The sequence below is a fragment of the Pseudomonas sp. HP_14 genome (genome assembly GCF_055283875.1).
The window spans coordinates 1-230,686 of record NZ_JBTOQI010000011.1; the positions used below are offsets into that span (position 1 = coordinate 1).

Below are 230,686 nucleotides of genomic sequence, written 5' to 3' on the forward strand. Positions count from 1 at the left end.
CCCCCCCCCCCCCCCCCCCCCACACCCCCCCCCCCCCCCCCCCCCCCCCCCCCCCCCCCCCCCCCCCCCCCCCCCCCCCCCCCCCGCCCCCCCCCCCCCCCGCCCCCCCCCCCCCCCCCCCCCCCCCCCGGCTCCCACATGAGATTGCATCCATCCAGTCAGCTAGACGCTCTTCGGCAACACCACCGTAAATGTCGTCCCGTCACCTACGTTGGACGTCACGGTGATACTGCCGCCGTGGGCGTTGACCACTTCCTTGACGATGAACAGGCCCAGGCCCAGGCTGGTGGATCGGCCGCTGGGCGTGGAGCCTTCGCTGATAGCACGTACCAATGGGTCGAAGATGCTGCCGATGGCGTCTTCGGAAATGGGGTCACCGAGGTTGTGCACGATCAACTGCACATGATCCTGCTCACCGCTGACTTTGACGTTGACCTCTTCCTCTCCCTTGCCATGCTGCAGGGCATTGCCGATCAGGTTCTGCAATAACTGGTCGATACGTCCGCGGTCCCAATGACCAACAGCGTCGCCTTCTACGACCAGATGAGGGTGCGAGTCCGGGCGACCGGCACAGGCCTCATCAATGGCCTCGCGGCAGGCGTTGCCCAAGTCCATGGCGCTTCGTTCAACCGGCAGGCTGGCGCCGAGGCGACTGCGCACGAATTCCAGCAAATCGCTGACCATCGCGCCCATATGCCGGGTGCTGCTCTTGATCCGCGAAACGTAGCTCCGGGATTTGGCATCCAGTTCTTTTCTATGCTCAAGCAGGTCGGCAGACATGACTACCGCTTGCAGAGGCGCCCGCAGGTCATGACCCAGTATGGCCAGGAAGATATCTCGCGAACGTGCCACCTGCTCGGCATACGCTGCGGTGGACTCGGCCAATGCTTCATCGATGGCTTCGTTGAAGCGGATCATGTCAGTGAAGTAGGCCAGGTCCGGGGTTTTCAGGCTTTCGACCCACAAGCGGATGACGCTGGCACGCAGATGTCGGAACTCGGAAGTCATCTGTACCAGATCAAAGCCGACCATATGCCGCAGCTCCCCGTGGCTGGCGGCGGCCTGATCCAGGCTCGGGGTCTTCTGCAGGTCTGCGCCTCTGGACTTCGCTGTTTGCTCGCTTTTGGTCTGCGAGGTATTCATGTCCCGTGCTGCGGCCAGCAGAATTGCCTGGGCGTGATCACGCAACTCGACACTGTTCATGGTATCGGCGGCAGGCTTGATGGTTTTGGCGAAGCTTTCCCACTCGTCGACGATGCGGTCCACATGAGCAACGATGAATTCGGAGAGGCGCATGTGTAGTTACCCGGGTGCGAAGGCTAAAGTGAGAGGGCGCATATTACCGCCTTTGTATGACCGGTATCGAGTTTTGGCCTGAGGCGGTTGTCATTTCTGACGGTGCGTTCGGACACGGGCTAGGCTTAGCTTGATCACAGGGACTATTTGGCAGGAGCGCCATCATGTTAACAACCCGTTTCACGGCCTTTGTCGAACAACAGATCAATCTGGCTGAATTAAAACTACACACCGGCAAGAGCGCGAGGCTGGATGATGTGGCTTTTGGAAAACTGGGTTTTTATCTCGCGTTGCGGCGAGTTCTGAACGGGACCAGTACATCCGAGGATCTGGGGTTGGTGGAAGCCGTCAACGACACCTTGCAAGCGTTGAATCTGCTCGACGGCGACGAGACTTTTCTATCAGGCATCAGGCATCAGGCATGACGTTGCCGGAAAAGGACAAAGGCAGCCTTAGCTGCCTTTGTTTGCACGCGTACAGGATCAGAACAGAAAGTACCGCTGCGCCATTGGCAACACATCTGCCGGTTCACACCACAGCAGCACACCGTCGGCCTTGACCTGATAGGTCTGCGGATCGACATCGATGTTGGGTAGGTAGTCGTTGTGGATCAGGTCTTTCTTCTGCACGCTGCGGCAGCCCTTGACCACACCGATGGCCTTCTTCAACCCTAAGGACTCCGGAACGCCCGCATCGAAGGCCGCCTGGCTGATGAATGTCAGGCTAGTGGCGTGTAACGAGCTGCCATAGCTGGCGAACATCGGGCGATAGTGCACGGGCTGCGGCGTCGGGATCGACGCGTTGGCGTCGCCCATCAAGCTCGCGGCAATCGCACCGCCTTTGAGGATCAGGGTCGGTTTGACGCCGAAGAAAGCCGGGCGCCACAGTACCAGGTCAGCCCATTTGCCCACTTCCACGGAGCCGACTTCATGGCTGATGCCGTGGGTTATCGCCGGGTTGATGGTGTATTTGGCGATGTAGCGTTTGGCGCGAAAATTATCGTTACCCTCGCCGTCGCCAGGCAGCGGACCGCGTTGGCGCTTCATCTTGTCGGCGGTTTGCCAGGTACGCATGATCACCTCGCCAACCCGGCCCATGGCCTGACTGTCGGAGCTGAGCATCGAGAACGCGCCGAGATCATGCAGGATGTCTTCGGCGGCAATGGTTTCCCGGCGAATACGGCTTTCGGCGAAGGCCACGTCTTCGGCGATGCTTGGGTCCAGGTGATGGCAGACCATCAGCATGTCCAGGTGTTCGTCGATGGTGTTGCGAGTGAACGGCCGGGTAGGGTTGGTCGAGCTGGGCAAGACGTTGGGGAAGCCACAGGCCTTGATGATGTCCGGTGCGTGACCGCCACCTGCACCTTCCGTGTGATAGGTGTGAATCGTACGGTTCTTGAACGCAGCGAGTGTCGTTTCGACGAAGCCGGATTCATTCAGAGTGTCGGTGTGGATCGCGACCTGCACGTCGTACTCGTCGGCGACGCTCAGGCAGTTATCGATTGCTGCGGGCGTGGTGCCCCAGTCTTCGTGCAGCTTCAGGCCAATTGCACCGGCTTTGACTTGTTCCACCAGCGGGCCGGGCAGGCTGACGTTGCCTTTGCCGGTAAAGCCGATGTTCATCGGGAACGAGTCGGCCGCCTGAAGCATGCGCGCCATGTGCCAAGGGCCGGGCGTCACGGTGGTTGCGTTGGTGCCGGTTGCAGGCCCCGTACCGCCGCCGATCATGGTGGTCACGCCGCTCATCAAGGCTTCTTCGATCTGCTGTGGGCAGATGAAGTGAATGTGCGTATCGACGCCGCCAGCGGTTAGGATCATGCCTTCACCGGCAATGATTTCAGTGGAAGCGCCGATGGCGATGGTCACGTCTGGCTGGATGTCCGGGTTGCCCGCTTTGCCGATGGCCGCGATGCGCCCGTCCTTGAGGCCGACGTCGGCTTTGACGATGCCCCAGTGGTCGACGATCAACGCATTGGTGATCAGCGTGTCGACCACCTCGGCGGCGAGTAACTGGCCTTGCCCCATGCCGTCACGAATAACCTTGCCGCCGCCGAATTTCACTTCTTCGCCATAAGTAGTGAAGTCTTTTTCGACCTCAATCCACAGCTCGGTGTCGGCCAACCGTACCCGGTCGCCCACGGTGGGGCCGAACATGTCGGCATAGGCTTGTCTGGAAATCTTCATGGCGATTCCTTGAATTCAAAAATATGTCTGAGCGCACCCTGACCTGACCTGACCTGACCTGACCTGACCTGACCTGACCTGACCTGTAGGAGTGAGCTTGCTCGCGATAAAGTCGGAACGACTTTCCAGCGGTGGTTTGTTCACCACTTTTGCGACTGCTGCGCAGCCGATCGCGAGCAAGCTCACTCCTGCAGGGTTCCGGTTCGGGGGCTATAGATCGCCCATCACTCGGCCGGCGAAGCCGAACACCCGCCGCAGTCCTGCCAGATCCACCAACTCCACATCCCGGGATTGTCCCGGTTCGAAGCGCACGGCGGTGCCGGCCGGTATGTTCAGGCGCATGCCGCGGCTGGCGGCACGGTCGAACGTCAGGGCGTCGTTGGTTTCAAAAAAATGGAAATGCGAGCCGACCTGAATCGGCCGGTCACCGCTGTTGGCGACGTTCAGGCTGATAGTCCGGCGACCGGCATTGAGCTCGATTTCACCGGGTTGAATCTGGTATTGGCCAGGAATCATGCGGGTTGTCCCAAGGTCTTAAAGTAGATAGCGGTCGGCGTATAACGGCCGTCCGGGCTTTGGCAGTAGTTGGGCAGTTCGCCGACGCGGGTGTAGTCCAGCGAAAGATAGAATGCTTCGGCGGGCGAACCGGCTTCGGTGTCCAGAAACAGCAAACCGCGCTTGAGCTGACGTGCGGCCTGTTCAAGCGCTTGCATCAATTGCAGGCCGAACCCGCGACGTCTAGCGTCCTTGAGTACCATTAATTTCTGTACTTCGGCCCGATTCAGGCCATTGGCTTTCTGACACAGCGCGAGCTGGGCGCTGGCCAGCACCTGCTCATCCTGAACCACGACCCATAACAACAAGCTGCCGTTAGCGACGTCCTCTCTGAGCCCGTCGCACCAAGCGTAAGCCTGCCCGGCGTCCAGGTCAGCCATGAAACCCACCGACGCTCCGTTATGCACGGCGTCCATCAGCAGGGCCGCCAGACCGTTACGGTAGTGGGCGAAGCTTTCGTCGGTAACGCGGCGCAGTTGGGCAGGATTCATGATCACCTCTCAGTGGGATGCAGGAGCTTGCGAGGGTGGAGCGGATGCGCCGGGAGACAAATCCAGTTGCATGAATGTCAGGTCCAGCCAGCGTCCAAATTTGGTCCCCACCTGCGGCATCTGCCCGGTGATGATGAAGCCTAGTCGTTCATGCAGAGCGATGGAGGCCGCATTACCACTTTCAATCGCCGCGACCATGATGTGTTTGTCGCACAGGCGAGCGCGGTCGATCAGAGCTTTCATCAGCTTGGGGCCCAAGCCTTGACCGCGCTGATCGGCGCGCACATAAACCGAATGCTCCACGGTGTGGCGAAAGCCTTCAAAAGGGCGCCAGTCGCCAAACGACGAATAGCCCGTGACCTGGCCGTCATCATCAATGGCGACCAGAATCGGATAACCCTGAGTCTGGCGCGCATCGAACCAGGCCTGACGATTGGCCAGGTCGACCGGTTGCTCGTTCCAGATCGCGGTGGTGTTGAGCACTGCGTCGGTGTAAATCGCCAGGATGCCCGGCAGATCGGCTGGCAGTGCGTCGCGAATCGAATTGCTCATGATCAGTTCCAGGGTCTCGTTCGGGGTCAGGCGATTGGCTGATGCACAGTGACCAGCTTGGTGCCGTCGGGGAATGTTGCCTCGACCTGGATTTCAGGAATCATTTCCGGGATGCCTTCCATGACCTGTTCGCGAGTCAGCAGGGTGGTGCCGTAATGCATCAGGTCCGCCACGGTTTGCCCGTCGCGAGCACCTTCAAGCAGCGCTGCCGAGATGTAAGCCATGGCTTCGGGGTAGTTGAGCTTCACGCCACGGGCCAGACGCCTTTCGGCAACCAGGCCAGCGGTGAAAATCAGCATCTTGTCTTTTTCGCGTGGGGTCAGGTCCATTGTTCAGTCCATAAAAAACGATGAGTTAGCTGTAGGAGTGACCGGGGTGGCGCACCACCTTGCTCGCGATCGGCTGCGAAGCAGTCGCAAAATAGTGAGCACACGATTGCAGGAAAGTCGTTCCGACTTTATCGCGAGCAAGCTCACTCCTACAGAGAAACGGGTGTGTCAGGTACTCCAGATTCGTGGCGCCACCGCTTCGCGGCCCAACAGTGCCGGGCGCAGCAGTTTCCATAACTCGATCATCCAGGCCCGGGCATGCAGCGCCTCTTCAGCCAGACAGCGGGCAACCAGCAAGCCAGGCAGTTGGGTCAGATCACCGCGTACCAGATTAGGCACCGCGCGGCAGACCTCCAGCAATTGGCTGTCAATGTCGCCAGTTACCAGCAACGTGCCAAATACAGTTTTGCCATCCAGACCAATCGGCGAGTCGAGTAAACCATCGCCGCCGATAATTCTTTGCCGTTCGTGCCACAGCAACTTACCGTCCCTGCGCACATCAAGGTGCGCCTGAAAATGACCGCTCTCAAAGCGTTCGCCGCTCGCCGGTCTGCCCAGCGCCACGACGTCCCAGTAAAGCAGCCGGGCATTGCCTTGCAGTTCGATACGGGTGGTCAGTTCGGCCTGCGCGTTGCTGAAGACGATGGTTTCCTGCGGCAGCCATTCCAGCGTCGCGCCAGAGGCAACGCTCAGATCAAGTTGCTGATAAGCCGGACCTGCCGCCCGATACCACTTGGCGGCGCCGGGGCTGGTCAGTTGCGCCCAGGCATCGGGGCCGACGCTGGCGCTGATGTCCAGCCGGTCGCCACCGGCGATGCCGCCGGGTGGATGAACAATAATGTGCTGGCAAACTTCCGGGCCTTCGGCGTACAGGTGTTTTTGCACCCGCAGCGGGCCTTTGTGTCGGCGCTGGGTGGGTCGCGTACTGTCGCCAAAACGCCCATAGCCCAGCTCCAGCTCGGCATGCCAGCTGGGTGTGAACAACGCGGTGTGGGCGGGAAGATTCATGAGATCGCTTTCATGCTTCTGGAAAACAGCAGTTCAGGAAGACTGCACCTTAACGGAATACCACTCAGATGGTCACCAGACCACGCACGCCTTCGGCTTCCATATTCTCGCCACGGCCTTGCTGAACGATTTCCCCGCGGGACATCACCAGATACTGATCGGCCAGTTCGGCAGCGAAGTCGTAAAACTGTTCAACCAGCAGAATAGCCATGTCACCTCGTTCCGCGAGCTTCTTGATCACTGCGCCGATTTCCTTGATCACCGACGGTTGAATGCCTTCGGTGGGTTCATCGAGAATCAGCAGGCGAGGACGGCTTGCCAGCGCCCGACCAATCGCCAGTTGCTGCTGTTGACCACCCGACAGGTCGCCGCCGCGTCGATGTTTCATCTGCAGCAAAACCGGGAACAGTTCGTAGATGAACGCCGGGACTTCTTTCGCCTCAGAGCCTGGAAAGCGAGAAAGCCCCATCAACAGATTTTCTTCAACGGTCAGCCGCCCGAAAATCTCGCGGCCCTGTGGCACATAAGCGATCCCAGCGTGCACCCGTTGATGGGGTTTGAAACCGGTGATGGCCTTGCCTTCCCACTGCACTGCGCCTTCTTTGGCAGGCAGCAGGCCCATGAGCACCTTGAGCAACGTAGTCTTGCCCACGCCGTTACGACCCAGCAGGCACGTCACTTCGCCGACCTTCACATCAAAGGAAAGCCCGCGCAGGATGTGGCTACCGCCGTAGTACTGATGAAGCTTTTCGACCTGGAGCATGTTCGTTTCCCAAGCAAATGGATAACGGTAGGAGCGAACTTGTTCGCGAGGCGTCAGATCAGGCGACGACTGTGGATCTGAAATCGCCTCGCGAACAAGTTCGCTCCTACCGGGGAGCTTTAGCGGCCCAAATACACTTCGATAACTCGTTCATCCGCCTGCACATCTGCCAGCGAGCCCTCGGCCAATACGCTGCCTTGGTGCAGAACGGTGACGTGGTCGGCAATCGAACCTACAAAGCCCATGTCGTGTTCCACCACCATTAGCGAATGCTTCACTGCCAGGCTCTTGAACAGCTCGGCGGTGAATTCGGTTTCGGCGTCGGTCATGCCTGCGACAGGTTCATCGAGCAGCAGCAATTGCGGGTCCTGGACCAGCAACATGCCGATCTCCAGAAACTGCTTCTGCCCGTGAGATAACAAGCCCGCCGGGCGTTGCATTGAGCCGGTCAGGCGAATGGTTTCCAGTACTTCGTCAATGCGATCGCGCTGTTCACCGCTGAGTTTCGCCCGCAGGCTGGCCCATACCGACTTGTCGGTTTTCTGCGCCAGCTCAAGGTTTTCAAACACGCTCAAAGCTTCGAATACGGTGGGCTTCTGAAACTTTCGACCAATGCCCGCTTGAGCAATTTCGACTTCGCTCATTTGCGTCAGGTCCAGGGTTTCACCAAACCAGGCCTTGCCATGACTCGGACGGGTCTTGCCGGTGATCACGTCCATCAGCGTGGTTTTACCCGCGCCGTTGGGACCGATGATGCAGCGCAGTTCGCCGACGCTGATGTACAGATTCAGGTCGTTGAGCGCCTTGAAACCATCGAAACTGACGCTGATGTCTTCCAGTGTCAGGATGGTGCCGTGGCGCGTGTTCAGGCCTTTGCCGACGCTTTGCCCCAGGCCGATTGCATCGCGACTGGTGCCGATATCGGAGTTGGGATCAATAATCGGCTCAAGCATGAACGCTGGTGTCGGAGTGGTTTTCATTGTTCGCCCCTCTTCTTGAGCAAACCGATCACGCCTTTAGGTAGATACAGCGTGACGATGATGAACAGTGCGCCGAGGAAGAACAGCCAGTATTCCGGAAAGGCCACGGTGAACCAGCTCTTCATGCCATTGACCAGACCGGCACCCAGCAGTGGGCCGATCAGCGTGCCGCGTCCGCCCAGAGCAACCCAGACCGCCGCTTCAATGGAATTGGTCGGTGACATTTCGCTCGGGTTGATGATGCCGACCTGCGGCACATACAGCGCACCGGCCAGACCACAGAGCACCGCGCTCAGCACCCAGACGAACAGCTTGAAGCCACGCGGATCGTAACCGCAGAACATCAGCCGGTTTTCCGCGTCACGTAGTGCGGTCAATACCCGGCCAAACTTGCTCTGCGCCAGACGCCAGCCCACATACAGACTCGCCACCAGCAGGATCACCGTCGCCAGAAACAACGTGGCGCGAGTGCCCTGCGAACTGATGCTGAAGCCTAGAATGCTGCGGAAGTTGGTGAAACCGTTGTTGCCACCAAAGCCGGTTTCGTTGCGGAAGAACAGCAACATGCCAGCGAAGGTCAATGCCTGGGTCATGATCGAGAAATACACGCCCTTGATCCGCGAGCGGAAGGCGAAGAAGCCGAACACCAGCGCCAGCAAGCCCGGCGCCAACACGACCAGGCACATGGCCCACAGGAAGTTGTCGGTGCCTGCCCAATACCATGGCAGTTCGGTCCACGACAGGAATGTCATGAACGCGGGCAGACCGTCCCCGGCCGCTTCGCGCATCAGATACATGCCCATGGCGTAACCGCCCAGAGCGAAGAACAGTCCGTGCCCCAACGACAGTAAGCCGGCGTAGCCCCAGACCAGATCCAGTGCCAGGGCGACGATGGCGTAACAGAGGATCTTGCCCACCAGCGTCAGGGTGTAGGCCGAGACCTGAAAGCTATTGTCGGCAGGCAGCAAGGACAATAGTGGCATCGCCAGCAGGATGGCGAGCACAACCACGCCTACAGCCAATGTACCTTTGGGGCCGACCTTTTGAGCAGCAGTGACCATCAATGGTTGGTTCATCAGTCGATCACCCGTCCTTTCAATGCGAAGAGGCCTTGCGGACGTTTCTGGATAAACAGAATGATCAGCGCCAGGATCAGAATCTTGCCCAATACAGCGCCGATTTGCGGTTCGAGAATCTTGTTGGCGATACCCAGACCGAAGGCCGCCATGACGCTACCGGCCAGTTGCCCGACACCGCCGAGCACCACCACCAGGAAAGAGTCGATGATGTAGCTCTGGCCCAGATCGGGGCCTACGTTACCGATTTGACTGAGGGCGACGCCGCCCAGCCCGGCAATGCCTGAGCCCAGCCCGAAGGCCATCATGTCGATGCGCCCGGTTGGCACGCCGCAACAGGCGGCCATGTTGCGGTTCTGGGTCACGGCACGTACGTTCAGGCCCAGCCGCGTCTTGTTCAGCAGCAGCCAGGTCAACACCACAACGAACAGTGCAAAGCCGATGATCACAATGCGGTTATACGGCAGCACCAGATTGGGCAGCACCTGGTAACCGCCGGACAGCCACTCAGGGTTGGCCACTTCAACGTTCTGCGCACCGAATGCCAGACGCACGGCCTGGATCAGCATCAGGCTGATGCCCCATGTGGCGAGCAGCGTTTCCAGTGGTCGGCCATACAAGTGGCGAATCACTGTGCGCTCCAGCGCCATGCCGATGGCTGCCGTGACGAAAAACGCCACCGGCAGCGCAATCAGCGGGTAATACTCGATGGCGCCCGGCGCATAGCGCTGGAACATCAGTTGCACGACATACGTGGAGTAAGCTCCGAGCATCAACATTTCGCCGTGGGCCATGTTGATCACGCCCAGCAAGCCGAATGTGATCGCCAGGCCGAGCGCCGCCAGCAGCAGAATCGAGCCCAGCGACATGCCGCTGAATGCCTGACCGAGTAACTCGCCCACCATCAGTTTGCGTTTGACTTGCGCCAGGCTGGTTTCGGCCGCGATACGCACGCTGGCGTCAGTTTCGACGCCCGGTGCCAATAAGGTTTCCAGACGAGTGCGGGCCAGCGGGTCACCGGTTTCGCCGAGCAGGCGAACGGCCGCCAGACGTACGGTCGGGCTGGAGTCAACCAATTGCAGATTGGCCAGTGCCAATGTCAACGCGTCATGGACATCATCGTCTTTCTCATCGGCCAGACGTACGCTCAAAAAAGGCAACTGCGCAGGGCGCGCCGATTTTTGCAGTTGCAGCGCAGCGGCCAGACGCAATTTTGCGTCCTCAGCCAGCAATTGATGGCTGGCCAGCGCGGTATCCACCAAACCCCGCAAGCGGTTATTCAGGCGCAGTTTGCGCGGTTCATCAGTCGGCGGAGTGTCCCCGTCGACAGCGACGTACTGGTCGCCGGTTTCGATAAAGGCGCGTTTGCTGCTGTCGACAGCGACGCGGCCTTCCTGCAAGGCATTGATCAGTTCAATGCGTCCCGGAACGGGTTGGGCGGCCCAGCTCTCAAGGAGTTCGGCCTGTTGTGCGGAACTGGCCGCCACGAAATCACCGGCATCGCTGGCCTGTGCCGCCACAGGCAGCAGCAAGGCGAGGGTGAAGATGAAGCGGTACAGAATGTTGGGCATGGCATTAGCCTGGATGTCGGCGACGGTGTTCCAGCAGGAAACCGTGTTGAGGCATTTCGCGAATGAATTCGCTCCCACAGGTGGAACGCATTTCAATGTGGGAGCGAATCCATTCGCGAAGGCGTCGTTTCAAACAACAGTTTTTGATGGCCCCGGTACAGGACGCAGGGGCCATCGCTTTACTTAGTTACTCTTCACTGCATGATCCGGCTTCTTGTCGTTACCCGGGATGTACGGGCTCCATGGCTGGGCGCGGATTGGCTCTTTGGTCTGCCACACAACGTTGAACTGACCGTTGTCCTCGACTTCACCGATCATCACTGGCTTGTGCAGGTGATGGTTGGTTTTGTCCATGGTCAGGGTGAAGCCCGATGGTGCGGCGAAGGTCTGGCCGGCCATGGCTTCGCGGACTTTATCCACATCGGTGGACTTGGCTTTCTCTACCGCTTGCGCCCACATGTGGATGCCCACGTAAGTGGCTTCCATCGGGTCGTTGGTCACGGCCTTGTCTGCGCCCGGCAGGTTTTTCTTCTTGGCGTAGGCTTTCCAGTCAGCGACGAACTTGGTGTTGACCGGGTTCTCTACAGACTGGAAGTAGTTCCAGGCGGCCAGGTGGCCCACCAGCGGTTTGGTGTCGATGCCGCGCAGTTCTTCCTCACCCACCGAGAACGCTACAACCGGTACGTCGGTGGCTTTCAGGCCTTGGTTGGCCAGCTCTTTATAGAACGGCACGTTGGAGTCGCCGTTCACCGTTGAGATCACAGCCGTCTTGCCGCCCGCAGAGAACTTCTTGATGTTGGCAACGATGGTTTGGTAGTCCGCGTGGCCGAACGGGGTGTAGACCTCTTCGATGTCCTTGTCCGCTACACCTTTGGAGTGCAGGAACGAGCGCAGAATCTTGTTGGTTGTACGCGGGTAGACGTAGTCGGTGCCCAGCAGGAAGTAACGCTTGGCTGCGCCACCGTCTTCGCTCATCAGGTACTCGACCGCAGGAATCGCCTGCTGGTTAGGCGCTGCGCCGGTGTAGAACACGTTCGGCGACATTTCTTCGCCTTCATACTGAACCGGGTAGAACAGCAAGCCGTTGAGCTCTTCGAATACCGGCAGCACGGATTTGCGCGACACCGAGGTCCAGCAGCCGAACACGACGGCAACCTTGTCCTGAGTCAGCAACTGACGACCTTTTTCAGCAAACAACGGCCAGTTGGACGCCGGGTCAACGACTACGGCTTCCAGCATCTTGCCGTTGACGCCGCCCTTGGCGTTGATTTCATCAATGGTCATCAACGCCATGTCTTTGAGTGACGTTTCGGAGATCGCCATGGTGCCCGAAAGCGAATGCAGAATGCCGACCTTGATGGTCTCGGCGGCTTGAACGGTCCATGTAAGCCCCATCGCAGCGATGGATGCGGACAAGGTGAAAGCTTTGATCAGACTGCGACGCTTCATTGGCTAGCTCCGTTATTGGTATTCGATGGGGCACACGAGATAACGCATATCTGATTGCTGTTTAGCAAAGGCTGGGCCAAGGCGCGAAATAGCGCACCTGAGCGGGAAGTTGTCCTGTTGGACAGAAAAGTTGCGCACCAGCATGGAACTTATTTGGCGGGCTGGTGCGCAGTGCTGCGCTTAATTGGTGCTCGTGCCTCAGAGCATCAACTCAGTGTTGCCGGAGTAAAGATCGAACATTTTTTCCGGGATGCTGGCCGGGCTTTTGAAGTAAATGTAGAAACGCTTGCCCACCAGACGGCTTGCCACCAGTTGTAACGGCGTGGAGGGGGCAATCGCTACGTGGTCTCCCAGGAAGCTGGTGAACAGGTTTTTCTTTGGCACAGACTCATTGAAGATGACAAATACGGTGCTGTCCTCACTGCTGGCTGCCTCGCGAATGAATCCGTCGCGGCTCCACTGTTCGCTGCTCCAGCGGCTGACAGAGGCAGACTGAATACCGTTATCGACGAACACCTGTCCGATTTCAGTGGTCAGTTTTCGCAGCCCTGCGGCGCTGACCAATGCAGCTCGATAAGCCCGCCCCTGATATTCGTTGAGGCGATAGAACTCGCTCAGAAAACGAAGGGTCCACGGTGTGCGCATTCTGGCGCGCAGCAGGCTGTTGATGGCTTGCGAGCCGCCTTCACAGTAATCGAGGATTTCGGGCATATCACTGGCATTGGAGGTTTGTGCCAAGCGTAAATAGTTACTGTTGAATGCCTGTTTGGACACGGTGCTGACCTCTTCTACCGAGTTCGGCCAATCTTTGGTCACATCGCCCAGTTCCCGATCTGACTGTCTCAATAGCAGGCTGCTTATTCGGGTGCGTAGTGTTTCTATTCTGCTCCAGACGCCCGGGCTGGATTCCACCGCGTAGGCGCGTTCTCCAATCAGCAAGTCGGGATTGGCGGCGTCTGCCCGATAGAGCTGACAGTGACCGAACAGCCAGGGCTGGCGTTTGATGAAATATTGTTGATCACCTATCCGGACGGCGTGGAACTGACTGGCGTCGTAGGGTACGGCGGCGTCCAGTTCGGTGCGTTGCGATGTCGGGCTGGACGACTCCAGATAGCTGATCTGCTCCTCGCCTTCAGTGGTGGTGCGCTGAACCAGTGGCGTGGCTGATCGCAGATTTTCCAGCGGGGTGAAAGGCTCGCGATTTATGACCCAGCGACCCAGTGCAGCCGCGCCGAGGTAGCCAACAGCACACAACAATTCGAAGGCGGCTCCATGGTAGTCACCCTCCCTTAGACGTTGAAAAGCCTCCCAGAGCTTGAACAGACCTATGCCCGCTGCCAAGGCGATGAGTACGGGTGATGGAATGAATAGCATGGCAATGTTCAGCGCGATGCTGCCAAACAATGAACCGTGTTTTTTGACCACTTCGGGCCGGAAGTGAAGTTCAGTCCTGCGCGTATGTTTCAGATCGTGATGGGTCATGAGGTAGTCCTCGCCCTCATCAACGTAATCAGGTTCGCCGAAAATAAGGCTGGGCAGCCTTGCTGGCGCTTTCAGGTGTTTGTAAGTTTTCCTTGCGCGAAAGTGCTTGAGCCATTGCTCGTAATCTTCGGCGCTGCATTCAACCGGGCGACTTTCTTCGGGCAGTTGGCGTAGCAGGTAGCGGGTGAAGTCGGGATGATCCAGAAACTGCTCACGCATGGCCTTTTCGTTGGGGTACCAGCGAAATACCCGACTGTCCGGGGCATTGAGGGTACAGAGCAACATCGGCTGATCGGCGGTTGAACCTTGCGGCGCGATGCGCATGACATCAGGGAGCGGGTGTTGCTCAAGGATCATGAAGTCGAGGTTAATCGTTTTGTTGTCGACCTTCTGCCGCGTCTCGACGCAGGGGTTATCAATAATGGCCTTCATCCATGCCCTGGCCGCGTCGGGGAGCGGGTCAGCCTGAGCCTGTACCTGATCCATGCGCAGTTGGGCGATGGCAAGGCTTCTCACGTTCTCGAGCCAGGCTGCCTGATGAGTTCCCTGAGGTTGCGGGCCGTCGGGTATGTCCCTGCACAGATGATGCAACTGGATGATTGATTTACTGTAATCCTGCGCGGCAGCCACCCAGGCCTGCTGGTGTTCATGACTGGTTGTAGACCACCAGTGCGGCATGCTGCCCGCGATCAGGCGATGGTCGTTACGATCAAGCATCAGCGCATTGTCCAGATGCGCAGCCTGGGCAAGTCTCAGCGGTAAGGCGCGCGCAAACTCATTTGTGTCGATCCTCAGGGCTTTTGCCTGATTCAATAAATAGCTGAAGTCGGCTTGTTGCCTGGCTATTTGTTGGTCAAACAGCACCTGCAATACATCGCCTTTTAGCACCGACAACTGCCATGTTGGTGACGGGGTCGGGAACGTAATGACTTTAACCCTTGAAGCGGCGCTGAGGTTTTGCAGCAAAACCTGCTTTTGTATGGCGTCGCCAAAGCGCGCGTTCAGCGAGTTGATCATCGCTGCAATATTTGCAAAGCCTTCCAGGCCTTGATGCTCAGTACGCAACAAGACCTCACCCAGAGTGCTGTCATCTAATGCGGGGGAAGTCAGGCTATGGGTGTGCGTGAGGATAAACGCCCCGGGTAAAATCTGCGCTTCGCCCTGGCCATCCATCAGCGCCAGTTGAAAGGCCCCGTATTTCTGCACGGTATCGTTATTGGCAGTGCGTGGCCTGTTGAGTTGATCTTCAAGCATGGCGTGCTGGCTAATAGTCAGCAGGTTTTGCTCGACTGCCGCTTCGGACTCCAGCAGCAATGCTTTTTTGCGCTCGGTGATGAATCGTTCACGGCGGCTGACGCCATTGTCCAGACAGGTCCAATAGTCAGCCAGCTGTTGGCGATAGGCAGGCTCAAGTGCGTTGTTGAAATCCTTGTACAGATCCAGGATGTGCTGGCATTCCAGATGCGCGATTTCGTCGCTTTCAGCCACTGTGTTCGCGGCTTTGTAGAAGCCTGCGTGGACCGACAAATCGAAACTCTTGCGCCCCAGAGCATGATCGAGGAGCGTGCCTCGAACGGGCTCCGAGTGCCGGAACTGGCGCAGTGAGCGTTCGATGGTGGGGTGGCCTTGCACAGGCAGTTGGGTGAAAGGCGGGATTGTCAGGCTTTTCAGCGTGTAGGACGTCAGCCAGGTTTGGTTAATGTCGATGCTGACGCCAGGGTGATCGCGTTTGAGCAGGCGCAGAAATTCCTGTTCGGCGACGGTACGCAAGTCGGGCGGATACGCCGCGTTACTGGCAGCGGGTGAAGCAGATTGAGTCGTCATGATTCCGTTTCGTTTTGTGAAAGATGCAGCTCACGAAATCGGATTTGGGGGAGGGTGTCTGTCGGCTGGAGGGCGTTTTTTTGTTAGGGATATTCTGCAAGGGTTGTAGGGTTTAGCGGTTTAAACGCAGGAAATTCAGGCTGTCCATGGCACCGCGTTGTCGCGTAGCAAACACAGGACCTGTAGGAGCTGCCGAAGGCTGCGATGGCGGTATATCCGAAGGAATGCTTCGCAGCCTTCGGCAGCTCCTACAAGGGGCGTGCGCATTCAGTAATATCGAATCTGCCAAGGGTGCGCCTGTCAGTGACTGTGCGCGGATGCCCCAGGTGGCTGTTTCAGCACTTCAACGGTTACCGTCACATCGCCGGACTTTTCGAAGTGCAGGGTCAACGGGAAGCTTTTACCGTCGGTTAGCGCAGCCTTGTTCTTCAGGTCCAGCAGCATCACGTGATAACCCATGGGCGCGAATATCGCATCGCCGCCAGCCGGAACTTCTACGTTGGGCACCTGCTGCATTTTCATCAGGCCATTGGCGTGCACGTGCTCGTGAAGTTGAGCTGCGCCTGCGATGGGCGTGTCTGCGCTGAGCAGTCGGTCTGCGTTCTGGCCATTGTTGTGAATGACAAAATAGGCCGCGACGGTTGGCGCATTGGGCGGCAGCTCCATGGACCAGGGGCTGGCGATATTCAGCTCGGCTGCGCGGTAGTCAGCGGCACTGGCGTAACTCACTGGCAGCATCAACGCCGTCAGCATGAGCAGGTGCTTCAACATTAAACAGACTCCTGTCGATTGAGCTTTCATTTAGCCTGAACAACCTGGCGATGTAAAAAGCCCGGCATGTGGCGCGATGCCGCGCTTTCGCGAAGCAAAACATGGGATCTGTAGGAGTGAGCTTGATTGCGATTTCGGTATGTCAGTCAATAAATACATCGGCTGTGCTGACGTAATCGCGAGCAAGCTCACTCCTACAGAAAAAGCATTTCAAATCAGATGATTGATTTTTTTTGATAGATGCATTCTATGCTGACCTACGAACGCAACTCCCATGGGCCGGTACATCCGCAGCCTGTGTATCGTCTGGATTGCCACCTTCCCGAATAAATTCGGTCCTACAGCATTGGCGTCAGAGCTGAGATTGATGCAGCGCCTCAAGCATCGCAGCCGCAGAACCAAACTCCCGATCCACCTCCGGCAATTCCGGGCGCTTGAGTATCAACACCGGCACTTTTAGCTCACGGGCTACTTCCAGCTTGGCCTCGGTCGCATCGCCACCGCTGTTTTTGCTGATCAGCACATCAATGCTGCGCCGCTGAAAGAGTGCGCGCTCGTCCTCCAACAGAAACGGACCGCGCGCACCGATGACTTCGCAGTGCTTGTGTCGGGGCAAGTCTCGCAGAGTGTTTTCCAGGGCGCGTAACGTCCAGAACTGATGAGCAGGGATTTCGCTCAGATGCTGCAACGGCTCGCGGCCCAAGGTGAACAAGGGGCGTTGGAAGGGCTGTAGAGCCAGGATCAGTTCGGCCCAGTCCGCCACTTCGCGCCAATCGTCGCCCGGACCAGGCTGCCAGGCAGGTCGGCGCAAAGCCCAGCAGGGCACACTCGCCAGTTCGGCGGCGCGGGCAGCGTGATGGCTGATTTGCGCAGCGTACGGGTGCGTCGCGTCGATCAGTAAATCGATGCCTTGCCCGGCAATGAATTGCGCCAACCCTTCAGCGCCGCCATAACCGCCGACGCGAACTTCACACGTCAAGTCCGTGGGCACTCGACCGACTCCAGCCAGGCTGTAGATATGCTGCGGCCCGAGTGTGCGGGCGATGGCCAGCGCGTCGGTAACGCCGCCGAGCAGCAACAGGCGCTTCATGAGCTGACCCCGGCAGTGCCGACGATGCCGCCCTGGCGATCAATGGCGAATACTTCAACTTCGACCTGCGCGGGCACCACGCTGCGGGCGAAGTCCAGAGCGTGCTGGCAAACGATGTCGCCCAAGGGCACGTTCACTGCCGAACACATCGCCAACGCCTGCTGGCTGGTATTGGCCTCGCGAATGGCCTGTTGCAGAGCCTCGTCGGCACCGCCATCGGCCGCCCAGCGTGCCAGTTGTGGCAGATCAATGCTCGAATGGCGGCTGTGCAGGTCCATGTGCTTTGCAGCCAGTTTGCTGATCTTGCCAAAGCCGCCGCAGATGCTCAGTTTGGCCACCGGTACTCTGCGCAGGTGCTTGAGAACAGCGCCGACGAAGTCGCCCATTTCTATCAGTGCAATGTCTGGCATCTGGTAGACGCGGCGCATGGTGTCTTCGCTGGCGTTGCCGGTGCAGGCGGCGATGTGCAGATAACCGTTGGTTTTGGCGACGTCGATCCCTTGATGGATCGACGCGATATACGCCGCGCAGGAAAACGGCCGGACAATACCGCTGGTGCCTAGAATCGACAGTCCGCCAAGAATGCCCAGGCGTGGATTCATGGTTTTAAGCGCCAACGCCTCGCCCCCTTCGACGCTCACCGTAATCTCGAATCCACCGGTGTAACCTTGCTCGTTCGCGAGCGCTTGCAAATGCTCGATGATCATCATGCGTGGTACGGGATTGATCGCGGGCTCGCCGACTTTCAGCACCAGACCGGGCCGCGTGACGGTGCCTACGCCATGACCTGCCACGAACGTGACGGTCGGTTCTTCCAGCAGGCGCACGTGGGAAAATACCAGTGCGCCGTGGGTGACATCAGGGTCATCGCCGGCATCCTTGATCGTGCCCGCCTCTGCGCCTTGTGCAACCAGGCGGCAGAACTCCAGACGCATCTGAACCCGTTTGCCTTTGGGCAGGACGATCTCCACCGCATCGTTGACTTCCCCACCCAGTAACAGCCGCGCTGCCGCGAGGCTGGTCGCAGTTGCACAACTCCCCGTGGTCAGTCCGCTGCGCAGCGGTGCAGGTTGTTCGGCGGTTTCATCGCGCATCAGGGTTTGACCACGTCCAGTAAAGTAATAGGCAACGCCTGACGCCATGTGTCGAAATCGCCCAGCGGCTTGGCATGGGCAATATGGATGCGGGTCAACTCACCGCCGTGCAGGTCGCGCCAGGCCATTAAAGTGGATTCGCTTTGCAGGGTGACGGCATTGGCCACCAGACGTCCGCCTGAGCGTAGCTGTTGCCAGCAGGTATCCAGCACACCGGGTCGGGTCACGCCGCCACCAATGAAAATGGCGTCTGGTTGCTCAAGTCCCGCGAGGGCCTGAGGCGCGCTGCCGCGGACCAGTTGCAAGCCCGGCACGCCCAGCGCATCGCGGTTGAATTCGATCAGTTGCTGACGGCCTTCATCGGCTTCAATGGCCAGCGTCCGGCAGGTGGGATGGGCGCGCATCCATTCGATGCCGATAGAACCGCAGCCCGCGCCGACGTCCCACAACAACTCGCCGGGCACCGGGGCAAGGCGTGCCAGTGTGATCGCCCGAACATCGCGTTTGGTCAGTTGGCCGTCATGCTCGAAGGCTTCATCGGGCAAACCTGCCAGCGGCGAAAGACGCAAGGCGCTGGCGTCTGCGCGGCAATCGATCGCCACGACGTTCAGCGCGGCAATCTCCGGGTTGGCCCATTCACTTGCCAGACCTTCAACACGACGTTCTGCCGAGCCGCCCAGATGTTCCAGTACGGTCATGTGGCTGGGTCCGAAACCACGTTCACGCAGTAAACCGGCAATCGCTGCCGGGCTGCTGCCGTCATTGCTCAAGACCAGCAGGCGTACACCGTGATGGAATCGGGCATTCAGCGCGGCCAGCGGCCTCGCGACCACGGACAGGGTCACTACGTCCTGCAAAGGCCAGCCCAGCCGGGCAGCAGCCAACGAATAGGAGGAGGGCGCAGGCAGGATCAGCATTTCTTCGACAGCGACGACGCGTGCCAGACTTGCGCCAACGCCAAACAGCATCGGATCACCGCTGGCCAGCACACACACCTCTGCGCCGCGCTGTTCAAGCACCGGGTTAAGCGAGAAGGGGCTGGGCCAGGCGCGGCGTTCAGCTTTGATGCAGGGTGGGAGCAATTCCAGCTGACGCGGGCCGCCAAACACCTGATCAGCGCGCAATAGAGCGTGCCGGGCATTCTTGCCCAGGCCTTTGTAGCCGTCTTCACCGATTCCCACGACTGTCAGCCAGGGCGACATTTGCTTACCTCAATCCGATCTTCCGACAGAGCGGCTTTTCATGCCTGCGGACAAAGCAGGCATAATACCGCGCCTGCCAGGCACAAGTGCCTATTCAAACCAATTCATGGTGATCCATTGACCGAGCCGAAGTCCGCTCGCACGCCTGTAACGTCCTTACGCCCCTCGGCCTGTCCGGGGTTGCTGCGTATCGTCCCGGCACTGGATGGCGGAATCTGCCGGATCAAACTGGCGGGCGGTTCGATCAGTGCTGCTCAGGCACATGCCGTGGCTCACGCGGCACAACGTTACGCGCATGGCGTGATCGAAGCCACCAACCGCGCCAACCTGCAGATTCGCGGTATTGGCGACGGGCAGGCGGCATTGATCGACACGCTGCTGGCGGCCGGGCTTGGGCCCAACAACCCCGACAGCGATGATGTGCGCAACCTGATGCTCAGCCCGGTGGCGGGTCTGGACCCGCACATGTTGCTGGACGTGCGACCTTTGGCCGCGCAAATCCTGCATGTGCTGGAAGCCAATCCGCGCTTTCATGACCTGTCGCCCAAGTTCGCGCTGTCGCTGGACGGCGGTGAAGCCATGGTGATGCTCGAACATCCTCATGATCTGTGGCTCTCGGCGCTTAACGTGGACGGCCAACTGATGCTGGGCTTCGGTCTGGCCGGTTGTCCTGCTGATGATTCGCCATTGGCAGCGGTTCCAGCGGAAAACGCACTGGAGCTGGTGCTGGCGGTTCTGGAACTGTTTCTGGACACGGCTCGTCCGGAGCAGGTGCGCATGCGTCATCTGTTGGCCGAGGTGCCTGCGCGGCAACTGCTTCAACGGTTGCAGCAGCGTTTGAGTGTTGAGCTTAGAACTGATCAAAAAATAACCCTGTGGCGTCGTCCAGCCGTCAGCCGTCACCTGCATCTGGGCATTTATCCACAGCAGCAAACCGGCAAAGTAGCCGTTGGCGCTGCTGTCCCATTGGGGCGACTTGACCCGGCGATGCTGAGCGCTGTTGCGCAACTGGCGATTGAGTTTGGCGACGCGACTCTGCGTTTTACGCCTTGGCAAAGCCTGCTATTGCCGAACGTTGCAGCCGGGCAGGCAGCGCATGTGTTGCTTGCCCTGCAAACGGCCGGTCTGCTGTGTTCCGCGGAACAACCTTTAGCGCAGATCATTGCCTGCACAGGGTCGAGTGACTGCGCCAAAGGCCAGGCCGATACCAAAGCCGATGCACGTTTGCTGGCCGGGCAATTGCAACGCAGTGGCGTCAGCCGTGCAGTGCATCTGTCGGCCTGCAAGCGGTCCTGCGCAGCGGCGCATGTGGCATCGGCGACGTTACTGGCGGTATCCCCGGGCCATTACGACCTTTATTTTCGCGATGCAGTGCAGCCCGGTTTCGGTGCCCTGCAAGCGCGTGACCTCACTATTGAAGCAGCCGGCGCATTGTTGATCGCCGACTCACGGAGCAACACCCATGATTGATTACATCCGCGATGGTCAGGAGATTTATCGCAACTCCTTCTCGATCATCCGTGCGGAAGCGCGCCTGGACACGATCCCTGCCGATCTGGAAAAACTCGCTGTGCGCGTGATCCATGCTTGCGGCATGGTCGAAGTGATCGAAGACTTGCGCTTCTCGCCAGGCGCAGGCAAAGCGGGGCGCGATGCATTGGCGGCTGGTGCGCCAATCCTGTGCGACGCACGAATGGTGTCCGAAGGCATCACGCGTACCCGCCTGCCTGCCAATAATCAGATCATCTGCACACTGCATGATGAAGGCGTGCGGGAACTGGCTCTGGAGCTGGGTAACACCCGTTCTGCGGTGGCTCTGGAGCACTGGCGTGAACATCTGGAAGGCAGCGTTGTGGTAATTGGCAATGCGCCTACTGCCTTGTTCTATCTGCTGGAAATGCTCGATGCGGGAGCACCAAAACCCGCGCTGATCCTTGGCTTTCCCGTCGGTTTCGTCGGTGCTGCCGAGTCCAAGGCCATGCTTGCGGCTGACAGCCGTGGCGTACCGTTTGTGATCATGCAGGGGCGGCGTGGCGGCAGTGCCATGGCCGTTGCTGCCGTCAACGCACTGGCCACGGAGATCGAATGATGCAGTCACGCGGTCGATTGATAGGCCTGGGCGTTGGCCCCGGTGACCCGGAGCTGATCACCGTCAAGGCCTTGCGCCTGCTGCGTGAGTCGCCAGTGGTTGCTTACTTCGTCGCCAAGGGCAAGAAGGGCAACGCGTTCGGCATCATCGAAGGCCATTTGCAGGATGCCCAGACGTTAATGCCGCTGGTTTACCCGGTGACGACCGAAGCGTTGCCTGCACCGATGTCCTACGAAAAAGTCATCAGTGATTTCTACGATGAGGCCAGCGTCGACGTGGCTGCCCATCTGGACGCTGGTCGTGACGTGGCGGTGATCTGTGAAGGTGATCCGTTCTTTTACGGCTCCTACATGTACCTGCATGACCGACTTGCCGATAAGTATGAGGCTCAAGTCATACCGGGCGTCTGTTCGATGCTCGGTGGTGCTTCGGTCTTGGGTGCGCCGCTTGTGTACCGCAACCAGAGCCTGTCGGTCTTGTCCGGCGTGCTGCCCCACGAAGAACTCAAGCGAAAACTGGCCGATGCCGACGCAGCGGTAATCATGAAGCTGGGCCGCAATTTCCCGAAAGTCCGTCAGGTGCTGGAAGAGTTGGGGCTGGCCGGGCGGGCGCTGTACGTTGAGCGCGCCACCATGGCTAATCAGAAAATCGTCCCGCTGGATGAAGTGGTGCCGATGTCTTCGCCGTACTTCTCGCTCATTATTGTTCCGGGCGAAAGGTGGCAGGGCTGATGACACAGAACATTCCAGCCATTGTGATTCTGGGCAATGGCAGCCTCGCGACCGCCCGACGCATTCAGCAGTTGTATCCGGAATCACTGGTTTACGGCCTGATTGATCGTGTGCAGGGCGCCGACAAAAGCTACAGCGAATTTGGCACGACCTTGCGTCAGTTCTATCAACAGAACACGCCAATTATTGCCCTGTGTGCCGCAGGCATCGTGATTCGTACCCTCGCACCGCTGCTGCTGGAAAAGGGCGCGGAGCCTGCTGTGCTGGCGATTGCTGAAGACGGCAGCGCGGTTGTGCCGTTGCTGGGGGGGCTTGGCGGAGTCAATGTCATGGCTCGGGAGATCGCCGCAGGTCTGGGTATCGCGCCTGCGATCACCACCAGCGGTGAGCTGCGTTTCGGGACCTGCCTGCTCAATCCGCCCATTGGCTATGCACTGGGCGACCTTGAGCTGGGCAAGCGCTTCGTGTCCGATTTGCTGTCAGGCGAAAGCGTGCGCATCGAAGGTGCTGCGCCCTGGTTGAGCAAAGCGCAGTTACCGGAGGACGAACACGCGCAGTTGGCGATCCATGTGAGCTGTGCCGAGCGCGAGCCGTCGGCCAATGAGTTGCTGATCTACCCGCGTTGTGTCGCGGTGGCTGTTACGGCGATATCTGCCGACCTGGCCGTCAATATTCGAGCGGCGCTGTACGATGCGGGCATCGCCGTTCAATCGCTGGCCTGTCTGTTGGCGGCTGATTCGCAAATGGCTGATCCACTCTTGCATCAAGCTGCCCGGGAGCTGGATGCCGTGCTGCGTTTTGTTCCCGCTGCATCGGCGCTCGATATGGCTGCCCGGGCTGTGCCGCAACTTTTGCCACCTATCGATACGCACGACGGGTTGGCGGTTGCTGTTGCACCTCATCCGCTGGACGTTCAGCAGATCGGTAAAGGGCGCGGCAGGCTTGCGGTCATCGGGCTGGGCCCCGGAGCCGCTGAACTGATGGTGCCAGCGGTGAAGGCTGAGCTGGCTCGGGCCAACGATGTACTGGGTTATGAAACCTACGTGCGCATGGCCGGGCCGTTTCGCGCCGATCAGATCATGCACTGCACTGATAACCGCGAAGAAATGCAGCGCGCACGACACGCTTTCGAGCTGGCGGCCTCCGGGCGCTCAGTGGTGGTCGTTTCATCTGGCGACCCAGGTGTGTTCGCGATGGCCGCAGCGGTGCTGGAAGCCCTGCATGAATCAACCAACCTTGCCTGGCATCAGGTCGAACTGGAAATCCTGCCCGGGGTCTCCGCGTCGCTGGCGACCGCCGCACAGGCTGGCGCGCCATTGGGTCACGACTTCTGCGTGATGTCGCTGTCGGACAACCTCAAGCCCTGGGACATTATCGAAAGGCGTCTGGACCTTGCCTCCCAGGCCGATCTGGCGCTGGCTTTCTACAACCCGATCTCCCGTTCTCGCCCATGGCAACTGGGGCGAGCGCTTGAAATCGTTCGCCAGCACCGCACTCCTGAAACGCCTGTGACGCTGGGGCGTGACATCGGTCGACCGGGGCAGACCTTGCGCATCATTACGCTGGGCGAACTGACACCCGAGCAGGTAGACATGCGCACGATGGTGTTGATCGGTTCATCGACGACCTGCACGTTTGCACGCGCCGAGGGTGGCCAGTGGGTCTACACGCCGCGGTGGTATGGGGATAAGGGTAAGGGCTAATGATACTTGCCATTCATCTTCTGCACTGGACAGGCGTGTCGGACGGTGGATGGTCCCTGGTTTAGAGCCGTCTGTTGCTGTAAGAACTTTCTTTGATATAAGAAGTAATCAGTCAGTTGATCTGACTGATTGCTCTTATTGTTCGTGCTGATTTTTTTCTTTTGGCGAGGATTCATAAAGTTTCTTAGTCACTGCTTAGTCTCAAAGCCTCGGGTTTGTTGGTGTAAGTGTTATCGAGGTTTTAGTGGCTGGCGTTTTTAAGATTGCTGTCGCGCTGTTCGTCCGTTTTTCTGTGTGCTTACAGTGCAGTAGACGAGCTGTAGTTGGTAAGCTAGGTTTGAATTGTCCATGAGGGACTTATTTATAAAAAGGGAATTTTATGAAAGATACAGAGCAGGTCGGCGGCTTTATGAATGATGGCATGAACCGCATGAGCGAATTCGTACGGAAGGAGGTCGGCCCCGAAAGCGATACTTCTATAGTCATGGAAAATGTCCTGATTTCGATTGCGAGCGGCATGTCGACAAAGAATAAGGAAATTGTTCTTGACGCCGTTCAGTACGCAAAGACTAAGGCTGGATACTCGGTGAAGCACGTCTCCTCTTACGAGATATTTACGCGCGAAATGCATAACTGCGGCTTTCCCTCCACCCGCTCCCGATATGGTAATTATGAAGCCAAGGACAGCCGCCTGACCATGGACAAGGTCGGTCTGGAGATTCTCACTGGCCTGATCGGAGCTGCTGCCGTTGGGCCGCTGACCGGGAAGCTATTATTAGGGCTGGTAGGTCAGGCCTTCGAAAGCCTGAAATCACAAGACAAGCCACTGGAGCTATTTCAGCGTTCGGTAAAGCAGTTTGGTGATGTCAGCTTTGCAATTGTATCCGGTGTCGAAACCGTTGAAGGTGATGTATTGCTGGCCATGGCGTTTGTCTCGCTTAAAGTGAATGTGAGTGCAACCAATGTGCTTTTCTGGGATTTCAACACCTCTGCAATAACGATAGAGCGCGGTGAGAACTTCACCCAGTTGAACCCGCGCCAATGGCGACGTGCCGAAAAGCATGTAGATAAATATTTGACCGATCAACTTGACGCAGAATTTGCACTCATCAACTAAGTGTGTGGGCTGCTCTTTTTATGGCAGCCCTTTTTTCAGGGTTTGATAATGGATGTCGTAATGGATGACGAAAGTCGCTGTGCCTATGTGAGTGCGGGCCATGTACTGTTTTTTGAAGACGGCGTGACGAAGCAAACCAGGGATGATGTGCTCTGCTCGACTCTATATTCACAAACAGGAGCTTCCCACAAGTATTCGAAATTTACCGAGTCTTCCGAATGGAGTGCCAAGTGTAATGAGGTAATGAGCCTTTTTGGTTGGTTAACGCTGCAGGAGCGTACTCAGGATTACCTTTACAGTGCAGAGGTCTCCCTTGGCGTAGAGCGAACGTTGGCAGAACTGCTGCGCCTGAGGGTTCCAGCCGCTCTTCTTCAGCGGCTTTTGAGGCTTTGTACCGATTTGAAAGCTTCGAGTCATCATGATCCAGCGCAGCGGTTGCTGCTGGAGCATGCATTGGATTCTCAGGCAGACATGGATAGCACGACGCTCATCCTGCTGGTCAGCTTCATAAGCCCTGCATCCTTAATCACCACAGTCTTCCTGATATCGAAAATGCCTGCGCTTGGCGAACAATCTCCTATATCCGCGCACCTGTCGACCCCGCGATCAAGTGGCAGCTTATCGATAACCGTATCTTCTGCGGAATTTGTTGAAAGAAGATATCGCCGGATCAGAGAGCGCGTCATCACTGAGCTAGGGGCGGCAAAAAATGAATGCGTTATCGCTTTGAGCGAGGGGGGGATGGCATGAGTCATTCATCAGATATTCTGTTGGGCGGCACTAATCTGGTTACTTTCTCGCCCGATACTTCTGCCGAAGAAAAAGCAGACATTCTTGACTGCCTTGCCTATTCCGAACTAAAAGCAAACGCCACGCATAACCGGAAAAGATACTGGGCTCAATGGATCGACCGTTTTCAATTCGGATTTTACAAAAGCGGCTTTGAAATTACCGATGCCCTGCCTGGCGAGCGGTTCGTTTTAACGGACCCTCGGGACCTTGCCTCGGTGATAGGCGACGCGATTGCTACCTCAGAGAACAGTGCTTTGGAGCGGCTCGCACGTTCTGCTTTCAACGAATTGATGCGCAGCAACGACGGCAAGATTTTTTTCCGCAACTGGTTCAGCAAGGAACGCAGTGAGAACGTGCAGATTATTCCGTGCCGAAAGGATGCTCGTGGGCGTATAGAGATTATGTTCTGTGGTCTGGAAATGAACATCGGTACGACTGAGCCTTCCTGGTTTCAGGGCTCAAAAGCAAAAGTCGCAGTCACGATCGCAGGAGGGGGGTACCGCTACAGTGCTGATACCTATGCGCCCTATCGAAAAAAAGTCGCCGCTTTTCTGGATGAACAGACGGCTATGGAGTTTCGAAACATATAGCGCAATGGAGTGTGCCTGATATTCAGCTATGGGCCATTTGATGTTTATCGCACCAGATAACCCTGCACCCCGGTAAAGATGATCTGCGCGGCTAACGCACAGACAAACAACCCCATCAACCGACTGACGATCTGCAAGCCTTGTTCACCCAGGATGCGTTCAATGTTGTTGGCCAGGTACAGCACCACGCCAACAGTGAGGCTGGCCAAAGCAATACTGAAAATAGCAGTCAGCTTGTCATCCCAGTGAGGCTGGCTGACGCCCATCACTAACAACGCACCAATGGTACCGGGGCCGACAGTGAGCGGAATGGTCAGCGGGACGATGGTCACGTCTTGCTGAACATTGTCGGTCTGTACCGCCGACTTGCCTTGCGCCATTCCCAGTGCAGAAATGAACAGCACACTGCCCGCGCCGATTCGGAATGCATCAACCGTAATGCCAAATACGCTGAAGATCACACGACCGAACAGGTAGAGCAACACGCTGGAAATCAGGGTCGCCAGTGCCACTTTCCACGCCAGACGCCGTTGCTCTTTACGCGAGTGACCACGGGTCAGGCTGATGAAACAGGAGAGGACGAAGAACGGGCTGTAAAGCACCAGCATCTTCAGATATACGCTGAACAACACATGGAGCATGGCTTGGGCTCGGCAGCAGGTAAAGACGTGGCGAGTCTATCAGGGCGCAACAGACGTCGCTGTGAAGCAGCAGATCAATTTTGTTGGTAAAGATCACCGGATGATGTCAGTGCGCGAACCTTCTCACGTTGGGCTACCCAGTGTTCCACCAACTCGCGCAATTGAGACAGCTCCACGGGTTTGGCCATATGCCCGTCCATACCGGCCTGACGAGCGCGATCCTTGTGTTCTGTCAGGATGTGCGCGGTCAGCGCCACCACGGGTGTGCGTACCCGCTGGTTGCCAACTTCCCATGCACGCAGCTGTTCGGTGGCGGAAAAGCCGTCCAGAATCGGCATTTCACAGTCCATCAACACCAAGTCATAGCGCTGGGCTTTCATTGCTCGCAAGGCTTCTTCGCCGTTACTGGCAGTGTCAGGGTTCAGGTTCAGCTTGCCCAGCATGCCGCGAATCACTTTGGTAGAGATGTTGTTATCTTCGGCGACCAGAATACGGAAGTCGCTCGGTACCTTGACCGGTATGTTGTGTATGGGCGTCACCTGGTGCGGCGTCGCCCCCTTGTTCAGTTGAGTGAGCTCATCCGCCAACGTGGTTTTGAGCGTGTAACCCGCCACCGGCTTGGCCAGAATTCTCTTGATTCCTGCATTGCGCGCGATGATCTTGCTTGGCGCATTGCTGATACCGGTCAGCATGATCAGCAGGATGTCGTGGTTCAGGCTTGGATCTTCCTTGATCTTGGCGGCCAGCTGCATGCCCGTCATGCCGGGCATGTTCTGATCCAGCAGCACTACATCAAAGTAATCACGCAAGTGCGCCTTGGTTCGCAACAGGGCCAGGGCTTCTTTACCGGACGGCACGGCACTGACGTTGAGGCCCCAGGAACTACATTGTTGAACCAGCACTTTGCGGCATGTTTCGTTATCGTCGACGACCAGCACTCTTGCACCCTTGAGCGGGCTGTCGAGGTCCAGTGGCGGTTGCTCCAGACGATTCGAATCAAGCGGCAGGCTCAGCCACAATGTGCTGCCGTGGCTACCGCCGGACTGGATGCCGAATTCACCGCCCATCAGGCCGATCAACTGGCGGGCAATAACCAGACCCAGATGCCCGCCCAGTTTGCTTGAGGCCATGAAATTCTTGCTGTGCAGTTCGGCATGCAGCAATGCCTCGCGATCGTCGGCAGAGAGCGCTTCGCCGCTGTCCTGTACCGCGATGCGCAGGCGAGGTTTGCCAGCGCGGGAGTCGAGAGCAACCACCACCAGAATCTCACCCTCGTCGGTTTTCTTCAGGGCGTTTTCCAGCAGGCTCAGTACGGTCTGACGCAGGCGAGTCGGGTCACCGCTGATGACCCGTGGCACTTGCGGCTGGATCAGGCTGATCAGTTCGACATCCTGCTGCTCAGCTTTGGCGCGGAAGATGTTAAGGCAGTCCTCGATCAGAGCACTGAGATCGAACTGCACATCATCCAGCTCGATCTGCCCGGACTCGAGTTTGGTGATGTCGAGAATTTCGTTGATCAGACTGAGCAGTTCGTTGCCCGCGCTGTGAATAGTCTGCACGTAGTCGCGCTGCTTGACCGATAACGGTGTGCCCAGCAGCAATTCGGTCATGCCCAGTACACCGTTCATCGGGGTACGGATTTCGTGGCTGATTTTTGCCAGGAATTCGGCCTTGGCGTTGATTTCCGCGGTGCTCGCGGCCTTGTCCCGGCTAATACTGAATTTGTCTTCGGTAAAACTGCGATGGCGTTCGCTGATTGCCACACTCATCAACAAGCCGCTGAAGCAGAACACCGCCAGCAGCGTGAGGATCAACCATTGTGGGGATATCCATGTCAGCCACAGCAGGGCAGGCAAAATCACCAGGCAGCCAATGTTGAAGGTGACCATCGACATCACGAACAGACGCGCAGGCCAGTAACCTTTCTGCCAGTGGTAGGCCGAGACGAACAGGATGCTCACGGTCGCAAGTGTTACCAGTCCGAACGTCAGCAGGTTCAGTGGCAAGGTGTCGACGAACATTATCAACAGGCAGCCGAGGGCAATGACAACCAGACTGCCCATCAACAGACGATTGAGCGCGATGACATTGCGATGCGCGAAGAAGGAGTGGGCATACATCAGGCCCGCGAGCGCCGCGAACAGCAGGGTCAGATGCGCCGCAGGTGTTTGCGCGATGTGCCAGGTCTTGAGCCACGGGGTCAACAGGTTGAGTAGCAGCGCAGCGCTGAGCGCCAGCAATCCCTCGCAGCCTGCGAGCCATAGGTTCGTGCGCGATCGGGTGTGCGCGTAGCGGGTCATGTTCTGCAGGATCAGCATGCCCAGCGAGCCGAACAACAGGCCGAACAAAAACGGTTCGCGTTCGTCGGCCGCGCTGTTTATTGCGGGTTGCAGGCTGATGTTGGGGCGCAATTGCTGGGTTGAGACCAGCCGCAGATAGATATCCACAGGCGCTGAGCTTTGCGGGATAGGCAGCATGAAATCGCTGGCCCGCAAGACATTGTTCTGGGGCGCGACGCTGTTACCGGTGCGCGTATGGTTAATCAGTTCGTCCAGATTCAGGACATAGAGGTCCAGACTGGCGAGGTCGGGAGCGAAGATGCGTAACAGTTGTTCGTGATCGCTGGGTTGCAGGCGATAGTGCAGCCACAGGGCGCTATTACGATCGGCGGCCGTGACCTGATCAAGTTCGGTAGGGCTGAACTGGTTTTGATAGCGGGCAGAGCGTACATCGCTCAATTGCAGGTTTGCCTGGGGGTCGAGCAGTGTTGACCAGCCCGCACTTGGCTGGGCATGCGCCGACAGCACGAAGAGCAGGGTCAACATCCCTACGGTTAAACCTTTGGCAATCCTGAGCCAGCGCACGGTGAGATCCCTTCGTAAGATGAATGCCCGATAACTCTAAACTCTATTTCAATCTCTGTGCGAAGCGCTGAATGGCCGGTCAAACCCGGCAGGCGGAGCGAGACGCGCGTGCGCTCGTTCCCAATCCTGCCGGATCCGGCTAAAGGCTTGTTACAGGTCTTCACCACGCTCGCGGGCAATGGCGCGGTAGCCAATGTCACTGCGATAGAAGCAACCTTCCCAATCAACCTTTGCGGCCAGAGCATAGGCGTGTTTCTGAGCATCGCCTACTGTTTCGCCCAATGCAGTGGCGCATAGCACGCGACCGCCACTGGTCACTACCTGACCGTCCTGCAGTGCCGTGCCCGCATGGAACACTTTGCCTGGCAGTTGCGCGGCGTCATCCAGACCTTTGATCGCTGCGCCTTTGGCGTAATCGCCAGGGTAGCCGCCAGCGGCGAGGACGATGCCCAGACTAGGGCGCGGATCCCACTGAGCTTCCACTTTATCCAGCGCCTGAGCCAGAGCAGCTTCGACCAACAGGACCAGACTCGATTGCAGGCGCAGCATCACCGGTTGGGTTTCCGGATCGCCGAAGCGGCAGTTGAACTCGATAACCTTCGGGTTACCGGCTTTGTCGATCATCAGGCCTGCATAGAGGAAGCCAGTGTAGACGTTGCCTTCATCGGCCATGCCACGCACGGTCGGCCAGATGACCAGATCCATTACGCGCTGGTGAACTTCGGCGGTGACAACCGGGGCAGGGGAGTAGGCACCCATACCGCCAGTGTTCGGACCGCTGTCGGCGTCGCCAACACGCTTGTGGTCCTGGCTGGTGGCCATCGGCAGCACGTTCTTGCCGTCAACCATGACGATGAAGCTGGCTTCTTCGCCATCGAGAAACTCTTCGATCACGACCCGCGAACCGGCTTCGCCGAAAGCATTGCCAGCCAGCATGTCGCGCACGGCGTCTTCGGCTTCAGCAAGAGTCATGGCGACGATTACGCCTTTGCCTGCCGCCAGACCGTCGGCCTTGATGACGATCGGAGCGCCTTTTTCGCGCAGGTACGCCAGCGCAGGCTCGATTTCAGTGAAGTTCTGATAGTCGGCGGTCGGGATCTTGTGGCGCGCCAGGAAGTCCTTGGTAAACGCTTTCGAGCCTTCCAGCTGGGCAGCGCCAGCAGTAGGGCCGAAGCAGTCCAGATTGCGGCTGCGGAACAGATCAACCACACCGGCAACCAGTGGTACTTCCGGGCCGACAATGGTCAGGGAGACGTTCTTTTCAGCGAAATCCGCCAGTTGTTCAAGAGCCAGCACGTCGATAGCGACGTTCTCGCACTTCGCTTCGATGGCGGTCCCGGCATTGCCCGGTGCAACAAAAACCTTCACGACGCGTGGGTCCTGAGCGACTTTCCACGCCAGAGCGTGTTCGCGGCCACCACTGCCAATGATCAATACGTTCATTTCAAAAAACCTCGATGACGCCAACCCCTGTAGGAGTGAGCTTGCTCGCGATAAGGCCGGAACGGCCTTCAACTGGATCTGAATTTGAATCCTTTGCCAGCGCTTCGCGCTGGATCGCGAGCAAGCTCACTCCTACAGGATAAGTGAGCTATTAGTTAGTGACGGAAATGCCGCATCCCGGTGAACACCATGGCGATACCGGCTTCATCAGCCGCCGCAATCACTTCGTTGTCACGCATCGAGCCGCCAGGCTGGATCACCGCAGTGATGCCCACCTTGGCTGCGTTGTCGATGCCGTCGCGGAACGGGAAGAATGCGTCAGACGCCATGACTGCGCCCTGTACCTGCAAACCAGCGTGTTCAGCCTTGATCGCGGCGATACGAGCCGAGTTTACGCGGCTCATCTGGCCTGCGCCGACACCGATGGTCTGACGGTTCTTGGCGTAGACGATAGCGTTGGATTTAACGTACTTGGCGACTTTCCAGGCGAAGATCAAATCGTGGATTTCTTTTTCGCTTGGTGCGCGCTTGGTGACCACTTTGAGGTCATCAGCGGTGATCATGCCGATATCGCGGCTCTGTACCAGCAGACCGCCATTGACGCGCTTGTAGTCCCAAGCAGCGTCACGTTGAGCGGCCCATTGGCCAGTGCTCAGCAGGCGCACGTTGGCTTTGCTGGCAACAATCGCCTGTGCCTCGGCGCTGACGCTTGGGGCAATGATCACTTCAACGAACTGACGCTCGACGATGGCCTTGGCGGTCTCGGCGTCCAGTTCGCGGTTGAAGGCAATGATGCCGCCAAATGCAGATTCGGTGTCGGTTGCGTAGGCCAGTTCGTAGGCCTGACGGATGCCGCCTTCGTTGTCCAGCGCGACTGCAACGCCGCACGGGTTGGCGTGCTTGACGATAACGCAGGCTGGTTTTACGAAGCTTTTCACGCATTCCAGTGCAGCATCAGTGTCGGCCACATTGTTGAACGACAGTTCTTTACCCTGAAGCTGGGTCGCCGTGGCGATGCCGATTTCGGCCGGGTTGGCTTCAACGTAAAACGCCGCACTCTGGTGCGGGTTCTCGCCGTAGCGCATTTCCTGAGCCTTGACGAACTGGCTGTTGAAGGTGCGCGGGAATTCGCTGCGGCCTTCGGTGCTCAGGGTTTCGGCCTTCTGGTCAATGCTGCCCAGATAGTTGGCGATCATGCCGTCGTAAGCTGCAGTGTGCTCGAACGCCTTGAGCATCAGGTCGAAACGCTGAGCGTAAGTCAGGCCGCCAGCCTTGAGGCTTTCCAGTACCTGACCGTAATCGCTGGCGTTGACCACGATAGCGACATCTTTATGGTTTTTTGCTGCCGAACGGACCATCGTCGGGCCGCCGATATCGATGTTCTCAATAGCGGTCGGCAGGTCGCAACCCGGCTTGGCGACAGTGGCCTGGAATGGGTAAAGGTTGACCGCAACCAGATCGATCGGGTTGATACCGTGCTCGCTCATGATTGCATCGTCGATGCCGCGACGGCCCAGGATGCCGCCGTGGATTTTCGGATGCAGGGTTTTAACCCGGCCGTCCATCATTTCCGCGAAGCCGGTGTAATCAGCGACTTCTACCGCTGCGACGCCATTGTCCTGCAACAGCTTGAAGGTACCGCCGGTGGACAGGATTTCAACGCCAAGGGCTTCCAGTTCACGGGCAAATTCAAGGATGCCGGTCTTGTCGGAAACACTGATCAAGGCGCGGCGAATCGGCAGGCGGGTAGTCTGGTCGGTCATTTCAATTTCCATCAAGGCAAAAGCAAATGGATTCAGCAAAAAAGGCGACCTCGATAAGGGTCGCCTTTTTTGTATGGAATGCTTAAAGCAGGTCGTACTGCTTGAGTTTCTTGCGCAGGGTGCCGCGATTCAGGCCCAGCAGCTCGGATGCTTTCGTCTGGTTACCCTTGACGTAGTTCATCACGCACTCGAGCAGCGGCGCCTCGACTTCCGACAACACCAGGTTGTACACGTCAGTGACGGCAGCACCTTCAAGGTGGGCGAAATAATTGTGCAGCGCCTTCTCAACATTGCCGCGCAGGGTCTGGCCCTCTTCGCTCGGCGTGTTGAGGTGCTGTTTCAAATTGACGTTGTCGCTCACGGGTGTCGTTCCACTCACTAAAGTCTCAGTCATCATCGTCATGCGGCCACCTCTTCTTCTTGCCCTGTTTCCGGGCTTTTGTAGCGTTCGCTGAAGAACTCGCGAACGTTGGCGCACTGTGCTTCCGTATCTTGCAAACGATTGAAGTGGGCGCGAAACTCCCTGGCGCCCGGCAAGGTTGCGAGATACCAGCCAACGTGCTTGCGCGCTATTCGCACGCCCAGCACATCGCCGTAGAAAACGTGAAGCGCTGCCAGATGCTCTAGCAGAATGCGTTCCACTTCACCCAACTGCATTGCCGGCAATATTTCGCCAGTACGAAGGTAGTGTTCTATTTCGCGAAAAATCCACGGACGCCCTTGGGCAGCCCGTCCAATCAATAACCCGTCAGCACCGGTCGCTTGCAGCACATGCCGGGCTTTGTGGGGGGAATCAATATCGCCATTGGCGAACACAGGAATCGAAATCGCCTGTTTGATCGCGGCAATGGTGTCGTATTCGGCTTCACCGGTGTACAGATCGGCCCGGGTCCGTCCATGAACGGCCAGCGCCTGAATTCCGGCCTGCTCGGCGATTTTCGCCACTGTCAGGCCATTCTTGTTATCCCGGTCCCAGCCGGTGCGGATCTTCAGGGTGACCGGTACATCGACCGCGGCCACTACGGCCTGCAGGATTTCACTCACCAGTTGTTCGTCTTTCAACAATGCTGAACCGGCTGCCTTGTTACAGACTTTCTTGGCCGGACATCCCATGTTGATGTCGATGATCTGCGCGCCCAGTTCCACATTGGCGCGCGCCGCATCGGCGAGCATCTGCGGATCACCACCGGCGATCTGTACCGAGCGGGGCTCGGGATCACCTTCGTGGATCATGCGCAGACGCGATTTGCGGCTGTTCCACAGGCTCATGTCACTGGTGACCATTTCCGAAACCACCAGGCCCGCACCGAGTTGGCGACAGAGCTGACGAAAGGGCTGGTCTGTGACGCCCGCCATAGGAGCGAGAATCAAGCCGTTCTGCAATGTATACGGACCGATGCGTACCGCCGACATAGGTGTGCCTGTTGTGGGGGCCGAATCATGGCAAACCGTGTGTAATGCGTTATCTACACGGTCCGTTCGAGCCCGGCCTGACAAGTGCTTATGCGCCTCTCAGACCGAATCCAGAGTAAGAAAAAGGGTTGGCATGATACCCGCTCTCGATGACTGGATAAAGGCTGAATTGGATAAAATCTGAACAGTTGTTGCCGGACCAGTGGCGGTTTTACGGTCTACTGCGCTGCCGTGATGTGCTGCTGAAGGCTCGGGCGCTGATTTGCGTCCGATCAACGGCAATTCATTTCGTCGCTCTGCGCTGCCGGGGTTATTCCGGCGATCGGAAGCTGAGGCTGTAATTCACCGCTTTTGCACCCGGGTCGAGAATGTCCAGCGCAATATGGATCGGTGTCTGCGGTGGCATCTCTTCTTTTCCGGCGATTTCGCCGCTCAAGTATTCGGCAGGCTTGAATCGACGGCTGGCAATCAGCTGACCGCTGGTGTCGGCAAAGCGCAGCTCCAGCAGCGGGAACGGCTGAGAGAAGGGCGCGCGGTTGTAGATGATTGCATCGACCACCAGCGCGCCTTTGAACTCAGGATGGCTGCGCACGACCAGATTGCTGCTTTTGAGCTGGTTGATATCGACCTTGGACGGGACCTTGCAGTCGATCTGTGGGCAAATCATCTGGAACCACGGACGGTACTGGTCCTGGCGTGCCAGCTCGTCGAAGTGATACCACACGTACTGTCCGGCCAGTCCGGCCAGGGCTATCAAGGTCAGCAGGGTCCAGATCAGCTTGCGGCCCCAGCGGGATTTGGGCGGTTGCCAGTCCAGTTGCAATGGATCGTCGGTCAGGTCCAGCAGCGCCTGATCACGAACGCCGGGCTCGGTGCGCTCACGGCGTGCACGGGAATCGTGCTGCGGCTCGTCCATTTCATCGCTGTCGTCATCCAGCGCCGAAAAACGTGATGGTTTTTCATTGCTCGACGTTTTGCGCGGAATCGGGGCGGCCACTGTGGGCTCATCGTCATCCAGGTGATGGTCACTCAGCGAAAACGATGGCTCGGTTCTGCCATCGCGCGAGTCGGACTCTTGCTCGGGCAAAATTTCGGGTTCGGGGATGACCTCGGCATGCAGCTCGGGCAATTGGCTGACATCGTCATTGGGCAGGCTGTCGACCCAATCGTCCGGGTCCGCATGAGTGCCGTCGCGACGGGCAGACAGTGCCGAATCATCGTGGCGGGGTGATTCCTGGCCAAACGTTTCGGGCAGCTGGATTTCACGCTGTTCGAGGCGGGCCAGCTCTTCATCCAGGTCCAGGCTGTCCAGATCCAGAGCGTTGGCCTTCCAGGACTCGGGAGCTTCGAAGCTTTCCACGACCGGTGTTTGCGCGGTGACTGGCTCGCTTTGCACTACCGGCAGCGTTTCAGCAGCTACCGGGACCGGCAGTGCGTCCGTAACCGCTGTTTGTGCCGGCTCGGCGGCGGCCTGCTGGTTGCTGCGTTGTTCCAGCAGTTGCTTGGCAGCATTGAAAACCTGCAGGCACGCACCACACCGCACCACGCCGCGTGCCACGCTCAATTGTGCGTGGCTGACTCGGAAACTGGTCTGGCAGTGCGGGCACTGAGTGACAAAACTGTCGGTCATGCGGCTATCCGGTTAAAGCGGTGATTAACGGCGACGGCCAGTGATACGAACCCAACCATCACGGTTGGCAATCGGATCGAGCTCGAAGGTGTCGGCATAAGCAGCAGCAACTTCTTCGCCCTGTTCGGCAAGAATGCCGGAAAGCGCCAGGCGACCACCGGTCTTGACCAGTGTGGCCAGTTGCGGCGCCAGGGCGACCAACGGACCGGCAAGAATGTTGGCAACCAGTACGTCGGCCTGTTGTGGCGGCATGTCTTCAGGCAGATACAGCTCGAAGCACTCCGGCGCAATGTTGTTGCGACCGGCGTTATCGCGCGATGCTTCCAGTGCCTGTACGTCGATATCGGTGCCCACCGCCTTTTTCGCGCCCAGCAGCAAGGCGGCGATGGCCAGGATGCCCGAGCCGCAACCAAAGTCCAGCAGGTCGCAACCATTCAGGTCCTGACCGTCGAGCCATTCCAGGCACAGCGCAGTGGTCGGGTGCGTTCCAGTACCAAACGCCAGACCTGGATCGAGCAGCAGATTGACAGCTTCAGGTTCCGGCGCGGCGTGCCAGCTTGGCACGATCCACAGGCGTTGACCGAAACGCATCGGCTGGAAGTTATCCATCCAGCTGCGCTCCCAGTCCTGATCTTCGATAACTTCGCTCATGTGCTCCGGCAGCTCGGCGTCGGTCAGCAGGCGTAGGTGCGCCAGAACGTGCTCGGCGTCAGTGTCGGCTTCAAACAATGCCAGCAGGTGCGTGTTCGACCACAGCGGCGTGGTGTTGAGTTCCGGCTCGAAGATCGGCTGATCTTCAGCGTCCATGAACGTGACCGATACGGCGCCAACTTCGAGAAGGGCGTCTTCGTAGGTTTCGGCTTGTTCAGGACTGATGGCGAGACGGACTTGCAGCCAGGGCATGGCGGGTTACCTTCGAGTGAAAAATGATTCTGCAATTGCGTGCAGCGGGAAACGCGCAAGTTTACTGTGCTGCGCCACAAACAACAAAGCCGCTTTGAAAGCGGCTTTGTTGATCCGGAGCAAGGAGGCTTATTGATTGGCCAGCTTGTGTTCCAGGTAGTGAATGTTGACGCCGCCTTCGCAGAAGCCTTCATCACGGGTCAGATCACGGTGCAGCGGGATGTTGGTCTTGATGCCATCGACCACGATTTCGTCCAGAGCGTTGCGCATGCGAGCCATGGCTTCATCGCGTGTCGCGCCCCAGGTGATCAGCTTGCCGATCAACGAGTCGTAGTTCGAAGGAACCTTGTAACCGCTGTACAGGTGCGAGTCGACACGCACACCGTTACCGCCTGGCGCGTGGAAGTGTTTGACCAGACCTGGACTCGGGATAAAGGTTTTCGGATCTTCAGCGTTGATCCGGCATTCCAGCGAGTGCCCGTGAATGACAACGTCATCCTGGGTAAACGACAGTTTGTTGCCGGCGGCGATGCTGAGCATCTCCTTGAGGATGTCGATACCGGTGACCATTTCCGAAACCGGGTGCTCTACCTGAACGCGAGTGTTCATCTCGATGAAGTAGAAACGGCCGTTCTCGTACAGGAACTCGAATGTACCGGCACCACGATAGCCGATATCCACACACGCTTTCACGCAGGCGGCGAACACATCTTTACGGGCTTGTTCGTCGATGAACGGTGCCGGAGCTTCTTCCAGAACCTTCTGGTGACGGCGCTGCAGAGAGCAGTCACGGTCGCCCAGGTGAATGGCGTTGCCCTGGCCGTCGGAAATGACCTGGACTTCCACGTGACGCGGGTTGGTCAGGTATTTTTCCAGATAGACCATCGGGTTGCTGAACCAGGCAGCCGCTTCGGCACGGGTCTGCTTGGCCGCTTCGATCAGGTCTTCTTCCTTGTGCACAACGCGCATGCCGCGACCACCGCCGCCGCCAGCGGCCTTGATGATCACCGGATAGCCGACTTCACGGCCGATGCGCAGCGCGGTTTCTTCGTCTTCCGGCAACGGGCCGTCAGAACCAGGAACGGTCGGCACTTTGGCGCGCTTCATGGCGTCCTTGGCGGAAACCTTGTCGCCCATCAGGCGGATGGTTTCAGCTTTCGGGCCGATGAAGGCGAAGCCGGATTTCTCGACCTGTTCGGCAAAGTCGGCGTTTTCCGCGAGGAAGCCGTAGCCCGGGTGAATCGCCGTGGCGCCGGTCAGCTCTGCAGCCGAAATGATGGCCGGGATGTTCAGGTAAGACAGATTGGCTGGTGCCGGACCGATGCAGACAGTTTCGTCTGCCAGGCCCAGGTGCATCAGCTCACGGTCTGCCGTGGAATGTACCGCGACGGTCTTGATGCCCAGTTCTTTACAGGCACGCAAGATACGCAAGGCGATTTCGCCGCGGTTGGCGATCAGGACTTTTTCCAACATCGCAGGCTCTCCCCGGTTCAAACGATGGTGAACAGCGGCTGGTCATACTCAACCGGCTGACCGTTTTCTACCAGGATCGATTCGATCACACCGCTGACTTCAGCTTCGATGTGGTTCATCATTTTCATCGCTTCAACGATGCAGATGGTGTCGCCTTTCTTGACGGTCTTGCCGACTTCAACGAACGCTGGCGAGCCAGGCGCTGGAGTGCGGTAGAACGTACCTACCATTGGCGATTTAACAACGGTGCCGTTCAGTTTCGGTGCCGAAGGGGCTTCAGCTGCAACCGGAGCAGCAGCTACAGGTGCTGCAACTGGAGCGGCTACCGGAGCAGGCGCGTAGTACGGTTGTGCTGGAGTCTTGCTGTGACGGCTGATCCGTACGGATTCTTCGCCTTCACGAATCTCCAGCTCGTCGATGCCAGATTCTTCCAGCAGTTCGATCAGTTTCTTGACTTTACGGATATCCATTAATCATCAACTCCCAAGGGTCGGTCAGGGGTAAAAAGTTGTTAGTGGTTCGGGTCATGCAGCGCAGCCTGTGGCTGTGCGGTCATGACTTCGAACTGACGGCCAATTGTTCCAGGGCGGCCTCCAGGGCCATTCGGTATCCGCTGGCGCCAAGGCCGCAGATCACACCTACAGCAACATCTGAAAAGTAGGAGTGATGGCGGAAAGCTTCACGTTTGTGCACGTTCGAGAGGTGCACTTCGATGAATGGGATGCTCACTCCCAGCAACGCGTCACGTATTGCAACACTGGTGTGTGTAAATGCAGCCGGATTGATGACGATAAAATCCACGCCTTCATCGCGTGCAGCGTGGATCCGGTCAATCAATTCGTACTCGGCATTGCTTTGCAGATACATCAGATGGTGGCCGGCTTCGCGAGCCCTTGTTTCCAGATCCTGATTGATCTGAGCCAGGGTAACTGCGCCGTAGATACCCGGTTCGCGGGTGCCCAGCAGGTTTAGGTTAGGGCCATGCAGTACCAGAAGAGTCGCCATCGGATGTTCCTTGTTATGGTTGCGAGCATCAAAGCCCGGCGACTATGCCGCAAACATCCTTGTACTGTCCAGTTAACTGCAATAGCTGGCACGATTACCGAAGTTCGCGAAAAGTTTGTGACTCATTGGCTAGATTTGGTCATTTGCTCTAATCAACCGCTCTATCAGGCTTTTCGCGTCGATTTCGCCGACGACACGAACATCGCTGCGCTCGTCGCCATTTTTGCCGAAAATCAGCAGTGCAGGCGGGCCAAACAACTTATAGCGATCCAGCAGGGCGCGTTGTTCGGCGTTGCTTTGCGTCATGTCAAAGCGGATCAGACGGAAGCCTTCAAGCTGGCTGATCACGCCGGGATCAGGCAAAACTTCATGTTCGATCACCTTGCAACTGATGCACCAGTCCGCGTACCAATCCAGCATCAACGGCTGGCCTGCATTTTTTGCTTCGCCAAGCACCCGGTCCAGCTCGGCACCGCTGGTGATGGTCTGCCACTCGGTTTTATTTGCCGGTGCGGCTCCATTGTTGCCGAGTGCTGCTTGTGGTCGACCCAGGGGGCGAGTCGGATCGGTCTGGCCACTCCAGGCGCCGAACCAGCAGGTCAAAGCATAGACCAGTAAAAAAAGCCCCAGCAGTTGCGACAACCGTTGGCGGGTATTTTTTGCACCAAACTCCAGCGCACCGAGGAACAAAGCGACGCCTGCCGCCAACAGACCAGTCAGCAGCAGGGTGATCTGGCCGGGTAGAACACGGCTGAGTAACGCGATGGCCAAACCCAACAGCAGCACGCCAATGGCATTTTTAACCGTGACCAGCCAAGGGCCGCTTTTCGGCAGCCAGGTCGCGCCGCCGGTAGCGACCAACAGCAGTGGTGCGCCCATACCCAGGCCTAGCGCGAAAAGCTTCAACGCCCCGCCCAGCGCGTCGCCGCTGGCACTTATATAAAGCAGAGCACCGGCCAGTGGCGCAGAAACACAGGGTGAGACCAGCAGGCTGGAAACCACGCCCAGCACGGCGGCACCCCATAACGAGCCTCCCTCGGTTTTACCTGCGATCCGGTCCAGCCGGTTGCTGAGTGCCTGGGGCAGCCGCAGCTCGAACGCGCCGAACATTGCGATGGCAAAAACGACGAAGAACAGCGAGAACGGCACCAGTACCCAGGCCGATTGCAGACGAGCCTGCAAATTCAGGCCCGCACCGAACATGCCCATCAGCGCACCCAGCGCGGCAAAGCTGATTGCCATCGGTAGCACGTAGGCGAGTGAAAGGCTCAAGCCGCGTAGCCCGCCGACCTGGCCGCGCAGCACCACGCCCGAAAGAATCGGCAGCATGGGCAGTACGCACGGTGTGAAGGTCAGGCCGATACCGGCGAGGAAGAACAGCGCCAGTTCTTTCCAGCTCCAGCCGGGACTGGTCGCAGTGGTGGGGGATGAAAGTACAGCCGTGGCAGCCGCCGCGGGATCACCAATCGTCAGCCGTTCGGTTTCGGGCGGGTAACACAAGCCTTTGTCTGCGCAGCCCTGATAGGTCACGACCAGTGTGAACGGTCGGTTGTCGCCCGGTTTACGCGGCAAGTCGATGTCGAGGATCCCGTGGTAGACCTCTACATCGCCAAAGTACTCGTCGTGCTTCTTTTCGCCATCCGGTAGTTGCGCTGCGCCCAGGCCAATGTCGGCGGGTTCGGTGCGGAACTGAAAACGGTGGCGATAAAGGTAATAGCCTTCGGTGGCGACGAAACGCAGCTTGATCGACTCGGGAGTGGTGTCGATCAGATTCAGTTGGAAGGCCTGACGAACGGGCAGGAAATCCTTGCTGTTATCCAGCGCCGCGCCACCGAGCGTGGCGTTGGGGCGGCTGTCCAGCAGACCCGCGCCGGTTGCAGGCAGGGCGAGGATCAATAGCAGCAGGCATAACAAGCGGCGCATGGCAGTCTCGAGTCGCAAAAGTTTGCGCATGATAGCGGAGTGTTTCACAGCGTGCAGGAATGGGGTTTGTAAGTGGGGGTTTCCGACGCTCCCGGCAATCAACCCATAACTGGCTAGGCACGCTGGGTTATGTGGGAGCGAATTCATTCGCGAAGGGGCCGGTACATCCGCAGAAAACTTGTCGTCATGAATACCGTCTTCCCGAATGAATTCGGTCCTACCAGTCTTGCGGTTGCGCGGTGAATTAGGCCTTGTCGGCCACACTCAACAACAGCGAGCTCTGCTTCGCGTCATATTCCAGAAACACATGATTACGCCCGGCATGTTTGGCGCGATACAGCGCTTCGTCGGCGCGGGAGGCCAGTAGCAGGCTGTCGTCCTTGTCGCTCATCTCCACGACCCCGGCGCTAAAGGTGCAGAACAGATCAGCCGGTTGCGCGGGGTAGTGAATTTCAGCAAAGCGTCGACGAATCTCATCAAGCACCAGATGGGCGCTCTGGATGTCTGTGTCAGGCATCACGATGGCGAATTCTTCTCCGCCATAACGGCCGATGTAGTCGGTTTTGCGCAGCCGTTGCTTGAGGAACAGCGCGAGGCTCTTGATCACACGGTCGCCCATGGGGTGGCCGTGGCTGTCATTGACTTTCTTGAAGTGGTCAATGTCGAGCATCGCGAAGCACAGCCGTTGATTTTCCCGGCGCGCGCGGAAACTGCAGTCTTCCAGCAATTGCAGGATATGGGTGTGGTTATAAAGGCCGGTCAGGCTGTCGCGTACCATTCGCGCTTTGAGGTTGCGGGCCCGTGCAGCACGGTTGCGTACAGTGGTAATCAGATGGCGCGGTTTGATCGGCTTGGTCAGGAAGTCATCGCCGCCTTCGCTCATTGCATCCAGCTGCTTGTCCAGGTCATCTTCGGCAGACAGATAAATGATCGGCACACTGACATAACGGTCGTTGTGGCGGATAACTTTGGCCAGTTCGGTACCGGTACAGCCTGGCATGTACATATCAAGGATGATCAAGTCCGGCTGGAAGTCAGCGAGCTCGGCCATGGCCTGGATCGGATCGAGCAGCGTACGAGTCACAATCCCGGCGCTGTTCAGCAGGCGTTCGGTGTGTAAGGCCTGTGCGCGGGAGTCATCGATAATCAGCACCTTGTAGGGCTCGTATTGCGCCACACAGGTGAGAATTTCTATTTTTTCCAGCAGGCTCGAAGCTTCCAGCGTGCCGGTCAAAAACTCTTCGCCCCCGGCACGCACCGCGGCGAGTCTGGTCGGGGTATCGGTCTCGTGATGGCTGAAGAACAGCAGCGGCAATTTTTGCTCAAGGCCTTGCTGAACCCCTGCCGCCAGTTTCAGGCCTTCGCCTTGGCCGCAGAAGTCCACATCAATCACGATAGCTGCCGGGTGACGATGAGCCATAGCTGCGTGGAAATTATCCAACCCATCGACGGCCTGAGCGAACAGGCCAAAAAATTCTAGCTGCTTGGTCAGGCGCTCGGCGCGGTCAAAATCCTGCAGCGCTATATAGATAGGCTTGCGAAGAGGAGGCAGGGCGGTTTGTTCAAAGCGGTCACCGTGGCGCAGCCCGGTACGCGACAAGCGCTGCATCAAACTGTTGAGTTCGGTAATCAGGGCGCTGCTTAAACGACCGCGATTAGCCTCGACCCCTTCCAGCGACGCATTGATGGCTTGTGCCAGCTCGATATGCTCGGTCTGTTCAAAACGCTCGGCGAAGCGCAGCAAACGCTGGTTGGCGTCCTGAAATTCCGTCATATCCGCCGCAGACCATTCGCCCTGCTGCAGCCGCTGCCAAGCCTCAAGAATCTGACGTGCCTGATGGATGACGCGCTGAGCGAAATGATGTTTGAGACGATCGCGACTTGGATCTGCTGGCTCGGTCATATCGGGCTACGTGTGTGTTCTCTGGTAGATCACTGCTGGCGCTATGCTACCACCTACTTTCCGCCTCGAACGTGCCCTAAGTCAAATAATTGGCAACAATTCGATGACTGGAGAGTTTCGTGAGTGCTGCGGGTGGGTGAAGGCCGCTATTGTAGGACCAAAGCTTAACTGCCTAGTTGTTTGGCGGGAATCCTGAGGGCGTGGCGTAGGGTATTTCTGAATTTTTCGGCGGTTGATTTTGGGGGAATTGGCGCTGGTAGGGTGGCGGCACATCCATCAGGAGCAGGCCGATGCCACATCCCGCTTACATGACCATCCAAGGAACCCAACAAGGCCTCATCACTGCAGGGGCACTGGGCGAACAGTCGATGGGCAATGCCTGGCGCCAGGGTCATGAGGACCAGATTCTGGTTCAGGCCATCAACCACGCGATTATGGTTCCAGGTGGTGCGCGGGAAGGGCATAGAAAGCACAAGCCTCTAATCATTACCAAAGCCATCGACAAATCGTCACCGCTCATTTACGCGGCGCTCAGCAACGGAGAGCCCCTGACCAAATGCACGCTGGATTTCTATCGCAACGCGGCAGTTGGTGGCGAAGAGCTTTTCTAAAGCGTGGAGATCAAGGAGGCGCTCATCGTGGGTGTTGAGATGATCATGCCTCACTGCCAGGAGTTGGCGACCGCTCATTTCACCCAGCTTGAAAGAGTGCATTTTGCTTACCAGGTCATTCGCTGGAGACACAAGATCGCCGGCACCGTTGCTTACGATGAGTGGCTTGGTGAGAGTTCGTTTTGAAACTAATCAGTGCGCAATACCCGCTGCCCGAGGAACTGGCTAACGCTTATTCGCCTGACGAAGCACGAATATTGGTCAAGGACGCATTTGAGCGAGGCGACAGCATCGAAGGTCTTGCTCAGCTCAAGCGTGAGCAGATGATCAACTTTGATAACGAAGGTTTGGACCCGGTGTCCAGCGGTGAATGGCTGCTTGTTAAAGATGGCGCTTATTACTTTGACTGGGGCCAGTTCAAGAGGCCGGTGCGAGGGCGGAAGTCTGAGCAGCTTGTGATGGAGCGGCTTCGTGTGCATCAGGATCAGCAGGCGGTTCGGTATGGACAGGTTTTTTATGCAGCCGACACAGATGGAATGCCGTTGGCAAACAGACGATATATTGCTGTGGTCAACGGTAAGCATCTCAGCGGTTATACCGATGCAGAAGGAGTGGCCTACATAGCGGCGTCTTCAGCGGGGGAGAAAATCGAGGTGCATTTTTTGTTCAAAGCTCCTACGGGACTTATCGAAGATTTTATGGAGCACGCTAATGACTAGGGAATATGTCGCTCACACAAGTGCAAAAGTCGTTCAGATAGGGAATATAACTCACCGTATTACCGTCAACGATAGAGCTGCTACGCGAGCAACGATTTTTCGACGTATTACGGCGGCGGGCTTTCCGGCGATTGAGAGATCTGAGTGGACAGCCCGTAAGGTGGAGGCCGAACTTGACTCTGATTGGGACTATTCGATGATCTCGATCCACCATGCGGGTCGTGCGTTTATCTGTGATCCCGGCGCTTTGCAGATGAAGGATGTCGAGGCAATGCATCTGAAACAAAATTACGGTGACGTGGGTTATCACTTCGGGATTGATTGTTCAGGCTTCATATTTGAAGGGCGAGATATACGCTTCAAAGGTAGCCACATGCTTGATTTCAATACCGGTGCTATCGGAATTGTTTTGCTGGAGAATTTAGCGACGGTTGAGGAGGGGGGCGATCTATACGCAAAGGTGAGGACGGGGGTTCGGGACAGCGTTGGTTATGATGCAACGCGGGCGATTCCGGCTCGGCAGCTGGATGCGACTCTCGCACTTATTCAGGCCCTAAAGAGTGTGTTCAATATTTCTGTATTAGGTGCGCACCGAGAATTTCCGTTTCAGGGCAATAAAATCTGTCCTGGTAATGTCGGGCTTGAATTGGTTAAAGTATTGCGTACAAAAATGAATTTTCTTGCGCCACCTACGTCATGAAGAGAATAGTGCTGATCTTTTTGGTCGTTTTGTATTTCGTTTTGAACTATGGATACTATGATTATCTAGAAGACGCCGATCTGGAGACGATTCCTTTCAAGAAAAAATATTTAACTCTGCAAATTAAGTTTCATAATATTTTTGCGAATCAGGGTGAGGGTAAGACCTTGCGGGAGCTTTCGTTGGAGGATAGGCAGCGAGTTATCGATTATTGCAAATATAGACTTGGAATAATTACTGCGCTCTCTACTGAGGCGGATCTTGAGCGATGCAGCTACGGCCACAGCCCAGGGCACTTTAATTCAGATCCTCCCTTAAGTAACGCGGGTGAGTGACTTCGTTTTAAATATGCATGGATAACCATTGTTCATTGACTTGGCATGAAAAATAATGCTGCTTATGCCCAGGTCAGCTCTAGTCAATGAGCGCTTAACTGCCGTTGCACTATCGAGCACTACCCAGCTTGTAATCATGATATGCCCGCCAAATTATTTAACATTTCGTCACGGTGGTTTTTAATGGGAATTCTCCTGTCGTTTATCGTAGCCGACAGTCAGCCGCGTGGACTACGGAGTTGATCGCATTGTCCATTGGGTTGGCTCTTTTAACCGTTGAAATATACAGGACCCGATTTGTGATCAGGATGAGGCCATGGTTTTTCAGAAAGGTGCTCGCTCCTTATTGGTGATACCCAACCCACGCTTAATCCGCCCCCACCAACTCACCGGCCTGACCTGCAACCCCTCTCGCCCCGGCAATAAGCTCGGCATGTCCCGCAGCCTGATCCACGGTTCATTTTGCCAATGGATAACGCCCAGTTCGCCGCCTTGCCATTCCAGTCGCGCGGGCGTCGGGCTGTTATGCAGTGAATGAATGCGTGCGGCGAACAGCGTAGGAATGACTTCATGGGTGATCCACTGGCGCAACTGGCTATTGGCCGGGTGATGGTGGTGGACCAGCAATGCGTAAGCAGCGGATTCACTGACCATGAGCATTTCCTGCGCCTCGCCGTAGTAGTTCAGGGTCAGGGTGCAGCGCTGGTCGGGGTCGAGTTTGCGGACCAGCCGGTTTTCAAGGAACAGGCCCATCAAACGACCAAGGTCGCGGGCGCAGAACCAGGCTTGTTGCTCCATGATAAGGGCGTGCAGATGGCGTTTCTGATGGGTGAATCGTAGGGGTTCGAAAGGCGTGTCCATGCTGTCTGTCCTTATTAATGCAAAAGGCGTCGGGAGCTAAGAACACCAACAACCAGTGCCGGCATATTCCCCCGAAGGGTCTTGTATTAGCCGACTCCCGACATGACAGACGTGCAGATGCATTAAACGGCTGCGCTAAGTGACCTTAGCGCAGGCGCAAAAAAACCGCTGTCTATCGTGGCGGGTGTACGGTTGTCAGAGTTCTTAGGCTCAGGGCGGGAATGATCAAAGAGCAGCCGTTTTGGGTCAATGGCCAATGCTGTAGGACGTTTCTGGTTTTGTTGTGGTCATTAGTTGCTGTTCTCTATGACACCGCGCTCCCTGTAGGAGTGACCGGGGTGGCGATCCACCTTGCTCGCGATGGCGTTCTTTCTGTGAGTGACTCTTGGAATGACGGAATGCATCGCGAGCAAGCTCACTCCTACAGGTCCTTCGTTTGCCGGGCGACTGTGGTGCATCAGACCTGAACTCGTGAGCCATCCTCAACAAAACCTCCCACCTCGACATACCTGCAAAAGGCACCTTGCTGTAAGGTTGCGGTCAGAGCACTGAACCCCGTGATTGAAAGGACATAGCCATGCTGGATTGGAAGAACCGCGCAGGCAGCGCGAAAGAGCGCGTCGATGAACCGGCTTCGGTCAAGCGCCGTGGTTACCTGGGCGGGCTGTTTTACAGCCGTGCACTGGGTGCCGTGGTCGCGATTTACCTGGTGGTCACATTGCTGATCGGCTGGTACTGGAGCAGTGAACCGGCGTTGTTCCCCGTCCAGCAAAATGCTCAGGCTGCGGCCGAGCGCGAAGGCAAGCAGATGGTGATTGGATACACCACTGTTGAAACCCTGAAAACCGTCGTAGGCACGCTGCTCGACAAGCGCGGCGGTTATCTGTCCAACGACCGCATGCCGCCAGGCTTGTGGCTGGACAATATTCCTAGCTGGGAATACGGCGTGATGTTCCAGGTGCGGGATTTGAGCCGTGCCTTGCGTAAGGATTTCTCTCGCTCGCAATCTCAATCGGCGGAAGACGGTGACTTGGCCCGCGCTGAGCCGTTGTTCAACTTCAGCAACAACAGCTGGGTTCTGCCTTCCAGCGAGTCTCAGTATCGCGAAGGCATTGCGGCGCTGAATCGCTATGAAGCGCGTCTGTCTGACCCGAATTCAAAGACTGCGCTGTTCTATGCGCGTGCTGACAACCTCAGCAACTGGCTGGGGGACGTTAATACCCGTCTGGGTTCGCTGTCGCAGCGTCTTTCGGCCAGCGTTGGCCGTGTGAAACTCAACAGCACCCTGAAAACCGAAGCGGTGGTGGCGGTAAAGCCGGGCGAAGTGCCTCAGGTTGATGAGGAGATCGTTGAGACACCATGGCTGGAAATCGACAACGTGTTCTATGAGGCACGCGGTCAGGCTTGGGCGCTGTCGCACTTGCTGCGCGCCATCGAAGTCGATTTTGCCGACGTGCTGGCCAAGAAAAACGCCACCGTCAGCGTGCGTCAGATCATTCGCGAGCTGGAAGCTTCGCAAGAACCGCTGTGGAGCCCAATGGTGCTCAACGGCAGCGCGTTCGGTGTTTTGGCTAACCACTCGTTGGTCATGGCTAACTATATTTCCCGCGCCAACGCCGCTGTGATCGACCTTCGTCAATTGCTGTCGCAGGGCTGATTGATGTCGTTCTCAACCACCGAGGCTGCGCACCGCGCCGCCTCGGACGCTGAACTGATCGCTTGGGTTGATGAGCTGGACCAGCCGCTCGGGGGCATGGTCCGCTCGCAACTACGCGAAGCCGGGCTGATCGGCCGTGGCACTTATATTCTGGTGTTTAATTCCGCAGGCGAGTTATGCGTGCATCGCCGTACGCTGAGCAAAGCCATCTACCCCGGTTACTGGGATGTCGCGGCGGGCGGCATGGTGCAGGCAGACGAGAGCTACGCCGAGTCGGCTGCACGGGAACTGGCCGAGGAGTTGGGGGTGAGTGGCGTGCCGCTGACGGAGCACGAGCATTTCTTCTTCGACCAACCGGGTAACCGGCTCTGGTGCGCGGTGTTCTCGGCGGTCTGGGACGGGCCTTTGACATTGCAGCCCGAAGAGGTGCTGGAGGCGCGCTTCATTCCTGTGGATGAGGCCCTGCACGAAGCTGAACTAAAGCCGTATTGCCCGGATTCGGTGGCGGCGTTGAAGCGGTATCTCGAGAGTGGTCTGTAGTTCCTGGGCAAGACTCTATGTCTGGCTGGATATTTTTTGTGCTTGAACCGACGCTATCGCGAGCAAGCTCACTCCTACAGACGACCACAAACCCCTGTAGGAGTGAGCTTGCTCGCGATAGCGTCGGCTCATGTCACATAGAATCTCAGACAAAACACAGTCATTTCCAGCGCGGCGAGTTGACGGCCACGTCGCAAATGTTGAGTAAATTGGCGCACATTGACCCTTAGCAACGGGGCTATTTGCCGTTACACTGCGCGACCTTTTCAAGCTGGTCGGGGTTTCCGTCCAGTTGCGCTGCCCCTGCCTGAGTGGGGCTTCGCGGCCGACTATTATTGATGTCGACCAATCTTCAGTCCTCAACAAGAGGATTTGCGGTGGCTAAAAAAGCCTCATCCTTCGCCGCCTTGGGTGGCCTGGTATTTTCCACCGACGCAGGACGGCATTGTCCCGACTGTCGTCAGCCCATTGATGCCTGCATCTGCAAACAGACGCTTATCCCGGAAGGGGATGGCATCGCCCGTGTGCGCCGCGAAAGCAAAGGCCGCGGCGGTAAAACGGTGACGACTATTAGCGGCGTGCCATTGCCTGAAGATGGTCTCAAGGATCTGGCCAAGACCCTCAAGCAACGTTGCGGAACCGGCGGAGCGCTCAAGGACGGGGTGATCGAGATTCAGGGCGATCATGTCGAACTGCTGCTGGCCGAGCTGATCAAGCAGGGCTTCAAGGCGAAGAAATCCGGCGGCTGATGGCAAGACAGGCCGCATGCAAACTCTGGCTTGCATCGTGGGTCTATTCTCCATCAGTGCCTGGCACCAAACCGTCACTTGCACTCTTTACACTGCGCGCAGCCTGTCTATGGCTGGCGCTACCTGACTTTTCTATAGGGGACTTCGATGTCCGTACGACGCACACGTAAAGACGATGGCAGCCAATGGACCGTTGCGGACAGCCGCAGCGTCTATGGTATTCGCCATTGGGGCGCTGGTTATTTCGCGATCAATGAAGCGGGTCGTGTTGAAGTTCGTCCCAATGGGCCGGGCAGTTCGCCTATCGATCTTTACGAGCAAGTCGACGATTTGCGCAAGAGCGGGCTGAGCCTGCCGTTGCTGGTGCGTTTCCCCGATATTCTGCAAGACCGCGTACGTCAGTTGACCGGCGCCTTCGACGCTAACATTGCGCGTCTGGAATATCAGAGCCAATACACTGCGTTGTACCCGATCAAGGTGAACCAGCAGGAAGCGGTGGTGGAAAACATCATCGCCACCCAGAACGTATCGATCGGTCTTGAGGCTGGCTCCAAGCCTGAGCTGATGGCTGTGCTGGCGCTGGCCCCTAAAGGCGGGACCATCGTTTGCAACGGTTATAAAGATCGCGAGTTCATTCGTCTGGCCTTGATGGGCCAGAAGCTGGGTCACAACGTGTTCATCGTGATCGAGAAAGAATCCGAAGTTGAGCTGGTCATCGAAGAAGCCGCCGAACTCAAGGTCGAGCCACAAGTAGGTTTGCGCGTGCGCCTGTCTTCTTTGGCGTCCAGCAAATGGGCGGACACCGGCGGCGAGAAATCCAAGTTTGGTCTGTCTGCGGCGCAATTGCTGTCGGTGGTCGAGCGCTTCCGCAAGGCAGGTCTGGACCAGGGCATTCGCCTGCTGCACTTTCACATGGGTTCGCAGATCGCCAACCTGGCGGATTATCAGCACGGCTTCAAGGAAGCGATTCGTTACTACGGCGAACTGCGCAACCTCGGTCTGCCAGTGGATCACATCGACGTGGGCGGCGGCCTCGGTGTCGATTACGACGGTACTCACTCGCGTAATGCCAGTTCCATCAACTACGACATGGACGATTACGCCGGTGTGGTAGTGGGCATGCTCAAAGAGTTCTGCGACGCGCAGGGCCTGCCGCATCCGCACATTTTCTCGGAAAGTGGCCGCTCGCTGACCGCGCACCACGCGATGCTGGTCGTGCAAGTCACCGACGTCGAAAAGCACAACGACGAAGTGCCGGTGATCGAGGACAAGGAAAGCCTGCCGGAAACGCTGCAATGGCTGGTTGATCTACTCGGGCCGACCGATATTGAAATGGTCACTGAAACCTACTGGCGCGCTACTCACTACATGAGTGACATCGCGACCCAGTACGCCGATGGCAAAATCTCCCTTTCGCAAAAAGCCCTGGGTGAGCAGTGCTACTTCGCTGTTTGCCGTCGCTTGCACAACTCGTTGAAAGCGCGCCAACGTTCCCACCGTCAGGTGCTGGATGAACTCAACGACAAGCTGGCCGATAAGTACATCTGTAACTTCTCGGTATTCCAGAGCCTGCCAGATACCTGGGCTATTGATCAGGTGCTGCCGATTATCCCGCTGCACCGCCTGAACGAAGAGCCGCTGCGTCGTGCCGTGTTGCAGGATCTGACCTGCGACTCTGATGGCAAGATCAATCAGTATGTGGACGAGCAGAGCATCGAAACCAGCCTGCCGGTGCATGGCCTGAATGAAGGCGAAGACTACCTGCTGGGCGTGTTCCTCGTCGGCGCGTATCAGGAAATCCTGGGCGACATGCACAACCTGTTCGGTGATACCGACTCGGTGAACATCTATCAGAACCCGGATGGCAGCGTTTATTCCGCTGGCATCGAGACTCACGACACCATCGAAGACATGCTGCGCTACGTGCACTTGTCGCCGGAAGAACTGATGACCCATTACCGGGACAAAGTCGCCAGCGCCAAAATCACCCCACGTGAACGCACTTACTTCCTGGATGCATTGCGGTTGGGGCTGACAAGGTCTTCTTACCTGTCTTCTTGATGATCTCGCGCCGTGCTGTCTCGCGGCCATCACTGGACCGGTAGGAGCTAACTTGTTGGCGAAGCTTCATATCTGTGTACACAGGTCTGACGTCTCGCGAACAAGTTCACTCCTACCGGTTCGATGTTTGCTGCACGACGGTGTGGGGTCAGAAACAAAGCGGCATTGGTGTTCCTGGCACCGCGCTGTCTCGTGGCCATCACTGGACCGGTAGGAGCTAACTTATTGGCGAAGCTTCATGTCTGTGTACACAGGTCTGACGTCTCGCGAACCAAGCTACTGGACTGAAATGCATTTTCTGTAGGAGCTGCCGAAGGCTGCGAAGCATTGATCCTGATACACCGTGATCGCAGCCTTCGGCAGCTCCTACAGGTTAGATGTGGTGCGGGGATTGCTTTCCAGCTTAGGCCTGCTTCTCTGCTCCGCTTTCCTAATCCTCTGTAGGCAACGTCCTATTCTTCGTTTCGCTCTCTACCCGAGGGTTCTTCTCGGCCAGAATCCACGGCCGCGTCCCTGTAGAGAACACCTCCATGCCCGGCCCAGTTGTCGCTCATCACTTTAATCTCGACATCCTCCCTCTGTTTCGAGGTTTGCAGGTGTTGTCGTTTACTGGAACGGAAGCCATCAGTGAGGCTTTTGTCTTTGAGCTGGAAGTGCTGGTCGACGAGCCGCATCTGGATCAGCAGGGCCTGATGTATCGCGTTGCTTTTTTAAGTTTTCAGGGTGAAAAAACAGGTATTCACGGGCAGATTCACAGTGTCGTACGCAGTCACTACAAGCCTGGACCCGCGTGTTACAGGCTGTCCCTTGGGCCTCGGCTCACCTGTTTGTCACAGCGTTACGCGCCTCGGGTTTTCCAGCATCTAAGCGCGCCGCAGATCATCGGTCAGGTGCTGCAGGAGCATGGCTTTCGGGAGGGCAGTTTTCGCTTCGACCTTAGAGCCGAGTACCGTAAGCGTGATTTTTGCTCGCAATACCGGGAGTCTGATCTGCAACTGGTGCAGCGGTTGTGTGCGGAAGAGGGCATCCACTTCCATTTCCATCATTCCCGCAAAGACCATGAGTTGGTGTTCGGCGATGGTTTGCGGGTCTTTCGCCGGACCTCTACTGCTATCTTTCAGCAGGTGCCGAGGCAGGCTGGCGTCACGCACTTCGCGGTGACACCTGAAGGCGATGAGCAAACCGACCATACCCGTCAGAAAGGCGAAGGCGAAAGCACGTTGTCCTTTGTTTCGTCCGGGCATTTATTGCCGCTCAAAGGGCATCCGGAGAAGGGCTTGAATCATTTATGGTTGGTGACTCATGTCGTGCATCGTGGTTTCGATACCCGGCAGTTGCACAACCTCGTCTCCTCCGAGAAGGGTATGTACGTCAATCAGTTTCAGGTCGCACCCTGGGAAGCGGGTTTCAAACCGCCGCCGCGACCGCGAGCCTTAGTTGCGACCATCCAGTGTGCCTATGTCGTTGGCCTGGCAGATGAGCCCGCGAGGCCAGACGCCCAAGGGCGGATCAATGTGCAATTTGACTGGGGGTATCCGGGGCAGGCTTCTGCATGTGGCAATTGCTGGTTACCGGTGGTTTCGTACCTGATCACAACCCTGCGTGGGGGGATGCGGGTCGTCGTGAGTTTTACCGACGGGGACATGGACCAGCCGGTGATCAGCGCCTGTGTCTGGCAATCGACCGACGTCATCGCTGATCCGCCTGAACAACGCAGGCCTCCACATCGGCTTGAGGTGAACCTGAACCCTCTGACAACAGCAGGCGGCGAGTCATGGGTTCAGATTGAAGGTGGCTCACGGATCAGCTATCAGGAGGGCTGCGAGCTGTCCTTCACGGTGGGCGACAGCACCCTGAGCATCAACGCCGAGGGACTGAAACTGAGTAGCCCGCAAATCCTGCTGGCGACGCCTACTGAGCCTGATGCTGAACCGGAGCATTGAACCAGGCTCCGCTCTTGCTCAGCCGCCAGGTAACGAAGCCCAGAGTCAAAGCCCGTAGCAGCATGAACAGCAAGAGGGTCAGCCATAGCCCGTGGTTGCCGAAGCTCTGCAGTGCGTAAGCGAAAGGCGCCACCAGCACCATATTCACCAGCATGGTGTTGCGCATCTCACGGGCACGGGTGGCACCGATGAACAGGCCGTCGAGCAAGTAGCTCCAGACCGCCAGCAACGGCAGTGCTGCCAGATAGGGCAAGTAGATGAAAGCTGTTTCGCGCACTTCGGCAATGTCAGTTTGCAGGCTGATAAATAAATGCCCTGCCACCAGGAACAGCAAGGCAAACGCCACGCTCGCAATCAATGACCAACCTCCGGCGACGGTCAGTGAGCGGCGTAAGGCAATGCGGTTTTTCGCCCCGATGGCGTGCCCGCAGAGAGCCTCGACGGCATGGGCCAGCCCGTCCAGGGCGTGAGCGGTAAGCAACAGGCCATTGAGCAGCAATGCGTTGGCCGCCACTGTCGCGTCGCCGAGTCGTGCGCCTTGTACGGTGATCAGGAAAAACACCGATTGCAGCACCAGGCTGCGGATGAAGATATCGCGGTTCACCGCCAGCAGGGGCCTCCATTTTTCCCAGCGCTTCAAGCCTGCCCACAACATCTGGCCGGGCCAGGCCAAAAGGGTTTTGCGGGTCAGTGCGAGGCCGAGCAGCGCACCGGTCCACTCGGCGATGACCGAAGCGCGCGCCGAGCCGACGACGCCCCAGTCCAGACCGAGCACGAACCACAGGTTCAGGGCGATGTTGACCAGATTGGTGGTGAGCAGAATCATCAGCGGCGCGCGTGCGTTTTGGGTTCCGAGAAACCAGCCGACCAAGGCATAACCGGCCAGTGCGGCGGGCAGTCCGAGCAGTCGGGTATGGAAAAACGCCTCGGTGAGCTGTTGCAGGTCACTGGAGGGTTGCATCATGTTCAGCGCCATGTGGCTGAACGGCAAGCCGACCACGCCTAGCAATAGCGCAAGCCCCATCGCCAGCAGCAAGCCTTGCAGCAGTATCTGACGCAGGGCGGAGCCATCGTTGCGTCCGGCGGCCTGGGATGCAAAGCCCGTAGTGCCCATGCGCAGGAAGCCCATGGTCCAGGCGAGGAAGGTGTACAGCGTCGCGCCAACTGCCACGGCACCCAGTTGATGAGCGTGGGGCAGATGGCCAATCACCGCGCTGTCGACCAGCGCCACTAACGGAACGGAAATGTTCGACAGGATCATCGGCGCAGCCAACGCCCAGACGCGGCGATGGGTTGCGCGGTCGTGCCAGTCGTTGAGCAGGTTGGACATGAAGGCTCCCTGGGAAGGCGGGTATTGTAGAGTGAACTGAACCCCAAAAGTTGGGCGCTTGGTCCTGATGTTGAACGACACTGCCCTTACCGGTAGGAGCGAACTTGTTCGCGAAGCGTCAGGCCTGAATCACCGAGTAACCCCTCTCGCCAACAAGTTGCCTCCTACCTGACACCGCGCCAACCGGTAGGCGCGAACTTGCTTGCGAGCCACCAACCCTTCTCATGGCAAGCACCGCTCCCAGATTGAAACCTGTGACCGCCCCTACGATTGCTGTCCACTTTTCCTACGCAGCCCCCTGAGAACAAAGTCTCAAAGCGGGTGTCTATTTTCGCGGCCTGACATTCCCGGTCATGTGCCTGCTATATAGTGACCTTCTCTCAATCTGCCGCCGATGAGTGCCCCATGTTTAACAAAGGATTGTTTCTGGCCTGCGCGCTTGCGCTGCTGAGTGCTTGTGATTCTTCCACCCCGGATAAACCCGCGCCCGCCACACCGCCTGTGGCAGTGGAGTCGAACAAGCCCAAGCCTGTGGTGGACCTTCCTGCGTTGAGCAAGCGGTACGAGGGTCGCGACCTGACCATCGTGGATGTCACGGAGATTCAACTGGACGGTGCGAGCACCTTGTCGGTGAGTTTTTCCGTCCCTCTGGACCCTGAGCAGAAATTCGCAGAAAAACTGCATCTGGTCGACAGCAAGAGCGGCAAAGTGGACGGTGCATGGGAGCTGTCCGATAACCTCATGGAACTCCGTCTGCGTCATCTGGAGCCCAGGCGCAAACTGGTCCTCACGGTTGATGCGGGACTGGTCGGCGTCAACAAGGCCACGCTGGCTGCCGAGTTCATCAGCCGTCTGGAAACCTCCGACCTGCAACCTACCGTGGGTTTCGCCAGCCGTGGCAGCTTGCTGCCGACGCGTCTGGCTGAAGGTTTGCCGGTTATTGCGCTGAACGTCGACAAGGTCAATGTCGAGTTCTTCCGGGTTAGACCCGACGCGTTGCCAGCTTTTCTCGGCAACTGGCGCGGTGCATCGAGCATCGAGTATTACGAATCCAAAGAGTTGCTGGATAAAGCCGATCTGGTTTACGAAGGCCGCTTCGACCTGAATCCGGCGCGTAACACCCGGGAAACCCTGTTATTGCCGATTGCCGGGATCAAAGCGCTGCAAGGCCCAGGGGTATACCTCGCGGTGATGCGCGCTTCCGGGACTTACAACTATTCCATCCCCGCCACGCTGTTTACCTTGAGCGACATCGGTCTGTCGGTGCATCGCTATGCCAATCGCCTGGATGCTTTCACTCAGGCGCTTGAGGGTGGCAAAGCCCTGAGCGGCGTAGAGCTGGAGCTTTACGACAGCAATGGCAAAGTAGTAGGGCAAGGCAAAACCGACTCGGCAGGCCATGCCGAGTTGCCTTTACCGGCCAAGGCTGCGGTGCTTCTGGCGCACAAGGATGAGCAGACCAGCATGCTGCGTCTGGACAGCTCGGCGCTTGATCTGGCCGAGTTCGACATCACCGGGCCACGGGCGCACCCGTTGCAGTTCTTCATTTTTGGGCCGCGGGATTTGTATCGTCCGGGGGAGACCGTACTGCTCAATGGGTTGCTGCGCGATAACGATGGCAAGCAGGTGAAGCCGCAACCGATCACGGTCGAAGTGCGTCGCCCGGACGAGCAAATCAGCCGTAAATTTGTCTGGGAAGCAGACGCCTCAGGCCTGTATCAGTATCAACTGCAGTTGGCGGAAGAGGCGCCAACCGGGCGTTGGCAACTGGTGTTTGATCTGGGAGATGGTAAGCCCCAGCTCTACGAGTTTCAGGTTGAGGACTTCCTGCCAGAGCGGTTGGCGCTGGAAATCAAAGGCAGCGATACACCCATTGCAACCACCGATAACGCGGTGTTCGATGTTACCGGTCGTTATTTGTACGGTGCTCCGGCATCAGGCAATAACCTGATCGGCCTGCTTTATGTCAGGCCGCTACGCGAGGCAGTGCCTGGTTTACCTGGCTATCAGTTTGGCTCGATCACCGAGCGTGAGCTCAAGCAGGATCTGGAGATCGAAGCCGGCACGCTGGACGCACAGGGCAAGCTGAGTCTGGAGGTGGAGAGCAAATGGGCGAACGCCAGGTCGCCAGTGCAGTTGATCCTCCAGGCCAGCCTGCAAGAGTCCGGTGGACGTCCTATCACCCGGCGTCTGGTGCAGCCGGTATGGCCTGCCGAGCAAATACCGGGGTTGCGTCCGTTGTTCGGCAGCAGCCCGGGCAGCAACGATGAATACGATGAAACCGACGGCATGCCTCAGACCGATGGCGACGGCCCGGTTGAGTTCGAAGTGCTGGTGGCTGACTACGCGGGTAACAAGCTGGCGGCCGATAACGTCAAAGTACGACTGGTTCGCGAGCGTCGTGACTATTACTGGAACTACTCGGACAACGAGGGCTGGAGTTATCACTTCAACGAGAAATTCCTCAACCTGAGCGAAGAAACCATCAGCATCAAACAAGGCTCGACCGCCAAGGTCAGCTTTCCGGTGGAGTCGGGGCCGTATCGGGTTGAGGTCGAAGATACTCACACAGGTTTGATCAGCAGCCTGCGTTTCTGGGCGGGGTATCGCTGGCAGGACAACGCTGAGGGCGGCGCAGTACGGCCCGATCAGGTCAAACTGGCGCTGGATAAAGCTGGCTATAACGACGGCGACACTGCCAGGGTTACGGTCACGCCACCCGCCGCAGGCAAGGGTTACTTGCTGGTCGAGTCCAGTGACGGGCCGTTGTGGTGGCAGGAAATCGACGTGCCTGCAGAGGGCAAAACGTATGACGTGCCGCTGGATAAAAAATGGGTACGTCACGATCTGTACGTGAGTGCGCTGGTGGTTCGTCCCGGTGAGCGCAAGGCTAACGTCACCCCCAAACGCGCCGTCGGCGTGCTGCATCTGCCGCTGGATCGTTCGCCACGCAAGCTGGCGCTTACCGTGACCGCACCGGAAAAAATGCGTCCCAAGCAGCCGCTGACACTCAAAGTCGCTGCAAAAAATGCCGATGGCAGCGTGCCCAAAGAGGTGCATGTGCTGGTGTCGGCGGTGGACGTGGGCATCCTCAATATCACTCGTTATGCCACGCCGGACCCGTTCGCCAGCCTGTTTGGTCGCAAAGAGTACGGCGCGGATCAACTGGATGTGTATGGCCAGCTGATCGAAGCCGGTCGCAATCGTCTGGCAAGTATGGCCTTCGGTGGTGACGCCCTGGCCAAGGGCGGTAAACGCCCCGACACGTCGGTGACAATTGTGGCCCTGCAAAGCGCGCCGGTGACGCTGAACGAACAGGGTGAAGGGGAAGTCAGCGTCGATATTCCAGACTTCAACGGCGAGCTGCGCATCATGGCTCAGGCCTGGACCGATGAGCGCTACGGCATGGCCGAAGCGAAGACCGTGGTGGCGGCGCCGATCATTGCCGAGCTGTCGGCACCGCGTTTCCTTGCCGGTGGCGATCAGACCAGCGTTGCACTGGATATCTCGAACCTGTCCGGCCAAGCGCAGAAACTAACCGTGCAGGCCACCGCCGAGGGCCAGTTGAGCCTTGCCAATGGTGAACTCAGCCAGAGCGTGCAACTGGCTCAGGGCCAACGTACAACGCTGCGTATTCCGGTAAGTGCCGAGGGTGGTTTGGGCCAGGGCAAGTTGAAAGTCGTGGTGAACGGCTTGGTGCTGCCGGACGAGAGTCTGCCGCCGTTCTCCCGCGAATGGACCATCGGCGTGCGCCCGGTTTACCCGGCGATGCTCAAGCATTACCGCACAACGCTTGACGAGCAGCCGTGGAGCCTGCCAGAAGGCGCGCTCGATGCGTTCGAACCTGCCGGTCGCGAAGCCATGCTGTCGGTGTCGAGCCGACCACCGCTGAATCTGGGTGAGCAGATTCGTGCCCTGGAAGCCTACCCCTATGGATGCCTGGAGCAGACGGCCAGCGGGCTTTATCCGTCGCTTTACGCGGATGCTGCAACGCTCAAACGTCTGGGTATCAAGGGCGAAACCGATGCGCTGCGTAAGCGCAAGGTCGAGTTGGGTATCGAGCGGCTGCTGGGCATGCAGCGCCATAACGGCAGCTTTGCCCTGTGGAACGCTGACGGTGAGGAAGAATACTGGCTGACGGCCTACGTCACCGACTTCTTGCTGCGTGCACGCGATCAGGGCTTTGCGGTCCCACCTGATGCGTTGAAAAAAGCCAGTGAACGTCTGCTGCGTTATTTGCAGGAGCGTAATCAGATCGAGGTCAGTTACAGCCAGAACGCCGAGCACACCCGTTTTGCCGTACAGGCCTACGCCGGTCTGGTGTTGGCCCGTAGCCAACAGGCGCCACTGGGCGCGTTGCGTAGCCTGTTTGATCGGCGCACCGACGCCCGTTCCGGTCTGCCGCTGGTGCAGCTGTCGGTCGCGCTGGAAAAGATGGGTGACAAACCTCGCGCGGACCAAGCCATGCTGGCGGGGCTGGCGGCGGGCCGTAAAGGCAACGAGTGGCTGGCTGACTACGGCAGCCCGTTACGTGATCAGGCGTTGATCCTGTCGCTGCTGGAAGAAAATAATCTGGCGGCTGACAAGCGCGATCAACGCCTGTTTGCCCTGGCCGATGAAGTGGCTGCGAGCCGCTATCTGTCCACACAGGAGCGCAACGCATTGTTCCTTGCGGGCCGCGATCTACTGGGCAAGCCGGAAGGCAAATGGGCGGCGACGCTCAGCGCCGGTACCCAGAGCCGCGAGCTAAGTAACGAGCAACCGGGCCTCAAACTCGACGGTCCGTTGCTTACTGCTCCCATGTCAGTGCAAAACCGTGGCGGCGATACGTTGTATCAACAACTGACGCTGTCGGGTTATCCGACTCGTGCACCGGTAGCAGGCGGGGAGAATCTTAGTATTCGTCGTGAATACCTGGGGCTAGACGGTGAGGCCGCCAACCTTGATTCGCTGAAAAGCGGCCAGCTGTTGCTGGTGCACATCGAGGTCAAAGCTCAACAGCGAGTGCCCGATGCACTGGTTGTAGATTTGCTCCCGGCCGGTCTGGAGCTGGAAAACCAGAATCTGGCGCAAAGCGCAGCCAGCCTGGAAGACGCCAGCGAGTCAGTGAAGGAGTGGCGTCAGTCGATGGAGAACGCGGGTATCAAGCATCAGGAGTATCGAGGTGATCGCTACGTGGCTGCGCTGGATCTGAATGGCTATAACACGGTGCACTTGTTGTACCTGGCTCGCGCCGTGACGCCGGGTGTCTACCGGGTACCGCCGCCGCAAGTGGAGTCGATGTATCGGCCGAACTGGCAGGCTCTGGGTGAAGCGGCTGCGCAGATGGTGGTGAAGGGTAAGTAACGACGCAACTCCCTGTAGGAGCTGCCGAAGGCTGCGAAAGCGACTTATCTGACACACCGCTATCGCAGCCTTCGGCAGCTCCTACAAGGGGCGGCGCATCAATGAATAATCCAGCTCAGCAACCACAAGCCAAGCACCAGCCAGATGATGCCCATGATGATCGAGGCGCGCATGAAGGCGCGAATTGCCGAGTACAGGAACATCAAACCGACGATCAGCGCCAGAATGCTGATCAACGAGGTGTCCATGCCCAGCGTGCGGGACAGACCGTCGACAAAATTCCCACCCGCGTTGGCGAAGATATTGAAGAACCACTCCAGTCCATCGACGATAAAGCGAATTACCGCGCCGAGCGCCTGGCCCAGCCATTCGAAAAAGCTTTCTACCTGCATATGTGTGTCCTGATGAGGGCCATGATTAAAGGCGACTGTTCGCTTTGGCTATTGATTGGTGCGGCGAGTTCCCCGAAGTGTAAAGGCGTTTTGCCTGGTCGTCCCAAGTTGCGGCTGAATGTGCGCTGTAACTGTGGGAGCGAATTCATTCGCGAATCGGTTTTCCTTCCATGAAGATGTTGAAGCTGCCAACGCCTTCGCGAATAAATTCGCTCCCACGGGGCGCGGCGGTACGCAAACTTTGCGCCTGGTTCATTGCCGGGCTGGCGTTGCTCATCGCGCTGCTCTTGCTCGCCGACCGTATCTGGCCGCTGCCATTACCCAGGGACGATCTGGCGCGCGTCGTGCTGGCCGAAGACGGTACGCCGTTGTGGCGCTTTGCTGATGCCGAAGGCGTCTGGCGTTATCCAGTGTCGATCAATCAGGTATCGCCGTATTACACCGAAGCGTTGCTGACTTATGAGGATCGCTGGTTCTACAGCCACCCCGGAGTCAATCCGCTGTCTTTGGTCAGAGCCACATGGCAGAACCTCAAGGGCGCACGGGTGGTGTCCGGGGGCAGCACGCTGTCGATGCAGGTGGCGCGGCTGCTCGACCCGCATGCGCGAACCTTGCCCGGTAAAGTGCGGCAGCTGTGGCGCACGATGCAGTTGGAGTGGCATCTGTCCAAGGACGAAATTCTCACCCTCTATCTCAATCGCGCGCCGTTTGGCGGCACCTTGCAGGGTGTCGCTGCGGCCAGTTGGGCGTATCTGGGTAAATCGCCCCGACAACTGACCCGCTCCGAAGCGGCGATGCTCGCCGTGCTGCCGCAGGCGCCGAGTCGCTTGCGGCCGGATCGTCATCCGCAACGGGCGCAGGAGGCGCGAGACAAGGTGCTCAAGCGTCTCGCGCAATTTCAGGTCTGGCCGGAGAATGCGGTGGCCGAGGCGCTGGAGGAACCGCTGCTGCTGGCCCCGCGTCAGGAGCCAAGCCTGGCCCCGTTACTGGCGCGGCGCCTGAATCGTCCTGACAGCCCGCCTTTGATTCGCACCACGCTGGATGCCGGTCTGCAGCGCCGCCTGGAAGATTTGCTGTTGGGTTGGCGTGCCCGATTACCGGAGCGTACCTCGGCGGCGATTCTCGTGGTCGAGGCGCAGAACATGGCTGTGCGCGCCTACGTTGGCTCGGTGGATATCAACGACACCAGGCGTTTTGGTCATGTGGACATGATCAGCGCTCTGCGTTCGCCAGGTTCTACCCTCAAGCCTTTTCTGTACGGGCTTTCGATGGATGCCGGGCTGATCCATTCCGAATCCCTGATGCAGGACGTGCCACGCCACTATGGCAACTATCGCCCCGGTAATTTTGCCACCGGTTTCAGTGGCGCGGTGGCGGCCAGTTCGGCGCTGTCGATGTCGCTGAACCTGCCTGCAGTACAGCTGCTGGAAGTCTATGGGCCGAAGCGTTTTGCGGCAGAGTTGCGCAACGGGGGTGTGCCATTGACCTTGCCGCCACTGGCCGAGCCGAATCTGGCGATGATCCTCGGCGGCGTTGGCAGCCGTCTGGAAGATCTGGTTGGCGGTTACAGCGCTTTCGCCCGCGGTGGCCGCAGCGCTGATATTCGTCTGCAACCCGACGCTCCATTGCGTGATCGTCCCATGATGTCGCCCGGCGCAGCGTGGATTATCCGCAAGATCCTCAGTGGTCAGGCACGTCCGGATCTGGACCCGCATGCTGAACTTGTACAGCGTCCGCAACTGGCTTGGAAAACCGGGACGAGTTACGGTTTTCGTGACGCCTGGGCCGTGGGTGTGGGTCCACGCTTTGTGGTCGGCGTGTGGATCGGCCGCCCTGACGGCACGCCGGTGCCGGGGCAGTTTGGCCTCGCATCCGCCGCACCATTGATGTTGCAGGTTCACGATGTACTGGCGAATCGCGACAGTCAGCGAGGGATCTCCGCCCCGATTCAGCCGGTGCCTTCAAGCGTGGGAGTGGCGGCGATTTGCTGGCCGCTCGGCCAGCCCATGAGCAAGAGTGACCCCAACTGCCGCAGACAACGGTTTGCGTGGACACTCGACGGCACCACGCCACCGACCTTGCAGGCGGTCGACCAGCCTCTCGGGTTGGGCCAGCAGGAAAAAATCTGGGTCAATGGGCAGGGTTTGCGGGTTGCTGCCGGGTGCCCAGGAGCGCAGGCGCGAGACCTGATTCTGTGGCCTGCCGCACTGGAACCGTGGCTGGCCCGTGCGGAGCGCCGTGAAGCGCGTTTGCCAAAGATTGACCCGGCGTGCCCGCCGCAAGGGTTGAATCTTGCGCCGCCGCTAACAATTGTCGGCGTGCGTGATGGTGATCATCTGCGCTTGCCAGCGGGCAGCAGCCGACAAGCTTTGCGGCTCAACCTGTCAGCTTTGGGTGGCAGCGGTCGTCGCTGGTGGTTCATCGACGGTATGCCGATGGCTGACACTGCAAATCAGGACAGCTTCAGCCCAACCCTGACACGGCTCGGCCGTTATGAGTTGAGCGTGCTGGATGAAAGTGGCCAGACGGCAAGAGTGGTATTTGATGCCGTCGATTGAGCTGAATTTAGTGAGCCGCATCCCGCACGCGATTTGCTCCGCTCGGTGACATCGCCAGCGCCAGTTGGGTGCGGTTGTGCATATGGGTCAGGCGCAGCACTTGCGAGACGTAGAGCTTGACGGTGTTTTCGGTAATACCTAGCTTGCAGCCGATCTGATAGTTGGTATGACCTTTGGCGACCAGTCGGGCTACGTCCTGCTGACGAGGGGAGAGTGGGGCAAAAAGCACTGACAGATCCAGCTCTTCCTCGGCGCCTTCCTCCGCGCTGGGAGCGGTATGAGTCGGACGTACCCGGTCCAGGTCTTCGTACAGATCATCGATGGAGGCGGCCAGAAAGCGCAGCTTTTCATTGAGTTCGCTCAGTTGGCGGAAGCTTTTCTGCCGCTCATGAAGCACTGCCTCTTGCCGTTGCACGCCTTCCAGCAGTTCGTTCAGGTTCACGGGTTTCTGAAAGTAGTCGGCCACGCCCGCTCGCAAGGCTTTGATTACTTCCTGCTTGTCGTCATTGGACGTCAGCACAATAGTCTCGAAAACGCGCTTTTTACCGGCGACCAGTTTCAGCGCATCGACCAGTTCCACACCGTCGGATTTAGGCATGTGCAGATCACACAAAACGATGCCAACCGCAGGGTCGTTGCGAAACTGTTCCAGTGCTTCTTTGCTTGAGCAACTGCCAGAGCACTCGTAACCACTATTCTGTAAAAACTCGCTCAGCTCGTTCACAACCGAAGGCTGAGGGTCGACGACAAGTACCTTGACTGAAGAATTCGTGTTCACGCGCCACTCCCTGTCTGCGAAATACAAAGCGTTGTCAGCGTAGAACTCACGCTTTATCGATACGATTATTTTCGTATAGGTCACGTTTTCCCAGAGACCTCTTACTACCGTAGTCAGACTTTCGCGTTATGTACATAGTGTTAAGGGTGTTTACGACTAGTGGGTATTTTCTTTTTTGATCAAGGTCAGCAAGTGTGGGGTTTTCTTGACGTCGACTATGAGCGTCAATACGTTGGCTTCTCTCAAAAAACGCCATAACTATCTGAATCACAAGGGCCTTGTGAGCCGGATTCATCCGGGAAGAGGCCAGTGAATTCCCCCTCGTTTTATCGCCAGTAGTACCGCTTTCCCTGATGAGTCCGGATCCTCAGGTACGCGGTTGCCGCGGTATAACGTCAGGTCGGAAAGTACGTTTTTTTTGACGCTTTATCAGTTTGGAGGGGGGGTGTGATTTAACGTGTTGAAGTAACGGGTACTTATTCTTGATGAATTTTTATTTAAAAAGGGCCGGCATCTCCAAGCCCTCTGCAACTAAAACGAGGGCTCAACGTGGCGGATACTGCTCGAGGATTTTCGCGACCGTTTGACGGATTGCCGTTTCGCGGGCATTAGGGGCATTGTCTTGGCCGAGGATGCGTTCGGTGCTGCCGCGCCAGACAAGTTTGCCGTCCTTGCCGTCGAACAGGTCGATCTGCAGGGTCGTCACTTTGTAGTCGACGCTACGAGTTTCGGTCATTGGCGCGTTCCAGTAGCCGTAGCCGCCCCAAGGTCCCCAGCCACCACCGTAATTGGTACTGACCAGTTGCTGACGATTTTCCATGATTAACCAGGCTTGTACTTTCAGGTCTGAATGTGCGCCCGACGCGGCCATGCGCAAACCGCGCTGGTCGAGTTGTTCGCCAACCGACTGGCGAATACGCTGATCGGTGAGGTCGCTCTTGATCCGTGGATCATCCGGTTGATACTGCACACCAGGCTCTTTCCAGCTCCAGCTTCGGTACCCGCCGAAGTCACGACTGGCGTCGAAATCACGATTGATCTGGTTGGTTTGGCAGGCACTGAGCATCACTAACAGGGACAGTAGAGCGAGACGGCGAAACATGGCAGTTCTCCGAGGATGTCAGGAAGGAGGATACGCGCTCAATGCTTTTTGCACAGCCTGACGCAGGGCTTTGGACCGATCTGATTGATCGCTGCCGTTGCGTGTCTCGGCGCTTGCGCTCCACACCGGCTGGCCGTTACGGGCGTCAAACAGGCTGATGCTGACGACCACCACCTGTTCCTGATAAGTCCGCACGATGGGGACGCTGGCATAACCGCCGTAGCGGTTGCCGTACGGACCATGGCCATAACCGATTCCGCTGCCGCCGTAGTAAGGATCGTAGTAGTCATCACGGACCTGGCGGGTACGGATTTCCATGCGGGTCTGCGCGCTGACCTGGAGGTCCGCTGGCTGTGTGCTTTGGGCCGGGCGCAAACCGCGTTGGTCCAGGCCATTGCTGACGGCTTCGGCGATTTGCGCTGAATCAGCCCAGGCCGAACCGGGTGGCAGTTGATTGTTGCGCCAGGTCCAACTGCGATAGCGACCGTAATCCCGCGGTGGCGCAGGATACGCGCTCATGTCCACAGCATTGGCCGCGTGTGCGGGGGCCGGCGGCAGCGGCGTTGAGTCGGCACGGTACGGATTATCGCTCTGGCAGGCAGCCAGACCGACGCAGAACGTAATCAGAACGAGGCGGTGTTTCATCATGGCCTCCGCAAAGTGGCCTTCGAAGACAGGAAACAACGATCAGCAGCGCCAGATTGCCTGTGATCAGTCTGGCTGTTGCGGGTGCTCAAAGTGGGCGACAAATCCAGTGCAGGTAACGACCAAGTCCTGCATAGGCGGGATGTCGACGGTGAGCCAGTTCCATTTCCAGCAGGTCCACCAATTCAGCCCGTGCCTGAAACTCCACCGGCATGTAGTCATGAAACACTCTGACACCGCTCTGGGTTTCGACACGCCACATGCCTTCAAGTTGCGCCGCCAGTTCACGCGGATCGAGTGGCTGCTGTGGCGTCAGACTTTGCTTCTCGCCAGCCATGTCGTTCTTGCGCATTTTCTTGAAGTGACCCTTGAGCAGGTTGCGGTAAATCAGCGCGTCGCGGTTGTAAAACGCCAGGGACAGCCACCCCTCGGCTTTGGTCAGTTTGTGCAGTACCGGCAGGATCGTGTGGGGTTCGGCCAGCCATTCCAGTACGGCGTGGCACAGCACCAGGTCGTAAGGTTCATGCAATTGGTCCGACAGTTCCTGCCAGGGCGCCTGAATAAACGTGGCGGTCTGGCCGGCGTCGGCAAAACGTTGCCGGGCCCCTTCAAGCATCGGCGCCGCCGGTTCTGCAAGGGTCACGTCATGACCGCGCTCTGCCAGCCACAACGACATGTGGCCCAGCCCGGCACCAATGTCCAGCACCCGCAGTGGACGGGTGGGCAATGCTTCGGTCAGATCGGCCTGAAGTGCCGCGAGACGGATGGCGCCCTTGGCACCGCCGTAGATTTTTTCGGCGAAGCGCGTCGCCAGTTGATCGAAGTGGCGATCACTCATTTGGCGAACCTGCGTTCACTGTCGGCCAGTTTGCTGCGGACCACCGTGTCCATGTCGATCCCAAGTTCGCTGCACAACAGCAGCAGATAAAGAATGATATCGCCGACTTCCTGTCCCGCATGTGCGAGTTTCTCAGGCGCGAGCTGGCGGGACTGGTCTTCGGTCAGCCACTGGAAGATTTCTACCAGTTCCGACATTTCAACACTGGCAGCCATGGTCAGGTTTTTCGGGCTGTGAAACTGCTTCCAGTCATTTTGATCGCGGATGCGGTGCAGGCGCTGAGTGAGTTCTTCTAGGTTCATGGGGTGTCCTGAATCATCGTGTTGTGTCCGTCGCCGTGCGGTCGTGCATCTGGCCGGGAACCTGTGGGAGCTGGGCTTGCCCGCGATAGCGCTTCACGCGGTTCACTTTAGATCGAGTCCAGCCCTATCGCGGGCAAGCCCAGCTCCCACAGGGGAATTGTGTTGAGTCTCCTTCAACCACTCCAGAGCCCCCAACCCCGCAGCCCGGCCGCTGGCGAAGCAGGCTGTGAGCAGGTAGCCGCCGGTTGGCGCTTCCCAGTCGAGCATTTCGCCAGCGCAGAATACGCCCGGTAATTGCTTGAGCATCAGGCGCTCGTCCATGGCTTCGAAGGCTACACCGCCTGCGGTACTGATGGCTTCGTCCAGCGGGCGAGCTTTGATGAGCTGCAGGGGTAGGGCTTTCAAGGCCATGCTCAGTTGGGCGGGGTCGTCAAAGGCTTCACGCGGGGCCAGCTCTCGCAACAAGGCGGCTTTCACCCCATCGATACCCAACTGGCTGTGTAAGTGCTTGGACATGGAGCGTGAGCCGCGAGGTTTTTCGAGCGCTTTTTGTAGGGCAGAAGGTGTTTTGCCGGGGAGCAGATCAATCAGGATGGTTGAGGCACCGTGCTGATTGATCTCTTCGCGAATCTGCGCCGATAGGGCATAAATCAGGCTGCCTTCCACACCTTTGTCGGTGATCACGCATTCACCCAGACGAGGCGTCTGGCCACGCATGCCGATGCCAATATTCTTCAGCGGCGCGCCCGCGAACTTGCTGCGCAGCAGCTCACTCCAGCCAGTGACTTCAAAACCGCAGTTGGCGGCTTGCAGCGTCTTGAGGTCAACGCCACGCTCGGCCAGCAGCGGCCACCAGGCGCCATCCGAGCCCAGCCGCGCCCAGCTTGCACCGCCCAGGGCGAGCAATACGGCGTCGGGGCTCAGTGAGGTTTCACCTTCCGGATGTGCGATACGCAACTGACCCGCAGCGTCCCAGCCGAGCCAGCGATGCCGCGTATGGATGGTGACGCCGCTATCACGCAAGCGCTTGAGCCAGGCGCGCAGTAGCGGCGCTGCTTTCATGTCCGTGGGGAAGACCCGTCCTGAACTGCCGACAAAGGTTTCGATACCGAGGTTGTGAATCCATTCGCACAGGTCATCAGCGCCAAAACTGCGCAGCAGCGGGGCGATATCGCCAGACCGTTCGGCGTAGCGGGACAGGAAGGCCGGGTAGGGCTCGGAATGGGTAATGTTCATGCCACCGACGCCGGCCAACAGGAACTTGCGCCCCACTGAAGGCATGCCGTCATACAGGTCGACTTTGATGCCTGCCTGACTCAACACTTCGGCCGCCATCAAACCAGTAGGGCCGCCGCCGATGATGGCGACAGAAGAGGTATTTGGCGCTTTGGTGTCAGTCATGGCGAGGTGCGTGTCTTTACGGTTTGGTCGCGCATTCTACCTGCACCGTGCCCCGGTCGCTCCTACCAAACAACATGCGATCCTTTGAATTGAAGCGCATACCTGTAGGCGTGAGCTTGCTCGCGATAGCAATCTTCCAATCGAAAATACTTCGCCTGATTAAACGCTATCGCGAGCAAGCTCACTCCTACAGGTCCTGCGTGGTGTCATGAGACAGAGTTCACAACCCCTCCGACACCCAGACTCGCTGCGCGCTGTGATGCAAAATCCCGTGCCGCCGTGCCAGGGCCTGGCGGTCTTTGCTGTAGCCGCCGCCGATTACGCCCATGACCGGGATGTTGCGCCCGATACAGTGACGCAGCACCGCTTCATCTCGGGCAGCCACTCCGGCGTCGGTCAGCTTCAGGTAACCCAGCGCATCGTCCTGATGCACGTCCACCCCCGCATCGTAGAGCACCAGGTCCGGCTGATAGAGCGGCAACAGATAGTTGAGGAGGTCATCGACCACTTTCAGGTACTCGTCATCGCCCATGCCCATCGGCAACGGGATGTCCCAGTCGCTCTGCGCTTTACGCGCCGGAAAGTTCTTTTCGCAATGCAGCGAGACGGTAATCGCGTCATCGGCATCGGCCAGAATCCGCGCGGTACCGTCGCCCTGATGCACATCGCAATCGAAGATCAGTACTTTGTCCACTCGACCGCTTTGCAGTAGGTACTGACTGATCACCGCAAGATCGTTGAAAATGCAGAACCCGGCGGGGTAATCGTAATGGGCATGATGAGTGCCGCCCGCCAGATGACACGCCAGACCGTGCTGTAACGCCTGCTCAGCCGTCAGCAGTGACCCGCCCACAGCGCGTACCGTACGTCGAGCCAGATCCTCGCTCCAGGGCAGGCCCAGGCGTCGCTGATCTTCACGGGACAAGTCGCCTTCCATATAACGGCGTATATAAGAAGGGTCATGAGCCAGTGCAAGAATGTCGTTCGGACAGATTTGCGGACGCAGCAAAGCGTCGTCGCCGGTCAGCCCGCTGTCGATCAGGTGATCGTGCAGCAAACGGAACTTGTCCATGGGGAAACGATGGTCAGCCGGGAAGTCCGGGCTGTAATCCTCGTGATAGATGAGCGGCAGGGACATTTTGCGTCCGGTCAGGGGTCGAAGCCGGATAGTGCCAGCATTGCCCCTGAAGGCCCAGCTTTGTGGCTCAACGCAAGGCTACACTGGCCGACACAATGACTGAGCGGTTAATGGAGAGAACCGATGGAGCCGATACTCAAACTCGAGAGTGCGCGATTGTTGATGCGCCAATGGCGAGACGACGATTTAGCCGCATTTGCCGAAATGTGCGCGGATCCCCACGTCATGCGCTATTTCCCGGAGCCTTTGAGTCGTCTGGAAAGCGCCGCACTGATCGGTCGCGTGCGCGGGCACTTCGCCGAACTGGGCTTCGGGTTGTGGGCGCTGGAGCGCAAGGACACCGGCCAGTTCATTGGTTTCACCGGGCTGGGCGTGGTGAATTTTGACGCGCATTTTACCCCGGCGATTGAAATTGGCTGGCGTCTGGCCCGTGAGCACTGGGGGTTTGGTTATGCCAGCGAAGCGGCCTGGACGGCTCTGGGGTGCGGCTTTGAGCGCCTTGGAGTGGATCAGATCGTTTCGTTCACCGCGCAGAGTAACGAGCCATCGCAAAAAGTCATGCAGGCCATCGGCATGAGCACCGACGCTGCCGACAACTTCGACCATCCGCAGTTGCCGCCCGGTCATCCTTTGCAGCCGCACGTGCTGTATCGCATAACTCGCCAACAATGGCTGGATACGCTGCAAGCTTGAGCGGGCTGATGACGTTAATTTCTGTATCATTTCGGCCTGTGTCACGCTTGAAGCGACGGCGAACGGTTTTGTGTAAGGAGTAATGAATGAGCCAAGTGTTGGATGATCTGGTTGCGCTGTTGAGCCTGGAACCGATTGAAGAGAACCTGTTCCGTGGTCGCAGTCAGGACCTTGGCTTTCGCCAGTTGTTCGGCGGTCAGGTATTGGGCCAGTCTTTGTCGGCTGCCAGCCAGACGGTCGAAGATGCGCGGCATGTGCACTCGTTGCACGGGTATTTCTTGCGTCCGGGCGACGCCGGCCTGCCGGTTGTGTATCAGGTTGATCGAGTGCGTGATGGTGGGAGTTTCAGTACGCGCCGTGTGACTGCCATCCAGAAGGGCCAGCCGATATTCACCTGCAGTGCTTCGTTTCAGTACGACGAGCAGGGCTTTGAGCACCAGACCTCAATGCCGCAAATCGTCGGTCCGGAAAACCTGCCTTCGGAGCTGGAGTTGATGCAGCAGCGCGCGCATCTGATCCCGGAGAACATGCGCGACAAGATGCTCTGCCCAAAACCGATCGAGTTTCGCCCGGTCACCGCTGTCGATCCTTACAATCCGCAGCCCACTGAAGCGGTGAAATACATCTGGTTCCGTACCGACGGAGCGTTGCCGGAAGTCCCGGCGCTGCACAAGTACCTGATGGCTTACGCATCGGACTTCAACCTGCTGACGACTTCATTGCTGCCTCACGGCAAGACGGTCTGGCAGAAAGATATGCAGGTCGCCAGCCTTGATCACTCGTTGTGGTTTCACGGAGATCTGCGGGCTGACGACTGGTTGTTGTACGCGATGGATAGCCCATGGGCGGGCAACTCCCGTGGTTTCTCCCGTGGCAGCGTGTACAACCGTGCCGGGCAACTGGTGGCTTCGGTCAGTCAGGAAGGTCTGATCCGGCACCGCAAGGATTGGGCATGAGCCTTTCCGGGATCAGCCACTGGGTGTTCGACATGGACGGTACGCTGACCGTTGCCGCTCATGACTTCCCGGCCATCAAGCGTGCACTGGATATCCCGCAGGATCATGACATTCTCGGGCATCTGGCGGCGTTGCCTGCAGATGTCGCGGCAGCCAAGCATGCCTGGCTGCTGGAGCATGAGCGCGAACTGGCTCTTGCGTCCAAAGCTGCGCCCGGCGCGGTGGAGCTTGTTCGGGAGTTGGCCGGACGTGGTTATCGCCTGGGCATCCTGACCCGTAACGCCCGGGAACTGGCCCACGTGACGCTTGAGGCCATCGGTCTGGCGGATTGCTTTGCGGTGGAGGATGTTCTCGGTCGCGATGAAGCACCGCATAAGCCCGATCCGGCTGGCTTATTGCACCTGGCCGACGCCTGGCAAGTGCCTGCCTCACAGATGGTGATGGTCGGCGATTACCGCTTTGACCTGGATTGCGGCCGCGCTGCCGGTACCAAAACCATTCTGGTCAACCTGCCGGAAAACCCCTGGCCGGAATTGGCGGATTGGCATGTGCAGGATTGCGGGGAGATACGGACACTGCTGGATTGACGCCTCGCGAACAAGTTCGCTCCTACCGGCTGGCGCGGTGTCGGGTAGGAGGCAACTTGTTGGCGAGAGGGGTTACTCGGTGGTTCAGGTCTGACGCTTCGCGAACTAGTTCGCTCCTACCGGCTGGCGCGGGGTCGGGTAGGAGGCAACTTGTTGGCGAGAGGGGTTGCGCGGTGGTTCAGGTCTGCCGCTTCGCGAACAAGTTCGCTCCTACCGGGGATTGGTGTTCAGATCAAAAATCCTTGAACAACACCGCCTGGCCCTGCGGGGATGTGAAGATTCCATCGCCGCTGTGGCCTACATTCGGTACCACGATCAGGCGCTGATTCAGGCCGTCTGGATGGCGTTTCTGCAAGTACTTGAAGTAGTTCTCGCCGCGCTCCAGACGCTGGGTGCCTTGGGCTTCAGCGCCGCAGGTCTTGTCCAGGGCCGGGTGTTTCGGATCAGTGTCGTGCTGACCGAGCAGGTAGGTTACGTCACGTTTCACGTAATCGTCTTCAATGTCAGCGGTTTTGACTTTGCCCGCATACGGCGGCATTCCGTTCAGACCGTATTTCCACTCGTTGAAGCCCGGGCAACTGGCTTTGGTCACCGGCATTGGCCGCTCTGTATCGAAATAGGCATAGGACGAGGGGTTGGCAATCACGTAGCGCAACTTGATGCCTTCTTTCGTCAGCAACACGTCCTCTTTGCCGCCCAGCATCACGTAACGCTGGACCACTTGCGCGCCACCGGAATGCCCGGCGATAACGATTTCCTTGAGGTTCGGGAACAGCTTGCTGTCACTCAGGCGGCGCAGAATATGGTCGATGACCAGAAACGAACTGACCGGTTTGGGCCCTACAGAGTTTTCGCCCGCCATCCACTGATTCCCGTGCCAGCGCAATATGTTGTCGCCCAGGTGGTGCGCGGTAATGTCCTTCTCATCCAGGAATTGCGGCGCGATCAGCAGGGTCTTGGTGCGCTGTTTTGACTGATTGGCAGCGCGTTCGATGCTGCGCAGGTAGGTAGGCGCATTACGCAACCGGCCATGCAGCACAATCACTGCACGCTCGATCTGAGGGCGAGGTTGTTTCCAGTTCAGGCTCATGCCAAGCGTCGCCTGAGCGCCGTTGATTGTCAGGCGCTCCGGGCTGATGGATTTGACCGCCTGATCCTCGGCGTGAGCGTTGAAACTCAGAAGGGCACTTAACGACAGGATCAGTAGCGGTTTTATCATGTGATCAGAGGCTCTTGGCGGCGAAGGTGTCGCACTGGTTGAGTTGACCCTGGGAGAAGCCGGTTTTGAACCAGCGAACCCGTTGGGCGGAGGTCCCGTGAGTAAATGAGTCTGGCACTACGCGGCCTTGACCCTGTTGTTGAAGGCGATCATCGCCAATGGCGTTGGCTGCATTCAAGGCTTCTTCAATATCACCCGGCTCAAGCCAGTTCAAACGCTTTTGTGCGTTATAGGCCCAAACGCCTGCCAGACAGTCGGCCTGAAGCTCCTGGCGAACCAGCAAACCGTTGCTGCCTTCCATGCGCTGGCCACTGCGGCGGGCGGCATCGACTTTTTCAGAAACGCCCAGCAATGTCTGCACATGGTGACCTACTTCGTGAGCAATCACATAGGCCTGAGCAAAATCCCCCGCAGCTTTGAAGCGTTGTGACATTTCGCGGAAGAACTCCATGTCCAGATACACCTTCTGGTCAGCCGGGCAATAAAACGGTCCGCTGGCTGATGTTGCAAAGCCGCACGCAGACTGCACCTGGCCGCTGAACAGCACCAGCGTTGGATCTTTGTATTGGCGGCCGCCCAACTGGAAGGCTGCGCGCCATGTGTCTTCGGTATCGCCGAGAATCGAACGGACGAATTCTGCCTGTTCATCGTTGGCTGGCGGGGCCTGACGTGTCTGGCTGGACGGTGGTGCCTGAGTTGCCTGGCCGGTGAGCTGGCCGAGAATCTGCATCGGGTCCTGACCGGTCAACAGACCGATAGCCACAATGATGATCACGCCACCGATGCCGAGTCCCTTGCCGCCAATGCGCATCCCACCGCCGCCGCTGCTGCCGTCCCGTGCGTCCACGACGTTATCGCTGCGCCGACCCTTTTTCCATAGCATGTGGGAATCCTCTTCTTATCCTGTAAGGAGTGTCGCTGCTACCCACACATCGCGCCAGTCTGATTGTCAGACGCATTAGCTGAATGGGAGTTGAACGACGTACATCTAGCGCAGGAGTAGAGAGGGGCAGGGGGGAATTAGTTCGAGGCCGTGTTCAACTGCGTACAGCACGTTGTTCACTTTTGACCGAGTTCATGAACGCTTGCATGGCTGAGGACTGAACGCGGTGGCGGCGCGTGATCAGCCCATAAGGCGGTAGACGCGCTTCGAATTTGATCGGCAACACGGCCAGCAGGTCGCGCCCCGGATAGTCCTCGACCACTGACACCGGCGTTACACCCAGCATGTCGGTCTGTTGGACCAGTGACAGCAAGGTCATGATCGAGGTGGTTTCAACAATACTGCTGGGGATGTCGACGCGTGCGTTGTGGAACACCTGATTGATGATCGAGCGCATCGGACTGGGGTGCTGTTGCAGAACCCAGGTCATGTTCTGCATGTCGGCCCAGCCCAGATGGGTGGCATCGGCCATGGGGTGATTGGCGCCAGCCACCACGCAGAGTTCTTCTTCGCCCAGGCTGTCGAACAGGAGTTCTTCAGCCCGTGCGCCGCCAGGTATCCGGCCGAGTACCACGTCCAGTTGGTCCTGTAACAAGGCCTGAACCAGCACATCGCTGGTATCGACCTGAATACTCATGGACAAACGCGGATGGCTTTTCTTCAAGTCAGCGATAGTGCGGGTCAGCAGCCCTGAGGCCAGGGCGGGGATTGCGCCGACTGCCACCCGGCCAAGGTTGCCGGATTCCAGCGCTACCAGTTCTTCACGCATGCCGCTCAGTTCGGCAAACACCATGCGCGCGTAATAGATCACGGTTTCGCCAAACTGCGTAGGGCGCATGCCTCGTGGCAGGCGCTCAAATAGCTCGACGCCGAGCAGGTCCTCGGCTTCGTGGAGCATTTTGGTCGCAGCGGGCTGAGTCATACCGATATCGTCCGCCGCCCGGCGCAACGAACCCAGCTCCTGAAGCGCCAGCATCAAACGCAACTGGCGCAGGCGCAAGCGGCTGTGAATGACGTTGGCATCAGGAATTCGGGTCATGGTCGCCGCTCGCAGAAAAGTCTGGGGCTGAGCCTGACAAGAAATATCAGGGCTTACTAGCCCCTTCCTAATCACTGAGCTGATTTCGCTTTGGCGGCGTGACGCGTGCGCCAACCCAATGCATTGCGGATCCCGCTGGAAATCAACGGCCAGAACAGCATCACCATGGCCGCGGTGGTCAAACTGCCCACCAGCGGGTTTGACCAGAAAATACCCAGCTGGCCATCGGAGAACAGCATCGACTGGCGGAAAGCGTCTTCAGCCTTGTCGCCCAATACCGCCGCCAGCACCAAGGGTGCAATCGGGTAGCCAAGCTTTTTGAACAGATAACCCAACGCGCCAAAGACCAGCATCAGGCCGACGTCGAACAGCGAGTTATGCACTGAGTACGCACCGATCGCGCAGATCATGATGATGATCGGGGCAATGATCGAGAACGGTATGCGCAGTATTGAGGCAAACAGCGGCACGGTTGCCAGCACCACGATCAGGCTGACGACATTCCCCAGATACATACTGGCGATCAGGCCCCAGACGAAATCATGCTGCTCAACAAACAAGGTCGGGCCAGGATGCAGGCCCCAGATCATCAAGCCGCCCATCATCACTGCGGCAGTGGCCGAGCCAGGTATGCCCAGCGTCAGCATGGGCAGCAGAGCGCTGGTCCCTGCTGCGTGGTCGGCCGTTTCCGGTGCGATCACGCCTTCCACTTCACCCTTGCCAAAGTTGTCGCGGTTTTTCGAGAAGCGCCGCGCCAGGCTGTAGCCCATGAAGGACGCAGCTGTCGGGCCGCCCGGCGTGATGCCCATCCAGCAGCCAACCAGCGTGCTGCGCAAAATCGTCAGCCAGTAACGCGGCAATTTGGCCCATGTACGCAGAATCGTCATCGGCGTGATACGCGCATGCTCGCCACGGAATACCAACCCTTCCTCAACGGTGCAGAGAATTTCACCGATACCGAACAGGCCGATCACCGCCACTTCGAAGCTGATGCCGGTCATCAGGATCGGTTGATCGAAGGTCAGGCGCAGGTTGCCGGACACCGTGTCCATGCCGACTGCAGCCATGGCGAAGCCGATCATCATCGCAACCACGGTTTTCAGCGGCGGGTTTTTGCTCATGCCGATGAACGTACAGAACGCCAGGAGATACACCGCGAAAAACTCCGGCGAGCTGAACGACATGGCAAATTCGGCGATCCGCGTCGACAGGAAGGTCAGCAACAGCACGCCAGCCAGTGCGCCGATCAGTGCCGAACTGAATGCGGCGGTCAGGGCTTCGGCTGCACGGCCGTCGCGGGCCATTGGATAACCGTCAAAGGTGGTCGCCACCGATGACGGCTCGCCGGGAATATTGAACAGAATCGAAGTGATCGATCCGCCGAACAACGCTCCCCAGTACATGCACGATAAAAGAATGATGGCCGAGACTGGCGACATGGTGAAGGTCAGCGGCAACAGCAGGGCCACGCCATTAGGTGCGCCGAGGCCGGGCAGCACGCCGACAAGAATGCCCAGCAGTACACCGACCACCATCAGGCCGATATGCCCAGGGGTAAGGATCAGGTTCATGCCATGCAGCAGGGAATCGAACTCGGTCATTGCATCGATCTCCCGGCCATTGCCAGCCAGTCACCGACCGGACCTGCGTCCAGAGGCACTTTGAACCACAACGCGAAAATCAGGTAGCTGGCCAGTACCGCGCCGCCAGACACCGAGCAGATCACCCATTTGCCGTAAGGTTTGGCCCGTACCCGGTCGCGCCACATGAACCAGGCGATAAACACCGCCGACGCCATATAGATGCCAGCGAACGGCATGGCGGCCACGAACAGGGCAATCGGTATGAATACCGACAGCACCTGACGGAACTGACCCCGGCTGACGAACGAAACGCTTAGCGCCTGCCAGCGAACCAGCGTGAGGACGATGTTGCCCAGGCTGGCGCAGCTCAATAGCAGGCCAATGTAGAAGGGGAAGTAGCCTGGCTCCGGGCCAGCGTCTCCCCAGCCAATGCCTTGGTCGAGGCTGCCGTACATCACGACTGCGCCGATCAGCAGCGTGAACAGCGCGAGGCCGAACTCGACCCAGCGAGTGCCGACCAGCGCAGATGTTTCAGAAGAATGGGGCATGGAGCACCTCCAGAGATAACTACCGGGCGAACACCCGGCAGTGGGGCCTGATCAGTCAGATCACTCGCGCAGCCAGCCAGCGTCCTTGAACACCGGTGTAACGCGGGCCGTGTCCTGCTGGATGTAGGCACTCAGTTGCTCGCCTTCGAGGAAGGTCGGCACCAGTGCGTTCTGTTTGACGTAGGCCTTGAACTCAGGAGCTTCGGAGACTTTGCGCATCAGCTCGGTATAGAACGCGCGTTGTTCAGCCGTGACTTTGCCCGGCATGAACACGGTGCGCGGGAAGCGATACTGCTCAACGCCCAGGCCTTGTTCGTGGCAGGTCGGTACGTCGGCCCAGGATTTATCACCGGCGACTTTGTCGGTGTAGCCCATGCGCTCTTTACTGAACACGCACAGCGGCTGGACCTGATCACCGCGCCACTGACTGATGCTTTCGCTTGGGTTGTTGACGTTGGCGGCGATGTGTTTGCCAGCCAGTTGTGTAGAAGCTTCGCTGCCGCTTTTGAACGGGATGTAAACCAGTTTGCTGCCGGTGGTTTTATTCAGCAGCAGGGTCAGGGTCTGGTCCACGTCTTTGGACTGGCTGCCGCCCATGCGCAGTTTGGATGGGTCGGCCTTGACCGTCTCGTAGAAGCTTTTAGCGTCTTTCCACGGTGCGTCTTTGTAGGTCCAGAGGATGAAGTCGTCTTCAGCGACGGCGGCGACCGGGGTCAGCTCTTGCCATTGATAACCGAGCTTGGAGACCAGCGGCAGCAGGTAAATGTTGTTGGTGCCAATCACCAGTTTGTCTGCATCGCCTTCGGACATTTTGAGGTCCAGAAATGCTTCAGCTCCGTTGCCGCCGCCTTTGTTGAGCACCACGGTGTTGACGTCCAGCAGCTTGTGGGTGGTGATGATCGACTGGATCAGACGACCGAGCTGATCAGTACCGCCGCCTGGGCCGCCAGCAACAATGATTTCAACGTTTTTATCGGGTTGCCAGGCATTGGCCAGAGCGGGAAGAGTGCCGGCGCAAACGAGTGAACAGCCGAGCAGAAAACGGGACGCGCGTCGAAGAGATGCGGTTCGCATGATGATGAAACCTCTATTTTTTGTAATTGTTTTTTGAGCGATCTGCCGGATACGGTAACCGGTGAATCTTGGGTCGAGTGTGGGAAGCTATCGCGGCGGCGTCTACTCAAAACATTGGATACACCGATAGCCTGGGGTTATCGGTTGGCGAGTTTGGAGGCGTGTCAGTGATATCTGGAAATAAAGAATTTTATGGGCTGCCGAAGAAGTCGGACTGTAGGAGTGAGCTTGCTCGCGATGGCGTCCAGTCAGTTCATGTTGAGGTCGACTGATAGATCCAATCGCGAGCAAGCTCACTCCTACAGTTTCAATGTTTGCCAAAAAGCCATGTGGTCCTAGCGATATCCAAGGGTTATCACCGTATGTATTTTTTTGATTAGACGGTTATCGCTTCGCCTCTGATAGTGAGCGCCACAGCAACACCTACAAAAACAATAAAAACGAGGTAAGCACCATGGATCGTTCCAGTGCCCCCGTGCATCTGTCTGACGCAGGTGCCTCTGCAGCTACCGGCAATCCGGCGGTCGCCACCACGGCGCGAGCCACTACAGTGCGCTGGCGGATCTTTGCCATCATTTTCCTGCTGACCATGGTCAACCTGATCGACCGGGTCTCGCTATCAATCGCCATGCCGACCATCGCCAAAGAATTCGAACTGTCGCCGAGCATGCAGGGCCTGATCCTCAGCAGTTTCTTCTGGGCCTATGCGCTGTTGCAGATCCCCGGTGGCTGGATGATTGACCGCTTCGGTCCGCGTCGCGTCATCACTTGGTCCACCGGTTTATGGGGGACTTTCCAGGTGCTGGCAGGGTTCGCCACAGGTGGAGTTTCGCTGCTGTTTGCGCGGATGTTTCTCGGGGCGGCGGAAGCGCCGTTGTTCCCGTCTGGCGGCAAGCTGATTTCCCTATGGCTGGCCCCCAGCGAGCGCAGCCGCGGCGCCGTGATGATGGACAGCGGTAGCCCGCTGGGTGTCGCGCTGGGCGGTTTGATAATCGCCTACCTGATTGCCACCCTGGACTCGTGGCGTATGGCATTTGTTATTGCCGGGGTCGCGACCTTGTTGCTGGGCTGGGTGTCCTGGCGTTATCTGCGTGATGATCCATCGGTACACCCGCAGGTCAATCAGGCCGAGCTGGACAAGATCAATGCGGGCCGCGCCACCCCTGCTGCAGAGGCGGCCCGTGCGCCGGTCAAAGGTCTGGGCATCGCGGCACGTTCGCTGACCGGCTTGCTGGTCGGACGCTCCAGTTGGGCAATGGTCTATTTCGGTTTGCTGACCTGGGGACCAAGCTACCTGGCCCAGGCGCGTGGCTTCGACATCAAGGGTATTGGCGCAGCAACCTTCGTGATCTTCATTTGTGGCGCGCTCGGCTCGCTGACCGGTGGTTTTCTGTGTGACGGCCTGATTCGCAAAGGCGTACGTCGAGGTCTGGCGGTCAAAGGTCTACTGACCTTCTCCGGGCTGATTGCACTGGCTGCGCTGGTACTGTTGCCGACCCTCACTGACCCGTTTGCGGCCGTCGGCCTGTTGGCGATGACGGCGTTCTTCCTGATGTGGGGCAGCCTGTACTGGAGCTTCCCGGCCTTGCTCGCTGCACCGGCCCGGGTGGGTCTGATCGGCGGCGTGATGAATCTGGCGGGGAGCATTGGCGGGATCTTCGTGCCGATTCTGGTCGGGGTGATCCTGCAGTTCTTCGGTGGCTTTGGTGCGGTACTGGCATTCTTTGCCGGTTGCGCGGCACTGTTCGTGCTCGCCACCCTGTTTATCAGCCTTGACGGTCAGCGCGAGGTGGCAGATGTCTGAGTTGTGGAGCGGGCCGATTGTGGATGCCCATCATCATTTCTGGGATCCGCAGGTCAATCATCATCCATGGCTGGCCCCGCAAGCCAGCATCCCGTTTCGCTACGGTGATTATTCAGCGATCAAACGCCGTTACTTGCCGCCAGAATATTTCGGCGATGTGGGCGAGCATCGGGTGGTGCAGACCGTCTACGTCGAAACCGAATGGGATCCGCGTGACCCGATTGGCGAGACGCGCTTCGTCGAGCAACTCGCCGCGCGTTACGGGGTGCCCAATGCGATTGTCGCGCAGGCCTGGCTGGATCATTCGGATGCAGTGGATCTGTTGCGTGCTCAGGCCTCGTTTCAGTGCGTGCGCAGCGTGAGGCACAAGCCTGGAGGGCCTACATCACCTGAGCAGGTGGGGTCGCAGTTGAGCCTGATGAGCGACGAACAATGGCGGCGCAGCTTTGCCGTTCTGCACGGGCTGGGCCTGCATTTTGACTTGCAGACGCCCTGGTGGAATCTTCCTGAGGCGGAACGGCTGGCGCGAGACTTCCCGGACACCACGATCATCCTCAATCACGCCGGGCTGCCGTCTGATCGCAGCGAGCCGGGATTGGCCGGTTGGCATGCCGCCATGAGCCGTTTGGCCGAGCAGCCCAATGTCGTGGTGAAGATTTCCGGTCTCGGGCTACCGGGCAAGCCTTGGCGTGCGACGGATAACGCCTGGATCGTCCGGGAAATCATCGCCATGTTTGGCCCGGACCGGGCGATGTTCGCCAGCAATTTTCCCGTCGACAGCCTGTGTGGTTCTTTCGATGACATCTATAGCGGCTTCAAGCAGATCGTTCGCGATTTGCCGCAGGCCGACCAGCAACAGCTTTTTTACAGCAACGCGCGACGTATCTACCGTTGCGAGCCTTCAGCCACTGCACAGACGTGGCCCGAACAGATGAGGAATCAAGCATGAGCAAGACCCGAATTGCGATGGTACTGGGTGACCCAGCAGGCATTGGTCCTGAGCTGATTGCCCGTTTGCTGGCCGAGCCACAAGTACGCAGCCAGGCGCAGGTGATCCTGATCGCCGACGAAGCGGAAATGCAGCGCGGCATGCAGATCGCCGGTAAGGAATTTCCTTATCGTCAGATTGAGTCTCTGCAAGACCTGAACTTCACCGACGACACGCCGCTGTTCTTCAACTATCGCGGTGATGCGGCAGGCGATTTTCCGCGTAGCGAATCCAGTGCTATCGGCGGCCGTTATTGCCTCGATACACTGAAAATTGCCGTTGAGCTGACCGCCGCCAAAACCACCGATGCGGTCTTGTTCGGCCCGCTGAACAAGACCTCGCTGCACATGGCAGGTATGGCGCACAGCGACGAACTGCATTGGTTTGCCGAGCTGCTGGGTTTCGACGGGCCGTTCTGTGAGTTCAACGTGCTGGATAACCTCTGGACCTCCCGCGTGACGTCTCACGTGGCGCTGTCCGCTGTGCCGGGCATGCTCAATCAGAATCGTGTGGTCGAGGCGATTCGTCTGATTGACACGGCGCTCAAACGCAACGGCCTGGAGCGTCCACGTATAGGCGTCTGCGGTCTCAACCCACATAACGGCGACAACGGTTCGTTTGGCCGCGAAGAACTGGACATCATTGGTCCAGCAGTCAAGACCGCGCAGGATCAGGGCATTGCCGCCGACGGGCCGTACCCGGGCGATACGATTTTCCTCAAGGTGCAGGGCGATTCCAGTGCCTTCGATGCGGTGGTGACCATGTATCACGACCAGGGGCAGATCGCGATCAAACTGATGGGCTTCTCCCGTGGTGTGACGGTGCAGGGCGGCTTGCCGATTCCGATCACCACACCTGCGCATGGTACCGCCTTTGATATCGCGGGGCAGGGCAAGGCCAATGTTGGCGCTATACGCCAGGCGTTCGAAATCGCTTGCCGGATGGGGCGACATTCTTACTGAATCAACCGAAACTTTTTTGCCGCAGACCGGTTTTCTCAACGGTCTGCGGTTTTTTATTTAACGAGGATCTGTAGGAGTGAGCTTGCTCGCGATAGCGTTGTTTCAGTCACCAGATTTAGCGACAGGTATACCAAATCGCGAGCAAGCTCACTCCTACAGGATCTCTGTTTTCTTCGCGGTAGAATTTTGGACGCACCTATAACTCTCGCGCCCAACATCCCTCCAAACCGATCACCCCAGGCTATCACCGGATACGCATAAGTGATTAGCCGACACCTCGCCCAACTGGCTAAATTTCCCCATCGACCTGTCGATCAACAACTACAAAAAGCCGGTCCCGCGCCATGCAGGACATACCGGCACACAAGGAAAAGCAGTCCATGAAAATCAAAGCGATCCGTACCCGCGTCTTCGAATGGAAAGGCAAAGTCGTACCCCCTCAAGCGCACTTCTGCACCAATGCCAGCGATATTCTTTTCGAGCGTGGCGACGCCATGGGCTCGTTCCGTTTTCATGGCTGGCTGGTCGTTGAAGTCGAGACTGACAGCGGTATCGTCGGTATCGGTAACTGCGCTCTGGCACCGCGTGTGGCCAAAGAAATTATCGACACTTACCTGGCCCCCATCGCCATTGGCGAAGACCCGTTTGACAACGAATACATCTGGCAAAAAATGTATCGCCAGAGCCACGCCTGGGGCCGTAAAGGCATCGGCATGGCGGCCATCTCGGCCATCGACATCGCCATCTGGGACATCATGGGCAAGGCCGTGAACAAGCCGGTCTTCAAACTGCTGGGCGGGCGCACCAAGGAAAAGATCTGGACCTACGCCTCCAAGCTCTATGCCAATGACAACCTTGACCTGTTTCTCGAAGAAGCTCAGGGCTACCTGAATCAAGGTTTCACTGCGCTGAAAATGCGCTTCGGTTATGGCCCTAAAGACGGCCCGGCTGGCATGCGTCGCAACATCGAGCAAGTGCGCGCGCTGCGTGAACTGGCTGGCCCCGACGTGGACATCATGCTCGAGTGCTACATGGGCTGGACCCTGGAATACGCCCGTCGCATGCTGCCGAAACTGGCCGAGTTCGAGCCGCGCTGGCTCGAAGAACCGGTGATCGCCGATGACATCGAAGGTTATATCGAGCTGAAGAAGATGGGCATCATGCCGATCTCCGGCGGCGAGCACGAATTCACTTCGTACGGCTTCAAGGATCTGCTGGAGCGCCGCGCTGTGGACGTGATTCAGTACGACACGAATCGCGTGGGTGGTATCACTGCGGCCCGCAAGATCAACGCCATGGCTGAAGCGTGGTCGGTGCCGGTGATCCCTCATGCCGGGCAGATGCACAACTACCACCTGACCATGTCCACTACCGCCTCGCCGATGGCCGAGTTCTTCCCGGTATTCGACGTCGAGGTGGGTAACGAGCTGTTCTACTACGTGTTCAAGGGCGAACCGCAGCCGGTCAACGGTTATATCCAGCTGGACGACAACAAGCCGGGTCTGGGGCTGGAAATCTCCGACGAGTACCTGAGCGATTTCAACATTATCGAGTAATGCTCGATTGTAGGAGTGAGCTTGCTCGCGATGATGTCGGTACATCCGATGCATCTCTAGAGGCAGGTCTGGCCCTTCGCGAGCAAGCTCACTCCTACAGATCTAATTCTGTGGAGATAACCATGCGCCTTATCCAATTTGAAACCCAATCCGGTCAACGCCAGGTCGGCGTCGTCGACGGTGACCGGGTCAACGTCGTACGTGAAACCCAAAGCACCCGCGAGTTGGCGTTGACGGCGATTCGCGCCGGTAAAAGCCTGGTCGATGAAGTGGCCAGCCGTGGCACTGAGCCTGGCCCGGATTACGCTTCATTGCTGCACAACCGCCAGATCCTGCCACCACTGGATCACGAAGATCCGGCGCATTGCCTGATCAGTGGCACGGGCCTGACTCACTTGGGCAGCGCGTCGGCACGGGACAAGATGCATCAGCATGATGGTCAGGTCGAAGCGGGCATGACCGACACCATGAAAATTTTCAAGTGGGGCATCGAGGGCGGCAAGCCAGCGGCGGGTCAGGTCGGTGCTCAGCCTGAATGGTTTTACAAAGGCGATGGCAGCATCGTTGTGCGGCCGGGGGCCGATTTTCCGGTGCCGTCATTTGCTGAAGATGCGGGCGAGGAGCCTGAGCTGACGGGCCTGTATGTGATCGGCGACGACGGCCAGCCTTATCGTTTGGGCTATGCCTTGGGTAACGAGTTTTCCGACCACGTCATGGAGCGCCGCAATTATCTGTACCTCGCACATTCCAAGCTGCGGTATTGCGCTTATGGCCCGGAGTTGCGGGTAGGCGAACTGCCGCGGCATCTGTCCGGCATGAGTCGGGTTTCGCGCGATGGCGAGGTGCTGTGGGAGAAGGAGTTTCTCAGTGGCGAAGACAACATGTGCCACAGCCTGGCGAACCTTGAGTATCACCACTTCAAGTACGCGCAGTTCCTGCGCCCGGGGGATGTGCACATTCACTACTTCGGCACCGCGACCCTGTCGTTTGCCGACGGCGTGAAGACCCGGCCCGGTGATCGTTTCCAGATCAGCCTGGATGCGTTTGGTGCACCGTTGGAGAACGGGATTGGCGAGGGGCCACAGGCGGTGGGGATTGGGCAGGTAAAGGCGTTGTGAGGAGCTGCTGAGATTCCTGTGGGAGCAGAGCTTGCTCGCGATATGTTCAACTCGGTCTCAGACACCGCGTTGAACATATCGCGAGCAAGCTCTGCTCCCACAAGACATTAGCGCCTTACCAGCAACACCCCGGATTCCATATGGTGGGTATACGGAAACTGATCAAACAGCGCGCAACGCTCGACACGATGCGTGTCGTTGAGTTGGGCGATGTTCGCGGCCAGGGTTTCCGGGTTGCACGAGATGTACAGGATGCGCTCGAAGCGGCGGGTCAGCTCACAGGTGTCCGGGTCCATCCCGGCGCGGGGCGGGTCGACGAAAACGCTGCCGAAATCATAGCTCTTCAGGTCCACGCCATTCAGGCGTCGGAACGGACGCACTTCATTCAGTGCCTGAGTCAGTTCCTCAGCAGATAAACGCACCAGCGTTACGTTATCCACCGCGTTGTCGGCCAGGTTGCTCAATGCGGCGTTTACCGAAGTTTTGCTGATCTCGGTGGCCAGCACCTTGCGCACGCGGGTCGCCAGCGGCAGGGTGAAGTTGCCGTTGCCGCAATACAGCTCCAGCAAATCATCTTCGCGGTCGCCCAACGCGGCGTACGCCCAGTCGAGCATCTTCTGGTTCACAGTCCCGTTGGGCTGAGTGAACGCGCCTTCAGGTTGACGGTAACTAAAGGTGCGACCAGCGACTTCGAGCTCTTCAGTCACGTAATCACGACCTATGACCAGACGCTGACCTTTGGAGCGGCCAATCAGGCTCACGTCCAGCTCGGCGGCAAGCTTTTCAGCCTCGGCCATCCACTCGTCGTCCAGCGGGCGGTGATAACACAGGGTGATCATCGCATCGCCCGCCAGCGTGGTCAGAAAGTCCACCTGGAACAGCTTGTGGTTGAGCACCTTGCTGGCTTCCCAGCGGTCGCGCAGCACCGGCATCAAGGCGTTGATGCGCAGGCTGGCGATGGGCAGCCCATCCAGCAGGATCGGGTTCTTGTTGTCGCCCGGGGTGAACATCGCGTAATGACGCTTCTGGTCTTCGCGCCACAGGCGGAACTCGGCGCGCAGCCGATAGTTGGCCGTCGGCGAATCGAAGATTTGAGGTTCAGGCGCGTCGAACGGCGCGAGCAGTTCACGCAGGCGGTCGGCTTTGGCCTGGAGCTGACTGTCGTAGCTCGCAGGATCGAAAGGAATGCTTGCACTCATGCAGGGAACCAACCCAATTTGATAACGAACAGAATCGACAGGATCACCAGCGCGGGATTCAGCTCACGCCACCGGCCTGACAACAATTTGATGCCTGTCCAGGCGATGAAACCAAAGGCGATGCCATTGGCGATGGAATAGGTGAACGGCATCGCCAGTGCAGTGATCACGACAGGCGCTGCAACCGACAGATCATCCCAGTCGATTTCGGCCAGACCGGAGGTCATCAGCACCGCAACGAACAGCAGGGCAGGAGCCGTGGCAAACGCCGGAACACTGCTTGCCAAAGGCGCGAAGAACAACGCCAGCAGGAACAGGATTGCGACGACGATGGCGGTCAAACCGGTACGGCCGCCCGCACTCACGCCAGCAGCTGATTCGATGTAACTGGTGGTGGTCGAGGTGCCCAACAGCGAACCGGCCATGGCGGCCGTGCTGTCGGCGATCAACGCACGGCCCATTTTCGGCATGTGACCGTTCTTGTCCATCAGCCCGGCGCGTTTGGCGACGCCGATCAAGGTGCCGGAGTTGTCGAACAGGTCAACGAACAGGAAGGCGAAGATCACGCTGATCAAGCCGACATCAAAAGCGCCCTTGATGTCCAGTTGCAGGAAGGTCGGCGCCAGCGAAGGTGGCATCGAGACCACGCCACCGAATGGCGTGAAGCCCAGCAGAATCGAGACGATGGTCACGGCCAGAATACCGATCAGCACGGCGCCACGAACGTTCAGTTTTTCCAGCGCGACGATCAGGAAGAAGCCCAGTGTGGCGAGAACCGGTGCCGGTTGCTTCAGATCACCCATGCCGACCATGGTGGCCGGGTTGCTGACCACGATGCCAGCGTTGTGCAGGGCGATCAACGCCAGAAACAGACCGATGCCTGCGGCAATCGCCGAGCGTAGCGGCAGCGGGATGCTGTTGATGATCCATTCGCGGATGCGAAAGATCGACAGGATGAAAAACATCACGGCCGAAATAAATACCGCGCCCAGGGCGACCTGCCAGGTATGGCCCATGTGCAGCACGACGGTGTAGGTAAAGAACGCATTCAGGCCCATGCCCGGCGCAAGCGCAATCGGGTAGTTGGCGATGATGCCCATGGTCGCCGAACCAATGGCTGCGGCAAGGCACGTGGCGACGAACAGCGCGCCCTTGTCCATGCCGGTTGCGCTGAGGATGCTCGGGTTGACGAACAGGATGTAGGCCATCGCCAGAAAGGTCGTGACGCCCGCGAGAATCTCGGTGCGCACGTTGGTGTTGTGTGCCTTGAGTTGAAACAGCCGTTCCAGCATGTCTGGCTCCCGGTGACGCGCCTGCGCCGTGAATGAATCGACTAGAACAGCAAAGCACAGACTGCCGAAGCGGCCCGCGGATTTTGTGCTGGTCGGAAAAAGCCGCGCATCATACCAGCCGAATGTGTTTGTGACTGCCTGCCGATGACTGGTGGGTTGCTGCATTCTTCAGATTTCTCTGAAACAGTGCTGGGCAGCGGTTCGCTGTAGATCTCATCGACTGCATCGCGGGCAAGCACCGCTCCCACAGGTCAGCGTCTGGCGCAAATTCCTGTGTGAATCCTGGCTTACAGGCTGGCGTGCATCCTGTGTGCGGTGCTTGCCCGCGATACATGAGACGCGGCCAGAAGACTCTCTGCATCATCGTTTATCGCCCAGATGCCGTCCAAATCACACACCACCCCCTGAATCCACGCCCGTCAACAAACCCTGAACGATTGCCAAACCCCGCGAGTCGTACCCCTTAAGACGCAGAAAACTGCGCTGTACGAGTACCTACCGTGAGGTTCCCATGAGTTCACCGACCCCCCAGGATTTCGCTGGCCACGCGATATGCCTGACCCTCAATGGTCAGCCGCGACAGCTCAACGTTCAGCCGTGGACCACATTGCTGGACCTGCTTCGGGACCAGCTTGATCTGATCGGCACCAAAAAAGGCTGCGACCACGGTCAATGTGGCGCGTGCACTGTGTTGCGCGACGGCAAGCGCATCAACGCCTGCCTGACGCTGGCGATCATGTGCGATGGCGCCGAACTGACTACCATTGAAGGGCTGGCTGACGGCGACCGGTTGCACCCGATGCAGCAAGCCTTCATCAAACATGACGCCTTCCAGTGCGGCTACTGCACGCCGGGGCAGATCTGCTCCGCTGTAGGCCTGGCCAACGAGGGCAAGGCTCAAAGCCCCGCGGAAATACAGGAACTGATGAGCGGCAATCTGTGCCGTTGCGGCGCCTACAGCAACATCCTCGCGGCCGTGGAGGAAGCGCTGCCGCAGATGGCCAGCTTCGAGAAAGCGGGGGGCAGCCGATGAATCCCTTTACTTACAGTCGCCCGACCAGTGTCAACGAAGCCGTTAACCTGAGCGGCGCAGCGACCCGGTTTATCGCGGGCGGCACGAATCTGCTCGACCTGATGAAAGAAAATATCGATCGTCCCGAGCATTTGATCGACATCACCCGGTTGCCACTGAACACCATCAGCGAAACGGCCGACGGTGGTCTGATGATTGGTGCTTTGGTGAGCAACGCCGATCTGGCCTGGCATCCATTGATCGAAGAGCGCTACTCATTGCTGTCCCAGGCGGTACTGGCCGGTGCATCGCCGCAGTTGCGCAACATGGCGAGCACGGGCGGCAACCTGCTACAGCGCACGCGTTGCTACTACTTCTATGACTCCACCGTGCCCTGCAACAAACGTGAGCCCGGCAGTGGCTGCCCGGCGCGTGATGGTCTGAACCGGATTCACGCGATTCTTGGGGCCAGTGATGAATGCGTCGCCACTCATCCTTCGGATATGTGTGTGGCCCTGGCAGCGCTGGAAGCCGTGGTCCACGTTCAAGGCCGAGCCGGTCAGCGCACCATTGAATTTGCTGACTTCCACCGCCTGCCTGGCGATGCGCCTCAGCGCGATAACCAACTGGCCGACGACGAGCTGATTACCGCCGTTGAGCTGCCAGCGCCTGGCTTTGCAGGGCAGGGCAAGTACCTGAAAATTCGCGATCGCGCTTCCTATGCCTTTGCGTTGATATCAGTTGCTGCATCACTTGAGCTTGATGGCGACGTCATCCGCAATGCGCGCCTGGCACTTGGCGGCGTGGCTCACAAGCCATGGCGCGATAAGCTCGTCGAGCAAATGCTGATCGGCAAGCCCGTCTCCCGCGAGAACTTCGCCGCCGCCGCAGACGCTCTGCTGGCTGACGCCGAACCGCTGGAGCACAACGCCTTTAAAGTCAGACTGGCACGTCGGGCGATCATTCGCGCCCTCAGTGATGCTGCCGTAGGAGGAGACGCCTGATGAACACGCCTGTTTCGCCACTGGGCCAAGCGCTGGACCGGGTTGATGGCAAGCTCAAAGTCACTGGCCAGGCGCGTTATGCTGGCGAGTACCCTGAAACTGGCCTGCTGCACGGCAGTGTCGTCTCCAGCACCATCGCCCGTGGCCGTGTGACGCATATCGACATTACCGACGCGCTGCGTGTGCCGGGCGTATTGATGGTCCTCGATCACAAGAATCGTCCCAAACTGGCCAGCTACGACGAGAGTTACGAAGACGCGGACTCCGCTGACGGTTCGCCATTCCGTCCGCTATATAACGATCGAGTGATGTACAGCGGTCAGCCGCTGGCCTTGGTCGTTGCCGAAACCCTTGAGCTGGCGCGTTATGCCGGTTCTCTGGTGCGTATCGAGTATCTGGTCGAGGCGCATGAAACCGATCTGTTGGTGGTGCAGGGCGACAGTTACGCCGCGCCCGTCGAGTTACCCAAGCCACGCGGTGACTTTCAGGCTGAATTCGCCAATGCCGCCTCGACGGTCGATGTGCACTACAGCACGCCGGTCGAACATCACAACCCGATGGAACCCCACGCCTCGACGGTTTTTTACAGGGACGATGGCAGCCTGCAGGTTCACGACAAGACTCAAGGCCCGCAAAACTGCCAGGACTATCTGCACAAGGTCTTCGGCATTGATAAAGACAAGATTCAGGTGCTGGCTGCGTTTGTCGGCGGGGCATTTGGCTCGGGTTTGCGTCCGCAGTATCAACTGCCGCTGGCGGTGATGGCGGCGCTGGAGCTGAAACGTTCGGTGCGCGTAACCCTGACTCGGCAACAGATGTTTACCTTTGGCTATCGTCCGCGCACGTTGCAGCACCTGCGTCTGGGCGCGACAGGTGACGGTCGGTTGTTGGCCGTCGGGCACGAGGCAATCGGCCAGACGTCTCGTTTTGAAGATTTCAGCGAGCACGTCGTGGAATGGAGCGGCATGCTCTATAAGTGCGACAACGTTGAACTCACCTACAAGTTGGCACCGCTGGACGTATACACCCCGTTGGACATGCGCGCCCCGGGTGCTGCGCTGGGCCTGATCGGGCTGGAATGTGCCATGGATGAACTGGCAATTGCGTTGGCGATGGACCCTGTACAGCTGCGTTTGGCCAACTATGCCGAACGTAATGGCAATGAAGACAAACCGTACTCCAGCAAACAGTTGCGTGCCTGCTACGCCCAAGGCGCTGATCGCTTTGGCTGGAGCCATCGTAATCCTGAGCCACGCAGCATGCGCGAAGGTCGACAGCTCATAGGTTGGGGCATGGCGGGTGGTGTCTGGGAAGCCATGCAGATGAAAGCCAGTGCCAAGGCGCATATCGACGCGCAGGGCAGGCTGACGGTCAGTAGCGCGACCACCGATATCGGCACCGGCACTTATACGGTCATGACCCAGATTGCGGCAGAGGCTGCGGGTGTGTCCGTGGAAGATACGACCTTCCTGCTTGGCGACTCTTCATTGCCTACGGCACCTCTGCAAGGTGGTTCGTTCACTGTCTCTTCTGTGGGGAGCGCTGTGCAGCAAGCCAGCAAAGCGTTACGCGAGAAATTGTTCGTGGCGGCGGGGCAGATTGATGCGAAGTTTCATGCCGCGCAGGTCGAGCAAATGACCGTGGCCAATGGGTGCGTGTCGTTGGGCGATCATCAATTGGCATTGAGTGAGGTGCTGAGCAGTTGGCCTGAAGGTCTGCAGGTTCAGGTGGATGCCGAGCCGGATGCGAAGCGTGAGGGTTATGCCACAGCCACTCATTCGGCAGTATTTGTCGAGGTGCTGGTCGATGAAGACCTGGGCACGATTCGTGTCAGCCGGGTAGTCAGCGCGGTCGCGGCAGGTCGAGTGGTCAACCCGAAAATGGCTCGCAGCCAGATCCTCGGCGGCGTGGTATGGGGGCTCGGCATGGCTTTGCAGGAAGAGACCCAGAGCGATCACACGCTGGGGCGCTTCATGAATCACAGCCTTGCGGAATACCACATCCCGGTTAACGCCGATATCGGCGACATTGATGTGATTTTCGTCGAAGAAAATGACACGATCGTCAATGCGCTGGGTTCCAAGGGGGTTGGTGAAATTGGCATTGTTGGTGTCGCAGCGGCGGTTGCCAACGCGGTTTATCACGCTACGGGCAAGCGCGTTCGGGACTTTCCGATTACGCTGGATAAGGTGTTGTAGCCCTTTTGATGCCCCACTTGCAGGCTCGTTAAGCCTGGACTTGTGGGAGCGAGGCTTGCCAGCGATGAGTTCGGCGCGGTTTTCATCTGTACCGCGTCATCGTTTGTCGCGAGCAAGCTCGGCTCCCACAGGACTTGTGTTTCTTCAGTAGGGTCGGGTTGAAGGTCAACACAATATCCAAAGGTCAGGTTGTTGATCACAACCCGTTCAATGTCGCCAGAGTGCAAGCACAGGTCGCGCTGGTGCGTTTTGTGCTGCGTGCTGCTGGGTAAGTTGTTGTCGCGTGCCGCATTCGCATGGCCGCAGTTGTTCGAAAAATCAAAAAATCAAAAAACAACCTGCCGACCGAGGAAGCGCGCATGAACAGATTTATCCGTCACATCAGTTGCGGGGTACTGATGCTGAGCAGTACTGCTTTGCTGGCGGCCGAACCCGCCAAGTGCCAGAACGTGCGTATGGGCGTGGTGAACTGGACTGACGTTGTGGCGACCAGCGCGGTCGCTGAAGTGTTGCTCAAGAACATGGGGTACGACGTCAAACAGACCAGTGCGGCCCAGCAGATCATTTTCGGCGGTTTGCGCGATGATCGACTCGACATATTCCTTGGTTACTGGAAGCCCGCGATGGACAAAAACATCGCGCCGTTTGTGGCTGCCAACCAAGTGAAGGTGCTCGATAAGCCGAGCATGAGCGATGCTCAGGCTACCTTGGCAGTGCCCGATTATGTCGCTGCGGGTGGCCTGAGGACATTTGGTGATATCGCAAAATTCAAAGACAAGCTCGGCGGCAAGATCTATGGCATTGAGCCTGGGACCGGTGCCAACGCCAATATCAAGGGCATGATCGACAAAAATCAATTCGGCCTGGGCGGGTTCCAGCTAGTGGAGTCTGGCGAGGCCGGAATGCTCGCGGCGGTGGCGCGTGCGGTCAAGCGCGGCGAGTGGGTGGTGTTTGTCGGCTGGACCCCGCATCCGATGAATATCAACATGAAGCTGGCGTATCTGACCGGGAGCGAAGATGTATTCGGGCCGGGAGAGGGCGCGGCCACAGTGTCTACCGTTACGGCACCGGACTACGCGCAACGCTGCCCGAACGTCAGCAAGTTGCTGAGCAATCTGACCTTCACCGCAGCTCAGGAGAGCCAGATGATGGTGCCCATCGTGGACCGCAAAGCCCCGGACGAAGTTGCCCGACAGTGGCTCAAGGACAATCCTCAGGACCTGAAACGATGGCTGGCAGGGGTCACTACGTTTGATGGCAAGGATGCGGCGCCGGTGGTGATGGCTGCGGTCAACAAGTAAGCAGGTGTGTATATCCTATCGCGAGCAAGCTCTGCTCCCACAGGGTGAAGGCCAGCCTTATGAACGATCGCTACCCGTTGTCCCCAGAGCTCAGAGCCTTTGTTGATAAAACGTTGAGCCTGACTTCTACCGCGTCCGACTACCCCGGCCATCGTGCGGCGTATACGCGGATGTCCCAGGCATTCGACGCGCCTCGCCCGGCAGGGCTTGAGGTGACGGATTTCCAGCTGGCTGACGTGCCGGTTCGTCTTTATCGCCCGGCACATCTGCCCGCGGAAACGGCCGCTCCCTGCGTGATTTACCTGCACGGCGGTGGATGGATCGTGGGCGGCCTCGATTCCCATGACTTCATCACGGCGGCATTGGCGGTTGATGTGGGATGCGTGGTGATTGCAGTGGATTATCGGTTGGCACCTGAACATCCTTTCCCCGCGCCGTTTGAGGATTGTGTGGCGGTATGGCATGCGGTTCAGGCGCAGGCTGACTGGTTGGGCATTGATGCCTCCCGGGTCGCTGTCGCGGGTGACAGTGCGGGAGGCAATCTTGCTGCGGCCCTGTGTCTGGCATTGCGTGATGGTGGTTATCCACAGCCCAACGGTCAGGCACTGATTTATCCGGCACTGGGCAGCGAGGAGGATCTGCCATCGCGTAGCGAATGCGCCGACGCACCTTTGTTGAGTCGCGCCGAAATGGACGAATGCTGGGCGTTGTACCTGAGCCAGCCTGAAGATTGTTGGTCGCCGTATGCCATGCCTTTGCTTGCCGACGATTTCAGCGGGCTTGCCCCGGCATTTATCAGTGTTGCGCAGTTTGATCCTCTGCATGATGACGGCGTGGCTTATGAGCAGCGTCTTCGCAAAGCGGGAGTCTCGACTTTTTTTGATGCAGGGGACGGGTTGGTGCATGGCTACTTGCGCGCCAAGGGGCTGGCGGTTGAAGCGGATCGATCTTACGACCGACTGGTCAACGCCTTGCGCCGGATGATCCTGTAGGAACTGCCGAAGGCTGCGAATCGTTCATCTGAACCTGCAGACCTTGTAGGAGCTAACTTGTTGGCGAGGCGGAATTTCTGACCATGCAGGTCCGACGTCTCGCCAACAAGTTGGCTCCTACAGGGGCACCCTTTGGCTTCGCGACAGCGGCGTGCCGTGGACACAAGGCGCGCTTGTGCAGACTAACGCGTGGGTACGCTGTTTTGCTCTTCCGCCTCGGCCACCACATCTCGCATGCGGTCGCGGTTGGCCAGGGTCGGGAACAGCTTTATCCAGATGCCGGTCACGGCCAGGGTGCCGACGCCGCCCATGACCACAGCCGGGACCACGCCAAACCAATGGGCAGTTAGGCCTGATTCAAACTCGCCGAGTTGATTCGAGGCACCAATGAATAGACCGTTGACCGCGCTGACCCGGCCACGCATTTCATCCGGGGTTTCCAGTTGGACGAAGGACGCGCGGATCACCATGCTGATCATGTCCGCTGCGCCAAGCACCACCAGCACGGCCATGGAAAACCAGAACGAGGTAGACAGGCCGAAAGCGATGGTCGCCACCCCGAACACGCCGACAGCGGTAAACATCACGCGGCCTACATGCCGCTCGACATTGAAGTGCGCGAGCCACAACGACATCGCCAGCGCGCCGACTGCCGGTGCCGAGCGCAGCATGCCCAGACCCCACGGTCCGGTTAGCAGGATGTCTTTGGCAAAGACCGGTAATAGTGCTGTCGCGCCGCCCAGAAGCACGGCGAACAGGTCCAGCGAAATAGCGCCGAGCACATCCGGACGGCTGCGGATGAAGCGAATCCCGGCCAGCAGCGAGTCCAGCGTCGCCTTGTTCTTGTTCAGCGGTGTCTGACGGGCGGGCAGGCTGAGCATCAGCGAACAGGCAATCACGTACAGCAGGACCGTTGGTCCATACACCCAGCTGCTGCCAAAGGCATACAGAAAACCGCCCAGCGCAGGCGCGACGATGGTTGCCGATTGCTGCGCGGACTGCGCCGCAGCCACAGCCCGGGGAAACAGCGCGGGCGGCACGATACTCGGTAGCAAGGCTTGAGTAGTCGGCATCTCGAACGAGCGCGAAGCCCCCAGCGCGAAGGCCAGGATGAAGATCATTTCCCGTGTCACGCTGTCGGTGCTGCTGCCGATGAACAGCGCAAGCGCGATACAGGCCTGCGCGGTCTGGCAGATGGCGGCCACTTTGCGTCGGTCGTAGCGATCCGCCACATGCCCGGTGTGGAGCATGAACAGTACGCGCGGCGCGAACTCCACCAGACCCACCAGGCCCAAGTCCAGCACGTTGCCGGTCAACTGATAAAGATTCCAGCCAATGGCCACCGTCAGCATTTGAAAACCGCTGGCGGTGAAGATGCGGGCGAACCAGAAAGCGACGAACGGACGGTGGTGGCGCAGTAACACAGGGGCTTGAGTCGACATGAGCAACAACAGCCAAGCAGGAGAGAGCCGCCAGATTATCAGTTTGTAACAGTTAGTTGCATGAAAAGCCTGACAGATTGGATCCTAAAGCGCGGTTTTTTTCAGCGCTTGTGTGAATGATCATTGTGCTTGCGGATGTTGTGACAAGCCGCTGGCTCTGCGACCTAGAGCAGTGAGACAACTCGCCACGCGGCAAAAGACCACACGTCCGAAACGCTCGAATGGGACTACTCTTTGACAGTCAGTTGATCTGCGTCAATGCCTGCAAGGCAAAAGAAACGGCAGACGACTTGACGGATTCAAGGTTGCGCGATGGGCGGCCGGAAAAGTCTGGTTACTTTTCATCCTCAGCCCAGAACGTTTTCAACCTGCCGCGCTCCTTACCTGTGGGGGCAGTGGCTGCTGACCTCGGGGTCACCGGCCGTATCACCTGATAGAGGAAGACCTAATGTTCGGTTTGGATGCAATTGAGCTCGCCCGAATTCAGTTCGCGTTTACCATCTCGTTCCACATCCTGTTTCCTGCCATTACCATTGGTCTGGCAAGTTACCTGGCCGTACTCGAAGGCCTGTGGCTCAAGACCCACAACAACGTCTATCGCGATCTTTACCATTTCTGGTCGAAGATCTTTGCCGTCAACTTCGGCATGGGCGTGGTTTCCGGTCTGGTCATGGCGTATCAGTTTGGTACGAACTGGAGCCGCTTCTCCGACTTTGCCGGGGCCGTCACCGGGCCGCTGCTGACGTACGAAGTGCTCACGGCGTTCTTCCTCGAAGCCGGTTTCCTGGGCGTGATGCTGTTCGGCTGGAACCGCGTCGGCCGCAACCTGCACTTTTTCTCTACGGTCATGGTCGCCATCGGCACCCTGATCTCGACTTTCTGGATTCTGTCCTCCAATAGCTGGATGCAGACCCCACAAGGTTACGAAATCATCGACGGCCGGGTGATCCCGACTGACTGGTTCGCAGTGGTCTTCAACCCGTCGTTCCCTTACCGTCTTGCGCACATGTCCATCGCTGCATTCGTGGCGACCGCATTCTTCGTCGGTTCGTCCGCAGCGTGGCACTTGCTCCGCGGTCGCGACACGCCGCAGATCCGCAAGATGCTGTCGATGGCCATGTGGATGGCCTTGCTGGTCGCGCCTTTGCAGGCAGTGGTCGGAGACTTCCATGGTCTGAATACCCTCAAGCATCAACCGGCAAAAATCGCTGCAATTGAAGGCCACTGGGAAAACGTTGGCGATGAGCCAACGCCGTTGATCCTGTTCGGCTGGCCGGACATGAAAGAAGAGCGCACCAAGTACGCGGTTGAAATCCCGTATCTGGGCAGCCTGATCCTGACGCACAGCCTGGACAAACAAGTCCCGGCGCTGAAAGAGTTCAAGCCTGAAGACCGTCCCAACTCGACTGTCGTGTTCTGGTCGTTCCGGGTCATGGTGGGCCTTGGCTTCCTGATGATCTTCACTGGCCTGTGGAGCCTGTGGCTGCGCAAGCGCGGCACGCTGTATCAATCCCGCGCGTTCCTTTACCTGGCCTTGTGGATGGGCCCATCAGGCCTGATCGCGATCCTGGCAGGCTGGTTCACCACTGAAATCGGCCGTCAGCCGTGGGTTGTTTACGGTCTGATGCGCACGGCTGATGCTTCATCCGGTCATAGCGTTGCGCAGATGAGCATTACCCTGGTCTTGTTCGTCGTGGTCTATTTCGTGCTGTTTGGCGCAGGCCTTGGCTACATGATGCGTCTGGTGCGTAAAGGTCCGAAGGTTCATGAGGACCATCAGCCTACCGGTGGCCCAGGTCAGCAACGTACTCCGGCTCGTCCGCTCTCCGCTGCTGAAGAAGGCAACGAAGACTCGCTTAACCACGACAGCCTGAATAAGGGGAATTGAGTCATGGGTATTGATCTTCCACTTATCTGGGCAATCATCATTATCTTCGGCGTAATGATGTACGTGGTCATGGACGGCTTCGACCTCGGGATCGGGATTCTCTTCCCGTTCATGAAGGACAAGACCGACCGTGACGTGATGATGAACACCGTCGCTCCCGTCTGGGACGGCAACGAGACCTGGCTGGTATTGGGCGGCGCGGGTTTGTTCGGCGCTTTCCCGCTGGCTTACTCGGTGGTGTTGTCGGCGCTTTACCTGCCGTTGATCCTGATGCTGATTGGCCTGATCTTCCGCGGCGTGGCGTTTGAGTTCCGCTTCAAGGCCACTGATGAGAAGCGTCACCTGTGGGACAAGGCCTTTATCGGTGGCTCACTGGCTGCGACGTTCTTTCAGGGTGTTGCACTGGGCGCGTTTATCGATGGCATTCCGGTGGTTGATCGCCAGTTTGCAGGTGGTGGCCTGGATTGGCTCACCCCGTTTTCCATGTTCTGCGGCCTTGCATTGATCGTGGCGTATGCGCTACTGGGTTGCACTTGGTTGATCATGAAGACCGAAGGTGCACTGCAAAAAGCCATGCATGATCTGGCTCGTCCATTGGCAATCGCGGTGTTGGTTGTGATGGGTGTGGTAAGCCTATGGACGCCGTTGGCTCACCCCGACATCGCTAACCGCTGGTTCACACTGCCGAACCTGTTCTGGTTCCTGCCAGTGCCGATTCTGGTGCTGGTAACCATGTATGGCTTGTTCAAAGCTGTGGCGCGTAACGCTAACTACACGCCGTTCCTGTTGACCCTGCTGCTGATTTTCCTTGGCTACAGCGGTCTGGGTATCAGCTTGTGGCCAAACATCATCCCGCCATCGATCTCTATCTGGGAGGCTTCGTCGCCACCGCAGAGTCAGGGCTTCATGCTGGTGGGGACGCTGTTCATCATCCCGTTCATCCTGGGTTACACCTTCTGGAGCTACTACGTGTTCCGCGGCAAGGTTACCCACGAAGACGGCTACCACTAGCAGATATCTGCCCCGACGTCCGGCGTTGGGGCTATCAGTAGAGGGGAGACTGGCGATGTCAGGCAAAGAATCTTTTCATGATGAGCAAGACCCGGCGTTGAAAAAACCGTTGTGGCAGCGTCTGGCATGGTTGGCTGGCATCTGGGCTGCGAGCGTGTTCGCGCTGTTCATTGTCGCCAGCGTACTGCGGCTGTTCATGAACGCTGCTGGTTTGACGACCCACTGATTTCGAATCCCATCCCGCGTCCCATCGACGCGGTTTTACAACCCTCCACTGGAGGGTTTTTTTTACCATCCCGATATTGATCCTGTAGGAGCTGCCGAAGGCTGCGAACAGCGGTTTATCAGGAAAAACGGGTTCGCAGCCTTCGGCAGCTCCTACAGGGGTATGGTTAGGGCCCGGGGTTATTACTTGCGTGCCTTGAGAATCACGAACTTCGGCGTTGCAGCGATTTGCTCGACGCCGCGAAACAGCCGTGCCAGTTTGGTGTGGTAGCCCAGATGACGATTGCCCACCACATACAACGCACCACCGGGAACCAGTGCGGCACGAGACTGCTGGAACATGCGCCACGCCAGGAAGTCACCCACCACCTGCTGTTGGTGGAAAGGCGGGTTGCATAACACCACATCCAGAGAGTCTGGTTCCTGACCTGCCAGGCCGTCATCGGCGCGCATCACGACTTCACGGTCGCCCAGTGCCGCGCGCCAGTTCTGCTCTGCCGACTGCACCGCCATGTATGACTCGTCGACCAGCGTGTACTGCGCTTGGGGGTTGGCCAGAGCGCTGGCAATCGCCAATACGCCATTGCCGCAACCGAGGTCCGCAACCCGGGCGTTGCCCAGATTCTTTGGCAGATAAGGCAGAAATGCACGGGTGCCAATGTCCAGCCCTTCACGGCAGAACACGTTGGCGTGGTTCACCAGCTCGATCACAGGCTCATCCAGCGTGTAGCGGGTCGGATAGGGCGAAGAGGCCAGTTCTTTGGGTTGTGGTGTCGCGCACAACAGCCTGGCTTTTTTCACTGCGAGGGACGCGCTGACCGGGCCGACGTATTCTTCCAGCAGATCTCCGGCCGAACGGGGCAGATGCTTGACCATCGCGGCTGCGACGACCCGGGCGCCGGGAGCCAATTGGCCTTGCAGGCGTATCAATTGCTCCTCCAGCAAGGCGAGGGTTTTTGGTACACGAATCAGCACCCAGTCGAACGGGCCAACGCTGGCTTCGCTGGCCGGAACCAGGGTGACCGCATCGTAGGCCATGCCATTGCGCACCAGGTTTTTCTGCAAGCCATGAGCCGCCAGATAAGAGTCAGTGCTGCTGGTGACCGTCGCATGCTGAGCAAGGCTGACTGCCAGCGCGCCGAAGCTGTCGTTAAGCACCAGCACCTTGCTTTGCAGCGTCAGGCCATGCTCCGCCACGTAATTGAGCAGATATTCATCAGCAGCGTCGAACGCTTGGAGCGGTTCATCTTGCTGTTCCGGTTGGCGGATAAGATCAAGCTGGGCGAACGGAGTATCAAGCAACGGCATGGGCGGGGAAACTCTGGTCAATCGACGATGGGTCACCTAAGCCCATGGCTGCGGGCTGGTAGAGGAAGGAGATTTTACGTGCTTTTTGGCGCTTGGCACGTGTCGGTGAGCGGTTGGCTCAAAACATTCCTCTGAGCGCCGCCTGTACCACTGCCGCTGTCTTGTTGCAGGCCCCCATCTTCACGATCGCATTGGCCATATGAAAATGTACGGTACGTTCCTTCAGACCCAGAATTACGGCGATGTCGCCCGCTGTTTTTCCTTCGGCCGTCCATTTCAGTATTTCGACTTCCCTCGCAGTCAGAGGCTTGACGTCGTACCTGTGCAAAGCCTCAAGAGACTTGCTCCCCATTTTTTGTCGCCTCCATGGCGTGTCAGTGATTTTCCGTAGCCACTTTTTAGTGTAGGAAGAATCCCGTCCCTAAACTTCGCCTTGCAGTCATCACGGACAGGTGGAGTACTGGCGTTTTATCCCATAGATCAAAGGTCACAATGCCGAACCGTTGCAACGCCGGGCTTTGTCCTATTCACCCGGTCAGCGTTTGAATCCACCGCTATAGACCCAAGAATGAAACAGTCTAAACGCGTGACTAGAGCAACGAGTCAAGGATGTCACTACAAACCGGCGGTGTTTATCCACCGCACTTTGCGGGACACTGGGCGCATCCGATTACGTGCAGGAGTCAGGTTTGACCATGACCGCCAGTGAAGAAAAGTACACCCGCCAGACGCTGCTAAACGTCACGCCGTTGACCCCAAGCCTGTTCACGTTGCGAACGACCCGTGATCCGGGCTTTCGCTTCCGGGCCGGACAGTTTGCGCGTCTGGGAGTCACGAAGCCGGACGGCAGCATCGTTTGGCGTGCTTATTCAATGGCTTCTTCACCGCATGACGAGTTTCTGGAGTTCTTCTCCATTGTGGTGCCGGGTGGCGAGTTTACGAGCGAGCTGAGCCGACTGCGTGAAGGCGACACGCTACTCATCGAAAAGCTGGCGACGGGTTACCTGACTGTGGACCGGTTTACGGACGGTCGCGACCTGTGGCTGTTATCCACAGGCACTGGTGTCGCGCCGTTTCTGTCGATCCTGCAGGACTTCGAGGTCTGGGAGAAATTCGAGCGGATCGTTCTGGTGTACAGCGCCCGGGAGGAGAAGGAGCTGGCGTATCAGCAACTGATCGCGGGGCTGACAGAGCGCGATTATCTCGCCGGGTATGCCGACAAGCTGATCTACCTGCCGGTGGTCACACGCGAGCAGATTCCAGGCGCACTGAGTGGCCGGATCACGCAGTTGATCGAGAACGGCGAGCTGGAGAAAGCTGCCGGTCTGCCGCTGAATCCCGAGCAGTCTCGCGTGATGATCTGCGGCAACCCGCAGATGATCGAAGACACGCGCGCGCTACTTAAAGCACGCGACATGAACCTGAACCTGACGCGTCGGCCGGGGCAGGTGGTTGTCGAGAATTATTGGTAACAGCGCCGCTTCTCTGTAGGAGCGAGCTTGCTCGCGATGGCGTCAGGCCAGACAGTAATTTCTTTACAGGTCTACCGTGATCGCGAGCAAGCTCACTCCTACAAGTCCGCTTTCAGGCCTCTATCGATTCAAACCGGATGCTTCGGATCAACGGTAATCGGTGCCGACGGCTGATGCTGTTCTTTGAGCAGGTCACGAATCTCGCCCAGCAGCAGTTCCTGCTTGGTCGGAGTCGGTGGCAGGGTCGGCGCTTTGGCTTCTTCGCGTTTGAGGCGATTGATCGCTTTTACGCCCATGAAGATGGCGAAGGCGACGATGATGAAGTCGATCACTGTCTGGATGAACTTGCCGTAGGCCAGCACTACCGCAGGGGCCGCACCTTCTGCAGGTCTGAGAATAACGGCGAGGTCACTGAAGTCCACACCGCCGATCAGCAGCCCCAGAGGCGGCATGATGACATCGCCGACGAACGACGAAACGATCTTGCCGAATGCCGCACCAATGATGATACCGACGGCCATATCGACCACGTTACCTTTGACGGCAAAGGCTTTGAACTCGCTTAGTACGCTCATGGGTCATTCCTTGTAACTGATGAGATTGTCCAGTGCAGTGTAAGTCAGCTGCACGCGTTGCGCTGGGCACCCTGCAATCGACCGGGCTTTTCTGACGAAGTTTTATGAAATTCCTTAAAAACCTGATGGAGCAGGCTTACCGACGTACAGGTAGCAGCTGCGTTATGATTGCCAACTTTTACCGACGGGGTTGTCATGGCCAAGGCCAAACGCTTGTATGGCTGCACTGAGTGCGGTGCGACCTTTCCCAAGTGGGCCGGGCAGTGCAGCGAATGCGGCGCCTGGAACACATTGGTTGAAACCGTGCTGGAAAGCGGCAGCGCAGCGCCTCCGAGCGGGCGTTCCGGCTGGACCGGGCAGCAAACGCAGATCCGTACGCTGGCTGAGGTCAGCATTGAGGAGATACCGCGCTTCTCCACCAACTCCGCCGAGCTGGACCGCGTGCTTGGCGGCGGGCTGGTTGATGGTTCGGTGGTGCTGATCGGTGGCGATCCGGGGATCGGCAAGTCCACCATCCTCCTGCAGACGCTGTGCAACATTGCCGAACGCATGCCGGCGTTGTACGTCACCGGGGAAGAGTCCCAGCAGCAGGTGGCGATGCGCGCGCGTCGTCTGGGGCTGCCTCAGGACAAGCTTCAGGTGATGACCGAAACCTGTATCGAAAACATCATTGCCACCGCCAAGGTTGAAAAGCCCAAGGTGATGGTGATCGACTCGATTCAGACGATTTTTACCGAGCAACTGCAGTCTGCGCCGGGCGGTGTTTCGCAAGTTCGCGAAAGCGCGGCTTTGCTGGTGCGTTACGCGAAGCAAAGCGGTACGGCGATTTTCCTTGTCGGTCATGTCACCAAAGAGGGCGCTCTGGCGGGGCCGCGAGTGCTTGAGCACATGGTGGATACGGTTCTCTACTTCGAAGGCGAGTCTGACGGGCGTCTGCGGTTGCTGCGTGCCGTGAAGAACCGCTTTGGTGCGGTCAATGAGCTGGGTGTATTTGGCATGACCGACAAGGGGCTGAAGGAAGTCTCCAACCCGTCGGCGATTTTCCTGACACGCGCTCAGGAAGAAGTCCCCGGCAGTGTGGTGATGGCAACCTGGGAAGGCACGCGGCCGATGCTGGTGGAGGTTCAGGCGTTGGTGGATGACAGTCACATGTCCAATCCGCGCCGTGTGACACTAGGCCTGGATCAGAATCGTCTGGCGATGCTGCTGGCGGTCCTGCATCGTCACGGTGGCATTCCAACTCACGATCAGGATGTTTTCCTTAACGTGGTGGGGGGCGTCAAAGTACTGGAAACAGCGTCGGACCTGGCGTTGATGGCTGCGGTGATGTCCAGTCTGCGTAACCGTCCGTTGCCTCATGACTTGCTGGTGTTTGGTGAAGTGGGGCTGTCTGGTGAAGTGCGTCCTGTTCCGAGCGGTCAGGAGCGTCTAAAGGAAGCGGCCAAACATGGCTTCAAGCGGGCAATTGTGCCGAAAGGCAATGCGCCGAAAGAGGCCCCGCCGGGTTTGCAGATTATTGCGGTGACACGTCTGGAGCAGGCGCTGGATGCTTTGTTTGAGTAGGACATGAACTATCGCTAACTACCTTTAGGAGCCGCGCGCGGTCTCGCAGCAAGCATACGGCCCTGTAGGAGTGAGCTTGCTCGCGATGGCGTCAGTTCATGCGATAAATTCGTCGACCATGAAATCGAATCGCGAGCAAGCTCACTCCTACAGATACACTGTGCAGCAGGCAATCGCAGAGGGTGTCAGATCAACTCAAACCTCAATCAGCGCCGCCAACTCTCGTTCCAGCTCATCGTGATCGGCCAGGTTCAGTTCGATCAGGCGTCGCAGGTGGCTGATTGAGTCGAGCGTAATGTGCTCGCAGACAAATCCCAACTGGCCGTTGTCATCGTGGGTCAGTCTGACGTCCATTTGCACATGCACTTCATTGCTCAACTTTATGTCGGCGTGGAATGGCTCATGTGTGTCGGCTTGCCACGGTTGTGGGCGTTCTATAAGCATGCCTTTCAGAGACAAGTCGACCAGTTGAACCTGCCAATTGTGGTCCCCTTGGCTCAGTGTGGTTTTGGCATCGAATGCGATGCGTTTGAAGCGGCGGCGGTCATCGTGGGAGTCGGTCATCGAATCACTTCTCTTGGAATCGACTGACATGCTGTCAGCGGTTCAACGCCAGGCAAGGCGTCGCCTGTAACGACGATAGTCCCGATCCTGCTTTCCGGATAGCTTTCAGGCCCGGATTTACACTTCGTCGGCCTTTCGAACCGCGTCTACTGATCAGGTTCAGTGGCCGTTTTAAGTGAAACGTTTCTTTTGCGCTCTAGACCTTGGTTGGGGTGGCCTTTCGCTGCGACAGAGCTAAACTCGCGTAGCTGGTCTTTCAGTCATCTGCTGGAATATAAAAAAATGAAAAATAATAATAGCCTCATGCGCCATGTGCCCTGGCTAATCGTTGCAATTATCGGAGCATGTGCTCTGGGGGTCGTGGCCTTGCGCCGCGGAGAAGCAATCAACGCCTTGTGGATCGTGGTCGCTGCGGTCGCCATCTACCTGGTTGCCTATCGTTATTACAGCCTGTTCATTGCCCGGCATGTTATGCAACTCGACCCGCTGCGGGCGACTCCAGCAGTGGTCAACAATGATGGTCTGGACTACGTGCCGACCAACAAACACATTCTTTTCGGTCACCACTTTGCCGCGATTGCTGGCGCCGGACCATTGGTTGGGCCGGTACTGGCTGCACAGATGGGCTACCTGCCCGGCACCCTCTGGCTGATCGCCGGTGTGGTTCTGGCGGGCGCGGTGCAGGATTTCATGATTCTGTTCCTGTCCACACGCCGTAACGGTCGCTCCCTGGGTGACATGGTGCGTGAGGAAATGGGCCGTATCCCAGGCACCATCGCGCTGTTCGGGTGCTTCCTGATCATGATCATCATCCTAGCGGTGCTGGCACTGATCGTGGTCAAAGCGCTGGCTGAAAGCCCATGGGGCATGTTCACGGTCATGGCGACGATCCCGACCGCGATGTTCATGGGCATCTATATGCGCTACATCAGGCCAGGCCGCATCGGGGAAATCTCGGTGATCGGTGTGGTTCTATTGTTGCTGTCGATCTGGGCAGGCGGTCATGTTGCGGCCAGCCCTGAATGGGCACCGCTGTTCACCTTCACAGGCGTGCAGATCACCTGGATGCTGGTGGGTTACGGCTTTGTCGCTGCGATGCTGCCGGTCTGGTTGCTGCTGGCGCCACGTGACTACCTGTCGACCTTCCTGAAAATCGGCACCATCGTCGCGCTGGCAATCGGTATTCTGGTACTTGCGCCTGAGCTGAAAATGCCTGCGCTGACTCAGTTCACCGACGGTACTGGCCCGGTCTGGAAGGGCACACTGTTCCCGTTCCTGTTCATCACCATCGCGTGTGGTGCGGTGTCCGGTTTCCACGCGCTGATCTCTTCCGGGACCACGCCGAAACTGCTGGATAACGAAACCAACGCCCGTTACATCGGTTACGGCGGCATGCTCATGGAGTCCTTCGTGGCGATCATGGCCATGGTTGCTGCTTCGGTGATCGAGCCAGGCATCTACTTCGCCATGAACAGCCCCGCGGCCATTGTCGGCGGTGACGTGGTGACTGTGGCTCAGACAGTCAGCAGTTGGGGCTTTGCCATTACCCCGGAACAACTGACAGCAGTTGCTAAAGACATCGGTGAGAACACCGTGCTGGCACGTGCCGGTGGTGCACCGACGCTGGCGGTGGGTATCGCGCAGATCCTGCATCAGGCCTTGCCAGGTGCGAGCACCATGGCGTTCTGGTACCACTTCGCAATCCTGTTTGAAGCACTGTTTATTCTGACTGCGGTCGATGCCGGTACGCGTGCCGGTCGCTTCATGCTGCAGGACTTGCTGGGCAGTTTCGTACCTGCCCTGAAACGCACCGAGTCCTGGACTGCCAACGCTATCGGTACCGGTGGTTGCGTAGCGCTCTGGGGTTACCTGCTGTATCAAGGCGTGATCGATCCGCTGGGCGGCATCAACACTCTGTGGCCTCTGTTCGGTATCTCTAACCAGATGCTGGCAGGTATCGCGCTGATGCTGGCGACCGTTGTCCTGATCAAAATGAAACGCCAACGCTACATCTGGGTGACTATGCTGCCAGCGACCTGGCTGCTGATCTGCACCGTAACGGCTGGTTTCATCAAGCTGTTCGATAGCAACCCTGCGGTTGGTTTCCTGGCGCTGGCCAAGAAGTACAGCACCGCGGCTGATGCGGGTCAGATTCTGGCTCCGGCCAAGACCATGGATCAGATGCAACACGTGATCTTCAACGCTTACACCAACGCGACGCTGACGATTCTGTTCCTTTTTGTGGTGTTCAGCATCCTGTTCTACGCGTTGAAAGTCGGCGTCGCGGCATGGGGCAACAAAGAGCGTACGGATAAAGAAGCGCCATTCCAGGCACTGACGACTCCGACCAACGTTTGAGAAACGAGAGGATCTGCCTATGTTCAACGACCTGAGTCGCCTCGGGAAATACCTCGGTCAGGCTGCGCGCTTGATGGTGGGCATGCCTGACTACGACAATTACGTCGCGCATATGCAGGTCAAACACCCTGACAAGCCTGTAATGGATTACGAGGCGTTCTTCCGGGAACGCCAGGAAGCCCGTTACGGTGGTAAGGGTGGGCCCAAGTGCTGTTGATCATTTGAATTTTTTGATCCACTGCATCAGTTAACCTGTGGGAGCGGTGCTTGCCCGCGATAAGGCTGGACGCGATCTGAAGTGAATCGCATACAGCCTTATCGCGGGCAAGCTTCGCTCCCACACTGTTTTGTGTTGTTTGGTAAATACAGGAGCACCCATGACCACCCCGCAACCCATTCCCGTCACTGTCCTCAGCGGCTTTCTCGGCGCGGGCAAGACCACGTTGCTGCGTCATCTGCTCAAAACCGAGCACGGCCTGAAAATCGCCGTGATCGAAAACGAATTCAGCGACGCCGGTATCGACACCCAATTGTTGGGGGCCGAACCGGTACAGGTCATGACCCTTTCCAATGGCTGCGTCTGCTGCACCATCCACACCGATCTGACCAAAGCCCTTTTTCTGCTGCTGGAGCGTCTGGACAGCGGTGAAATCGCCTTCGACCGTCTGGTGATCGAGTGCACCGGCCTGGCCGATCCGGCGCCTGTCGCACAGACTTTCTTCATCGACGAAGAGCTGCGCGAGCGCTACATCCTCGATGGCATTATCACGCTGGTGGACGCGGCCAATGCCGACACGCATCTGGCGCAGACCATCGCTCAGGCACAGATTGGTTTCGCTGACCGTCTGCTGGTGAGTAAACGCGATCTGGTAGACGACGCTGCTTTCGAAGCCCTCAGCGCACGTTTGACCCGCATCAACCGCCGCGCGCCTATCCGGGTGGTTGAGCATGGCCGGATTGATCTGGCTGAATTGCTGGATGTACGAGGTTTCAACCTGAACGCTGATCTGGGCGGAGGGATGAGTCTGCGTCCGTTGGCGCCAGCCGGTAATTCCATTGATCGTATTTCCAGCCTTGTTCTGCGTACCGACGAACCGCTGGATATCGAGAAGCTCAGCGAGTTCATGAACGAATTGCTCGAAGAGCACGGCCAACAGCTGTTGCGCTACAAAGGCGTGCTGAACATTGCGGGGGAGCCCAAACGCATGGTGTTCCAAGGCGTGTTGAAGCTGTATGGCTTCGACTGGGATACCGAATGGGAGGAAGGTGAGAAGCGCGAAAGCGTGATTGTGTTCATTGCCGATGAACTGCCGGAGGAGAAGATCCGGGCGGGGTTTGGTAACTTGGCGAATTAAATATGGTGTCTGGCTAGCCAGACACCATATAAATTCAAAAGCTACAATACAATATGAATCTGGCTGTCGAGAAATAGTTTCTTGTCGAGTAGCTCTTTTTTTGCAATCTCTGGACTACTCGTATAGAGAATTATCTTCAAGTCTTTTATAGCTCTTGAGAAACATACATATGCCAAATTTAGGCTCTTCGATTTTTGCCCTTCCGTGGGCTGTTGTTGAGCGGTTATCGGTGTAAGAAGGCGGGAGAAGCTATAGTTATTCCAATTCGCCTCTGTGTCATCGAAGACAACAACTACTTTTCCAAATTCGTCACCCTTGACTCCATGCTGCGTGCTGTAAGGCGTCATCTTTGATATAAATAATTTAAATGAAGAAAGTTCTTCGGTTCCGAGTTTGAAAAATTCATCTACTAGCCAATCACCTTTTTCTCGAGTGTGGACGTCTTCGTCGTAGATCTCTGCTCTTGGCTCCCTATGGAGATGTAACTGTAATCGCTCTGGTAGATCTACTAATTCATGCTCTGAAGCAATCAGCAGAATGCGCTTTGTGCTGGTTGTAGTCCAGGATGATTCGATAGCTTCAATCGCGGAATTTATTTTCAAAATTAGCTGTCTGATAGTCAAGCTTTGATTTTTTCCATCTGGCTTAAGTAGCGGGCTATGGGTTCGCATTATTGATGTTATGGACGTCCAATCGCCTCCCTTCTTCGCATCAAGCAGGGGAATAAGCACATCAAAGAAGGGGGTCAATAAAAAGTGGCTGCCTTCCTTAAATTGATCCTCAGAGGCTTTCGAGGAGTAGGGACCAGTGAATAGCTTATTCAAAATACTAAATTTGAGGCGATGAGCAATCATTTGTCGCGTTAGAAATAAAAACTTTCTATCATCGTTTTCTCCCCAGCCGGACTGCTCTAGCGTTGCGTCAAATTTTTTAAGACTTTTATTTAATTGATCGTCAGTATAAGTGTTTCTCGGTCCTTCACCGGGCTCTGCTTGGATAAGATGTATTTGGACGCTACCTACTTCATTCTTGGGGCCTGGCTCCTGCAATAGCTCAGGGCGAATCGAGTTGAGTAGATCTATTACTTTATGAGAGCAGCGGTAATTATAGTTTTTGGTAATAATGGCAGACCCTTGTGGTCCAAAGAAAGCACCGGCTCTTTTTTCGTAGATTTGTTGGAGTGGGTCCCCGAAATAACCGACGACGGGGAGCTCGTTGTATGCTGATAGACGGTTTAGCGCGTTAATGACATTTGGGAAAGTGTCTTGCGCTTCATCAACAAATATATATGGGTACTTTTGCGTGGTTATTTTTCGAAGGGCATCGTTTTCTAATATAAGAATTGTAGTGATGTCAATGATGTCGTCATGGTCAAGTTTTCCATTAATATAATCTCTTCCATGTAAACTGTATTCAAAAGGAATCTCATCTGATATTTTTTCGAGTGCCTGAGTCAAGCGCTCGATTTGGGCTCGGTTTTTTATAGCTTTTTGGGAGTTGCCTGATATTCCGCTTTCTATTTTTTTTTCGATTCTTTGGGGTATTATTTTTGTTTTTACAATGGACTGTATGTTTGACTGGTAACGCGAGATTAGTGACCAGCAGAAGTCATGTATAGTGTGTATGGCAAATAGTTCATCTGCTTCAGTTCTATTTTTAATTACTTCCTTGGCAACGTTGGTGTAAGTTATACATGCAATTTTCTGATCTTTAGTTCTGAGTGCTGAACCTTTTTTTGATCGTACATGTTTAAGCGCTTTAATTAATGAACTGGTTTTTCCGGAGCCTGCTCCAGCTATTACAGAAAAACTGATGCTATTGTCTAGACAGTCGGATATGAGAAGATCTGGGTCTTTGGTTTCTAAATTTTTCATGAGATGGAAACCTTTTAGGCTGTAGGCTTAAGTTGCGCATTCAACCACTCGAGGCCTTCTTTTATATATGCCGGCGCCTCCCATCTCTCAGAGCTAGCGATTAATGTTAGTGCAAATTCGACTTTTTTGAAATCTGAAACCACGCATTCATAAATAAGCTCGTGGTCGGATATAGTACCGGATAGCGTTTCGACGGGTATTAGAGCATCAATTTTTCCGCTTCTGATTTTTTCTATATTGGTATAAATAAACGCTTCTTCGAATGTTCTAGGCGTCATGTTTACACCCTTTCCGTATGACACCACATCAATGGGCTGCTGAAACGTCACGTACATATTGGCGTCCGAAACTTTTTTCTTTTCAGGTGTCAATTTAATAATGTTTGAGATTTTTCTTTTTTCATTATAGATTTCTTTCTCTGCCTTGCTCTGTTTATCCTTGCGACCTAGTAGTAAGGTTCCAATTGATGTGTTGCTGCTCACCGCTAGGTTCTGACTAGCAATACAAGCATTGTGGTTGTTGTTTGGGTCGACCGAGTCGATGTCTGTTATCACAAGGCAGGGTAGGTTTAGAAATTTTATTAGATCTATAAATTTATGGGCAAATGCGCCGCCAAGTTCTAGTGTAGTGATGTAACAGTTTTCTAAAGATTGGAAGTGGTTTTTTATTATTCCAGGCATCAGAATACGCTCGACAGTCCCTTCGATAATGATTGTCGCGTCTGCAAAAAATAGATCGCAGTGAGTTAATGATAGATATTTTTTTAGAAATTTAAGGTTGTCATCTTGGTTATGTTTTTCAGCAAAGTTTGCAAGGTTTAGTATTTGACTTGTAGAGAGTATGTCGCGATTTTTTGCGTCTGAGTAATGATGTCTACGAAAGTATCGGATCGCACTAAAATCTGACTCCGCTACTATGTGGGAAGAGTGCGTGGTAACAATTAGTTGAGGTGTGTGTTCATCTATGCCCAGATCTTTGTTGGTTTTCTTAATGACTGCTCGTATTTTTCTAATAAATGTCTGTTGGACTTGGGCGTGAAGATGGGCTTCGGGTTCTTCTATGAATATAAGCTGGCATAGAGGTCTTGAACTTTCAGTGTTAAACCACTGTATTTGGAAGTGTGCTACTTGAATTGCCATGTATATTAAGTTCTTAAATCCTAATCCATTGTAGGACTCAGGCAGCATGTGCTCGGTTTCTGCGTCGAAATAATTTAGTGCGGTATTCCCACTAAGTGCTTTCTCAGGGTTTAAATTCGATATTACTTTTAATTTCCGATCGTTTAATGATGGGAAACCTAACTCGCTGATCGTTGAGATTAGAGATTTGAACTCTTTCTCATAGTGCGCAGTTAAACTGTTGTTGCTTTTTTCAATTATGCTTAGCGACTCTGTATCGCTTTTATGCTTTTCAAGATTGTGCTGATAAAAATCGTAGAATACTTGGGATAGGCGAGTGCTTCGAACTGAAGAGTTATCGTCAATGTTTCTCTGAGCCTCCACAAAATCAACTCTGAGAAGAGATTTTAAAGTGTTTTTCCCTTCGTTGGCATCGACTAGATGCTCTTTGGTAGTTCCAGAACTGGTTTTTTCAAGCATGAAATATTTAATTGAAAAATGCTTTTTAAGATTTTCGTTTTGAGCCAAATAATAAGATAATTTTTGAGTCAGTAATTTTTCTTCGCCGTCTCTAGAAAGTACTTCATAAATTTCCTTGTAGTTTTTTATAAGCTCATATTTATCGTTCACGGAAAATGCTAATTTTATTCCGATTTCAGTATTTTCTAGACTTAGTATGGGTAGAAAATGGGCGACTCTGCCATATTCGGTTTCAGGGTTGATGGTGAACCAAAGTTCTATTTCAATGCTTGGCAATGCAACGTTTTTGATGTCAGCGCTGTTTCCAAATTCATCGATGCTTGTGATAAGTCTCGAAGGAAAGTCATGAATTTTAAACTCTCTTCTATTGTTGATAAATAGCCTGAATGCCTCCGTGGCGGAAGTTTTACCTGCGTTATTAGCACCGACATAGATTGTTTCTGATTTGTCTAAATTTACTTCTACACACTCAAATCTTCTAAAGTTTTTTAGAGTATAGCGATTAAGATGCATATGAGCGCTCACCCTGAGGTTTGGCTTGGTATCCGAACCGGTTTCATGTTTATTAGAAAATGTTACTGATATTCCCGTCCTAGTACAGGAGAGAATAGTGTTTTCATTGGTATGTATATCTAGGTTTTGTCCCCTAAGGCCCTGCCACTGAGCTAGGTACTTTAGAGTCCCTAATTTACTTCCATCTTTTACGTTTTTATCAACGCCACCTTTCCAGCCTAAAACGGGTAGTTCCCCAAAAACACATTGCTTTGCGAGTTCTGGCTTCTTTACGGCTAGCTCTCTTCCAACTTCCCAGCACTGTATAAGTCCTTTGTCCTCTCCAAGCCAAGCTTCATTCCAGCTTAGTTTTTCTCGGATGGCTTCTTTGTGTGACCTAAAAATATGGGTCCGCATTTAGCTCTTTCCATGAGTTTGATAAGTACTCTGTGGATGGTACTGAATGGCCACTACGATGTCTATGAGACGCTCTTCGATTAAAAATAACGTTTATAACTCTATGAATTTCATCAGTTATTTTTTAGATCTGAGAAAACGCCCACAAAAAAGCCCCGGCTCTTACGAGCCGGGGCTTTTGTTACTGCTGCTAATAGGGCTGATTAAGCGCTATATACCGGCAGTTTGGCGCAGATAGCTTTTACTTTTTCACGTACTGCGTCGATCACGGCTTCGTTGTTCAGGTCAGCCAGGATGTCGCAGATCCAGGTTGCCAGCTCTTTGCACTCTGCTTCCTTGAAGCCGCGAGTGGTGACTGCTGGTGTGCCGAAGCGCAGGCCGGAAGTCACGAACGGGGAGCGTGGGTCGTTCGGTACGGAGTTTTTGTTGACGGTGATGAACGCGCGGCCCAGAGCGGCGTCTGCGTCTTTACCGGAGATGTCCTGCTTGATCAGCGAGAGCAGGAACAGGTGGTTTTCAGTACCGCCGGAAACCACGTCGAAACCGCGCTCGATGAACACGCTGGCCATGGCCTTGGCATTTTTCACGACTTGTTGCTGGTAAGCCTTGAATTCAGGCTGCAGCGCTTCCTTGAAGCACACGGCCTTGGCGGCGATGACGTGCTCCAGTGGGCCGCCCTGGGCGCCCGGGAAAACAGCAGAGTTCAGCTTCTTCTCGATGTCGGCGTTGGCGCGAGCCAGGATCAGGCCGCCACGTGGACCGCGCAGGGTCTTGTGCGTGGTGGTGGTCACGACGTCAGCGAAAGGCACCGGGTTCGGGTAAACGCCAGCGGCTACCAGACCGGCTACGTGAGCCATGTCGACGAACAGGTAAGCGCCAACCTTGTCAGCGATAGCGCGGAAACGCGGGAAGTCGAGGATCTGCGAGTAGGCAGAGAAACCGGCCACGATCATTTTTGGCTTGTGCTCAACAGCCAGACGCTCGACTTCGTCGTAGTCGATCATGCCGTTGGCGTCGATGCCGTATTGAACGGCGTTGTACAGCTTGCCCGAAGAGCTGACGCTGGCGCCGTGGGTCAGGTGACCACCGTGGGCCAGGCTCATGCCCAGAATGGTGTCGCCGCCTTGCAGCAGAGCCAGATAAACGGCGCTGTTGGCTTGCGAGCCAGCGTGGGGCTGAACGTTGGCGTAATCAGCACCGAACAGTTCTTTGGCGCGGTCGATAGCCAGTTGCTCAACCACGTCGACGTATTCGCAGCCGCCGTAGTAACGCTTGCCTGGGTAGCCTTCAGCGTACTTGTTGGTCAGGACCGAACCCTGAGCTTCCATCACCGCTGGGCTGGTGTAGTTTTCCGAAGCGATCAGCTCGATGTGCTCTTCCTGGCGCTGAGCTTCTTGCTCCATCGCGGCGAAGAGATCGGAGTCGTACTTGGCGAGAGTCAAATCACGGCTGAACATGGCGGTCCTCAAGGATCGGGGCAGAAAAGGGGGGCATTCTACCCCATTGGCTTTTATCTGGCATATGAAAGGCAGTCATGTGCTGGACAAGTGGTTTTCACGATACATGCCTGTAGGAGCGCGCTTGCCCGCGATTGCTTGTGGTCAGGTGACAAAGATGTTGGCTAATGAACCGAATCGTCCGGATGCGGCCCAGACCAAGCGCTCCTACAAAAGGACACCTGACCTCAATCAAACATGAACAGCGCGTTATCGCTGTATTGCGCTTCGAAGCGGCTTGGCGGCATCGGGCGGCCGAAGAGGTAGCCTTGCACCTCGTCACAGCCATGCTCGCGCAGGAACTCAAGCTGTTCGTGGGTTTCGACACCCTCAGCGATTACCGCCAGATTCAGGCTATGGGCCATGGCGATGATGGCGCGCGCGATCTGCGCGTCCTGTTCGCCGGAGGGCAGGCCGTCGACAAACGTCCGGTCGATCTTGAGGATGTCGATGGGGAACTGCTTCAGGTAGTTCAGCGATGAATAGCCCGTACCGAAGTCGTCCACCGCGATGCTCAGGCCCAGACGCTTGAGGCCGTCGAGAATATGCATCGCTACGCCCACTTCGCGCATCAGGATACTTTCGGTCAGCTCCAGCTCAAGGCAGGCTGGCGGCAGACCGGTTTCCTGAAGAATATTGGCAATTCGGTTGCCTAGCTGGCCGTCGGCGAATTGGCGTGCAGAGATGTTGACCGAAACCTTGGGCACGCGGACCTTGGCCTGGTGCCAGGCCTTGAGCTGTCGACAGGCTTCTGTAAGGACCCAGTCGCCGACTTCTACCACCAGTCCGAGCTCTTCCAGCACGGGAATGAATTCGCTTGGCGAAACCAGCCCGCGTCGTGGATGACGCCAGCGCAAAAGGGCTTCGGCACCGGTCAGCCGTTTGCCGTCGCCGCTGAACTGCGGTTGATAGAAGAGGGTAAATTCCTTCTGCTCCAGGGCGTGGCGCAGGTCGCTTTCCAGCTCCAGACGCTCAAGAGCGGTGGCATTCATGTCGGCCTGATAGAACTGGAAGTTGTTTTTTCCGTTCTCCTTGGCGTGATACATCGCAGTGTCAGCGTTCTTCATCAGTTGGCTCAGCTCGTTGCCGTCTTGCGGGCTGAGCGCGATGCCAATACTGGCGGTCACGAAGAACTCCCGGCCTTCAAGAACGAACGGGGTCACCAGGCTGGAGAGAATTTGCTCCGCCACATGGATGGCGCGGTTCAGGGCGATTTCGCGGGTTGGACTGGGTTGCAACAGCAACGTGAATTCGTCGCCACCCATGCGGGCGACCGTGTCGTCGTCGGCGACGCACGCCAGCAGGCGCGTGGCCATTTCCTGGAGCATCCGGTCACCCGCCGCATGTCCCAGCGAGTCGTTGATCGGCTTGAAGCGGTCCAGGTCGAGGAACATCAACACCACCCAGGCATTTTGTCGCTCGGCGTGTTGCAGTGCCGAGTGCAGGCGATCCTGGAACAGCGAACGGTTCGGCAGGTGGGTCAAGGCGTCGTAGTAAGCCAGGCGATGGATGCGTTGTTCACTGGCTTTGCGTTCACTGATATCGGTGAAGAAGCACACATAACTGGCCAGATCGCCTTCGTCATCCAGTACTGCCGTGATGCCCACCCATGCCGGGTAATGCTCTTCGTTGCGACGCTTGAGCCACACTTCGCCTTCCCAACTGCCGCGCTGATGCAGCTGTTTGACGATGTAGCGCAGGTGCGCTTCCTGTTGGTTGTCCACCGTGAGCATTGTTGGCAGTTGGTCTTGTACTTGTGCTGCTTCGTAGCCACTGACCCTGCTGAACGCTTCGTTGGTTTGCACGATATAGCCAGCTGGGTCGGTAATCAGGATGGCCGAAGTCGAGTGTTCGAATACGGTTGCGGCCATGCGCAGATCTTTTTCCGCCCTGCGTTGCTGGCTGATATCGCGGCCAACACCGAGAATGCCTTCGAACGTGCCTTGATCATCCCAGACCAGCACCAATCTCAGCTCAATGGGTATTTTCCGTCCGTCGGCGCGCAGGCAGTCGAACAGGAATAGTTGAGTGGGGATCTCGTCGCGCAATGCCGCCAATGCTTCCGGCTTTTTCAGCACTTTGCGGATGCGCTCCATCAGCGCGTAAACGCCTGCGAGCTGCTGCGGGTTGGCGACGGTGGATTTCCAGCCGTGCGTGAGAATCCATTCTGCGCTGTAGCCCAGTACGCCCTGTACCGAAGGGCTGACGTAGTTGGGGGTGAGCTTGTTATCAGTGGAAAAGATTACATCGCTGATGCTTTCGGCGAGCATGCGGTAGCGTTGCTCGCTGTCACGCAGGGATTCACTGGCTTCCAGCTGTTCGGTGATGTCTTTGGCAACACCGATGATGCGCGTGACCTGATCATCGAGATCCCGGGACAGCGCCTGTTCACGAATGTCAAAACGTCGCCATTTATCGTCGCGAGCCCGAAAGCGCAGTTGGCATTGCAGGAGCTCGCTGTGCCCGCGATGGCGCTGACGCAGGCGCATGTCCTGATAGCTTTCGGCGTCTTCGGGGTGCAACAGCATCTCCCAGAAAAACTCGCCCATGCGCAGCAGTTCAGTTCTGCTGTAGCCCAGAGTCTGACCCAGATTGTGGTTGCTATAGATCATCCGCTGGCTCAGTACATCCTGCACATACAGATGATCGGGGACGGTGCGCACCACATTCGACCAGAACCCTTCACGCTCCTGCTGTGACAGTTCGACCCGTTTGCGGCTGGTGATGTCGCCGATGCTCAGAATCACTGAGTTGAAATCTTCGAGCTCTTCAGGCAACCGCAGCACCAGCCACAGGTATTGATCTTCGCCCCGGTCCTGGGTCAGGCGGATTTCGATCTCCAGCTGACTTTTTCTCGAAAGCACTGCGTGGATCAATTGCTCGCCAATCCCTTGCCGGCTGCGTGGGCAGCCTTCGATCAGGTGCTGCCACGCCTGTTCATTGGATTGCACATTGAGCAGGCTCAGTGCGACCTGATTCACTTCAGTGATGCGAATTTTGCGTAACAGCGCATTCAGTTGTCCGGGCTGAGCCTTGAGCAGCTCATTCAGACCTTCGCTGTTATCGATTTGCAGCGTGTCGAGGTAGTCCGGCAGGTCAGACATATCCAGCACACAGATGGCGACTCCGGCACCTTCGAAGATGTCCTGATAGCGCCGTCGGCTCTCGTGCAACTGGCGCTGGCGACGACGCAGGCTAAAGAGCGCCAGCAGCGGCAGGATCGAACAGAACAGGCCGACCACACATTTACCGATCAAGGGCCCCAGCAGTTGCTCTCGTGCCTTGGTGACGTCAAACAGACCGCGTAACTGCCAGTTACTGTTGGTCAGCGGCTGAAGCAGAACACTCTCGATTTCGCCCACGCTGCTGACTATCGGTTCGTTCTGAACGGTGGTATCACGGAAAAGCAGCCGATCAGTGGAGCGGTTTTCCAGGCGCCAGAGAGGCTGGAAGCCTTGGTGTGTCTGGCGTGTCAGGGGTTTCAGGACATCGGGAGCCAGGCGCAAAGCCCAATAGTTCGTGTTGCTTTCGCCGGGGAAACGGATCAGTAGATAGACCTGCGAGCCATCATCGCTGTTGTCGTAGTAATACGGTCGGCCCATGGCTTGTTGCAGTGTCTGTTTAAGAAACAGAGCATCGGTTGTGGTGTCCAGGGTGTCGGTAGTCACCTTTCCGAGCGGGTCCAACCACGCCATGCTGCGCAGCGACGGCAGAGATTGACGCAAATTGTTCAGCAGATGCAGTTCCTGCTCAGGACTCTGCGGCTCTTGCTGGTTGTTGCGGCTCAGCAGATTGAGCGCGACCTGCGCGCTCAGCTCCATGTTCAGGCTCAAGCGGTCAGCCAGTTGCGCGCTGTAATCGAGGCTACGCTGGCGTTGTCGATCCTGAGTCTGTTGAAACTGATCAATCAGCTGCCAGATGATCAACGCGAGCATTAACAGAACCAATGCTGCCAGAACACCTTTCAGTGACCCGCGCAAAGGCATGGCCGTTGCGCTCCTGGTCAAGCTCGAGGGCGATGAGTGGGTTGATGTAGGCAACGTTGATCCTGACTACTGAACTGAACAGGCTGTTGGAAATGATTGCGTCCCGGGCGCGCAGTGGTGAGCGCCGGGCGCACTATAAGCTGCACGCCCAAAGGGCGGCTAGCATGCCCTGAGTTGTGGCTAAGTGCCAGCCCTGTGGGCTCAGACGGTTTGCCCTCAAGCCCGCATTCGGGTAGCTTTGCCCAACGCGCAGCCTCTGCCGACTTCTGCATGAGTGACTCCACTGCTTGCAAACTTTGATCCAGTTCCACGGCGCTCACATCCCGCGATGTAGATAATTCAAGGCGTGGAACCGTCCAACGGCAAGTGCCGTCGACAAATAAAAGCTTTTTTACGTCGGAGCTTTAAGCTCGCGTCTTTATTCAACAGTCATAAACCCAGGTTTTCATCCCATGGCCCAATACGTCTTCACCATGCATCGGCTGAGCAAAGTTGTGCCGCCGAAGCGGGAAATTCTCAAGAATATTTCCCTGTCGTTTTTCCCGGGAGCCAAGATCGGCGTCCTCGGCCTCAACGGTTCGGGTAAATCCACGTTGTTGAAAATCATGGCGGGTGTCGACACCGAGTTCGACGGTGAAGCACGTCCGATGCCTGACCTGAACATCGGTTATCTGCCTCAAGAGCCGCAACTTGATCCGACCAAGACCGTGCGTGAAGTGGTCGAGGAAGCGGTCAGTGTGATCAAGAACGCTCAGGCGCGCCTTGATGAAGTCTATGCAGAGTACGCAGATCCGGATGCCGACTTCGACAAGCTGGCTGCCGAGCAGGCGAAGCTTGAGGCTATCCTGCAAGCCGCTGATGGCCACAACCTGGACCGTCAGCTGGAAGTTGCGGCTGATGCGCTGCGTCTGCCAGCGTGGGATGCCAAGGTTGAAGTGCTTTCCGGTGGTGAGAAGCGTCGTGTAGCCCTGTGCCGCTTGCTGCTGTCCGCTCCGGACATGCTGCTGCTCGACGAACCGACCAACCACCTGGACGCCGACTCGGTTGCCTGGCTTGAACACTTCCTGCACGACTTCCCGGGCACCGTGGTTGCGATTACGCACGACCGGTACTTCCTGGATAACGTCGCTGGCTGGATTCTGGAACTCGACCGCGGTGCTGGCATTCCTTACGAGGGCAACTATTCTGGCTGGCTTGAAGCCAAGTCTGATCGTCTGGCCCAGGAATCCAAGCAGCAGTCGGCCCATGAAAAGGCCATGAAAGAAGAGCTGGAATGGGTTCGCAAAGGTGCCAAGGCGCGCCAGTCCAAATCCAAGGCTCGTCTGCAACGCTTCGAAGAAATGCAATCGCAGGAATTCCAGAAGCGTAGCGAAACCAACGAGATCTATATTCCGGCCGGTCCACGGCTGGGCGACAAGGTCATCGAATTCAAGAACGTCAGCAAGGGTTACGGCGATCGCGTGTTGATCGACAACCTGTCGTTCGCCATGCCTAAAGGCGCGATTGTCGGCGTGATCGGTGGTAACGGTGCCGGTAAGTCGACCCTGTTCCGCATGCTGATGGGCAAGGAGCAACCGGACTCGGGCAGCATCGAGATCGGTGAAACCGTGCAACTGGCCTGCGTTGATCAGAGCCGTGACGATCTGGACGGCAGCAAGACTGTGTTCCAGCAGGTTTCTGACGGCTCTGATCAGATCCGTATCGGCAACTACGAAATTCCGTCACGCACTTATGTGGGGCGTTTCAACTTCAAGGGCGGCGATCAGCAGAAGTTCGTCAAGGACCTCTCCGGTGGTGAGCGCGGTCGTCTGCATCTGGCGTTGACTCTGAAAGAGGGCGGCAACGTCCTGCTGCTCGACGAACCTTCCAACGACCTCGACGTGGAAACCCTGCGTTCGCTGGAAGAGGCATTGCTGGACTTCCCTGGCGCCGCCATTGTGATCTCTCACGATCGGTGGTTCCTTGACCGGGTTGCGACTCACATCCTGGCTTATGAAGATGACTCACAAGCGGTGTTCTTCGAAGGCAACTACACCGAATACGAAGCCGACCGTAAAAAGCGTCTCGGCGACGCGGCAGCCCAGCCACACCGGGTACGCCACAAGAAACTGGCCTGATTTATTCAGCTGGTACAAAAAAGGAGCCTTCGGGCTCCTTTTTTTTGGTTTGAAATTTATTCCGACGTCCTCGCGACTGAGCCGCTCTCATCAAAAACATATAACTTATTGATTTGAATTATTTTTTATTTGTGGGAGTGAGCTTGCTCGCGATAGCGTCAGCCCAGACACTAGTCTCCTGACAGGCCTACCGTTATCGCGAGCAAGCTCACTCCTACAGGGGCCGTGTTCGGCAAGACAGCGCGGTGTCAGGGGCACCAGGATACGGATGTACGACGCGCATTCCGGTGGGAGGTCTACACATCCGGCTCAATCAGGACAATCTCGATATCCTGATCGCCGGCCGGTCGCTTCCATAACACTTCATCGCCCAGTTGCGCGCCGATCAATGCCCGGCCCAGCGGCGAAGCCCAGTTGATCAGTCCAGCTGTTGCATCAGCCTGATCTTCGCCCACCAGTTGCACGCGATGTTCGGTGCCGTGTTCATCGGCATAGGTTACCCAACTGCCAATCTGCACCTTGTCCGTCGAGATGGCGGGGGTGACCACCTGCGCACTTTGCAGGCGCTGGGTGAAGTAACGCAGGTCGCGTTCAAGGTCAGCCAGATGCTGTTTGTCGTTGTCCTGATCCAGTGCAGCGATCTCGCTGTGATGGGCCTGAAGTTCGGCAACGCGGCGCTGCAAATGATCCAGACCGCTGGCGGTGACGTAATTGGGTTGCTCGCTGATCAGGCGCTCGACCGGCTGGTCGGCATCCGCAGCGGCATTGTCTTCGTTGACGAAGGCGCGGCTCATGACTTTTCTCCTCTAATGAAGGTTGGGCCATGGGGGCGGGGGATAAGTTTCGTTGATCATCGCACAGGCATTAATCCCCTGTAGGAGCTGCCGAAGGCTGCGATGGGGCGCGTCAGCATGAGCGCTTTCGCAGCCTTGGGCAGCTCCTACAGGTATTCGCGCCGCTTGTTACTCAATAGTGATACCACTTCACCTCAAGCATCACTTCGTTCTGCGGCGAGCTCAGTTGGCTGAATTCTCGCTGGGCGCTCAGGCGCAGGCCGAGGTTGCGCGACAACTCCCATTGCTGATTCAGGCTGATGCTGCGGCGTACTTCGCCGTTGGTAAAGTAGTCGCCTTTGGTCTCCAGACTCAGGTTGCCAACCGGGTTACGCCACAAAATACCGCTATTGAAGCCTGCCGCGGGTGAGATGAACTCGGCGAAGTCGTTGTTGTGCTCAACCCGGACGGTGCCCAGAGCAAAACCCAGAACGTCGTCGCCCAGTTGCCAGGTGCCGCCTGCGCCGCCGTTCACATGGGACACCAGAGTCTCATCACCATGTTTACCCAGCACTCGTTCCAGGCCACCAGTGACTTGCCACGACCAGGGCTGCAGCAGTGCGTTGCGCGGGGTCAGGGAGCGGATAGTCGCCAGATCCAGTTGCTGCAGTTGCCAGTGATTGCCTTCGTACTGGCGCAGCTTGAGCTGCAGGATTTCGATCTGCGCCCCCAACGGGAAGCCGTAGGCATTGTCGTTGAGGTCGTGATAGGCCATGCGCAGGCCATACTCGGCGAAGGCCTTGTCATCGCGGGTGCCGACACCTGCTTGCCAGGTTCGGGATTCGTGACCGTCTTCCGGTAGCCCGGGGCGCTCGATATCCAGTGCTGGCGGCGGGTTCTGGTTGATCGCCCGCAGCAGTTCGAAACTACGCTGAGCGCGTCCGGCATCCCGCTCCTGACCGTTGGCACGGTAACGTTCGAGGCGATAGGCCGCGTCCTGAATCAGTGCACGGCGCTCTTTGGGCAGGGCCAGATAGTCGGGGCTTTGCAGTTGTTTCTGATCGGCACTGACTTCCAGTACCCACTGCTGCTCGGTGCTGTTCAGCGGCTTGGCGCGCTCCAGCAGTTCACGTTCACGAGACGGGCGATAGTCGATCTTGTCGACAAGTCCCGCCGCCTTGACGGCTTTGACGGTGTCGGTCGGAATGGCCGTCAACGGGAATTGCTCGGTCAGCTTCAAGCCCGGGCGAGCAACCTGCAGCAGTTCCAGCAGGCGATATGAACAGTTCTCGTCGAAGAAGAAATAGCCGAAGCGGATCTGCTTCAATTCCCAGACGTGCTCAACCATTCGGCCGGTTTCTTCCGGCGTCAGGTTCAGGTGGTATTCCCACAGGTCGCGGTTTTCCAGGCTGCGGTATTCGGACAGTTTCTCTTGATAGGGCACCAGCGCAAACAGGCCCGGATAGCCACCTGCGAGCCCCTTCCAGGCATACAGAATGCTGTTGTCCATACCTTCGATGTAGGCACCGAAGTTAATCGCGTAGCTGAGTAGCGCTGTGTTGTTGGTTTTAACGTCTGCCTGATCGATGCGCAGCAGCGTATGGCCAAACATGGACGAGGGGCTGTTCAGGTAGGCCGCGGGGAAGATCATTACCGCGCTGTCGGGGGCAACGTCCTTGAACCATTGAGTGAATTCCTTGCACTCAACGGTCGGCAAGTCTGTGAGGTGCAACTGATCTTTCAGCCAGCGGGTCCGTGCCGGGTAAACACACTGCGCATGTTTTTCACCCACGCTTGCCGGAGCATAAATAGCGTCGAGGGTAGCGCTCAGCTCCGCTTTCGGGTCGTGTTCACCGTTGGCCGAGAGAAAGAATTTTGGGTCGTCGACATAGCTGCGCCATCCACCCAGCTTGGCGGTTTCGTAATGCCCTAATGAAATCCAGAACGGCTCATTGGCCAGTTGCTGCAAACGTTCATCGCTCGCATGTTGTGCGGCGGACAGCGGGGTGCAGACGCAGAGCGCCAGATACACAAGGCGTTTGAGCATAGAAAGCAACTATTTCAGGGGATCGGGCAGTCAGGCAGTCTAGCGCGTGAACGCAACAAAAAGCCCGCCCTCCGAATGGAGGGGCGGGCGCAACGAGCTTATGCCTGGGTAGCGTACTTGGCCAGGGTCGGATCGTTTTTCAGTACGTCGAGGGTGTTGGTGTGAACGTCTTCAGCGGTGGCGTCTGCCTTGCTGAAAATCTGATTGAAGTGCTCGTGGGTGACAGCGGCGAAATGCGCACGGTCTTCCGGTGCAACGCCCAGCACAACCGCGTAAGTGGTCAGTGCTTCACCCTGACCCATGGCCATGTCCTTGGAAAGCTCATCCATCATGCCGTTCATGGCAATCCAGGATTTACCACCGTACGTCAGTGCGCTGTTAGTGGAGCAGCCGTTGGTGCCCGAGGTCATGCCGAAAGTGGCGTTACCCGAGGTGCCGTTAGTGGTCGATGCGAGGAAATGAGCGGGAGTACCGCGCTGACCTTCAAACAACATGTTGCCCCAACCGCAATCCGGGCCGCCTGGAGCCTGGGCCATAGCGTTGATGGAAACAGCTGCGAAGAGACTACCAAGAAGAATCCGTTTCATAGCTTTATTCTCTTTATATTCAACCAAGGGTCAGGGTTCATGGCTTCAGTTACGCCAAGGCGGCCAGTGTTTAATTTCTGGTACGCCAAGCTTGGAGCTTAGGCGCTATCCAAGGGTTCCGCCCTTTATTACAAAATGTTCATCAAAAATAGCGCCTGATATAACGCTCTGGCCAGCGTACCGCGCGGGTTGTGACGACTTGAGTTTTTTCCTGTCTTGCAAGTCACGTCCGGCGAGCGCCAGAATGCCGCCATCTGCCCCGCCTGATGTAAGGATGCCCGATGCCCGATACTGTTGCTGCCAGCCTGCGTCTTGCGCCTGAAGCGCTGACGCGTCCTTTTTCTGCTGAACAGTTCAGCTTTTCGACGACCAATGATCTGGAGCCCTTTCGCGGTGTGCTCGGCCAGGAACGAGCAGTAGAAGCCCTGCAGTTTGGTGTGGCGATGCCTCGCCCTGGCTACAACGTATTTGTCATGGGTGAGCCCGGCACCGGCCGTTTCTCGTTCGTGAAGCGTTACCTGAAAGCCGAAGGTAAACGCATGCAGACCCCGTGCGACTGGGTCTATGTCAATCATTTCGACGAACCTCGCGAGCCTCGTGCGCTTGAGTTGCCACCAGGCAGTGCTCATCAGTTCATCACCGACATCGGTGGGTTGATCGATAACTTGCTGGCCACATTCCCGGCGGTTTTCGAGCATCCGTCCTACCAGCAGAAGAAAAGCGCCATCGACCGCGCTTTCAATCAGCGCTATGACAAGGCTCTGGATGTTATCGAGCGTCTGGCGCTGGAAAAAGACATCGCTCTTTACCGCGACAGCACCAATATTGCGTTCACCCCAATGCTCGATGGCAAGGCGCTGGACGAAGCAGAGTTCTCGCAACTGCCCGAGACTGATCGCGAGCGCTTCCATGAGGATATCTCGGGGCTTGAAGAGCGGCTGAACGAAGAACTTGCCAGCCTGCCGCAGTGGAAGCGTGAGTCCAGTAATCAACTGCGCCAGTTGAACGAAGAAACCATCACTCTGGCATTGCAGCCACTGTTGGCGCCGTTGTCTGAACAGTACGCAGAAAATGCGGCTGTCTGCGCTTATTTGCAGGCGATGCAGGTTTACCTGCTCAAAACCGTGGTCGAGCAACTGGTCGATGACAGTAAAACCGATGCGCAGGCGCGCAAGCTGCTTGAAGAGCAATACAGCCCTAGCCTTGTGGTAGGTCACTCGGCCAGCGGCGGTGCGCCGGTGGTGTTTGAGCCGCATCCGACCTACGACAATCTGTTTGGCCGTATCGAATACAGCACTGATCAGGGCGCGCTGTACACCACTTATCGACAGTTGCGGCCGGGTGCGTTGCATCGCGCCAATGGCGGTTTCCTGATTCTCGAAGCAGAAAAAATGCTCAGCGAGCCGTTTGTCTGGGACGCCCTCAAGCGCGCCCTGCAGTCGCGCAAGCTGAAAATGGAATCGCCGCTGGGTGAGATGGGGCGGTTGGCGACGGTTAGCCTGACGCCGCAGGTCATTCCATTGCAGGTCAAAGTGATCATCATCGGTGCGCGTTCGCTGTATTACACCCTGCAAGATCTGGATCCGGACTTCCAGGAGATGTTTCGGGTGCTGGTGGATTTCGACGAAGACATCCCGATGTACGATGAAACGCTGGAGCAGTTCGCCCAGTTATTGAAAACCCGCACTTCGGAAGAGGGCATGGCCCCGCTGACAGCCGATGCAGTTGCGCGGCTTGCGACCTACAGCGCACGATTGGCTGAGCATCAGGGACGCCTTTCGGCACGCATCGGTGATTTATTCCAGTTGGTCAGTGAAGCGGATTTCATTCGCCAACTGGCCAATGAAGAGCAGACCGACGCTGGCCACATCGAACGGGCGCTCAAGGCCAAGGCTGCACGCACGGGGCGTGTGTCTGCGCGAATCCTCGACGACATGATGGCGGGCGTCATCCTGATCGACACTGATGGGGCGGCAGTTGGCAAATGCAACGGGCTGACGGTGCTGGAGGTCGGAGATTCGGCGTTTGGTGTGCCTGCACGCATTTCCGCCACGGTGTATCCGGGCGGCAGTGGCATCGTCGATATCGAGCGCGAGGTGAATCTCGGTCAGCCGATTCACTCCAAGGGCGTAATGATCCTGACGGGGTATCTGGGTAGCCGGTATGCGCAGGAATTCCCGTTGGCGATTTCCGCGAGCATCGCCCTGGAGCAATCCTATGGCTATGTGGATGGCGACAGCGCGTCGCTGGGCGAGGCCTGCACGCTGATATCGGCGTTGTCGAAAACGCCGCTCAAGCAATGTTTTGCGATCACCGGTTCGATCAACCAGTTCGGTGAAGTGCAGGCTGTGGGCGGGGTCAACGAGAAGATCGAAGGTTTCTTCCGTCTCTGTGAGGCGCGCGGGCTGACGGGGGAGCAGGGTGCAATCATTCCGCAAGCCAACGTCGCGACACTGATGCTTGATGAGCGGGTTCTTCAGGCCGTACGCGCGGGGCAGTTCCACGTTTATGCGGTACGTCAGGCTGACGAAGCCTTGAGTTTGCTGGTGGGCGAGCCTGCCGGTGAGCCGGACGAGAATGGCGAATTCCCGGAAGGCAGCGTCAATGCACGAGTCGTCGAACGTCTGCGCGACATCGCCGAGATGCTTAGCGATGAAGACCTCAAGGAAGAACTGGAGAAGGAGCCTGCGCAACTGGCACCAGAACTGAAGGCTTAGGCTTAACCACGGAAGTGGCGACGCCTTCTGTGGGAGCGAATTCATTCGCGAATACGGTATGTCAGCCGACAATGATGTTGACCGTGCCGGCCCCTTCGCGGATAAATCCGCTCCCACAGATCAGGTGAATATCGGGGTATTTGTGTCGTTAGAAACGCAGCCCTCCCGGCTAAAGCCGGTCCTGCGGCTCTGGTCTATACGCCGTTCATCCTCCCGGCTTTCCCAATCCGGCTTTTCTTCTATTCTGTTTCGGTACCACGGTTGTCAAAGGGACTGACACGCCTTACAGCACTTCCTAGTGCGGCGAATACCGTAGCCAACGAGGAGCTCGCCATGTCGCGTAGCCTCTGCCTTACCCGCCAATGCCTGGGTCTCATGACCCGAATAGAGTGTGTGATACGCCCCCTTTCTGGTGACAATGGCATGTGGACGTTGCTGTTTGCCGCCGGAATGACCGGGGAGCAACCGTCTGCAATCAAGACGCAGGGGCCGTTTCCAGGTGCTCCGGCTGCTGAGTCCGTCATGTTGGCGATTGCCGAAACCCTGACTTCGAGCGGTTACGAAGAGACGGACGATATCCCGATCTGGAGTCTGCACCTGCAGAGCGAATTACGCCGAATCAACGGCGATGCCTCCAGGCTCCAACGTTCTTCGCCTTTCTAGTTGGCCCGCTCATCCCCGTATGACGACGTTACCTTGCGATTCACATGATGGACGTGAAAGGCAGCGGTGGTTACGTCGATTTCAACTTTAAACTCCGCCCTCCGTGGCTTTAGGTCACATTCTGCGAATCGTCGGGTGGCTGGTATACTCGCCGCCATCTCCAAGCATCTGTGAGTTCAAATGGAACGTTTTGTCGAAAATGCCATGTACGCCTCGCGCTGGCTGCTGGCCCCTCTGTATTTCGGTCTGTCCCTGGGGTTGCTGGCACTGGTACTGAAGTTCTTCCAGGAGATCTTTCACGTCCTGCCCAACGTTTTCGCGTTGGCCGAGGCTGACCTGATTCTGGTTCTGCTGTCCCTGATCGACATGGCGCTGGTAGGTGGCCTGTTGGTGATGGTGATGATCTCCGGCTATGAAAACTTCGTTTCGCAGCTGGATATCGATGAAGGCAAAGAAAAGCTCAACTGGCTCGGCACCATGGACTCTTCATCGCTGAAGATGAAGGTTGCTGCCTCCATTGTGGCGATCTCCTCGATTCACTTGTTGCGGGTGTTCATGGACGCCAAGAACATCGAGCCGCAATACCTGATGTGGTACGTGATCATTCACATGACTTTTGTTGTTTCGGCATTTGCCATGGGGTACCTGGACAAGGTCACCAAGCACTGATTGTCGCCGTCTGTAGCGCTTCTACCCGCCGCCCGGCCATTGAAAGATGGACGGGCGGCGTCGTTTCAGGTGGCTGAAATCCGTTACCTTTCACAACGAGAGTCTTTTCATGTGAGCAGTGTCCAACGAGGGATTTGCAGATGACCGAAGACGAATTGGCAGCGCATATGACTGCAGGCCGTATCGACGAGTTGAACCTGATCTCCATTGAGGGGGGAATCTACCTGCTCGAAACCCGTTCGCAAGGCGTGGTGCAACTGCTCAAGGGCGAGCAGGGCGAGACTGTGAAACTGCGCTCGGTCGAGCACGCCCGTGAACTGCTGAGAGACTTCGAGCCTGTGCCCTTTCACCTGGTGCACGCTGTGGTGCATGACGAAATGTGCGGCATGCCGGTAGATAAGCGCGAGGCGCTGCGAGTGCCGATCAGTTTTCATTCGAAGTGGTAGTTTTTGATTTTTGTAGGAGCTGCCGCAGGCTGCGAACAGCAGTGTGGCAGGAATATCGCTTTCGCAGCCTTCGGCAGCTCCTACAGTGGCGTATGCCGGTACTTCATGTGCTAGGCTGCTCGCCCTTTTGATTCGGAGCGTCTGGTTCAGGCGTTCCTTTAGCGGAGCAGTGATATGTCCGAAGTCAACTTGTCCACCGACGAAACTCGCGTCAGCTACGGCATTGGCCGTCAGTTGGGCGGCCAACTGCGCGACAACCCTCCGCCGGGCGTTAACCTGGACGCGATCCTGGCTGGCCTGACCGATGCTTTCGGTGGCAAACCAAGCCGTGTTGGCGAAGAAGAAATGTCCGCCAGCTTCAAGGTTATCCGCGAAATCATGCAAGCCGAAGCCGCTGCCAAAGCTGAAGAGGCTGCTGGTGCCGGTCTGGCTTACCTGGCTGAGAATGGCAAGCGCGAAGGCGTTACCACTCTGCCGTCCGGCCTGCAATTTGAAGTGTTGACCACTGGTACTGGCGCCAGGCCGACCCGTGAAGATCAGGTTCGTACTCACTATCACGGCATGCTGACTGACGGCACCGTGTTCGACAGCTCCTACGAGCGTGGCGAGCCAGCTGAATTCCCGGTCGGTGGCGTTATCGCTGGCTGGACCGAGGCGCTGCAACTGATGAACGCTGGCAGCAAATGGCGTCTGCACGTACCGAGCGAGCTGGCTTACGGCGCTCAGGGCGTTGGCAGCATCCCGCCGCACAGCGTGCTGGTATTCGACGTTGAGCTGCTCGACGTTCTCTGATCGACTTCAAGTCCGTCAGTGAGGAGCAGGGCGAGTCTTCGGGCTCGGTCTGCTCCCGTCGCAAAAGCTGGCTTCATGGTCAGTGCAATTCCGCAATCGGGCGCAACGCTCGGGCATAGCAGAACAGAAACAGGTTACGCACCAGCTCTTTGAGCACGATAGGCTCGCTCGAACTCAGTTCGTTGACGTCCAGATCGCCCTGATCTCGCAGTTCATCCAGCGCTTCCTCCTCCAGCACGGCACACACTTCCCCGGTTTCGCGATGCAGGATTCGCAGGTAGGGGTGAGGACGGTCCAGCCATGCGTCGATCAAATAAGTCATGTTGATTCTCCTTGAGCAATGCAATGAGAATAATTCTTATTGGCGGAATAGCAAGTCTCTATTGAGAATTGTTCGCATTTTACGCTGGGTGGTTGATTTGGGTCAGGTTGCGACATTGAAAATTTTTATTATGTGGGAGCTGGGCTTGCCCGCGATAAGGCTGAATACGGTTCACCCTTAGATCGCGTGCAGCCTTATCGCGGGCAAGCCCAGCTCCCACAGGATCGCGATATTCAGCACGTTTTCGTTTACCAATAAAAAGCCCGTCACATTGGACGGGCTCTTTGGCTGCAGCGGGCGATCAGTGGGTACGGGCCACCGCAAACTCGCTCAACTCGACCAACGCGTCGCGGTATTCGCTTGGCGGCAGGGCGTCCAGGCATTTGATGGCGCGTGCAACGTAATCGCGGGCCAACTGCGCCGTGTAATCCAGAGCGCCAGAGGTCTCGACTGCGTTGCGGATGCTTTCCAGATCTTCCAGGCCGCCTTTCTGAATAGCCTGACGCACCAGCGCAGCCTGTTCGGCGGTGCCTTCGCGCATGGTGTAGATCAGCGGCAGGGTCGGCTTGCCTTCGGCCAGATCGTCACCGACGTTCTTGCCCAGGGTTTCGGCGTCGCCACGGTAGTCGAGCAAATCGTCTACCAGTTGGAAAGCCACGCCCAGATGATCGCCGAACGTGCGCAGTGCTTCACTTTGCTCTTCGGTGGCGTTGCACAGTGCGGCGGCGCTATGCGTCGAGGCTTCGAAGAGCATGGCTGTCTTGCCGCGAATCACTTCCATGTAGATTTCTTCGGTGGTGCTGGCGTCGCGAACTTTCGACAGTTGCAGCACTTCGCCTTCGGCAATGACCCGGGTCGCTTTCGAAAGGATCTTCATGACGGGCATAGAGCCCAGCTCGACCATCATTTCGAAAGAGCGGGAATAAAGGAAGTCGCCGACCAGAACGCTGGGCGCGTTACCCCAAAGGGCGTTGGCGGTGGAACGGCCACGGCGCATGCCGGACATGTCGACAACATCATCGTGAAGCAGGGTCGCGGTGTGCAGGAATTCGATGGTTGCAGCCAGCAGGCGCACGTCATCGCCTTCACGACCGAGTGCCTTGCCACACAGGAGGACCAGCAGCGGGCGCAGGCGTTTGCCGCCGGCCGAGGTAATGTAGTCGCCGATTTTCGAGACCAACGGTACCCGCGACGTCAGCTGCTGCTTGATAATGACGTCGACGGCACTAAAATCGTCCGCCACAGCGCGGTAGAAGGCTTGAGGTTGCATCAGCGAAAGGTGCTCCAGAAGGGTTGCGCCGCATGCTAGGTTGCGGGTTAGAGCGTGTCAAGGTATGACATCCCGCCTCTTGCAACCGTTTGATGCCTTGCGTACAATCGCGCACCCTAACTTTCCTGGGCAGCACCTGCCTTACGCAATTGCGACCGGGCCTTTCCAGCCCCGAGCAGCCATGCCAGCCGATACTCTACTTATAAAGAGCTGGGTGAGCAGGATTTACGGAGAAATACCATGTCTTATGCAGTAATCGTTACCGGTGGCAAGCAGTACAAAGTTGCCCCAGGTGAATACCTGAAGATCGAAAAACTGGAAATCGCTACCGGCGAATCCGTTACTTTTGATCGCGTTCTGTTGGTTGCCAACGGTGACGACGTTAACATCGGCGCACCTGTTGTTGCCGGCGCTACCGTTGTAGCTGAAGTGATCTCTCAGGGTCGCCACGACAAAGTTCGCATCATCAAGTTCCGTCGTCGTAAGCACCACATGAAGCGTATGGGCCACCGCCAGTGGTACACCGAGATCAAAATCACCGGTATTCAGGCTTAATTTCAGCCTAATCCCTCACTAGGAGAATTGACTCATGGCACACAAAAAAGCTGGTGGTAGTACCCGTAACGGTCGCGACTCAGAAGCCAAACGCCTTGGCGTGAAGATGTATGGCGGCCAGGCTATCATTCCGGGCAACATCATCGTGCGTCAGCGCGGCACCCAATTCCACGCTGGCTACGGCGTTGGTATGGGCAAAGATCACACCCTGTTCGCGAAAGTGGAAGGCGTGATCAAGTTCCAGGTTAAAGGCGCCTTCGGTCGTCGCTACGTGAGCATCGTTCCGAAGACTGAAGTCTCCGCAGCGTAATCATGCAGCAGCTGGAAAAGCCCTGTCTCGCGACGGGGCTTTTTCGTTTATGAAGGCTGCTGGCTTCAGGTTGTAAGTGTTTTGGTGAGTCTCTTGCAAAGCTGTTTGTGCGGGCTGTTGTGATGTTGACCTTTGAAGGTCACTGGTTTTTGATCGGTATCGCAACGCTCATTTTTGCAAGAGTCTTATGTATTTATGTTGTTCTGCTCGTCCCTGTGGCGGGAGGCGTGCGTTATGAAATTTGTAGATGAAGTATCGATTCGAGTAAAAGCCGGTGACGGCGGCAACGGTTGCATGAGCTTCCGTCGCGAGAAGTTCATCGAAAACGGTGGTCCGAACGGTGGTGATGGTGGTGACGGCGGCTCGATCTTCATGGTCGCCGACGAAAACCTCAATACGCTGGTGGATTACCGTTACACCCGTCACTTCGATGCTGAGCGCGGTTCCAATGGTGGCAGCGCCGACTGCACCGGCAAGAAGGGTGAAGAGCTGGTATTGCGTGTGCCGGTGGGCACTACGGTTATTGACGCAAGTACTCAGGAAATCATCGGCGACCTGACCAAGGCAGGTCAGCGTCTGCTGGTTGCAATGGGCGGCTGGCACGGTCTGGGTAATACCCGTTTCAAATCCAGTACCAATCGTGCGCCGCGCCAGACCACGCCAGGTAAGCCGGGTGATCAGCGTGATCTCAAGCTGGAATTGAAAGTGCTGGCTGACGTCGGTCTGCTGGGTTTGCCAAACGCCGGCAAAAGTACCTTTATTCGTTCCGTGTCTGCCGCCAAGCCGAAAGTGGCTGATTATCCGTTCACGACTCTGGTGCCAAACCTGGGTGTGGTCAGCGTTGATCGCTGGAAAAGCTTTGTTGTCGCGGACATCCCTGGCTTGATCGAGGGTGCTTCCGATGGTGCGGGCCTTGGGATTCGCTTCCTCAAGCACCTTGCGCGTACCCGCTTGCTGCTGCACCTCGTTGATATGGCTCCTCTGGATGAAAGCAGTGCTCCAGATGCAGCTGAAATCATCGTCAATGAGCTGGTCAAATTCAGCCCGTCCCTGGCAGAGCGTGATCGTTGGTTGGTGCTGAACAAGTGCGACCAGATCCTTGAGGAAGAGCACGAGGCTCGCGTCAAGGAAATCGTTGATCGTCTTGAGTGGACTGGCCCTGTCTACGTGATCTCGGCCATCTCCAAGGAAGGCACCGAGCAGCTTAGCCGCGATATCATGCGTTATCTCGAAGAGCGCAGCCTGCGCATCGCCGAAGAGCCTGGCTATGCTGAAGAGCTGGCTGAGCTGGATCAGCGCATTGAAGACGAAGCGCGTGCTCAACTGCAGGCGCTGGATGACAAGCGTGCATTGCGCCGTAGCGGTGTGAAGAGCGTGCATGACATCGGTGAAGATGATTGGGATGAAGATGATGAGGACGATGAAGACGGTCCGGAAATCATTTACGTCCGTGACTGATTCTCTGCAGTAAACTAGACGCCGCTTACTTGTAAGCGGCGTTTTTGTATCTGATATCTTGAATTTGTATCTACCAAAATTCTCTGGCTAAGGTTGGAAGATGATGCGCAGCAAAGTGACGGGTGCCCAACGCTGGGTCGTTAAGATTGGCAGTGCCTTGCTGACCGCGGATGGCAAGGGGCTGGATCGTTCGGCGATGGGCGTTTGGGTTGAGCAGATGGTGGCGCTGCATGAGGCGGGCGTCGAATTGGTCTTGGTATCTTCCGGTGCTGTGGCGGCCGGTATGAGCCGTTTGGGCTGGACATCGCGACCCAGTGCCATGCATGAGCTGCAAGCTGCTGCTGCGATCGGTCAGATGGGGCTGGTGCAGGCGTGGGAGTCCAGCTTTGCCGAGCATGGTCGCCACACTGCGCAGATTCTTCTGACTCATGACGACCTTTCCGACCGCAAGCGCTACCTGAATGCGCGCAGCACGCTGCGAACTCTGGTCGATTTGGGCGTGGTGCCGGTCATCAACGAAAATGACACGGTCGTCACTGATGAGATTCGCTTCGGCGACAACGATACCCTGGCGGCGCTGGTGGCCAACCTGGTCGAGGCCGACTTGCTGGTGATCCTGACGGATCGCGACGGCATGTTCGATGCTGATCCGCGCAACAATCCTGAAGCTCAATTGATTTACGAAGCTCGCGCTGATGATCCGGCGCTCGACGCTGTTGCGGGTGGTACGGGTGGTGCTCTGGGTCGTGGCGGTATGCAGACTAAATTGCGTGCTGCGCGATTGGCGGCCCGCTCGGGTGCTCACACAGTGATTGTCGGTGGGCGCATTGAGCGCGTGCTTGCCCGCCTCAAGGGTGGTGAGCGGCTGGGTACGCTGCTGTCGCCTGAGCGTGAAATGCTTGCAGCGCGCAAGCAGTGGCTGGCGGGGCACTTGCAGACTCGCGGCACGCTTGTGCTGGACGAGGGGGCTGTGGCCGCGCTGAGCAAGGATCACAAAAGCCTGCTGCCGGTTGGGGTCAAGCTGGTTCAGGGCAGCTTCCGCCGTGGCGAGATGGTCGTGTGCGTAGCGCCTGATGGTCGCGAAGTCGCGCGTGGTTTGAGTAATTACAGTGCGCTTGAGGCGCAGAAGATTATTGGTCAGTCGTCCGATGCAATCGTGCGTGTGCTCGGTTACATGGCTGAGCCTGAGCTGGTGCATCGGGATAATCTGATTCTGGTTTGAATCCCATCGTTGCTCTGGCGAAGCGGGATCCCGGTAGGAGCGAACTTGTTCGCGAGCAGTTGTATGCGTTGTGACGAAACCCGTCTCGCGAACAAGTTCGCTCCTACCGGGTATCGTATTTCAAAGGCGGCACCGTTTATTGGGTGTGAATTGGCCGGGTATCTCAAGATAAGGAACACGTAATGCGCCTAATGAAAGGATTGCTCGGGGCTTTGCTGGTGCTGCCGATGCTGGCTTCCGCTGAGGAAATTGGCCAGGTGTCGACGGTGTTCAAGCTCGTCGGCCCGAACGATCGAATTGTCGTCGAGGCTTTTGATGATCCCAAGGTCGATGGCGTGACGTGCTATCTGTCTCGTGCCAAAACGGGTGGAGTGAAGGGTGGTCTTGGTCTGGCAGAGGATCGCGCTGAAGCGTCCATTGCCTGTCGTCAGGTGGGGCCCATCCATTTCAAGGGTGAGCTGAAGGATGGCGACGAGGTCTTCAAGGAGCGCACTTCTCTGGTTTTCAAGACTATGCAGGTCGTGCGCTTCTTCGATAAAAAGCGTAACGCGCTGGTGTATCTGGTTTACAGCGACCGGATTATCGAGGGCAGTCCGCAGAATGCGGTGACTGCTATTCCGATCCTGCCGTGGTCGCCAGCACCCGCGCCGTAAGATTTCCGGTAGGAGCGAGCTTGTTCGCGAGGTTTGGTGTTGCGAATATAAATAGCTATCTGGGTTTAAATGCTATTTCTGTAGGAGTGAGCTTGCTCGCGATAGCGTCAGCTCAGGCGATATCTTCTTAACAGTTCTACTGCTATCGCGAGCAAGCTCACTCCTACAGGGTTATGTTTGCTGCGCGACAGTGCGGCGTCTGGGTGGTGGGTTGTTGTGATCCATCAAATCGCAGGCAACAAAAAACCGACCCTTGGGTCGGTTTTTTTACGGCTTAAGCTTATCGCTTAGGCTGCAGCTGCCACGGTCAGATCTTTGATGTGACCGTTCAGGCGGCTCTTATGGCGAGCAGCTTTGTTCTTGTGGATGATGCCTTTATCGGCCATACGGTCGATAACTGGCACGGCCAGAACATAAGCAGCTTGCGCTTTTTCAGCGTCTTTTGCGTCGATGGCTTTAACTACATTCTTGATGTAGGTACGAACCATGGAACGCAGGCTGGCGTTGTGGCTGCGACGCTTCTCAGCCTGTTTTGCACGTTTTTTGGCGGAAGGTGTGTTGGCCACCGTCGAGCTCCTCGAAAGACTTTTTAGGGAATAGCTTACAAAATAGGCCGCGAATCATGCCGATGACTGAATTGATTGTCAAGGGGTGGTGATCGGATCCGCTGAGTGGTCGCTATGTTTGTCCGGGATATTTATTTCCGGTGCGCGACCTGTAAACTCGCCGACTTTGCCTCTGTGCTTTTGCGGCGCGGAGTATTGCATAAATGGACAGGTTAATCGCCCGGTCCTTTAGCCTAGGCGCGAAATTCTTTAATGAACCTACTCAAATCATTGGCTGCCGTCAGCTCTATCACCATGCTTTCGCGGGTGTTGGGCTTTGTTCGGGACACCATCATTGCGCGCACATTTGGCGCTGGAATGGCGACCGATGCTTTCTTTATCGCTTTTAAACTGCCCAATTTGCTGCGCCGGATTTTTGCTGAAGGTGCTTTTTCTCAGGCGTTCGTACCTATCCTCGCCGAATACAAAAGCCAGCAGGGAGAGGAGGCGACCCGCACGTTCGTGGCTTACGTCACGGGTTTGCTCACGCTGGTTCTGGCGCTGGTTACGCTGCTGGGGATTATCGCTGCTCCCTGGGTAATCTGGGCCACTGCGCCGGGCTTTGCTGATACACCGGAAAAATTCGCGCTGACCTCTGATCTGTTGCGAGTGACCTTTCCTTATATATTGCTGATTTCCCTGTCCTCCCTGGCGGGCGCGATTCTCAACACCTGGAACCGCTTTTCGGTTCCGGCATTTGTGCCGACGCTGCTCAATGTCAGCATGATTTTCTTTGCCTTGTTTCTCACGCCTTATTTTGATCCGCCGGTCATGGCGCTGGGCTGGGCGGTATTGGTCGGCGGGCTGTTGCAATTGCTCTATCAATTGCCGCATCTGAAGAAAATCGGCATGTTGGTGCTGCCGCGTCTGAATCTGCGTGACACGGGCGTGTGGCGGGTGATGAAGCAGATGCTGCCTGCCATCCTTGGCGTGTCGGTCAGTCAGATTTCTCTGATCATCAATACGATTTTTGCTTCGTTTCTCGTGGCAGGATCGGTGTCATGGATGTACTACGCCGACCGCCTGATGGAGCTGCCGTCCGGGGTGCTGGGTGTGGCGCTGGGTACGATCCTGCTGCCGATTCTGTCGAAGACCTATGCCAGCAAGGATCGTCAGGAATATTCGCGAATTCTCGACTGGGGGCTGCGCCTGTGTTTTGTGCTGGTTTTGCCATGCACGCTGGCGCTGGGAATTCTTGCCGAGCCGTTAACCGTTTCATTGTTCCAGTACGGCAAATTCGACGCCGTGGACGCCGCCATGACCCAGCGCGCTCTGATTGCCTATTCCGTCGGTTTGCTGGGCATCATTCTGATCAAGGTGCTCGCGCCGGGTTTTTATGCGCAACAAAATATTCGCACCCCGGTGAAAATCGCGATCTTCACCCTTATTGTTACTCAACTGCTTAACCTGGCCTTCATCATCCCGCTGCAACATGCCGGGCTGGCCTTGGCGATCAGCGTCGGCGCCTGCATCAATGCACTGCTGTTGTTCTGGCAGTTGCGCAAGCAGGACCTGTTTCAGCCGCAGCCGGGATGGACGAAGTTTCTGTTGAAGCTGTGTCTGGCGGTCGCCGTGATGTCTGCTGTGTTGCTTGGGCTGATGCATTTGATGCCTGCCTGGAGCGATGGACAAATGCTGGAGCGCTTTATTCGTTTGGGCGCGTTGGTGGCGGCAGGGGTAGTGGCGTATTTCGCGACGTTGCTGGTGCTGGGTTTTCGTCTGAAGGATTTCGCCCGTAGCGCGGTCCTGTAGGCAAGAGTTGTAACGGGTAGTCGTCGGTTTTTTCCGTTATGGAACGATGACTGTTGTTTTGCCTCGGCGTGTTGCCTGTCGTCCGGGGCTGTGTGTGGTTATAATCGGCCACTTTATGAGCAAGAAGTGCGTTATGCAGCTGGTTCGAGGCCTCCACAATCTGCGCCCCCAGCATCGGGGCTGCGTCGCCACCATTGGCAACTTTGACGGTGTTCACCGGGGCCATCAGGCTATCCTGGCACGCTTGCGTGATCGTGCGGTCGAGTTGGGCGTGCCCAGTTGCGTGGTCATTTTCGAGCCGCAGCCGCGTGAGTTTTTCGCCCCGGCTACCGCTCCGGCCCGTGTGGCGCGCTTGCGTGACAAGCTGGAGCTGCTGGCCGCTGAAGGCGTTGATCGAGTGTTGTGTCTGGCGTTCAACCAGCGGCTGCGCAAGCTCAGCGCTGCGGAGTTCGTCGACACGGTTCTGATCGAGGGCCTTGGCATACAACATCTAGAGGTCGGCGATGATTTCCGCTTCGGTTGCGACCGGATTGGCGATTTCGACTTCCTGCAACAAGCGGGGAACGACCGCGGCTTTACGGTTGAGGCGGCGCAGACCGTTGAAATCGATGGCGTTCGCGTCAGCAGTACCAAGGTGCGCAATGCTCTGGCCGTGGCGGATTTCGCCCTTGCCGAGCGCATGCTGGGTCGTCCGTTCCGGATTACCGGGCGGATTCTGCATGGCCAGAAGCTGGCGCGGCAGTTGGGTACGCCCACTGCGAATGTGCAACTCAAGCGTCGTCGAGTACCGCTGACCGGTGTTTATCTGGTCAGTGCGAGCATCGATGGCAAGACCTGGCCGGGCGTTGCCAATATTGGCGTGCGTCCGACCGTGGCAGGTGATGGCAGTGCCCACCTTGAAGTGCATCTTCTGGATTTTGCCGGTGATCTTTACGACCGGCGTTTGACGGTGGCTTTCCACCATAAGCTGCGTGATGAGCAGCGTTTCGCCTCCCTGGAGGCGCTCAAGACGGCAATCAATGCGGATGTCGCCGCCGCCCGTGCCCATTGGCATGGTCAATCGCTAATCAAGAGCCTGAAATGACCGACTACAAAGCCACGCTTAATCTTCCGGACACCGCCTTCCCAATGAAGGCCGGCCTGCCCCAGCGCGAGCCGCAAACTCTGCAGCGCTGGGACAGCATTGGCCTGTACCAGAAGCTGCGCGAAATTGGCAAGGATCGTCCCAAGTTCGTTCTGCACGACGGTCCTCCTTACGCCAACGGCAATATTCACATCGGTCACGCCGTTAACAAGATCCTCAAGGACATGATCGTGCGCTCCAAGACCCTGTCGGGTTTTGACGCGCCGTATGTTCCGGGCTGGGACTGTCATGGTCTGCCGATCGAGCACAAGGTCGAAGTGACCCACGGCAAGAACCTTTCCGCCGACAAGACCCGCGAGCTATGCCGCGCCTATGCGGCGCAGCAGGTTGAAGGTCAAAAGGCCGAGTTCATCCGTCTGGGTGTGCTGGGCGATTGGGACAAGCCTTACCTGACCATGAATTTCACCAACGAAGCCGGGGAAATCCGTGCGCTGGCGGAAATGGTCAAAGGCGGCTTCGTGTTCAAGGGCCTCAAACCCGTGAACTGGTGTTTCGACTGCGGCTCGGCATTGGCTGAAGCAGAAGTCGAATATCAGGACAAGAAGTCTTCGACTATCGATGTGGCGTTCCCGGTTGCCGATGAGGCCAGGCTGGCCAAGGCATTCGGCCTTGATTCGCTGAGCAAGCCTGCGGCCATCGTGATCTGGACCACCACCCCGTGGACCATCCCGGCCAACCAGGCGTTGAACGTGCATCCAGAGTTCGAGTACGCCCTGGTTGATGTTGGCGACAGATTACTGGTGCTGGCTGCCGAGTTGGTTGAAAGCTGCCTGACCCGTTACAAGCTGGAAGGCACTGTCATCGCCACCGCTACCGGTGCTGCGCTGGAGCTGATCAATTTCCGTCATCCGTTCTATGACCGTCTGTCGCCGCTGTATCTGGCCGACTACGTCGAGCTGGGCGCTGGCACTGGCGTTGTTCACAGCGCCCCGGCCTATGGCGTGGACGACTTTGTCAGTTGCAAAAAATACGGCATGACCAACGACGACATCCTTAGCCCTGTGCAGAGCAACGGTGTGTATGTCGATTCGCTGGAGTTCTTCGGTGGCCAGTTCATCTTCAAGGCTAACCAGGCGATCATCGACAAGCTGGCCGAAGTTGGCAGCCTGATGGACACCGAAACCATCACTCACAGCTATATGCACTGCTGGCGCCACAAGTCGCCACTGATCTACCGCGCCACTGCGCAGTGGTTCGTGGGTATGGACAAACAGCCTCAAGCTGGCGACACCCTGCGTGAGCGTGCCGTCAAAGCCATCGAAGACACCAAATTCGTTCCGGCATGGGGTCAGGCGCGCCTGCACTCGATGATTGCCAACCGTCCTGACTGGTGCATTTCACGTCAGCGCAACTGGGGCGTGCCGATCCCGTTCTTCCTGCACAAGGAAAGCGGCGAGTTGCACCCGCGTACTGTTGAGCTGATGGAAGAAGTCGCCAAACGCGTCGAGAAAGAAGGCATCGAAGCCTGGTTCAAGCTGGACGCGGCCGAATTGCTGGGTGACGAAGCGCCCAAGTACGACAAGATTTCCGACACTCTGGACGTCTGGTTCGACTCGGGTACTACGCATTGGCACGTGCTGCGCGGTTCGCACCCGATGGGTCACGAGACCGGTCCACGCGCCGACTTGTACCTTGAAGGTTCCGACCAGCACCGTGGCTGGTTCCACTCGTCGCTGCTGACGGGGTGTGCAATCGATAACCACGCGCCTTACCGCGAATTGCTGACCCACGGTTTCGTCGTAGATGAAAACGGTCGCAAGATGTCCAAGTCGTTGAACAACGTCGTGGCGCCGCAGAAGGTCAACGATTCGCTGGGCGCCGACATCATGCGTCTGTGGGTCTCGGCGACTGACTATTCCGGTGAAATGGCGGTTTCCGATCAGATCCTGCAGCGCAGCGCTGATGCCTACCGGCGGATTCGCAACACTGCGCGCTTCTTGCTCTCGAACCTGAGCGGTTTCAATCCGGCTACCGATATCCTGCCGCCGGAAGAAATGCTTGCGCTGGACCGTTGGGCTGTCGACCGTACCTTGCTGCTGCAGCGTGAGCTGGAAGAGCATTACGGCGAATACCGCTTCTGGAACGTGTACTCCAAGATCCACAACTTCTGCGTGCAGGAGTTGGGTGGATTCTATCTGGACATCATCAAGGACCGTCAATACACCACGGCGGCGGACAGCACCGCACGGCGCTCCTGCCAGACCGCGCTGTTCCACATCTCCGAAGCGCTGGTGCGCTGGATTGCGCCGATCCTGGCGTTCACCGCCGATGAGCTGTGGCAGTACCTGCCGGGCGAGCGTAACGAGTCGGTCATGCTCAACACCTGGTACGCAGGCCTGAGCGAAATGCCTGCTGACTTCGAGCTGGACCGCGCCTACTGGGAGCGGATCATGGCGGTGAAGGTGGCGGTCAACAAGGAAATGGAAAACCTGCGCGCAGCCAAGGCGATTGGCGGCAACCTGCAAGCTGAAGTGACTCTGTATGCTGAAGACGCGCTGGTCGCCGACCTGTCGAAACTGAGCAACGAACTGCGCTTTGTGCTGATCACCTCGACGGCCAGTGTCGCGCCATTGCTAGATGCTCCCGCCGATGCGGTGGTGACCGAGGTTGCGGGTCTGAAGCTCAAAGTCGTCAAGTCCGGCCACGCCAAGTGCGCCCGTTGCTGGCATCACCGTGCTGACGTTGGCGTGAACCCGGAGCATCCGGAGATCTGCGGCCGTTGCGTAGACAACATCAGCGGTGCTGGCGAGGTTCGTCACTATGCCTAAGGCTGGTTTTGGCCGCTTGGCCTGGCTCTGGTTGAGCCTGCTGGTTCTGGTCATTGACCAGGCCAGCAAGTATTACTTCGAGCACCGTCTGGAATTGTACGAGCAGATCGTGATCATTCCGGACTACTTCAGCTGGATGCTGGCTTACAACACTGGCGCAGCGTTCAGCTTCCTGGCCGACAGTTCGGGCTGGCAGCGCTGGCTGTTCGCACTGATCGCGATTGTGGTCAGTGTGGTGCTGGTGGTCTGGCTCAAGCGTTTGGGGCGAGACGAGACATGGCTCGCCATCGCGCTTGCGCTGGTGCTGGGCGGCGCGCTGGGTAACCTGTACGACCGTATCGTCATCGGGCATGTGATCGATTTCATTTTCGTACACTGGAAAGAGCACGGCTTCCCGGCATTCAACGTCGCTGACAGTGCGATTACTGTCGGTGCAATCATGCTGGCGCTGGACATGTTCAAGAGCAAGAAAACCGGAGAGACCGTTAATGACTGAACAGGTATTGACCGAGCAGCGCATCGGTCAGAACACGGAAGTCACTCTGCATTTTGCTTTGCGCCTGGAGAACGGCGAAACAGTCGACAGCACCTTTGAAAAGGCTCCGGCCACCTTCAAGGTGGGTGACGGCAACCTGTTGCCTGGCTTTGAAGCTGCATTGTTCGGCTTCAAGGCGGGTGACAAACGCACTGTGCAAGTCTTGCCGGAGAACGCCTTCGGCCAGCCGAACCCGCAAAACGTACAGATCATCCCGCGTTCGCAGTTCCAGGACATGGAGCTGTCGGAAGGTTTGCTGGTGATCTTCAATGATGCGGCCAATACTGAGCTGCCGGGTGTGGTGAAAGCTTTCGATGACGCGCAAGTGACCATCGACTTCAATCACCCGCTGGCGGGCAAGACCCTGAGCTTCGAAGTGGAAATCTTCGAGGTCAAGGCGCTCTGAACAAGCTTGAACCTGAGCCCGAACTTGTTCGGGCTGTTTCGCACGTAGACATGAGGCACCCCATGCAAATCAAACTCGCCAACCCTCGCGGCTTCTGCGCTGGAGTGGATCGCGCGATCGAAATCGTCAATCGCGCCTTGGAAGTGTTTGGCCCGCCGATCTATGTGCGCCATGAAGTGGTTCACAACAAATTTGTCGTCGAAGACCTGCGCGCTCGCGGTGCGATCTTCGTCGAAGAGCTGGATCAGGTGCCGGACGACGTCATTGTGATCTTCAGCGCCCACGGCGTTTCCCAAGCCGTGCGCACTGAGGCATCGGGTCGAGGCCTGAAAGTCTTCGACGCCACTTGCCCGCTGGTGACCAAGGTGCATATCGAAGTCGCGCGCTACAGCCGCGACGGTCGTGAGTGCATCCTGATCGGCCACCATGGTCACCCGGAAGTTGAAGGCACCATGGGCCAGTACGACGCGAGCAATGGCGGCGCGATCTACCTGGTTGAGGATGAGAATGACGTTGCCGAGCTGCAGGTGCGCAACCCTGAAGCGCTGGCCTTCGTCACCCAGACCACTTTGTCCATGGACGATACCAGTCGCGTTATCGATGCCTTGCGCACGCGCTTTCCGGCGATTGGCGGGCCACGCAAGGATGACATCTGCTACGCCACGCAAAACCGCCAGGATGCGGTCAAGCAACTGGCCAACGAATGCGACGTTGTATTGGTTGTCGGCAGCCCTAACAGCTCCAACTCCAATCGCTTGCGTGAGCTGGCCGAGCGTATGGCGACTCCGGCCTATCTGATTGATGGCGCTGAAGACATGCAGCGCGGCTGGTTCGATGGCGTTGAACGTATCGGCATTACCGCAGGTGCTTCGGCGCCGGAAGTACTGGTGCGCGGTGTGATCCAGCAATTGCACGAGTGGGGCGCAACCGGTGCCGACGAACTGGCTGGCCGCGAAGAGAATGTAACCTTCTCGATGCCCAAGGAACTGCGGGTCAAGTCGCTGTTGTAATGAAGCAAAAAGTGGCCCTGTAGGAGCTCACCGAGGTTACGAGGCCAGCGATAACGGTGTGTCAGACAGGACGCCATCGCTGGCCTCGTAACCTCGGTGAGCTCCTACAGAACAGGGTCCAATCTGGAAGATTGCTGTTTGTTCGATCAGGGCGCCGAAGGCTGCGTTGTGTCAGGACACATGTCTCGCAGCCTTCGGCAGCTCCTACAGGGAATGCGTTTGCAAGCACAGGTCTGCAGGAACTCCCGCGCTACCCGCAAAGCTTTTCCGGCTTTGGCACGCTTTCAATTCTGACCCTGCCGGTATTGGCCATCACCACTGTGTGATGGCTCAGCGTGTCATTCACGGCGCAGATGAAGAGACTCCCGGACACAAACCCGCTATCTGATGGCGAACCCAAAGCGTTGAAGCGAATCTGTCGCGTGACATGTTGGTTGCCGAAGACTGGCACTTTCCCGCTTCGAGTCCGCTCGGTCAGCACCAGATCGTCCTCACTGTTTTTCGGGTCAACCACGATCTGCCAGCCTTTGCTCCAATTCTCATCGATCGCCCGGATCGTCACTGGTCGGCTTCTAAGAATCGCCTCCGTTCGCGCTGTGCGTATGCCGCTAGCCAGTTGCTGAGCCACATCAAGCCGCCGCTGGCTCATGACGAGCTCACTGAATGCCGGAACGGCAAGGGTGACGATCAGTCCGATGATTACCATCGTCACTGCCAGCTCGATTATCGTAAAACCCGCTTGTTTCATGCATTTCCCTCCCTGGAAATTGTCATTTGAATGTCAGCCGGGCACTCGTCCCAGCCAAACAACCGTACATCCCTGTTTACAGTTTCAGCGCTGGATGCTGTCCTATAGTCGTAACGTCAAGGAGACACTCAATGACTCAGCGATCCAAGGGGTTCACCCTCGTCGAATTGTTAATCACTGTGTCGTTGGTGGGGATACTCGCGGCTATTGCCATTCCCAGTTTCAATAGCTCGATACAGGGATCAAAGGCTGATACCGAAGTCAGTGATCTGCAGCGCGCCCTCAACTTTGCCCGGCTTGAGGCGATAAATCGGGGAGTGAGCATTCAGGTTCGGCCCAATGTCGACGGTACTGCCTGGAACACTGCCCTCAAGGTGGTGCGCGCGAGCGATACGTCGAGCGTGAACGCTTTGAGGGTCACAGCCCCCATGGGCAGCGGGGCTGCGCTGGCGGTTCCGGGTGTCAGTTTGATCGAGTTCAATAACCTCGGTGGGCTCTCGGCTCCGGCGAGTGCCGTTGCAATGACTTACACACTGGGCACGACGATTACCAAGACTGTCTATGTATGCTTGAACGGCCGAATAGTTTCGAGTGGAAATTGCGATGGTTAAGGGACGAAAGAGTAGTCAGATTGGCATGACGCTGATCGAGGTGTTGGTGTCGGTGCTGATTTTAGGCATTGGCCTGTTGGGGGCTGCCGCTATTCAACTTAACGCGCTTAGGTATACCGACAGCTCGGCCATGACCAGTCAGGCCAGCTTCATCGCCTACGACATGATGGACCGCATCCGGGCGAACGTAGATGGTAATGCCGCGAACAATGGTTCCAATGTCCTGGCCAGCTATGCGCTGGCTTCGTTGGCCAATGCGCCCGCAGCCAGCGCTAGCAATATGAGCAATGCCGTCACGCAAGACCTGGCTGACTTCAGCACCAATATCACTAACTTTGCCGGAACTGCGGGTGCCAGCAGCAAGATCGTGATCGCCAAACCCGTTGTGACCATCACGATTACCTGGGATGACACGCGGGCTGCCGCTGCAAGCGATACTTTTCTGGGCAGAACCCCGGGTGCGACCAATCCGCAACAGTTTGTCCTGAGTACACGTATCGGTGTTAACGACGTGGTAGCCCCATGAACAGATCTGTCCGGGGTTTTGGTCTTGTCGAGATCATGGTGGCGCTGGTGCTGGGGCTGATTGTGAGCATGGGCATCGTGCAGATTTTCATCGCCTCCAAAGGTACTTATCAGTCTCAGAATGCTGCCGCACGGATGCAGGAAGATGCGCGTTTCGCCCTGAGCAAGTTGATGCAGGAAATCCGCATGACCGGGATGTATGGCTGCCTTGATTTCGATACGACGATCGTCGCCCCGGCGATTGCGAAGCCTGCTGATTTCACTAACCCGATTCTTTGGGATAACGCTACCAACACACTGACGCTGGTGACCGCCGACGTGGGCACATCCGGCAGTTCGCCGACCTGGAGCGTGGTCTCTGATTGCAGGACCACCTCCCGCATCTATAACGGAACGCGTGCGCCCGGAGTGGGAGAAACCAGTTTCCCCTTGCGCAAGATCACTTACAGCCTGAGCGGGAGCGATCTGAGAATGAAGGTCGGAACTGGCACTGACGCACCGCAGCCGTTGGTGAGTAATGTTCAGGCATTCACCGTCGATTTCGGGATAGCCGGTGCACCGATGTCCTACACCAGAGTTATCAGCAGCCCCGCGCTGGCCTCCAATATTCGCAGCGTGCGTTTGACCCTGACCGTATTTGACCCGGCGGGGAAGGTGCGTAACCAGACCTATAACGTGGTTGCTGCTTTGCGTAACCGGTTCTGAACGGATGCATGCCATGAAAACGAAATCGCGCGCTATTTCAACGGGATATCCCGCAAGGCAAAAGGGCATGGTGCTGCTGGTCAGCCTGGTCTTTTTGCTGCTGCTGACGCTGGTGGGCGTCTCGTCGATGCAGAACGCTACCCTGCAGGAAAAAATGGCGGGCAGCGTGACAGTACGCAATCAATCCTTTCAGATGGCAGAAGCGGTATTGCGGCTTGGTGAGTCGGCTATTCAGGTCGCGGGTTATTCATTGGCCGCCTGCACGACTACGGCCGGGTGTGCGCCTCCGGCTGATTCAACGACGGTAACGGCCGCAGGCAACAGTTCGGCAGGGGTTCCGTGGATAGCTGCGGGCGGGGGCTTTTATGTGATTCAGAACATTGGCACCACCGCCTCGCCGGTCAATCGGCCGCCTACTTGTTCGGCCAGTAGTTCCGTCACGCTTTATCGGGTGACGGCGAGCGTAGTTCAAGGGGTATCGAGAACGGTACTGGAGAGTATTTATGCCAATTGCTAGGTTGCCGGTCCGTATTCTGAAGTATGTCTACGGCGCATTACTGGCGTTGTACCTGACAGCCCCCGCTTATGCGTTTACCCCCGCGCAAGTGCCGCTGCTGAGCTCTCCGGCGGTACCGGCGAACCTGATGTTGTTGGTGGATAACTCGGGGAGTATGTACAACATTATCTGGGCGTCGGGTTTTGATCCGACTGTAGCCCGTACCCCTGTGAGTTATCTTCCCAACTGCCTGAACGGGTTACTCGTTGTACCTTGTCTTGAGTTGAAGGAGATCTCGGGAAACGAGACTTTGGCGCTGGCGGATGTCAGCTCACTCGGCTTGGTTGGGCTTTCGCTTCAATGTCTGTTGGGCGGAATACCTATTTATCGCAATGGCTTTCAGCGCTGCATGAAACTACCGGACCCAGCCGGAAACGGGCAGACACGTTACACCGCCAACTACCTATCCTGGTTGATAGATCAGGTCCCGCAGAACTTACTGGGGTTCAGGGACTACACGACCGGCAACATCCCCAACGATTACCGGATGAACATTGCTAAAAACGTCGCCACCAATCTGGTGACCAACAATACTTCGTTGCGCATTGGCCTTGCCCAATTTAATGACCCCAATAATTTCGACCTCGGCCCCGGCGGCAGAATCTCCAGGCCTGTCGCCGACCTCTCACCGGTGACCGCGACGGTTTACCAGCCCACACCGGTGACTCAGGCGCAGGCCACGACCAATATCAATAATCTGAAAAACTCCATTGCGGCGCTGACACCATCGGCCAATACCCCGATGGCGGAAACCTACTATGAGATCACGCGTTATTTCCGGGGGATGACCTCTTACTATCCAAGTCCCCCGACGACCTATACCAGCCCGATTCAGTATCGCTGCCAGAAGAACTATGGCGTGGTGATCACTGATGGTTTGCCGACCTATGACCGGACGTTTCCCACCAACGATCCGGATGACCTTGCCGACTCCTCGCGGTCGCTGCCCAACTGGGATTTGAATGCCGCCAACGACGGCACCCTGGTGGGTGACGACGAGGGCAGTACGTTTTACCTCGATGACCTGGCCAAATTCGCCTACGACATTGATATGCGAAAAACCTCGGATGGCACTGACCTGACTGGCAAAAGCTGGGATACCACCGGTTTCAACAAGCAGAACATGAGTACCTACACCATCGGCTTTACGCTGGCGGACCAGATGCTGATCGACGCTGCCGATGACAACCATGGGCATGGCAAGTACTACCAGACTAACGACAGCGCAGGATTAACCAATGCGCTCAACCTGACACTGAGTGATATCTATGCCAAGGCCGGTTCGGGCGGCGGCGGGGCGGCGAGTTCTTCGACGCTCACGTCTTCCACCCGGATCTATCAAACCCTGTATGACCCGACTGACTGGCACGGCACGATCAGGGCTTACAACCTGGATGGCACCACCGGCGTTCAGCAAACCACACCTGCCTGGAGCACCGACTCGCAAATCACCAGCACGGCAACTGCTCCGGTTTTCGAGTCGTGGAACACTGGCACGTCAGCAAAGATCACCCTCAACTTCACTAATTTTTCCACGCCACAACAGACTGCGCTCAATGCGACCTTGCCAACAGGTGTCACCGGAGCGCAGCTCATTGCGTGGACTCAAGGCACTGCGAACGCCCGGTTGCGCACCCGCACTCGCTTGTTGGGCGACATCATCAACTCACCCCTTACGGTTGCGCAGCCTACCGAAAAGACCTCTGCGGACCTGACCGGTAATACCTCGTACGCGACGTATCTGACGACCAAAGCAGCCAACATGAACCTCAACCTGCTGGTTAACGCCAATGACGGTTTTTTCAACGTCATCAATGCCACCACGGGGGCTCGTCGCTACGCGTATATGCCGTCGACTGCATTGACGTCACTGGCAACCATCGCGTCGACGACTTATGGTTCCGGGGTCCACAAGTTTACGGTCGACGGTCAGATTGGCGTCTTCGATGCCCAGATCGGAAGCACCTGGTCGACCGTTGCTTACGGCGGCACCGGCGCGGGTGGCAAGGCGTTCTTTGCGATCAGTCTGTTTCAGGGTACTGCCAATAACATCGGCGCATTATGGGAGGTCAAGGCCCCTGATACCTCTACGCCTGCCAATCTCTACAACAATCTTGGTTATGCCTATTCAAAGCCTGATGTGGCGCGTATGGCCAACGGCACCGGCATTGTCGTAGTGGGTAATGGCTACGGCAGCTTCACCGGCAACGCATCATTGTTCGTGCTCAACGCCGCCACCGGAGCCGTGATCAGAGAGATACCGATTCCGGCCGCCTATGCCGCAGCGGACAACGGTCTGTCTTCGGTAAAATTGCGGGTCAACGCGCAGAACGTTGTGCAAGCGGCCTATGCTGGCGACTTGAAAGGGCGCATGTGGAAGTTCGACATGAGCGGCGCGGCGGCCAGTAGTTGGGGAGTCGCCTTTGGCAATAAACCCCTGTTTACCGCACCGGGTGGTGCTACGCAGCCGATCACCGTGCAGCCTCTGCTGGTAGACCATCCTACCAACGGCAAAATGGTCTATTTCGGCACCGGTAAATTCATGGAGGTCGCGGATAAAACCACCGCTGACCAACAGGGGTTTTATGCAGTCTGGGATCCCGATACCGGTGTAGGTGACGTGACGCAAAGTGGTTTGCAGCCACAAACCATCACGGGCACCATCACCGGCAACGGCGCCTCTTACACCACGACGTCCAGTAACGACGTTGATTGGGCGTCAAAGAGGGGCTGGTATCTGCTTCTGAATACGACTGAACCTTTTGTCGGCGAGCGAGTGATCTACCCGGCACAAACCACCCGTGGGCGGATTCTTTTCACCACCGCTGCAGTCAACTCTTCGGACCCTTGTGAAAGCACGGGCACCGGGCGGGTGTTCCAGCTGGATGCTGCCAAGGGCGGGATGCTCAACTACTCGATCCTGGATACCAATGGCGACGGCAGGATTGATTCTGCTGATTCGCGTGTCGCCGGTATCGCGATCGGTACTGGGATTCCTAATCTGGTCGCTGTTGTGGCCGGTCTGGCTGGCGCGGATGACAACATGTATATCATCGATTCCAGCGGTAATTTCATTCGTCTTCCAACGAAGGGCGATGGTAGCGGCAATAACGTTTACCAACGCATCATGTGGCGGCAAATACAGTAGGAATACGGCGTATGCGCAGCAGATCAACAGGCTTTACCTTGATGGAACTCATGATTGTCGTGGCGATTGTCGGTATTCTTGCCTCCATTGCGTACCCCAGTTACACGGAATATGTGAGGCGTACCCACCGGGCGGAGATTGCGAGCCTGTTGACTGAGCAGACTCAGGCGCTGGAGCGGTTCTTCTCCCGAAACGGTAAATATACGGATGTAGCTGCGGCCGGAGGCAATGCTGCAGTGAACCTGATTATTTCGCCGGGTAACGCTTATTACACCATTGCGGCGGTTCGGGCCGATCAGACGTTCACGTTGACTGCGACACCTGTGGCGGGGTCGATGATGAACGGTGACAAATGCGGCAATTTCGTGATTACCAATACTGGCGCTATCAGCAACTCCACGGGCCTGGCCAGTAAAGACTGCTGGGGCCGCTGATCGCCCTTTTTGAATGAGTGCAAGATGTCCAGGCAGGTTGTGATTGTTGGCGGTGGTGTGATCGGTCTGTTGACTGCGTTTAATCTCGCATCCGAAGTTGAACAGGTGATCCTTCTGGATCGCTCTGATGTAGGGCAAGAGTCTTCCTGGGCGGGCGGCGGCATTGTTTCTCCCCTTTATCCCTGGCGTTACAGCTCTGCTGTGACAGCGCTGGCGCATTGGTCGCAGGATTTCTATCCACAACTTGCCGAGCGTCTGCTTGCACAGACAGGCGTCGACCCTGAAGTTCACACCACCGGTTTGTACTGGCTGGATCTGGATGATGAACAGCAAGCGCTGGAGTGGGCGGTGCGCGAGGGTCGGCCGCTGAGTTCAGTGGACATCTCTGCGGTGCACGATGCTGTGCCCGTGCTGGGTGAGGGCTACACGCGGGCCATCTACATGGCTAACGTCGCTAACGTGCGCAATCCGCGGCTGGTCAAATCCCTTAAAGCTGCCTTGCTGGCGCTGCCCAATGTCACCGTCCATGAGCACTGTGAAGTGCTGGGCTTTGTCCGCGAGGGCGACCGGGTGCTGGGCGTGAGTACCTCTTCCGGGGATGTTCTCGGCGATCAGGTGGTACTGGCGGCCGGGGCCTGGAGTGGCGAGTTGCTCAAGACGCTTGGCCTTGAGCTGCCGGTCGAGCCGGTCAAGGGCCAGATGATTCTGTACAAATGCGCGTCGGACTTTCTGCCGAGCATGGTGCTTGCTAAGGGGCGATACGCGATCCCCCGGCGCGACGGGCATATTCTGATCGGTAGCACGCTGGAGCACGAAGGCTTCGACAAGACCCCCACCGATGTCGCACTGGAAAGCCTCAAGGCTTCTGCGGTCGAGCTGCTGCCTGCGTTGGATGATGCTCAGGTGGTTGGTCATTGGGCAGGCCTGCGTCCGGGCTCGCCTGAAGGTATTCCTTACATCGGCGAGCTGCCCGGGTTTGCCGGGCTATGGCTGAATTGTGGCCATTATCGCAACGGCCTGGTACTGGCGCCTGCGTCGTGCCAGTTGCTGGCAGACCTGCTGGTCGGACGTGAGCCGGTGATAGATCCGGTACCGTATTCACCAGCGGGCAGAGTAGTTGGGCTTCTGTAGGAGCGAACTTGTTCGCGAGGCGGTGTGGCAGGCAAGGCGCCTCGCTGGCTTGAAATGCATTTTCTGTAGGAGCTGACGAAGGTTGCGAAGCATTTCTCTTGACGTACCGCGATCGCAGCCTTCGGCAGCTCCTACAGGGGCCAGGTTGCTGCGCGAACGACTTGCAGTTTCAAGTGCTCTACTCCAACCCAAGCTTTTTAAGCCGATAGCGCATTGACCTGAACGTCAGGTTCAGGCGCTGTGCCGCTGCTGTTCGATTCCAGCGGGTTTCTTCCAGCGCTTGCAGGATCAGTTTGCGCTCGATGCTTTCCAGATAGTCTTCAAGGTTGTGGATGTCGGCAAGGTTGGCGCTGTCTTGCTCCGACGGTGCTGACGGTTGCACCAGGCGCAGGTCGGCTACGTCGATCTGGTTGTTCTCGCACAAGGTATAAGCGCGTTCGAGAATGTTCTCCAGTTCGCGAACGTTACCTGGAAAGCGGTAGCTCTTGAGTGCCTCCAGCGCCTGCGGATCAAGTCGGGCAGGGGGCTGCGACGATTCATCGGCAAGGCGTTTCAGGACATGTGCGGCCAGTTGCTCGATGTCCTGGCGACGCTCACGCAGCGGTGGCACCTGTAACTCGATCACGTTGAGCCGGTAGTACAAGTCCTGACGAAAGCGCCCGGCAGCCACTTCAATTTGCAGGTCTTTGTGTGTGGCGCACAGCACGCGCACGTCCACCACCAACTCCTGCTGAGCGCCAACGCTACGAACCGATTTTTCCTGAATCGCCCGCAGCAGTTTGACCTGCATGGCCAGCGGCAGGTCGGCAACTTCATCCAGAAACAGCGTCCCGCCGTTGGCCGCCTGAAACAGCCCCGGTTTATCTTCGTGAGCCCCACTGAAGCTGCCTTTGCGATGGCCGAAGAATTCACTCTCCATCAGCTCCGAAGGGATCGCGCCGCAGTTCACCGGAATAAATGGCTGCTCTGCGCGTGGCCCTTGTTCATGGATCAGGCGCGCGACTCGCTCTTTGCCGCTGCCGGACTCTCCGCTGATGTAGACCGGTGCCTGGCTGCGCGCCAGTTTGCTGATTTGCTGGCGCAATGCCTGAATGGGCGGCGAGTCTCCCAGCAAGCGACGAGCGATGCCCGGTTCTGGCTGGCTTGGCGGCTTGAGGCGCAGAGCGCTGCCGACTAACTCGCGCAGCCTGCTCAGGTCCACCGGTTTGGTGAGGAAATCGAAAGCACCGGCTTTCAGCGCGTGAATCGCCGTGTCCAGGCTGCCATGGGCGGTGATCATGGCCACCGGCGTCAGCGTATGGCGCTGCTGGATATGCTGCACCAGTTCAAGACCATTGCCATCCGGCAAGCGCATGTCCGTCAGGCACAGGTCGAAGGGCTCGCGGGCCAGCCAGTCACGGGCCTCCTTGACGTTACAGGCGGTCCGGGTATCGAGTTTCATCCGCCCCAGAGTGATCTCCAGCAGTTCGCGAATGTCCGGCTCATCATCGACTATCAGGATTTTTTGCCGCTGGCTCATGGTCAACTCAACTTCAACGGATGGGCGAAGGTGATACGCAGACAGCTGCCGCCACCTTCCCGAAATGTGTAGTCCAGATGCGCCTGATTGCTCTCGCAAAGCTCCCGTGAAAGGTAAAGGCCCAGGCCGGTACCTTTGCTTTCTGTTGTGAAAAAGGGCTCAAACATCTTTGTCATGTGTTCTTGAGGGACGCCGGGGCCATCGTCCAGTACTTCAAGGATGGCCTGATCACTAAGCGGGGCCTGAAACAGCTTGATCCACACTTGCGCACGCTCATGGCTCTTACCACTGTAGCGCAAAGCATTTTGTACGAGATTGTTGAGCACCTGATTGAGCTGCTCGGCGTCCATGCGAGTGGTCAGTGGAGCAGGGTTTATTTGCAGGTGAATCGATTGACCGGCGTTCATCCTGCTGCGAGCCTCGTCGACAAACTGTTCCAGCCACGACTTCAAGTCCAGCAAGTGTGGCTCGGCGTGGCGCTGGCGGGATAACTGCAGGACGTTTTCGATAACCCGATTCATGCGTTGCGATTGTTCGTGAATGATTTGCCCCAGACGATGATCAGCGCTGCCGAGCTCCTCGGACTCGTTAAGTAACTGCGCGGCATGACTTATCGCACCCAACGGGTTACGAATCTCGTGAGCGATGCCCGCTGTGAGGCGACCCAGGGCCGCGAGTTTCAGCTGTTGAGCCTGTTGTGATATCTGCGACAGATCTTCCAGAAAAATCAGCGTTTGGCGTTGATCTCCCCGGTTGAGTGCGACGAAGCCCGGTTGCAGGACCGGGCCTGTAGAGGAGACTGAAATGCTTTGCGGTGTCAGCACGGGATTGATCAGCCATTGGCGCAAACGTGACACCAACTGCGGCGAATAGGTATCGAGAACCAGCCCGGTCAATTGCTCATAGCCCAGCAAATTCAGAGCGCTTTGATTGGCCAGCAGCACACGACGCCGGGCGTTCAGTACGATGATGCCGGTGCGCATGCGTTGCAGAATGAGGGCGTTGAGTTCTTCGAGATTGTCGACATCTGCCGCACGTTGCTCGGCCAGGGCCTCGCTGATGTGCAGGCGTCGCGTCAGTGCCTGCACCAGTACTGCGGCGGCGAAGCACAGCGCACCCAGCGAACTGGCCTGGAGGTAATGCCCTGCCGCAGCGGGGGTGCTGAAGCTGATGTAAAAGGTCAGGTAGATGATGCCGATGGCCGCGACGGCCGCTATCAACAGGCCTGTGCGACCGCGTAGCAATACGTTGCTAATGGCGACGGAGGCTATGAGGACGTTGCCAATCCCGCTGGGTGGCCCGCCCCCGGCATAGAACAGGGCTGAGAGCATCAAGGCGTCGACCATCGCCAGGGTAAACAGCTGCGCCTGACGAGTGGGGCGCTCCAGCAGTACGACGATGAGGATGTTGGAAACCAGATACAGCCAGCATCCGGCGCGAAACAGGTTCGGATTGGCCATTTCCAGCAGTTCGATGTCCAGACTGCTGGAGATCAACAGCACCAGCATGATGCCGATGGTCAGTCGATAGAGGTGGTACAGACGCAGAATGCGCTGGGCCTGAGCGCTGCCCAGCGAGAGTGTTTCAGCGATCACGTGCCGCCGGGCCTTCCAGGCGATGCGTCTCGCTGCAATACCATTGTTGTCCCTGGCTCAGGGCTCGGTCCCTAGGCAAGTGCACGCCGCACTGGGCGCAGCGAACCATTGGCGCAGCGACTTCTTCGGGTGGCGGTGCTTTGCGACGTGGGGCTGGCGGGTTGAGCAGACGCTTGACGAACCACACTACCGCCGCGATCAGCGCGACCCACATAAGTAAGCGAATCATGATTTCCAGCTTAGTGATTTTAGATTTTGCAGTGTAGCGAAGGAGGGCGGGTTGTGTCTCTCAGGGCGCGGGTCTAACAGAGGTAATGCCGCTAACTTCTATGTCGCCGGCAACCTGGGACCGGTTTTAGTCGGGAAGTTGGTCTTCTCAAACAGAATTCAACGGCGGGGGAATTTTCTGTAGGAGCTGCCGAAGGCTGCGAAGCATTTTTCCTGACGTACCGCGATCGCAGCCTTCGGCAGCTCCTACAAATCAATTGCACGGTGTGTTGGACATTTACAGAGATCTCACTATCGGGACACAAAAAAAGAGGCCCGCAGGCCTCTTTTTTATTAACGCAGGTGTCAGTCAAACACACCAAACGTCATGTAGCTGAACCACGAGCGGTCGTTGTTGCCTTCGGCTTCGTGTTCCTGTTCGTCGAGCTCTTCCTGGTTTTCTGGCAGCAGATCACGAGGGATGGCTTGTTTGGCATCTTCGTACTGCTTGATCACGTCCTGGTTGGCGCGGGTTTCACCCGGCGGCAGCGGCGGGTTGCTTTCGATCAGGCCCAGTGTTGCCTTGGACAGCCACGAGCGGTTATCCGCTTCGGCTTCGCGAGGCACGAACTGACCATCGACCAGTTGCGGATGGTTTGGATAGTTGGCCTTGAGTACTTCCAGGCTGGTAGCAGCCAGGTCGTCCAGGTGCAGACGCTGATAGGACTCGACCATCACTGCCAGGCCGTCACCCACGGATGGGGTTTCCTGGAAGTTTTCGATCACATAACGGCCGCGGTTGGCGGCAGCTACGTATGCCTGACGGGTCAGGTAGTAGTCGGCAACGTGGATTTCGTAAGAAGCCAGCAGGTTGCGCAGATAAATCATGCGCTGCTTGGCGTCCGGCGAATAACGGCTGTTCGGATAGCGGCTAGTCAGTTGCGCAAACTCGTTGAACGAGTCGCGAGCGGCACCCGGGTCACGTTTGGTCTGGTCCAGCGGCAGGAAGCGCGCCAGCAGGCCAACGTCCTGGTCAAACGAAGTCAGGCCTTTCATGTAGTAGGCGTAGTCAACGTTCGGGTGCTGCGGGTGCAGGCGGATGAAGCGTTCGGCAGCGGATTTCGCAGCTTCCGGCTCACCGTTCTTGTAGTTCGCGTAAATCAGTTCGAGCTGTGCCTGATCAGCATAGCGACCGAATGGATAACGCGACTCCAGCGCCTTGAGCTTCTCAGTGGCCGTCGAATAGCTGTTGTTACCCAGATCGGCCTGCGCCTGCTGGTACAGCTCGACTTCGCTCAGGTTTTCGTCAATCACTTCCTTCGACGAGCAGGCAGCGGTGAGTGCGAGGATGGCTATCAGCAGCAGGTGTTTCACTTGCATGGCGGCTTGCGTCCCTATAACGGTCGCTGTCTTGGGCGTGACCGTCCTGTTATGATGAGCACCCCGCGGAACCCCCGGGGCAAAAGACGCCGTATTTAACCACAAGCGCGCTGCCGAAACCAAAGGCTAGCCGCCACCTAGTCTGGCCATGTCCGAAAATATAGAACTTCGCGCAGAGGTGCCGTCCGAATTGGGCGGTCAACGCCTCGATCAAGTCGCCGCACAATTATTCGCTGAGCACTCGCGCTCGCGCCTTTCTGCCTGGATCAAGGACGGCCGTTTGACGGTGGACGGAGGCGTACTTCGCCCTCGTGACATCGTGCACGGTGGTGCTGTTCTGCAATTGATCGCCGAGCAGGAGGCCCAGGGCGAATGGCTCGCTCAAGACATCGAACTCGATATCGTCTATGAAGACGATCAGATCCTGGTCATCAACAAACCTGCTGGTCTGGTCGTGCACCCGGCTGCCGGTCACGCTGACGGCACGTTGCTTAATGCCTTGTTGCACCACGTGCCGGACATTATCAATGTGCCCCGCGCCGGTATCGTGCACCGTCTCGACAAGGACACCACCGGTCTGATGGTGGTCGCCAAGACGATTCAGGCGCAGACCCAGCTCGTGACTCAGCTGCAAAGCCGTACCGTGAGCCGCATCTATGAGTGCATCGTGATCGGTGTTGTCACTGCCGGTGGCAAGATCGACGCGCCGATTGGCCGTCATGGTCAGCAACGCCAGCGTATGGCGGTCATGGAAGGCGGCAAGCAGGCGGTCAGTCATTACCGCGTGCTTGAGCGTTTCCGCTCCCACACGCATGTGCGGGTAAAGCTGGAAACCGGCCGTACCCACCAGATTCGTGTGCACATGGCGCACATCAACTACCCGTTGGTGGGTGATCAGGCTTACGGCGGTCGTTTCCGCATCCCGCCAGCCGCCAGCGTGACCATGGTCGATTCGCTGAAAACCTTCCCGCGTCAGGCGCTGCATGCTCGCTTCCTGGAGCTGGATCATCCGACCACTGGTAAGCGCATGAGCTGGGAGTCGCCGTTGCCTGACGATTTCGTCTGGCTGCTGTCGCTGCTCAAGCAGGATCGCGAGGCGTTCATCGGGTGAATGACTGGCTGATTCCCGACTGGCCCGCGCCTGCGGGGATCAAGTCCTGCGTCACAACCCGTAACGGCGGCGTCAGTCTGGCGCCGTTTGAGAGCTTCAATCTGGGCGATCACGTTGACGACGATCCGCAAGCCGTCGCTGCCAATCGCCTGAGCCTGACCTCCGCGCTGCAGATTCAGGCCGCCTGGCTAAAACAGGTGCATGGCGTGGTGGTTGTCGAGGCCGACCCGACTCAAGTGGTCGAGGCTGACGCCAGCTGGACCGCCACGCCGGGCATCGCCTGCACTATCATGACTGCCGATTGCCTGCCTGCTTTTTTCTGCGATCGGGCCGGTACGCGTGTGGCGGCTGCTCACGCCGGTTGGCGTGGTCTGGCTGCCGGGGTGCTTGAGGCTGCGGCTGATAGCTTGCAAGTTGCGCCCGGCGAGATTCTGGTCTGGCTGGGGCCTGCCATTGGTCAACCATCGTTCGAAGTCGGCGCAGAGGTTCGCGAAGCTTTTATAAGCACGCACCCGCAAACGGACGCAGCTTTTATCCCAAGCAAAAATCCCGGCCGGTTCATGGCCGACATTTATGCCTTGGCCCGCCTGCGGCTGGCCGCTCACGGGATCACTGCTGTTTATGGCGGTGGCTTCGATACCTTCACTGATCCTCGCTTCTATTCCTACCGCCAGAGCGCTCGCAACGGCCGGTTCGCCTCGCTGATCTGGATCGACCCAGTCAGGTAGGAGCGAACTTGTTCGCGAGATTAGGCGGCAAACGATGTTTATCTATCGTCTGCACCCTTTTTTCGCGAACAAGTTCGCTCCTACCGGCACGGTCCCCGTGCGCGAATTCATTCGTGAGGCTATCGTTCAGACTTCGTCTTGCAATGTTGACCTGCGTCAATCAATTTCTGCTTGAATCTCACGCAATTGCCCGCATGTAGTGGGCATCCAGCAGGTTTTTTTCATAGGTGTGTTTATTTGCTCCGGCCTGCTTATATAGGAAGGTGACTAATGCGTATCGATAGATTGACCAGCAAATTACAGTTAGCGTTATCTGATTCCCAATCACTGGCGGTAGGTCTCGACCATCCGGCCATTGAGTCTGCACATTTGATGCAGGCGTTGCTTGACCAGCAGGGCGGTACGATCAAGCCGTTGCTGTTGCAGGTTGGCTTTGACATCAACAGCCTGCGCAAAGAACTGACCAAAGAGCTCGACCATCTGCCGAAAATCCAGAACCCGACCGGCGACGTCAACATGTCGCAGGATCTCGCACGTCTGCTCAATCAGGCAGATCGTCTAGCGCAGCAGAAGGGCGACCAGTTCATTTCCAGCGAACTGGTGCTGCTCGCGGCCATGGATGAAAACAGCAAGTTGGGCAAATTGCTGCTTGGCCAAGGCGTCAGCAAGAAGGCGCTGGAAAACGCCATCAGCAACCTGCGTGGCGGCTCGGCGGTCAACGACCCTAATGTTGAAGAGTCGCGCCAGGCGTTGGACAAGTACACCGTCGACCTCACCAAGCGTGCCGAAGAAGGCAAGCTCGACCCGGTGATTGGTCGCGATGACGAAATCCGTCGGACCATTCAGGTGCTGCAACGTCGGACCAAGAACAACCCGGTGCTGATTGGTGAGCCTGGCGTGGGTAAGACCGCCATCGCTGAAGGTCTGGCCCAGCGCATTATCAACGGTGAAGTGCCGGATGGCCTGAAGGGCAAGCGCTTGCTGTCACTGGATATGGGCGCACTGATCGCCGGTGCCAAGTTTCGCGGCGAGTTCGAAGAGCGCCTGAAGTCGTTGCTCAATGAGCTTTCCAAGCAGGACGGCCAGATCATTCTGTTCATCGACGAACTGCACACCATGGTCGGCGCCGGTAAGGGCGAAGGTTCCATGGATGCGGGCAACATGCTCAAGCCCGCCCTGGCTCGTGGCGAGTTGCATTGCGTGGGTGCGACCACGCTTAACGAATATCGCCAATATATAGAGAAGGATGCGGCTCTTGAGCGACGCTTCCAGAAAGTGCTGGTGGATGAGCCGAGCGAGGAAGACACCATTGCGATCCTGCGTGGCCTGAAAGAGCGCTACGAAGTTCACCATAAAGTGGCGATCACTGACGGTGCGATCATTGCGGCGGCCAAGCTGAGCCATCGCTACATTACTGATCGGCAGTTGCCGGACAAGGCCATCGACCTGATCGACGAAGCCGCGAGCCGGATTCGCATGGAGATCGACTCCAAACCAGAAGTGCTCGACCGCCTTGAGCGTCGCCTGATCCAACTGAAGGTTGAATCTCAGGCGCTGAAGAAAGAAGACGACGAAGCCGCGATCAAGCGTCTGGAAAAACTTCAGGAAGAAATTGTCCGTCTGGATCGTGAATACGCGGACCTGGAAGAAATCTGGACTTCGGAAAAAGCCGAAGTCACCGGTTCTGCGCAGATTCAGCAGAAGATTGAACAATCGCGTCAGGAACTGGAAGCAGCACGTCGACGTGGTGACCTGAACCGCATGGCCGAATTGCAGTACGGGATCATTCCGGACCTGGAACGCAGCCTGCAAATGGTCGACCAGCACGGCAAGCCTGAGAACCAGTTGTTGCGCAGCAAGGTCACGGAAGAAGAGATTGCCGAGGTCGTGTCCAAGTGGACCGGGATTCCGGTGTCGAAGATGCTTGAAGGCGAACGCGACAAGTTGCTGCGCATGGAGAGTTTGCTGCACCAGCGCGTGATTGGTCAGAACGAAGCGGTGGTTGCGGTTTCCAACGCGGTCCGTCGTTCCCGTGCCGGGTTGTCTGATCCGAATCGCCCAAGTGGTTCGTTCATGTTCCTCGGCCCGACCGGTGTCGGTAAGACCGAACTGTGCAAGGCGCTGGCTGAGTTCCTGTTCGACACTGAAGAGGCGATGGTGCGTATCGATATGTCCGAGTTCATGGAGAAGCATTCCGTGGCTCGACTGATCGGTGCCCCACCAGGCTATGTAGGTTATGAAGAGGGCGGTTATCTCACTGAAGCGGTACGTCGCAAGCCGTACTCCGTGATCCTGCTGGACGAGGTCGAGAAGGCGCATCCGGATGTGTTCAACATCCTGCTGCAAGTGCTTGAGGACGGGCGCTTGACCGACAGCCACGGTCGCACAGTGGATTTCCGCAATACCGTGATCGTGATGACGTCCAACCTGGGCTCGGCGCAGATTCAGGAATTGGTGGGTGACCGTGAAGCGCAACGTGCAGCGGTGATGGATGCAGTCAGCAATCACTTCCGGCCGGAGTTCCTGAACCGAATTGACGAGGTGGTGATCTTCGAGCCACTGGCCCGGGATCAGATCGCAGGCATCATGGACATCCAGTTGGCCCGCCTGCGCAGCCGTCTGACCGAGCGGGAGTTGAAGCTGGAGCTAAGCCCTGAGGCGATGGATAAGCTCATCGCTGTGGGTTACGACCCGGTTTACGGTGCCCGGCCGCTCAAACGAGCTATCCAGCGCTGGATCGAGAACCCGCTGGCGCAGTTGATTCTGTCAGGTGGGTTCATGCCGGGCTCCAGTGTGACCGGCACAGTGGTTGACGACGAAATCGTGTTTAACTGATTTCGTCAGCAGCCCGGGCTCGTCGGTGATGCATATCCAGACGAGCCCGGCGCTGCGGATGGATGGATTTGCGAAGGCTGAAAGGCCATCTGAAAAAAAATCGCAAATCATTGTCTTAAAAGCAATTTAAGGGGTTGACACCTCTTTTTAAAATTGTAGAATAGCGCGCCTCAGAGACGTGAACGCAGCGATGCAAACACATCGAAGAGGTTGAATTAACAAGTTAACAGCGCGTTAGTTCAGAGCAGTAAGTTGTAAAAGTTGCATCTGAAATCGATAAGTTCCGCGATAGCTCAGTTGGTAGAGCAAGTGACTGTTAATCACTGGGTCCCTGGTTCGAGTCCAGGTCGTGGAGCCAGATTTCAAAATGTAGCTGTATCGGGGTATAGCGCAGTCCGGTAGCGCGCCTGCTTTGGGAGCAGGATGTCAGGAGTTCGAATCCCCTTACCCCGACCATTTTTGGGTCGTTAGCTCAGTTGGTAGAGCAGTTGGCTTTTAACCAATTGGTCGTAGGTTCGAATCCCACACGACCCACCATTTTTGGCCTCAGCAGCAATGCCGGGGCCGAATCTTATAGATCTGATGCCATTAGCATCAAATCGCAGACGGCTGGTTGAGGCGTCTTTAAAAGTTTCACCCGGGGTATAGCGCAGTCCGGTAGCGCGCCTGCTTTGGGAGCAGGATGTCAGGAGTTCGAATCCCCTTACCCCGACCATCTTCACAAAAAAGCCTGATTTAAGCCTGGTGCTCAAATCGGGCTTTTTTGCGTCTGCGTTTTGGTTGTTTATTCAATCGTATGTTGTCTGGCGAACACGTTCGCACTTATCAGACTACTTATAACTCCTGTCGGGCCTAAGACTCCTGTTGGAGCGAGGCTTGCCCGCGAAGAACGTTAACGCGATGGTACCGACACACCGAGTCGGCTGGTTCGACAGCGCTGTGTCAGAGAGCAGGGCCATCTTGCTGAATTGAATGCGCTTCCTGTAGGAGCTGCCGAAGGCTGCGAGGCATTTTTCCTGACGTACCGTCATCGCAACCTTCGGCAGCTCCTACAGGCCTGGTTGGTATCGGAGACGTTGGGCGATTTGTTTAAGACGGGGATGCTGATTTTAATCGCGTCAAATTAATTGCGGCGGCCAAAGTCAATCCGCATCAACGCGTCTAAATCAACGTTCTGGGAGTTGGTTCACAAAAAATATTGGAAAGTTCCCCATTCGTTTGTAACTACATGTTTCAAAAAATAACGTTTTTGGTGATACCTGTTTGTCTCTCAAAACCATGGATAAGTAGGAATATTTCCCGTTTCCATTGCGTTTTTTCCTCGCCCGCGATCGTTTAGCTGCCTTGTCAGCGCTCCTCCCTTATCTTCGAAAAAGTGCCGTCGCCATTTTTATGGCGCCAAAGGGGTGTCGTTTTTTCTTTTTCTATCCGTTAACAATAGAGTTAATCGGTTCAGCTAATCGATGCTCCTAAAACAAGAACTCAACGGATTTTGCCTTTAACCAGGTGAGGCTTTGGCATGGCAGCCGAAGCAGAGAGCTTAAAAACTTATTGGAATTACGAAAGCTAGGAGGCTGTCATGGGTGCGCAAACCAGGATTCTGGATGTTGAAGAGTTCAAGATTTATACCGAAACTTACTGGAAGGGCGACAACGTCAAGACGGTATTACTTGTTAATGGAGCGCTGTCGACGACAGGCTCGTTCGGCCAGACGGTGAAATATCTGGAGCCGCATTTCAACCTCGTGCTGTTTGATCTTCCCTTCTCCGGTCAGTCCAAGGCGCACAACCCTGGCGATACGATTGTGACCAAGGAAGACGAGGTCAGAATACTTTTAAATCTTATAAACCTATTTAAAATCAATTACTTGATCTCCGTTTCCTGGGGTGGCGTATCTGCGTTGCTGGCCTTGTCCGAATCACCCGCCTCGGTGGAAAAAGCAATCGTCAGCTCCTTCTCGCCGGTGCTCAACGAACCCATGCTCGACTATATCGACAAGGCCCAGCTTTACCTTGCGGCCCGGGAAAAACGAAAAATCGGTTCGTTGCTCAACGATACGGTGGGCAAGTATCTACCGCGACTTTTCAAACTTTATAACTACAAGCATTTGATCAGCCTTGCCGAACATGAGTATGGCCAGATTGACTTTCACATCAGCCAGATTCGTAAGCTGAGTGCCAATAATTACGTTGAGCGCTTTTCCTCGATCAAGATCCCTGTGTTATTCGTCAATGGCGAGAAAGATGAATACACGACGGTTGAAGACGCCCGTAGTTTCTCCACCTATATCCCGCAAAGCAGCTTCAACGTCGTGCCAGACACCGGACATTTTCTCGATCTCGAGAGCAAGGCTGCCTGGCTGAACTCGAAGCAAACCGTCCTGGGTTTCCTGGGGGCACAACAAGAACAGACTCACGCATGGCCTGAAGCCGCGATTGCCTGAGGTCCGCAACCGCCCATAGCGGGTGCGTAGAGGACTTTGCTGCTGAAGCCCGAATTCCGGGTCGGGTGTTACTTAATCGGGTTGTGGCTTTTGCGTTGATGAAAATCTTTTGTGCAGTGCGGATGTTTTGGTTTTGCGGTCTTGCCGGGCCGTCCCGGTCACTGAACTCCCGACGCGTCATACGCCAGCCCTGGCTGGCTTTGGGGTTCAATCTTGTTTTGCTGTTGATGCTCAGCGCCTGTACTGCCGAGACGCCTGCACCGAAGACGCTGGTTCGTGTAGCGGTTCAGGAGGTTGTTTCTTCCCAGGTGACAAGCATTGTTGAGCTGACGGGCGATATTCAGGCTCGCAAGGCGACTGACCAGGCTTTCCGGGTTTCCGGCAAGCTTGTGAAACGCTTCGTTGATGTGGGTGATCGAGTCCGGGCCGGGCAACGTTTGGCCAGACTGGATCCTCGGGAGCAGAGTACCGAGTTGTCGTCGGCTGACGCCGAGGTTGCCGCACGCGAATCACGGCTGCGTTTGGCGCAGACTAATTTTCAGCGTCAGCAAACCTTGCTGCCCAAGGGGTATACCAACCTCAGTGAGTACCAGAAGGCGCAATCGGCGCTGGAAAGCGCACGGGGAGATCTGGCCGCCCTGAAGGCCCAGCAAGCCAACGCCCGTGACCAACTGGCTTACACCGAGCTGCTCGCAGTGGCTGACGGGGTGATTACTGCTCGCCACGCTGAAGAGGGGCAGGTGGTGCAGGCTGCCACGCCGATTTTCAGCCTCGCTCATGACGGCGAGCGTGAAGCGGTATTTGCGGCGTATGAATCCTTGCTTGAGTCCGATCAACCGGGGCGCAGTGTACGTATCCGTGGACTGGTCAACCCGGATCTGGAGTTGTCCGGCAAGATTCGCGAGATAACGCCCATCGTCTCATCCTCCAGCGGGACATTGCTGGTAAGGGTTGCGTTGCAAGACGCTCCGGCCAATCTTGCCCTGGGGACGTTGATCGGTGCGCGTCTCGAATACCAGGGCGATCAGGCACGAACAGCTTTCAGCCTTCCGTGGTCGGCGCTTGGCCGCAGCCATGGCAAACCTGCGGTGTGGCGGTTGGATGAGCAAAACCGTGTTCGTCTGGTGGCGGTAGAGGTTTTGCGTTACGAGCAGGGGCACGTGGTTATTGCGTCGGGTGTGGCGGATGGCGACCTCGTGGTGTCCCGTGGCTTGCAGTTTTTGTATCCGGGACAAAAGGTCGACATCGCTGAAAAAGACAGCTCAGACGAGGGCAGGCCTATCGCTCTGGCCGTGGGAGCCAGTCGATGAAGGCGACCGCACCCCGCCTGTTTCTGATCTGCAAGTTGTGGCTGTTCTGCATCATGTTCGTCGCCATCGGTGGCTGCCGTGACAAGCCGCTGCGGGAAGTGGCCGAGCGGCCGGTGCTGTTCACCGAACTGATCGATGCCCGGCAGCATCTGCACGGCCGCTTTGCAGGCAGCATCCGGCCTCGCCATGAAGTTGCGCTGGGCTTTCGAGTGCCAGGACGCATCGCGACGCGGCAGGTCGAGATCGGTGACCGGGTTCGCCGAGGCGATCTTCTCGCGACGCTTGAACCCAGTGACCAGCAAAACCGGCAGCGTGCTCGTCAGGCCGAGCTGAACAAGGCCCAAGCGAGTTGGCAGCAGTTGAGTGACGAGCAGCAGCGCTATCAGCAACTGATCCAGCGCGGGGTTGGGGCACAGGCACGTCTGGATCAAATGAACAGCGACTTGCAGGCGCAGGGGGCAATCCTCAGCCAGGCACGCAACGCCCTGCAGCAAGCCAATGATCATGTGTCTTACACCCGCTTGCTGGCCGAATTCGATGGCGTAGTCACCGACTGGCATGGCGAGGTTGGCCAAGTAGTCGCAACCGGGCTCCCAGTGGTTAGCCTGGCACGCCCGGAGAGCCGCGAAGCGGTGGTTGATCTGCCGTTGGAGCTGGTCGCAGCGCTGAATGACGGCATTCGTATTCAGGTTATATCCCAGCTCAATCCTCAGGCCCATGTCGCTGCTCATGTGCGTCAGCTATCGCCCCAAATCGATGCCGCAACACGTACTCAACGGGTCCGGTTGACGCTTGAAGCAGTGCCGGACAGCTTCCGTCTTGGGGCGACGGTGAGCGTTGAACTCAGCGGTGCGAACGCGCCATTTCGCGAGCTGCCAGGCAGCGCCCTGCTGGAGCGTGAAGGTCGGACCCAGGTCTGGGTCATCGATCCTGAGTCCGCAACCTTGAGTTTGCGTAACGTGAAAGTCCTCAACCGACAAGGCGCTTCGGTGCATGTGCAGGGCGAGTTGCATGACGGTGACAAGGTTGTCATCGCCGGGGTCAATGGTCTGAAGCCCGGACAGAAAATTCGTATGGATCGCGAGGTCAGGCTGTGAGGGAGCGTTTTAACCTGTCTGCATGGGGGCTTCGGCACCGCACACTGGTCTGGTACATGATGTTTGTTTCGCTGCTGATGGGCAGTTGGTCATTCATGAATCTGGGTCGTGAAGAGGACCCTTCCTTCGCCATCAAAACCATGGTGATTCAAGCTCGCTGGCCCGGCGCAACCTTGCAGGAGACATTGCAGCAAGTCACCGATCGCATGGAAAAGAAGCTCGAAGAAATCGATGCGCTGGATTACGTGAAAAGCTACACGCTGGCGGGTGAGTCAACGCTGTTCGTTTTTCTCAAGAGCGATACCCATAGCGCTGATATCCCCGCCGCCTGGTATCAGGTGCGCAAGAAGATCATGGATATTCGCGGTGAGCTGCCCAGCGGTATTCAGGGGCCGGCCTTCAACGATGAGTTTGGCGATGTCTTCGGCAGCATCTACGCCTTTACCGCTGACGGACTTTCGTTTCGTCAGTTACGCGATTACGTCGAGCAGGTCAGGGCCGATATCCGCAGCGTGCAGGACCTGGGCAAGATCGAGTTGCTGGGCGCGCAGCGTGAGGTGATCTATCTGAACTTCTCGATGCGCAAGCTGGCTGCACTGGGGATCGATCAGCGTCAGGTGATCGCGAGTCTGCAAGCGCAAAACGCGGTAACGCCCGCGGGCGTGATCGAGTCCGGTCCGGAAAGGATTGCGGTGCGCACCAGTGGCCATTTCGCGGATGAAAGTGACCTGCAAGCGGTCAATCTGCGCTTCGGTGACCGCTTCTTTCGCCTGAGTGATCTGGCGACGGTGGAGCGTCGTTATGCCGATCCGCCGAGCTCTCTGTTTCGTTTCAACGGCCAGCCAGCGATTGGTCTGGCTGTTGCCATGAAGCAGGGCGGCAACATTCAGGATTTCGGCACGCGCTTGCAGCAGCGTATCAATGCGCTGACCAGCGAGCTGCCGCTGGGTATCGATGTGCATCTGGTGTCGAGTCAGGCCGAGGTGGTGGACAAGGCTATTGGTGGCTTCACTCGCGCATTGTTTGAGGCGATTCTGATCGTGCTGGTGGTGAGTTTCCTCAGTCTTGGGATCCGCGCCGGGCTTGTCGTGGCGTGCTCCATCCCGCTGGTGCTGGCGCTGGTTTTTGTCTTCATGGAGTACAGCGGCATCACGATGCAACGCATCTCGCTAGGCGCCCTGATCATTGCCCTGGGCTTACTGGTGGATGACGCGATGATCACTGTGGAGATGATGGTGACCCGGCTTGAAGGCGGCGATTCTCTGCAGCAGGCGGCTACGTTCGCTTACACCTCCACGGCATTCCCGATGTTGACGGGCACGCTGGTGACGGTCGCCGGTTTTGTGCCGATTGGCCTGAACTCCAGTTCGGCGGGCGAATACGTGTTTACCATGTTTGCGGTGATTGCCGTTGCACTGCTGCTTTCATGGTTGGTGGCGGTGCTGTTCGCGCCGCTGATTGGCGTGCATATCCTTAAAGTCCCCAAAAACCATCATGCAGCGGGCGGTGCCTTGATGTTGGGGTTTCGGCGTGCCTTGGGGGTGACTCTCAAGCACCGCTGGTGGGTAATCGGTTTCACGCTACTGATGTTCATTGGCTCATTGTTTGCGGGCAAACTGCTGCAGAACCAGTTTTTCCCCGACTCGGATCGGCCGGAAGTTCTCGTCGATATTTACATGCCCCAGAACGGCTCCATCGACGGTACGCGCCAGGTCATGGATCGCCTCGAAGCTACCCTGAAAGACGATCCCGATGTGCTGCGCTGGAGTTCCTATGTGGGTAAAGGCGCGGTGCGTTTCTATCTGCCACTGGATCAACAACTCAGCAATCCGTTTTACGGCCAGTTGGTGATTGTCAGCCGTGGCGGCGAAGGGCGCGATCAATTGATCGAGCGCTTGCGCCAGCGTTTTCGCGATGACTTTGTCGGGGTGGGCGGTTATGTACAGCCGTTGAACATGGGGCCGCCCGTAGGATGGCCGGTGCAGTATCGGGTCAGTGGTCCGGACATTGAGCAGGTTCGCAGCCAGGCCATGGCGCTGGCGGCCATTCTGGATGCCAACCCCAATATCGGTCAGGTCATCTATGACTGGAACGAGCCCGGCAAAGTCCTGAAGATCGATATTGCGCAGGACAAGGTTCGTCAGTTCGGGCTTTCTTCCGAGGACGTGGCGCAAATACTCAATAGCCTGGTATCGGGCACCAGCATTACCAAGGTGCGTGACGACACCTATTTGATTGATCTGGTGGGACGTGCGCAAGCAAGCGAGCGCACTTCTCTGCAAACTTTGAGCAGCCTGCAGATCCCGGTGCCCGGTGGAACCAGCGTACCGTTGATGGCCTTCGCAACATTGAGCTACGAACAGGAGCAACCCCTGGTCTGGCGTCGTGACCGGCTGCCAACCATTACCTTGAAAGCCAGTGTTCTGGGGCATCTGCAACCCGCAGCGCTGGTGCGGGATCTGCGGCCGCAGGTGGAAGCGTTTAGTGCTGCGCTGCCATTGCGTTACTCGGTGGTCACCGGGGGGGCGGTTGAAGCCAGCGCCCGCTCCCAAGGACCGATCCTGAAAGTGGTGCCAATGATGCTGTTGTTGGTGGCGAGCTTCCTGATGATTCAGCTGCAAAGCGTGAAGAAGCTGATGCTGGTAGTCAGCGTGGTCCCTTTGGGCTTCATCGGTGTCGTTGCAGCACTGTTGCTGACCGGCTATCCGTTGGGTTTCGTGGCAATTCTCGGTGTGCTGGCATTGATCGGTATCATCATTCGCAATTCGGTGATCCTGGTGACACAAATAGACGAGTTCATGGCTGCAGGCGAAGACGCCTGGGCAGCGGTGGTCAAGGCTACCGAGCATCGATGCCGCCCGATCCTGTTAACGGCTGCGGCGGCAAGCCTAGGCATGATCCCGATCGCCCGCGAAGTGTTCTGGGGGCCGATGGCTTACGCGATGATCGGCGGCATTGCGATTGCTACGGTCCTGACGCTATTTTTCCTGCCTGCGCTGTTCATGGTTTGTTATGGGATCAAGCCGCCCAGGGTGTAGGCGATTTATCGCCCTCCCGGCTAAAGCCGGTCCTGCGTCAGGTCGCGGGCAGCTCGGCGATCACTGGGGGAGCCGAGCTTGCTCGCGATGAACGATGACGCGGTCTGGCTGCGATCTCGTGATGTTTATTCAGCGGACGATCACCACCGGGTAGCCATCCACTGGGTGTTCCTGAATGAGTACTTCGAGACCAAACACCTCATGCAGCAAATGCGGTTGCAAGACTTCGGCAGGAGTGCCCAGCGCATGGATGCGACCTTCGGCGAGCAATAGAAGCCGGTCGCAATAGCGGGCAGCCAGATTAAGGTCGTGCAGTACCAGCGCCACCGAGACGCCGTCGGCAGCCAGCTGGCGAATCCGTTGCAGCGAGGCATGCTGGTGACGCGGGTCGAGGGCTGCGGTGGGTTCGTCCAGCAGCAGGGTTTTGCCGGATGCCGCAGGCCAGAGCTGGGCGAGGGCGCGAGCCAGTTGCACCCTCTGGCGTTCGCCCCCGGACAGCTGCGTATACGTTCGTTGAGTCAGGTGTTCCAAGGCGCAGTGCGCTAGCACCTGCTCGACGATTTCGGCGTCGGCCTGGGCACCGCTGTCGTGTGGCAGGCGACCAAAGCTCACCACTTGGTTCACCAGAAAGTCGAACTCCAGCGTGGACGTCTGCGGTAGCACCGTCATTTTCTGCGCCCGTTCGCGCGCCGTCCATTTGTCCAGTGGTCGTCCTTCCAGCAGCACCTCACCGGTACTCGGCGAAAGCTCCCCACTCATCGCACCGAACAGGCTGCTTTTGCCCGCGCCATTTGGGCCGAGCACGCCCAGCACTTCGCCTTCGACGAGGCTCAGGTCGATATCGCGCAAACGCCAATTGTCACCTGTTTGCAGGCCAAGGCCAGAGACGCTGAGCATCAAATCCCCCGACGGATCAACAGATAAAGAAAAAACGGTGCACCCAGCAAGGCGGTGACGATGCCCAGCGGTAATTCGGCTGGCGTCAGCAACATGCGCGCAATGGTATCTGCCAACAGCAACAAGCTTGCGCCGCCGAGCAGGGAGGCGGGCAATAGCAGTCGATGATCAGGGCCTGCCAACAACCGCAGCAAGTGCGGCACCACCAGCCCGATAAACCCGATCAGACCGGCAGCGGCCACCGCAGCACCAACCCCCAGTGCGGTGCAGAAAATCAGCTCGGCTTTGAGGCGCTCGACTTCGATGCCCAGATGGCGGGCTTCCGATTCACCCAGCAACAACACGTTCAAGGCGGCAGCCCTGCGTGGTAGCCAGGCGGCGACCGCGAGCACGATCAGCAGCAATGGCCAGAGGCGTGCATAACTGGCGCCGTTGAGGCTTCCCAGATTCCATGAGGTCAATTGCCGAAGCGTTGCATCGTCGGCCAGATAACCCAGTAACCCGATCAAGGCCGCAGCCATGGCGGTGATTGCGATCCCGGCAAGCAGCATGATGCCGACCCGGGTCTGTCCGGCCCGGTAGCCGAGTCGGTAAACAATGGCCGTGACACCCAGCCCGCCAGTGAAGGCGCACAGCGAAAGCAGGTAAGGCTGGAACCAGTCAGGTGCGGCCATACCGCCCAGACAGATCGCAAACGCTGCGCCCAGCGCCGCGCCTGTCGAGACGCCGATCAAACCCGGGTCAGCCAACGGATTACGGAACAGAGCCTGAATGGCCACGCCCGTGATTGCCAGCACCGCGCCCACGGCAATCCCCAACAGGGTACGGGGCAGGCGGATCTGACCGATGACCAGTACGGCCTGTTGGTCGGCGTCGACTGGCAAACCCGTTATGTGCGCCAACGCGCGCAAGGTATCCATCAACGCGAGATTCAACGGGCCCAGCGTCAGTGACAGCAGCACACTGACCAGCGTCAGCGCACCAAGGCCGATAAACAAGGGTCTGGCCTGAAGTCTGAGGCTCATGGTTTATGAGCGATCGTCGTAGTAAGGGTGGGTCGGAAAGACTTTGCCAGCGCTTCGGCTGCTGCGGGCAGGCGAGGGCCCAGCCCGCCGACCAGCAGCGTGGCATCCAGTGGCAACAAATGGTTTTCGCGCACTGCGCGGCTGCTGGCCAGGCCGGGGTTTTGCGCAACCAGTGCCTGCGCTGCAGCCGGGCCATTGATGCGTCGATCAGCGATGACAATGAACGCCGGGTCCAGCCCCAGTAGCATCTCGCTGGACAGTGGTTTGTAACCCTGGTGGGTGGCGATGTTGGTAGCGCCTGCCTGGGTCAGCAACCATGAACCCAGGGTGTCCGAGCCTGCTACCAGCGGCCGGTCACCGGCGCCGCCGACCAGCAGCAGTACTCTTGGTGACAGGTCTTTGTTGTTCGCGAGGCGGCTGGACAGGCTATTCAATGCATCACGAAAGGCTGCGAAGTGTGCCTGGGCCTGTTCAGGTTCGCCCAGCCAGGCGCCCAGGTGCTTGAGGTTGTTTTCCAGTGCCGGGAGTTCAGGTTTGGAGGACAGCATTTCGACCCGCACCGACGCGTGGCGCAATTGCTCCAGCACCGGAGGCGGCCCCATTTCCTCGCTGCCGACCAACAAATCCGGACGCAGTGCCAGAATGCCTTCGGCGCTTAGCTGACGCTGATAGCCGATTTTCGGCATTTTTTCCAGACTGGCCGGATGTTGGCTGGTGGTGTCGACGGCTACCAGTCGAGATTCTCCCCCCAGCTCGACGATCCATTCACTCACCGAGCCTCCCGCAGACACCCAGCGCTGCAGCAACTCCGCCGCCTGGGTGGTCTGGGCCAGCAGCCACAAGCCGGTGGCGGCAATGAAGGCTTTGGCGAAAGAAGAGCGTGCGGCGGAGCGACTCATGGCGATGTCCTTAAGGCGTTCCCCGGCAATCGCGTTTATCAATGTTCGCCGGGTTGGGGAATTTGAGAACACATACTATCCGCAAATGACATTTTTTCTCATTAAGATGTCGTAACCTTTTTCCATTCAGCCAACCAGGCTGGGCAAATCGGCCACTCCGGGTAAAACGCAGGACCTGCAGGAGCGAATTTATTCGCGAAGAGGCCGGTACATCCGCTTCAGGTGTATTGCCGGTAATACCGTCATTCCCGAATGAATTCGGTCCTACCGTTGATCTCGGTCAGCCCGGAGCGTTTAGCTTCAGCTCTACAAGACTCCGGAGGCGCAATTGTGCGCAGCACCCGCCATCCGGACGGTTTCCGATCTGCAGGCTGCTGTCGAGTTTCTTCACGATCATTTCAACGATTGCCAACCCCAGCCCTGCGCCGTTGCTATGCCCATTGCTGTAGAAGCGCTCCAGCAGGCGTGGTGCGTTCTTTTCGTCGATACCAGGCCCGCAATCTTCGACGCGCAACTCGGCCTGTCCGTCATGACTGCGGTCGAGAATGACGCGGATCTCGCTGTTGGTCGGGGCGAAGTTAAGCGCGTTGGTCAGCAGATTCTGAAAAGCGATGGTAATGGCTGCGGGGTCACTGCGTAGCCGGAAGTCTTCGATCCCATCGAACACCAGTTCAACCTTTTTCTCGGCCGCCAGTGGAGTCAGCTCTGCCAGTTCCTCACGTACCAGGCTGCCCAGGTCGAAGGTCTGCAATTCGTTGTGGTTAATCTTCGGCTCGAGTCGCGCCATGGTCAGTAACTGACTGGCGATGCGCGTCGCGCGGTCGACGCCATGCACCAGGTAATCCAGCGCTTCTTCGCGTTGCTCTGGCAATTGCGCCTGTTTGGCGTTCTGTGCGTGGATGCGCAGGATGGTCAGCGGCGTGCGCAATTCATGAGCAGCGTCGGCGATGAAGCGTCGTTCCCGCTCCAGCAGATTTTCGATCTGGATCAGCAGACGATTGAGTGCTGTCTGCATTGGCTCCAGCTCTTTTGGCAGTGGCGAGAGCGCCAAAGATTCAAGACTTTCCGGCTCACGGCGGCGGATGACACTGGCCATGAATTGCAAAGGGCGCAGACCCCAGCCGATAGCCAGCCAGATCGCGAGCGCCAGAAGGGGCACGCCAATCACTGTGGGCCACAGGGTGTGCCGGACAATGCGTTGAATCAGATCCTGACGCACGTCGTCGCGCTCGCCAACCCAGATCAACAGTCCTTGCTGTGCGTCGACCAGCAGGAAGCCACACCAGTCATTGCCGTCTTTGAGGAAGTCATGTGAGCCTTCGGTAACGGGCGGACCGTCCAGCTCCGGAGCCTCGGCGGAACGCACCAGCAGTTCCCCGGAGCTGCGCCAGATCTGGAACGTTAAACGGGTTTCATAAGGATGTGCGGCTTCACCGCCGCCCACTCGACTCATGGCTTCGTCGAAAGCCTGATACAGACGATTGAGGTCGGTTTCGCCTGGAGGCCGTTGGCGCAGAACACCTTGTAGAAGGCGTGCACTTTGCGCCAACTGGGCGTCGTACACCTCTTCAATTTCATGGTGGCTGTCACGTAGCGCCAACCAACTGATGGTCAGGTCGCCCATGAGTAACAGGAGCAACACGGGAATAAGTATGCGTGCGCGAACTGAGCTCATCACAGGGTCTCGATCCGGTAGCCCACACCGCGCACGGTGCGGATCAATTCTGCGGAGAGTTTCTTGCGCAGGTTGTGGATCAACACCTCCAGCGTGTTGCTCTCTACCTTATCTTGCCAGCCGTACAGCGTCGACGACAGACGCTCACGGGTCACGACTTTGCCGGGCCTGATCATCAGTTGGTGAAGTAGTTGATACTCCATCGGCGTCATGGCGATTTCGATGCCGTTGAAACTGACTTGCTGGGTCGCGGGGTCCAGGCTGATTTGTCCATGCTCCAGCAACGGCTGCGCACGGCCCTGACTGCGCCGCAGCAGCGCGCGAACCCGAGCCTTGAGCTCATCCACATCGAACGGTTTGACCAGATAGTCATCAGCGCCAGCGTCCAGACCGGCGATGCGATCCGGCATGCCGTCGCGTGCAGTCAGGATCAACACCGGCAAAGACTGTTGCTCCGCGCGGATCTGGCGCAGCAGGTCGATGCCGTCCAGGCGCGGCAGGCCAAGGTCAAGCAGCAGCAAATCGAAGCGCTCGCTGCGCAGGGCGTGCAACGCGCTTGCGCCGTCTTGCAGCCAGTCCAGCGTATAGCCTTCGCTGCCGAGGGCGACGCGGATGCCCTGGCCCACGGCACGGTCATCTTCCACAAGGAGCAGGCGCATAAGGTGTTCCGTATTGGTTTTGGCCGGTAAGGGCGCACATCATGCCGCTGCGTCAGCGCTTCGGGCAGAGCCTTGTGTCGGGGAAGATGTAACGGGCTGTTGCGTCCTAAGCTTTCGCTAAGCTTCGTTTTGCACAGTGGCGGTTCCTTAGTTCTTACGAGTGTCTGCCATGCGTAAAGTCCTGTTGCTGGTCCCTTTTCTACTCGCCAGTCCACTGGCCCTTGCCGGTCCACAATGCACCACCGCCGAACGCTCCACCTGGCAGGATCAGGGCAAATTCCAGGAGCAACTCAAGGCTCAGGGTTACGAGATCAGCAAGTTCAAAGTCACTGACGGCAACTGCTACGAAATCTATGGCTTTGACAAAGACAAACGCAAAGTCGAGATCTATCACGATCCGGTCACCGGCAAAGCCGTGAAGACCGAGATCAAGGGCTGATGACTCGGCCGACCCTACGCCTGTGGGACCCGCTGGTGCGGCTGTTCCACATTTCCCTGGCCGGTGTTTTCGTCGCTAACTACTTCTTCAATGAAGCCGGTGACGATTGGCATGTCTGGCTGGGTTACTACGCGGTGGCCTGGTTGGTAGCGCGGGTGGTGTGGGGTTTCATCGGGCCGCGCAGTGCGCGCTGGTCCGATTTCTGGCCGACGCCTGCGCGTTTGCGTGCCCATGTGGGTTCGCTGCTCAGACGTCAGCCGGAACATCGGCTGGGCCACTCGCCGCTGGGCGCGTTGGTCATGGTGCTGATGATGGCGATGATTTTTGCTATCGGTCTGACGGGATGGTTGATGACCGAAGTGGATGCCTTGTGGGGCGCAGACTGGCCTCAGCAGATTCATGAAACGCTGGCTGACGGCCTGGCGTTGGTGGTGTGCCTGCACATAGCGGCGGCACTGTTTGAGAGTTATCAGGTGAAGGACAACCTGCCGTTGTCGATGATCACCGGCCGGCGTCGGTCACTTGCCGACGAGCCACGTGATTGAGCCCAGACATTTTGCCTTCGCGATTGTGATCACTACCCATGCGACTGACTTCTTTCAATGTACCTGTCTTGAGTGCATGCCTTGCGCTCGCTCTGGTTTTTCTCGGCGCCTGGTTCAGCCATCCGCAGCACAGCTTGTCAGGTTTTGCGGTTGCCCCGGTCCTCACACCGGCTTCAGGCGTCGCTGCTAAAGCCAGCTACAGCACTCGCTTTGCATCGTCTGACCTGGATGACTTTGTTCACTCTTCCGCGGTGACTGCACTGCCGGGCGGTGACCTGATGTCGGTGTGGTTCGCGGGCACTCGTGAAGGCGCGGGTGATGTCGAAATCCGCGCCTCACGATTTGATGCACGCTCGGGCGAGTGGGGCGATGAATACGTGCTTGCGACGCGTCAGTCGACTCAGGCAGGCACCGGCAAATACATCCGCAAACTGGGTAACCCGGTGGTTGCTTTGGCTCCGGATCAACGCTTGTGGCTGTTCTATGTGTCGGTGTCGGTCGGCGGCTGGGCAGGCAGTTCAGTTAACGTGATTGTCTCCGAGGACATGGGCAAGAACTGGTCGCAGCCACGTCAGCTAGTGACTTCACCTTTTCTGAATATCAGCACCCTGGTGCGCGCCGCGCCGGTGTTTCACGCCGACGGTTCGATTGGCCTGCCGGTTTACCACGAGTTTCTGGGCAAGTTCGCCGAGTACCTGTACCTGAGCGCCGACGGCGATGTGATCGATAAATTCCGCATCAGCCGTGGCACCAACTCCCTGCAGCCAACCGTGGTACCTCTGGATGACAGGCGTGCGGTCGCTCTGCTGCGTTACGCGGGCAATACCCATCACAAAGTGCTCGCCAGCCGCACCGAAGATGGCGGCCAGACCTGGAGTGAACCGCTGCCCCTTGCGCCAAGCAATCCCAATTCCTCGTTGGCTGCGGTCGGCACGCCTGATCGCGGCCTGTTGGTTGCGCTGAATGACCTGCGCGACGGCCGTTTCAAACTGAGCCTGTACGGTACGGACGAGCAGATGGATCACTGGACCTCGGTGATCGATCTGGATAAATCCCCCGATCCCCTTGGTAATCCGTTTTCCTTTGATGCCTACAAGGCAATCATCGGCGAGGGTTTCCGCGCGTCCAGCGGCGTGCGCCGTCATTCGCTGGAGGAGCAGTTCCTGAGCAATCTCGACCAGCGTGTCTGCTCACCCCAAGGCTGCGATTTTGAGTATGAATACCCGTACTTCATCCGCAGCCCTGACGGGCTGTATCACCTGGTTTACTCGTGGAATAACACGTTCATCAAGCACGTCAGCTTCAATGAGGCTTGGCTGGCGGAGCAATTACTGTGATCTCTCTGTGGCAAGCCCATCTTTTTTTCAGTCTGGCGCTGTTCCTTCTGGTTGCTCCGTTGGCGCCGAGCCTGAAGTCGCGGCTGATCATTCTCGCGAGTGCCTCGGTACTGAGCTTTGTCAGCCTTAATGATCTTTCGCTGGCTGCATACGTGCGCAGTTTTACCGATGACCTGGCAATCACCACAACGATTGTTCTTGTCTGGCTCACGTTGCAGCGTCTGGACGTGAAGTTGCCTGGAGTCGAACGACCCGGCACCGTCGTGGTGATCGTTTTTGCTGCGTTGGCACTGGTTCTGTATCCGGCCACATTGGGCCTGACCTACAGCGACCCTTATCGACTGGGCTTCAATCCGCGCCCATTGATCGTTGTCACTGCTGTCATCGCTTTCGGCTTGCTGTACCTGCGTAATGGCCTGGGCGTGGTGATGCTGGCTGGCGCGACACTGGCCTTCGCAGTGCGCAGCAAGCCTTCGGAAAACTATTGGGATTATCTGATCGATCCATTGCTGGCGCTGTATTGCTGTGTAGCGCTGGTGGTGATGGTCGTGCGCGCTGTTTATCGCCGCTGGCGCAGTAGGCAGCCAATAACGGTAGCGAGCATCAAGCTGGTTTCCGGCTCGTGAGTACAAGGGGTAAGGGGATAAAGATGGGGTCGCTGCAATCACGACGCTTGCTGTATTGGCTGGGCGTGACCGTGCTGTTTTTCGTGCTGCTGAGCGTGTTGCGGCTGGTGTTTTTCTTCGGTTTCTCCGGGGTTGATCCTGCTAGCCTGAGAACCGACACCAGCGTCGCACAGACGCTGGGCATCGGCTTTCGGTTCGACTTGCGTCTGGCTTTGCTGTTGGCGTTACCCCTCGTTGTTCTGTTGTGGGTTCCACGCTGGAACCTGCTGAACGTCAGGATGCTGCGCTGGTTTGCGCGGTTATATCTCGCCGTTGCATTGGCGTTGGTCACCCTGATTTACATCGTAGATTTCGGTCATTACGCTTATCTGGGTGTGCGTATCAACGCCAGCGTTATGCGGTACCTGGACGACGCGCAGATTTCCCGGGACATGCTCTGGCAAACTTATCCGGTGCTGTGGATCACTGCGAGTTGGCTGGCCGGTATCGGGGTGATAATCGCGGCTTTCATCGGGCTGGAGCGGATTACCCTTGAGCGCCAGGCCAAACCGATCAGGCGGTGGTCTGCCGCATTTGGCGCAGTACTGGTGACGTTGGCCACTTTATTGGGGCTGCTGGGTCGCGTTGAAAACCTCAATCTGGAAAACCCGGTCCCGCTGCGTTGGAGTGACGCGTTCTTCTCGGGCAACAGTCAGGTCGCCGCGCTGGGTTTGAATCCGGTGCTGTTCCTCTATGACACGCTCAAGGTAGGGCAGTCGCGTTATGACGAAGAGTTAGTACGCCGCCATTATTCTGTGGTCGCTGATTACCTGGGCGTCGATAAGCCAGACCCGCAAAGCTTGAACTTCAAGCGTCAGCAAGACGTGCAGCCTTACAACGTGGCTGCTACCCAGCCGCCAAACGTAGTGTTTGTGATGCTTGAGTCCTTGGGCACCAGTGCTGTGGGGGCGTATGGCAACCCGCTCAATCCGACCCCCAATCTGGATCGCCTGGCTGAGCGAAGCTGGTTCTTCCGGCATTTCTATGTGCCAGTGACCGGGACCGCCAAGACCGTGTGGGCGAGCATTACCGGCGTTCCCGATGTGACTCGTCAGGAAACCGCGACCCGGCACCCGATGTTGACCCGGCAAAATACGCTGATCAATGATTTCAAGGGCTATCAGAAGCTGTACATGATTGGCGGCAATTCCGGTTGGGCCAACATGAATGCTCTGATCCGCCGCAGCATCGTCGACATTCGGCTTTATGACGAGCGTGACTGGCAGTCGCCAGTGGTGGATGTGTGGGGGATTTCCGACCTGGATCTTTTCAAGGAAGGCGACCGAATCCTGCGTGCACTACCCAAGGACCAGCCGTTCTTCGCCTATGTGCAGACGGCAGGCAACCATCGGCCGTTTACCATTCCCAAGGAAAACGACGGCTTTGCAGTCAGTAACCTGAGCCTTGAACAAGTGCAGGCCGCGGGTTCGCGCAGCGTTGAGCAATACAACGCGGTGCGCTTGCTGGACTTCAATATCGGGCGGCTGATGGAGCTGGCCAAGGCGGGCGGTTACTATGAAAACACGATTTTTGTCCTGTTTGGCGACCACAACACCCGTATCAGCCAGATCCCGCATATGCCTCCGGCATTTGAACAATTGGGCCTGGAGAGCAACAACGTGCCGATGTTGATCCACGCACCAGGCCTGATAGGGACGAAGGTGGTTGAAGAGGCGGTCGGGTTGGCTGACTTGTTGCCCACCGTGGCAGGTATGGCAGGCATTCCGTTCAGCAACGGTGCCATGGGGCGGGATATCCAGCAACCCGCGCCCGAAGGTGAGCGTGTCGTGCCATTGGTACTGCGCGAAGGTACGTTCCCGTTAATTGGTGGCGTGACCCGGCATTTCCTCCTGCAGATGGAACACGACGGTACGTCACCGACGCTGCACGACCTGGCCTCGGCAACTCCGTTGGAAAACGTTGCCGGTCAGCATCCGGAGGAGTTCAGTCGCTTGCGTACGTTGACCCTGGGGCTGCATGAGAGTGCGCGGTTGATGTTGTACCGGAATGTGCAGTGAGGTTATTAACTTCACATGACTGTTTGAATTGGAGTGCATTCCTTGTGGGAGCTGGGCTTGCCCGCGATAAGGCTGGATGCGATCTGAAGTGAATCGCGTCCAGCCTTATCGCGGGCAAGCCCAGCTCCCACAGGAATAGGGTTACTCAGATAAATCGCGTATCGCTCCGAAACTTGTGAAGCGTTTGACGATATTTTCATGCGCTTAACGGGTATGATGCCCACCTTCGTTGGGGAGTAGCCTGCTGCTGAGTTATCTCAGGAGCGTTCGTATCAACATTCTCGGCAGCAGCCGTGGTACGAACACCTTTTGGTTGGCGAGACCAGCGACATATCCACGCCTAAAGTCGGGCGTGTGGATGTGTCGTTGACTCATAGCCCGACTGGACGTAAACCGTGAACCCCATTTCCCTCATCTTCCTTGCCCTGGCCATGTCCACGGACGCTTTCGCGGCGGCCATCGGTAAAGGCTCCAGCCTGCATAAACCACGCTTTATCGAAGCGCTGCGTACTGGTCTGATCTTCGGTGTGATCGAAGCCATCACGCCCATTATCGGCTGGGCCATCGGTAATGCCGCCAGCAGCTTCGTTGAAAGCTGGGACCACTGGATCGCCTTTACGCTGCTGCTGATCCTTGGCGTGCACATGATTTACAACGGCTTGAAGCATGAGGAAGACGAGGCTGAGGAAAAAGCCGGGCAGCATTCGTTCCTGATTCTTGCCGTCACTGCGTTCGCTACAAGCATCGACGCGCTGGCTGTGGGGGTTGGGCTGGCGTTTGTGGATGTGAATATTCTGGTCGCAGCGGCAGCGATCGGTCTGGCAACCATGACCATGGTGACTATCGGCGTCATGCTCGGCCGGGTGCTGGGGACGATGGTCGGCAAGCGTGCCGAGATCGTGGGCGGCGTCGTACTGATGCTGGTCGGCGCGACAATCTTGTATGAGCACCTGTCTGCGTGACTTTCTGTAGGAGTGACCGGGGTGGCGATCCACATTGCTCGCGATAGCGTTAGTTCAGGTGATAATTCGTCGGCCAGGAAGCTGAATCGCGAGCAATGTGGATCGCCACCCCGGTCACTCCTACAGATCCCTTGTTTGCCCGCGACAGCGCTGTGTCAGAACGTAGCGCTATTGCTTGTAGACGATGCGTTTGGCCTTAACTCTTCACCGCAAACGCTGCGCCCAGCGCCTGAAGCCGGGTCGCCATTGGCGAAAGATCTTCGCTGCACTGGATGAGGGTTATCACGTCTGTAGCGTTGTTTTGTGCAATTGCGTGAACGGTCGTCAGACGATCGTTGATGCCCACCGACGCTGCGGATTGCTGTTCGGTGGTGCCTGCGATCAATACGTTCAGGCGATGAATTTCCAGCACATCAGCGACGGTGCTCTTCAATAGTTCCGAGCCCAGTTGGCTGGCCTGGACACAGCGTCCAACCTCTTCGCCGCTGTTACGCATCGAGTCGGCTGCGGTGCGGCTTTCCTTCTGTAGTGATTCGACGATCTGGCGAATCTCTTCCACCGAGCCTGCGGTTTTCTGCGCCAGGCCTCGAACCTCATCGGCGACCACTGCAAATCCACGGCCCTGCTCCCCGGCACGGGCAGCTTCAATAGCAGCGTTGAGGGCCAGCAGGTTGGTCTGCTCTGCGATTTCGCGAATAACGTTAATAACCTTGCCGATCTTTTCTGCCTGGTCGGCCAGTGACTGCACGCTCTGGTTAGCCCCACTGATTGAAGATTCCAGGTTGGCAATGTCTTTGCTCGCCTTATCAACCGACTCCTTGCCCTTGACCAATTGATCGTTGGCTTTGTTGGCGCCGTGATGGGCTTCGCTGGCGTGTTGTGAGATGTCGTCAAGGGCTGTAGTGAGCAGTTGCATCGAGTGAGCCATGCGAGTGATTTCTGCCAGTTGCTGCTGTGCGCCTTTGTCCAGGGTTTCGCCTGCCACCGATAACTGACGACCCATGTCACTCAAACCGCTGGTTTCATGAATCACGCCACCAACGGTGTTGGTGATCAACGCGAGGAATTCGTCAAAGCGCTGGGAGGAGTGCATGCCGACGCGGCTTTCAGTGACACCTGCTCTTTTATCCAGACGCGCGGCGGCCTGGAGGATTTTGTCCAGCAGGTCCTGGTTCTCGCTGGCTTCGCGATGGCTGTGTATCGCCAGATAAATCAGGATGGCGCTTTCAGCGACGACATAGGCGGCATGGATGAAGACCACATCCCAACCGCCGTGATGCTGCATCACGTATACCGGATAACCCGAATGCTGCAGCACATGGAAGAGTAAATGGTGAACGGCGATGGTCGCGGCAGCCACGACAATGGGCAGCCAGTCCCGGTAGAACGTCAGTACCGCCAACAGCGCGAAAATACCGAAGTGGACTTCGATCAGGCCTTGAGTCTGATTGATGTGCAAGCCCGACATGACCATCAGGGCAACGCCCGTCAGGCAACGAAACAAGCGGGTACCACGCAAGACGGGATACAGCGCAGTCATGGCAATGGCCGTGCCGCCGCCAACCAGAACGGCCTGGCCGAAGGTTGAGTGAATAGTCGCCAGCCCCAGTGCGTAGATAAAACATATCCACAGGAGCCCGAGCATGATGCGGTCGGCTTTACGGTAATGATCGGTAAAACGAGGCACCGTCGACATAGCGCAAATCCTCAACATCCATTTCATGGAACCGCATGAATGCCGAGTATGCCTGCGTCTATGGGACTAAAGAAGCGGTATGCCATCACCGATACTGTCTCGCGACAGGCATCGGACCTGTAGGAGCTGCCGAAGGCTGCGATGGCGGTGAATCAGGATGGATGCTTCGCAGCCTTCGGCAGCTCCTACAGAGGGATGGGCTTGTCAGTCGTTAGTGCAGCTTCATGCGCGGCTCGGTTCCTTTGCCGATGCGGCTGCCGAGCATCAACATCAGTGTGCGGAAGGTGCCGTACAACGCCATCTGGTGCATGCGATACAGAGAGATGTAGAACATCCGCGCCAGCCAGCCTTCAAGCATGACGCTGCCGGTCAGGTTGCCCATCAGATTGCCCACTGCCGAGAACTTCGAGAGGGAGATCAGCGAACCATAGTCAGTGTATTTGTAGTCCGGAAGCGGTTTGCCCTCGATGCGCAAGCGCAGCGATTTGACCAGCAACGAAGCCTGCTGATGCGCGGCCTGGGCGCGGGGCGGAACATTGCGGTCCGAGCCTTTTTGCGGGCAGGCTGCACAATCGCCGAAAGCGAAAATATTTTCATCGCGAGTCGTCTGCAACGTTGGCAGCACCTGCAACTGGTTGATGCGATTGGTTTCCAGGCCGTCGATTTCCTGCAGGAAACCCGGTGCCCGAATACCGGCTGCCCACACCTTGAGTGTGGCCGGGATCACCAGACCGCTGGCGGTGATCAGCGAATCTGCAGTCACTTCACTCACGGCAGCATCGGTCAGCACCGTAACGCCAAGTTTCTCCAGAGTCTTGTGGACCGGGCCGCCAATGCGTTCCGGCAAGGCAGGCAAGACGCGTGGGCCAGCCTCGATCACCGTGATACGCAGGTTTTCCGGTTTGATCCTGCCCAGTCCGTAAGCTGCCAGCTCATGAGCCGCGTTGTGCAGTTCAGCGGCCAGTTCCACCCCGGTTGCGCCTGCGCCGACAATCGCCACGGTAATTTCCTGGGCGGTGTCGCTTTGCCCGGCATGGGCACGCAAGTAATGGTTAAGCAGCTGCTGATGGAATTTCTCGGCTTGTTTACGAGAGTCCAGGAACAGGCAGTGCTCGGCTGCGCCCAGGGTGTTGAAGTCGTTGGTGGTGCTGCCTACCGAAATCACCAGCGAGTCGTAGTCGATGCTGCGTGCAGGAACCAGTTCCAGACCGTCTTCATCAAGGGTAGCCGCCAGATGAATCTGCCGTGCTTCGCGGTTCAGGCCGGTCATCTTGCCGAGCTGGAACTGAAAGTGGTTCCACTTGGCCTGGGCCACATAGTTCAGCTCATCTTCATAAGAGTTGAGCGAGCCAGCCGCGACTTCGTGCAGCAGCGGTTTCCAGATGTGAGTCAGGTTGGCATCGACCAGGGTCACGCTTGCCGTGCCTTTTTTGCCCAGGGTCTTACCCAGGCGGGTGGCCAGCTCCAGACCGCCAGCGCCGCCGCCAACGATGACAATACGATGAGTCATAGGGATATCTCATAAGGTTTAAGGAATTCGGGGGGAGTGAGTTGATCTGCGCGAGCGCTAAATTAATGCTGCTCATAGCGTCAGATAACTCAACAATCGGCTCAACAGGCCCAGGCCAACCACCACTGCAACCACCACGATCAGGAGCAGCCACGGCCGGAAAGGCCGGCGCTCAACTTGATGCTGGGGGGCTTGCAGGTACTCTTCGACACGCTTTTGGTCTTCGGGTTTCAGGCGACTGGACATGGGAGCCTCAGAAAAGAGGGCAACGGTGTTATTCGGCATTCAGTTCGAGCGGTTCGACCCGTAACGAATCATCTAGACGAATGATGCCGCTTTGTATCACTCGCGCGGTAATTCCGCCATGCCCACGTACGGCCTGAAAGGTGCCGTGGCCCAGTCGTTGCTCCAGCCGGGCGCAGGGCTGACACCAGCCGGTGGTTTCCAGAATCGCCTGACCGATCTTGAAACGACGGCCTTTGAGGCTGAACAGATTGATGCCGCTGATCACCAGATTGCGGCGCAGGTCTTGCGGGACGATGGGCTGATCTTCAGGGCGGTTCAACAGGGAGCTGACAACCGCGAAGTGCTCCCACTGAATTAACGTCACCTGTCGTGCATTGCGTGGCCCGGGGCGGGCGTGGTCACCGGTCAGTCCGGCTTCGCGACGCGCTTCCACTGCCTCCAGTTCAACCATGTCGCCACGCGACTCGGGGCGCACGCCAATCCAGCGGACCCGGCCGGTTTGCGGCACGTCGGCCAACAGCTCTTGCAGAGGGCTCATAAACTGATTCCAACATCGAAAACCACGCTGCGGCCCAGATTGGTCCGCAGAAAATCCGGTGCGCCGGGATGGGCAAACAGCACGCGGGCAAAGGTCGGACCCACCAGAGACAGCGAACGCCAGCCCTGGCGCAGGTACTCGGTGGGCGGTGGGAAATGGCTGTTCAAATCCAGCACTTCGCGTTTGAGGCTGGCGAAGGCAATGATATCCAGTTCACCCAGATCAATGCCGCGCTCGTTGTAGTTGTGGGCTTTTTTGCGCAGCGTCGGTGCCAGGCGTTGCAGCAGCTCATTGGCAGGAATGCGCTTGGGCTTGGCTTCGCGGCGCACCAGTTGGCTCAAGGAAAATGCCCCCCGTCTTCGTGCGAGCTCTTCGCGCCACTCATCATTGAGCCGACGGCCTTCATCCAGAACAAAAAACACTTCAAAACAGGCGTCGCGAAACAGCACATCCGGCGGTTCCTGTCCGGCAGCGGTGAAGTCTTCGTGACGGTGCGGGATGTTCAGACCTTGCAGTAAACGTTCACAAACCCATCGCTCACGCTCCCACTTTCGCGCATTGGAAAGAAACGCGTTGGCTTGTTCGGCCTGGATCGTTAGCAGGCGAAGGTAGTCTGAGTCATCCATGGGCCAAGCTTAGCGTTCTAATAGCTACAACTGGAAGATGCTGCTGCCGCTTTTGCTAATCCAGCACAGGTAGGAGTGAGCTTGCTCGCGATTGGGTCTGCCAATTGATGAGGATATCGCCTGTGCTGACGCAATCGCGAGCAAGCTCACTCCTACAGATCCCGATTTGTTGCGCGACAACGTGGTGTCCGGGGCGCAGGGGCGGCTTTTGTCAAAACTACGGCCACCTGATTGAGTGTGTTTTTACTGTAGGAGCGCGCTTGCCCGCGATTGGGGCTGCCAATCGGTGAGGATATCGCCTGTGCTGACGCAATCGCGAGCAAGCTCACTCCTACAGATCCCGGTTTGTTGCGCGACAACGTGGTGTCAGGGGCGCAGGGCGGCTTTTTTCAAACAATACGACCCGACCTGGATCATCCATCAGCCGCCCATTTGGGCTATGGTATTGGTTTTTCCATCCCACTCAGGAGCGTTGCATCGTTGAAACTCTGGCCCATTCTGCTGTTGATCCTGTTGCCGTTCACCGCGCAGGCCATTGAAATTGGCGATCCTGTGCCGACCTGGAGCCTGTTCGACCAGTTTGATGAACCGTATGTGATGAACCCGCAAAAGACCCAGACGATTCTGGTCGCCAGCAGCATGAGCGCGGGCAAAATCATGGAGAAGGCGCTCAAGGACAAGCCCAAAGGTTTTCTGGAAGCTCGCCACACAGTGTTCATCGCCAACATTGAGCCAATGCCAGCGTATGTCACCAAGTTCTTTGCAGTGCCGAAAATGCGCAGGGCGTACTCGTACCGTGTAGCGCTAGACCGCGAGGCGCAAATTGCGCCGGGTTATGGTGGCGATGCTGCGGCCGTTCAGTGGTTGCAACTCAAGGATGGCAAGTTAGTGGAGCGGCGGGAGTTCAATGGGCCAGATGCGCTTCGCGAGGCGCTGGAGAAGCCGTGAGCGGTGCCTGATTCAGATCAGGCACCGCTCAGGTACTGCTCAATGCCTGTCTGGCAGATCACCGGAAAACATTTCATCTTCGGCATCCGGGCTGACCGGAATCGCATGTTCTTCGGACGCCCAGGCGCCCAGGTCGATCAGCTTGCAGCGCTCCGAGCAGAACGGCCGGGCAGGGCTGGCTGCGCTCCATTCCACGGGGGCGCCACACGTTGGGCAATCGACGGTCATTGGTTGGCTCATGACTGGCCTCCGGACAAAGTTAAATAAAAGTGATGCAGGCGCTGGACTTCGCTTTGCAGCCAGGCAGCGTCCCGGTCATTGACCAGCACATCATCGGCACGACTCAATCGATCTTCGCGATTGGCCTGGGCTTTGATGATTGCTTCGACCTGATCCTGGCTGGAGCTGTCGCGCAGCATGGTGCGCTGGACCTGCACGTTTTGCGGTACGTCGATGACCAGCACGCGCTGAGTGATTTTCCACTGACCGGACTCGACCAGCAGGGGCGAGACCAGAATCGCGTAGGGCGAAGTGGCGCTGGCCAGATCGCGCTGGATCTCCGTTGCAATCAGGGGGTGCAGCAGGGCTTCAAGCCAGCGGCGCTGTTCGGCATTTTCGAAGATCAAGCCGCGCAAGGCACCTCGATTGAGCGTGCCGTCGGCATTCAGCACCGAGGGTCCGAAGTGCTCGGCGATCAGCGCCAGCGCCGGTCGGCCGGGCTCAACCACCCAGCGTGCTGCGTGATCGGCGTCGACTACATGGATGCCCAGATCGATAAAGCACTGAGCTGCTGCGCTTTTGCCGCTGCCGATGCCGCCAGTGAGTCCAAGAATCCAGGGTTTTTTAGCGGTTTGGTTCATCTGAAACCGGCAAATTGCAAATAGGAGTCGGTTATTTGACCACCCCAGAGCAAAGCGATCCAGCCTGCAATGGCCAGATAGGGACCGAAGGGGATCGGTGTACTGGTTTCAACATTCCTCACGCGCAGCAGGATCAGGCCCAATACGGCGCCGACCAACGATGACAAGAGAATGGTCAGTGGCAGAATCTGCCAGCCACCCCAGGCCCCCAGCATGGCCAGCAACTTGAAATCGCCATGGCCCATGCCTTCTTTGCCGGTGATCAGTTTGAACAGCCAATACACCGACCACAGCACCAGATAACCGGCCACTGCGCCCCAGAGCGCATCGCCCAACGTAGTGAACACGCCGAACGAGTTGACGATCAGCCCCATCCACAACAGCGGCAGCACCAGGTCATCAGGCAGCAACTGATGATCGGCATCGATCAGACTCATGGCCAGCAGGCCCCAGCTCAGCACCAGCATCGCGGCAGCAGGCCAACCAAAGCCAAAGTGCCAGGCGATGTAGCCGGACAGCAGGCCGCAGGTCAGCTCAACCAGTGGGTAACGTTTACTGATGGGCGCTTTACAGCTCGCACACTTGCCGCCCAGAAACAGGTAGCTGAACACCGGCAGGTTTTCCCACGGCCGGATTTGATGTGCGCAATGCGGGCAGCGTGAGTGAGGCAGGATCAGGTTGAAGGTTTCGCTTGCAGGCTCGGCGGGCAGCTTGAGCATTTCCCGGGACTGAGCCTGCCAGTCGCGCTCCATCATGATCGGCAGACGATAGATCAGCACATTGAGAAAACTGCCGACCAGTAAACCGAGAATCAGTGCAGATAAAACAAAGGCCAGCGGTGAGCTGGCCAGGAAATCAACAAGTGACATAGTCAGACAACGCTTCCGAGTTTGAAAATAGGCAGGTACATGGCAATCACCAGACCGCCGACGATGACGCCAAGGATGGCCATGATCATTGGCTCCATCATGCTGGTCAGGTTATCGACCATATTGTCGACTTCATCTTCGTAATAGGTTGCGACCTTGTCGAGCATGGAGTCCAGTGCGCCTGACTCTTCGCCGATGGCCGTCATCTGAATGGCGAGGCTGGGGAACACACCGGTGGAACGCATGGAAAAGTTAAGCTGCATACCGGTAGAAACGTCTTGTTTGACCTTGTTCACTGCATTGCGGAACACCACATTACCGGTTGCGCCCGCTACTGAGTCCAGCGCTTCGACCAGCGGCACGCCTGCGGCAAAGGTGGTGGATAGCGTACGGGCGAAGCGTGCAATCGAGGACTTGTAGAGCAGCGGGCCGATGATCGGGAATTTCAAAAGGCTGCGGTCGACGCTGTCGCGAAAATTCTGCGAGCCTTTGTAGCTGCGTCGGAACAGGAAAATACTGACGAACATCACCCCAAGGATGATCAGCCACCAATCCTGCACGAGCTTCGACAGGCCGATCACCATCAGGGTGAACGCCGGTAGTTCAGCACCAAACCCGGCAAAGATGTCCTGAAACTTGGGCACCACGTAAAGCAGCATGATCCCGGAAACCACAAACGCCATGATCATCACCATGATCGGGTAGGTCATAGCCTTTTTGATCTTCGCTTTGAGTGCTTCGGTTTTTTCCTTGTAGGTCGCCACTCGATCAAGCAAGGCTTCCAGCGCACCGGCCTGTTCACCGGCGTCCACCAGGTTGCAGTACAGATCGTCGAAGTATTGCGGCTTCTGCCGTAGCGCGGTGGCAAAGCTGTTACCCGCTGCGACTTCACTTTTGACCTCTTCGATCAGCTTGCGCATGTTCGGGTTTTCCGAACCTTCAGCAATGATGTCGAAGGACTGCAGCAGCGGCACACCGGCTTTCATCATGGTTGCCATCTGTCGCGAGAAAAACGCGATATCCAGCGGCTTGATCTTCTTCCCCGAGCCAAACAGCGATACCGGCTTCTTACGCACTTTGGTCGGATTGATGCCTTGCTTGCGCAACTGCGCCTTGATCAGCGCAGGATTGTGGCCGGTGAGTTCGCCGGTCATCTTCGCGCCTTTCTTGTCCGTGCCTTCCCACGTGAAAACGATGGCTTTTGCTGCTTTGCTGGCCATGATCAGTCCTTGGTCACGCGGTTGACTTCTTCAAGGCTGGTGACGCCCTGCATCGCTTTGATCAGGCCCGATGTGCGCAGGTCATTGAAGCCGTCCTTACGCATTTGTACGGAGATATCCAGCGAGTTGCCTTCTTCCATGATGATTCGCTCCAGAGCCGGGGTCTTCTTGACCACCTCGTAAATCCCCACTCGGCCTTTATAACCGCCATTGCACTGATCGCAGCCGACCGCTGTATAAATCTTGAACGTGCCGACCTGATCTTCCGGAAAGCCTTCCTTGATCAGGGTTTCTCTGGGAATGTCTGCTTCTTTCTTGCAGTGCGGACACAGCTTGCGCGCCAGACGTTGGGCGATGATCAGGTTGATGGCGGTAGCGATGTTGAACGCTGCCACGCCCATGTGATGCAAACGGGTCAGTGTTTCTGCGGCGCTGTTGGTGTGCAGCGTGGAGAGCACCATGTGGCCGGTTTGCGAAGCCTTGATGGCGATTTCAGCCGTTTCCAGGTCGCGAATCTCACCGACCATGATCACGTCAGGATCCTGACGCAGGAAGGCGCGGAGTGCCTGGGAGAAGTCCATTCCTTGACGCGGATTGACGTTGACCTGATTTACGCCTTCCAGGTTGATTTCGACCGGATCTTCAGCCGTTGAAATATTGATGTCCACGGTATTGAGAATGTTCAGGCCGGTGTACAGCGACACGGTTTTACCCGAGCCGGTGGGGCCGGTGACCAGAATCATGCCTTGCGGCTGTTTCAGCGCCTCCAGATACAAGGCCTTCTGTTCAGGCTCATAGCCCAGCGCGTCGATGCCCATCTTGGCCGTGGTTGGGTCGAGCAGACGCATCACGATTTTTTCGCCCCACAGCGTCGGCAGGGTGTTCATCCGGAAATCGATGGCTTTGGTTTTCGAAATACGCAGTTTGACCCGGCCGTCCTGAGGCTTGCGGCGTTCGGAAATGTCCAGGCTGGCCATGACTTTCAGGCGTGCGGCGATGCGGCTTGCGAGGTGGATAGGCGGTTTGGCCACTTCGTGCAGGATGCCGTCGGTACGCAGCCGGACCCGGAAGGTCTTTTCATAGGGTTCGAAGTGCAGGTCGGACGAGCCAAGGCGAATGGCGTCCAGCAGCATCTTGTTGACGAAGCGCACCACCGGAGCGTCGTCTGCATCGTCTTGGCCGAGAGAAGTTTCCTTGGCCTCGCTGCCCGATACGATTTCCAGGCTGAGATCGACATCGCCCAGATCACCCAACGACGAATGGCTGTCGAAAAACTTTTCGATGGCGTCGGTGAGCTTGTCGTCCTCCACCAGAATCGCTTCGATGGCCAGGCCGGTGCTGAACTGCAGATCGTTGATAGCCTGCTGGTTGGCGGGATCGGAAATCCCGACATACAGCTTGTTGGCGCGTTTCCATAGGGGCAGGACATGGTGTTGGCGGATGAGCTTTTCGCTCACCAACCCCTTGGGTTGTTCTTCTTTATTAAGGCTGTTGAGGTCCAGGAACGGCAAACCGAAATGGTCCGACGACATCTCCGCCAGGACCAGTGCTTTGACCAGGCGGTTTTGTACCAGATAACTGATCAGCGAAACCTTGTCGCGCCGGGCCTGTTGATAAGCCTGTTGCGCCGCTTTTTCAGTCAGAAGTTCGGCAACTACCAATTGCTTGGCCAAACCGGTCAGAACAACGTCACTCATAAAACCACCAAACCCATACAGTATCTGGTTTATAGCCTAGTCAGGCGGCGCTGCCAATGATGCATGGCAAGGTGACCAAAATTGTCAGTTAGTGATCCTGCCGGGACACGCAATTGCGCGGTCAATCAAAGGATTAGCAATAAAGGAGGATTGAACAAGGCTTGGCATGACCTATGCTTTGGCACAGGCAAGCAACACCTTATTGACGCACCGGAGCAGTACCCATGAAAGCACAAAAAGGTTTTACGTTGATCGAGTTGATGATCGTAGTAGCGATCGTCGGTATTTTGGCTGCTGTGGCGATTCCGTCGTATCAGAACTATGCGAAGAAAGCGGCTTACTCTGAAGTACTGACCGCAATGGCTGCAGTAAAAACCGCTGTTGGTGTTTGCCTTGCTCAGGCAAGTGCTCTTACTGATTGCGACAGTGCGACAAAAGTCGGCGTGACACTGCCAAGTGGGGTAACGACTGGCGCAGTGAATACTATTACTATCGCAGCTACCACGGCAGCGATTACTGCGACCCCAAATTCATATAAAGGCATTGCAACTACTGACACATGTACGCTTTCAGCTCCTTTGCCAGCAGCAGGTGCATCGAGTATCTGGTCATTCGGCGGCGCTTGTGTAACCAACGGATATGTAAAAGCTAACTAAGTGAAGGGCTGATATTGCCTTCTCATGCGCGAGCACTAGCCTTACCGCTAAGCCGAAATAGCTCAGCCCGGTAGAGCAGCGCACTCGTAACGCGAAGGTCGCAGGTTCGATTCCTGTTTTCGGCACCGCAGACCCAAAAAGCCCGATCCATATGGATCGGGCTTTTTCGTTTGTGTGGCGTAGTTAGTGCGTGATGCCCTTGAACGGGCTGAATCCAGACTTAAGTTCCTGACACCCCGCAGTCGCGCTGCCAACCCAAGGCCCTGTAGGAGTGAGCTTGCTCGCGATGGCGTCCTGTCTGACAGTGGTTTACTGGATGACTCACCGCTATCGCGAGCAAGCTCACTCCTACAGGATCGTGTTTGCTGCGTGACAGCGCGGCGTGCTCCTACAGGGGCTTGTGCCATTGGGGCAGTCAGTTATTACCTCAAAGACTCAACCGCATCGACAGATCCACCGCCTTCACGTCCTTGGTCATTGCCCCAATCGAGATGTAGTCCACGCCGGTTTCTGCGATCACCAGCAGGGTGTCGTCGTTAATGCCGCCACTGGCTTCCAGCTTCGCTTTGCCTGCGTTGAGGCGTACGGCTTCGCGCATGTCATCGAGGCTGAGTTCGTCGAGCATGACGATGTCAGCCCCTGCATCCAACGCTTCGCGCAGCTCATCGAGACTTTCCACTTCGATTTCCACTGGCTTGCCCGGGGCGATCTTGTGCGCAGCGGCAATGGCCTGAGCGATCCCGCCGCAGGCCGCGATGTGGTTTTCCTTGATCAGAAAGGCATCGAACAACCCGATACGGTGGTTATGGCAGCCACCGCAGGTCACGGCATATTTCTGTGCGAAGCGCAGGCCCGGCAGGGTTTTGCGGGTATCCAGTAATTTGACCTGAGTATTGGCGACCATGTCGGCGTAATGCCGGGCCTTGGTTGCCACGCCTGACAGCATCTGCAGAAAGTTGAGCGCGCTGCGCTCGCCAGTCAGCAACGAACGCGCCGGACCTTCGAGATGGAACAGCGCCTGGTTGGGCTGCACCTGTTCACCGTCCACCACCTGCCAGTGCACAGCAACCCGCGGATCCAGCTGGCGAAATACCGCATCAACCCAGGCCGTTCCGGCAATCACCGCTGCATCTCTGGAGATAACCGTGGCTTTGGCGAGGCGTTCGGCAGGGATCAATTGCGCGGTGATGTCGCCACTGCCGACGTCTTCCAGCAACGCACGGCGCACGTTGGCTTCGATTTCGGCGGTGAGGGTGGCGAGTTGTAAATTCGGCATAGCGGACTCCATTTCAGGTCGCCCGAGTATAAGGCAGGTTGCCCACTGAACTCACGGTACCCCATCTATATCGGGCCTTTGCCAGTCCCCAAACGAATGACAGTTGGTCGGTTTTTTACAATTCGTTGCGATGGATTGCATTTTTTGCGGTCTATTCCTGCACGCGTCAATCCGCTAGCCGGAGACGAAATGTAAAGAACAAGACTTCTCTGGCAGATCGGATATATTTTGAAAGATGATACGACTTGTATTTGACGTCACGCTTTTGACGTGTGGCGCAATGAACTGGGGGATCGCTTCACAGGCACGGGATCAAGCCCTGCTTGTGATGAGGTCGATGACGCTGTCTGGCAGGTGGCTTGATGCAAAACGACGAGAATGTTGTGCCGTTAACTAAAGCAAATACCGACCAGGCGGTTCATTCGCCCCTTGCGCGCCTGCCTGTAGTTCTACTGCAGGTCCGTGACAAGGCCGCCCAGCAGCTCAAGGATGCACTGCAGGAGTTGTTCGATAATGCGGACGACACGCTATTTGAAATGGCGGACCGTGCGCAAAGCAATTCCGAGCAGAACATCTTTTTCGAAGCGATGCGTGACCTGCGCCTCAAGCGTAAAAGCATCGAGCGAGCATTTCTCGACAAGTTCTACGAAGCTTTTCTACGCCTTGGGCAATATCAAGTGTCCGAGCCGGTTATCGCTACCCCGGTGTCATTCGACAAGCTGTCACTGGTGCACAACGATGATCTGGAAAAGACCGTTGCTGTCGACGCTATGGTGACCAAGGTCTTGAGCCGTGACGGCACCGCGCTTGCGCAACTGACGACCCGCCTGAACCAGCTCGTCACTCAGCCCCTGACCAACGAAGCCAACCCTATGGGGCCGGCGATGTTGTGTGATTATTTCCTGCAGGCCGGGCGTAGCCTCGGCGTGGGGATCAAGGTCAAGCTGATCGTGCTCAAACTGTTTGAGAAGTACGTCCTGTCCGATACGGACGACCTCTACAGCGAGGCTAACCAATTGTTGATTGCGACTGGCATCTTGCCGGAGCTGAAAGCTGTTCCTGCACGTCGCTCTACTGATCGCAGCACCCGGCCAAGCCGCAGCGTCGAGCAGTTCTCTGATCCTGCTCTGGCCCAGACCGCCGACAAGCTTGATAAAGGTGTGCAAGACGTTTTTTCTGCTTTGCAGGAATTGTTGCTGCAAGTGCGTGGCAATATCGTGCCCCGCCATGAGGCCAGCGCTGAAGCCCGGCCTATCTCCAGTCAGGACCTGCTGCGCTTGTTGTCGCACATGCAGCAATACGTTCCGTCGTCGGATTTGCCGGATGATTTCGACCTGCGTAACCAGTTGGAGCAGCTGCTTACGCGCGTCAGCGTGAAGAGTGGCAAGTTTCGCGTAGTGGGTGTCGGTGATGAAGATGTCATCAACCTGATTGCGATGCTGTTCGAGTTCATTCTGGATGATCGCAATCTGCCGTCGTCACTGCGTGCGCTGATTGGCCGACTGCAGATTCCGATGCTCAAGGTCGCTGTTATCGACAAGAGTTTCTTCAGTCGTGGCAGCCATCCTGCGCGGCGTTTGCTCAATGAAATCGCAGCTGCGGCGCTGGGCTGGGGTGGGCGAGACGACTACCAGCGTGATTCGCTTTACGTGCGTGTCGAGCAGATCGTACAGCGCCTGCTGAACGACTTTGTTGATGATCCGGCGATTTTCTCTGAACTGCTGGTGGATTTTCTCGCGTTTACCAGCGATGAGCGCCGCCGCAGTGAGTTGCTTGAGCAGCGTACCCGTGATGCCGAAGAAGGCCGTGCGCGTGCCGAGTTGGCTCGTCAGCGGGTGCAGCAGGAACTGAATCAGCGCTTGCTCGGCAAAGTGCTGCCTGAAGTGGTTGTGCGTTTGCTGCAGGAAGCCTGGAGCAAGGTGTTGCTGCTGACCTGCCTCAAGCATGGTGACGATTCCGTTGAGTGGCAGGCCGGGCTGGCCGCGATGGATGATCTAGTCTGGAGCGTTGAGCTGCATGAGGAGCCGGAAGCCAGGCAGCGTTTGCTGGATCTGGTGCCAGGCTTGCTCAAGTCGCTGCGCGAAGGCCTGACCAGCGCAGCGTTCGATCCGTTCGCGACCAGCGAATTCTTCAGTCAGTTGGAAGCGTTGCATGTGCAAGCATTTCAGCACTTCTCGCGCATGCAGGACGACGCCGCCAAGGGCTCGCCTGACGCTGCTGATGTCGAGGATGCGCAAGGACCGGCGATGATTCAGGTGGTGGAGGAGATCGTATTGATCGCCCCGGGTGGTGACCAACTGTTCAACGAGCCTGCGCCGCGTTTGCCGGAAGATGATGCGGGGCTCGCGCAGGTCGACAAGCTTCGTTTGGGTGGCTGGGTGGAAATCCAGGAAGACGAAGAGCACAAGCTGCGTTGCAAGCTGGCGGCGATCGTCGAGCCAAGCGGGCGCTATGTGTTCGTCAACCGCACCGGCATGAAGGTCCTTGAGAAGACGCGCATGGGGCTGGCGATGGAATTCCGTCGCGGCACCATCCGCATGCTCGACGATGCGCTGTTGTTTGACCGCGCGCTGGAGTCGGTGATGGGGAATTTGCGCAAGCTCAAGGGCGCGTAAGGCCGAGTCTCACCGGAGGACCGGCTTCAGCCGGGAGGCATTTGCCCTGGCAAGGCTAAGGTGGTGAATGTGCAGGCCATCTCCCGGCTAAAGCCAGTCCTGCGGGGCTCCGTAATTCAGTCGCATATATGCATATCCAGGCGCCAGACTCTTCCTACCCAAACCTCATCCATTTACACCCTGCCTATTTTCTTCACAGCGGGCATACTTGCCCCTATCGATTTATCCGTGCAAGGAACCTTCATGCAGCTCGACCGTGCAAGCGGCTGGTGCCATGGCATCGATCATTGTCCCTCGCCCAATTTCAATACGCGCCCCGAGGGGGAAATCTCCCTGTTGGTGATTCACAACATCAGCCTGCCCCCTGCGCAGTTCAAGACCGGCAAAGTGCAGGCGTTTTTTCAGAATCAACTGGATGTCACCGAGCACCCCTACTTTGAGGGGATTGCAGATCTGCGTGTGTCGGCGCATTTTCTGATCGAGCGTGATGGAGAAGTGACGCAGTTCGTCTCCTGTCTGGACCGCGCCTGGCATGCGGGCGTTTCGAATTTTGAAGGGCGGGAAACCTGCAATGACTTTTCCGTCGGTATCGAGCTTGAAGGCACCGACGAGCAACCGTTCACCGATGCTCAGTATGCAGCCCTGATCGATCTGACTCGTCAGTTACAGTCTGCGTATCCGGCAATCAACAGTGCTCGGATCTGTGGCCATAGCGATATTGCGCCGGGTCGCAAAACTGACCCAGGCCCCTTTTTTGACTGGTCGCGTTTCAAGGCGGCCTTGCAGGCTTGAAGTGAGGGACAGGTAAATGAGTTTTCTGGTGTTACTGCTGGCGGTCTTGATCGAGAAGTTTTCGGCACTGCGTGAGCGCGTTCAGCGTGATGGGACATGGCTGGCCGAGCTGGCCCGGCTTGAGGCCAGCCCGCGCATGGCGTCACATCCCTGGTTGATTCTCGGACTGAGCGTATTGCTGCCGGTGTTGCTGGTGGCATTGATTCTGGTCGTGCTGGGTTCGGTCGCCAATGGCTGGCTGGCGCTACCGGTGCATTTGCTGGTGTTGATCTACAGCCTGGGGCGGGGCGATCTGATTGCTGCGCTCGGGCCGTTCCGGGACGCTTGCCGACGTGGTGATGCGCAGGCGGCTGTTCACGTCGCCGAACGCGACATGGGCGTGCTGGCCGATAACAGCGAAGAGTTGCTCAAAGGCGTGCAGGGCCATTTGTTGTGGCAGGCCTATCAAAGCTTCTTCGCGGTGATTTTCTGGTATTTCCTGCTGGGCCCTGTCGCGGCGCTTGCTTACCGTCTGCTGGCACTGGCCGCCGAGAATGCGAAAACGCCAGGTGTGGCAGAAAATGCCTCGCAACTGCGCCATGCATTCGACTGGATTCCAGTGCGATTGCTGGCCGCGAGCTTTGCGCTGGTGGGCAACTTCGTGGCGGTCAGCCGGGTCATGCTGCACGAGCTGCTCAACTGGGACATCAGCGCTGCGCAACTGATTGCCAAAGTCGGTTGCGTGGCCGGTGAGGTTCCCGCTCCGGTGGTCGGTGCCGAAGGCGTCAACAGCCTTGATGTGCTCTGGGAGCTACTGATCCGCGCCGCGATAGTCTGGTACGCCGGGTTTGCACTGTGGACGTTGTTGGTTTGAGCCTCAGGGAGAGGGGCGTGGAATGCAATTTCATGTTGGAGCGAGGCTTGCCCGCGAATAACGATAATGCGATCTGTCTGACGCACCGGGTCGCCTGATTCGCGGGCAAGCCTCGATCCAACAGGTTAATGGGTGCATTTCAATCAAACCCAACCAAACAACTCACACGCATTGCGGGTACTCGCCTCCGCCAACTGCTCAGGCGTAATGCCCATCAAGACCGCCAGCGCCGCACAGATATCCGGTAAATGCTCCGGGCTATTGCGTTGGCCGGGGTACATGGCCGGTGCCATGTCCGGGGAGTCGGTTTCCAGCACGATGCTGTCCAGCGGCAGCTCGGCAATCACCCGGTGCATGCGCAGCGCCTGGGGCCATGTCGCTGCGCCGCCAAGGCCCAGTTTGAACCCCAGCTTGATGTATTCACGCGCCTCTTCACGGCTGCCCGCAAACGCATGAATGATCCCGCTGCGTTTGAGTTTGAAGCGTTTGAGGGTGGCAATCACATCGGCATGGCTGCGGCGAACATGCAGCAGCGCGGGCAGATTGAAGTCCGCAGCCAACTGTAGCTGGGCGTCGAAAACCTGCTGCTGACGCTGACGATCCAGCGTTTCAACGTAGTAATCCAGGCCAATTTCCCCGACTGCACATAGCTGCGGATGGCCTTGCAGGCGGGTCAGCCAGTCAGCCAAGTGATCGAGGTGTTGCGGCTGATGTTTATCGATGTACACCGGATGCAGGCCAAACGCAGCGTGCAAGGCCGGGTTTTCCTGGGTCAGGTCCCACACGCGCTGCCAGTTACGCTCATACACGCCCAGTACCACCATGCGTTCGACGCCCAGCGCGCGGCAGTTGGCGAGAACTGCTGCGCGATCAGCGGCGAAATCGTCGAAGTCCAGGTGAGTGTGGGTGTCGATGAGCTTCACATTCAGGCCTCGTGAATGCGTTGTTTGAAGGTCCGCACAATGGCGTGGACGCCAGGCTCGTATTGGTTTTTCTCGATGGCGGCCAATGCCAGATCCAGCGCTGCGGTGGCGATCAGTTGGTGTTGCTGTGCCATCGCGTTGACGGGCAACGGCAGGAAATCCAGCAATTGCGTGTCACCGAAGGTACCCAGATGAAACTGGTCGGGATTGACTGCGCGGCGTTGCAGTACATCGAAGACACCCTGCAATAGCACGTAGGAGGTGGTCACCAGGGCATCCGGGAAATAACCGAGGCGGTCAAAAATATCCTGCATCAATTGCTGGCCACATTGCCTGCTGAATGCTTCGCCATGCTCGACAATCACTGAGCCTTCAAAACCAAGCAGCGCATCTTCAAAGCCGCTCGCCCGAGCACGGCTGATGCTCAGTTCCGGACGGGCACCGATCAGCGCGATGTGCCTTGGCCGCGTTTGCAGCAGGCTACGGGTTAACTGCAGGCTGGCGTCATGGTCGTCGCTGACCACCGAGCAGAAGTGTTCGGCGTCCATTTCCCGGTCGATGGCAATGACCGGCAAACCTTTGCTTTGCAATTCCCGATAGCTGTCATCGCTGGCGGGCAGGCAACTGGCAACGAACAATGCGTCGCAGCGCCGGGCCCGAAACAGTTGCAGCAGTTGCAGTTCGCTGATGGGGTCATCATCGGAGCTGGCGATTAGCAACTGATAGCCATGAGCCCGGGCGCCTTGCTCAAGAAGTTTGGCGATCCGCGCATAACTGGGGTTTTCCAGGTCGGGCAGAATGAACCCCAGCGTGCGGGTATGGCGGCTACGCAAACCCGCCGCCTGCGGATTGGGGCGGAACCCGTGCTCTTCGACCACGGCCTGAACGCGCTCGACGGTGGCGTTACTGATGCGCTGTTGTTCGGCCTTTCCGTTGATCACGTAACTGGCCGTGGTGACGGACACTCCCGCCAGACGTGCAATATCACTGAGCTTCACTCGTGATTCCTTTTGTTATTGATGCCTCATCAGAGAGAAGCGATTTTCACCGAAAGTGGCTGATCTGCACAGCAGACCATGGTCCACCCCAATGTTCTCAGGTTTATTTGCGTTTGCCGGGCAACATTGGACCGAGTGCTCTTCAACCGGTGGAGATAATCGAGTAACGTGCCGAGCAATTAGATTAAACGTTTCAGCAACTATTTTCGTTGCTGTTGTCATAGGCATACCTTTGATCGTTTATCTGTTTCATCACCTAAGCTGTCGATCAGTCCATGATCGTTCTTAAAACAAGAATCAGGCGCGTGCCCGCGCTGTACAGGAGACAGGCATGCTCGAGCTCACTGTTGAGCAAATATCCATGGCCCAGACGGCTGTGGATAAGTCCGCCGCTTTGCAACTGCTTGCCGACTTGCTGGTGACCGATGGTCTGGTTGCCGACGGCTATCTGACAGGTCTGCAGAACCGTGAAAAACAAGGTTCGACTTTTCTTGGGCAAGGCATCGCAATCCCTCACGGCACGCCGGAAACCCGTGATCAGGTGTTCGCCACGGGCGTACGCCTGATTCAGTTTCCCGACGGGGTGGATTGGGGCGATGGCCACATGGTGTATCTGGCCATTGGTATTGCTGCCAAATCCGACGAGCATTTGCGCCTTCTGCAACTCTTGACCCGCGCCCTGGGCGAAACCGATCTGGGTGAAGCGCTGCGCCAGGCTGATAGCCCTGAAGCACTGCTCAAACTGCTGCAAGGCGCGCCCCAAGAGCTGGCCCTTGATAGCCAGATGATCAGCCTGGGTGTTTCTGCCGACGATTTTGAAGAACTGGTCTGGCGGGGCGCGCGTTTGCTGCGCAAGGCCGACTGCGTCAATAACGGTTTCGCTGCGGTGCTTCAGCAAGTGGAAGCCCTGTCGTTGGGCGATGGCTTGTGGTGGTTGCACAGCGAACAAACTGTCAAACGTCCAGGCCTGGCGTTTGTCACGCCTGATAAACCGATCCGTTACCTGGGTCAGCCGCTCACCGGGTTGTTCTGTCTGGCCAGTCTGGGGGAAGCGCATCAGGCGTTGCTTGAGCGTTTGTGCTCCCTGTTGATTGAGGGTCGGGGTCACGAACTGGGGCACGCCACCAGCAACCGCGCCGTGCTTGAAGCGCTGGGCGGTGAAGTGCCTGCCGAATGGCCGACCCAACACGTGACCCTGGCCAATGCCCACGGTCTGCACGCTCGCCCGGCGAAGATCCTTGCGCAGTTGGCCAAGGAGTTTGAAGGCGATATCCGCGTTCGTGTGCTGGATACTGGCGAAAGCGCTGTTTCCGCCAAGAGTTTAAGCAAGTTGTTGAGTCTGGGCGCACGCCGTGGTCAGGTCCTGGAGTTCATCGCCGAGCCCAGTGTTGCTGCTGATGCCTTGCCCGCTTTGCTGGCCGCTGTCGAGCAGGGCCTTGGCGAAGACGTTGAGCCGCTGCCGACCGCCACATCGCCGACGCCGGTAGCCGCGATCGTCCCTAAGGAAACCCTGGCTCCCGCAGATGGCAGCCAGATCGCTGCAGTTCCGGCATCTCCTGGCATCGCCATTGGCCCCGCGCACATTCAGGTGCTGCAAGCCTTCGATTACCCGATGCAGGGCGAATCGGCTGCCATTGAACGCGAGCGTCTGGAGAAGGCACTTGCTGAAGTCCGTCAGGACATTCAGGGCCTCATTCAACGCAGCAAGGCCAAAGCGATCCGCGAGATTTTCATCACTCATGTCGAAATGCTCGACGATCCTGAACTGGTTAACGAAGTCATCCTGCGTCTGAGGCAGGGCGAAAGCGCTGCTGCCGCCTGGAACAACGTGATCGACAGCGCCGCGCGTCAGCAGGAACAACTTCAGGACGCACTGCTGGCAGAACGTGCCGCTGATTTGCGTGATGTCGGTCGTCGAGTGCTGGCGCAGATTTGTGGCATTGAAACCCTGGTTGCTCCGGACGAGCCCTACATTCTGGTGATGGATGAGGTCGGCCCATCCGATGTCGCCCGGCTGGACCCGGTGCAGGTCGCAGGCATTCTCACTGCTCGCGGTGGCGCTACTGCACACAGCGCAATTGTTGCCCGTGCATTGGGTATTCCGGCGTTGGTGGGCGCGGGTGACGGCGTGCTGTTGCTCAAGCCTGGCACGCTGTTGCTGCTCGATGGCCAGAAGGGCCGTTTGACTGTCGCGCCAGACACCGAGACCTTGCAGCGCGCTGCTCAGGATCGTGACAACCGCGAGCAGCGTCTGCAAGCCGCTGCAGCAAAACGTATGGAGCCTGCACTCACCCTGGACGGCCATGCCGTTGAGGTCTTCGCCAATATCGGCGACAGCGCCGGTACGCCTGCGGCCGTAGAGCAGGGGGCGGAAGGCATCGGCCTGTTGCGCACCGAATTGTTGTTCATGGCCCACTCTCAGGCGCCGGACGAAGCGACTCAGGAAGCCGAATACCGCCGCGTGCTGGACGACCTGCAAGGGCGTCCGTTGGTGGTTCGTACGCTGGACGTAGGCGGCGATAAACCGCTGCCTTACTGGCCTATCGATAAAGAAGAAAATCCGTTTCTCGGCGTACGCGGCATCCGTCTGACCCTGCAACGTCCGCAGGTCATGGAAAGCCAGTTGCGTGCCCTGCTGCGCGCCGCTGACAATCGTCCGCTGCGCATCATGTTCCCGATGGTTGGCACTGTTGAAGAGTGGCGTCAGGCGCGGGAGATGACCCTGCGTCTGCGTGAAGAGATCCCGGTCGCAGACTTGCAGATCGGCATCATGATCGAAGTCCCCTCGGCCGCCTTGCTTGCGCCAGTCCTGGCAAAGGAAGTGGATTTTTTCAGTGTCGGTACCAACGACCTGACTCAATACACGCTGGCCATCGACCGTGGCCACCCGACGTTGTCGGCTCAGGCTGACGGTCTGCATCCAGCGGTGTTACAGCTGATTGATATGACCGTGCGCGCGGCCCATGCCAATGGCAAATGGGTCGGCATCTGCGGTGAGTTGGCGGCAGATCCGCTGGCCGTCCCTGTGCTGGTAGGGCTGGGCGTCGACGAGCTGAGCGTCTCTGCGCGCAGCATCGGTGAGGTCAAAGCCTGTGTGCGCGAACTGAATTTGAGTAAGGCAAAGCAACTGGCGCAAAACGCGCTGACGGTAGGCAGTGCCGCCGAAGTGCGTGCCCTTGTGGAGGCTCTGTAATGGCCAAGATTCTGACCCTGACCATGAACCCGGCGATGGACCTGACTGTACAGTTGGGACCGTTGCAACTGGGCCAGGTCAATCGCAGTGAAGCCATGCTCAGCCACGCGGCGGGCAAAGGTCTGAACGTCGCTCAGGTGCTCGCCGATCTGGGGCATGAGCTCACCGTTGCCGGCTTTCTGGGTGTCGATAATCAGCAGCCTTTTGAGGCTCTTTTCACGCGTAGAGGCTTTGTCGACGAGTTTGTTCGCGTGCCGGGCGAGACTCGCAGCAACATCAAGCTGGCGGAGCAGAGTGGACGTATCACCGACCTGAATGGCCCCGGCCCGATGGTGAGCGAAGATGCGCAGCAGGCTTTGTTTGCCCGTGTCGAGCAGATCGCAACGCAGTTTGATGCGGTCGTGGTTGCGGGCAGCTTGCCGCGCGGTGTCAGCCCGGAATGGCTGCACAAGCTGCTGGTGCGCCTGAAAGATCTGGGCCTCAAAGTCGTGCTGGACACCAGTGGTCTGGCTTTGCGCGCCGGTCTTGCGGCTGGGCCGTGGCTGATCAAGCCCAATACCGAAGAGCTGGCTGACGCACTCGATGCGCCGATCATTTCTATCGCTGCTCAGGCCGAAGCTGCAGCAAGCCTGCATGCCCGTGGGATTGAGCATGTGGTGATTTCGCAGGGCTCCGAGGGTGTGCACTGGTTCTGCGCGGATAGCGCATTGCAGTCATTGCCGCCGAAAGTGACTGTGGCAAGCACGGTGGGCGCCGGAGATTCGTTGCTCGCGGGCATGGTGCACGGTTTGCTCAGTGGCCATTCAGCACAACAGACGTTGCGTACTGCGACGGCGATTGCGGCCATGGCGGTCACTCAGATCGGGTTTGGTATCACCGACAACGCAACGCTCAAAAAGCTTGAAGGCGGTGTGAACGTTCGCACTTTGGCGGAAAGATAAAGGAACCGGCCACTGCATGGTCGGTGCAGGAGCTGCCGAAGGCTGCGATCAGGTGTGTCAGACACGCCGCTTTCGCAGCCTTCGGCAGCTCCTACAGAATGCATTCCAATCAACTTGGTTATGCGCTGTTTAATAAGAGAGGCCAGGTAATGAAATTAGCCATTGTGACAGCCTGCCCAAATGGCAAGGTCAGCAGCGTTCTCAGTGCGAGGCTGCTGGATGCTGCCGCTCAGCGTATGGGCTGGAGCACCTGTGTCGAGGTCTTTGATCCACGCAATCCGACGCAGCTTTTGTCCGCCCAGGAAGTCGCCGACGCGGACTGGATTCTGGTGGTCAACACTGGTGAAGTGGATCTTTCCCGCTTCGTCGGCAAGCGTCTGTTTCAGGAATCTCCGGCCCACGCGCTGCAAGACGTGGACGGTTTTCTGCACCGGGCTGCCGAACAGGCCCAGGTCTACGAGGCATCTGCTGCTGTAGCGCCTGCAGCGTCTGGAGCCATCCCGCGCATTGTCGCCGTCACTGCTTGCCCAACGGGCGTAGCGCATACGTTCATGGCTGCCGAGGCCATCCAGCAAGCCGCGAAGCGTCTGGGCTATGAGCTTCAGGTTGAAACTCAAGGCTCGGTGGGCGCGCGCAATCCGCTCAGCGCCAAGGCGATTGCCGACGCTGATGTGGTATTGCTGGCGGCCGACATCGAAGTGGCCACCGAGCGATTTGCGGGCAAGCGTATTTACCGCTGCGGCACCGGGATCGCGCTCAAGCAGTCCGATGCGACACTGAAAAAAGCCTTGGCCGAAGCCGAGGTGGAGTCTTCCGGCAGCACGCCGAAGGCACCCGCCAGGCAGGAAAAGACCGGCGTCTACAAACATTTGCTGACCGGCGTGTCGTACATGCTGCCGATGGTGGTGGCGGGCGGCCTGTTGATCGCATTGTCATTTGTGTTCGGTATTGAGGCGTTCAAGGAACCCGGAACGCTGGCTGCGGTGCTGAAACAGGTGGGCGATGCGGCCTTTACGTTGATGGTCCCCTTGCTGGCTGGCTATATAGCCTATTCCATCGCTGACCGTCCGGGGCTGGCCCCGGGCATGATTGGTGGTTTGCTGGCGAGCACGCTTGGGGCAGGTTTCATTGGCGGTATCGCAGCCGGTTTTATTGCGGGTTACAGCGCTTGGGCGATCAATCGCTACGTGCGTTTACCGGCCAGTGTTGAAGCGCTCAAGCCGATTTTGATCATTCCTCTGTTGGCTAGCCTGATCACCGGGTTGCTGATGATTTACGCGGTGGGCAAACCCGTCGCTGGGTTGCTGGAAAGCCTCACACTGTTCCTCAACAGCATGGGCACCACTAACGCCATTCTGTTGGGTGTAGTGCTCGGTGCGATGATGTGTGTCGATCTGGGTGGGCCGATCAACAAAGCGTCCTATGCGTTTTCTGTCGGATTGCTGGCATCCCAGAGCTATGCGCCGATGGCCGCAGCCATGGCCGCCGGGATGGTGCCACCGATTGGTATGGGCATCGCCAGTTTCATCGCCCGGCGCAAGTTTGCCCAGAGTGAGCGGGAGGCGGGCAAGGCCGCGTTTGTGTTGGGGCTGTGCTTTATCTCCGAGGGTGCTATTCCGTTTGCAGCAAAAGATCCGTTGCGGGTCATCCCGGCCAGCATTGCCGGTGGTGCGCTGACCGGTGCTTTGTCCATGTACTTTGGCTGCAAGCTGATGGCGCCCCACGGTGGCTTGTTCGTGATGTTGATCCCTAACGCAATGAATCATGCGCTGTTGTATCTGTTCGCGATTGTTGCGGGCAGTGTGGTGACGGGGGTTGTATACGCAGTGCTTAAACGTCCGGAAGTGGTCGAGATGGAGGTTGCGCCAGCGCAGGCGTGATTTACACTTTGCCCTGATAATGCGACGTCCCGGTAGGAGCGAACTTGTTCGCGAGGCGATTGGACAGGCTCACAGCCTCTCGCCAACAAGTTGGCTCCTACCGGTTCAATGTTGGCCCCACTGTCATATTTTCCCCATCTTGCACTGCTAGCTTTCCCCTTTACTTTCCACAAGGGGACCCTCCATGACTCAGTTCGACCCTACGCGACGTCGCATTATTCAGGCTGCTGGAGCAGGCCTGCTTTTGCCGGGTCTGGCGCCAGCCGTTATCGCTTCAGTGCAGGATCGACCGAAAATCACTGACGGTGTGCAGTCCGGTGATGTACTCGGTGATCGGGCGATGGTCTGGAGCCGAAGCGATCGGCCGGCGCGCATGGTGGTTGAGTGGGACACGCGCAGCATGTTCACCAATCCGCGCCGTGTTGTTTCGGCCTTGGCAGATCAGCGTACAGACTTCACCGCGCGAGTCGAGTTGAGCGGATTGCCAACTGATCAGGCGATTTTTTACCGTGTGCAATTTGAAGACGCCCAATCCGGTGTGACCAGCGAGCCCTGGTTCGGCCATCTGCGCAGCGTGCCGCAGCAACGCCGTAACCTGAGATTTGTCTGGAGTGGCGACACGGTGGGTCAGGGCTTCGGCATCAACCCGGACGTGGGTGGCATGCGAATCTATGAGGCGATGCGTCTGCGTCTGCCGGATTTCTTCATTCACAGTGGCGACACGATTTACGCCGACGGCCCTGTTCCGGCACAAATCGTCACGGAAGGCGGGCGTATCTGGCGCAACATCACCACTGAAGCCAAGAGCAAAGTTGCTGAAACCCTGGACGAGTATCGCGGCGCGTATCGCTACAACCTGATGGATGACAACTTGCGCCGCTTCAATGCCGAAGTGCCGCAGATCTGGCAGTGGGACGATCACGAAGTGACCAACAACTGGTCGCCGAGCAAACAGCTGGATGATCGTTACAAGGTCAAGGACATACAGTTACTGGCCTCGCGTGGCCGCCAGGCCTTTCTCGAATACGCACCGATGCGTCTGCAGGAGGCGGACAACGGCGGGCGTATCTACCGCAAGATGAGCTACGGGCCGATGCTCGATGTGTTCGTGCTGGACATGCGCAGCTACCGCGATGGCAACGACGCCAACCTGGCGGATAAACCTGGTCCTACCACGGCTTTCCTGGGGCGTACGCAACTGGACTGGCTCAAAAGCGGGCTGAAGAATTCAACCGCGCAATGGAAGGTGATCGCTGCCGACATGCCAATTGGTCTGGGCGTTCCTGATGGCGAGGTCAGCCCGGGTGTGGCGCGCTGGGAAGCTATCGCCAATGGCAATGATGGCCCGGCAGCCGGTCGTGAACTCGAAGTTGCTGAGCTGTTGACGTATCTACGCGCCCAAAAAATCCGCGACTGCGTATGGCTGACCGCCGATGTGCATTACTGCGCCGCGCATCACTATCAACCTGATCGCGCCGTGTTTCAGGACTTCGACCCGTTCTGGGAGTTTGTCGCCGGACCGTTGAATGCCGGGAGCTTCGGGCCCAACCCGCTGGACAAGACCTTTGGTCCTGAACTGGTCTTCCAGAAAGCACCGCCTGCGCAAAATACCTCGCCGTTTGCCGGTTTCCAGTTTTTTGGCGAAGTGAACATCGACGGCCAAAGCTCGGAGATGACCGTGACCTTGCGGGATCTGGATGGGGTGTCGGTGTTCGAGAAGAAACTGGTGCCAGCTCGGGATGCATGAAGGTAAACAGCATCTGGATCTGTAATGAAATCTTCTGTGGGATCCCGGCTTGCCGGCGATAAGGCCGGGCGCGATCTAAAAGTGAACCGCATCCAGCCTTATCGTCGGCAAGCCTGGCTCCCACAGGATTTGTGTCGCACATCGACTTTTGGGCAGGCACACAATCACCGTGTTTGGGTTTTGTCCGGAGCCCAGCCAGAAATTCCCTGTAACGCTATCGTCTATGCTGGCTTATCATTAGCTACCTAACGACGGGACAGGGTTCGACGAATGCTGGACATTTTCTATCAGACCCTGGCCATCACTGCGCCGGTTTTCGCCATGTTGTTCCTGGGTGTGCTGCTCAAGCGCATCAACTGGATTGATGACGGTTTCATCATGACCGCATCGAGTCTGGTGTTTAACGTGACAATGCCCGCGCTGCTGTTTCTGGGCATCATCCATGCCGATCTGCGTGAAGCGCTGCAACCGTCGCTACTGATTTTTTTCACCATCATTACCCTGGCCGGGTTCGCGTTTGCGTGGGGCTGGGCCATCTGGCGCGTACCACTGGTAGACCGTGGCGTTTTTGTTCAGGGCGCCTTTCGTGGTAACAACGGCGTGATCGGTCTGGCGCTGGCCGCCAGCATGTACGGCGATTACGGGATTTCTCTGGGGGCGATTCTCGCGGCCCTGGTCATCCTGTTCTACAACGCGCTCTCGACCATCGTGCTCGCGGTGTACAGCCCGGTGATCAAGTCTGATCCGTGGAGCCTGTTCAAAAGTGTGCTGGGCAACCCGTTGATCATCAGCATCATCGCGGCTACACCCTTCGCCTATTTCAAGATTCCATTGCCGCACTGGATCGAAACGTCGGGCAATTACCTGGCGCAAATGACCTTGCCGCTGGCCCTGATCTGTATTGGTGGCACTTTGTCTCTGAGTTCGCTGCATCAGAGCGGCAAGCTGGCAATCAGCGCGAGCATGATGAAGATGGTCACCTTGCCGGTACTGTCTACGCTGGCCGCCTGGCTGTGTGGTTTCCGCGGAGCAGAATTGGGGATTCTATTTCTGTACTTCGCCAGCCCGACCGCCGCGTCCAGCTACGTCATGGCCCGTGCGGCCAATGGCAATCATGTGCTGGCGGCTGCGATCATCGTTATCACGACATTGGCGGCCGCAGTGACCACCAATATCGGGATTTTCATTCTGCAATGGGGTGGCTGGATCTAGTGCTGGCGACGCCATGCTCTGATGGTGCTGAACATGATCACCACGGCGAACACCGGCAGGACGAACTGGACCATCAGCCGCTCAAGCTTGTCGGCCAGTGGCATGCCGGTGGTGAATGACACGATGTGCAGCCCGTAAGCCAGATACAGGGCCAACAGCATCAACCCTTCGATACGTGTGATCCGGTAGCCCGAGTAGAACAACGGCAAGCACAGCGCCGCTACCCCGAACATCACCGGGAGGTCGAAATCCAGTGCGTTGGGTGAGACGGACAGAGGCACCGGCGCGATCAAGGCGGTGATGCCCAGCACGCCCAACAGATTGAAGAGGTTGCTGCCAATCACGTTGCCCACGGCAATATCGCGCTCACCGCGCAATGCCGCGATCAACGAGGTGGTCAGGGCGGGAAGGGATGTGCTGACGGCAATCACCGTCAGGCCGATGACCCGCTCGGACAAGCCAAGATCCAGTGCGATGACCACTGATGCGGCTACCAGCAGATGACTGCCCAGCACCACGCACGCGATACCGCCAAACAACGCGCCCAGGCGCAGCATGACCTGGCCCGTTTTACGGGAGTGTTCCGTGCCACTGGATTGGCGATAGGCAAAGCGTTGTCCGGACTGACGGAATACGGTCAGCAGGTAAACCAGCAAGCCCAGCAGCAAAATTGCGCCATCCAGCGCGCCTAATACGCCGTTCCAGGAAAGGGCCAGCACCAGTGCGCTGGCTGCAATCATCAACGGGATTTCCAGGCGAACCAGTTGCCGCGTAACCCGCAGCGGGATGATCAAGGCGCATAGGCCGAGAGTGACCAGTACATTGAAAATATTGCTGCCTACCACACTGCCCACGGCGATATCGGCGCTGGAGGTGAAGGCCGCTTGCAGGCCTACCGCCATTTGCGGCGCGCTGCTGCCCAAAGCGACAAACGTCAGGCCGATGAACAGCGGCCGTACCCCAAGGGTCGTGGCGAGACTCACTGCGGCGCGTACGGAAAGTTCAGCACCGATCAGCAGCAACAGCAGGCCGCATACCCACTGAATGACGTCGGGGAGGGGCAGGGATGATAGTTCGAGAATTCGGGGCGTCCTTAGTCGCTCAGACTTTGTACGCGCACGGGCGCGGTTCCGCTGCGCACCATGCCGATCTGTTCGGCAGCCGCGCGTGATAAATCAATCAGTCGGCCACGTGTATGGGGGCCGCGATCATTGATCCGGACAATGACGCTTTTGTCGTTATCCAGGTTGGTGACTTTGACTCGCGTGCCAAAGGGGAGCTGGCGGTGGGCCGCAGTGAGCGCATTTTGGTCAAAGGGTTCGCCGCTGGCGGTACGTTTGCCGTGATGCCGGGCACCGTAATAGGACGCATCGCCCGTTTGATCGTAGCCGCGAGCGTCAATGGTCTGATTCTGGCTGGCGCAGCCAACCAGAAAGGTAAATAGAGCTGTGGTGCCGAGAAGCCGCAGCATGGGTGCGATCCTTGAATGCCTGGACGCAGTCTGTAGCAGTGAGCTTGCTCGCGATAGCGTCAGGCCATTCGATAGATGCGTTGGATGGCATACCGAATCGCGAGCAAGCTCACTCCTACAGGTCGTTGTGACTGTTAGAGTTTTTTAAATCAACCTTCCAGTTTCTTCTTCAGCAGTTCATTGACCTGCTGCGGATTCGCTTTGCCTTTCGAGACTTTCATTGCCTGACCCACGAAGAAGCCGAACATCTTGCCGCGTTTTGCTTCATCGGCCGCGCGGTACTGTTCAACCTGCTCGGCATTGGCTGCCAGCATCTCGTCGAGCATCGACTCGATGGCGCCGCTGTCAGTCACTTGCTTCAGGCCGCGTTTCTCAATGACTTCATCAGCGCTGCCTTCGCCATTGGCCATGGCCTCAAAGACCATTTTCGCGATTTTGCCGGAAATGGTGTTGTCGGTGATGCGCTTGAGCATGCCGCCCAGTTGCTCGGCGCTGACCGGCGATTCTTCGATTTCCAGGCCTTGCTTGTTCAGCAGGCTGCCCAATTCGACCATAACCCAGTTGGCAGCCAGTTTGGCGTCGCCACTGATGCTGACCACTTGCTCGAAGTAATCGGCTTGCTCGCGGCTGGAGGCAAGTACGCTGGCGTCGTAGGCTGACAGGCCAAACTGGCTCTGGAAGCGTTCGCGTTTTTGCGGAGGCAATTCCGGTAGCGTGGCGCGGGTTTCTTCTATGAACGAGTCTTCGATGATCACCGGCAACAGGTCAGGGTCCGGGAAGTAACGGTAGTCGTTGGCTTCCTCTTTGCTGCGCATGGCGCGGGTTTCGTCTTTGTTCGGGTCGTACAGGCGGGTCTGTTGAATGACCTTGCCGCCGTCTTCGATCAAATCGATCTGACGCTGAATTTCGCTGTTGATCGCTTTCTCAATGAAGCGGAACGAGTTGACGTTCTTGATCTCGCAGCGCGTCCCGAATTCCACCTGACCTTTCGGGCGAATAGAAACGTTACAGTCGCAACGCAGCGAGCCTTCCGCCATGTTGCCGTCGCAAATGCCGAGATAACGAACCAGTGCGTGCATGGCTTTGACATAAGCCACCGCTTCCTTGGCGGAACGCATGTCCGGCTCGGAAACGATTTCCAGCAGGGGGGTGCCCGCGCGGTTCAGGTCGATGCCGGTCATACCACTGAAGTCTTCGTGCAGGCTTTTGCCTGCGTCTTCTTCAAGGTGGGCACGAGTGATGCCAACGCGTTTTACGGTGCCGTCTTCAAGGGTGATGTCCAGGTGGCCTTTGCCGACAATGGGCAGCTCCATCTGACTGATCTGATAACCCTTTGGAAGGTCCGGGTAGAAGTAGTTCTTGCGGGCGAAAACGTTGTGCTGACCGATCTCGGCGTCAACCGCCAGGCCGAACTTGACGGCCATACGCACGGCTTCTTTATTCAGTACCGGCAAAACTCCGGGCATGCCCAGGTCAACCAGGCTCGCCTGTGTGTTGGGCTCGGAGCCAAACGCGATGGCGCTGCCGGAGAAAATCTTCGATTGGGTCGAAAGCTGGGTGTGAATCTCCAGCCCGATAACAACTTCCCATTGCATTGTGTTTTCTCCTTAGAAGCCGCTAGGCGTGCGCAGATGCCAATCGGTAACTTGCTGATACTGATGAGCGACGTTCAGCAAGCGGCCTTCCTGGAAATACGGGGCGAGCAATTGCACGCCTACCGGCAAACCGTCAGCAAAGCCTGCTGGCATGGACAAGCCCGGCAGACCCGCGAGGTTGGCGGTGATGGTGTAGAAGTCTTCCAGATATTCGGCGATCGGGTCGTTGGTCTTGGCGCCGATTTTCCAGGCCGGGTTAGGCGTGGTCGGGCCAAGGATCACGTCGACTTCGGCGAAAGCATTCATGAAATCGTTCTTGATCAGGCGACGGATTTTCTGCGCCTGCAGGTAATAAGCGTCGTAATAACCGGCTGATAGCGCATACGCGCCCACCATGATCCGACGCTGCACTTCCGGGCCAAAGCCCTCGGCACGGGAGCGTTTGTATAGATCAGTCAGGTCCTTGGGCTCGTCGCAGCGATAGCCGAAACGCACGCCGTCAAAGCGCGACAGGTTCGACGATGCTTCTGCCGGAGCGATCACGTAATAAGCCGGGATAGCGTGTTGCAGGTTTGGCAGGCTGATTTCCTTGACCACGGCACCCAGTTTTTTCAGCTCTTCGACGCTGGCCATGACCAGATCGGCAATGCGTGGGTCGAGACCGGCGCTGAAATATTCTTTCGGGATACCGATGCGCAGGCCTTGCAGCGAGCCGTTGAGGCTGGCGCTGTAATCCGGCACCGGTTCGTCGATGCTGGTGGAATCCTGTGGATCGAAACCGGCCATGCCTTGCAGCAGCAGTGCGCAGTCTTCAGCCGTGCGGGCCATCGGGCCAGCCTGATCGAGGCTGGATGCATAGGCGATCATGCCCCAACGGGAAACACGTCCGTAGGTCGGTTTCAGTCCGGTCAGGTTGGTCAGTGCAGCCGGTTGGCGAATCGAGCCGCCAGTGTCGGTGCCGGTTGCAGCAGGCAGCAGGCGTGCAGCAACGGCCGCAGCCGAACCGCCGGAAGAGCCGCCTGGTACGTGCTCGACATTCCACGGGTTTTTCACTGCGCCATAGTGGCTGGACTCGTTGGCAGAACCCATGGCGAATTCGTCCATGTTGGTCTTGCCCAGCGTCACAGTGCCCGCAGCAGCCAGTTTGCTGACCACAGTGGCGTCGTACGGTGCCTTGAAGTTATCAAGCATCTTCGACGCACAACTGGTGCGGATACCTTTTGTGCAAAACAGATCCTTGTGGGCAATGGGTGCGCCCAGCAACGGATTGTTTTCACCGGCCGCGCGTCGAGCGTCAGCGGCCTGCGCCTGGGTGATCGCCAGGTCTTCGGTGAGGGTAATGAAGCTGTTGAGCTGTGGATCGAGCTGGGTAATGCGAGCCAGCAGGACACGGGTCAATTCTTCGGAAGAAAACTTTTTATCGGCGAGCCCGCGAGCGATCTCAGCCAGAGTCATTTGATGCATTGAAGGCACATTCCCTTAGTCGATGACTTTTGGAACCAGATAAAGGCCGTCTTGGACCGCTGGTGCGATGGCTTGATAAGTTTCCCGATGATTTTGTTCGGTAACCGCATCTTCGCGCAGGCGTTGGGACGCTTCGAGGGGGTGTGCAAGGGGTTCGATACCGGTTGTATCGACCGCCTGCATCTGATCTACGAGCCCAAGAATGCTGTTAAGTGCTTCGGTAGTACGCGGGATATCGGCGTCATTCAGGCCAAGTCGGGCCAGATGAGCGATCTTTTCCACGTCGGAGCGATCAAGCGCCATGGGGTTCTCCAGTGGAATGCCTACGGATGGGGTCCGTGTGTTAGATTGGCGAACACTATCGCATTTTCTACGGTCATAAGGCCGCGAACGTCGAGGGTCGTGCTCGGAAAAACCGCTAATTTAGCATATTGGCTCCTTGCCCAAAATCCCTGTCGTTGTTAGAGTTTGCCGCACTTTTTTACCCACGCGTTCCCTAGGGTCCCTTTCCCATGTTCAAGAAACTGCGTGGCATGTTTTCCAGCGATCTGTCTATCGACCTGGGCACTGCCAACACCCTTATTTACGTGCGTGAGCGCGGCATCGTTCTGAATGAACCATCAGTTGTGGCCATTCGGACCCACGGAAACCAGAAAAGCGTCGTTGCTGTCGGGATGGAAGCCAAGCGCATGCTCGGCCGTACTCCAGGCAACATCGCGGCTATTCGTCCGATGAAAGACGGCGTTATTGCCGACTTCAGCGTTTGCGAGAAAATGCTGCAGTACTTCATCAACAAGGTTCACGAGAACAGCTTCCTGCAGCCAAGCCCTCGGGTGCTGATCTGCGTACCGTGCAAATCCACTCAGGTTGAGCGTCGTGCGATTCGCGAATCTGCACTGGGTGCGGGTGCACGTGAAGTGTTCCTGATCGAAGAGCCAATGGCTGCTGCTATCGGTGCCGGTCTGCCGGTTGAAGAAGCACGCGGTTCGATGGTGGTCGATATCGGTGGTGGTACCACTGAAATCGCCCTGATCTCGCTCAATGGCGTGGTTTATGCCGAATCCGTACGGGTCGGCGGCGACCGTTTCGACGAAGCGATCATCACTTACGTGCGTCGTAACTACGGCAGCCTGATCGGTGAGTCGACTGCCGAGCGCATCAAGCAGGAAATCGGTACTGCCTACCCGGGCGGCGAAGTACGTGAAGTCGACGTGCGCGGCCGTAATCTGGCTGAAGGCGTCCCACGTGCCTTCACCCTGAATTCCAACGAAGTGCTTGAAGCGCTGCAGGAATCTCTGGCGACCATCGTTCAGGCAGTCAAAAGCGCGCTGGAGCAATCCCCTCCAGAGCTGGCATCGGACATCGCCGAGCGCGGTCTGGTGTTGACCGGTGGTGGCGCCTTGCTGCGTGACCTGGATAAATTGCTGGCTCAGGAAACAGGTCTGCCGGTGATCGTTGCCGAAGATCCGCTGACCTGTGTAGCGCGTGGCGGTGGCCGTGCGCTGGAAATGATGGATAAACACACGATGGATCTGCTCTCCAGCGAATAACGCGCGGCGAGCATCTATCATGCATCCTTCTGCATACAGGTAGCGCTTTGGCTACCTGTATGCTTTAGGCCGCCGAAATATGGCGTTTACCTTTTCATCTGCCCAGGCCGGTTTGATACCGCATGAATAACAACAGCCGATTGAAATCTTGCTTCGGAGGAGCGGCCTATTAAACCGCTTTTCGCAAAGGGCCCTTCACTGGGCGTGCGCCTGTTGGTGCTGGTCGTTTTATCGGTGGCGCTGATGGTGGTTGACGCCCGGTTTACCGTGCTCAAGCCCGTGCGTAGCCAGATGTCTCTGGTGCTGATGCAGTCGTACTGGATCGTCGATCTGCCGCAACGTCTTATTCAGGGCGTAGCCAGTCAGTTCGGCAGCCGTACCGAACTGATCGCCGAAAATGAAAAACTCAAGACTGAAGCCTTGCTCCTGCAAGGGCGCCTGCAGAAGCTGGCAGCCCTGACCGAGCAGAACGTGCGCCTGCGCGAGTTGCTCAACTCGTCGGCACTGGTCAATGAGAAGGTTGAAGTGGCCGAGCTCATCGGCATGGATCCCAATCCGTTCACCCATCGAATCATTATCAACAAAGGCGAGCGCGACGGCGTTGTCCTGGGTCAGCCGGTGCTCGATGCTCGCGGTCTGATGGGGCAGGTGGTCGAACTGATGCCTTACACGTCGCGTGTTTTGTTGCTGACAGACACCACGCACAGCATTCCGGTACAGGTCAACCGTAACGGATTGCGCGCTATCGCCAGCGGTACCGGTAACCCGGAGCGTCTGGAATTGCGTCATGTGGCCGACACCGCTGACATCAAGGAAGGCGATCTGCTGGTCAGTTCCGGTCTGGGCCAGCGTTTTCCTGCTGGTTACCCTGTCGCGACCGTCAAAGAAGTCATTCATGACTCCGGGCAGCCATTCGCCATTGTTCGTGCGGTGCCGACTGCTGCGCTGAACCGCAGTCGCTACCTGTTGTTGGTGTTTTCTGATGGCCGCTCTCCCGAAGAGCGTGCGGCCGATGCCGCGAGAGCGCAGGAATCCATCGAGAAAGCGGCTGATCCAACGGCTGCACCAGTGACTGCTCCTGCAAATAACGCTGCTGCGCCTGCGGGGGCTGCACATCCTGCGCCCGCTGCCCATGGCGCTGCCACTCCGGCTGCTGCGCCAGCCACCACACCTGCTTCGCCCGCCACGCCTGCACCCAAGCCCGCCAGCAAGCCGCCTGTAAAGCCTGCCGCGACCAAACCACCGGCCACCGCGCCTGCCACTACTCGGGAGAGAATTGATGGCTAGTCATGCCCCGGAACGTAACGGGTGGGTCGTCTGGTTCACTTTTGTCGTGGGTTTGCTGTTAAGCGTTTCACCGCTGCCACAGTTCATGGAGATCTTTCGTCCGCTCTGGCTGGCGCTGCTGGTGACTTTCTGGGCGCTGTATCTGCCCCATAAGGTCGGCATGACCACGGCATGGCTGTTGGGGCTGATGGAAGACGTGCTGTACGGCACATTGTTGGGACAGAATGCTCTGACCCTGTGTCTGATCGCATTCCTGGTGATGTCTCTGCAACAACGTTTGCGCATGTTTCCCATGTGGCAGCAGTGCCTGATTTTGCTGGTCATCTTCGGTCTCGCCCAGTTGGCACAGCTCTGGCTCAGTGCCTTGACCGGTAACCGGCAGCCTACGCTGGCGCTGGTCTTGCCTGCTCTGGTCAGCGCATTGTTGTGGCCATGGGTCAGCTATGGCCTGCGCGGCCTGAGCAAGCGTTTGAAAATCAACTGACGCAGCGTGTACGTCCGGTCCCGGGCGAGCATCTCTGGCTCGGGGGCGGCATCACGATCTTTGACACGGAGATGTCCCCATGCCCTCGCTTTTTCTGGCCTCTGGCTCGCCACGCCGTCGGGAATTACTGACCCAGATTGGCGTTCCTTTCACGGTGCTTAGCGCACAGATTGACGAAACTCCTTTCGACGAAGAAACCCCCACTGCTTATGTCGAGCGGCTCGCCCGTGGCAAAGCGCAAGCCGGGCTGGCGTTGTTGGCGGACGATCAAGGTTGCGTCATGGGGGCTGATACGGCAGTGGTGCTCGATGGCCGTATCCTCGGCAAACCGGTCGATGAAGCTGATGCTCTGAGCATGCTGGCGGCCTTGTCCGGGCGTGAGCACGAAGTATTGACGGCGATTGCGCTGGTGACCCGGCAACGCTGTGAAACTCGCGTCGTGGCCAGCCGAGTGAGGTTTCGTGCTGTTTCAGGCAGCGAAGCCCTAGCCTACTGGGCCAGTGGCGAGCCTGTGGATAAGGCGGGCAGCTACGCTATTCAGGGTCTGGCGGCGATTTTCGTCGAGGGCTTGCAGGGCAGTTATTCCGCAGTGGTCGGGTTGCCTCTATGCGAAACCGCAGAACTGCTGGGCCGTTTCGGCATACCCTGTTGGCAAGGCCAGGAAGGTGACAAGTCATGAGTGAAGAGATTCTGATCAACATCACGCCAATGGAATCACGAGTGGCAGTGGTGGAAAACGGTGTTCTGCAAGAGGTCCATGTCGAGCGGACCCAGCGGCGTGGCATCGTTGGCAATATTTACAAAGGCAAGGTTGTGCGGGTTTTGCCGGGCATGCAGGCGGCGTTCATCGACATTGGTCTGGACCGTGCCGCATTCATTCATGCTTCGGAAATATCCATGCGTGAAGGCTCGGCCGTAGAAACCATCAGCTCGCTGGTTCACGAAGGTCAGAGTTTGGTCGTACAAGTGACCAAAGACCCGATCGGCAGTAAGGGCGCGCGTCTGACGACACAGCTGTCCATTCCGTCGCGGTATCTGGTGTACATGCCCAAGACCGCACACGTCGGGATCTCCCTGAAAATCGAAGACGAAGCCGAGCGTGAGCGGCTTAAAAAAGTAGTCAGCGATTGCGTCGCCCTTGAAGGCATCAAAGAGGCCGGTGGTTTTATTCTGCGCACCGCCGCTGAAGGGGCCGGAGCTGACGAAATCCTTATGGATATTCGTTACCTGCGTCGTCTCTGGGATCAGATAGGAGAGCAGATCAAGACCATCAGCCCGCCCAATGTGATTTACGAAGACCTTGGCCTGGCATTGCGCACCCTGCGTGATTTGGTCAGCCCGCGTATCGAAAAGATCCGTATTGATTCCCGGGAAACCTTTCAGAAAACCACGCAGTTTGTCGCTGAGCTAATGCCGGAAATCGCTGATCGTCTGGAGCACTACCCAGGTGAACGACCGATCTTTGACCTCTATGGCGTCGAGGATGAAATCCAGAAAGCCCTGGAGCGCAAGGTACCGCTCAAATCCGGTGGCTATCTGGTGATTGATCCGGCTGAGGCGATGAGCACCATCGACGTCAATACCGGTGCATTCGTGGGGCATCGTAATCTCGAAGAGACGATCTTCAAGACCAACCTGGAAGCGGCTACCGCCATTGCCCGACAGCTGCGTCTGCGCAATCTGGGCGGCATCATCATTATTGATTTCATCGACATGGAAGACGGTGAGCATCAGCGCCAGGTGTTGCGGACTCTGGAGAAGCAACTGGAGCGCGATCACGCCAAAACCAACATTATCGGAATTACTGAGCTGGGTCTGGTACAGATGACCCGCAAGCGCACCCGTGAAAGTCTTGAGCAGGTGCTCTGCGAGCCCTGTCATGCCTGTCAGGGACGCGGCAAATTGAAAACCCCGGAAACTGTCTGTTACGAGATATTCCGGGAAATCCTGCGCGAAGCCCGCGCCTATCAGGCTGTGGGCTACCGTGTATTGGCTAACCAGCGCGTCGTGGACCGCCTGCTTGATGAAGAGTCGGGTAATGTGGCCGAACTGGAAGCGTTCATCGGCCGTACGATTCGTTTTCAGGTCGAAACCATGTATTCACAGGAACAATACGACGTCGTACTGCTCTGACATTGCTCAAAATGAAAATGATTTGATAACGGTGCCTCAGGGCCAGCGGCAAGGAAGCCGTCATTAAGAGAACTCTGCGTGGTAAATGAGCAAACCCCCTACAGCACCTGCACCATTGAGTGGGGTCATTTCACGCAAGCCAGTTGCTGCGCGTCTCCGTCTGGAGGCTCGCCGATATGGGGCGCCTGACACGTTTCTTCTCGCTGCTGACGCGTTGGGGTCTGAGCCTCTGCGCGTTGGTTCTGGTCATGGCAGCGTTGTATGTCAGCGTAGGCCGTGAACTGACGCCGCTGATCGCCGGGTATCGCGTTGAGGTCCAGAGCAAGGCTCAGGCAGCAATCGGAATGCCTTTGGCGATTGGTAGCCTGGAGGGTAGCTGGCGGGGCTTTTCCCCGGTTTTCGTTGCCAACGATGTGATGGTAGGGGACGGTGCGAGTGCCGTACGTCTCGATGAAGTACGTGCAGAGCCTGACCTCTGGGCCAGTCTGCTGGCATGGGACGTGCGTTTGGCACACGTGGAAGTCAACGGGCTGCAAGTCATTCTGAAGGAAGATCAGGACGGTCATTGGGCCCTGCAAGGGCTGCCAGTCCAGGATGACAAACCTCTGGATCCTGAGCAGATACTTAACCAGCTGCAGGTTGTGTCACGTCTCTCGCTGCTTAACAGCCAGGTTACCCTGCAACCTTTTGAGCAAGCTCCGCTTACCCTCACTTACGTCAACCTAAGCCTGGCCACGGGTAGCGTTCATCAACGTATTGACGCGCGTTTGACGCTTCCCGACGGTCAGCCGCTGGCGCTGAACGTTCGTTCGCGGATTCAGGCCCGGCAGTGGCAACAGGGTGAAGCGGATATTTACCTGAGTCTTCCACAAAGCGACTGGTCGAAATGGCTGCCTAAAACCCTGACCCGCCAATGGAAGGTGTCGACGCTCAAGGCCGGTGGCGAATTCTGGTTGAGTTGGGGTGAGGGCACCGTACAAAGCGCGGTTGCGCGCCTTAATGCTCCGGTGGTGAAGGCCGGATACGCCGAACGTAAATCATCGACAATCAAGAATCTGGCGCTGAATGCCTGGCTCAGTCGTGGTCGCGACGATGGCCTCAAGGTGAACCTGAGTTCGCTGGCCATGGACCTCAATGGCAAGCGTTGGGAAAGCGACATTCAGCTCGATCAGAAGGTTGCGAGCACTGATCAGGAAGAACTCTGGCACGTTCAGGCTGACCGGCTCGATCTGACGCCTGTGACACCGCTGCTGGATTCTCTTGCTCCGCTCCCTGAAACGCTCAAAGAGGTGATTGATAACCTCAAGGTGACCGGCGCTCTGCGCAACGTGTTGCTTGATTACCGTCCCCAGGCAGTAGGCGACCAGCGATTGAGCTTCGCTGCCAATCTGGAAAATATCGGTTTCCACGCTTATCACGGTGCCCCGGCTGCCGGAAACGTCAGCGGTGCAATCAGTGGGGATCTGGGCCAGGGTGAGTTGCGCCTCGACAGCGACAATTTCATGCTGCATCTGTATCCGATCTTCAACAACGAATGGACTTACCCGAAAGCCAATGCACGTCTGACCTGGCGTCTGGATGACGAGACATTTACCCTCACGGCGCCCTATATCAAGGTCTTGGGTGATGAGGGCAAGATCGCAGCCGACTTCCTGATCCGGCTGCATCTGGCTCATGAGCGGGCTGACGAAGATTACATGGACCTGCGGGTCGGCATGGTCGATGGCGATGGCAGTTACACCAGCAAGTACCTGCCAGCAGTGCTTAGCCCGGACCTGGACAAGTGGCTGCGTACAGCGATCATTGGCGGCAAGGTCGATCAGGGATTCTTCCAGTATCAAGGTTCATTGAGCAAGAACGCTGCGGACACTGCGCGGGTGATCAGCCTGTTTTTCAAGGTGCGTGACGCGACACTGGACTTCGAGCCGGGCTGGCCGCGACTGACCGGCGTGGATGGCAAAGTCTATGTGGAGAACAGCGGTGTACGAGTCAAGGCCAGCAAGGGCAAGCTGCTCAATACTGACGTCAGCAAGGTGCTGGTCAATATTCCCCACGTGCCAGCCGGGCAACCCAGTCATTTGCTGGTAGACGGCAATTTTTCCGGCGATCTGGCCGACGGTGTGAAGATCCTTCAGGAGGCCCCCATTGGCACCGCCAGCACCTTCGCGGGCTGGCAGGGCGATGGTCCTCTGGATGGCAAGCTGAAACTGGATATCCCGCTGGTCAAGAATCAGGAACCCAAGATAGCGGTGGACTTCCGCACTGAAGGGGCGCGTTTGAAACTGGCTGATCCGGCGCTGGATCTGACCCAGTTGAAAGGTGAGTTTCGCTTCGACAATGCCAAGGGGTTGAGTGGCAAAGGTGTGCGTGCACAGGCGTTTGATCGGCCGGTCACCGCGGAAATCGCGGCGGAAGGTAAGCCAGGTGCGAACCTGACCCGTGTGGTTGCCAATGGTCAGATCACCGTCAAAAGGCTCACCGAATGGTTGGGCGTTACCCAGCCATTGCCCGTATCGGGCGATATTCCGTTTCAGTTGCAGCTTAGTCTCGGTGGTCCCGACAGCCTGCTGCGGATCAACTCCAGCCTGAAGGGTGTAGCGGTTGATTTGCCGGCGCCTTTTGGCAAGCCAGCGGATACAGGCCTGGACAGCGAATTTCGCATGACACTTCAGGGCGCGGAGCGGCGCTTTGGTTTTGCTTACGGCAAGCAGGCCAATCTGGCGTACGCTGCCGCGCCGGGCAAGCTGGCGGAGGGGCGTGGCGAGTTGTTTCTGGGGGACGGCGGTGCAATCGTACCTGAGGCCAAAGGCCTGCGCGTTCGCGGCTCTCTGCCTGAGCTCGATGTTGCACCCTGGCAGGCAATGGTCAACCGTTATGCCGGTGAAGATCCGGGCGGTAGTGCCAAGCAGTTGGTCAATAACGTCGACCTGCAAATCGGCAAGCTGACGGCCATGGGGACAACGCTGGACAAGGCCAGTGTTCAGCTCAAACGCAGTACTGACAATTGGGCGTTGTCGCTGGACAGTCAGCTTGCCAAGGGGACTGCAACGTTACCGGATGCCAAGGACGCGCCCATTGGCATCGACATGCTTTATGTCCGTCTTCCTGCGCCTGACCCCGCTGCGGTTGTCGTGGAAAACGCTCCCGACCCACTGGCAGATGTCGATCCGGGCAAAATCCCGGCACTGGATATCAAGGTCACGCAGCTCTTTCAGGGTGAGCAGCTACTTGGCGCCTGGTCGCTTAAAGTTCGTCCGACGGCTACCGGTCTTCGTCTGTCCGATCTGGACCTTGGCCTCAAAGGCATGCAGTTGAAAGGCGAGGGCGGCTGGGAAGGTGCACCTGGTGCTACCAGCAGTTGGTACCGTGGCAACATTGAAGGCAAGCAGTTGGGTGATGTGCTCAAAGCCTGGGGGTTTGCTCCAACGGTCACCAGCGAATCGTTCGAACTGAAAGCAGACGGCCGTTGGCCCGGTTCGCCTGCCTGGGTATCGCTCAAGCGGTTCTCTGGCAGCCTGGATGCCAAGCTCGAAACAGGGCAGTTTGTCGAAGTCGAGGGCGGCGCACAGGCACTGAGAGTGTTTGGCCTGCTCAACTTCAATTCCATCGGTCGTCGTTTGCGCCTGGACTTCTCGGATTTGCTCGGCAAAGGCCTGAGCTACGACAGGGTCAAAGGTCTGCTGGTGGCGAGCGATGGCGTTTATGTCACGCGAACCCCGATTACCTTGACCGGCCCTTCAAGCAATCTTGAGCTGAACGGTACGCTGGACATGGTCAAAGACCGTGTCGATGCCAAGCTTCTGGTTACGCTGCCAGTCACCAACAACCTGCCGATTGCCGCTCTGATTGTCGGGGCGCCCGCGATTGGTGGGGCATTGTTCCTGGTCGATAAATTACTGGGTGATCGCGTCGCACGTTTCGCCAGTGTTCAGTACAAGGTTGAAGGGCCCTGGAAAGAGCCGAAGATTACCTTCGACAAGCCTTTCTAAACGCCTCAATAGGGCGCTAGGCCGTACCGTGACCGTTCACGCGCCGTTAGACTCTGTCGGCGCTGACGAGCACCGCGTGGCTGCGATCGCGGTGTATCAGGTAGACCGCTATCGCAGCCTCGCGGTGCTCGTCAGCTCCTAAAGAGAAAAGCATTCCGGTTCGGGTGGTTGCGTGTTGTTTGAGGAGAAGCCGCCATGTCGTTTGCCGTGATTCAAATGGTTAGCCAGAGCGATGTAGCGGGTAATCTGGCTCAGGCCCGGCGTTTGCTGGAGCAGGCCGCAGCCTCTGGCGCGCGGTTGGCGGTATTGCCGGAAAATTTTGCTGCCATGGGCCGTCGCGACGCCGCGGATATCGGTCGGGCCGAGGCTTTGGGGCAAGGGCCAATCCTGCCATGGTTGAAACTCGCCGCCCGCGACCTCAAGTTATGGATAGTTGCTGGTACCGTGCCGCTGCCGCCAGCCGCTCAGCCTGAAGGCAAAATCACGGCGTGCTCGCTATTGATTGATGAGCACGGCGAACAAGTGGCGCGCTACGACAAGCTACATTTGTTTGATGTGGATGTTGCTGACAGCCGTGGACGGTATCGGGAGTCTGATGACTATGCTCATGGCAGCAACGTGGTGGTCGTCGATACCCCCGTAGGCCGATTGGGTTTAAGCGTGTGTTACGACTTGCGCTTTCCTGAGCTGTACACCGCACTGCGAGAAGCAGGTGCCGAATTGATTACTGCGCCGTCGGCCTTCACCGCGGTGACTGGCGCAGCGCATTGGGACATTCTGATTCGTGCGCGTGCTATTGAAACCCAGTGCTACCTGCTGGCGGCCGCGCAGGGCGGAGTCCATCCGGGACCCCGTGAAACTTATGGACATGCGGCAATCGTCGACCCTTGGGGACGAGTGCTGGCTGAGCAGGCACAGGGTGAAGCGGTGCTGCTGGCCACGCGAGACAATGAAGAACAGGCGTCCATACGGGCGCGGATGCCGGTGTCCAGTCATCGGCGATTTTTTACGCAGGACGCAGTGCGGCCTGTGCAGACCTCGGAGTGAATATGAGCGACTTGTCCTCTGTCAGCGAACACCTTTTGGCTCCCGGTGGCTTGAACCTCGACAGCCTGCAGTCGGTGCTGGGTGAGCTGGCGGGTCCGGGTATCGATGCCGCTGACCTGTATTTCCAGGGGCAGATTTCTGAGTCTTGGTCTCTGGAAGACGGCATCGTCAAAGAAGGCAGCTTCAACCTCGACCAGGGTGTCGGTGTACGCGCCCAGTCCGGTGAGAAAACCGGCTTTGCCTACAGCAATGCGATCACGCAGGAAGCACTTAGCACTGCTGCTCGCGCGGCTCGTTCGATTTCTCGGGCCGGTCAGAATGGCACCGTACAGGCGTTCACATCTCAGGATGTGGCCCAGCTGTACGCGCCGGACAATCCGCTGGAAGTCCTGACCCGCGCCGAAAAAGTTGAGTTATTGAAGCGTATCGACGTTGCCACCCGTGCGCTGGATTCACGCATTCAGCAAGTCACGGTGAGTATGGCCGGGGTTTGGGAGCGGATTCTTGTAGCTTCCACCGATGGTAGTCTGGCGGCCGATGTGCGGCCTCTGGTGCGTTTCAACGTCAGTGTGATCGTCGAGCAGAACGGACGTCGTGAGCGTGGCGGCCATGGCGGCGGCGGGCGTACCGATTACCGTTATTTCCTCAACGAGGACCGCGCCATGGGCTATGCCCGGGAAGCGCTGCGTCAGGCGCTGGTCAATCTTGAAGCGATTCCGGCTCCGGCGGGCACGCTGCCTGTGGTTCTAGGGTCCGGTTGGTCCGGTGTCTTGCTGCACGAGGCGGTTGGTCACGGCTTGGAAGGCGACTTCAATCGCAAAGGCAGTTCAGCTTATAGCGGTCGTATGGGTGAGATGGTCGCTTCAAAACTGTGCACCATCGTCGACGATGGCACACTCGCCGGACGCCGTGGCTCGTTGAGCGTCGATGACGAAGGCACGCCAACCGAATGCACCACGCTGATTGAAAATGGCGTGCTCAAGGGTTACATGCAGGACAAGCTCAACGCGCGCCTGATGGGCGTGGCGCGTACCGGTAACGGGCGCCGTGAGTCCTACGCGCATCTGCCCATGCCGCGCATGACCAACACTTACATGCTGGGTGGGCAGAGCGATCCGCAGGAAATCATTGCGTCGGTCAAACGCGGCATCTATTGCGCGAATCTGGGCGGCGGTCAGGTGGACATCACCAGCGGCAAGTTCGTGTTTTCAACCAGCGAAGCGTATCTGATCGAGGACGGCAAAATTACTGCGCCGGTCAAAGGTGCCACCTTGATCGGAAATGGGCCGGAGGCCATGAGCAAGGTGTCGATGGTGGGTAACGATCTGTCGCTGGACAGCGGCGTCGGTACCTGCGGCAAGGATGGCCAATCGGTTCCGGTAGGCGTAGGTCAGCCGACCCTGAAGATCGATGCGATCACGGTAGGTGGCACAGGCGGTTGAGGATGTGAGGCCGGGGCAGACTGATGAACAGTCCGCCCCATGGTCGAGTGTTAACGCAAACCGCGTTGTTTCTCGTCCAGCTCACGGATGTATTTGAAGATTTTGCGGCTCGAAGCGGGTGCCTTGTTATGGGCCAGCTCGTGTTGAGCCTGACGGATCAAAGAGCGCAGTTGCTGACGATCCGCTTCCGGATATTCAGCAACAAACGTTTCGAGGACGCCGTCATCACCGGCGATCAGGCGATCACGCCAGCGTTCCAGGCCGTGAAAACGTTCGTTGTATTGGCGAGTGGAGGCATCGAGTTGATCGAGAAGCACCAGAATGGCGTCCAGATCCTGATCGCGCATCAGCTTGCCGATGAACTGAATGTGCCGTTTGCGTGCGATATGAGCGGTGTGCTTGGGCGCATCGGCCAAAGCTCTACGCAGCGGATCGGTCAAAGGCAGCTTGTTCAGCAGGTCGGGTTTGAGCGACACAAGACGCTCGCCAAGTTCAACCAGAGCATGCAGCTCACGTTTGACCTGGGTTTTGCTTTTCTCCCCGTCGAGGGAGTCGTCGTAAGAATCAACCATGGGGGCAGTCCGCAAATAAACGCCGCCATGATAACCAGTCAGGGGCCTCTTGTCCGGCCCACTCGGTATTCGGCTCGTGCCGAAAGCAGAATTTGATGGAGAAAGTCATGAGTGCATCACAAAGCGTCGGCCCACAGGCCCTGCCTGCACTGCAGGAACAAGTCGAACAGATCATCGCCGAAGCCAGACGCCAGGGTGCCAGTGCCTGTGAAGTTGCAGTGTCGCTGGAGCAGGGGCTGTCGACATCCGTTCGTCAGCGTGAAGTCGAAACTGTCGAATTCAATCGTGATCAGGGTTTCGGTATCACCTTGTATGTCGGCCAGCGCAAAGGTTCGGCCAGCACCTCTGCAACTGGTGTTGACGCGATTCGTGAAACCGTCGCTGCTGCGCTCGCAATCGCCAAACACACCTCCGAAGACGAAAGCTCAGGATTGGCCGATGCTGCGTTGATGGCCAGGGAACAGCAGGATTTTGATCTGTTTCACGCCTGGGATATTTCGCCGGAGCAGGCGATCGAAAAAGCACTGATCTGCGAAGCAGCCGCCTTCGACGCCGACAGCCGGATCAAGAATGCCGACGGCACGACGCTTAATACCCACCAGGGTTGCCGCGTGTACGGCAACAGCCATGGCTTTATCGGCGGCTATGCGTCGACCCGTCACAGCCTGAGTTGCGTAATGATTGCTGAAGGCGAAGGCCAGATGCAGCGTGACTACTGGTATGACGTGAGTCGCCAGGGTGAGTTGCTGGCCGATCCACAGAGCATCGGCCGCAAAGCTGCCGAGCGTGCTGCAAGCCGTCTGGGCGCACGCCCGGTACCCACCTGCGAAGTGCCGGTGCTGTTCTCGGCCGAGCTGGCTGGCGGGCTGTTCGGCAGTTTCCTCGGGGCGATTTCTGGCGGCAATTTGTACCGCAAATCATCGTTCCTTGAGGGCTCTATCGGTCAGCGATTGTTTCCCGAATGGCTGACCATTGACGAGCGTCCGCACTTGATGCGCGCTATGGGCAGTTCAGCGTTCGACGGTGATGGCCTGGCCACTTATGCCAAGCCATTCGTCGAAAATGGCGAATTGGTCTCGTACATTCTCAGCACCTATTCGGGCCGTAAACTGGGTTTGCCAAGTACCGCGAACGCTGGCGGTGTGCACAATCTGTTCGTCACTCATGGTACTGAGGACCAGGCGGCGCTGATTCGACGCATGGGCCGCGGTTTGCTGGTCACCGAGTTGATGGGCAGCGGTCTGAACATGGTAACGGGTGATTATTCCCGTGGTGCAGCTGGTTTCTGGGTCGAGAACGGCGAGATCCAGTTCCCCGTTCAAGAAGTGACGATTGCCGGCAACATGCGCGACATGTTCAAACAAATCGTCGCCGTAGGCAGCGACCTCGAGTTGCGCAGCAATATCCGCACGGGTTCGGTGTTGATCGAACGGATGACCGTCGCCGGTAGCTGATACATAAAGCTGTCGCCCCCACCTTTGTCTCTGTGGGAGCTGAGCCTTGCTCGCGATAAGGCTGGATGCGATCTGAAGTGAAACGTGTCCAGCCTTATCGCAAGCAAGCTCCGCTCCCACAAAAAACATGCCGCTCCGACAATTATTCTCCTCCCCCTCTAAATCCCTTCACCCTCTACGGTTGTTTTGATTCTCAATATCATTTAATAATGAATATCATTATCTGAATGAGCCGTGGTCATGGGTCCTGTTTTGCACGCGCTTCCTGCGCACCTCGAAAACTGGCGCGGGATGAGTTTCAGAATTCGTTGTGCCCTTGAGCCTGACGAACCACGGTTGATTGATCGTTACCTGGCCGAAGGCCGTTACCTGGCGCGATTTACCGCCACGCCTCAGCGAATGATTGCTGAAACCTCCTTTCGACTGCTCATCGATACCGCTCGCGATACGGTTCTGCCCTGGCATTGGCGCTGTTTGTGCGTCGATCAGGCCTGGCGTCCGTTACGTGATCTCAAGGCCCTGATCAATTGCGCGGCCGACCAACAACGCTGGCAGGCCTGTACCTGGCAATTGGCGACATGCCTGCTGCAGCCCTCGATCTCTCTCACTGAACTGGTGCAAGGAAATTCCGATGAGTAATACCCGTATCGAACGCGACAGCATGGGCGAACTGCAGGTCCCTGCCGAGGCCCTGTATGGCGCGCAGACCCAGCGTGCGGTGAACAACTTCCCGATCAGTAATCTGCGCATGCCAACGCAATTCATTCGGGCGCTATTGCTCGCCAAGGCTGCTGCTGCACATGCCAACCTTGAGCTTGAGCAAATCACGGCCGCACAAAGCGAAGCCATCGTCAGTGCCTGCCAGGAACTATTGAGCGGTGATTACATGGCGCACTTCCCGGTGGATGTGTTTCAGACTGGCTCAGGCACCAGTACCAACATGAACGCCAACGAAGTCATCGCGACTATTGCCAGTCGTGTACTGGGTGACAAGGTCAATGCCAACGACCACGTCAACTGTGGACAGAGCAGCAACGACATTATTCCGACCACCATCCACGTCAGCGCCGCCCTGGCGTTGCACGAGCAGTTACTACCGGCGTTGACCCATCTGGTCGAAGTGATCGAGCGCAAGGCTGATGAGGTGCACCCGTTCATCAAGACCGGTCGTACGCATTTGATGGACGCCATGCCGGTGCGCATGAGCCAGGTACTCAATGGCTGGGCTCAGCAGATCCGCGCCAACATCGAGCATTTACAGGCTTTACTGCCGAGCCTTCAGGCGTTGGCTCAGGGGGGGACGGCGGTGGGTACCGGGATCAATGCGCACCCGGAGTTCGCCAAACGCTTCAGCAGCCATTTGAGCCGCTTGAGTAACGTCGCGTTTGAACCGGGCAAGGACTTGTTTGCGCTGATCGGCTCTCAGGATACCGCTGTGGCCGTATCAGGCCAGCTCAAAGGCACCGCCGTATCGCTGATGAAAATCGCCAATGACCTGCGCTGGATGAACTCTGGCCCGCTGGCCGGGCTGGGAGAGATCGAGCTTGAAGCGCTGCAGCCGGGCTCGTCGATCATGCCGGGCAAGGTCAATCCGGTAATCCCGGAGGCCACTGCCATGGTTGCTGCTCAAGTCATTGGCAATGACGCAGCGATCACGGTCGCAGGTCAGTCGGGCAACTTTGAGTTGAACGTAATGCTACCGATCATCGCGCAGAACCTGTTGAGCAGCATTGAGCTACTGGCTAATTCCAGTCGACTGTTGGCGAACAAGGCCATTGCGACGTTCAAGGTCAATGAAGCGAAGCTCAAGGAAGCGCTGTCGCGAAATCCTATTCTGGTTACTGCGCTGAACCCGATCATCGGTTACCAGAAAGCCGCAGAAATCGCCAAGACGGCCTACAAACAAGGGCGTCCGATTATTGATGTCGCCCTTGAACACACCGACCTGCAACGCAACCAACTGGAAGCGCTGCTTGATCCGGAAAAACTCACCGCTGGCGGGATCTGACCTGTCGGCCATCGCTTGAGGAGTCGCGCCATGGAGCATTGGAAACGCACAATCGAACACGCCAATCGCTGTTTCAATCTCGGTGAGCTGGTTGACGCCCGCGAGTTGTATTTGCAGGCCTTGGCACTGGCTCAGGTGTTGTTCGAGCGCTGGCCAAACCCCGACGAAGCGGTGGCCGCTTGCGTCATTTCCCATCACAACCTCGCTGACCTGCATTTGAGTCTGGGTCAGCCGGAGGAAAGCGCAGAGTACCTGTGCGCGATCCATCAGCACCTGCTGCGGGTCATGCAAGAGCAACGCTTACCGCCAGCGCTGCGCCAGGCTGCCTTGCGCCACAGCAGTAAAACCTACGCCGAGCTGCTGAGTTTTATCAGTGAGCATGGTGAGTACCCGCGCACCCATCGCCTGTTGAACAGTGGCGGCGAGCATTCACGCTCGTCATTACAACGGAATGCCGCTGCCACTTCCGGCCTTTTCTACGGAGTACATTGATATGCCGTTTACCCTGCCTGCCTTGCCATATGCTTACGACGCCCTGGAACCGCACATTGATGCGCAGACCATGGAAATCCACTACAGCAAGCATCACCAGACCTATATTAATAACCTTAACGCCGCGGTTGAGGGCACCGAATGGGCTGAATGGCCGATCGAAAAGCTGGTGGCCGCTGTTGCTCAACTTCCTGAGAAACTGCGCCCGGCAGTGATCAATCAAGGTGGCGGTCATGCCAACCACTCGTTGTTCTGGGCGGTTATGGCGCCAACCGGTGGCGGTTTGCCTGACGGCGCATTGGCTAAAGCCATTGACGAGCAACTGGGTGGTTTTGAGCAGTTCAAGGACGCGTTTACCAAAGCGGCGCTGACTCGTTTTGGCAGTGGCTGGGCCTGGCTGAGCGTGACACCGGAGAAAAAACTGGTCGTCGAGAGTAGCGGCAATCAGGACAGCCCTCTCATGAACGGCAATACACCGATTCTGGGCCTGGACGTTTGGGAGCATGCGTATTACCTGCTCTATCAGAACCGCCGTCCGGAATACATCGCCGCGTTCTACAACGTCGTCAACTGGCCGGAAGTTGCCCGGCGTTACCAGGCCGCTCTGGCCTGATCTTCCAATAATCAGATCCAGGGCAGTTTATGCGCACGGAAATACTCACCATCAGCAGTGGGCGGTTGTTTCGCCTGGCATTGGGTTCGGTTCTGCTGTTGGCAGGTATGGCGCTTCTGGTTGCGCACGCGCTCGAATGGCTGGATCTTGAGCCGCGCTTGATGCGGGCGCTGGAGGGCGGAGCAATCTGTGCTCTGGGGACCGCACTGGGCGCTGTTCCTGTACTGGTCATCAGAGGCATGCCTGCCTCTGTGTCCGATGGTTTGCTCGGCTTCGGTGCCGGGGTGATGCTGGCAGCTACGGCATTTTCGCTGATCGTGCCCGGGCTGGCGGCGGCTGAAAATCTTGGGTTTTCCCCTTGGGGGGCTGGCGGGCTCGTCAGTTTCGGGATTTTTCTCGGGGCTGTGGGCTTGTTTATAGTTGATCACACAGTCTCCAAAGGTTCGCCCCTGAGCGGTGACGAACTCCCTGCTATTGCGCCGCGGATCTGGTTGTTCGTGATCGCGATCATCGCCCATAACATCCCTGAAGGGATGGCTATTGGTGTGTCTGCCGGTGGCGGTTTGCCCGACGCCGACAGTCTCGCCATGGGCATCGCGATACAGGACGTACCCGAAGGGCTGGTCATTGCGCTAGTACTGGCCGGAGCAGGGATGTCGCGCTTCAAGGCATTTCTGATTGGTGCTGCTTCAGGGCTGGTCGAGCCGGTTTTTGCTTTGCTGTGCGCGTGGCTGGTGGCAATTGCCGAGTTGCTGTTGCCGCTAGGCCTGGCGTTTGCTGCAGGTGCCATGTTGCTGGTGGTCACCCAGGAAATCATCCCCGAGTCGCGTCGCAATGGGCACGATAAAGTCGCCAGTCTCGGCCTGATCGCCGGGTTCTGTCTGATGATGGTAATGGACACAGCACTGGCTTGAAGGAGTGGGCAGGGCGGCGAAGTGATATTCGCCTCCTGCGCACGTCTAAAACCACTTATAATCCATGGTTTTACCCTTCGACGCGAGAATGTCTGTGAGCTTACCTGCCTGCCCAAAATGTAATTCCGAATACACCTATGAAGACGGTACTCAACTGATCTGCCCGGAATGCGCGCATGAGTGGTCCGCAGACGGTAGCAGCGAAGCGGCCGATGACGTCAAAGTCATCAAGGACTCAGTAGGCAATACCCTTCAGGATGGCGATACCGTCACTGTTATCAAAGACCTTAAAGTCAAAGGCTCTTCGCTGGTCGTCAAGGTTGGCACCAAGGTGAAAAACATCCGCTTGGTGGATGGCGATCACGACATTGATTGCAAGATCGATGGCATCGGTGCGATGAAGCTGAAGTCGGAATTTGTGAAGAAGGGGTAAGGTAGTGAGTTGCTAAAGCATCTCTGAGCCAACGTCAGATTACTGAGTATCTAAATCCGGAGTTCGAGAGGACTTCGGATTTTTCGTATCTGGCGCACGAGTTTTGCAGACTTTTCCTTCGAGCCTCATGAGTAGAATGGTTTTTGTGTGAATGCTGGGCTTTCTGTTCGGAGAGTCTTTATTTGAAGCGTAAACCCAGGTCGATCTGAAGGTGTTTTTTGAGAAGGTTTGCTTTTGTAAGCGTTGCCGCTGAGCGGGAGTACAAGGATCTGCCCGAAGATGTTCAGGACGAGTTTGGCAAGGATTTGCGGAGGATTCAGTTCGAGCAGGACCCGCGGCTAGCAATCAAGCAACTTACAGAGTCAGTAGGTGCTGGTGTCGTCGAGCTGATCATAAACGGCAGCCCCGCATTTCGCTGTGTCTACATTGCTAAATAAGCGGACATGGTGGTCGTTTTACATTCATTCGTGAAAACCACCAATAACACTGATCGGCACGCGATAGCCGTTGCGGAGCAGAGATTCAAGCAGTTGAAAAGTGAGTTGCCGGGGATGGGCTACTAAACTTAGGCAGATTTGGTAATGACAATCTGCGGAGATGCTTCGGCACCTGCATTCGACAGGGTGAAATTGGCACGGAAGCCCAGGCACTCAAGCATGTCGATCATGGCATCGATAGTGAATTTCTCAATCTTGCCGTTCGCCAGTTCTGACACCCGTGACTGGGTCAGGTTAAGCAATTTGGCAGCTTCACTCTGCTTAAGATTCAACTGCTTCAGGCAGTTAGTGATGAATATGGATAAATCCATTTTGAGGGCCATCTTGCTGGCAGTTTCATCATCATGCGTGACATGAAAAGGGCTTTCATGAAATTGGAGAGCCATAATCGCCTCGGTTTATATCTAAAATTTAAGATAAAAATCTTGGCGGCAGACAGATGGGCTGGTCAAGAAAATCTTTTGACGCAGGCGCCGCTCTACTCCCCCTCATCAAACTTGTTATTGATCAACTCAACCAGACCATCCAGCGCGGCCTGTTCCTGATCGCCTTCGGTTGAAAGGTGGATGTCTGTTCCTTTGCCGGCAGCGAGCATCATCACCGCCATGATGCTTTTGCCGTCAACCATGCTTTCAGGTGAGCGCCCCACACGGATCTGGCAGGGGAATTTGCCAGCGACGCCTACAAACTTGGCGGCTGCGCGGGCGTGCAGGCCCAGCTTGTTGATAATGGTAATTTGACGAGCGGGCATCGCAGGGAAAGTCCTTTCAGCTTAAGTCGCGGTGGCGAACCTGAACGTTTTTGAGGGATTGTTGCAGGACCTGACCCAAACGCTCGGTCAGGTATACCGAGCGATGGTGCCCGCCGGTGCAGCCAATGGCAATGGTGACATACGAGCGGTTGCTGGCAGCGAAGCGCGGCAGCCACTTGTTGAGATAAGTGAAAATGTCCTGAAACATCTCTTCGACATCAGGCTGTGCGGCCAGATAGTCGATAACAGGTTGATCTTTTCCCGATTGCTCTCGCAGTTCCGGTTTCCAGTAAGGATTGGGCAGGCAACGTACGTCGAATACCAGATCGGCATCCACAGGCATACCGCGTTTGAAACCGAAAGACTCGATCAGGAACGCAGTACCTGGCTCAGGCTTGTTCAGCAGTCGCAGCTTGAGCGTATCGCGCAACTGGTAAAGATTCAGGTGGGTCGTGTTGATCTTCAGATCGGCAAGATCAATGATCGGCCCAAGCAGCGTCGTCTCGTCGCGGATGGCTTCTGCCAGCGAACGATTGGCGTTACTCAGCGGATGGCGGCGGCGGGTTTCCGAGAAGCGCTTGAAGAGGGTCGACTCATCTGCGTCCAGGTACAGAACATCGCATTGGATATTGCGTGAACGCACCTCTTCCAGCATCTGCGGGAAGCGGGTCAGGTGACTGGGCAGGTTACGGGCATCGATGGAGACGGCCAGTAACGGTTCAGCCAGCTCAGTA

Annotated in this window: 196 protein-coding genes, 5 tRNA genes, 2 pseudogenes and 1 riboswitch (1 of these 204 cut by a window edge); of the genes and pseudogenes, 108 read left to right on the plus strand and 95 right to left on the minus strand. The window is 57.5% G+C overall.

The features are described from left to right. Positions 1-162: 162 nt before the first annotated feature. A complete protein-coding gene (locus tag ACYASS_RS09565) occupies positions 163-1,296 on the minus strand; it encodes a sensor histidine kinase (protein ID WP_463585959.1) in 1,134 nt (377 codons plus the stop codon). A gap of 164 nt (positions 1,297-1,460) precedes the next feature. On the opposite strand from ACYASS_RS09565, the gene ACYASS_RS09570 reads away from it, so the two are divergent. Beyond that, a complete protein-coding gene (locus ACYASS_RS09570; protein WP_463585960.1) occupies positions 1,461-1,721 on the plus strand; it encodes a hypothetical protein in 261 nt (86 codons plus the stop codon). A gap of 57 nt (positions 1,722-1,778) precedes the next feature. Here the strand turns inward: ACYASS_RS09570 and ureC are convergent, their stop codons facing one another. From ureC to cbiE, 16 genes are all read right to left on the minus strand, one after another. Further along, positions 1,779-3,479 (minus strand): urease subunit alpha, encoded by a 1,701-nt coding sequence (gene ureC, locus ACYASS_RS09575; protein WP_243245190.1) that lies wholly within the window; start codon positions 3,477-3,479, stop codon positions 1,779-1,781. Between the two features lie 210 nt (positions 3,480-3,689). Beyond that, positions 3,690-3,995 carry an urease subunit beta gene (locus ACYASS_RS09580; protein WP_087269742.1) on the minus strand — a complete coding sequence of 102 codons (306 nt, stop codon included), beginning with the start codon at positions 3,993-3,995 and terminating at the stop codon, positions 3,690-3,692. Further along, positions 3,992-4,525: a GNAT family N-acetyltransferase gene (locus ACYASS_RS09585; protein WP_243245188.1), complete on the minus strand. Its 534-nt coding sequence runs from the start codon at positions 4,523-4,525 to the stop codon at positions 3,992-3,994. Before ACYASS_RS09585 ends, ACYASS_RS09580 begins: the two co-directional genes overlap by 4 nt. Before the next feature lie 9 nt (positions 4,526-4,534). After that, on the minus strand, positions 4,535-5,077 hold the full coding sequence (locus ACYASS_RS09590) for a GNAT family N-acetyltransferase (protein ID WP_243245187.1): 543 nt from the start codon (positions 5,075-5,077) through the stop codon (positions 4,535-4,537). Positions 5,078-5,103: 26 nt separating this feature from the next. Continuing rightward, complete coding sequence (locus ACYASS_RS09595) at positions 5,104-5,406, minus strand: urease subunit gamma (RefSeq protein ID WP_027902525.1); 303 nt, start codon at positions 5,404-5,406, stop codon at positions 5,104-5,106. Between the two features lie 168 nt (positions 5,407-5,574). Further along, positions 5,575-6,414 (minus strand): urease accessory protein UreD, encoded by an 840-nt coding sequence (locus ACYASS_RS09600; protein WP_463585961.1) that lies wholly within the window; start codon positions 6,412-6,414, stop codon positions 5,575-5,577. Between the two features lie 64 nt (positions 6,415-6,478). After that, positions 6,479-7,177 (minus strand): urea ABC transporter ATP-binding subunit UrtE, encoded by a 699-nt coding sequence (gene urtE / locus ACYASS_RS09605; RefSeq protein WP_243245184.1) that lies wholly within the window; start codon positions 7,175-7,177, stop codon positions 6,479-6,481. Between the two features lie 119 nt (positions 7,178-7,296). Then, a complete protein-coding gene (urtD, locus tag ACYASS_RS09610; RefSeq protein ID WP_243245183.1) occupies positions 7,297-8,157 on the minus strand; it encodes an urea ABC transporter ATP-binding protein UrtD in 861 nt (286 codons plus the stop codon). Next, complete coding sequence (gene urtC, locus ACYASS_RS09615) at positions 8,154-9,233, minus strand: urea ABC transporter permease subunit UrtC (RefSeq protein WP_243245181.1); 1,080 nt, start codon at positions 9,231-9,233, stop codon at positions 8,154-8,156. Before urtC ends, urtD begins: the two co-directional genes overlap by 4 nt. Further along, the gene (gene urtB / locus ACYASS_RS09620; protein ID WP_463585962.1) at positions 9,233-10,804 is read right to left on the minus strand and encodes an urea ABC transporter permease subunit UrtB; all 1,572 of its coding nucleotides are present in this window, start codon (positions 10,802-10,804) and stop codon (positions 9,233-9,235) included. Before urtB ends, urtC begins: the two co-directional genes overlap by 1 nt. Positions 10,805-10,987: 183 nt before the next feature. Further along, entirely contained in the window at positions 10,988-12,253 is a 1,266-nt protein-coding gene (urtA, locus tag ACYASS_RS09625) for an urea ABC transporter substrate-binding protein (protein ID WP_027901346.1), read from the minus strand. A 198-nt stretch (positions 12,254-12,451) separates the two neighbouring features. Beyond that, positions 12,452-15,559, minus strand: coding sequence for a hypothetical protein (locus ACYASS_RS09630; protein ID WP_463585963.1), 3,108 nt, complete (start codon positions 15,557-15,559; stop codon positions 12,452-12,454). A 300-nt stretch (positions 15,560-15,859) separates the two neighbouring features. Then, positions 15,860-16,330, minus strand: a complete 471-nt coding sequence (locus tag ACYASS_RS09635) for a copper chaperone PCu(A)C (RefSeq protein ID WP_463585964.1) — start codon at positions 16,328-16,330, stop codon at positions 15,860-15,862. Between the two features lie 352 nt (positions 16,331-16,682). Continuing rightward, positions 16,683-17,420, minus strand: a complete 738-nt coding sequence (locus ACYASS_RS09640) for a cobalt-precorrin-6A reductase (RefSeq protein ID WP_463585965.1) — start codon at positions 17,418-17,420, stop codon at positions 16,683-16,685. Then, positions 17,417-18,514 carry a cobalt-precorrin-5B (C(1))-methyltransferase gene (locus tag ACYASS_RS09645; protein ID WP_463585966.1) on the minus strand — a complete coding sequence of 366 codons (1,098 nt, stop codon included), beginning with the start codon at positions 18,512-18,514 and terminating at the stop codon, positions 17,417-17,419. Before ACYASS_RS09645 ends, ACYASS_RS09640 begins: the two co-directional genes overlap by 4 nt. Beyond that, positions 18,514-19,716 (minus strand): precorrin-6y C5,15-methyltransferase (decarboxylating) subunit CbiE, encoded by a 1,203-nt coding sequence (gene cbiE, locus ACYASS_RS09650; protein ID WP_243245169.1) that lies wholly within the window; start codon positions 19,714-19,716, stop codon positions 18,514-18,516. Before cbiE ends, ACYASS_RS09645 begins: the two co-directional genes overlap by 1 nt. A gap of 117 nt (positions 19,717-19,833) precedes the next feature. On the opposite strand from cbiE, the gene cobG reads away from it, so the two are divergent. The 7 genes from cobG (at position 19,834) to ACYASS_RS09685 (ending at position 26,738) form a co-directional block, all read left to right on the plus strand. Then, positions 19,834-21,186 carry a precorrin-3B synthase gene (gene cobG, locus ACYASS_RS09655; protein ID WP_463585967.1) on the plus strand — a complete coding sequence of 451 codons (1,353 nt, stop codon included), beginning with the start codon at positions 19,834-19,836 and terminating at the stop codon, positions 21,184-21,186. Beyond that, positions 21,179-21,805, plus strand: a complete 627-nt coding sequence (locus ACYASS_RS09660; RefSeq protein WP_122663089.1) for a precorrin-8X methylmutase — start codon at positions 21,179-21,181, stop codon at positions 21,803-21,805. The genes cobG and ACYASS_RS09660 overlap by 8 nt, the downstream gene beginning before the upstream one ends. Next, complete coding sequence (locus ACYASS_RS09665; RefSeq protein ID WP_463586174.1) at positions 21,805-22,536, plus strand: precorrin-2 C(20)-methyltransferase; 732 nt, start codon at positions 21,805-21,807, stop codon at positions 22,534-22,536. Before ACYASS_RS09660 ends, ACYASS_RS09665 begins: the two co-directional genes overlap by 1 nt. Next, positions 22,536-24,239, plus strand: a complete 1,704-nt coding sequence (gene cobJ, locus ACYASS_RS09670; protein ID WP_463585968.1) for a precorrin-3B C(17)-methyltransferase — start codon at positions 22,536-22,538, stop codon at positions 24,237-24,239. The genes ACYASS_RS09665 and cobJ overlap by 1 nt, the downstream gene beginning before the upstream one ends. Positions 24,240-24,618: 379 nt before the next feature. Further along, the gene (locus ACYASS_RS09675) at positions 24,619-25,356 is read left to right on the plus strand and encodes a hypothetical protein (protein WP_463585969.1); all 738 of its coding nucleotides are present in this window, start codon (positions 24,619-24,621) and stop codon (positions 25,354-25,356) included. Between the two features lie 60 nt (positions 25,357-25,416). Continuing rightward, complete coding sequence (locus tag ACYASS_RS09680; RefSeq protein WP_463585970.1) at positions 25,417-26,106, plus strand: hypothetical protein; 690 nt, start codon at positions 25,417-25,419, stop codon at positions 26,104-26,106. Continuing rightward, positions 26,103-26,738 (plus strand): hypothetical protein, encoded by a 636-nt coding sequence (locus ACYASS_RS09685; protein ID WP_463585971.1) that lies wholly within the window; start codon positions 26,103-26,105, stop codon positions 26,736-26,738. Before ACYASS_RS09680 ends, ACYASS_RS09685 begins: the two co-directional genes overlap by 4 nt. 44 nt (positions 26,739-26,782) lie before the next feature. Here the strand turns inward: ACYASS_RS09685 and ACYASS_RS09690 are convergent, their stop codons facing one another. The 13 genes from ACYASS_RS09690 to ACYASS_RS09750 form a co-directional block, all read right to left on the minus strand. Next, the gene (locus ACYASS_RS09690; RefSeq protein WP_463585972.1) at positions 26,783-27,379 is read right to left on the minus strand and encodes a MarC family protein; all 597 of its coding nucleotides are present in this window, start codon (positions 27,377-27,379) and stop codon (positions 26,783-26,785) included. A 74-nt stretch (positions 27,380-27,453) separates the two neighbouring features. Further along, positions 27,454-30,243: a hybrid sensor histidine kinase/response regulator gene (locus ACYASS_RS09695; RefSeq protein WP_463585973.1), complete on the minus strand. Its 2,790-nt coding sequence runs from the start codon at positions 30,241-30,243 to the stop codon at positions 27,454-27,456. 150 nt (positions 30,244-30,393) lie between these two features. Beyond that, the gene (gene purD / locus ACYASS_RS09700; protein ID WP_463585974.1) at positions 30,394-31,686 is read right to left on the minus strand and encodes a phosphoribosylamine--glycine ligase; all 1,293 of its coding nucleotides are present in this window, start codon (positions 31,684-31,686) and stop codon (positions 30,394-30,396) included. Between the two features lie 155 nt (positions 31,687-31,841). Continuing rightward, positions 31,842-33,449 carry a bifunctional phosphoribosylaminoimidazolecarboxamide formyltransferase/IMP cyclohydrolase gene (gene purH / locus ACYASS_RS09705; protein WP_463585975.1) on the minus strand — a complete coding sequence of 536 codons (1,608 nt, stop codon included), beginning with the start codon at positions 33,447-33,449 and terminating at the stop codon, positions 31,842-31,844. 82 nt (positions 33,450-33,531) lie between these two features. After that, entirely contained in the window at positions 33,532-33,852 is a 321-nt protein-coding gene (gene fis / locus ACYASS_RS09710) for a DNA-binding transcriptional regulator Fis (protein WP_030128251.1), read from the minus strand. Then, positions 33,849-34,862, minus strand: a complete 1,014-nt coding sequence (dusB, locus tag ACYASS_RS09715; RefSeq protein WP_463585976.1) for a tRNA dihydrouridine synthase DusB — start codon at positions 34,860-34,862, stop codon at positions 33,849-33,851. The genes fis and dusB overlap by 4 nt, the downstream gene beginning before the upstream one ends. A gap of 310 nt (positions 34,863-35,172) precedes the next feature. Next, complete coding sequence (locus ACYASS_RS09720; protein ID WP_463585977.1) at positions 35,173-36,492, minus strand: DUF3426 domain-containing protein; 1,320 nt, start codon at positions 36,490-36,492, stop codon at positions 35,173-35,175. A 24-nt stretch (positions 36,493-36,516) separates the two neighbouring features. Next, positions 36,517-37,395: a 50S ribosomal protein L11 methyltransferase gene (gene prmA, locus ACYASS_RS09725; protein WP_463585978.1), complete on the minus strand. Its 879-nt coding sequence runs from the start codon at positions 37,393-37,395 to the stop codon at positions 36,517-36,519. Between the two features lie 129 nt (positions 37,396-37,524). After that, on the minus strand, positions 37,525-38,868 hold the full coding sequence (gene accC, locus ACYASS_RS09730; RefSeq protein ID WP_463585979.1) for an acetyl-CoA carboxylase biotin carboxylase subunit: 1,344 nt from the start codon (positions 38,866-38,868) through the stop codon (positions 37,525-37,527). Positions 38,869-38,885: 17 nt separating this feature from the next. Continuing rightward, positions 38,886-39,338, minus strand: coding sequence for an acetyl-CoA carboxylase biotin carboxyl carrier protein (gene accB, locus ACYASS_RS09735; protein ID WP_243245148.1), 453 nt, complete (start codon positions 39,336-39,338; stop codon positions 38,886-38,888). An 82-nt stretch (positions 39,339-39,420) separates the two neighbouring features. Beyond that, complete coding sequence (gene aroQ, locus ACYASS_RS09740; protein WP_122663072.1) at positions 39,421-39,873, minus strand: type II 3-dehydroquinate dehydratase; 453 nt, start codon at positions 39,871-39,873, stop codon at positions 39,421-39,423. Between the two features lie 129 nt (positions 39,874-40,002). Further along, the gene (locus ACYASS_RS09745) at positions 40,003-41,796 is read right to left on the minus strand and encodes a protein-disulfide reductase DsbD (protein WP_463585980.1); all 1,794 of its coding nucleotides are present in this window, start codon (positions 41,794-41,796) and stop codon (positions 40,003-40,005) included. A gap of 244 nt (positions 41,797-42,040) precedes the next feature. Continuing rightward, complete coding sequence (locus ACYASS_RS09750) at positions 42,041-43,699, minus strand: diguanylate cyclase (protein ID WP_463585981.1); 1,659 nt, start codon at positions 43,697-43,699, stop codon at positions 42,041-42,043. Positions 43,700-43,989: 290 nt separating this feature from the next. Between ACYASS_RS09750 and ACYASS_RS09755 the strand changes: the two are divergent. The 4 genes and pseudogenes from ACYASS_RS09755 (at position 43,990) to ACYASS_RS09770 (ending at position 46,064) form a co-directional block, all read left to right on the plus strand. Continuing rightward, positions 43,990-44,496, plus strand: a pseudogene (locus tag ACYASS_RS09755) (Hcp family type VI secretion system effector). After that, on the plus strand, positions 44,493-45,029 hold the full coding sequence (locus ACYASS_RS09760) for a hypothetical protein (RefSeq protein ID WP_463585982.1): 537 nt from the start codon (positions 44,493-44,495) through the stop codon (positions 45,027-45,029). Before ACYASS_RS09755 ends, ACYASS_RS09760 begins: the two are co-directional and overlap by 4 nt. Continuing rightward, positions 45,022-45,729 carry a peptidoglycan recognition protein family protein gene (locus ACYASS_RS09765; RefSeq protein ID WP_463585983.1) on the plus strand — a complete coding sequence of 236 codons (708 nt, stop codon included), beginning with the start codon at positions 45,022-45,024 and terminating at the stop codon, positions 45,727-45,729. Before ACYASS_RS09760 ends, ACYASS_RS09765 begins: the two co-directional genes overlap by 8 nt. Before the next feature lie 8 nt (positions 45,730-45,737). Further along, complete coding sequence (locus ACYASS_RS09770; protein ID WP_193441884.1) at positions 45,738-46,064, plus strand: hypothetical protein; 327 nt, start codon at positions 45,738-45,740, stop codon at positions 46,062-46,064. 324 nt (positions 46,065-46,388) lie between these two features. Here ACYASS_RS09770 and ACYASS_RS09775 read toward each other — a convergent pair whose 3' ends face one another. After that, positions 46,389-46,925 carry a BRO-N domain-containing protein gene (locus ACYASS_RS09775; protein ID WP_463585984.1) on the minus strand — a complete coding sequence of 179 codons (537 nt, stop codon included), beginning with the start codon at positions 46,923-46,925 and terminating at the stop codon, positions 46,389-46,391. Between the two features lie 577 nt (positions 46,926-47,502). On the opposite strand from ACYASS_RS09775, the gene ACYASS_RS09780 reads away from it, so the two are divergent. The 5 genes from ACYASS_RS09780 to ACYASS_RS09800 all read left to right on the plus strand — a co-directional run bounded on the left by ACYASS_RS09780 (position 47,503) and on the right by ACYASS_RS09800 (position 53,875). Further along, positions 47,503-48,582, plus strand: coding sequence for a DUF2333 family protein (locus tag ACYASS_RS09780; RefSeq protein WP_122663063.1), 1,080 nt, complete (start codon positions 47,503-47,505; stop codon positions 48,580-48,582). A gap of 3 nt (positions 48,583-48,585) precedes the next feature. Continuing rightward, positions 48,586-49,122 (plus strand): NUDIX hydrolase, encoded by a 537-nt coding sequence (locus ACYASS_RS09785; RefSeq protein ID WP_463585985.1) that lies wholly within the window; start codon positions 48,586-48,588, stop codon positions 49,120-49,122. Positions 49,123-49,499: 377 nt separating this feature from the next. Further along, positions 49,500-49,871 carry a translation initiation factor Sui1 gene (locus ACYASS_RS09790; RefSeq protein WP_243245133.1) on the plus strand — a complete coding sequence of 124 codons (372 nt, stop codon included), beginning with the start codon at positions 49,500-49,502 and terminating at the stop codon, positions 49,869-49,871. 147 nt (positions 49,872-50,018) lie between these two features. Continuing rightward, positions 50,019-51,932 (plus strand): arginine decarboxylase, encoded by a 1,914-nt coding sequence (gene speA / locus ACYASS_RS09795; protein ID WP_122663059.1) that lies wholly within the window; start codon positions 50,019-50,021, stop codon positions 51,930-51,932. 530 nt (positions 51,933-52,462) lie between these two features. Next, on the plus strand, positions 52,463-53,875 hold the full coding sequence (locus ACYASS_RS09800; protein WP_463585986.1) for a contractile injection system protein, VgrG/Pvc8 family: 1,413 nt from the start codon (positions 52,463-52,465) through the stop codon (positions 53,873-53,875). Here ACYASS_RS09800 and ACYASS_RS09805 read toward each other — a convergent pair. After that, the gene (locus tag ACYASS_RS09805) at positions 53,844-55,205 is read right to left on the minus strand and encodes an MATE family efflux transporter (RefSeq protein ID WP_463585987.1); all 1,362 of its coding nucleotides are present in this window, start codon (positions 55,203-55,205) and stop codon (positions 53,844-53,846) included. The two genes, ACYASS_RS09800 and ACYASS_RS09805, sit on opposite strands and share 32 nt — an antisense overlap. Before the next feature lie 405 nt (positions 55,206-55,610). Here ACYASS_RS09805 and ACYASS_RS09810 point away from each other — a divergent pair, with 405 nt between their 5' ends. Then, on the plus strand, positions 55,611-60,551 hold the full coding sequence (locus ACYASS_RS09810) for an alpha-2-macroglobulin family protein (RefSeq protein WP_463585988.1): 4,941 nt from the start codon (positions 55,611-55,613) through the stop codon (positions 60,549-60,551). 98 nt (positions 60,552-60,649) lie between these two features. Here the strand turns inward: ACYASS_RS09810 and ACYASS_RS09815 are convergent, their stop codons facing one another. After that, positions 60,650-60,943 carry a hypothetical protein gene (locus tag ACYASS_RS09815; RefSeq protein ID WP_463585989.1) on the minus strand — a complete coding sequence of 98 codons (294 nt, stop codon included), beginning with the start codon at positions 60,941-60,943 and terminating at the stop codon, positions 60,650-60,652. Positions 60,944-61,113: 170 nt separating this feature from the next. Between ACYASS_RS09815 and pbpC the strand changes: the two genes are divergently transcribed. Then, complete coding sequence (gene pbpC, locus ACYASS_RS09820; RefSeq protein WP_463585990.1) at positions 61,114-63,501, plus strand: peptidoglycan glycosyltransferase PbpC; 2,388 nt, start codon at positions 61,114-61,116, stop codon at positions 63,499-63,501. A 7-nt stretch (positions 63,502-63,508) separates the two neighbouring features. On the opposite strand, the gene ACYASS_RS09825 is transcribed toward pbpC, so the two are convergent. The 7 genes from ACYASS_RS09825 to ACYASS_RS09855 form a co-directional block, all read right to left on the minus strand. Then, positions 63,509-64,279, minus strand: a complete 771-nt coding sequence (locus tag ACYASS_RS09825) for a response regulator transcription factor (RefSeq protein ID WP_463585991.1) — start codon at positions 64,277-64,279, stop codon at positions 63,509-63,511. Positions 64,280-64,823: 544 nt separating this feature from the next. After that, a complete protein-coding gene (locus ACYASS_RS09830; RefSeq protein WP_463585992.1) occupies positions 64,824-65,381 on the minus strand; it encodes a DUF4136 domain-containing protein in 558 nt (185 codons plus the stop codon). A gap of 18 nt (positions 65,382-65,399) precedes the next feature. Continuing rightward, positions 65,400-66,026: a DUF4136 domain-containing protein gene (locus ACYASS_RS09835; RefSeq protein ID WP_463585993.1), complete on the minus strand. Its 627-nt coding sequence runs from the start codon at positions 66,024-66,026 to the stop codon at positions 65,400-65,402. A gap of 88 nt (positions 66,027-66,114) precedes the next feature. Continuing rightward, entirely contained in the window at positions 66,115-66,864 is a 750-nt protein-coding gene (locus ACYASS_RS09840; RefSeq protein ID WP_463585994.1) for a methyltransferase, read from the minus strand. Further along, the gene (locus ACYASS_RS09845; protein ID WP_463585995.1) at positions 66,861-67,166 is read right to left on the minus strand and encodes a nucleotide pyrophosphohydrolase; all 306 of its coding nucleotides are present in this window, start codon (positions 67,164-67,166) and stop codon (positions 66,861-66,863) included. The genes ACYASS_RS09840 and ACYASS_RS09845 overlap by 4 nt, the downstream gene beginning before the upstream one ends. Positions 67,167-67,268: 102 nt before the next feature. Next, complete coding sequence (locus ACYASS_RS09850) at positions 67,269-68,567, minus strand: TIGR03862 family flavoprotein (RefSeq protein ID WP_463585996.1); 1,299 nt, start codon at positions 68,565-68,567, stop codon at positions 67,269-67,271. A 220-nt stretch (positions 68,568-68,787) separates the two neighbouring features. Beyond that, entirely contained in the window at positions 68,788-69,705 is a 918-nt protein-coding gene (locus ACYASS_RS09855; protein WP_463585997.1) for a histone deacetylase family protein, read from the minus strand. Positions 69,706-69,828: 123 nt separating this feature from the next. On the opposite strand from ACYASS_RS09855, the gene ACYASS_RS09860 reads away from it, so the two are divergent. The 3 genes from ACYASS_RS09860 (at position 69,829) to ACYASS_RS09870 (ending at position 71,941) form a co-directional block, all read left to right on the plus strand. Continuing rightward, positions 69,829-70,398 carry a GNAT family N-acetyltransferase gene (locus tag ACYASS_RS09860; protein WP_463585998.1) on the plus strand — a complete coding sequence of 190 codons (570 nt, stop codon included), beginning with the start codon at positions 69,829-69,831 and terminating at the stop codon, positions 70,396-70,398. 86 nt (positions 70,399-70,484) lie between these two features. Beyond that, complete coding sequence (gene tesB / locus ACYASS_RS09865) at positions 70,485-71,354, plus strand: acyl-CoA thioesterase II (RefSeq protein WP_463585999.1); 870 nt, start codon at positions 70,485-70,487, stop codon at positions 71,352-71,354. Beyond that, on the plus strand, positions 71,351-71,941 hold the full coding sequence (locus ACYASS_RS09870) for an HAD family hydrolase (protein ID WP_463586000.1): 591 nt from the start codon (positions 71,351-71,353) through the stop codon (positions 71,939-71,941). The genes tesB and ACYASS_RS09870 overlap by 4 nt, the downstream gene beginning before the upstream one ends. 232 nt (positions 71,942-72,173) lie before the next feature. Here the strand turns inward: ACYASS_RS09870 and ACYASS_RS09875 are convergent, their stop codons facing one another. From ACYASS_RS09875 to ACYASS_RS09900, 6 genes are all read right to left on the minus strand, one after another. Further along, a complete protein-coding gene (locus tag ACYASS_RS09875) occupies positions 72,174-73,160 on the minus strand; it encodes an alpha/beta hydrolase (RefSeq protein WP_463586001.1) in 987 nt (328 codons plus the stop codon). A 4-nt stretch (positions 73,161-73,164) separates the two neighbouring features. Continuing rightward, positions 73,165-74,043, minus strand: a complete 879-nt coding sequence (gene ypfJ, locus ACYASS_RS09880) for a KPN_02809 family neutral zinc metallopeptidase (protein WP_243245107.1) — start codon at positions 74,041-74,043, stop codon at positions 73,165-73,167. Positions 74,044-74,197: 154 nt separating this feature from the next. After that, positions 74,198-75,142 carry a LysR family transcriptional regulator gene (locus ACYASS_RS09885; RefSeq protein ID WP_243245105.1) on the minus strand — a complete coding sequence of 315 codons (945 nt, stop codon included), beginning with the start codon at positions 75,140-75,142 and terminating at the stop codon, positions 74,198-74,200. Positions 75,143-75,213: 71 nt separating this feature from the next. Then, entirely contained in the window at positions 75,214-76,743 is a 1,530-nt protein-coding gene (locus ACYASS_RS09890) for a tripartite tricarboxylate transporter permease (RefSeq protein WP_463586002.1), read from the minus strand. Continuing rightward, the gene (locus ACYASS_RS09895) at positions 76,740-77,273 is read right to left on the minus strand and encodes a tripartite tricarboxylate transporter TctB family protein (protein WP_463586003.1); all 534 of its coding nucleotides are present in this window, start codon (positions 77,271-77,273) and stop codon (positions 76,740-76,742) included. Before ACYASS_RS09895 ends, ACYASS_RS09890 begins: the two co-directional genes overlap by 4 nt. Positions 77,274-77,333: 60 nt before the next feature. Next, on the minus strand, positions 77,334-78,347 hold the full coding sequence (locus ACYASS_RS09900; protein WP_463586004.1) for a Bug family tripartite tricarboxylate transporter substrate binding protein: 1,014 nt from the start codon (positions 78,345-78,347) through the stop codon (positions 77,334-77,336). Between the two features lie 454 nt (positions 78,348-78,801). Between ACYASS_RS09900 and ACYASS_RS09905 the strand changes: the two genes are divergently transcribed. The 5 genes from ACYASS_RS09905 (at position 78,802) to araD1 (ending at position 84,775) form a co-directional block, all read left to right on the plus strand. Then, the gene (locus ACYASS_RS09905) at positions 78,802-80,151 is read left to right on the plus strand and encodes an MFS transporter (RefSeq protein WP_243245098.1); all 1,350 of its coding nucleotides are present in this window, start codon (positions 78,802-78,804) and stop codon (positions 80,149-80,151) included. After that, positions 80,144-81,100: an amidohydrolase family protein gene (locus ACYASS_RS09910; protein WP_463586005.1), complete on the plus strand. Its 957-nt coding sequence runs from the start codon at positions 80,144-80,146 to the stop codon at positions 81,098-81,100. The genes ACYASS_RS09905 and ACYASS_RS09910 overlap by 8 nt, the downstream gene beginning before the upstream one ends. Next, on the plus strand, positions 81,097-82,101 hold the full coding sequence (locus tag ACYASS_RS09915; RefSeq protein ID WP_463586006.1) for a 4-hydroxythreonine-4-phosphate dehydrogenase PdxA: 1,005 nt from the start codon (positions 81,097-81,099) through the stop codon (positions 82,099-82,101). Before ACYASS_RS09910 ends, ACYASS_RS09915 begins: the two co-directional genes overlap by 4 nt. A gap of 380 nt (positions 82,102-82,481) precedes the next feature. Then, positions 82,482-83,657 (plus strand): L-rhamnonate dehydratase, encoded by a 1,176-nt coding sequence (locus ACYASS_RS09920; protein ID WP_255881633.1) that lies wholly within the window; start codon positions 82,482-82,484, stop codon positions 83,655-83,657. A gap of 122 nt (positions 83,658-83,779) precedes the next feature. Beyond that, entirely contained in the window at positions 83,780-84,775 is a 996-nt protein-coding gene (gene araD1, locus ACYASS_RS09925) for an AraD1 family protein (protein WP_463586007.1), read from the plus strand. A 107-nt stretch (positions 84,776-84,882) separates the two neighbouring features. Here araD1 and trmA read toward each other — a convergent pair whose 3' ends face one another. After that, a complete protein-coding gene (gene trmA, locus ACYASS_RS09930; protein ID WP_463586008.1) occupies positions 84,883-85,974 on the minus strand; it encodes a tRNA (uridine(54)-C5)-methyltransferase TrmA in 1,092 nt (363 codons plus the stop codon). Next, positions 85,971-87,266: an NCS2 family permease gene (locus tag ACYASS_RS09935; RefSeq protein WP_463586009.1), complete on the minus strand. Its 1,296-nt coding sequence runs from the start codon at positions 87,264-87,266 to the stop codon at positions 85,971-85,973. Before ACYASS_RS09935 ends, trmA begins: the two co-directional genes overlap by 4 nt. A gap of 511 nt (positions 87,267-87,777) precedes the next feature. On the opposite strand from ACYASS_RS09935, the gene ACYASS_RS09940 reads away from it, so the two are divergent. From ACYASS_RS09940 to ACYASS_RS09960, 5 genes are all read left to right on the plus strand, one after another. Then, the gene (locus ACYASS_RS09940; RefSeq protein WP_463586010.1) at positions 87,778-88,299 is read left to right on the plus strand and encodes a (2Fe-2S)-binding protein; all 522 of its coding nucleotides are present in this window, start codon (positions 87,778-87,780) and stop codon (positions 88,297-88,299) included. Continuing rightward, on the plus strand, positions 88,296-89,282 hold the full coding sequence (locus ACYASS_RS09945; protein ID WP_463586011.1) for an FAD binding domain-containing protein: 987 nt from the start codon (positions 88,296-88,298) through the stop codon (positions 89,280-89,282). The genes ACYASS_RS09940 and ACYASS_RS09945 overlap by 4 nt, the downstream gene beginning before the upstream one ends. Beyond that, positions 89,282-91,480, plus strand: coding sequence for a xanthine dehydrogenase family protein molybdopterin-binding subunit (locus ACYASS_RS09950; RefSeq protein ID WP_463586012.1), 2,199 nt, complete (start codon positions 89,282-89,284; stop codon positions 91,478-91,480). Before ACYASS_RS09945 ends, ACYASS_RS09950 begins: the two co-directional genes overlap by 1 nt. Before the next feature lie 359 nt (positions 91,481-91,839). Further along, positions 91,840-92,781 (plus strand): choline ABC transporter substrate-binding protein, encoded by a 942-nt coding sequence (locus tag ACYASS_RS09955; protein ID WP_463586013.1) that lies wholly within the window; start codon positions 91,840-91,842, stop codon positions 92,779-92,781. A 59-nt stretch (positions 92,782-92,840) separates the two neighbouring features. Continuing rightward, positions 92,841-93,773 (plus strand): alpha/beta hydrolase, encoded by a 933-nt coding sequence (locus ACYASS_RS09960; protein WP_463586014.1) that lies wholly within the window; start codon positions 92,841-92,843, stop codon positions 93,771-93,773. A gap of 182 nt (positions 93,774-93,955) precedes the next feature. On the opposite strand, the gene ACYASS_RS09965 is transcribed toward ACYASS_RS09960, so the two are convergent. Further along, positions 93,956-95,215: an MFS transporter gene (locus tag ACYASS_RS09965; RefSeq protein ID WP_243245075.1), complete on the minus strand. Its 1,260-nt coding sequence runs from the start codon at positions 95,213-95,215 to the stop codon at positions 93,956-93,958. A gap of 448 nt (positions 95,216-95,663) precedes the next feature. Between ACYASS_RS09965 and ACYASS_RS09970 the strand changes: the two genes are divergently transcribed. The 3 genes from ACYASS_RS09970 to ACYASS_RS09980 are packed head-to-tail and all read left to right on the plus strand — an operon-like array spanning position 95,664 to position 98,340. Beyond that, positions 95,664-97,103, plus strand: a complete 1,440-nt coding sequence (locus ACYASS_RS09970) for a cytochrome ubiquinol oxidase subunit I (RefSeq protein ID WP_243245073.1) — start codon at positions 95,664-95,666, stop codon at positions 97,101-97,103. A 3-nt stretch (positions 97,104-97,106) separates the two neighbouring features. Then, positions 97,107-98,114 carry a cytochrome d ubiquinol oxidase subunit II gene (cydB, locus tag ACYASS_RS09975; protein WP_122662984.1) on the plus strand — a complete coding sequence of 336 codons (1,008 nt, stop codon included), beginning with the start codon at positions 97,107-97,109 and terminating at the stop codon, positions 98,112-98,114. A gap of 55 nt (positions 98,115-98,169) precedes the next feature. Continuing rightward, positions 98,170-98,340 (plus strand): DUF2474 domain-containing protein, encoded by a 171-nt coding sequence (locus tag ACYASS_RS09980; protein ID WP_087272625.1) that lies wholly within the window; start codon positions 98,170-98,172, stop codon positions 98,338-98,340. Positions 98,341-98,522: 182 nt separating this feature from the next. Here ACYASS_RS09980 and ACYASS_RS09985 read toward each other — a convergent pair whose 3' ends face one another. Further along, a complete protein-coding gene (locus ACYASS_RS09985; protein ID WP_463586015.1) occupies positions 98,523-99,647 on the minus strand; it encodes a methyltransferase in 1,125 nt (374 codons plus the stop codon). A gap of 118 nt (positions 99,648-99,765) precedes the next feature. After that, positions 99,766-99,999, minus strand: coding sequence for a helix-turn-helix domain-containing protein (locus tag ACYASS_RS09990; protein WP_463586016.1), 234 nt, complete (start codon positions 99,997-99,999; stop codon positions 99,766-99,768). 343 nt (positions 100,000-100,342) lie between these two features. Between ACYASS_RS09990 and ACYASS_RS09995 the strand changes: the two genes are divergently transcribed. Further along, positions 100,343-101,119 carry a ferredoxin--NADP reductase gene (locus ACYASS_RS09995; RefSeq protein ID WP_463586175.1) on the plus strand — a complete coding sequence of 259 codons (777 nt, stop codon included), beginning with the start codon at positions 100,343-100,345 and terminating at the stop codon, positions 101,117-101,119. Between the two features lie 128 nt (positions 101,120-101,247). Here ACYASS_RS09995 and mscL read toward each other — a convergent pair whose 3' ends face one another. Continuing rightward, complete coding sequence (mscL, locus tag ACYASS_RS10000; RefSeq protein WP_087272638.1) at positions 101,248-101,694, minus strand: large-conductance mechanosensitive channel protein MscL; 447 nt, start codon at positions 101,692-101,694, stop codon at positions 101,248-101,250. A gap of 195 nt (positions 101,695-101,889) precedes the next feature. Between mscL and radA the strand changes: the two genes are divergently transcribed. Then, on the plus strand, positions 101,890-103,257 hold the full coding sequence (radA, locus tag ACYASS_RS10005; protein WP_122662976.1) for a DNA repair protein RadA: 1,368 nt from the start codon (positions 101,890-101,892) through the stop codon (positions 103,255-103,257). Between the two features lie 195 nt (positions 103,258-103,452). On the opposite strand, the gene ACYASS_RS10010 is transcribed toward radA, so the two are convergent. Beyond that, complete coding sequence (locus tag ACYASS_RS10010; RefSeq protein WP_463586017.1) at positions 103,453-103,821, minus strand: PilZ domain-containing protein; 369 nt, start codon at positions 103,819-103,821, stop codon at positions 103,453-103,455. A 282-nt stretch (positions 103,822-104,103) separates the two neighbouring features. On the opposite strand from ACYASS_RS10010, the gene ACYASS_RS10015 reads away from it, so the two are divergent. From ACYASS_RS10015 to yjiA, 3 genes are all read left to right on the plus strand, one after another. Continuing rightward, positions 104,104-106,179 carry a carbon starvation CstA family protein gene (locus tag ACYASS_RS10015; protein WP_463586018.1) on the plus strand — a complete coding sequence of 692 codons (2,076 nt, stop codon included), beginning with the start codon at positions 104,104-104,106 and terminating at the stop codon, positions 106,177-106,179. Between the two features lie 19 nt (positions 106,180-106,198). Continuing rightward, complete coding sequence (locus ACYASS_RS10020; protein ID WP_032627364.1) at positions 106,199-106,396, plus strand: YbdD/YjiX family protein; 198 nt, start codon at positions 106,199-106,201, stop codon at positions 106,394-106,396. Between the two features lie 160 nt (positions 106,397-106,556). Then, on the plus strand, positions 106,557-107,534 hold the full coding sequence (yjiA, locus tag ACYASS_RS10025) for a GTPase (protein ID WP_463586019.1): 978 nt from the start codon (positions 106,557-106,559) through the stop codon (positions 107,532-107,534). 41 nt (positions 107,535-107,575) lie between these two features. Here yjiA and ACYASS_RS10030 read toward each other — a convergent pair whose 3' ends face one another. From ACYASS_RS10030 to ACYASS_RS10045, 4 genes are all read right to left on the minus strand, one after another. Then, positions 107,576-109,408, minus strand: a complete 1,833-nt coding sequence (locus ACYASS_RS10030; protein ID WP_463586020.1) for a UvrD-helicase domain-containing protein — start codon at positions 109,406-109,408, stop codon at positions 107,576-107,578. A gap of 14 nt (positions 109,409-109,422) precedes the next feature. Then, positions 109,423-111,915 carry an ATP-dependent nuclease gene (locus ACYASS_RS10035; RefSeq protein ID WP_463586021.1) on the minus strand — a complete coding sequence of 831 codons (2,493 nt, stop codon included), beginning with the start codon at positions 111,913-111,915 and terminating at the stop codon, positions 109,423-109,425. Between the two features lie 203 nt (positions 111,916-112,118). Next, the gene (gene glyA, locus ACYASS_RS10040; RefSeq protein WP_122662968.1) at positions 112,119-113,372 is read right to left on the minus strand and encodes a serine hydroxymethyltransferase; all 1,254 of its coding nucleotides are present in this window, start codon (positions 113,370-113,372) and stop codon (positions 112,119-112,121) included. Positions 113,373-113,599: 227 nt separating this feature from the next. Then, entirely contained in the window at positions 113,600-117,397 is a 3,798-nt protein-coding gene (locus ACYASS_RS10045) for a sensor domain-containing protein (protein WP_463586022.1), read from the minus strand. A gap of 452 nt (positions 117,398-117,849) precedes the next feature. Here ACYASS_RS10045 and ettA point away from each other — a divergent pair, with 452 nt between their 5' ends. Further along, positions 117,850-119,514, plus strand: a complete 1,665-nt coding sequence (ettA, locus tag ACYASS_RS10050) for an energy-dependent translational throttle protein EttA (protein WP_463586023.1) — start codon at positions 117,850-117,852, stop codon at positions 119,512-119,514. Between the two features lie 296 nt (positions 119,515-119,810). Here the strand turns inward: ettA and ACYASS_RS10055 are convergent, their stop codons facing one another. The 3 genes from ACYASS_RS10055 to ACYASS_RS10065 form a co-directional block, all read right to left on the minus strand. Next, positions 119,811-120,308, minus strand: a complete 498-nt coding sequence (locus ACYASS_RS10055) for a GreA/GreB family elongation factor (RefSeq protein WP_463586024.1) — start codon at positions 120,306-120,308, stop codon at positions 119,811-119,813. 172 nt (positions 120,309-120,480) lie between these two features. After that, complete coding sequence (locus tag ACYASS_RS10060; protein ID WP_463586025.1) at positions 120,481-122,334, minus strand: Lnb N-terminal periplasmic domain-containing protein; 1,854 nt, start codon at positions 122,332-122,334, stop codon at positions 120,481-120,483. 98 nt (positions 122,335-122,432) lie between these two features. Continuing rightward, a complete protein-coding gene (locus tag ACYASS_RS10065) occupies positions 122,433-122,921 on the minus strand; it encodes a DUF3015 domain-containing protein (protein ID WP_027901843.1) in 489 nt (162 codons plus the stop codon). 281 nt (positions 122,922-123,202) lie between these two features. Here ACYASS_RS10065 and ACYASS_RS10070 point away from each other — a divergent pair, with 281 nt between their 5' ends. The 5 genes from ACYASS_RS10070 (at position 123,203) to ACYASS_RS10090 (ending at position 128,208) form a co-directional block, all read left to right on the plus strand. Continuing rightward, positions 123,203-125,638, plus strand: a complete 2,436-nt coding sequence (locus ACYASS_RS10070; RefSeq protein WP_243245046.1) for a Lon protease family protein — start codon at positions 123,203-123,205, stop codon at positions 125,636-125,638. 333 nt (positions 125,639-125,971) lie between these two features. Continuing rightward, positions 125,972-126,301, plus strand: a complete 330-nt coding sequence (locus ACYASS_RS10075) for a PA4575 family protein (protein WP_463586026.1) — start codon at positions 125,972-125,974, stop codon at positions 126,299-126,301. A 180-nt stretch (positions 126,302-126,481) separates the two neighbouring features. Continuing rightward, positions 126,482-126,970 carry a TIGR00645 family protein gene (locus tag ACYASS_RS10080; RefSeq protein WP_027901846.1) on the plus strand — a complete coding sequence of 163 codons (489 nt, stop codon included), beginning with the start codon at positions 126,482-126,484 and terminating at the stop codon, positions 126,968-126,970. Between the two features lie 140 nt (positions 126,971-127,110). Next, the gene (locus tag ACYASS_RS10085) at positions 127,111-127,416 is read left to right on the plus strand and encodes a DUF6482 family protein (RefSeq protein ID WP_463586027.1); all 306 of its coding nucleotides are present in this window, start codon (positions 127,111-127,113) and stop codon (positions 127,414-127,416) included. 174 nt (positions 127,417-127,590) lie between these two features. After that, on the plus strand, positions 127,591-128,208 hold the full coding sequence (locus tag ACYASS_RS10090; protein WP_463586028.1) for an FKBP-type peptidyl-prolyl cis-trans isomerase: 618 nt from the start codon (positions 127,591-127,593) through the stop codon (positions 128,206-128,208). Positions 128,209-128,287: 79 nt separating this feature from the next. Here ACYASS_RS10090 and ACYASS_RS10095 read toward each other — a convergent pair whose 3' ends face one another. Continuing rightward, positions 128,288-128,530 carry a PA4570 family protein gene (locus ACYASS_RS10095; protein WP_027901849.1) on the minus strand — a complete coding sequence of 81 codons (243 nt, stop codon included), beginning with the start codon at positions 128,528-128,530 and terminating at the stop codon, positions 128,288-128,290. Between the two features lie 301 nt (positions 128,531-128,831). Then, entirely contained in the window at positions 128,832-129,800 is a 969-nt protein-coding gene (locus tag ACYASS_RS10100; RefSeq protein WP_243245041.1) for a polyprenyl synthetase family protein, read from the minus strand. Between the two features lie 240 nt (positions 129,801-130,040). Between ACYASS_RS10100 and rplU the strand changes: the two genes are divergently transcribed. The 5 genes from rplU (at position 130,041) to ACYASS_RS10125 (ending at position 133,998) form a co-directional block, all read left to right on the plus strand. Continuing rightward, a complete protein-coding gene (gene rplU, locus ACYASS_RS10105) occupies positions 130,041-130,355 on the plus strand; it encodes a 50S ribosomal protein L21 (protein WP_003176051.1) in 315 nt (104 codons plus the stop codon). Positions 130,356-130,389: 34 nt separating this feature from the next. Continuing rightward, positions 130,390-130,665 (plus strand): 50S ribosomal protein L27, encoded by a 276-nt coding sequence (gene rpmA / locus ACYASS_RS10110; protein ID WP_002551972.1) that lies wholly within the window; start codon positions 130,390-130,392, stop codon positions 130,663-130,665. Between the two features lie 234 nt (positions 130,666-130,899). Beyond that, the gene (cgtA, locus tag ACYASS_RS10115) at positions 130,900-132,123 is read left to right on the plus strand and encodes an Obg family GTPase CgtA (protein ID WP_122662948.1); all 1,224 of its coding nucleotides are present in this window, start codon (positions 130,900-130,902) and stop codon (positions 132,121-132,123) included. Positions 132,124-132,226: 103 nt separating this feature from the next. Further along, positions 132,227-133,345 (plus strand): glutamate 5-kinase, encoded by a 1,119-nt coding sequence (proB, locus tag ACYASS_RS10120; protein ID WP_087272787.1) that lies wholly within the window; start codon positions 132,227-132,229, stop codon positions 133,343-133,345. A 182-nt stretch (positions 133,346-133,527) separates the two neighbouring features. After that, positions 133,528-133,998 (plus strand): CreA family protein, encoded by a 471-nt coding sequence (locus tag ACYASS_RS10125; RefSeq protein WP_463586029.1) that lies wholly within the window; start codon positions 133,528-133,530, stop codon positions 133,996-133,998. A gap of 287 nt (positions 133,999-134,285) precedes the next feature. Here the strand turns inward: ACYASS_RS10125 and rpsT are convergent, their stop codons facing one another. Further along, positions 134,286-134,564: a 30S ribosomal protein S20 gene (gene rpsT, locus ACYASS_RS10130; RefSeq protein ID WP_122662945.1), complete on the minus strand. Its 279-nt coding sequence runs from the start codon at positions 134,562-134,564 to the stop codon at positions 134,286-134,288. 252 nt (positions 134,565-134,816) lie between these two features. On the opposite strand from rpsT, the gene murJ reads away from it, so the two are divergent. From murJ to ispH, 6 genes are all read left to right on the plus strand, one after another. Then, complete coding sequence (gene murJ, locus ACYASS_RS10135; RefSeq protein ID WP_463586030.1) at positions 134,817-136,355, plus strand: murein biosynthesis integral membrane protein MurJ; 1,539 nt, start codon at positions 134,817-134,819, stop codon at positions 136,353-136,355. Positions 136,356-136,488: 133 nt separating this feature from the next. Then, positions 136,489-137,439 (plus strand): bifunctional riboflavin kinase/FAD synthetase, encoded by a 951-nt coding sequence (gene ribF, locus ACYASS_RS10140; protein ID WP_463586031.1) that lies wholly within the window; start codon positions 136,489-136,491, stop codon positions 137,437-137,439. Further along, on the plus strand, positions 137,436-140,267 hold the full coding sequence (gene ileS / locus ACYASS_RS10145) for an isoleucine--tRNA ligase (protein WP_463586032.1): 2,832 nt from the start codon (positions 137,436-137,438) through the stop codon (positions 140,265-140,267). Before ribF ends, ileS begins: the two co-directional genes overlap by 4 nt. Continuing rightward, positions 140,260-140,763 carry a signal peptidase II gene (lspA, locus tag ACYASS_RS10150; protein ID WP_122662935.1) on the plus strand — a complete coding sequence of 168 codons (504 nt, stop codon included), beginning with the start codon at positions 140,260-140,262 and terminating at the stop codon, positions 140,761-140,763. The genes ileS and lspA overlap by 8 nt, the downstream gene beginning before the upstream one ends. Beyond that, positions 140,756-141,208, plus strand: a complete 453-nt coding sequence (gene fkpB, locus ACYASS_RS10155; protein ID WP_122662933.1) for an FKBP-type peptidyl-prolyl cis-trans isomerase — start codon at positions 140,756-140,758, stop codon at positions 141,206-141,208. The genes lspA and fkpB overlap by 8 nt, the downstream gene beginning before the upstream one ends. 62 nt (positions 141,209-141,270) lie before the next feature. After that, positions 141,271-142,218, plus strand: a complete 948-nt coding sequence (gene ispH, locus ACYASS_RS10160; RefSeq protein WP_243245033.1) for a 4-hydroxy-3-methylbut-2-enyl diphosphate reductase — start codon at positions 141,271-141,273, stop codon at positions 142,216-142,218. 250 nt (positions 142,219-142,468) lie between these two features. Here the strand turns inward: ispH and ACYASS_RS10165 are convergent, their stop codons facing one another. Continuing rightward, a complete protein-coding gene (locus ACYASS_RS10165; RefSeq protein WP_463586033.1) occupies positions 142,469-142,966 on the minus strand; it encodes a GspH/FimT family pseudopilin in 498 nt (165 codons plus the stop codon). A 131-nt stretch (positions 142,967-143,097) separates the two neighbouring features. On the opposite strand from ACYASS_RS10165, the gene ACYASS_RS10170 reads away from it, so the two are divergent. From ACYASS_RS10170 to thiO, 7 genes are read left to right on the plus strand one after another with little or no spacing between them, the layout of a single operon-like run. After that, positions 143,098-143,577 (plus strand): GspH/FimT family pseudopilin, encoded by a 480-nt coding sequence (locus ACYASS_RS10170; RefSeq protein WP_243245031.1) that lies wholly within the window; start codon positions 143,098-143,100, stop codon positions 143,575-143,577. Further along, positions 143,570-144,103, plus strand: coding sequence for a type IV pilus modification protein PilV (pilV, locus tag ACYASS_RS10175; RefSeq protein WP_463586034.1), 534 nt, complete (start codon positions 143,570-143,572; stop codon positions 144,101-144,103). Before ACYASS_RS10170 ends, pilV begins: the two co-directional genes overlap by 8 nt. Further along, complete coding sequence (locus ACYASS_RS10180; protein ID WP_463586035.1) at positions 144,100-144,807, plus strand: PilW family protein; 708 nt, start codon at positions 144,100-144,102, stop codon at positions 144,805-144,807. Before pilV ends, ACYASS_RS10180 begins: the two co-directional genes overlap by 4 nt. A 13-nt stretch (positions 144,808-144,820) precedes the next feature. Then, positions 144,821-145,324, plus strand: coding sequence for a pilus assembly PilX family protein (locus ACYASS_RS10185; RefSeq protein ID WP_463586036.1), 504 nt, complete (start codon positions 144,821-144,823; stop codon positions 145,322-145,324). Next, on the plus strand, positions 145,311-148,511 hold the full coding sequence (locus ACYASS_RS10190; RefSeq protein ID WP_463586037.1) for a pilus assembly protein: 3,201 nt from the start codon (positions 145,311-145,313) through the stop codon (positions 148,509-148,511). Before ACYASS_RS10185 ends, ACYASS_RS10190 begins: the two co-directional genes overlap by 14 nt. A gap of 11 nt (positions 148,512-148,522) precedes the next feature. Beyond that, a complete protein-coding gene (locus ACYASS_RS10195) occupies positions 148,523-148,945 on the plus strand; it encodes a type IV pilin protein (RefSeq protein WP_122662919.1) in 423 nt (140 codons plus the stop codon). A gap of 24 nt (positions 148,946-148,969) precedes the next feature. Then, a complete protein-coding gene (thiO, locus tag ACYASS_RS10200; RefSeq protein WP_463586038.1) occupies positions 148,970-150,076 on the plus strand; it encodes a glycine oxidase ThiO in 1,107 nt (368 codons plus the stop codon). A 178-nt stretch (positions 150,077-150,254) separates the two neighbouring features. On the opposite strand, the gene ACYASS_RS10205 is transcribed toward thiO, so the two are convergent. The 4 genes from ACYASS_RS10205 to ACYASS_RS10220 all read right to left on the minus strand — a co-directional run bounded on the left by ACYASS_RS10205 (position 150,255) and on the right by ACYASS_RS10220 (position 154,777). Next, entirely contained in the window at positions 150,255-151,595 is a 1,341-nt protein-coding gene (locus ACYASS_RS10205) for a sigma-54-dependent transcriptional regulator (RefSeq protein ID WP_463586039.1), read from the minus strand. A 2-nt stretch (positions 151,596-151,597) separates the two neighbouring features. Further along, positions 151,598-153,190 carry a sensor histidine kinase gene (locus tag ACYASS_RS10210; protein ID WP_463586040.1) on the minus strand — a complete coding sequence of 531 codons (1,593 nt, stop codon included), beginning with the start codon at positions 153,188-153,190 and terminating at the stop codon, positions 151,598-151,600. Beyond that, positions 153,180-153,419, minus strand: a complete 240-nt coding sequence (locus ACYASS_RS10215) for a PP0621 family protein (RefSeq protein WP_122662910.1) — start codon at positions 153,417-153,419, stop codon at positions 153,180-153,182. Before ACYASS_RS10215 ends, ACYASS_RS10210 begins: the two co-directional genes overlap by 11 nt. A 344-nt stretch (positions 153,420-153,763) precedes the next feature. Beyond that, a complete protein-coding gene (locus ACYASS_RS10220) occupies positions 153,764-154,777 on the minus strand; it encodes an outer membrane protein assembly factor BamD (RefSeq protein WP_122662908.1) in 1,014 nt (337 codons plus the stop codon). Positions 154,778-154,925: 148 nt separating this feature from the next. Between ACYASS_RS10220 and rluD the strand changes: the two genes are divergently transcribed. The 11 genes from rluD (at position 154,926) to ACYASS_RS10275 (ending at position 167,339) form a co-directional block, all read left to right on the plus strand. Continuing rightward, positions 154,926-155,888: a 23S rRNA pseudouridine(1911/1915/1917) synthase RluD gene (gene rluD / locus ACYASS_RS10225; RefSeq protein WP_087272735.1), complete on the plus strand. Its 963-nt coding sequence runs from the start codon at positions 154,926-154,928 to the stop codon at positions 155,886-155,888. Next, a complete protein-coding gene (gene pgeF / locus ACYASS_RS10230; protein WP_463586041.1) occupies positions 155,885-156,616 on the plus strand; it encodes a peptidoglycan editing factor PgeF in 732 nt (243 codons plus the stop codon). Before rluD ends, pgeF begins: the two co-directional genes overlap by 4 nt. A gap of 270 nt (positions 156,617-156,886) precedes the next feature. Then, positions 156,887-159,451: an ATP-dependent chaperone ClpB gene (gene clpB, locus ACYASS_RS10235; RefSeq protein ID WP_243245016.1), complete on the plus strand. Its 2,565-nt coding sequence runs from the start codon at positions 156,887-156,889 to the stop codon at positions 159,449-159,451. A 282-nt stretch (positions 159,452-159,733) separates the two neighbouring features. Continuing rightward, positions 159,734-159,809 (plus strand) — tRNA-Asn (locus tag ACYASS_RS10240). Positions 159,810-159,830: 21 nt separating this feature from the next. Continuing rightward, positions 159,831-159,907, plus strand: a tRNA-Pro gene (locus tag ACYASS_RS10245). Positions 159,908-159,912: 5 nt separating this feature from the next. Then, positions 159,913-159,988: transfer RNA gene (locus ACYASS_RS10250), tRNA-Lys, on the plus strand. Positions 159,989-160,089: 101 nt separating this feature from the next. Further along, a tRNA-Pro gene (locus ACYASS_RS10255) sits at positions 160,090-160,166 on the plus strand. Between the two features lie 864 nt (positions 160,167-161,030). Next, on the plus strand, positions 161,031-161,894 hold the full coding sequence (locus ACYASS_RS10260; protein ID WP_463586042.1) for an alpha/beta fold hydrolase: 864 nt from the start codon (positions 161,031-161,033) through the stop codon (positions 161,892-161,894). A 122-nt stretch (positions 161,895-162,016) separates the two neighbouring features. Next, positions 162,017-163,204 carry an efflux RND transporter periplasmic adaptor subunit gene (locus ACYASS_RS10265; protein WP_463586043.1) on the plus strand — a complete coding sequence of 396 codons (1,188 nt, stop codon included), beginning with the start codon at positions 162,017-162,019 and terminating at the stop codon, positions 163,202-163,204. Next, on the plus strand, positions 163,201-164,301 hold the full coding sequence (locus ACYASS_RS10270; protein ID WP_463586044.1) for an efflux RND transporter periplasmic adaptor subunit: 1,101 nt from the start codon (positions 163,201-163,203) through the stop codon (positions 164,299-164,301). Before ACYASS_RS10265 ends, ACYASS_RS10270 begins: the two co-directional genes overlap by 4 nt. Beyond that, entirely contained in the window at positions 164,298-167,339 is a 3,042-nt protein-coding gene (locus ACYASS_RS10275) for an efflux RND transporter permease subunit (protein WP_463586045.1), read from the plus strand. Before ACYASS_RS10270 ends, ACYASS_RS10275 begins: the two co-directional genes overlap by 4 nt. Before the next feature lie 129 nt (positions 167,340-167,468). On the opposite strand, the gene ACYASS_RS10280 is transcribed toward ACYASS_RS10275, so the two are convergent. The 5 genes from ACYASS_RS10280 to ACYASS_RS10300 all read right to left on the minus strand — a co-directional run bounded on the left by ACYASS_RS10280 (position 167,469) and on the right by ACYASS_RS10300 (position 172,494). Further along, positions 167,469-168,236, minus strand: coding sequence for a heme ABC transporter ATP-binding protein (locus ACYASS_RS10280; RefSeq protein WP_463586046.1), 768 nt, complete (start codon positions 168,234-168,236; stop codon positions 167,469-167,471). Next, complete coding sequence (locus tag ACYASS_RS10285; RefSeq protein ID WP_463586047.1) at positions 168,236-169,261, minus strand: FecCD family ABC transporter permease; 1,026 nt, start codon at positions 169,259-169,261, stop codon at positions 168,236-168,238. The genes ACYASS_RS10280 and ACYASS_RS10285 overlap by 1 nt, the downstream gene beginning before the upstream one ends. Next, complete coding sequence (locus tag ACYASS_RS10290; RefSeq protein ID WP_463586048.1) at positions 169,258-170,160, minus strand: heme/hemin ABC transporter substrate-binding protein; 903 nt, start codon at positions 170,158-170,160, stop codon at positions 169,258-169,260. Before ACYASS_RS10290 ends, ACYASS_RS10285 begins: the two co-directional genes overlap by 4 nt. Positions 170,161-170,440: 280 nt before the next feature. Further along, on the minus strand, positions 170,441-171,835 hold the full coding sequence (locus ACYASS_RS10295; protein ID WP_463586049.1) for an ATP-binding protein: 1,395 nt from the start codon (positions 171,833-171,835) through the stop codon (positions 170,441-170,443). After that, on the minus strand, positions 171,835-172,494 hold the full coding sequence (locus ACYASS_RS10300) for a response regulator (RefSeq protein WP_243245007.1): 660 nt from the start codon (positions 172,492-172,494) through the stop codon (positions 171,835-171,837). The genes ACYASS_RS10295 and ACYASS_RS10300 overlap by 1 nt, the downstream gene beginning before the upstream one ends. 169 nt (positions 172,495-172,663) lie before the next feature. Here ACYASS_RS10300 and ACYASS_RS10305 point away from each other — a divergent pair, with 169 nt between their 5' ends. From ACYASS_RS10305 to mntP, 6 genes are all read left to right on the plus strand, one after another. Further along, a complete protein-coding gene (locus ACYASS_RS10305; protein WP_027900126.1) occupies positions 172,664-172,933 on the plus strand; it encodes a PepSY domain-containing protein in 270 nt (89 codons plus the stop codon). Next, positions 172,933-173,478 carry a cytochrome b/b6 domain-containing protein gene (locus ACYASS_RS10310; RefSeq protein ID WP_463586050.1) on the plus strand — a complete coding sequence of 182 codons (546 nt, stop codon included), beginning with the start codon at positions 172,933-172,935 and terminating at the stop codon, positions 173,476-173,478. Before ACYASS_RS10305 ends, ACYASS_RS10310 begins: the two co-directional genes overlap by 1 nt. Positions 173,479-173,516: 38 nt before the next feature. Beyond that, positions 173,517-174,815: a sialidase family protein gene (locus ACYASS_RS10315; protein WP_463586051.1), complete on the plus strand. Its 1,299-nt coding sequence runs from the start codon at positions 173,517-173,519 to the stop codon at positions 174,813-174,815. Continuing rightward, complete coding sequence (locus ACYASS_RS10320) at positions 174,812-175,441, plus strand: hypothetical protein (protein WP_463586052.1); 630 nt, start codon at positions 174,812-174,814, stop codon at positions 175,439-175,441. Before ACYASS_RS10315 ends, ACYASS_RS10320 begins: the two co-directional genes overlap by 4 nt. A 23-nt stretch (positions 175,442-175,464) precedes the next feature. Beyond that, a complete protein-coding gene (locus tag ACYASS_RS10325; RefSeq protein WP_463586053.1) occupies positions 175,465-177,498 on the plus strand; it encodes an LTA synthase family protein in 2,034 nt (677 codons plus the stop codon). Between the two features lie 219 nt (positions 177,499-177,717). Continuing rightward, positions 177,718-177,895, plus strand: a riboswitch (yybP-ykoY riboswitch). Further along, positions 177,894-178,460 carry a manganese efflux pump MntP gene (gene mntP / locus ACYASS_RS10330; protein WP_463586054.1) on the plus strand — a complete coding sequence of 189 codons (567 nt, stop codon included), beginning with the start codon at positions 177,894-177,896 and terminating at the stop codon, positions 178,458-178,460. Its footprint overlaps the riboswitch before it by 2 nt. 196 nt (positions 178,461-178,656) lie before the next feature. Here mntP and ACYASS_RS10335 read toward each other — a convergent pair whose 3' ends face one another. From ACYASS_RS10335 to ACYASS_RS10355, 5 genes are all read right to left on the minus strand, one after another. After that, on the minus strand, positions 178,657-180,183 hold the full coding sequence (locus ACYASS_RS10335) for a methyl-accepting chemotaxis protein (RefSeq protein WP_463586055.1): 1,527 nt from the start codon (positions 180,181-180,183) through the stop codon (positions 178,657-178,659). Positions 180,184-180,367: 184 nt separating this feature from the next. Then, positions 180,368-181,666: an NAD(P)/FAD-dependent oxidoreductase gene (locus ACYASS_RS10340; protein WP_463586056.1), complete on the minus strand. Its 1,299-nt coding sequence runs from the start codon at positions 181,664-181,666 to the stop codon at positions 180,368-180,370. 72 nt (positions 181,667-181,738) lie between these two features. Continuing rightward, positions 181,739-181,912 carry a DUF3094 family protein gene (locus ACYASS_RS10345; RefSeq protein ID WP_243244995.1) on the minus strand — a complete coding sequence of 58 codons (174 nt, stop codon included), beginning with the start codon at positions 181,910-181,912 and terminating at the stop codon, positions 181,739-181,741. A gap of 28 nt (positions 181,913-181,940) precedes the next feature. Beyond that, the gene (locus ACYASS_RS10350; protein WP_463586057.1) at positions 181,941-182,450 is read right to left on the minus strand and encodes an MOSC domain-containing protein; all 510 of its coding nucleotides are present in this window, start codon (positions 182,448-182,450) and stop codon (positions 181,941-181,943) included. After that, on the minus strand, positions 182,447-183,076 hold the full coding sequence (locus ACYASS_RS10355) for a DUF1780 domain-containing protein (RefSeq protein ID WP_122662874.1): 630 nt from the start codon (positions 183,074-183,076) through the stop codon (positions 182,447-182,449). Before ACYASS_RS10355 ends, ACYASS_RS10350 begins: the two co-directional genes overlap by 4 nt. 480 nt (positions 183,077-183,556) lie before the next feature. Here ACYASS_RS10355 and ACYASS_RS10360 point away from each other — a divergent pair, with 480 nt between their 5' ends. Next, on the plus strand, positions 183,557-184,024 hold the full coding sequence (locus tag ACYASS_RS10360) for a hypothetical protein (RefSeq protein WP_243244989.1): 468 nt from the start codon (positions 183,557-183,559) through the stop codon (positions 184,022-184,024). Between the two features lie 39 nt (positions 184,025-184,063). Here the strand turns inward: ACYASS_RS10360 and yacG are convergent, their stop codons facing one another. Genes yacG through pilB form a run of 5 tightly spaced genes read right to left on the minus strand, consistent with a single transcriptional unit; the run spans position 184,064 to position 188,670 of the window. Next, entirely contained in the window at positions 184,064-184,264 is a 201-nt protein-coding gene (gene yacG / locus ACYASS_RS10365) for a DNA gyrase inhibitor YacG (protein ID WP_027902143.1), read from the minus strand. After that, entirely contained in the window at positions 184,261-184,884 is a 624-nt protein-coding gene (gene coaE / locus ACYASS_RS10370) for a dephospho-CoA kinase (RefSeq protein ID WP_463586058.1), read from the minus strand. Before coaE ends, yacG begins: the two co-directional genes overlap by 4 nt. After that, positions 184,881-185,753 carry a prepilin peptidase gene (locus ACYASS_RS10375; RefSeq protein ID WP_463586059.1) on the minus strand — a complete coding sequence of 291 codons (873 nt, stop codon included), beginning with the start codon at positions 185,751-185,753 and terminating at the stop codon, positions 184,881-184,883. The genes coaE and ACYASS_RS10375 overlap by 4 nt, the downstream gene beginning before the upstream one ends. A 2-nt stretch (positions 185,754-185,755) precedes the next feature. Continuing rightward, positions 185,756-186,973 carry a type II secretion system F family protein gene (locus tag ACYASS_RS10380; protein ID WP_463586060.1) on the minus strand — a complete coding sequence of 406 codons (1,218 nt, stop codon included), beginning with the start codon at positions 186,971-186,973 and terminating at the stop codon, positions 185,756-185,758. Between the two features lie 2 nt (positions 186,974-186,975). Beyond that, positions 186,976-188,670, minus strand: a complete 1,695-nt coding sequence (pilB, locus tag ACYASS_RS10385) for a type IV-A pilus assembly ATPase PilB (RefSeq protein ID WP_243244982.1) — start codon at positions 188,668-188,670, stop codon at positions 186,976-186,978. 224 nt (positions 188,671-188,894) lie between these two features. Here pilB and ACYASS_RS10390 point away from each other — a divergent pair, with 224 nt between their 5' ends. Both ACYASS_RS10390 and ACYASS_RS10395 read left to right on the plus strand, forming a co-directional pair. Further along, positions 188,895-189,326 carry a pilin gene (locus ACYASS_RS10390; protein ID WP_463586061.1) on the plus strand — a complete coding sequence of 144 codons (432 nt, stop codon included), beginning with the start codon at positions 188,895-188,897 and terminating at the stop codon, positions 189,324-189,326. 51 nt (positions 189,327-189,377) lie between these two features. Beyond that, positions 189,378-189,451 (plus strand) — tRNA-Thr (locus tag ACYASS_RS10395). A 302-nt stretch (positions 189,452-189,753) separates the two neighbouring features. Here ACYASS_RS10395 and nadC read toward each other — a convergent pair. Continuing rightward, on the minus strand, positions 189,754-190,602 hold the full coding sequence (gene nadC / locus ACYASS_RS10400) for a carboxylating nicotinate-nucleotide diphosphorylase (RefSeq protein ID WP_463586062.1): 849 nt from the start codon (positions 190,600-190,602) through the stop codon (positions 189,754-189,756). A gap of 362 nt (positions 190,603-190,964) precedes the next feature. On the opposite strand from nadC, the gene ACYASS_RS10405 reads away from it, so the two are divergent. The 3 genes from ACYASS_RS10405 to ampE all read left to right on the plus strand — a co-directional run bounded on the left by ACYASS_RS10405 (position 190,965) and on the right by ampE (position 194,862). Further along, entirely contained in the window at positions 190,965-193,217 is a 2,253-nt protein-coding gene (locus tag ACYASS_RS10405) for a DUF1631 domain-containing protein (protein WP_463586063.1), read from the plus strand. A 243-nt stretch (positions 193,218-193,460) separates the two neighbouring features. Beyond that, the gene (ampD, locus tag ACYASS_RS10410) at positions 193,461-194,009 is read left to right on the plus strand and encodes a 1,6-anhydro-N-acetylmuramyl-L-alanine amidase AmpD (protein ID WP_463586176.1); all 549 of its coding nucleotides are present in this window, start codon (positions 193,461-193,463) and stop codon (positions 194,007-194,009) included. A gap of 16 nt (positions 194,010-194,025) precedes the next feature. Further along, positions 194,026-194,862, plus strand: coding sequence for a regulatory signaling modulator protein AmpE (ampE, locus tag ACYASS_RS10415; RefSeq protein ID WP_463586064.1), 837 nt, complete (start codon positions 194,026-194,028; stop codon positions 194,860-194,862). A gap of 143 nt (positions 194,863-195,005) precedes the next feature. Here the strand turns inward: ampE and ACYASS_RS10420 are convergent, their stop codons facing one another. Beyond that, entirely contained in the window at positions 195,006-195,791 is a 786-nt protein-coding gene (locus ACYASS_RS10420) for a TatD family hydrolase (RefSeq protein WP_463586177.1), read from the minus strand. Then, on the minus strand, positions 195,788-196,783 hold the full coding sequence (gene cra / locus ACYASS_RS10425) for a catabolite repressor/activator (RefSeq protein WP_243244971.1): 996 nt from the start codon (positions 196,781-196,783) through the stop codon (positions 195,788-195,790). Before cra ends, ACYASS_RS10420 begins: the two co-directional genes overlap by 4 nt. A gap of 331 nt (positions 196,784-197,114) precedes the next feature. Between cra and ptsP the strand changes: the two genes are divergently transcribed. From ptsP to ACYASS_RS10450, 5 genes are all read left to right on the plus strand, one after another. Next, a complete protein-coding gene (gene ptsP, locus ACYASS_RS10430; RefSeq protein WP_463586065.1) occupies positions 197,115-199,976 on the plus strand; it encodes a phosphoenolpyruvate--protein phosphotransferase in 2,862 nt (953 codons plus the stop codon). Continuing rightward, positions 199,976-200,917: a 1-phosphofructokinase gene (pfkB, locus tag ACYASS_RS10435; RefSeq protein ID WP_463586066.1), complete on the plus strand. Its 942-nt coding sequence runs from the start codon at positions 199,976-199,978 to the stop codon at positions 200,915-200,917. Before ptsP ends, pfkB begins: the two co-directional genes overlap by 1 nt. Before the next feature lie 149 nt (positions 200,918-201,066). Next, positions 201,067-202,797 carry a PTS fructose-like transporter subunit IIB gene (locus ACYASS_RS10440; protein ID WP_463586067.1) on the plus strand — a complete coding sequence of 577 codons (1,731 nt, stop codon included), beginning with the start codon at positions 201,067-201,069 and terminating at the stop codon, positions 202,795-202,797. A gap of 184 nt (positions 202,798-202,981) precedes the next feature. Next, the gene (locus tag ACYASS_RS10445; RefSeq protein ID WP_463586068.1) at positions 202,982-204,544 is read left to right on the plus strand and encodes an alkaline phosphatase D family protein; all 1,563 of its coding nucleotides are present in this window, start codon (positions 202,982-202,984) and stop codon (positions 204,542-204,544) included. A 270-nt stretch (positions 204,545-204,814) separates the two neighbouring features. After that, positions 204,815-205,756, plus strand: a complete 942-nt coding sequence (locus tag ACYASS_RS10450) for an AEC family transporter (protein WP_243244962.1) — start codon at positions 204,815-204,817, stop codon at positions 205,754-205,756. Here ACYASS_RS10450 and ACYASS_RS10455 read toward each other — a convergent pair. The 5 genes from ACYASS_RS10455 to gatC form a co-directional block, all read right to left on the minus strand. Next, positions 205,753-206,820 carry a calcium/sodium antiporter gene (locus tag ACYASS_RS10455; protein WP_463586178.1) on the minus strand — a complete coding sequence of 356 codons (1,068 nt, stop codon included), beginning with the start codon at positions 206,818-206,820 and terminating at the stop codon, positions 205,753-205,755. The two genes, ACYASS_RS10450 and ACYASS_RS10455, sit on opposite strands and share 4 nt — an antisense overlap. Before the next feature lie 29 nt (positions 206,821-206,849). Then, positions 206,850-207,227 (minus strand): septal ring lytic transglycosylase RlpA family protein, encoded by a 378-nt coding sequence (locus ACYASS_RS10460; protein WP_463586069.1) that lies wholly within the window; start codon positions 207,225-207,227, stop codon positions 206,850-206,852. 149 nt (positions 207,228-207,376) lie between these two features. Continuing rightward, positions 207,377-208,822 (minus strand): Asp-tRNA(Asn)/Glu-tRNA(Gln) amidotransferase subunit GatB, encoded by a 1,446-nt coding sequence (gatB, locus tag ACYASS_RS10465; RefSeq protein WP_122662834.1) that lies wholly within the window; start codon positions 208,820-208,822, stop codon positions 207,377-207,379. 12 nt (positions 208,823-208,834) lie between these two features. Next, positions 208,835-210,286: an Asp-tRNA(Asn)/Glu-tRNA(Gln) amidotransferase subunit GatA gene (gatA, locus tag ACYASS_RS10470; protein ID WP_463586070.1), complete on the minus strand. Its 1,452-nt coding sequence runs from the start codon at positions 210,284-210,286 to the stop codon at positions 208,835-208,837. A gap of 15 nt (positions 210,287-210,301) precedes the next feature. Further along, positions 210,302-210,589 carry an Asp-tRNA(Asn)/Glu-tRNA(Gln) amidotransferase subunit GatC gene (gatC, locus tag ACYASS_RS10475; protein ID WP_122662830.1) on the minus strand — a complete coding sequence of 96 codons (288 nt, stop codon included), beginning with the start codon at positions 210,587-210,589 and terminating at the stop codon, positions 210,302-210,304. A gap of 209 nt (positions 210,590-210,798) precedes the next feature. Between gatC and mreB the strand changes: the two genes are divergently transcribed. The 8 genes from mreB (at position 210,799) to tldD (ending at position 222,218) form a co-directional block, all read left to right on the plus strand. Beyond that, positions 210,799-211,836 carry a rod shape-determining protein MreB gene (gene mreB, locus ACYASS_RS10480; RefSeq protein ID WP_020292894.1) on the plus strand — a complete coding sequence of 346 codons (1,038 nt, stop codon included), beginning with the start codon at positions 210,799-210,801 and terminating at the stop codon, positions 211,834-211,836. Positions 211,837-212,052: 216 nt separating this feature from the next. Beyond that, positions 212,053-213,123 (plus strand): rod shape-determining protein MreC, encoded by a 1,071-nt coding sequence (gene mreC / locus ACYASS_RS10485; protein WP_243245313.1) that lies wholly within the window; start codon positions 212,053-212,055, stop codon positions 213,121-213,123. Continuing rightward, entirely contained in the window at positions 213,116-213,607 is a 492-nt protein-coding gene (mreD, locus tag ACYASS_RS10490) for a rod shape-determining protein MreD (protein WP_243244953.1), read from the plus strand. Before mreC ends, mreD begins: the two co-directional genes overlap by 8 nt. Positions 213,608-213,686: 79 nt before the next feature. After that, positions 213,687-214,286, plus strand: coding sequence for a Maf family protein (locus ACYASS_RS10495; protein WP_463586071.1), 600 nt, complete (start codon positions 213,687-213,689; stop codon positions 214,284-214,286). Next, positions 214,283-215,740: a ribonuclease G gene (gene rng, locus ACYASS_RS10500; protein WP_463586072.1), complete on the plus strand. Its 1,458-nt coding sequence runs from the start codon at positions 214,283-214,285 to the stop codon at positions 215,738-215,740. The genes ACYASS_RS10495 and rng overlap by 4 nt, the downstream gene beginning before the upstream one ends. A 176-nt stretch (positions 215,741-215,916) precedes the next feature. Then, positions 215,917-219,729, plus strand: a complete 3,813-nt coding sequence (locus tag ACYASS_RS10505) for a YhdP family protein (protein WP_463586073.1) — start codon at positions 215,917-215,919, stop codon at positions 219,727-219,729. Positions 219,730-219,924: 195 nt separating this feature from the next. Next, positions 219,925-220,776, plus strand: a complete 852-nt coding sequence (locus ACYASS_RS10510; RefSeq protein WP_463586074.1) for a carbon-nitrogen hydrolase family protein — start codon at positions 219,925-219,927, stop codon at positions 220,774-220,776. A 2-nt stretch (positions 220,777-220,778) separates the two neighbouring features. Further along, positions 220,779-222,218, plus strand: a complete 1,440-nt coding sequence (tldD, locus tag ACYASS_RS10515; RefSeq protein WP_463586075.1) for a metalloprotease TldD — start codon at positions 220,779-220,781, stop codon at positions 222,216-222,218. Between the two features lie 50 nt (positions 222,219-222,268). On the opposite strand, the gene yjgA is transcribed toward tldD, so the two are convergent. Then, positions 222,269-222,790, minus strand: coding sequence for a ribosome biogenesis factor YjgA (yjgA, locus tag ACYASS_RS10520; protein WP_095096470.1), 522 nt, complete (start codon positions 222,788-222,790; stop codon positions 222,269-222,271). Between the two features lie 107 nt (positions 222,791-222,897). Here yjgA and pmbA point away from each other — a divergent pair, with 107 nt between their 5' ends. From pmbA to ACYASS_RS10560, 8 genes and pseudogenes are all read left to right on the plus strand, one after another. After that, positions 222,898-224,244 carry a metalloprotease PmbA gene (pmbA, locus tag ACYASS_RS10525; RefSeq protein ID WP_463586076.1) on the plus strand — a complete coding sequence of 449 codons (1,347 nt, stop codon included), beginning with the start codon at positions 222,898-222,900 and terminating at the stop codon, positions 224,242-224,244. 240 nt (positions 224,245-224,484) lie between these two features. Continuing rightward, positions 224,485-224,883 (plus strand): FagA protein, encoded by a 399-nt coding sequence (locus ACYASS_RS10530; RefSeq protein ID WP_122662814.1) that lies wholly within the window; start codon positions 224,485-224,487, stop codon positions 224,881-224,883. Continuing rightward, the gene (locus ACYASS_RS10535) at positions 224,876-226,252 is read left to right on the plus strand and encodes a class II fumarate hydratase (protein ID WP_463586077.1); all 1,377 of its coding nucleotides are present in this window, start codon (positions 224,876-224,878) and stop codon (positions 226,250-226,252) included. The genes ACYASS_RS10530 and ACYASS_RS10535 overlap by 8 nt, the downstream gene beginning before the upstream one ends. Before the next feature lie 30 nt (positions 226,253-226,282). Beyond that, positions 226,283-226,744: a hypothetical protein gene (locus tag ACYASS_RS10540; protein WP_463586078.1), complete on the plus strand. Its 462-nt coding sequence runs from the start codon at positions 226,283-226,285 to the stop codon at positions 226,742-226,744. Between the two features lies 1 nt (position 226,745). Further along, complete coding sequence (locus ACYASS_RS10545) at positions 226,746-227,357, plus strand: superoxide dismutase (RefSeq protein WP_122662808.1); 612 nt, start codon at positions 226,746-226,748, stop codon at positions 227,355-227,357. A gap of 29 nt (positions 227,358-227,386) precedes the next feature. Next, positions 227,387-228,271, plus strand: a complete 885-nt coding sequence (locus tag ACYASS_RS10550; RefSeq protein ID WP_463586079.1) for a ZIP family metal transporter — start codon at positions 227,387-227,389, stop codon at positions 228,269-228,271. Positions 228,272-228,359: 88 nt separating this feature from the next. After that, entirely contained in the window at positions 228,360-228,704 is a 345-nt protein-coding gene (locus ACYASS_RS10555) for a zinc ribbon domain-containing protein YjdM (protein WP_027897848.1), read from the plus strand. A 218-nt stretch (positions 228,705-228,922) separates the two neighbouring features. Further along, positions 228,923-229,267: pseudogene (locus ACYASS_RS10560) on the plus strand (type II toxin-antitoxin system RelE/ParE family toxin). Positions 229,268-229,269: 2 nt separating this feature from the next. Here the strand turns inward: ACYASS_RS10560 and ACYASS_RS10565 are convergent. From ACYASS_RS10565 to rapZ, 3 genes are all read right to left on the minus strand, one after another. Beyond that, complete coding sequence (locus ACYASS_RS10565; RefSeq protein WP_463586080.1) at positions 229,270-229,587, minus strand: helix-turn-helix domain-containing protein; 318 nt, start codon at positions 229,585-229,587, stop codon at positions 229,270-229,272. Between the two features lie 92 nt (positions 229,588-229,679). Continuing rightward, a complete protein-coding gene (locus tag ACYASS_RS10570; RefSeq protein ID WP_122662802.1) occupies positions 229,680-229,952 on the minus strand; it encodes an HPr family phosphocarrier protein in 273 nt (90 codons plus the stop codon). A gap of 16 nt (positions 229,953-229,968) precedes the next feature. Next, positions 229,969-230,686 carry the 3' portion of an RNase adapter RapZ gene (gene rapZ / locus ACYASS_RS10575; protein WP_243244935.1) on the minus strand. Its footprint extends 140 nt past the window's final position, so only the last 718 of its 858 coding nucleotides appear in the window; the start codon falls outside the window, past its right edge; the stop codon is at positions 229,969-229,971.

Excerpts from the sequence above, each read along its gene's own strand:
- ACYASS_RS09565 (WP_463585959.1), bottom strand. The coding sequence starts at position 1,296 with ATGCGCCTCTCCGAATTCATCGTTGCTCATGTGGACCGCATCGTCGAC.
- ACYASS_RS09570 (WP_463585960.1), top strand. The coding sequence starts at position 1,461 with ATGTTAACAACCCGTTTCACGGCCTTTGTCGAACAACAGATCAATCTG.
- ureC (WP_243245190.1), bottom strand. The coding sequence starts at position 3,479 with ATGAAGATTTCCAGACAAGCCTATGCCGACATGTTCGGCCCCACCGTG.
- ACYASS_RS09580 (WP_087269742.1), bottom strand. The coding sequence starts at position 3,995 with ATGATTCCTGGCCAATACCAGATTCAACCCGGTGAAATCGAGCTCAAT.
- ACYASS_RS09585 (WP_243245188.1), bottom strand. The coding sequence starts at position 4,525 with ATGAATCCTGCCCAACTGCGCCGCGTTACCGACGAAAGCTTCGCCCAC.
- ACYASS_RS09590 (WP_243245187.1), bottom strand. The coding sequence starts at position 5,077 with ATGAGCAATTCGATTCGCGACGCACTGCCAGCCGATCTGCCGGGCATC.
- ACYASS_RS09595 (WP_027902525.1), bottom strand. The coding sequence starts at position 5,406 with ATGGACCTGACCCCACGCGAAAAAGACAAGATGCTGATTTTCACCGCT.
- ACYASS_RS09600 (WP_463585961.1), bottom strand. The coding sequence starts at position 6,414 with ATGAATCTTCCCGCCCACACCGCGTTGTTCACACCCAGCTGGCATGCC.
- urtE (WP_243245184.1), bottom strand. The coding sequence starts at position 7,177 with ATGCTCCAGGTCGAAAAGCTTCATCAGTACTACGGCGGTAGCCACATC.
- urtD (WP_243245183.1), bottom strand. The coding sequence starts at position 8,157 with ATGAAAACCACTCCGACACCAGCGTTCATGCTTGAGCCGATTATTGAT.
- urtC (WP_243245181.1), bottom strand. The coding sequence starts at position 9,233 with ATGAACCAACCATTGATGGTCACTGCTGCTCAAAAGGTCGGCCCCAAA.
- urtB (WP_463585962.1), bottom strand. The coding sequence starts at position 10,804 with ATGCCCAACATTCTGTACCGCTTCATCTTCACCCTCGCCTTGCTGCTG.
- urtA (WP_027901346.1), bottom strand. The coding sequence starts at position 12,253 with ATGAAGCGTCGCAGTCTGATCAAAGCTTTCACCTTGTCCGCATCCATC.
- ACYASS_RS09630 (WP_463585963.1), bottom strand. The coding sequence starts at position 15,559 with ATGACGACTCAATCTGCTTCACCCGCTGCCAGTAACGCGGCGTATCCG.
- ACYASS_RS09635 (WP_463585964.1), bottom strand. The coding sequence starts at position 16,330 with ATGTTGAAGCACCTGCTCATGCTGACGGCGTTGATGCTGCCAGTGAGT.
- ACYASS_RS09640 (WP_463585965.1), bottom strand. The coding sequence starts at position 17,420 with ATGAAGCGCCTGTTGCTGCTCGGCGGCGTTACCGACGCGCTGGCCATC.
- ACYASS_RS09645 (WP_463585966.1), bottom strand. The coding sequence starts at position 18,514 with ATGCGCGATGAAACCGCCGAACAACCTGCACCGCTGCGCAGCGGACTG.
- cbiE (WP_243245169.1), bottom strand. The coding sequence starts at position 19,716 with ATGTCGCCCTGGCTGACAGTCGTGGGAATCGGTGAAGACGGCTACAAA.
- ACYASS_RS09660 (WP_122663089.1), top strand. The coding sequence starts at position 21,179 with ATGATTGATTACATCCGCGATGGTCAGGAGATTTATCGCAACTCCTTC.
- ACYASS_RS09665 (WP_463586174.1), top strand. The coding sequence starts at position 21,805 with ATGCAGTCACGCGGTCGATTGATAGGCCTGGGCGTTGGCCCCGGTGAC.
- cobJ (WP_463585968.1), top strand. The coding sequence starts at position 22,536 with ATGACACAGAACATTCCAGCCATTGTGATTCTGGGCAATGGCAGCCTC.
- ACYASS_RS09675 (WP_463585969.1), top strand. The coding sequence starts at position 24,619 with ATGAAAGATACAGAGCAGGTCGGCGGCTTTATGAATGATGGCATGAAC.
- ACYASS_RS09680 (WP_463585970.1), top strand. The coding sequence starts at position 25,417 with ATGGATGACGAAAGTCGCTGTGCCTATGTGAGTGCGGGCCATGTACTG.
- ACYASS_RS09685 (WP_463585971.1), top strand. The coding sequence starts at position 26,103 with ATGAGTCATTCATCAGATATTCTGTTGGGCGGCACTAATCTGGTTACT.
- ACYASS_RS09690 (WP_463585972.1), bottom strand. The coding sequence starts at position 27,379 with ATGCTCCATGTGTTGTTCAGCGTATATCTGAAGATGCTGGTGCTTTAC.
- purD (WP_463585974.1), bottom strand. The coding sequence starts at position 31,686 with ATGAACGTATTGATCATTGGCAGTGGTGGCCGCGAACACGCTCTGGCG.
- purH (WP_463585975.1), bottom strand. The coding sequence starts at position 33,449 with ATGACCGACCAGACTACCCGCCTGCCGATTCGCCGCGCCTTGATCAGT.
- fis (WP_030128251.1), bottom strand. The coding sequence starts at position 33,852 with ATGACGATGATGACTGAGACTTTAGTGAGTGGAACGACACCCGTGAGC.
- dusB (WP_463585976.1), bottom strand. The coding sequence starts at position 34,862 with ATGTCGGCGGTACGCATCGGTCCGTATACATTGCAGAACGGCTTGATT.
- ACYASS_RS09720 (WP_463585977.1), bottom strand. The coding sequence starts at position 36,492 with ATGACCGACAGTTTTGTCACTCAGTGCCCGCACTGCCAGACCAGTTTC.
- prmA (WP_463585978.1), bottom strand. The coding sequence starts at position 37,395 with ATGCCCTGGCTGCAAGTCCGTCTCGCCATCAGTCCTGAACAAGCCGAA.
- accC (WP_463585979.1), bottom strand. The coding sequence starts at position 38,868 with ATGTTGGAAAAAGTCCTGATCGCCAACCGCGGCGAAATCGCCTTGCGT.
- accB (WP_243245148.1), bottom strand. The coding sequence starts at position 39,338 with ATGGATATCCGTAAAGTCAAGAAACTGATCGAACTGCTGGAAGAATCT.
- aroQ (WP_122663072.1), bottom strand. The coding sequence starts at position 39,873 with ATGGCGACTCTTCTGGTACTGCATGGCCCTAACCTAAACCTGCTGGGC.
- ACYASS_RS09745 (WP_463585980.1), bottom strand. The coding sequence starts at position 41,796 with ATGCGCCGCTTGTTATGCCTGCTGCTATTGATCCTCGCCCTGCCTGCA.
- ACYASS_RS09750 (WP_463585981.1), bottom strand. The coding sequence starts at position 43,699 with ATGACCGAGCCAGCAGATCCAAGTCGCGATCGTCTCAAACATCATTTC.
- ACYASS_RS09765 (WP_463585983.1), top strand. The coding sequence starts at position 45,022 with ATGACTAGGGAATATGTCGCTCACACAAGTGCAAAAGTCGTTCAGATA.
- ACYASS_RS09775 (WP_463585984.1), bottom strand. The coding sequence starts at position 46,925 with ATGGACACGCCTTTCGAACCCCTACGATTCACCCATCAGAAACGCCAT.
- ACYASS_RS09780 (WP_122663063.1), top strand. The coding sequence starts at position 47,503 with ATGCTGGATTGGAAGAACCGCGCAGGCAGCGCGAAAGAGCGCGTCGAT.
- ACYASS_RS09785 (WP_463585985.1), top strand. The coding sequence starts at position 48,586 with ATGTCGTTCTCAACCACCGAGGCTGCGCACCGCGCCGCCTCGGACGCT.
- speA (WP_122663059.1), top strand. The coding sequence starts at position 50,019 with ATGTCCGTACGACGCACACGTAAAGACGATGGCAGCCAATGGACCGTT.
- ACYASS_RS09800 (WP_463585986.1), top strand. The coding sequence starts at position 52,463 with ATGCCCGGCCCAGTTGTCGCTCATCACTTTAATCTCGACATCCTCCCT.
- ACYASS_RS09805 (WP_463585987.1), bottom strand. The coding sequence starts at position 55,205 with ATGTCCAACCTGCTCAACGACTGGCACGACCGCGCAACCCATCGCCGC.
- ACYASS_RS09810 (WP_463585988.1), top strand. The coding sequence starts at position 55,611 with ATGTTTAACAAAGGATTGTTTCTGGCCTGCGCGCTTGCGCTGCTGAGT.
- ACYASS_RS09815 (WP_463585989.1), bottom strand. The coding sequence starts at position 60,943 with ATGCAGGTAGAAAGCTTTTTCGAATGGCTGGGCCAGGCGCTCGGCGCG.
- pbpC (WP_463585990.1), top strand. The coding sequence starts at position 61,114 with ATGAAGATGTTGAAGCTGCCAACGCCTTCGCGAATAAATTCGCTCCCA.
- ACYASS_RS09830 (WP_463585992.1), bottom strand. The coding sequence starts at position 65,381 with ATGTTTCGCCGTCTCGCTCTACTGTCCCTGTTAGTGATGCTCAGTGCC.
- ACYASS_RS09835 (WP_463585993.1), bottom strand. The coding sequence starts at position 66,026 with ATGAAACACCGCCTCGTTCTGATTACGTTCTGCGTCGGTCTGGCTGCC.
- ACYASS_RS09840 (WP_463585994.1), bottom strand. The coding sequence starts at position 66,864 with ATGAGTGATCGCCACTTCGATCAACTGGCGACGCGCTTCGCCGAAAAA.
- ACYASS_RS09845 (WP_463585995.1), bottom strand. The coding sequence starts at position 67,166 with ATGAACCTAGAAGAACTCACTCAGCGCCTGCACCGCATCCGCGATCAA.
- ACYASS_RS09850 (WP_463585996.1), bottom strand. The coding sequence starts at position 68,567 with ATGACTGACACCAAAGCGCCAAATACCTCTTCTGTCGCCATCATCGGC.
- ACYASS_RS09855 (WP_463585997.1), bottom strand. The coding sequence starts at position 69,705 with ATGTCCCTGCCGCTCATCTATCACGAGGATTACAGCCCGGACTTCCCG.
- ACYASS_RS09860 (WP_463585998.1), top strand. The coding sequence starts at position 69,829 with ATGGAGCCGATACTCAAACTCGAGAGTGCGCGATTGTTGATGCGCCAA.
- tesB (WP_463585999.1), top strand. The coding sequence starts at position 70,485 with ATGAGCCAAGTGTTGGATGATCTGGTTGCGCTGTTGAGCCTGGAACCG.
- ACYASS_RS09870 (WP_463586000.1), top strand. The coding sequence starts at position 71,351 with ATGAGCCTTTCCGGGATCAGCCACTGGGTGTTCGACATGGACGGTACG.
- ACYASS_RS09875 (WP_463586001.1), bottom strand. The coding sequence starts at position 73,160 with ATGATAAAACCGCTACTGATCCTGTCGTTAAGTGCCCTTCTGAGTTTC.
- ypfJ (WP_243245107.1), bottom strand. The coding sequence starts at position 74,043 with ATGCTATGGAAAAAGGGTCGGCGCAGCGATAACGTCGTGGACGCACGG.
- ACYASS_RS09885 (WP_243245105.1), bottom strand. The coding sequence starts at position 75,142 with ATGACCCGAATTCCTGATGCCAACGTCATTCACAGCCGCTTGCGCCTG.
- ACYASS_RS09890 (WP_463586002.1), bottom strand. The coding sequence starts at position 76,743 with ATGACCGAGTTCGATTCCCTGCTGCATGGCATGAACCTGATCCTTACC.
- ACYASS_RS09895 (WP_463586003.1), bottom strand. The coding sequence starts at position 77,273 with ATGCCCCATTCTTCTGAAACATCTGCGCTGGTCGGCACTCGCTGGGTC.
- ACYASS_RS09900 (WP_463586004.1), bottom strand. The coding sequence starts at position 78,347 with ATGCGAACCGCATCTCTTCGACGCGCGTCCCGTTTTCTGCTCGGCTGT.
- ACYASS_RS09905 (WP_243245098.1), top strand. The coding sequence starts at position 78,802 with ATGGATCGTTCCAGTGCCCCCGTGCATCTGTCTGACGCAGGTGCCTCT.
- ACYASS_RS09910 (WP_463586005.1), top strand. The coding sequence starts at position 80,144 with ATGTCTGAGTTGTGGAGCGGGCCGATTGTGGATGCCCATCATCATTTC.
- ACYASS_RS09915 (WP_463586006.1), top strand. The coding sequence starts at position 81,097 with ATGAGCAAGACCCGAATTGCGATGGTACTGGGTGACCCAGCAGGCATT.
- ACYASS_RS09920 (WP_255881633.1), top strand. The coding sequence starts at position 82,482 with ATGAAAATCAAAGCGATCCGTACCCGCGTCTTCGAATGGAAAGGCAAA.
- araD1 (WP_463586007.1), top strand. The coding sequence starts at position 83,780 with ATGCGCCTTATCCAATTTGAAACCCAATCCGGTCAACGCCAGGTCGGC.
- trmA (WP_463586008.1), bottom strand. The coding sequence starts at position 85,974 with ATGAGTGCAAGCATTCCTTTCGATCCTGCGAGCTACGACAGTCAGCTC.
- ACYASS_RS09935 (WP_463586009.1), bottom strand. The coding sequence starts at position 87,266 with ATGCTGGAACGGCTGTTTCAACTCAAGGCACACAACACCAACGTGCGC.
- ACYASS_RS09940 (WP_463586010.1), top strand. The coding sequence starts at position 87,778 with ATGAGTTCACCGACCCCCCAGGATTTCGCTGGCCACGCGATATGCCTG.
- ACYASS_RS09945 (WP_463586011.1), top strand. The coding sequence starts at position 88,296 with ATGAATCCCTTTACTTACAGTCGCCCGACCAGTGTCAACGAAGCCGTT.
- ACYASS_RS09950 (WP_463586012.1), top strand. The coding sequence starts at position 89,282 with ATGAACACGCCTGTTTCGCCACTGGGCCAAGCGCTGGACCGGGTTGAT.
- ACYASS_RS09955 (WP_463586013.1), top strand. The coding sequence starts at position 91,840 with ATGAACAGATTTATCCGTCACATCAGTTGCGGGGTACTGATGCTGAGC.
- ACYASS_RS09960 (WP_463586014.1), top strand. The coding sequence starts at position 92,841 with ATGAACGATCGCTACCCGTTGTCCCCAGAGCTCAGAGCCTTTGTTGAT.
- ACYASS_RS09965 (WP_243245075.1), bottom strand. The coding sequence starts at position 95,215 with ATGTCGACTCAAGCCCCTGTGTTACTGCGCCACCACCGTCCGTTCGTC.
- ACYASS_RS09970 (WP_243245073.1), top strand. The coding sequence starts at position 95,664 with ATGTTCGGTTTGGATGCAATTGAGCTCGCCCGAATTCAGTTCGCGTTT.
- cydB (WP_122662984.1), top strand. The coding sequence starts at position 97,107 with ATGGGTATTGATCTTCCACTTATCTGGGCAATCATCATTATCTTCGGC.
- ACYASS_RS09980 (WP_087272625.1), top strand. The coding sequence starts at position 98,170 with ATGTCAGGCAAAGAATCTTTTCATGATGAGCAAGACCCGGCGTTGAAA.
- ACYASS_RS09985 (WP_463586015.1), bottom strand. The coding sequence starts at position 99,647 with ATGCCGTTGCTTGATACTCCGTTCGCCCAGCTTGATCTTATCCGCCAA.
- ACYASS_RS09990 (WP_463586016.1), bottom strand. The coding sequence starts at position 99,999 with ATGGGGAGCAAGTCTCTTGAGGCTTTGCACAGGTACGACGTCAAGCCT.
- ACYASS_RS09995 (WP_463586175.1), top strand. The coding sequence starts at position 100,343 with ATGACCGCCAGTGAAGAAAAGTACACCCGCCAGACGCTGCTAAACGTC.
- mscL (WP_087272638.1), bottom strand. The coding sequence starts at position 101,694 with ATGAGCGTACTAAGCGAGTTCAAAGCCTTTGCCGTCAAAGGTAACGTG.
- radA (WP_122662976.1), top strand. The coding sequence starts at position 101,890 with ATGGCCAAGGCCAAACGCTTGTATGGCTGCACTGAGTGCGGTGCGACC.
- ACYASS_RS10010 (WP_463586017.1), bottom strand. The coding sequence starts at position 103,821 with ATGACCGACTCCCACGATGACCGCCGCCGCTTCAAACGCATCGCATTC.
- ACYASS_RS10015 (WP_463586018.1), top strand. The coding sequence starts at position 104,104 with ATGAAAAATAATAATAGCCTCATGCGCCATGTGCCCTGGCTAATCGTT.
- ACYASS_RS10020 (WP_032627364.1), top strand. The coding sequence starts at position 106,199 with ATGTTCAACGACCTGAGTCGCCTCGGGAAATACCTCGGTCAGGCTGCG.
- yjiA (WP_463586019.1), top strand. The coding sequence starts at position 106,557 with ATGACCACCCCGCAACCCATTCCCGTCACTGTCCTCAGCGGCTTTCTC.
- ACYASS_RS10030 (WP_463586020.1), bottom strand. The coding sequence starts at position 109,408 with ATGAAAAATTTAGAAACCAAAGACCCAGATCTTCTCATATCCGACTGT.
- ACYASS_RS10035 (WP_463586021.1), bottom strand. The coding sequence starts at position 111,915 with ATGCGGACCCATATTTTTAGGTCACACAAAGAAGCCATCCGAGAAAAA.
- glyA (WP_122662968.1), bottom strand. The coding sequence starts at position 113,372 with ATGTTCAGCCGTGATTTGACTCTCGCCAAGTACGACTCCGATCTCTTC.
- ACYASS_RS10045 (WP_463586022.1), bottom strand. The coding sequence starts at position 117,397 with ATGCCTTTGCGCGGGTCACTGAAAGGTGTTCTGGCAGCATTGGTTCTG.
- ettA (WP_463586023.1), top strand. The coding sequence starts at position 117,850 with ATGGCCCAATACGTCTTCACCATGCATCGGCTGAGCAAAGTTGTGCCG.
- ACYASS_RS10055 (WP_463586024.1), bottom strand. The coding sequence starts at position 120,308 with ATGAGCCGCGCCTTCGTCAACGAAGACAATGCCGCTGCGGATGCCGAC.
- ACYASS_RS10060 (WP_463586025.1), bottom strand. The coding sequence starts at position 122,334 with ATGCTCAAACGCCTTGTGTATCTGGCGCTCTGCGTCTGCACCCCGCTG.
- ACYASS_RS10065 (WP_027901843.1), bottom strand. The coding sequence starts at position 122,921 with ATGAAACGGATTCTTCTTGGTAGTCTCTTCGCAGCTGTTTCCATCAAC.
- ACYASS_RS10070 (WP_243245046.1), top strand. The coding sequence starts at position 123,203 with ATGCCCGATACTGTTGCTGCCAGCCTGCGTCTTGCGCCTGAAGCGCTG.
- ACYASS_RS10075 (WP_463586026.1), top strand. The coding sequence starts at position 125,972 with ATGTCGCGTAGCCTCTGCCTTACCCGCCAATGCCTGGGTCTCATGACC.
- ACYASS_RS10080 (WP_027901846.1), top strand. The coding sequence starts at position 126,482 with ATGGAACGTTTTGTCGAAAATGCCATGTACGCCTCGCGCTGGCTGCTG.
- ACYASS_RS10085 (WP_463586027.1), top strand. The coding sequence starts at position 127,111 with ATGACCGAAGACGAATTGGCAGCGCATATGACTGCAGGCCGTATCGAC.
- ACYASS_RS10090 (WP_463586028.1), top strand. The coding sequence starts at position 127,591 with ATGTCCGAAGTCAACTTGTCCACCGACGAAACTCGCGTCAGCTACGGC.
- ACYASS_RS10095 (WP_027901849.1), bottom strand. The coding sequence starts at position 128,530 with ATGACTTATTTGATCGACGCATGGCTGGACCGTCCTCACCCCTACCTG.
- ACYASS_RS10100 (WP_243245041.1), bottom strand. The coding sequence starts at position 129,800 with ATGCAACCTCAAGCCTTCTACCGCGCTGTGGCGGACGATTTTAGTGCC.
- rplU (WP_003176051.1), top strand. The coding sequence starts at position 130,041 with ATGTCTTATGCAGTAATCGTTACCGGTGGCAAGCAGTACAAAGTTGCC.
- rpmA (WP_002551972.1), top strand. The coding sequence starts at position 130,390 with ATGGCACACAAAAAAGCTGGTGGTAGTACCCGTAACGGTCGCGACTCA.
- cgtA (WP_122662948.1), top strand. The coding sequence starts at position 130,900 with ATGAAATTTGTAGATGAAGTATCGATTCGAGTAAAAGCCGGTGACGGC.
- proB (WP_087272787.1), top strand. The coding sequence starts at position 132,227 with ATGCGCAGCAAAGTGACGGGTGCCCAACGCTGGGTCGTTAAGATTGGC.
- ACYASS_RS10125 (WP_463586029.1), top strand. The coding sequence starts at position 133,528 with ATGCGCCTAATGAAAGGATTGCTCGGGGCTTTGCTGGTGCTGCCGATG.
- murJ (WP_463586030.1), top strand. The coding sequence starts at position 134,817 with ATGAACCTACTCAAATCATTGGCTGCCGTCAGCTCTATCACCATGCTT.
- ribF (WP_463586031.1), top strand. The coding sequence starts at position 136,489 with ATGCAGCTGGTTCGAGGCCTCCACAATCTGCGCCCCCAGCATCGGGGC.
- ileS (WP_463586032.1), top strand. The coding sequence starts at position 137,436 with ATGACCGACTACAAAGCCACGCTTAATCTTCCGGACACCGCCTTCCCA.
- lspA (WP_122662935.1), top strand. The coding sequence starts at position 140,260 with ATGCCTAAGGCTGGTTTTGGCCGCTTGGCCTGGCTCTGGTTGAGCCTG.
- fkpB (WP_122662933.1), top strand. The coding sequence starts at position 140,756 with ATGACTGAACAGGTATTGACCGAGCAGCGCATCGGTCAGAACACGGAA.
- ispH (WP_243245033.1), top strand. The coding sequence starts at position 141,271 with ATGCAAATCAAACTCGCCAACCCTCGCGGCTTCTGCGCTGGAGTGGAT.
- ACYASS_RS10165 (WP_463586033.1), bottom strand. The coding sequence starts at position 142,966 with ATGAAACAAGCGGGTTTTACGATAATCGAGCTGGCAGTGACGATGGTA.
- ACYASS_RS10170 (WP_243245031.1), top strand. The coding sequence starts at position 143,098 with ATGACTCAGCGATCCAAGGGGTTCACCCTCGTCGAATTGTTAATCACT.
- pilV (WP_463586034.1), top strand. The coding sequence starts at position 143,570 with ATGGTTAAGGGACGAAAGAGTAGTCAGATTGGCATGACGCTGATCGAG.
- ACYASS_RS10180 (WP_463586035.1), top strand. The coding sequence starts at position 144,100 with ATGAACAGATCTGTCCGGGGTTTTGGTCTTGTCGAGATCATGGTGGCG.
- ACYASS_RS10185 (WP_463586036.1), top strand. The coding sequence starts at position 144,821 with ATGAAAACGAAATCGCGCGCTATTTCAACGGGATATCCCGCAAGGCAA.
- ACYASS_RS10190 (WP_463586037.1), top strand. The coding sequence starts at position 145,311 with ATGCCAATTGCTAGGTTGCCGGTCCGTATTCTGAAGTATGTCTACGGC.
- ACYASS_RS10195 (WP_122662919.1), top strand. The coding sequence starts at position 148,523 with ATGCGCAGCAGATCAACAGGCTTTACCTTGATGGAACTCATGATTGTC.
- thiO (WP_463586038.1), top strand. The coding sequence starts at position 148,970 with ATGTCCAGGCAGGTTGTGATTGTTGGCGGTGGTGTGATCGGTCTGTTG.
- ACYASS_RS10205 (WP_463586039.1), bottom strand. The coding sequence starts at position 151,595 with ATGAGCCAGCGGCAAAAAATCCTGATAGTCGATGATGAGCCGGACATT.
- ACYASS_RS10215 (WP_122662910.1), bottom strand. The coding sequence starts at position 153,419 with ATGATTCGCTTACTTATGTGGGTCGCGCTGATCGCGGCGGTAGTGTGG.
- ACYASS_RS10220 (WP_122662908.1), bottom strand. The coding sequence starts at position 154,777 with ATGCAAGTGAAACACCTGCTGCTGATAGCCATCCTCGCACTCACCGCT.
- rluD (WP_087272735.1), top strand. The coding sequence starts at position 154,926 with ATGTCCGAAAATATAGAACTTCGCGCAGAGGTGCCGTCCGAATTGGGC.
- clpB (WP_243245016.1), top strand. The coding sequence starts at position 156,887 with ATGCGTATCGATAGATTGACCAGCAAATTACAGTTAGCGTTATCTGAT.
- ACYASS_RS10260 (WP_463586042.1), top strand. The coding sequence starts at position 161,031 with ATGGGTGCGCAAACCAGGATTCTGGATGTTGAAGAGTTCAAGATTTAT.
- ACYASS_RS10265 (WP_463586043.1), top strand. The coding sequence starts at position 162,017 with ATGTTTTGGTTTTGCGGTCTTGCCGGGCCGTCCCGGTCACTGAACTCC.
- ACYASS_RS10270 (WP_463586044.1), top strand. The coding sequence starts at position 163,201 with ATGAAGGCGACCGCACCCCGCCTGTTTCTGATCTGCAAGTTGTGGCTG.
- ACYASS_RS10280 (WP_463586046.1), bottom strand. The coding sequence starts at position 168,236 with ATGCTCAGCGTCTCTGGCCTTGGCCTGCAAACAGGTGACAATTGGCGT.
- ACYASS_RS10285 (WP_463586047.1), bottom strand. The coding sequence starts at position 169,261 with ATGAGCCTCAGACTTCAGGCCAGACCCTTGTTTATCGGCCTTGGTGCG.
- ACYASS_RS10290 (WP_463586048.1), bottom strand. The coding sequence starts at position 170,160 with ATGAGTCGCTCCGCCGCACGCTCTTCTTTCGCCAAAGCCTTCATTGCC.
- ACYASS_RS10295 (WP_463586049.1), bottom strand. The coding sequence starts at position 171,835 with ATGAGCTCAGTTCGCGCACGCATACTTATTCCCGTGTTGCTCCTGTTA.
- ACYASS_RS10300 (WP_243245007.1), bottom strand. The coding sequence starts at position 172,494 with ATGCGCCTGCTCCTTGTGGAAGATGACCGTGCCGTGGGCCAGGGCATC.
- ACYASS_RS10305 (WP_027900126.1), top strand. The coding sequence starts at position 172,664 with ATGCGTAAAGTCCTGTTGCTGGTCCCTTTTCTACTCGCCAGTCCACTG.
- ACYASS_RS10310 (WP_463586050.1), top strand. The coding sequence starts at position 172,933 with ATGACTCGGCCGACCCTACGCCTGTGGGACCCGCTGGTGCGGCTGTTC.
- ACYASS_RS10315 (WP_463586051.1), top strand. The coding sequence starts at position 173,517 with ATGCGACTGACTTCTTTCAATGTACCTGTCTTGAGTGCATGCCTTGCG.
- ACYASS_RS10325 (WP_463586053.1), top strand. The coding sequence starts at position 175,465 with ATGGGGTCGCTGCAATCACGACGCTTGCTGTATTGGCTGGGCGTGACC.
- ACYASS_RS10335 (WP_463586055.1), bottom strand. The coding sequence starts at position 180,183 with ATGAAATGGATGTTGAGGATTTGCGCTATGTCGACGGTGCCTCGTTTT.
- ACYASS_RS10340 (WP_463586056.1), bottom strand. The coding sequence starts at position 181,666 with ATGACTCATCGTATTGTCATCGTTGGCGGCGGCGCTGGCGGTCTGGAG.
- ACYASS_RS10345 (WP_243244995.1), bottom strand. The coding sequence starts at position 181,912 with ATGTCCAGTCGCCTGAAACCCGAAGACCAAAAGCGTGTCGAAGAGTAC.
- ACYASS_RS10350 (WP_463586057.1), bottom strand. The coding sequence starts at position 182,450 with ATGAGCCCTCTGCAAGAGCTGTTGGCCGACGTGCCGCAAACCGGCCGG.
- ACYASS_RS10355 (WP_122662874.1), bottom strand. The coding sequence starts at position 183,076 with ATGGATGACTCAGACTACCTTCGCCTGCTAACGATCCAGGCCGAACAA.
- yacG (WP_027902143.1), bottom strand. The coding sequence starts at position 184,264 with ATGAGCCAACCAATGACCGTCGATTGCCCAACGTGTGGCGCCCCCGTG.
- coaE (WP_463586058.1), bottom strand. The coding sequence starts at position 184,884 with ATGAACCAAACCGCTAAAAAACCCTGGATTCTTGGACTCACTGGCGGC.
- ACYASS_RS10375 (WP_463586059.1), bottom strand. The coding sequence starts at position 185,753 with ATGTCACTTGTTGATTTCCTGGCCAGCTCACCGCTGGCCTTTGTTTTA.
- ACYASS_RS10380 (WP_463586060.1), bottom strand. The coding sequence starts at position 186,973 with ATGGCCAGCAAAGCAGCAAAAGCCATCGTTTTCACGTGGGAAGGCACG.
- pilB (WP_243244982.1), bottom strand. The coding sequence starts at position 188,670 with ATGAGTGACGTTGTTCTGACCGGTTTGGCCAAGCAATTGGTAGTTGCC.
- ACYASS_RS10390 (WP_463586061.1), top strand. The coding sequence starts at position 188,895 with ATGAAAGCACAAAAAGGTTTTACGTTGATCGAGTTGATGATCGTAGTA.
- nadC (WP_463586062.1), bottom strand. The coding sequence starts at position 190,602 with ATGCCGAATTTACAACTCGCCACCCTCACCGCCGAAATCGAAGCCAAC.
- ACYASS_RS10405 (WP_463586063.1), top strand. The coding sequence starts at position 190,965 with ATGCAAAACGACGAGAATGTTGTGCCGTTAACTAAAGCAAATACCGAC.
- ampD (WP_463586176.1), top strand. The coding sequence starts at position 193,461 with ATGCAGCTCGACCGTGCAAGCGGCTGGTGCCATGGCATCGATCATTGT.
- ampE (WP_463586064.1), top strand. The coding sequence starts at position 194,026 with ATGAGTTTTCTGGTGTTACTGCTGGCGGTCTTGATCGAGAAGTTTTCG.
- ptsP (WP_463586065.1), top strand. The coding sequence starts at position 197,115 with ATGCTCGAGCTCACTGTTGAGCAAATATCCATGGCCCAGACGGCTGTG.
- pfkB (WP_463586066.1), top strand. The coding sequence starts at position 199,976 with ATGGCCAAGATTCTGACCCTGACCATGAACCCGGCGATGGACCTGACT.
- ACYASS_RS10440 (WP_463586067.1), top strand. The coding sequence starts at position 201,067 with ATGAAATTAGCCATTGTGACAGCCTGCCCAAATGGCAAGGTCAGCAGC.
- ACYASS_RS10445 (WP_463586068.1), top strand. The coding sequence starts at position 202,982 with ATGACTCAGTTCGACCCTACGCGACGTCGCATTATTCAGGCTGCTGGA.
- ACYASS_RS10450 (WP_243244962.1), top strand. The coding sequence starts at position 204,815 with ATGCTGGACATTTTCTATCAGACCCTGGCCATCACTGCGCCGGTTTTC.
- ACYASS_RS10460 (WP_463586069.1), bottom strand. The coding sequence starts at position 207,227 with ATGCTGCGGCTTCTCGGCACCACAGCTCTATTTACCTTTCTGGTTGGC.
- gatB (WP_122662834.1), bottom strand. The coding sequence starts at position 208,822 with ATGCAATGGGAAGTTGTTATCGGGCTGGAGATTCACACCCAGCTTTCG.
- gatA (WP_463586070.1), bottom strand. The coding sequence starts at position 210,286 with ATGCATCAAATGACTCTGGCTGAGATCGCTCGCGGGCTCGCCGATAAA.
- gatC (WP_122662830.1), bottom strand. The coding sequence starts at position 210,589 with ATGGCGCTTGATCGCTCCGACGTGGAAAAGATCGCTCATCTGGCCCGA.
- mreB (WP_020292894.1), top strand. The coding sequence starts at position 210,799 with ATGTTCAAGAAACTGCGTGGCATGTTTTCCAGCGATCTGTCTATCGAC.
- mreD (WP_243244953.1), top strand. The coding sequence starts at position 213,116 with ATGGCTAGTCATGCCCCGGAACGTAACGGGTGGGTCGTCTGGTTCACT.
- ACYASS_RS10495 (WP_463586071.1), top strand. The coding sequence starts at position 213,687 with ATGCCCTCGCTTTTTCTGGCCTCTGGCTCGCCACGCCGTCGGGAATTA.
- rng (WP_463586072.1), top strand. The coding sequence starts at position 214,283 with ATGAGTGAAGAGATTCTGATCAACATCACGCCAATGGAATCACGAGTG.
- ACYASS_RS10505 (WP_463586073.1), top strand. The coding sequence starts at position 215,917 with ATGGGGCGCCTGACACGTTTCTTCTCGCTGCTGACGCGTTGGGGTCTG.
- ACYASS_RS10510 (WP_463586074.1), top strand. The coding sequence starts at position 219,925 with ATGTCGTTTGCCGTGATTCAAATGGTTAGCCAGAGCGATGTAGCGGGT.
- tldD (WP_463586075.1), top strand. The coding sequence starts at position 220,779 with ATGAGCGACTTGTCCTCTGTCAGCGAACACCTTTTGGCTCCCGGTGGC.
- yjgA (WP_095096470.1), bottom strand. The coding sequence starts at position 222,790 with ATGGTTGATTCTTACGACGACTCCCTCGACGGGGAGAAAAGCAAAACC.
- pmbA (WP_463586076.1), top strand. The coding sequence starts at position 222,898 with ATGAGTGCATCACAAAGCGTCGGCCCACAGGCCCTGCCTGCACTGCAG.
- ACYASS_RS10530 (WP_122662814.1), top strand. The coding sequence starts at position 224,485 with ATGGGTCCTGTTTTGCACGCGCTTCCTGCGCACCTCGAAAACTGGCGC.
- ACYASS_RS10535 (WP_463586077.1), top strand. The coding sequence starts at position 224,876 with ATGAGTAATACCCGTATCGAACGCGACAGCATGGGCGAACTGCAGGTC.
- ACYASS_RS10540 (WP_463586078.1), top strand. The coding sequence starts at position 226,283 with ATGGAGCATTGGAAACGCACAATCGAACACGCCAATCGCTGTTTCAAT.
- ACYASS_RS10545 (WP_122662808.1), top strand. The coding sequence starts at position 226,746 with ATGCCGTTTACCCTGCCTGCCTTGCCATATGCTTACGACGCCCTGGAA.
- ACYASS_RS10550 (WP_463586079.1), top strand. The coding sequence starts at position 227,387 with ATGCGCACGGAAATACTCACCATCAGCAGTGGGCGGTTGTTTCGCCTG.
- ACYASS_RS10555 (WP_027897848.1), top strand. The coding sequence starts at position 228,360 with ATGTCTGTGAGCTTACCTGCCTGCCCAAAATGTAATTCCGAATACACC.
- ACYASS_RS10565 (WP_463586080.1), bottom strand. The coding sequence starts at position 229,587 with ATGGCTCTCCAATTTCATGAAAGCCCTTTTCATGTCACGCATGATGAT.
- ACYASS_RS10570 (WP_122662802.1), bottom strand. The coding sequence starts at position 229,952 with ATGCCCGCTCGTCAAATTACCATTATCAACAAGCTGGGCCTGCACGCC.